181 protein-coding genes, 1 pseudogene and 1 riboswitch (2 of these 183 only partly in view) are annotated in these 230686 nt (G+C 65.3%); of the genes and pseudogenes, 110 read left to right on the top strand and 72 right to left on the bottom strand.

The window, feature by feature from the left end:
- On the bottom strand, positions 1-2355 hold the 5' end (the start) of the coding sequence (locus ACMGDH_RS01960; protein ID WP_436826240.1) for an alpha-2-macroglobulin family protein. It extends 3408 nt beyond the left edge of the window; only the first 2355 of its 5763 coding nucleotides appear in the window; the start codon lies at positions 2353-2355; the stop codon falls past the left edge of the window.
- Between the two features lie 168 nt (positions 2356-2523).
- Here ACMGDH_RS01960 and ACMGDH_RS01955 point away from each other — a divergent pair, with 168 nt between their 5' ends.
- The 5 genes from ACMGDH_RS01955 to ACMGDH_RS01935 all read left to right on the top strand — a co-directional run bounded on the left by ACMGDH_RS01955 (position 2524) and on the right by ACMGDH_RS01935 (position 8409).
- Positions 2524-3912, top strand: a complete 1389-nt coding sequence (locus ACMGDH_RS01955) for a glycosyl transferase family protein (RefSeq protein WP_436826239.1) — start codon at positions 2524-2526, stop codon at positions 3910-3912.
- On the top strand, positions 3909-4937 hold the full coding sequence (locus ACMGDH_RS01950) for a hypothetical protein (protein ID WP_436826238.1): 1029 nt from the start codon (positions 3909-3911) through the stop codon (positions 4935-4937). Before ACMGDH_RS01955 ends, ACMGDH_RS01950 begins: the two co-directional genes overlap by 4 nt.
- 51 nt (positions 4938-4988) lie before the next feature.
- Positions 4989-5903: a sulfite exporter TauE/SafE family protein gene (locus ACMGDH_RS01945; protein WP_436826237.1), complete on the top strand. Its 915-nt coding sequence runs from the start codon at positions 4989-4991 to the stop codon at positions 5901-5903.
- 20 nt (positions 5904-5923) lie between these two features.
- Positions 5924-6667, top strand: coding sequence for a TIGR02186 family protein (locus tag ACMGDH_RS01940; RefSeq protein ID WP_436826236.1), 744 nt, complete (start codon positions 5924-5926; stop codon positions 6665-6667).
- 149 nt (positions 6668-6816) lie between these two features.
- Entirely contained in the window at positions 6817-8409 is a 1593-nt protein-coding gene (locus tag ACMGDH_RS01935) for an ATP-binding protein (RefSeq protein ID WP_436827201.1), read from the top strand.
- A 125-nt stretch (positions 8410-8534) separates the two neighbouring features.
- Here the strand turns inward: ACMGDH_RS01935 and ACMGDH_RS01930 are convergent, their stop codons facing one another.
- Positions 8535-10052, bottom strand: coding sequence for a M23 family metallopeptidase (locus tag ACMGDH_RS01930; protein ID WP_436826235.1), 1518 nt, complete (start codon positions 10050-10052; stop codon positions 8535-8537).
- Between the two features lie 221 nt (positions 10053-10273).
- Between ACMGDH_RS01930 and ACMGDH_RS01925 the strand changes: the two genes are divergently transcribed.
- The 6 genes from ACMGDH_RS01925 (at position 10274) to ACMGDH_RS01900 (ending at position 15779) form a co-directional block, all read left to right on the top strand.
- Complete coding sequence (locus ACMGDH_RS01925) at positions 10274-12748, top strand: helicase-related protein (protein WP_436826234.1); 2475 nt, start codon at positions 10274-10276, stop codon at positions 12746-12748.
- A complete protein-coding gene (locus tag ACMGDH_RS01920; protein ID WP_436826233.1) occupies positions 12741-13049 on the top strand; it encodes a S4 domain-containing protein in 309 nt (102 codons plus the stop codon). The genes ACMGDH_RS01925 and ACMGDH_RS01920 overlap by 8 nt, the downstream gene beginning before the upstream one ends.
- Before the next feature lie 47 nt (positions 13050-13096).
- Positions 13097-13435: a ferredoxin FdxA gene (gene fdxA / locus ACMGDH_RS01915; protein WP_436826232.1), complete on the top strand. Its 339-nt coding sequence runs from the start codon at positions 13097-13099 to the stop codon at positions 13433-13435.
- Positions 13436-13704: 269 nt separating this feature from the next.
- Positions 13705-14238 (top strand): CarD family transcriptional regulator, encoded by a 534-nt coding sequence (locus ACMGDH_RS01910; RefSeq protein ID WP_436826231.1) that lies wholly within the window; start codon positions 13705-13707, stop codon positions 14236-14238.
- A 113-nt stretch (positions 14239-14351) separates the two neighbouring features.
- Positions 14352-15068 (top strand): head GIN domain-containing protein, encoded by a 717-nt coding sequence (locus tag ACMGDH_RS01905; protein ID WP_436826230.1) that lies wholly within the window; start codon positions 14352-14354, stop codon positions 15066-15068.
- Between the two features lie 39 nt (positions 15069-15107).
- Positions 15108-15779, top strand: a complete 672-nt coding sequence (locus ACMGDH_RS01900; protein ID WP_436826229.1) for a GIN domain-containing protein — start codon at positions 15108-15110, stop codon at positions 15777-15779.
- Between the two features lie 2 nt (positions 15780-15781).
- On the opposite strand, the gene pdeM is transcribed toward ACMGDH_RS01900, so the two are convergent.
- From pdeM to ACMGDH_RS01885, 3 genes are read right to left on the bottom strand one after another with little or no spacing between them, the layout of a single operon-like run.
- Positions 15782-16444 (bottom strand): ligase-associated DNA damage response endonuclease PdeM, encoded by a 663-nt coding sequence (gene pdeM, locus ACMGDH_RS01895; RefSeq protein ID WP_436826228.1) that lies wholly within the window; start codon positions 16442-16444, stop codon positions 15782-15784.
- A 31-nt stretch (positions 16445-16475) separates the two neighbouring features.
- Positions 16476-16904 (bottom strand): hypothetical protein, encoded by a 429-nt coding sequence (locus ACMGDH_RS01890; RefSeq protein WP_436826227.1) that lies wholly within the window; start codon positions 16902-16904, stop codon positions 16476-16478.
- A 46-nt stretch (positions 16905-16950) separates the two neighbouring features.
- Positions 16951-18363 carry a M20/M25/M40 family metallo-hydrolase gene (locus tag ACMGDH_RS01885; RefSeq protein WP_436826226.1) on the bottom strand — a complete coding sequence of 471 codons (1413 nt, stop codon included), beginning with the start codon at positions 18361-18363 and terminating at the stop codon, positions 16951-16953.
- Positions 18364-18565: 202 nt separating this feature from the next.
- On the opposite strand from ACMGDH_RS01885, the gene ACMGDH_RS01880 reads away from it, so the two are divergent.
- The 16 genes from ACMGDH_RS01880 to ACMGDH_RS01805 all read left to right on the top strand — a co-directional run bounded on the left by ACMGDH_RS01880 (position 18566) and on the right by ACMGDH_RS01805 (position 36104).
- Positions 18566-18739: a hypothetical protein gene (locus ACMGDH_RS01880; RefSeq protein WP_436826225.1), complete on the top strand. Its 174-nt coding sequence runs from the start codon at positions 18566-18568 to the stop codon at positions 18737-18739.
- Positions 18740-19006: 267 nt separating this feature from the next.
- Positions 19007-20398 carry an exopolysaccharide biosynthesis polyprenyl glycosylphosphotransferase gene (locus ACMGDH_RS01875; RefSeq protein WP_436826224.1) on the top strand — a complete coding sequence of 464 codons (1392 nt, stop codon included), beginning with the start codon at positions 19007-19009 and terminating at the stop codon, positions 20396-20398.
- Between the two features lie 535 nt (positions 20399-20933).
- Entirely contained in the window at positions 20934-22127 is a 1194-nt protein-coding gene (locus ACMGDH_RS01870; protein ID WP_436826223.1) for a hypothetical protein, read from the top strand.
- A gap of 4 nt (positions 22128-22131) precedes the next feature.
- The gene (locus tag ACMGDH_RS01865; RefSeq protein ID WP_436826222.1) at positions 22132-22998 is read left to right on the top strand and encodes a polysaccharide biosynthesis/export family protein; all 867 of its coding nucleotides are present in this window, start codon (positions 22132-22134) and stop codon (positions 22996-22998) included.
- A gap of 55 nt (positions 22999-23053) precedes the next feature.
- Entirely contained in the window at positions 23054-24403 is a 1350-nt protein-coding gene (locus tag ACMGDH_RS01860) for an ATP-binding protein (protein WP_436826221.1), read from the top strand.
- On the top strand, positions 24400-25761 hold the full coding sequence (locus tag ACMGDH_RS01855; RefSeq protein WP_436826220.1) for a GNVR domain-containing protein: 1362 nt from the start codon (positions 24400-24402) through the stop codon (positions 25759-25761). Before ACMGDH_RS01860 ends, ACMGDH_RS01855 begins: the two co-directional genes overlap by 4 nt.
- The gene (locus tag ACMGDH_RS01850) at positions 25758-26519 is read left to right on the top strand and encodes a P-loop NTPase family protein (protein ID WP_436826219.1); all 762 of its coding nucleotides are present in this window, start codon (positions 25758-25760) and stop codon (positions 26517-26519) included. The genes ACMGDH_RS01855 and ACMGDH_RS01850 overlap by 4 nt, the downstream gene beginning before the upstream one ends.
- A gap of 35 nt (positions 26520-26554) precedes the next feature.
- Positions 26555-27370 (top strand): WecB/TagA/CpsF family glycosyltransferase, encoded by an 816-nt coding sequence (locus ACMGDH_RS01845; RefSeq protein ID WP_436826218.1) that lies wholly within the window; start codon positions 26555-26557, stop codon positions 27368-27370.
- Positions 27363-28640 carry a polysaccharide biosynthesis protein gene (locus ACMGDH_RS01840; protein WP_436826217.1) on the top strand — a complete coding sequence of 426 codons (1278 nt, stop codon included), beginning with the start codon at positions 27363-27365 and terminating at the stop codon, positions 28638-28640. The genes ACMGDH_RS01845 and ACMGDH_RS01840 overlap by 8 nt, the downstream gene beginning before the upstream one ends.
- Positions 28637-30070, top strand: coding sequence for an O-antigen ligase family protein (locus tag ACMGDH_RS01835; RefSeq protein ID WP_436826216.1), 1434 nt, complete (start codon positions 28637-28639; stop codon positions 30068-30070). The genes ACMGDH_RS01840 and ACMGDH_RS01835 overlap by 4 nt, the downstream gene beginning before the upstream one ends.
- On the top strand, positions 30067-30993 hold the full coding sequence (locus ACMGDH_RS01830; RefSeq protein WP_436826215.1) for a glycosyltransferase family 2 protein: 927 nt from the start codon (positions 30067-30069) through the stop codon (positions 30991-30993). Before ACMGDH_RS01835 ends, ACMGDH_RS01830 begins: the two co-directional genes overlap by 4 nt.
- Entirely contained in the window at positions 30990-31937 is a 948-nt protein-coding gene (locus tag ACMGDH_RS01825; RefSeq protein ID WP_436826214.1) for a glycosyltransferase family 2 protein, read from the top strand. The genes ACMGDH_RS01830 and ACMGDH_RS01825 overlap by 4 nt, the downstream gene beginning before the upstream one ends.
- A complete protein-coding gene (locus ACMGDH_RS01820; protein ID WP_436826213.1) occupies positions 31934-32899 on the top strand; it encodes a glycosyltransferase family 2 protein in 966 nt (321 codons plus the stop codon). The genes ACMGDH_RS01825 and ACMGDH_RS01820 overlap by 4 nt, the downstream gene beginning before the upstream one ends.
- Positions 32896-34038 carry an endo-1,4-beta-xylanase gene (locus ACMGDH_RS01815; RefSeq protein ID WP_436826212.1) on the top strand — a complete coding sequence of 381 codons (1143 nt, stop codon included), beginning with the start codon at positions 32896-32898 and terminating at the stop codon, positions 34036-34038. The genes ACMGDH_RS01820 and ACMGDH_RS01815 overlap by 4 nt, the downstream gene beginning before the upstream one ends.
- Positions 34035-35120 carry an acyltransferase family protein gene (locus ACMGDH_RS01810; RefSeq protein ID WP_436826211.1) on the top strand — a complete coding sequence of 362 codons (1086 nt, stop codon included), beginning with the start codon at positions 34035-34037 and terminating at the stop codon, positions 35118-35120. Before ACMGDH_RS01815 ends, ACMGDH_RS01810 begins: the two co-directional genes overlap by 4 nt.
- 12 nt (positions 35121-35132) lie before the next feature.
- Positions 35133-36104, top strand: a complete 972-nt coding sequence (locus tag ACMGDH_RS01805; RefSeq protein WP_436826210.1) for a glycosyltransferase family 2 protein — start codon at positions 35133-35135, stop codon at positions 36102-36104.
- Here ACMGDH_RS01805 and ACMGDH_RS01800 read toward each other — a convergent pair.
- The 10 genes from ACMGDH_RS01800 to ACMGDH_RS01755 form a co-directional block, all read right to left on the bottom strand.
- Positions 36076-37452: a glycoside hydrolase family 16 protein gene (locus tag ACMGDH_RS01800; protein WP_436826209.1), complete on the bottom strand. Its 1377-nt coding sequence runs from the start codon at positions 37450-37452 to the stop codon at positions 36076-36078. The two genes, ACMGDH_RS01805 and ACMGDH_RS01800, sit on opposite strands and share 29 nt — an antisense overlap.
- Positions 37453-37593: 141 nt before the next feature.
- Complete coding sequence (locus ACMGDH_RS01795; RefSeq protein WP_436826208.1) at positions 37594-38937, bottom strand: UDP-glucose dehydrogenase family protein; 1344 nt, start codon at positions 38935-38937, stop codon at positions 37594-37596.
- 42 nt (positions 38938-38979) lie between these two features.
- Entirely contained in the window at positions 38980-39876 is an 897-nt protein-coding gene (gene galU, locus ACMGDH_RS01790; RefSeq protein ID WP_436826207.1) for a UTP--glucose-1-phosphate uridylyltransferase GalU, read from the bottom strand.
- 123 nt (positions 39877-39999) lie between these two features.
- Positions 40000-41196: a dipeptidase gene (locus tag ACMGDH_RS01785; protein WP_436826206.1), complete on the bottom strand. Its 1197-nt coding sequence runs from the start codon at positions 41194-41196 to the stop codon at positions 40000-40002.
- Entirely contained in the window at positions 41193-42773 is a 1581-nt protein-coding gene (locus tag ACMGDH_RS01780) for a serine hydrolase (RefSeq protein ID WP_436826205.1), read from the bottom strand. Before ACMGDH_RS01780 ends, ACMGDH_RS01785 begins: the two co-directional genes overlap by 4 nt.
- Positions 42770-43900, bottom strand: a complete 1131-nt coding sequence (locus tag ACMGDH_RS01775; RefSeq protein WP_436826204.1) for a YkvI family membrane protein — start codon at positions 43898-43900, stop codon at positions 42770-42772. Before ACMGDH_RS01775 ends, ACMGDH_RS01780 begins: the two co-directional genes overlap by 4 nt.
- Positions 43897-44934, bottom strand: a complete 1038-nt coding sequence (locus ACMGDH_RS01770; protein WP_436826203.1) for an N-acetyltransferase DgcN family protein — start codon at positions 44932-44934, stop codon at positions 43897-43899. Before ACMGDH_RS01770 ends, ACMGDH_RS01775 begins: the two co-directional genes overlap by 4 nt.
- Positions 44935-44947: 13 nt before the next feature.
- Positions 44948-47224 carry a TonB-dependent receptor gene (locus ACMGDH_RS01765; RefSeq protein WP_436826202.1) on the bottom strand — a complete coding sequence of 759 codons (2277 nt, stop codon included), beginning with the start codon at positions 47222-47224 and terminating at the stop codon, positions 44948-44950.
- Positions 47225-47331: 107 nt separating this feature from the next.
- Positions 47332-48333: a dipeptide epimerase gene (locus ACMGDH_RS01760; protein WP_436826201.1), complete on the bottom strand. Its 1002-nt coding sequence runs from the start codon at positions 48331-48333 to the stop codon at positions 47332-47334.
- 7 nt (positions 48334-48340) lie between these two features.
- On the bottom strand, positions 48341-50314 hold the full coding sequence (locus tag ACMGDH_RS01755; protein ID WP_436826200.1) for a serine hydrolase domain-containing protein: 1974 nt from the start codon (positions 50312-50314) through the stop codon (positions 48341-48343).
- A gap of 145 nt (positions 50315-50459) precedes the next feature.
- On the opposite strand from ACMGDH_RS01755, the gene ACMGDH_RS01750 reads away from it, so the two are divergent.
- The 28 genes from ACMGDH_RS01750 to ACMGDH_RS01615 all read left to right on the top strand — a co-directional run bounded on the left by ACMGDH_RS01750 (position 50460) and on the right by ACMGDH_RS01615 (position 87153).
- Entirely contained in the window at positions 50460-51089 is a 630-nt protein-coding gene (locus ACMGDH_RS01750) for a helix-turn-helix domain-containing protein (RefSeq protein ID WP_436826199.1), read from the top strand.
- Positions 51090-51257: 168 nt separating this feature from the next.
- Entirely contained in the window at positions 51258-52286 is a 1029-nt protein-coding gene (locus tag ACMGDH_RS01745) for a glycoside hydrolase family protein (protein ID WP_436826198.1), read from the top strand.
- A 29-nt stretch (positions 52287-52315) separates the two neighbouring features.
- Positions 52316-53581, top strand: a complete 1266-nt coding sequence (locus ACMGDH_RS01740) for a glycoside hydrolase family 172 protein (RefSeq protein ID WP_436826197.1) — start codon at positions 52316-52318, stop codon at positions 53579-53581.
- Positions 53582-53834: 253 nt separating this feature from the next.
- A complete protein-coding gene (locus tag ACMGDH_RS01735) occupies positions 53835-54437 on the top strand; it encodes a Pvc16 family protein (RefSeq protein ID WP_436826196.1) in 603 nt (200 codons plus the stop codon).
- Positions 54434-55096 (top strand): carboxypeptidase-like regulatory domain-containing protein, encoded by a 663-nt coding sequence (locus ACMGDH_RS01730; RefSeq protein WP_436826195.1) that lies wholly within the window; start codon positions 54434-54436, stop codon positions 55094-55096. Before ACMGDH_RS01735 ends, ACMGDH_RS01730 begins: the two co-directional genes overlap by 4 nt.
- A 19-nt stretch (positions 55097-55115) precedes the next feature.
- Positions 55116-57590, top strand: a complete 2475-nt coding sequence (locus ACMGDH_RS01725; protein WP_436826194.1) for a phage tail sheath family protein — start codon at positions 55116-55118, stop codon at positions 57588-57590.
- Positions 57591-57616: 26 nt separating this feature from the next.
- Positions 57617-58042 (top strand): phage tail protein, encoded by a 426-nt coding sequence (locus tag ACMGDH_RS01720; RefSeq protein ID WP_436826193.1) that lies wholly within the window; start codon positions 57617-57619, stop codon positions 58040-58042.
- A gap of 10 nt (positions 58043-58052) precedes the next feature.
- On the top strand, positions 58053-60185 hold the full coding sequence (locus ACMGDH_RS01715; RefSeq protein ID WP_436826192.1) for a phage tail sheath C-terminal domain-containing protein: 2133 nt from the start codon (positions 58053-58055) through the stop codon (positions 60183-60185).
- A gap of 2 nt (positions 60186-60187) precedes the next feature.
- On the top strand, positions 60188-60712 hold the full coding sequence (locus ACMGDH_RS01710; protein WP_436826191.1) for a phage tail protein: 525 nt from the start codon (positions 60188-60190) through the stop codon (positions 60710-60712).
- Positions 60713-60728: 16 nt separating this feature from the next.
- Positions 60729-60911, top strand: a complete 183-nt coding sequence (locus ACMGDH_RS01705; protein WP_436826190.1) for a hypothetical protein — start codon at positions 60729-60731, stop codon at positions 60909-60911.
- Positions 60908-61591 carry a CIS tube protein gene (locus ACMGDH_RS01700; RefSeq protein WP_436826189.1) on the top strand — a complete coding sequence of 228 codons (684 nt, stop codon included), beginning with the start codon at positions 60908-60910 and terminating at the stop codon, positions 61589-61591. The genes ACMGDH_RS01705 and ACMGDH_RS01700 overlap by 4 nt, the downstream gene beginning before the upstream one ends.
- The gene (locus ACMGDH_RS01695) at positions 61591-62742 is read left to right on the top strand and encodes a phage late control D family protein (RefSeq protein WP_436826188.1); all 1152 of its coding nucleotides are present in this window, start codon (positions 61591-61593) and stop codon (positions 62740-62742) included. The genes ACMGDH_RS01700 and ACMGDH_RS01695 overlap by 1 nt, the downstream gene beginning before the upstream one ends.
- On the top strand, positions 62739-63251 hold the full coding sequence (locus tag ACMGDH_RS01690) for a phage baseplate assembly protein V (protein ID WP_436826187.1): 513 nt from the start codon (positions 62739-62741) through the stop codon (positions 63249-63251). Before ACMGDH_RS01695 ends, ACMGDH_RS01690 begins: the two co-directional genes overlap by 4 nt.
- Positions 63251-64105 carry a hypothetical protein gene (locus ACMGDH_RS01685; RefSeq protein WP_436826186.1) on the top strand — a complete coding sequence of 285 codons (855 nt, stop codon included), beginning with the start codon at positions 63251-63253 and terminating at the stop codon, positions 64103-64105. Before ACMGDH_RS01690 ends, ACMGDH_RS01685 begins: the two co-directional genes overlap by 1 nt.
- Entirely contained in the window at positions 64105-64515 is a 411-nt protein-coding gene (locus ACMGDH_RS01680; protein ID WP_436826185.1) for a DUF4150 domain-containing protein, read from the top strand. The genes ACMGDH_RS01685 and ACMGDH_RS01680 overlap by 1 nt, the downstream gene beginning before the upstream one ends.
- 1 nt (position 64516) lies before the next feature.
- A complete protein-coding gene (locus ACMGDH_RS01675; RefSeq protein ID WP_436826184.1) occupies positions 64517-64921 on the top strand; it encodes a GPW/gp25 family protein in 405 nt (134 codons plus the stop codon).
- Positions 64921-67341: a putative baseplate assembly protein gene (locus tag ACMGDH_RS01670; protein WP_436826183.1), complete on the top strand. Its 2421-nt coding sequence runs from the start codon at positions 64921-64923 to the stop codon at positions 67339-67341. Before ACMGDH_RS01675 ends, ACMGDH_RS01670 begins: the two co-directional genes overlap by 1 nt.
- Positions 67331-69373, top strand: coding sequence for a phage tail protein (locus ACMGDH_RS01665; RefSeq protein WP_436826182.1), 2043 nt, complete (start codon positions 67331-67333; stop codon positions 69371-69373). Before ACMGDH_RS01670 ends, ACMGDH_RS01665 begins: the two co-directional genes overlap by 11 nt.
- Before the next feature lies 1 nt (position 69374).
- A complete protein-coding gene (locus ACMGDH_RS01660; protein ID WP_436826181.1) occupies positions 69375-72182 on the top strand; it encodes a hypothetical protein in 2808 nt (935 codons plus the stop codon).
- The gene (locus tag ACMGDH_RS01655) at positions 72182-73234 is read left to right on the top strand and encodes a DUF3892 domain-containing protein (RefSeq protein ID WP_436826180.1); all 1053 of its coding nucleotides are present in this window, start codon (positions 72182-72184) and stop codon (positions 73232-73234) included. The genes ACMGDH_RS01660 and ACMGDH_RS01655 overlap by 1 nt, the downstream gene beginning before the upstream one ends.
- Complete coding sequence (locus ACMGDH_RS01650; protein ID WP_436826179.1) at positions 73231-74751, top strand: hypothetical protein; 1521 nt, start codon at positions 73231-73233, stop codon at positions 74749-74751. The genes ACMGDH_RS01655 and ACMGDH_RS01650 overlap by 4 nt, the downstream gene beginning before the upstream one ends.
- Positions 74712-76811, top strand: coding sequence for an ATP-binding protein (locus tag ACMGDH_RS01645; RefSeq protein ID WP_436826178.1), 2100 nt, complete (start codon positions 74712-74714; stop codon positions 76809-76811). The genes ACMGDH_RS01650 and ACMGDH_RS01645 overlap by 40 nt, the downstream gene beginning before the upstream one ends.
- Complete coding sequence (locus ACMGDH_RS01640) at positions 76808-80677, top strand: translocation/assembly module TamB domain-containing protein (RefSeq protein WP_436826177.1); 3870 nt, start codon at positions 76808-76810, stop codon at positions 80675-80677. The genes ACMGDH_RS01645 and ACMGDH_RS01640 overlap by 4 nt, the downstream gene beginning before the upstream one ends.
- 251 nt (positions 80678-80928) lie before the next feature.
- Positions 80929-82284: an O-antigen ligase family protein gene (locus tag ACMGDH_RS01635; RefSeq protein WP_436826176.1), complete on the top strand. Its 1356-nt coding sequence runs from the start codon at positions 80929-80931 to the stop codon at positions 82282-82284.
- Positions 82285-82486: 202 nt separating this feature from the next.
- A complete protein-coding gene (locus tag ACMGDH_RS01630) occupies positions 82487-83050 on the top strand; it encodes a polysaccharide biosynthesis/export family protein (protein ID WP_436826175.1) in 564 nt (187 codons plus the stop codon).
- Between the two features lie 16 nt (positions 83051-83066).
- A complete protein-coding gene (locus tag ACMGDH_RS01625; protein WP_436826174.1) occupies positions 83067-85244 on the top strand; it encodes a GumC family protein in 2178 nt (725 codons plus the stop codon).
- On the top strand, positions 85216-86400 hold the full coding sequence (locus ACMGDH_RS01620) for a hypothetical protein (RefSeq protein WP_436826173.1): 1185 nt from the start codon (positions 85216-85218) through the stop codon (positions 86398-86400). Before ACMGDH_RS01625 ends, ACMGDH_RS01620 begins: the two co-directional genes overlap by 29 nt.
- Before the next feature lie 12 nt (positions 86401-86412).
- Positions 86413-87153, top strand: coding sequence for a class I SAM-dependent methyltransferase (locus ACMGDH_RS01615; RefSeq protein WP_436826172.1), 741 nt, complete (start codon positions 86413-86415; stop codon positions 87151-87153).
- 204 nt (positions 87154-87357) lie between these two features.
- Here the strand turns inward: ACMGDH_RS01615 and ACMGDH_RS01610 are convergent, their stop codons facing one another.
- Positions 87358-88593, bottom strand: coding sequence for a glycosyltransferase (locus tag ACMGDH_RS01610; RefSeq protein WP_436826171.1), 1236 nt, complete (start codon positions 88591-88593; stop codon positions 87358-87360).
- Positions 88590-89855 (bottom strand): lipopolysaccharide biosynthesis protein, encoded by a 1266-nt coding sequence (locus tag ACMGDH_RS01605; RefSeq protein WP_436826170.1) that lies wholly within the window; start codon positions 89853-89855, stop codon positions 88590-88592. The genes ACMGDH_RS01610 and ACMGDH_RS01605 overlap by 4 nt, the downstream gene beginning before the upstream one ends.
- A gap of 212 nt (positions 89856-90067) precedes the next feature.
- Here ACMGDH_RS01605 and ACMGDH_RS01600 point away from each other — a divergent pair, with 212 nt between their 5' ends.
- From ACMGDH_RS01600 to ACMGDH_RS01570, 7 genes are all read left to right on the top strand, one after another.
- On the top strand, positions 90068-90952 hold the full coding sequence (locus ACMGDH_RS01600; protein ID WP_436826169.1) for a class I SAM-dependent methyltransferase: 885 nt from the start codon (positions 90068-90070) through the stop codon (positions 90950-90952).
- A gap of 5 nt (positions 90953-90957) precedes the next feature.
- Positions 90958-92319, top strand: a complete 1362-nt coding sequence (locus tag ACMGDH_RS01595; RefSeq protein ID WP_436826168.1) for an O-antigen ligase family protein — start codon at positions 90958-90960, stop codon at positions 92317-92319.
- Positions 92316-93437: a glycosyltransferase gene (locus ACMGDH_RS01590; RefSeq protein ID WP_436826167.1), complete on the top strand. Its 1122-nt coding sequence runs from the start codon at positions 92316-92318 to the stop codon at positions 93435-93437. Before ACMGDH_RS01595 ends, ACMGDH_RS01590 begins: the two co-directional genes overlap by 4 nt.
- Positions 93434-94471, top strand: coding sequence for a GDP-mannose 4,6-dehydratase (gene gmd / locus ACMGDH_RS01585; protein ID WP_436826166.1), 1038 nt, complete (start codon positions 93434-93436; stop codon positions 94469-94471). The genes ACMGDH_RS01590 and gmd overlap by 4 nt, the downstream gene beginning before the upstream one ends.
- Positions 94471-95316 carry a GDP-mannose 4,6-dehydratase gene (locus ACMGDH_RS01580; RefSeq protein WP_436826165.1) on the top strand — a complete coding sequence of 282 codons (846 nt, stop codon included), beginning with the start codon at positions 94471-94473 and terminating at the stop codon, positions 95314-95316. Before gmd ends, ACMGDH_RS01580 begins: the two co-directional genes overlap by 1 nt.
- Before the next feature lie 62 nt (positions 95317-95378).
- Positions 95379-97190 (top strand): hypothetical protein, encoded by a 1812-nt coding sequence (locus tag ACMGDH_RS01575; RefSeq protein WP_436826164.1) that lies wholly within the window; start codon positions 95379-95381, stop codon positions 97188-97190.
- A gap of 89 nt (positions 97191-97279) precedes the next feature.
- Positions 97280-98413 carry a glycosyltransferase family 4 protein gene (locus ACMGDH_RS01570; RefSeq protein ID WP_436826163.1) on the top strand — a complete coding sequence of 378 codons (1134 nt, stop codon included), beginning with the start codon at positions 97280-97282 and terminating at the stop codon, positions 98411-98413.
- Between the two features lie 21 nt (positions 98414-98434).
- On the opposite strand, the gene ACMGDH_RS01565 is transcribed toward ACMGDH_RS01570, so the two are convergent.
- The 5 genes from ACMGDH_RS01565 to ACMGDH_RS01545 form a co-directional block, all read right to left on the bottom strand.
- On the bottom strand, positions 98435-99817 hold the full coding sequence (locus tag ACMGDH_RS01565) for an exopolysaccharide biosynthesis polyprenyl glycosylphosphotransferase (RefSeq protein WP_436826162.1): 1383 nt from the start codon (positions 99815-99817) through the stop codon (positions 98435-98437).
- Between the two features lie 483 nt (positions 99818-100300).
- Positions 100301-100597 carry a glycosyltransferase family protein gene (locus tag ACMGDH_RS01560; protein WP_436826161.1) on the bottom strand — a complete coding sequence of 99 codons (297 nt, stop codon included), beginning with the start codon at positions 100595-100597 and terminating at the stop codon, positions 100301-100303.
- Between the two features lie 223 nt (positions 100598-100820).
- Positions 100821-101219 carry a DUF1761 domain-containing protein gene (locus ACMGDH_RS01555; protein WP_436826160.1) on the bottom strand — a complete coding sequence of 133 codons (399 nt, stop codon included), beginning with the start codon at positions 101217-101219 and terminating at the stop codon, positions 100821-100823.
- Between the two features lie 2 nt (positions 101220-101221).
- Positions 101222-101803, bottom strand: coding sequence for an SRPBCC family protein (locus tag ACMGDH_RS01550; RefSeq protein WP_436826159.1), 582 nt, complete (start codon positions 101801-101803; stop codon positions 101222-101224).
- Positions 101791-102393 carry a TetR/AcrR family transcriptional regulator gene (locus ACMGDH_RS01545; RefSeq protein ID WP_436826158.1) on the bottom strand — a complete coding sequence of 201 codons (603 nt, stop codon included), beginning with the start codon at positions 102391-102393 and terminating at the stop codon, positions 101791-101793. The genes ACMGDH_RS01550 and ACMGDH_RS01545 overlap by 13 nt, the downstream gene beginning before the upstream one ends.
- A gap of 191 nt (positions 102394-102584) precedes the next feature.
- Here ACMGDH_RS01545 and ACMGDH_RS01540 point away from each other — a divergent pair, with 191 nt between their 5' ends.
- Together ACMGDH_RS01540 and ACMGDH_RS01535 are read left to right on the top strand one after the other, a co-directional pair.
- Positions 102585-103244: a LysR family transcriptional regulator gene (locus ACMGDH_RS01540; RefSeq protein WP_436826157.1), complete on the top strand. Its 660-nt coding sequence runs from the start codon at positions 102585-102587 to the stop codon at positions 103242-103244.
- A 39-nt stretch (positions 103245-103283) separates the two neighbouring features.
- Positions 103284-104257, top strand: a pseudogene (locus tag ACMGDH_RS01535) (TerC family protein).
- Here ACMGDH_RS01535 and ACMGDH_RS01530 read toward each other — a convergent pair.
- Both ACMGDH_RS01530 and ACMGDH_RS01525 read right to left on the bottom strand, forming a co-directional pair.
- Positions 104209-104421: a helix-turn-helix domain-containing protein gene (locus tag ACMGDH_RS01530; protein ID WP_436826156.1), complete on the bottom strand. Its 213-nt coding sequence runs from the start codon at positions 104419-104421 to the stop codon at positions 104209-104211. The pseudogene ACMGDH_RS01535 and the gene ACMGDH_RS01530 sit on opposite strands and share 49 nt — an antisense overlap.
- Positions 104418-104921, bottom strand: a complete 504-nt coding sequence (locus ACMGDH_RS01525; protein WP_436826155.1) for a helix-turn-helix domain-containing protein — start codon at positions 104919-104921, stop codon at positions 104418-104420. Before ACMGDH_RS01525 ends, ACMGDH_RS01530 begins: the two co-directional genes overlap by 4 nt.
- A 317-nt stretch (positions 104922-105238) precedes the next feature.
- Here ACMGDH_RS01525 and ACMGDH_RS01520 point away from each other — a divergent pair, with 317 nt between their 5' ends.
- Positions 105239-106252, top strand: a complete 1014-nt coding sequence (locus tag ACMGDH_RS01520; protein WP_436826154.1) for an aldo/keto reductase — start codon at positions 105239-105241, stop codon at positions 106250-106252.
- Between the two features lie 34 nt (positions 106253-106286).
- Positions 106287-107168, top strand: coding sequence for an oxidoreductase (locus ACMGDH_RS01515; RefSeq protein WP_436826153.1), 882 nt, complete (start codon positions 106287-106289; stop codon positions 107166-107168).
- A gap of 25 nt (positions 107169-107193) precedes the next feature.
- On the opposite strand, the gene ACMGDH_RS01510 is transcribed toward ACMGDH_RS01515, so the two are convergent.
- Entirely contained in the window at positions 107194-108162 is a 969-nt protein-coding gene (locus tag ACMGDH_RS01510) for an alpha/beta hydrolase (protein ID WP_436826152.1), read from the bottom strand.
- Between ACMGDH_RS01510 and ACMGDH_RS01505 the strand changes: the two genes are divergently transcribed.
- Complete coding sequence (locus ACMGDH_RS01505) at positions 108140-109072, top strand: helix-turn-helix transcriptional regulator (RefSeq protein ID WP_436826151.1); 933 nt, start codon at positions 108140-108142, stop codon at positions 109070-109072. The genes ACMGDH_RS01510 and ACMGDH_RS01505 overlap by 23 nt on opposite strands.
- Before the next feature lie 6 nt (positions 109073-109078).
- On the opposite strand, the gene ACMGDH_RS01500 is transcribed toward ACMGDH_RS01505, so the two are convergent.
- Positions 109079-110209, bottom strand: a complete 1131-nt coding sequence (locus ACMGDH_RS01500; RefSeq protein WP_436826150.1) for an alpha/beta hydrolase — start codon at positions 110207-110209, stop codon at positions 109079-109081.
- A 103-nt stretch (positions 110210-110312) separates the two neighbouring features.
- Entirely contained in the window at positions 110313-111212 is a 900-nt protein-coding gene (locus ACMGDH_RS01495; RefSeq protein WP_436826149.1) for a LysR family transcriptional regulator, read from the bottom strand.
- Between the two features lie 93 nt (positions 111213-111305).
- On the opposite strand from ACMGDH_RS01495, the gene ACMGDH_RS01490 reads away from it, so the two are divergent.
- The 3 genes from ACMGDH_RS01490 to ACMGDH_RS01480 all read left to right on the top strand — a co-directional run bounded on the left by ACMGDH_RS01490 (position 111306) and on the right by ACMGDH_RS01480 (position 113506).
- Positions 111306-111848 (top strand): nuclear transport factor 2 family protein, encoded by a 543-nt coding sequence (locus ACMGDH_RS01490; protein WP_436826148.1) that lies wholly within the window; start codon positions 111306-111308, stop codon positions 111846-111848.
- Positions 111849-112028: 180 nt separating this feature from the next.
- Positions 112029-112916 carry an alpha/beta hydrolase gene (locus ACMGDH_RS01485; RefSeq protein ID WP_436826147.1) on the top strand — a complete coding sequence of 296 codons (888 nt, stop codon included), beginning with the start codon at positions 112029-112031 and terminating at the stop codon, positions 112914-112916.
- Between the two features lie 86 nt (positions 112917-113002).
- Positions 113003-113506 (top strand): GNAT family N-acetyltransferase, encoded by a 504-nt coding sequence (locus tag ACMGDH_RS01480; RefSeq protein WP_436826146.1) that lies wholly within the window; start codon positions 113003-113005, stop codon positions 113504-113506.
- 360 nt (positions 113507-113866) lie between these two features.
- On the opposite strand, the gene ACMGDH_RS01475 is transcribed toward ACMGDH_RS01480, so the two are convergent.
- From ACMGDH_RS01475 to ACMGDH_RS01455, 5 genes are all read right to left on the bottom strand, one after another.
- Complete coding sequence (locus ACMGDH_RS01475) at positions 113867-114715, bottom strand: NAD(P)-dependent oxidoreductase (protein ID WP_436826145.1); 849 nt, start codon at positions 114713-114715, stop codon at positions 113867-113869.
- Between the two features lie 88 nt (positions 114716-114803).
- Positions 114804-115367, bottom strand: a complete 564-nt coding sequence (locus ACMGDH_RS01470; RefSeq protein ID WP_436826144.1) for a DUF308 domain-containing protein — start codon at positions 115365-115367, stop codon at positions 114804-114806.
- A 106-nt stretch (positions 115368-115473) separates the two neighbouring features.
- Positions 115474-116115 (bottom strand): NrsF family protein, encoded by a 642-nt coding sequence (locus ACMGDH_RS01465; RefSeq protein ID WP_436826143.1) that lies wholly within the window; start codon positions 116113-116115, stop codon positions 115474-115476.
- Positions 116105-116608 carry a sigma-70 family RNA polymerase sigma factor gene (locus tag ACMGDH_RS01460; RefSeq protein WP_436827200.1) on the bottom strand — a complete coding sequence of 168 codons (504 nt, stop codon included), beginning with the start codon at positions 116606-116608 and terminating at the stop codon, positions 116105-116107. The genes ACMGDH_RS01465 and ACMGDH_RS01460 overlap by 11 nt, the downstream gene beginning before the upstream one ends.
- Before the next feature lie 405 nt (positions 116609-117013).
- Complete coding sequence (locus tag ACMGDH_RS01455) at positions 117014-117769, bottom strand: SDR family oxidoreductase (protein ID WP_436826142.1); 756 nt, start codon at positions 117767-117769, stop codon at positions 117014-117016.
- Between the two features lie 44 nt (positions 117770-117813).
- Between ACMGDH_RS01455 and ACMGDH_RS01450 the strand changes: the two genes are divergently transcribed.
- The 5 genes from ACMGDH_RS01450 to ACMGDH_RS01430 all read left to right on the top strand — a co-directional run bounded on the left by ACMGDH_RS01450 (position 117814) and on the right by ACMGDH_RS01430 (position 124593).
- Positions 117814-118488 (top strand): TetR/AcrR family transcriptional regulator, encoded by a 675-nt coding sequence (locus ACMGDH_RS01450; RefSeq protein ID WP_436826141.1) that lies wholly within the window; start codon positions 117814-117816, stop codon positions 118486-118488.
- Positions 118489-118914: 426 nt separating this feature from the next.
- The gene (locus tag ACMGDH_RS01445) at positions 118915-119820 is read left to right on the top strand and encodes a hypothetical protein (RefSeq protein WP_436826140.1); all 906 of its coding nucleotides are present in this window, start codon (positions 118915-118917) and stop codon (positions 119818-119820) included.
- A gap of 203 nt (positions 119821-120023) precedes the next feature.
- The gene (locus ACMGDH_RS01440; protein WP_436826139.1) at positions 120024-120560 is read left to right on the top strand and encodes an RNA polymerase sigma factor; all 537 of its coding nucleotides are present in this window, start codon (positions 120024-120026) and stop codon (positions 120558-120560) included.
- Positions 120557-121546, top strand: coding sequence for a FecR family protein (locus tag ACMGDH_RS01435; RefSeq protein ID WP_436826138.1), 990 nt, complete (start codon positions 120557-120559; stop codon positions 121544-121546). The genes ACMGDH_RS01440 and ACMGDH_RS01435 overlap by 4 nt, the downstream gene beginning before the upstream one ends.
- Positions 121547-121626: 80 nt before the next feature.
- Positions 121627-124593, top strand: coding sequence for a TonB-dependent receptor (locus ACMGDH_RS01430; RefSeq protein ID WP_436826137.1), 2967 nt, complete (start codon positions 121627-121629; stop codon positions 124591-124593).
- A gap of 116 nt (positions 124594-124709) precedes the next feature.
- Here the strand turns inward: ACMGDH_RS01430 and ACMGDH_RS01425 are convergent, their stop codons facing one another.
- Complete coding sequence (locus ACMGDH_RS01425; protein ID WP_436826136.1) at positions 124710-125162, bottom strand: hypothetical protein; 453 nt, start codon at positions 125160-125162, stop codon at positions 124710-124712.
- Between the two features lie 149 nt (positions 125163-125311).
- Positions 125312-126106 (bottom strand): NPP1 family protein, encoded by a 795-nt coding sequence (locus ACMGDH_RS01420; RefSeq protein WP_436826135.1) that lies wholly within the window; start codon positions 126104-126106, stop codon positions 125312-125314.
- 1073 nt (positions 126107-127179) lie between these two features.
- Between ACMGDH_RS01420 and ACMGDH_RS01415 the strand changes: the two genes are divergently transcribed.
- On the top strand, positions 127180-127353 hold the full coding sequence (locus tag ACMGDH_RS01415) for a hypothetical protein (RefSeq protein ID WP_436826134.1): 174 nt from the start codon (positions 127180-127182) through the stop codon (positions 127351-127353).
- A 121-nt stretch (positions 127354-127474) separates the two neighbouring features.
- Here ACMGDH_RS01415 and ACMGDH_RS01410 read toward each other — a convergent pair whose 3' ends face one another.
- Positions 127475-128377, bottom strand: coding sequence for a S1/P1 nuclease (locus tag ACMGDH_RS01410; RefSeq protein ID WP_436826133.1), 903 nt, complete (start codon positions 128375-128377; stop codon positions 127475-127477).
- Positions 128377-130644, bottom strand: a complete 2268-nt coding sequence (locus tag ACMGDH_RS01405; protein WP_436826132.1) for a TonB-dependent receptor plug domain-containing protein — start codon at positions 130642-130644, stop codon at positions 128377-128379. Before ACMGDH_RS01405 ends, ACMGDH_RS01410 begins: the two co-directional genes overlap by 1 nt.
- Before the next feature lie 151 nt (positions 130645-130795).
- Between ACMGDH_RS01405 and ACMGDH_RS01400 the strand changes: the two genes are divergently transcribed.
- The 10 genes from ACMGDH_RS01400 to ACMGDH_RS01355 all read left to right on the top strand — a co-directional run bounded on the left by ACMGDH_RS01400 (position 130796) and on the right by ACMGDH_RS01355 (position 144396).
- Positions 130796-131713, top strand: a complete 918-nt coding sequence (locus ACMGDH_RS01400; RefSeq protein WP_436826131.1) for a LysR family transcriptional regulator — start codon at positions 130796-130798, stop codon at positions 131711-131713.
- Between the two features lie 211 nt (positions 131714-131924).
- Entirely contained in the window at positions 131925-132440 is a 516-nt protein-coding gene (locus ACMGDH_RS01395; protein ID WP_436826130.1) for an RNA polymerase sigma factor, read from the top strand.
- Positions 132441-132443: 3 nt separating this feature from the next.
- Positions 132444-133424, top strand: coding sequence for a FecR family protein (locus ACMGDH_RS01390; RefSeq protein ID WP_436826129.1), 981 nt, complete (start codon positions 132444-132446; stop codon positions 133422-133424).
- 28 nt (positions 133425-133452) lie between these two features.
- The gene (locus ACMGDH_RS01385) at positions 133453-136527 is read left to right on the top strand and encodes a TonB-dependent receptor (RefSeq protein ID WP_436826128.1); all 3075 of its coding nucleotides are present in this window, start codon (positions 133453-133455) and stop codon (positions 136525-136527) included.
- Positions 136528-136642: 115 nt separating this feature from the next.
- Complete coding sequence (locus ACMGDH_RS01380; protein ID WP_436826127.1) at positions 136643-139294, top strand: TonB-dependent receptor; 2652 nt, start codon at positions 136643-136645, stop codon at positions 139292-139294.
- Between the two features lie 67 nt (positions 139295-139361).
- Positions 139362-140639 carry a metallophosphoesterase family protein gene (locus ACMGDH_RS01375; RefSeq protein WP_436826126.1) on the top strand — a complete coding sequence of 426 codons (1278 nt, stop codon included), beginning with the start codon at positions 139362-139364 and terminating at the stop codon, positions 140637-140639.
- 24 nt (positions 140640-140663) lie between these two features.
- Positions 140664-142226, top strand: coding sequence for an alkaline phosphatase D family protein (locus ACMGDH_RS01370; protein ID WP_436826125.1), 1563 nt, complete (start codon positions 140664-140666; stop codon positions 142224-142226).
- 11 nt (positions 142227-142237) lie between these two features.
- A complete protein-coding gene (locus ACMGDH_RS01365; protein ID WP_436826124.1) occupies positions 142238-143671 on the top strand; it encodes an alkaline phosphatase family protein in 1434 nt (477 codons plus the stop codon).
- A 141-nt stretch (positions 143672-143812) separates the two neighbouring features.
- On the top strand, positions 143813-144199 hold the full coding sequence (locus ACMGDH_RS01360; protein WP_436826123.1) for a hypothetical protein: 387 nt from the start codon (positions 143813-143815) through the stop codon (positions 144197-144199).
- On the top strand, positions 144130-144396 hold the full coding sequence (locus ACMGDH_RS01355; protein ID WP_436826122.1) for a helix-turn-helix transcriptional regulator: 267 nt from the start codon (positions 144130-144132) through the stop codon (positions 144394-144396). Before ACMGDH_RS01360 ends, ACMGDH_RS01355 begins: the two co-directional genes overlap by 70 nt.
- Before the next feature lie 34 nt (positions 144397-144430).
- On the opposite strand, the gene ACMGDH_RS01350 is transcribed toward ACMGDH_RS01355, so the two are convergent.
- Both ACMGDH_RS01350 and ACMGDH_RS01345 read right to left on the bottom strand, forming a co-directional pair.
- Positions 144431-144835: a sulfatase-like hydrolase/transferase gene (locus tag ACMGDH_RS01350; protein WP_436827199.1), complete on the bottom strand. Its 405-nt coding sequence runs from the start codon at positions 144833-144835 to the stop codon at positions 144431-144433.
- Positions 144753-145241: a hypothetical protein gene (locus ACMGDH_RS01345; protein WP_436827245.1), complete on the bottom strand. Its 489-nt coding sequence runs from the start codon at positions 145239-145241 to the stop codon at positions 144753-144755. The genes ACMGDH_RS01350 and ACMGDH_RS01345 overlap by 83 nt, the downstream gene beginning before the upstream one ends.
- Positions 145242-145349: 108 nt before the next feature.
- On the opposite strand from ACMGDH_RS01345, the gene ACMGDH_RS01340 reads away from it, so the two are divergent.
- Positions 145350-148550, top strand: a complete 3201-nt coding sequence (locus tag ACMGDH_RS01340) for a TonB-dependent receptor domain-containing protein (RefSeq protein WP_436826121.1) — start codon at positions 145350-145352, stop codon at positions 148548-148550.
- 270 nt (positions 148551-148820) lie between these two features.
- On the opposite strand, the gene ACMGDH_RS01335 is transcribed toward ACMGDH_RS01340, so the two are convergent.
- From ACMGDH_RS01335 to ACMGDH_RS01315, 5 genes are all read right to left on the bottom strand, one after another.
- Complete coding sequence (locus ACMGDH_RS01335) at positions 148821-150134, bottom strand: M28 family metallopeptidase (RefSeq protein WP_436826120.1); 1314 nt, start codon at positions 150132-150134, stop codon at positions 148821-148823.
- A 23-nt stretch (positions 150135-150157) separates the two neighbouring features.
- Entirely contained in the window at positions 150158-151168 is a 1011-nt protein-coding gene (locus ACMGDH_RS01330; protein ID WP_436826119.1) for a FecR family protein, read from the bottom strand.
- On the bottom strand, positions 151165-151677 hold the full coding sequence (locus ACMGDH_RS01325; protein WP_436826118.1) for an RNA polymerase sigma factor: 513 nt from the start codon (positions 151675-151677) through the stop codon (positions 151165-151167). Before ACMGDH_RS01325 ends, ACMGDH_RS01330 begins: the two co-directional genes overlap by 4 nt.
- Before the next feature lie 451 nt (positions 151678-152128).
- Positions 152129-153745 carry a serine hydrolase domain-containing protein gene (locus ACMGDH_RS01320; RefSeq protein ID WP_436826117.1) on the bottom strand — a complete coding sequence of 539 codons (1617 nt, stop codon included), beginning with the start codon at positions 153743-153745 and terminating at the stop codon, positions 152129-152131.
- 462 nt (positions 153746-154207) lie between these two features.
- Positions 154208-155098 carry a helix-turn-helix domain-containing protein gene (locus ACMGDH_RS01315; RefSeq protein WP_436826116.1) on the bottom strand — a complete coding sequence of 297 codons (891 nt, stop codon included), beginning with the start codon at positions 155096-155098 and terminating at the stop codon, positions 154208-154210.
- 131 nt (positions 155099-155229) lie between these two features.
- Between ACMGDH_RS01315 and ACMGDH_RS01310 the strand changes: the two genes are divergently transcribed.
- The 4 genes from ACMGDH_RS01310 to ACMGDH_RS01295 all read left to right on the top strand — a co-directional run bounded on the left by ACMGDH_RS01310 (position 155230) and on the right by ACMGDH_RS01295 (position 160173).
- A complete protein-coding gene (locus ACMGDH_RS01310) occupies positions 155230-156240 on the top strand; it encodes an aldo/keto reductase (RefSeq protein ID WP_436826115.1) in 1011 nt (336 codons plus the stop codon).
- A gap of 117 nt (positions 156241-156357) precedes the next feature.
- Complete coding sequence (locus ACMGDH_RS01305) at positions 156358-156978, top strand: 2Fe-2S iron-sulfur cluster-binding protein (protein WP_436826114.1); 621 nt, start codon at positions 156358-156360, stop codon at positions 156976-156978.
- Positions 156975-157910: an FAD binding domain-containing protein gene (locus tag ACMGDH_RS01300; RefSeq protein ID WP_436826113.1), complete on the top strand. Its 936-nt coding sequence runs from the start codon at positions 156975-156977 to the stop codon at positions 157908-157910. The genes ACMGDH_RS01305 and ACMGDH_RS01300 overlap by 4 nt, the downstream gene beginning before the upstream one ends.
- Position 157911: 1 nt before the next feature.
- Positions 157912-160173 carry a xanthine dehydrogenase family protein molybdopterin-binding subunit gene (locus tag ACMGDH_RS01295; RefSeq protein ID WP_436826112.1) on the top strand — a complete coding sequence of 754 codons (2262 nt, stop codon included), beginning with the start codon at positions 157912-157914 and terminating at the stop codon, positions 160171-160173.
- A 115-nt stretch (positions 160174-160288) separates the two neighbouring features.
- Here ACMGDH_RS01295 and ACMGDH_RS01290 read toward each other — a convergent pair whose 3' ends face one another.
- Both ACMGDH_RS01290 and ACMGDH_RS01285 read right to left on the bottom strand, forming a co-directional pair.
- Positions 160289-161077 (bottom strand): alpha/beta hydrolase, encoded by a 789-nt coding sequence (locus ACMGDH_RS01290; RefSeq protein ID WP_436826111.1) that lies wholly within the window; start codon positions 161075-161077, stop codon positions 160289-160291.
- Between the two features lie 50 nt (positions 161078-161127).
- Positions 161128-161955: an alpha/beta fold hydrolase gene (locus ACMGDH_RS01285; RefSeq protein WP_436826110.1), complete on the bottom strand. Its 828-nt coding sequence runs from the start codon at positions 161953-161955 to the stop codon at positions 161128-161130.
- Positions 161956-162081: 126 nt separating this feature from the next.
- On the opposite strand from ACMGDH_RS01285, the gene ACMGDH_RS01280 reads away from it, so the two are divergent.
- Positions 162082-163077 carry a GlxA family transcriptional regulator gene (locus ACMGDH_RS01280; protein WP_436826109.1) on the top strand — a complete coding sequence of 332 codons (996 nt, stop codon included), beginning with the start codon at positions 162082-162084 and terminating at the stop codon, positions 163075-163077.
- Positions 163078-163291: 214 nt separating this feature from the next.
- Here ACMGDH_RS01280 and ACMGDH_RS01275 read toward each other — a convergent pair whose 3' ends face one another.
- The 15 genes from ACMGDH_RS01275 to ACMGDH_RS01205 form a co-directional block, all read right to left on the bottom strand.
- The gene (locus tag ACMGDH_RS01275) at positions 163292-170485 is read right to left on the bottom strand and encodes an autotransporter outer membrane beta-barrel domain-containing protein (protein ID WP_436826108.1); all 7194 of its coding nucleotides are present in this window, start codon (positions 170483-170485) and stop codon (positions 163292-163294) included.
- A gap of 536 nt (positions 170486-171021) precedes the next feature.
- Entirely contained in the window at positions 171022-182133 is an 11112-nt protein-coding gene (locus tag ACMGDH_RS01270; RefSeq protein ID WP_436826107.1) for an autotransporter-associated beta strand repeat-containing protein, read from the bottom strand.
- 246 nt (positions 182134-182379) lie between these two features.
- Positions 182380-182453, bottom strand: a riboswitch (cyclic di-GMP riboswitch).
- A 271-nt stretch (positions 182454-182724) separates the two neighbouring features.
- Positions 182725-183051, bottom strand: coding sequence for a site-specific integrase (locus tag ACMGDH_RS01265; protein ID WP_436826106.1), 327 nt, complete (start codon positions 183049-183051; stop codon positions 182725-182727).
- 104 nt (positions 183052-183155) lie between these two features.
- Positions 183156-184172 carry a zinc-dependent alcohol dehydrogenase family protein gene (locus ACMGDH_RS01260; RefSeq protein ID WP_436826105.1) on the bottom strand — a complete coding sequence of 339 codons (1017 nt, stop codon included), beginning with the start codon at positions 184170-184172 and terminating at the stop codon, positions 183156-183158.
- A 108-nt stretch (positions 184173-184280) separates the two neighbouring features.
- Positions 184281-185021 (bottom strand): SDR family NAD(P)-dependent oxidoreductase, encoded by a 741-nt coding sequence (locus ACMGDH_RS01255; RefSeq protein WP_436826104.1) that lies wholly within the window; start codon positions 185019-185021, stop codon positions 184281-184283.
- A gap of 203 nt (positions 185022-185224) precedes the next feature.
- The gene (locus ACMGDH_RS01250) at positions 185225-185674 is read right to left on the bottom strand and encodes an OsmC family protein (RefSeq protein WP_436826103.1); all 450 of its coding nucleotides are present in this window, start codon (positions 185672-185674) and stop codon (positions 185225-185227) included.
- A gap of 18 nt (positions 185675-185692) precedes the next feature.
- Complete coding sequence (locus ACMGDH_RS01245) at positions 185693-186715, bottom strand: retropepsin-like aspartic protease (protein WP_436826102.1); 1023 nt, start codon at positions 186713-186715, stop codon at positions 185693-185695.
- Positions 186712-187605, bottom strand: a complete 894-nt coding sequence (locus ACMGDH_RS01240) for a pirin family protein (RefSeq protein ID WP_436827198.1) — start codon at positions 187603-187605, stop codon at positions 186712-186714. Before ACMGDH_RS01240 ends, ACMGDH_RS01245 begins: the two co-directional genes overlap by 4 nt.
- A complete protein-coding gene (locus tag ACMGDH_RS01235) occupies positions 187598-187894 on the bottom strand; it encodes a GNAT family N-acetyltransferase (RefSeq protein WP_436826101.1) in 297 nt (98 codons plus the stop codon). The genes ACMGDH_RS01240 and ACMGDH_RS01235 overlap by 8 nt, the downstream gene beginning before the upstream one ends.
- Positions 187891-188514 (bottom strand): alpha/beta fold hydrolase, encoded by a 624-nt coding sequence (locus tag ACMGDH_RS01230; protein WP_436826100.1) that lies wholly within the window; start codon positions 188512-188514, stop codon positions 187891-187893. Before ACMGDH_RS01230 ends, ACMGDH_RS01235 begins: the two co-directional genes overlap by 4 nt.
- 129 nt (positions 188515-188643) lie before the next feature.
- Positions 188644-189672: an NAD(P)H-dependent oxidoreductase gene (locus ACMGDH_RS01225; RefSeq protein WP_436826099.1), complete on the bottom strand. Its 1029-nt coding sequence runs from the start codon at positions 189670-189672 to the stop codon at positions 188644-188646.
- 213 nt (positions 189673-189885) lie between these two features.
- Entirely contained in the window at positions 189886-190671 is a 786-nt protein-coding gene (locus tag ACMGDH_RS01220; protein ID WP_436826098.1) for an SDR family NAD(P)-dependent oxidoreductase, read from the bottom strand.
- A 25-nt stretch (positions 190672-190696) separates the two neighbouring features.
- Entirely contained in the window at positions 190697-191737 is a 1041-nt protein-coding gene (locus ACMGDH_RS01215; protein WP_436826097.1) for an LLM class flavin-dependent oxidoreductase, read from the bottom strand.
- A gap of 72 nt (positions 191738-191809) precedes the next feature.
- The gene (locus ACMGDH_RS01210; RefSeq protein WP_436826096.1) at positions 191810-193300 is read right to left on the bottom strand and encodes an alginate export family protein; all 1491 of its coding nucleotides are present in this window, start codon (positions 193298-193300) and stop codon (positions 191810-191812) included.
- Positions 193301-193350: 50 nt separating this feature from the next.
- On the bottom strand, positions 193351-194004 hold the full coding sequence (locus tag ACMGDH_RS01205; RefSeq protein WP_436826095.1) for a hydrolase: 654 nt from the start codon (positions 194002-194004) through the stop codon (positions 193351-193353).
- Positions 194005-194147: 143 nt separating this feature from the next.
- On the opposite strand from ACMGDH_RS01205, the gene ACMGDH_RS01200 reads away from it, so the two are divergent.
- On the top strand, positions 194148-195044 hold the full coding sequence (locus ACMGDH_RS01200) for a LysR family transcriptional regulator (protein WP_436826094.1): 897 nt from the start codon (positions 194148-194150) through the stop codon (positions 195042-195044).
- Between the two features lie 112 nt (positions 195045-195156).
- On the opposite strand, the gene ACMGDH_RS01195 is transcribed toward ACMGDH_RS01200, so the two are convergent.
- The 3 genes from ACMGDH_RS01195 to ACMGDH_RS01185 form a co-directional block, all read right to left on the bottom strand.
- Positions 195157-195501, bottom strand: a complete 345-nt coding sequence (locus ACMGDH_RS01195) for an AraC-like ligand-binding domain-containing protein (RefSeq protein WP_436826093.1) — start codon at positions 195499-195501, stop codon at positions 195157-195159.
- Positions 195502-195586: 85 nt separating this feature from the next.
- A complete protein-coding gene (locus ACMGDH_RS01190; RefSeq protein ID WP_436826092.1) occupies positions 195587-197392 on the bottom strand; it encodes an amidohydrolase in 1806 nt (601 codons plus the stop codon).
- Between the two features lie 138 nt (positions 197393-197530).
- Positions 197531-197887: a hypothetical protein gene (locus ACMGDH_RS01185; RefSeq protein ID WP_436826091.1), complete on the bottom strand. Its 357-nt coding sequence runs from the start codon at positions 197885-197887 to the stop codon at positions 197531-197533.
- 674 nt (positions 197888-198561) lie between these two features.
- On the opposite strand from ACMGDH_RS01185, the gene ACMGDH_RS01180 reads away from it, so the two are divergent.
- From ACMGDH_RS01180 to ACMGDH_RS01160, 5 genes are all read left to right on the top strand, one after another.
- The gene (locus ACMGDH_RS01180; RefSeq protein WP_436826090.1) at positions 198562-201102 is read left to right on the top strand and encodes a TonB-dependent receptor; all 2541 of its coding nucleotides are present in this window, start codon (positions 198562-198564) and stop codon (positions 201100-201102) included.
- Between the two features lie 287 nt (positions 201103-201389).
- Positions 201390-201821: a MarR family winged helix-turn-helix transcriptional regulator gene (locus tag ACMGDH_RS01175; protein ID WP_436826089.1), complete on the top strand. Its 432-nt coding sequence runs from the start codon at positions 201390-201392 to the stop codon at positions 201819-201821.
- A 61-nt stretch (positions 201822-201882) separates the two neighbouring features.
- On the top strand, positions 201883-202383 hold the full coding sequence (locus tag ACMGDH_RS01170; protein WP_436826088.1) for a 2Fe-2S iron-sulfur cluster-binding protein: 501 nt from the start codon (positions 201883-201885) through the stop codon (positions 202381-202383).
- The gene (locus ACMGDH_RS01165) at positions 202380-203366 is read left to right on the top strand and encodes an FAD binding domain-containing protein (RefSeq protein WP_436826087.1); all 987 of its coding nucleotides are present in this window, start codon (positions 202380-202382) and stop codon (positions 203364-203366) included. Before ACMGDH_RS01170 ends, ACMGDH_RS01165 begins: the two co-directional genes overlap by 4 nt.
- A complete protein-coding gene (locus ACMGDH_RS01160; protein ID WP_436826086.1) occupies positions 203363-205675 on the top strand; it encodes a xanthine dehydrogenase family protein molybdopterin-binding subunit in 2313 nt (770 codons plus the stop codon). Before ACMGDH_RS01165 ends, ACMGDH_RS01160 begins: the two co-directional genes overlap by 4 nt.
- Before the next feature lie 517 nt (positions 205676-206192).
- Here ACMGDH_RS01160 and ACMGDH_RS01155 read toward each other — a convergent pair.
- The 7 genes from ACMGDH_RS01155 to ACMGDH_RS01125 form a co-directional block, all read right to left on the bottom strand.
- Positions 206193-207119 (bottom strand): formylglycine-generating enzyme family protein, encoded by a 927-nt coding sequence (locus ACMGDH_RS01155; protein ID WP_436827197.1) that lies wholly within the window; start codon positions 207117-207119, stop codon positions 206193-206195.
- A gap of 169 nt (positions 207120-207288) precedes the next feature.
- The gene (locus ACMGDH_RS01150) at positions 207289-208662 is read right to left on the bottom strand and encodes a sulfatase family protein (RefSeq protein ID WP_436826085.1); all 1374 of its coding nucleotides are present in this window, start codon (positions 208660-208662) and stop codon (positions 207289-207291) included.
- 117 nt (positions 208663-208779) lie between these two features.
- Entirely contained in the window at positions 208780-211860 is a 3081-nt protein-coding gene (locus tag ACMGDH_RS01145) for a TonB-dependent receptor (protein WP_436826084.1), read from the bottom strand.
- A gap of 60 nt (positions 211861-211920) precedes the next feature.
- On the bottom strand, positions 211921-212880 hold the full coding sequence (locus tag ACMGDH_RS01140) for a FecR family protein (RefSeq protein ID WP_436826083.1): 960 nt from the start codon (positions 212878-212880) through the stop codon (positions 211921-211923).
- Positions 212864-213433, bottom strand: coding sequence for an RNA polymerase sigma factor (locus tag ACMGDH_RS01135; RefSeq protein WP_436826082.1), 570 nt, complete (start codon positions 213431-213433; stop codon positions 212864-212866). The genes ACMGDH_RS01140 and ACMGDH_RS01135 overlap by 17 nt, the downstream gene beginning before the upstream one ends.
- Positions 213434-213809: 376 nt before the next feature.
- Positions 213810-214766 carry a zinc-binding dehydrogenase gene (locus ACMGDH_RS01130; RefSeq protein WP_436826081.1) on the bottom strand — a complete coding sequence of 319 codons (957 nt, stop codon included), beginning with the start codon at positions 214764-214766 and terminating at the stop codon, positions 213810-213812.
- Between the two features lie 26 nt (positions 214767-214792).
- Positions 214793-215653 carry a pirin family protein gene (locus tag ACMGDH_RS01125; protein WP_436826080.1) on the bottom strand — a complete coding sequence of 287 codons (861 nt, stop codon included), beginning with the start codon at positions 215651-215653 and terminating at the stop codon, positions 214793-214795.
- A 216-nt stretch (positions 215654-215869) separates the two neighbouring features.
- On the opposite strand from ACMGDH_RS01125, the gene ACMGDH_RS01120 reads away from it, so the two are divergent.
- Entirely contained in the window at positions 215870-217492 is a 1623-nt protein-coding gene (locus tag ACMGDH_RS01120) for an MFS transporter (protein ID WP_436826079.1), read from the top strand.
- A gap of 8 nt (positions 217493-217500) precedes the next feature.
- Here ACMGDH_RS01120 and ACMGDH_RS01115 read toward each other — a convergent pair whose 3' ends face one another.
- On the bottom strand, positions 217501-218400 hold the full coding sequence (locus tag ACMGDH_RS01115) for a LysR family transcriptional regulator (RefSeq protein WP_436826078.1): 900 nt from the start codon (positions 218398-218400) through the stop codon (positions 217501-217503).
- Positions 218401-218493: 93 nt separating this feature from the next.
- Here ACMGDH_RS01115 and ACMGDH_RS01110 point away from each other — a divergent pair, with 93 nt between their 5' ends.
- The 8 genes from ACMGDH_RS01110 to ACMGDH_RS01075 all read left to right on the top strand — a co-directional run bounded on the left by ACMGDH_RS01110 (position 218494) and on the right by ACMGDH_RS01075 (position 226565).
- Positions 218494-219666, top strand: coding sequence for an NAD(P)-dependent alcohol dehydrogenase (locus ACMGDH_RS01110; protein WP_436826077.1), 1173 nt, complete (start codon positions 218494-218496; stop codon positions 219664-219666).
- Between the two features lie 27 nt (positions 219667-219693).
- Complete coding sequence (locus ACMGDH_RS01105; RefSeq protein WP_436810216.1) at positions 219694-220773, top strand: MBL fold metallo-hydrolase; 1080 nt, start codon at positions 219694-219696, stop codon at positions 220771-220773.
- 115 nt (positions 220774-220888) lie between these two features.
- Positions 220889-222361, top strand: a complete 1473-nt coding sequence (locus tag ACMGDH_RS01100) for an aldehyde dehydrogenase family protein (protein WP_436826076.1) — start codon at positions 220889-220891, stop codon at positions 222359-222361.
- Positions 222362-222788: 427 nt separating this feature from the next.
- A complete protein-coding gene (locus ACMGDH_RS01095) occupies positions 222789-223676 on the top strand; it encodes an MFS transporter (protein WP_436826075.1) in 888 nt (295 codons plus the stop codon).
- 2 nt (positions 223677-223678) lie between these two features.
- Complete coding sequence (locus tag ACMGDH_RS01090) at positions 223679-223999, top strand: MFS transporter (RefSeq protein WP_436826074.1); 321 nt, start codon at positions 223679-223681, stop codon at positions 223997-223999.
- Between the two features lie 102 nt (positions 224000-224101).
- Positions 224102-224776, top strand: a complete 675-nt coding sequence (locus ACMGDH_RS01085) for a response regulator transcription factor (RefSeq protein ID WP_436826073.1) — start codon at positions 224102-224104, stop codon at positions 224774-224776.
- A complete protein-coding gene (locus ACMGDH_RS01080; RefSeq protein ID WP_436826072.1) occupies positions 224773-226089 on the top strand; it encodes a sensor histidine kinase in 1317 nt (438 codons plus the stop codon). The genes ACMGDH_RS01085 and ACMGDH_RS01080 overlap by 4 nt, the downstream gene beginning before the upstream one ends.
- 134 nt (positions 226090-226223) lie before the next feature.
- Entirely contained in the window at positions 226224-226565 is a 342-nt protein-coding gene (locus ACMGDH_RS01075; RefSeq protein ID WP_436826071.1) for a hypothetical protein, read from the top strand.
- Between the two features lie 118 nt (positions 226566-226683).
- Here ACMGDH_RS01075 and ACMGDH_RS01070 read toward each other — a convergent pair whose 3' ends face one another.
- Positions 226684-227364, bottom strand: coding sequence for a CPBP family intramembrane glutamic endopeptidase (locus ACMGDH_RS01070; RefSeq protein ID WP_436826070.1), 681 nt, complete (start codon positions 227362-227364; stop codon positions 226684-226686).
- A 395-nt stretch (positions 227365-227759) separates the two neighbouring features.
- Between ACMGDH_RS01070 and ACMGDH_RS01065 the strand changes: the two genes are divergently transcribed.
- From ACMGDH_RS01065 to ACMGDH_RS01055, 3 genes are all read left to right on the top strand, one after another.
- Positions 227760-228719, top strand: coding sequence for a LysR family transcriptional regulator (locus tag ACMGDH_RS01065; protein ID WP_436826069.1), 960 nt, complete (start codon positions 227760-227762; stop codon positions 228717-228719).
- 133 nt (positions 228720-228852) lie between these two features.
- On the top strand, positions 228853-229950 hold the full coding sequence (locus tag ACMGDH_RS01060; protein WP_436826068.1) for a Gfo/Idh/MocA family protein: 1098 nt from the start codon (positions 228853-228855) through the stop codon (positions 229948-229950).
- Positions 229951-229966: 16 nt separating this feature from the next.
- Positions 229967-230686: the 5' portion of an aldo/keto reductase gene (locus tag ACMGDH_RS01055; RefSeq protein WP_436826067.1), read on the top strand. Its footprint extends 297 nt past the window's final position; 720 of the gene's 1017 nt are visible here — the first part of the coding sequence; the start codon lies at positions 229967-229969; its stop codon lies beyond the right edge, outside the window.

Raw genomic sequence — 230686 nt, 5'->3', positions numbered from 1 at the left:
CGGCAAACCTGACGCGCCCCCGCCCGAAAGATAGCCGACGAACAGGTCGAGCGGCAGCGTGCGCGGCCGTACCGCGGCTTCCTTGGGCCCCGCGACCGATGCCTTCATCGTCGGGAGCTTGTATTCGTCGACCTTGAACGACTGGCTGGTCCAGATCGTCCGCTCCTCGGCACCGCCGGGCACGAGCACCTGGATGTCGTACTCGCCCATCTTGGCGCCCTGTGGCGCGGTCCATTCGCTCTCGCCAATGCCGTTGGCGTCGATTGTGAGCGGCAGGTCGTACTGCGTGTCCGACCCGCGGTGCGACAGGCGCAGCGTGCCGCTGAACGCCGGGCTGGTCGCGAAGCCCGTCGCGATCGGCTTGCGGACGATGTGCTTCATATGGATCGTCTCGCCCTGGCGGACGAGCGCGCGATCGAAGACGGTGTGGAAGATCTGCTCCTGCGCCTCGTAGCCGAAGGGCAGGTCGAAGTCGTAGGGCCGGATGCCCTCGCCCCAGCCGGTGAGGGTGAAGCTGAAATCGTCGGCCTTGCGTGCCGAAACCATCAGCGGCTGCGCTTCGCTGGAGCGGCAATCGCCATAGGTGTTGGGTTCGGGAATACCCTTGGGCACGCCAAGCCGGCCCGACGCATCGGTGGTGCCGCGCGCGAGCAGCTGGCCGGTGCAGCTGTCGGTCACCCGCACTTCGGCGCCTCCCACTCCCTTGCCGCTGTCGAGCGCAGTCACCCAGACGAGCGAACTCTCACGGCCCCATTTGAAATGGACCGCCATGTTGGTGACGAGCGCGCCCGCGGCAACGTAGCGCGGCGCCGCCCGGCCGAGCAAAGCCTGGCCGAGCCGCGGGCTCGCCAGCTCGACCACGTAGAAGCCAGGCTCGGTGAGCGGGATGCCGACGACTTCGAACTCCTTGCCCTTGCCCGGCAGGTCGAGTTTGAAGGGCTTGCCCGTGGCGGCGGTGAGCAGCGGCTTGGCGCCGGTCTGGTTGATCCGCACCGTCTCCTCGCCGCGCTTGACTTCGTTCACCTTGCGCGCGCCGGCATCATCGATCGCGCGCAGCCAGCGGGCGACCTCGCCGTCGCCGCCCTCGACCTTCAGGCTTTGCCCGTTCACCGCCATGCGGCTGCCGCCGAGCGATTGCTCGACGTTTCGCACGCTCACCGGCAGCACGCCCCCTTCCCTGGCTTCGAGGATGCCGAAGTCGGCGGCGAACTTCACCAGCGGCGGCGCCTCATCGAACCGCACGTCGAGCGGGAAACGCTCGGCATTGGAGAGCTTCCGCCCGCTCTCGTCGGCGACATTGTCGGGGAGCACCAGACTGGCGGTGACGGCCGCGGGCAGCGGCGCCTTGAAGCGCACGTCGCCGATCGTCGCGCGGCGCTTCTCCTCGTCGGAGAGCTGGGGAGCGAGTGTCTTGCCGTCGGGGAGCCTGATGCGGATCGCCTCGGCCTGCGCGCGCGGGATGGGTGCGGAGAAGCGGACGAAAGCGTCCTGCACCGGACTGCACCCGGCCTGCGGATTGACGCGCGAACATTCGAACCGCGCGGCGAAAGGCTTGCGGACGGTGAAATCGAAACGCTGGTCGGTTCCGGCGATCCGGCCTCCCGCGCCGGCGATGTCCTTGCCCCAGATCAGCGCCACGTCGCGTCCCGGCGGCAGCGGCCGGCGGCATTTGAGCGCGACGACGCTCGCGGTCGCGCGGGTGCGTGCCTGGGCGTCGGCCGGCAGCGCCTGGGGCAGTCCGGCTTCCTCCAGAAAGTTGCGCACTTCCCAGCGATCGGTGCCGAGCTCGCTCAGCAGTTTGGGCGCGACATCGGCGGGGAGCACGTCGACCGGGATTTTCTCGCCGATTCCATCGACCGCACAATAGGCATTGGCGGCCACCGAGCCGCGATCGGGGGCCAGGTTGGCGGCGACCAGGAAGACCTGGTCCTCCTCGATCTCGCCGCCATAGCGGCTCGGCAGCACTGCGCGCGCGATCGGCCCGCCGCTGTCGACGGTGAAGCGCGTCTGGCCCTTCACGTCTATCCCGGCGAGCGTGCGCAGCTTGTCCTGGAGCGTGAAGGTGCAGGTCACGCCGCCGGGCAGCGGGCTCGCGAATTCGTGGACATAGGTCTGCTGGTCCACCCAGCGGCCTTCGCCGGCGATCGGGCACTCGGCCTTGAAGGGCGACGCGGCGCGCGGATCACCGAGCGCGACCATCGGCTGGTTGAAGCGCGCAGTGAAACGCTCGATCGCGCCGTCGCCCACGCCGGGGGTGAACATCTCCACCTGCGGGCTGTCATCGCTCAGCGCTGCGATCGCACCGAGCGGCGCCGCGATCAGCGCCAGAATGCCGAGACGCACACCCACCCGCATCGAACTTCTCCAGCCGCAGATGACGCACGATAACCGCGCCGCTCATGTCGTCCAAGCAACGATTGTCTGTCTCCATTCCGGACGATTCTATTCCGCCAAGTTGCTCCGGTGGATTGAACGTTGGGGGAATGCACGGGATAAGGTCGCATCCGAATCGGAGACGCTGTCGTGGGGGATGGACAGGTTCTCATTTCCGCCGGCGATCTTGTCGCGCGGGAAGCAATGCTCTTCGCTGCGATCTGGTTTCTCGTGGGCGGGATCGACGACTGGATCGTCGACCTGATCTATTTGGGAAGGCGGCTGTTCGATTCGCGGTCGACTGGTGTTGCATCGACAGCGGAAACGCCGATTCCGGCTCCTGCCTTCGCCATATTCGTTGCTGCTTGGGACGAGTCCGCGGTGATCGGCAAGATGCTGCGCAACGCGCTCGCGCGCTTCGATTACCCGGCCTACCGCATCTATGTGGGGACTTACCCCAACGATCCTGCGACGATCGTCGCGGTCGAGGCCGTCGCCGATCTCGATCCCCGGGTACGGCTCGTCATCGCGCCGGTTCCGGGCCCCACCACCAAGGCCGATTGCCTCAATGCGCTCTGGCGTGCGCTGCTGCATGACGAGGCGCAAGGGGATTCCTTTGCCGCGGTGGTGCTCCACGATGCCGAGGACGTGGTCCATCCGCTCGAGCTTCGCGTCTTCGCAGGGCTGATCGGCGCGCACGGGGCGGTGCAGATTCCGGTGCTGCCGCTGCGTCATCCCTCCTCGCGCTTCGTGTCGGGGCATTACTGCGACGAATTCGCGGAGGCGCATGCGCGCGTCCTCCCGGTGCGTCAGGCGGTCGGCGCCGGCCTCCCGCTCGCCGGAGTCGGCTGCGCGATCCGGCGCGACATTCTGGGGCGCATCGCGGCTGCGCGCGGCTGTGCGCCGTTCGATGCTTCGAGCCTGACTGAGGATTATGAGCTGGGGCTGACGATCAGCGCGATGGGCGGCGCACCCATCCTCGCGCGCGTGCCCGAGGCGCCGGGCGGTCTGCCGGTGGCAGTGCGGGCCTATTTTCCGGGCACGCTGTCGGCTGCGGTGCGGCAGAAGGCAAGATGGATGACCGGGATCGCGCTCGCCGGCTGGGACCGCACCGGCTGGAGCGAGCTCGGGCGCATCGGCGATCACTGGATGCGGATGCGGGATCGCCGCACCACGCTGGCGATACCGGTGCTGATGATCGCTTATTGCTCGCTGCTGCTGTGGGTGGTGTCGCTCGCCGGCCACTGGCTCGCGGCGAGCGCGCCACCGGCCCTGAAACCGGGGCTGGTGTGGCTGCTCGCGGCCAATCTCGCGCTGCTCTGCTGGCGCGTGGCGATGCGGATGATCTTCGTGCACATCGCTTACGGCTGGCGCGAAGCGCTCTGGTCGGTGCCGCGCGTGCTCGTCTCCAACTGCGTCGCGTTGCTTGCGGCCCCGCGGGCGCTTTCAGCCTATCTCGCGATGCTCGGCGGGGCCGCGCCGCGCTGGGACAAGACGGCGCACCAGTTTCCGGACCAGGGGGAAGCCGACCCGGCATGAGCGGCAAGGGCCGGCCGCTGCGCTTCCTGGCGCTCGTCGCGTTCGGCTGGACAGGCGCGCGGCTCGCCGTGCTCTGGCCGCAGACCGGATCGCTCCCGGCGGCGATCAAGGCGCTGGTGCCGCTTGGCCCCGCCATCGCGGAACGCCCACCCGTGGCGCATCGGCCGGTTGCCGCCATGCCGGCTGCGCACCTTACCGTGGTGCCGATCTGGGCGCCGGCCCTTCCGACCGGCAGCGAAACTGCTCTATGGACACCTCTGCCTGCTCCCGCCGGGAATCGTGACCCGCTGCGGGTCCAGATCGCGCTGCTGGCGCTGGTGCAATATGGCGTTCCGGATGAGGGTGGACCGGCGCCCCGCATCGCGGTCGGCAGTCCCGATCGCCTGGATCCGCTGCCTTCGCGCTGGTCGGCGAGTGCCTGGGCGGCGTTCCGGCCGGGCCAAGGGATCGGCGCCGCTCCGGGTGGCGGGCAGCTCGGCGGAAGCCAGGCGGGCGTCCGCCTCGCCTATATGCTCGATGCCGACGCGCGCGTTGCCGCCTTCGCGCGCTTCACGGCGCCGCTCTCCACGCGCGGCCGGGAGGTCTCGTTCGGACTCGAATGGCAGCCCGGTAGCGCACCGGTGCGGATCGTCGCGGAGCAGCGCTTCGCGATTGACGGTGGCGGGAGCGGCCCCGGGCTCGGCGCGATCGCCGGAGTGGACGCGACGCTCGCGCACGGCTTTCGCCTCGAATCCTACGGCCAGGCCGGAGTCATCCGGCGGCGGCGGATCGAGCCTTATGTCGACGGCGCCGCGCGCGCCACGCGCGATGTGATCGAGGCTGCGGGCGTCCGGCTGGCGCTGGGCGGAGGCGCATGGGGAGGGGCCCAGCGCGATGTTACGCGGCTCGATCTCGGTCCTTCGGCGACGCTGGCGCTGCCGGTCGCGGGGCAGACTATCCGCGTCGCGCTCGATTGGCGGCAGCGCGTAGCGGGCAATGCGCGGCCGGGCTCGGGGCCCGCGCTCACCGTCGGCAGCGATTTCTAGCGCACACCCCTTTTGCGTGCGGGCCCAAACGCGGTATCGCCTTGTCCGGACATGGATCTCTACCTTCCCATCGCCAATCTATCGGTCAACGCGCTGGTGATCGTCGCGCTCGGGCTGGGCGTCGGCCTGCTTTCGGGCATGTTCGGGGTGGGCGGCGGTTTCCTCACCACGCCGCTGCTCATCTTCTACGGGATTCCGCCCACCGTCGCCGCCGCTTCGGCCGCGAGCCAGGTGACCGGCGCCAGCGTCTCGGGCGTGTTCGCGCACTTTCGGCGGGGCGGCGTGGATGTCCACATGGGGCTGGTGCTCGTCGCCGGCGGGGTGGTCGGCAGCATCGCCGGCGCGGGGCTTTTCTCGCTGCTCCAGAAAAGCGGCCAGATCGATACGGTGATCAACGTCCTCTATGTGCTGATGCTGGGGTCGATCGGCTGGCTGATGCTGCACGAATCGATCACGGCGGTGCGGATCTCGCGCGGTGCGCAGGCGCCCAAGCCGCGTAAGCGCCGCCACCATCCGCTCGTCGCGATGCTGCCGCTTCGCTGGCGCTTCTATCGTTCGGGGCTCTACATCTCGCCGCTTGCGCCGCTGCTGCTCGGCGTGTTCACGGGCATCCTCACGATGTTGCTCGGCGTAGGCGGCGGCTTCATCCTGGTGCCGGCGATGCTCTACCTGCTCGGCATGGGCGCGCAGGCAGTGGTCGGCACTTCGCTCTTCCAGATCCTGTTCGTCACGGCTGCGGCGACGCTGGTGCACGCCACCACCACCAAGGCAGTGGATATCGTGCTCGCCGTGCTGCTGCTGCTAGGGTCAGTAGCCGGCGCGCAGCTGGGCGCCCGCTTCGCCCAGTCGATGAAGCCGGAATATCTGCGGCTGACGCTGGCGGTGATCGTCCTGGGCGTGGCGCTGCGCATGCTGCTCGGGCTCGCGTGGCGCCCGGACGAAATCTATTCGGTGACGCCACTGTGAAAGCGGGGGCGGCCCTGCTGATGCTGGGAGCCCCGCTGCTGATGGCGCAGGCCCAGCCCGAGCTGGTGCCCGACGTTTCCCAGCGCAACATCGAGATCGCCTATTCCTTCACCGGCGTCGAGCTGCTGCTGTTCGGGGCGATCCTCTATCCCGGCGGGCGCGCGCCCGATCCGGCGGAGAAGCCGCCCGAGATCGTGGTGGTGGTGAAGGGCCCCACCGAAGCGATCCTGGTGCGCGAGAAGGAAAAGGTCGCGGGCATCTGGGTGAATGCCGATTCGATGCGCTACCGCTCTGCGCCCAGCTTCTATGCGATCGCCTCGTCCCGGCCGATCCGCCAGATCGTCGACGATCGTACCCGGGCGATCTTCGAGCTGGGGCTCGACAGCCTCCAGCTCTCCCCGGCGTCGAATGCTGTTCCAGAAGTGCAACGTCGGTTCGACCGCGGGCTCAACGACCTGCGCGTACGCAGCGGGCTCTATTACGAAGCGCCCGGTGCCGTGGAGATCACCGACGGGGTGCTCTATCGCGCCCGGCTCAACATCCCCGCGCGCGTCCCCGTCGGCCGCTTCACCGCAGAGACCTTCCTTATCCAGGACGGCCGCGTGGTTGCGGCGGCGGTTCGGCCGATCGACATCCGCAAATCGGGATTCGAGCGGTTCGTCGCGACGAGCGCCGAACGCTATTCGCTTGCCTATGGCCTGATCGCAGTGACGCTTTCGGTGCTGTTCGGTTGGGGCGCCGGGGCGATCTGGCGGCGAATCTAAAGAGCCGTACAGAACGCAAAATTTACCACCCTCGGCCTATGTCGCTCGCACAATCGGTGGAGTGACGGATGGAAGCCCAGTTCGGATCGCGGGGTGTGGAGAGCGCGGCGTCGGTTCCCGCGGTGGACGCACTGCCCTCGCGCACTCCCATGCCCGCGATTGGCGCGGTGCTCGAGATCGCCGGGTCGTCGAGCCAGGTGATGTTCGATCACGCCGAGCTCGACGCGCTCGCCGGAAGCGCGGATGCCGCGATCGCCAATGCCGGGCAGATCGGCAGCCTGGTCAAGATGCGCGTCGGCAGCACATGGCTGATCGCCAGCGTCCGCTCGCTCCGGCTCGAAGGCGCGGGCGACCGGATCGCCGCGCAGATCGATTTCCTTGGCGAGGGCGACGAGGAAAAGCTCACCGGCAAGCTCTACAGGTTCCGCCGCGGCGTGACGCGCTATCCCACCCCCGGCTGCGCGGTGTTCCCCGTCTCGACCCCCGATCTCAAGCAGATCTACGCCGCCGACGAGCGCGCGCACATCGAAGTGGGCAACGTCTATCCCACCAAGGACATCCGCGCGGCGCTCTACGTCGATGCGCTGCTCGGCAAGCATTTCGCGCTGCTCGGCTCGACCGGCACCGGCAAGTCGACCGCGGCGGCGCTGATCCTCCACCGCATCTGCCAGCTCGCGCCCCAGGGTCACATCGTGATGATCGATCCGCACGGCGAATATGCGAGCGCGTTCAAGGACAGCGGCGCGCTCTACGACGTGTCGAACCTGCAGATGCCCTATTGGCTGATGAACTTCGAAGAGCACTGCGAAGTGTTCCTCACCACCGCCGGCTCTGATCGCCAAGTCGATGCGGACATCCTCGCCAAATGCCTGCTGCTGGCCAAGGGCAAGAACCGGCTGGCGCAGGAAGTCGGCAAGCTGACGGTCGACGCGCCGATCCCCTATCTGCTGTCGGACCTGACCCAGATCATCCAGCTCGAAATGGGCAAGATGGACAAGGCGACCGACACGGCGCCCTATCTGCGCCTGCGCAGCAAGATCGACGAGATCAAGGGCGATCCGCGCTACGCCTTCATATTTTCCGGGATGCTCGTGGCCGATTCGATGGCGAGCTTCCTCGCGCGGATCTTCCGTCTGCCGGGTGACGGCAAGCCGATCTCGATCGTCGATGTCTCGGGCGTGCCGAGCGAGATCACGTCCGTCGTCGTCGCCGTACTCAGCCGGATGGTTTTCGATTTCGCGATCTGGTCGCGCGGCGAGACCAAGCGGCCGGTGCTGCTCGTCTGCGAAGAGGCGCACCGCTATGTGCCGAGCGAGCGCAACGCTGATGGATCATCGGTCGGGCGCATCCTCAGCCGGATCGCCAAGGAAGGCCGTAAATACGGCGTGTCGCTGGGCCTGATCACCCAGCGCCCGTCAGACCTTGCCGAAGGGGTACTCTCCCAGTGCGGCACGATCCTGTCGATGCGGCTCAACAACGAGCGCGACCAGGCCTTCGTCCGCGCGGCGATGCCCGAAGGTGCGCGCGGCTTCCTCGATTCGATCCCCGCGCTGCGCAACCGCGAATGCATCGCGGTGGGCGAAGGCGTCGCGACTCCGATCCGTCTGCTGTTCGACAGCCTGGAGGAGAACAAGCGCCCTGCCTCGGACGATCCGCTCTTCTCCGAACTGTGGCGCGCCACCGGCGGCGAGGAAGCGATGCTCGAGCGCACGATCAAGCGCTGGCGTTCGCAGGGGAAGTGACAAGCGGAGGCGCGAGTATCGATACCGGAACCCGTTCACCCTGAGCTTGTCGACGGGCGCGGCGCCGCAAATCGTTCGCTCCCAGGCACGCCCTTCGACAGGCTCAGGACGAACGGGGTTGTAGCTCAGTCCTCGCTCTTCGCCGCGCCGTGCCCCACGGGCACGCGCAGCAGCGAATTGAATTTGGCCTTGAACTTGCCGAGGTCGCTGCCGGTGAGCTGGCGCATCGTGGTGAAGGAAACCGAGCGCGGATTCACTGCGGCGCCGTTCTTGTAGAGCTCGTAATGGAGGTGCGGGCCGGTCGAGAGGCCGGTGCTGCCCACCGCGCCGATCCGCTCGCCCTTGCGCACGCGCTGGCCGCTGCGGACGTAGATCCGGCTCAGATGGCCATAGCCGGTGGCATAGGGGCCGCCGTGATCGACCTTGATGAAATTGCCATAGCCGCTGCGGCGCCCGGCAAGCTGGACCACACCGTCGCTCGCCGCATAGACCGGCGCGCCCCAAGGCGCGGCAATATCGATCCCGCGGTGCATGCGCGTGTAGCCGAGCAGCGGATGGCGGCGCATGCCGAAGCTCGACGAGACGCGACCCGCGGCGGGCATCGCCATCATGCCGGTCTTGTTGCCCTTGCCGGCGCTGTCGAACCATTCGGTCTTGCCGTTCGATTCCCACGGCACCAGCTGAACGCTGTTCCGGCAGCCGTCGAGCCCCGCATACATCAGGTTGCCGAGCTGCACCTCGCCGGTCTCCGCGCGCGCCTGCTTGACGATGATGTCGAACTTGCAGCCCGAACCGAGGCGCGACACGGGGACGCGGCTGGCGATCGTGCGGATATAGGCCTCGACGGCCTTTGCCGGCGCCCCGGCAGCACGCGCCGAGCGATAGAGGCTCGATCCGATCGCGCCCTGGATGCGTAGCGGCGTGTTATCGATCGCGATGGGAATCTGCTTGAGTGCAAGCGTCCCGCCGTTGCGCGCGACTTCGAGCTTGAGGTCGAACCGCGCGCGGAACGCCAGCCTTTCGAGTGGGCGTGGCTGCGACTTGTCGGCGCGGCGCCCGAGCGTGAGGTCGAGCATCGTCCCGCGCTGGATATCGTCGAGCGACACGGACTGGGCGACGAGCTCGCGCACCAGATTCGCCTCGCCCCTGCCGACGCCCGAACGCTGGAGCGTCCCGAGCAGCGCATCGCCCGAGGCGAGCCGCGCATCGAGATTGAGGATCGGGCGCTCGGGCGTGTCGGCGAGCGGGGCGACGAGGCTGGTCGCCGCGAAGCGCTTGCCCGTGGTGGCACCCATCGCAAGCGGCTTGATTGCCTGCGCGCGGACTGCGTCCCGCTCCGCGCCGGTGAGCGGCGCGGGAACGGTGCCGTGGATCGGCGTCTCGAATCCGGGCGCCATGAACAGCGTGACCGCGCACAACCCGAGGCAAGTCGCGAGGCCGCGGAACCAGGTGAGCGAGCCGATCTGCGAACCGAGATCGGGCACCAGATCGAAATCGGGAAAGCGGCGCTTGGACCTGGTGTCGGCCAGGGGCTCGGGCGCGGCGCGCAGCCGCGCGGATGCGGCCGAAGCGCCGCCACCGAGCTGATGGCCATGATCGTCGCGCAGGAACAAGTCGTGCGACCCCCAGCTACCCTCTTCCACACTTGTGCAGCCACCCCCGGCGCACGAGCGTTGTGTGTTGAAGTGTTGGTCCAAAGTCAAATTAACCACCCCATTCGGCGCCGCTGCCTGCGGCCACCTGTGCCGCACCCGCGCTCGGGGGAGGGCCCTGCTGCAATCTTCAATAAATCCAATAGGGTTAACATCGCTTCAATCACGGGGAGTTGCTTAAGGGGCGGCTCGGAACGATCTAGGTATTCGCAATGAGCCAGTTCGCGCGTTCTCCCATCACGGCGGTGCTAGGGCCCACCAACACCGGCAAGACGCATCTCGCCGTCGAGCGGATGTGCGGGCATGCCAGCGGGATGATCGGCTTCCCGCTGCGGCTGCTCGCGCGCGAAGTCTATGACCGGGTGGTTCGGATGAAGGGGGCCGGCGAAGTCGCGCTGATCACCGGCGAGGAGAAGATCCTGCCGCCCAAGGCGCGATGGTTCCTGTGCACCGCTGAAAGCATGCCGCTCGAACGCGAGGCCGCCTTTGTCGCGCTCGATGAGGCGCAGCTCGGCGCCGACCCTGAGCGTGGTCACGTCTTCACCGATCGGCTGCTTCGCGCGCGCGGTCGCGAGGAAACGATGATCCTCGGCTCCGAAAGCCTGAAGCCGATGCTCAAGGCGCTGGTGCCAGATGCCGAAATCATCGGCCGGCCGCGCTTCTCGACGCTCTCCTACGCCGGCGCCAAGAAGCTCTCGCGCCTGCCGCGCCGCTCGGCGATCGTCGCGTTCAGCGCCGAGGAAGTCTATGCTGTCGCCGAGGCGCTGCGGCGGCTGCGCGGGGGCGCGGCGGTAGTGATGGGCGCGCTTTCGCCCCGCACGCGCAACGCCCAGGTCGCGATGTTCCAGGCCGGCGAGGTCGATTATCTCGTCGCGACCGACGCGATCGGGATGGGGCTCAACATGGATGTGGCGCACGTCGCGTTCGCGAGCCTCCACAAGTTCGACGGGCGCCGTCAGCGCCGGCTGACCGTCGCGGAGATGGCGCAGATCGCGGGGCGCGCGGGGCGGCACCAGAAGGACGGGACCTTCGGTGCGCTCCACGAGGAGGGGCCGAGCGCATTCACGCCCGAGGAAGTGCTCGCGATCGAAGCGCATCAGGTGCCGCGGCTGGAGCACCTCTATTGGCGCGAGGGTGAGCCCGATTTCGCGAGCGTCGATGCGCTGATCGCGAGCCTGGAGGCCAAGCCGCGGAGCGAGGTGCTGCGCGCGGCGCCCGAGGCAGTGGACCTCGCAGTGCTCAAGCGGCTCGCCGGGGAAGATTGGGTGCGCGCGCGGGTGCGCTCGCCCCAGATGGTCGCGCGGCTCTGGGCAGCCTGCGGGCTCCCCGATTTTCGCAAGCTCGGCACCGATCCGCATGCGCGCTTCGTCGGGCGGCTGTTCGGCCATCTCTCCGAAGCCAACGGCCATGTCCCGCACCAATGGTTCGCCGACGAGATCCAGCGGCTCGACAATATGGGCGGCGATGTCGAGACACTCGCGGGACGGATCGCCGCAGCACGAAGTTGGGCATATATTGCTCACCGCTCCGACTGGCTCGCCGAGCCCACGCACTGGGCCGAGCGGACGCGCGCGATCGAGGAGAAGCTGTCCGATGCGCTCCATGCCAGCCTGACCCAGCGCTTCGTCGACAAGCGCACCACGGTATTGCTGCGCCAGATCGGAGCGGACGCGTCGAACCTGCCGGTCACTATCGGACCCGAAGGCGAAGTGAGCGTCGAGGAACATCCGCTGGGGACGCTTTCGGGCTTTCGCTTCACCGTGGCGGCCGATGCGCGCGCGGCCGACAAAAGGATGCTGCTCGCTGCGGCCGAGAAGCGGCTGGCGGGCGAGTATCGCAAGCGCGGCGCTGCGCTGGCCGAAGCGGAGGATGCGGCGCTCGCGCTGGTCGGGGCGGTACTCGCGTGGAAGGGCGCTGGCGTTGCCGAGCTCAGGCCCGGGCAGAGCCTAGTGCGGCCGCGCATCGTGCTCGATCGTGCGCTCGACGTGCTCGACGCGCAGGTGAAGGTGCAGGTCCAGGCGCGGCTCGACCGCTGGTTCGCCGACCAGATCGCGCGCAACCTGCCCGCGCTCGCCAAACTCGACGCCGCGACGCGCGACACCGATGCGGGCGCCCCCTTCCGCGCGATCGCCAACGCGCTCGTCGAGGCCGGCGGGCTGCTGCCGCGCCGGGCGGCGGGAACCTTGGTCGATGCGCTCGATCCGGAGGCGCGCAAGCGGCTGCGCCAGATGGGAGTCACGATAGGCACGCTCGATCTGTTCGTCCCGGCGCTGCTCAAGCCCGGCGCGGCCCGCTGGCGGCGCGAGCTGATCGGGATGGAAGAAGCGCCGCCCGACGGCGCGACGGTGCTGCCGCGGAACAGCCCCGGCGCCGACTTGGCCCACGGCTTCCGTCCCCTCGGCAGCCAGGCGGTGCGGGTCGACCTGGTCGAGCGGATCGCGCGCGCCGCGCACGAGGCGCGCAAGGGCCGTGCGCCCTTCGCGCCCGATCCGGCGCTCGCCACTTCGATGGGGCTCAGTGCGGATACGCTGGCGCGGCTGATGGCGCAGCTGGGTTTCCGCACTGCCCGCTCACCCGAGGGCGAGCCGCAACGCTGGACATGGCGGGGCTTGGCACCCGCGCCGAAACCCAAGGCGTCGCCGGCCCAGAATGCTTTCGCGGCGCTGGCGGGACTGCGGCATGGCTGACGCGGCGACGATCCGGCTCGACCGGTTCCTGTGGTTCGCGCGGATCGCCAAGTCGCGCAACGACGCGCAGGCGATCGCCGAGAAGGGCACGCTCCGGCTCGATGGCCGCCGGATCGAACGTTCGGCGGCGGCGGTGCGAGTGGGATCGATCATCGTCTTTCCCCTTCACGGCAAGGTCCGCGCACTGCGCGTGGAGGCATTGCCGCGCCGCCGCGGGCCGCCCGCGGAGGCAGCCCAGCTTTACACCCCCCTCGAAATCCACGCGCCCAAGCCCGTTGACGCAGGAGAATCCGAGGCATAGCAGGGCCGGTAGTTACCAGCCTTGGCCTTCAGGGGAGCCCGACGCCAATGACCTATGTCGTCACCGACGCCTGCATCCGGTGCAAGTACATGGATTGCGTCGAGGTGTGTCCGGTGGACTGCTTCTACGAGGGCGAGAACATGCTCGTCATCAATCCGAACGAGTGCATCGACTGCGGCGTATGCGAGCCCGAATGCCCGGCCGAGGCCATCCTGCCCGACACCGAGAACGGGCTGGAGAAGTGGCTGGAGCTCAACCGTACCTATTCGGAAGAGTGGCCGAACATCACCACCAAGGGCGAAGTCCCCGCCGATGCCGACGAGCGCAAGGGCGAGGAAGGCAAGTTCGAGAAATACTTCTCGGCGAACCCCGGCACCGGCTCCTGAGCGACTGCGCCGCGCAGGCGCAATCGGCCCAGAATCGGCGTCCGAATCCGGAAACCTGCCCCGGCGCGCAGATTTATGCCGCGCTGCGGTGACGTTTGGCTGGTAATTTTATTGCAACGGTGTTAAATAGGCTCCCGACGGAGGCGATGGATTCGCTCTCCGCCCGGAGAAGTATACGAAGTCGCCCCCGACTGCCGGACCGGCGCGCAAGCGCTAGGGCCGACGCCGCACCGCTCGGGGCCGGTAATTCACGGAAAGGTTCCTCGCACATGGCTGCCAAGGCGCTGTCCTTCGATGTCGGCGATTATGTCGTTTACCCCAAGCACGGCGTGGGCCGTGTAGTCGAGCTGCAAAAGCAGGAAATCGCGGGGATGCAGCTCGAGCTCTACGTCCTGCGGTTCGAGAAAGAGAAGATGACGCTCCGCGTTCCGACCAACAAGGCGGAGAGCGTGGGCATGCGCAAGCTTTCGAGCGACAAGACGCTCAAGGAAGCACTGGAGACGCTGAAGGGCAAGCCCAAGGTGAAGCGCACCATGTGGTCGCGCCGCGCGCAGGAATATGAAGCGAAGATCAACTCGGGCGACCTCGTGTCGATCGCCGAAGTGGTCCGCGACCTGTTCCGCGCCGAAGACCAGCCCGAACAGAGCTATTCGGAGCGGCAGATCTTCGAAGGCGCCGCCTCGCGCCTCGCGCGCGAGCTCGCGGCGATGGAAGAGACCGACGAGAAGGCCGCGCTCGAGAAGATCCTCGACATCCTGCGCAAGGCCGCTGCGGTCTGGAACAAGGACAAGGTGCCCGCGTAAAGCGGTACCCCGGATTGGAATCGGAAAGGGGCGCGCCGGAAACGGCCGCCCCTTTTTCTTGCGCCTTCGCTAGTGTATTGTTATAGCAACACACGAATTCGAGAGGAGCCCCTATGCGCAAATTGTGGATGATCGCCCTGCTGCCGCTCGCCGCCTGCCAGTCGAACTGGGAGAAGAGCCAGGCGGCCGAGCCGAGCGGCAGCGGCGCCACGCGCAGCTTCGCGGCGAACGGCTTCACTTCGGTCGAACTTCGCGGGCCCGATGATGTCGACGTGAAGACCGGCGGCAATTTCGCGGTCACTGCCGAGGGTGACCCGGCGGTGCTCGACCGGCTCGATATCCAGGTGGTGGATGGCACGCTGCGCGTCGGCCGCAAGGACGGGAACGACTGGTCGTTCCGCAACGACAAGGGCGTGAAGGTCCGTGTCGTGATGCCGAAGCTTCAGGGCGCCGCGGTGTCCGGATCGGGCGACCTCACTGCGGACCGCGGCGAAGGCGCGTTCAACGGCGCGATTGCCGGATCAGGTAACTTGCGCGTCGGCGAACTGCGCGCGACCGATGCCGAACTGTCGATCGCGGGGTCGGGCGATCTCGAGGTGGGCGGCACTGCCTCCACGCTCTCGGCCTCAATCGCCGGATCGGGCGACATCGATGCGAGCCGACTGACGGCATCGGGCGCCGATGTGTCGATCGCGGGATCGGGTAATTTGCGCGGCACGGTGAAGGGGCAGGCCAAGGTCTCGATCGTCGGATCGGGCGATGTCGAGCTCGGCGGCGGCGCGCAGTGCCAGGTGAGCAAGCTCGGCTCGGGCGAGGCGCGCTGCAGCTGATGACTTGCGCGCGCGTGCGCCGCGGGTGAAGGTCCGGGCATGCGCTGCCTTGCCCTTCTCCCGCTGCTCACGCTCGCCGCGGCCGCGCCAGCGGAAGAGCGCCGTTTCCTCGTCACCGGGTTCGAGCGGCTGCGCATAGAGGGGCCGGTCGAAGTGGAGGTGGCCCCGGGCTCGCCCGCCGCAACCGCGACGGGCGAGCGGCGCGCGATCGAAGCGCTTTCGGTGCGGGTCGATGCCGGTACGATGGTGGTGCGGCCGGGAAACGCAGGCGAAGGAGTATCCCGCGTGCGCGTGTCCGTGCCTGCGCTGCGCGGAGTGATCGTCAATGGCGGGGGAACGGTGCGGATCGCGCAGGTGCGCGGCAATCGCGTTGACCTGTCGCTGAGCGGCGCGGGCACGCTCGACGTGGCCGATGTCGTGGCAGGCGATCTCATCGTGACGCTCACGGGCGGCGGAACCGTGACGCTCGCCGGCAAGGCGGAGCGCGCGCGGGTGCGTAGCCACGGCGCCGGTTCGGTGGATGCCGCACGAATGACTGCGGGGGAGGCGACGCTGGTTTCCGAAAGCAGCGGCAATATCGGCATCACCGCGCGCTATCTGGCGCAGGCGACTGCGCTCGGCACTGGCGCGATCCGTATCGACGGCAAGCCCGAATGCCGTGTCCGCGGGCCCGGCCCCGTCGAATGCGGCGGGACGATGCAGCGCGACTGAGTTCAGGCGGCGATAGGAAAGCGTAGCAGCCGGTCTTCGAGCGCGACGAGTGCCTGCGCACCCGGGCCGACTGCACGGATGATCTCGGGATGATGCGCGTCGAGCCCGCCGGTGAGCGCACCGAAGGCGGGCAGGATCAGCTTGGTGCCGGTCGCAACGAAGCAACGCCGCGCCACCTGACGCCCGCGCACGGTGACGCGCAGCTTGGGGTGGAAATGGCCCGAAAGCTCGGGGCGCGTCTCGCGCGGCTCGGCTTCGTGGCGGAGCACCAGCCCGTCGACCTCTGCTTCCTCCAGGATCGTGCCGCCGCAATGATCCACCAGCAGCGAATCATGATTGCCGGTGATCCAGCGCCAGTCGAGCCGCGCGGTGAGCGCAGTGAGCAGCGCGCGCGCATCGGCAGGCAGGCGCGCGCAGCCGTCCGAATCGTGGAAACTGTCGCCCAGGCACCAGAGCTCGCGCGCTTGCGTGCGGTCGATCAGCACCTCGAGTGCCGTGAGCGTGGCGAGCGAATCATAGGGCGGGAGCATCTGCCCCTTGCTCGCGAACCAGCTCGCTTTCTCGAAATGGAGATCGGCGACCAGCAGCGCGTGCCGCGCGGGCCAGAAGAGCGCGCCCTCGGGCAGCGCTCTCAGATCATGGCCGGCGAACGAAAGGGGAACCATGCCGCCGCTATCCGGCTTTGCGGCCGCTGCGTCAACAGCGTTGGATGGGCACGTCACGCCCTTCGAAATGGATCATGCCGCGGCTCTCGTCGATGCGCTGGAGCGAATAGCGGCGCGTCACCGGAGGATCGAGCTTCACCGGCGCCGCGCCGCCGTTCTCGAAGCGCTCGGTGAGTGTCTCGACGAGCTGGTCGCCGTCGAGCTTCCAGCTTCCCACTTCGCCGGCATTGTCGAGCTTCCCGTCGGCTTCAAAGCGGATGACCAGATCGGTGGTGCAGCTCGAATCGAACGACCAGGTGCCGGTGACCCACTGTGCCGTCGGCGCGCCGGCAACGGGTGCTGCGGGCGATTGCTCCCGCGGGGACTCGCCGGAAACGTTCGCGGCCACCGCGGGCGCCTCAGGGGAGCAGCCCGCGAGCACAGCCATCGATCCGATCGTGAACCAGAGCCCCTTCCGCATGCGCGCAGATTAGCCGATCGCCGCGCCTGCGGGTAGCGATTCGCGTTCAGGCGGAGACGGTTTCCCCGGCCCCGCTGCGCGCCATCTCGCCCAGCCGCCCGAGGATGCGGACCCAGGAGCGGATTCCCTTGTGGAAGCTCTTGAGATCATACTTCTCGTTGGGTGAGTGGATGTTGTCGTCGTTGAGCGCGAAGCCCACCATGACGCTGTCCATTCCCAGGATCGTCCGGATCGAATTGACCACGGGGATCGATCCGCCGCTCGCGAGCAGTGCGGACTTGCCCCATTCGGCATCGAGCGCGGCGCGAGTCGCGGCGAGCGGCGGGCTGTCGCTCGCCAGGCTGATCGCGCGCGATCCGCCGCGTGCCTTGAACTCGGCGGTGCAATCGGCGGGGAGGCGATCGCGGACATGCGCCTCGAACGCAGCCCACACCTGGTCCGGATCCTGATCGCCGACCAGCCGGAAGCTCACCTTGGCGTGTGCCTCGGCCGGGATCACGGTCTTGAAGCCCTCGCCGGTATAGCCGCCCCAGATGCCGTTGATCTCGGCAGTCGGGCGTGCCCAGCTCTGTTCGAGCACGCCGATGCCCTTCTCGCCCGCGGGGACGCTGAGCCCCACATCGGCGAGGAAGGCGGCACCGTCGAACCCGAGCGCGTCCCAGCTCTGCCGCACTTCGGCGCTGAGCGGGCGGACGCCGTCATAGAAGCCAGGAAGCGTCACGCGGCCGTCGGCGTCCTTGAGGTCCGAGAGGATGTCGGCGAGCACCTGGATCGGATTGCGCGCCGGGCCGCCGTAGAGACCTGAGTGAAGGTCACGCGAGGGGCCGCGCACGGTCACCTGACCGCCGGCCATGCCGCGCAGGCCGATGGTGATGCCGGGCGTTTCGGTATCCCACATCGAGGTGTCGCAGATCAGCGCGAAATCGGCCTTCAGCTCCTCGGCATTGTCATGCAGGAACGGCTCGAGGCTCTCCGAACCCGATTCCTCCTCGCCTTCGAACAGGATCGTCACACGGCAGGGAAGGCGCCCTTCGGCCTGCTTCCACGCGCGGCACGCTTCGATGAACGTGCGCAACTGACCCTTGTCGTCCGAGGCGCCGCGGCCGACGATCGCCTTCGAGCCGTCGCCGCGCGTCTCGAGCACGGGATCGAACGGATCGCGGCGCCACAACGACAGCGGATCGACCGGCTGGACGTCGTAGTGGCCGTAGAAGAGCACGTGCGGCCCATCGCCGTCGTGATGCGCGACCACCATCGGATGGCCGGGCGTAGGCGCGACTCGGGCAGCGAAGCCCAGCTCGCCCAGCTCGCCGGCAAGCAGCTGCGCAGCGTGGCGGCATTGCTCGGCATAGGCCGGGTCGGTGGAGATCGAGGGAACGCGCATCAGCGCGAACAAGCGGTCGAGGCTCTGGTCGAGGTTGCGCTCGACCGCGTCGAGGGCGGAAGCGGAGTCGGTCATCGCCCTGCGCTACGCCCCCGCCGCGCACGGGGCAAGGGAGTGGTCCGTGTCAGAGAAAGCTGCGGTGAGCCGAACGATTTGGCTCGATAAGCCGTTGTGCCTGGTGTACAAGCGAAGCAGAGAAGGCAGCGCCCTGCACGGGACTGCCGCGAGAGGACGGATGCCCGAAGGATCGACTGGGCCGCTGAGCCCGGATGCACCGATGACCGTTGCGCCCCACGACGCGATCGTGGTCGAGCGCCCCGAAGGATCGACTGGGCTTCCTCCCTTCCCCGTCAGTACCGCCGAACGGGCAATCGAGACGCTTTCGCGATTCGCAGGTCCGCTGGTATTTTTCCTCGCGCTCGGTGGAATCGGCTGGCTCATCGCCAACTAGCTGATTTCAAATAGCTTCCGCCGCGCAGGCGGGGAAACGCCTCGAAAAGCGGCAGCGCGATCCGCGCCGGAGCCGTTTTGCGGTTCGTCTCGGCGAATCTCTCCCGAAGCACGGATCATCCCAAATCGTCCCAATTTGACGCGTTCGCGGCTTGCCTTCCTCTGCCCGCTGTGTCCTGCTGCATCGCAGCAAGTCCCTTGTCTGTTGCGCAGGGGAAGTGCTGCCCGAATGTCGGGCGTGTTTTTGCGTCAGGGAGTGCGGTGTCCCATGTCAAAGATTGACCTGGCGATCCGAGGGTATCCGAGTCGGACGCCATTCGCGGCAGCTGCCAAGCGCAATGCCAAGGTCTGGCTTTGTCTCTCGCTGATCGGAGCGGACGCGCTTGCGCTGCTCGCCGGCTTCGCCGTGGGGCTGCAGGTCGAGCAGCCGGGGAACATATCCGATGGCCTGCTGACTTCGATCCTCGGCGCGCTCCTCGTCCACGCCGGCATCTCCTTCCAGAACCAGGCGTACAGCACCAAATGCCTGACCAGCGCGACGACGAGCGTACGCCAGGCGCTGCTCTCGCTTGCGGGAACGATGCTGCTGTTCCTGCTCGTCGTCTTCACGCTCAAGGTCACCGGACGACTGCCACGTTTCGCGCTGTCACTGGGCATCGTCTCCGCGGTCGGCCTGGTGATCGCCCAGCGACTGCTGATCTGCCACATCGTTCAGCGTGCCTTCGGCGGCAGGCTCCACTCCGAGCTGGTGATCGTCGATGGCGGCAACGTGCCTGATCACTGCCTGGGCAGCGACATCATCGACGCGGGGGCTGCGGCGCTGCGCTCGGATCTCGACGATCCCTATATGCTCAACCGCCTCGGCACCGTGCTGCGCGACTATGACCGGGTGGTCATCTGTTGCGCGCCGGAGCGCAAGGGCGAGTGGGCGCAGGTGCTCAAGGGCGCCAATATCCAGGGCGAGATCGTCGTCCCCGAGCTGGGCGAGCTGGGGCCGCTCGCGGTACACCAGCTGAGCGGCGTTACCACCGTGGTGGTCTCGCAAGGGCCGCTCAACCTTGCCGATCGCGCCAAGAAGCGCGCGCTCGACATCGCGCTGACTGTGCCGGTGCTGATCGCGCTCACGCCGCTGATGATCGCGATAGCGATCCTGATCCGTCTCGATTCGCCGGGTCCGGTCTTCTTCCGCCAGGAGCGGATGGGCCGCGGCAACCGCATCTTCCACATCCTCAAGTTCCGAAGCATGCGCGTCGAGACGAGCGATTCCACCGGGACGCGATCGGCGAGCCGCGACGACGACCGGATCACCACCGTCGGCCGCTTCATCCGCAAGACGAGCATCGACGAGCTGCCCCAGCTCATCAACGTGCTGCTGGGTGACATGAGCCTGGTCGGCCCGCGCCCGCACGCGCTGGGCTCCAGGGCGGGAAACGAGCTCTTCTGGCGCGTCGACCGGCAATATTGGCACCGCCACGCGCTCAAGCCCGGGATCACCGGACTCGCGCAGATCCGGGGCTTCCGCGGCGCGACCGAGCACCGCAGCGACATCGTCAACCGGCTCGAGGCCGATCTCGAATATCTGCACGGCTGGAGCCTGCTCCGCGACATGGGCATCCTGGCGCGGACCGCGCAGGTGCTCGTGCACCGGAACGCATATTGAGAGGCGCGCGCCGGGCAACGCTTCGTCCCGGCGCTAACCTTTCGTTAACGCTTTGGGGGCAGGGCTGCCGACTGGACTAGAAAGGTTCCAGCGGTGGTGGATAATCTGGCAGTTGCACGGGACGCGGATGCGCGTTCGGCGGAGATCGCGCGAACGGAGTCTTGGCTCCTTGCAGCCGAGTTGCGTGAGCCCCTGGCCGAGCGCATGATCCAGGCCGGTTCGCGTTGGGCGGGGATCGCCAGCTTCTTCGCGGCGCTCGGCGCTGTGGGATACTGGCTGCTGGGCTGACCCGGAGCGACGGAATGGTGCCAATCGGAGGCGCCGCCGCGTTCAGAAGCAACAAACCGTGCCCTGGGCGCGACCAATGGCGCCTGCCCCGGTGGGCATCTACCCCGTAACGCTATAGCATGACTTCATTGCTGCACTGCAACGAGGTCATGAGCGCGTGCTTTGCTCAGACGCCAGAGTATCAGGCGAAGAATCTTTCGCAGTCGCGAACGACTGCGGGCGTCCCCGGAGGCGCGTCCATTGTGCGATGCAGCATTGTTTTGCTGCAGCGGGCGGCGTGCTGCTGGGCGTGGTGGTATCCGTGCCAGCTCAGGCGCAGGATCAGGAACAGACTCAGGAGCGGACTTCGGTCAAGCCGCCCGCCGAGCAGGGGCTGCGGATCGAGCCGTCGCTGACGGTTACCTATGACGACAACGTCTATCGCGTCGATTCCGACGCCGAGGACCCGATCGACGATCTGATCGTCATGCCCCAAGTGGAGGTCCGCTACGACCGCGACATCGGCGTGCGCGCGATCAGCCTGCGTGCGCTGCTCGGCTATGAGCAGTTCGTGACCGAGGACGCGAACAGCAAGCCCCGGATCGACCTCGAGGGTTCGGGCAAGCTGTTGATCGGCGGTGTCTGCGCAGTGCGTCCGCTGGCGAGCTACCGCGAGCAGCGCGCCGACTATGGCGACATCAACAGCCGCGCCCAGAACCTCCAGCGTTACTCGACGCTCGCGCTCGCCGCCGACTGCGAGCGGCCGGGATTCTATCCTATCGTCGCGTTCCAGCGCGATACGACGCGCAACAGCGATGCCTATGACTATGCCGACCAGACGAGCACGCTCTTTCGGTCGGGCCTTGGCTATCACAAGCCGAGCCTGGGCACGCTAACTGCCTATCTAGAGCATCTCGAGAGCGATCGGCCGCAGCTTGCGGTCGAGAACCGCTACGATGCCTATGGCCTGTCGTTCGAGCGTTCGGTGTCGCCGCTCACCACGATCGAGGCTGATCTGCGCTGGATGCACGTCACCAGCAGCTCGGCCGCGGTGGGCAGCTATGACGGGCCGGGCTGGAGCCTGCGCATCGCCAATACGGCGATCCCGCGGGTTCAGCTGACAGCGTCCACCGAACGCGAGATCGTCAACGACAGCCTGATCGCCACCGGCTTCGCGATCCGCACCGCCTATCGCGGGGCGATCGACTTCAGCCTTTCGGAGCTGACTACCGTCGGGGTCTACGCCGATTTCTCGCGGCGTGAGTTCCGGCAGGACGCGGCGATCCGGCCCTTCAGCTACACCCGCGATCGAACGAACCAGTTCGGTTTGATCGCGCGCCGTAAATTCACCGATCGTTTCGCTGCCGATCTATCCGTGTCGCACATTGATCGTTCCACCAACAGCGATGTTTCCAACTACCGCGCCACGCGCGTGGCGCTTGGCGCAACCATGAGGTTCTGAACCGATGAGGTACAATCCTTTGCCCCCAGCCGTTCTTGCCGGCGCCGCGGCGCTGGCATTTCTGCCGAGCGCGGCGATGGCGCAGGCGCAAGTCGCGGCCACGCCTGCCGAGCCCGCAGCCCCCGCTCCCGTCCCCGCCGCAACCGGGGCCGGCGCTGCGGCGCCGGCGGCCGCACCTGCGGGCTATCGGCTCGGCCCCGACGATGAGATCAAGGTCGCGATCTATGGCCAGCCCGATCTTTCTGTGACGACGCGCGTCAAGGCCGACGGCACCGTCCGCCTGGCGATGCTCGGTGCAGTCGACGCGCGCGGCAAGACCACGGCCGAGCTCGCCGACACGATCGCGCGCAGCTACGCCGCGGGCGGCTATCTCACCAATCCGTCGGTCAACGTCGAAGTCTCGCAGTTCGTGAGCCGCTTCGTGACCGTGCTCGGCAACGTGCCCCAGGCGGGCAATTATCCGCTCGACCGGCCCTATACGGTGGCGGCGATGCTCGCCAAGGCGGGCGGCTCCACCGCGACCGGCGCCAACGCCGTGATCCTGACCCCGGCGGACGGCAGCGGGCCGGTGCGTATCTCGCTCGCCGACATGGGTTCGGGCGCGGGGCGCCCGCTCCAGCCGGGGGACATCCTCTTCGTGCCGCCGGCCGAGAAGGTCTATGTCTATGGCCAGGTCCAGGAGCCCGGCGCGTTCAATTTCGTCACCGGCCAGACCTTCCGTCAGGCGCTCGCCCTCGCGGGCGGCCCGACGCTCGCCGGCTCGACCAAGCGCATCAAGGTTCGCCGCGGCGGCAAAGAGATCGAGGGCATCTCGCTCGACGATCCGGTCCAGCCCGAGGACGTGCTGATCATCCGGGAGAAGCTTTTCTGACGATGGAGAGGGTGTCGCGAAGGCAGCGGGGCGATCTGGATCTGGAGATGCCGGCATGAGCTGGAGCGAAAAATTGCAGCGATGGCTGGGAGCGTTGTTCGGCGGCGGATCGAGTGCCGGCCGGCGCATACCCGAGCCTTTCGAGTTCGACTATGCGCCGCCGCCCGAGGAGGAGCGATCGGCGATCCCGCTTTCGTCCCTGCGGGGCCCCGGCGGAGGGCCGGCGATCGCGTTTCGCCGGACGGCGGTGTTCACGGCGTTCAACACCGCGGCGCCGGTCACCGACCGGCACGGACTGGCGGGGCGCAACAAGGAGCTGAACCGGCTGCTCGATGCCGTGGTCAAGCAGCGCAAGCACGCGCTGATCTTCGGCGCGCGCGGATCGGGCAAGACGTCGCTCGCGCGCGTGTTCGGCGACATGGCCGACGAGGCGGGGTGCGTCGCGCTCTATGGCTCGGCGAGCGACGGCGCGGACATCGACGGGATTTTCCGTCCGTTCCTCGCCGAGCTGCCGCTCCACCGCCACATCGGGCCAGTCGGCGAGCAGCCGATGACCGTGCAGCAGCTCGCGAATCTGTTCGTCCAGGGCGTGGCGCAGCGCACGCTGCTGATCATCGACGAGTTCGACCGCGTCGCGGGCGATCGAACGCGGCACGACATGGCGGCGCTGCTCAAGCTGCTCTCGGACATGCACTCGCCGGTCGAAGTCGTGCTGGTGGGAATCGCGGGCAATGTCGACGGGCTGATCGCCGCGCATCCGTCGCTGCGGCGGCATCTGTTCGCCCAGCCGGTCGCGCCGATCGAGCGTGACGAGCTGGCGGGGCTGTTGCGGCTGTGCGCGAAGAAGGCAGGCCTCAGCTTCGAGGAAGAGGCAGTGCAGACGATCGTCTCGGCGGCGATTGGCTCGCCCTATCACGCGCGGCTGTTCGGCATGCACGCGGCGTTGATGGCCGAGGCTGCGGACCGCGAGCGGATCACGCTGGCCGACGCGCACAAGGCACTGGCGGCGGCGCTGGCCGAATGGAGCGAGCTCACGCCGGATCTGCGCGCGCTGTTCGAGCGTGCGCTGGGCGAGGCAGGATCGCTGCGGGGCATGATCGCGCTTGCGGGCGTGCTCGCCGCGCATGCGCCGGTGCTGACTTTCGAGCGGCTCGCAGATGCGGGCGGCGAGCTGTTCGGCGATACGCTGGGCGGTGCGCCCGCAGTCGACCGCACGATTGGACTGATCGCTCCGGCGCTCGCGGAGACGCCGGTGCCAGGCGAGTTCCAGTTCGAGGATTCGCTCTCGCCGCAGTTCCTGGTGCTGATGGCGAACGGCGCAGTGGGCCGCACGGCGGAGGCGCCGGCTGCCCGGCGTGACGCCGCCGAGGCGCGCGCGCTCTTGCAGGGAGTGGGTGGATTATGACCGTCAACGCAGCCGATCTGGTCGCGGCGCTGAAGGCCCGTTGGCGGCTTGTCACGGCAGTCGCGGCAGCGCTGTTCGTGGTGGTGGCAGCAATCGCGCTGATGCAGCCGCGCCAGTATCTCGCGACTTCGTCGCTGATGCTCGATCTCTCGCAGACCGATCCGACCGATACCGACCAGCAGCAGCAGGCGCGGGTGGAGACCGATTCGGTCATTGCGACTCAAGTCGATCTGATCCGCAGCGCAAAGGTGGTCAACGAAGTCGCGAAGCAGGCCGGGTTCATCGAGCAGACGCCGGCGGACCTGCCGGCGGAGGCGCGGCTCCAGCAGGCGGCGGCGCGCGTCCGCGGCGGGCTCAACGTCACCACGGGGCGGCAGAGCAACCTGCTCCAGATCCAGTATCTCGATCCCGATCCCGCAGTGGCGGCGAAGGTCGCGAACCTGACCGCACAGATCTACATGCGCGAGCAGGTGGCGCTGCGTGCCTCGGCGGCGCAGGGCTCGGCGTCGTGGTTCGAAGCGCGGACCGCGGATGTGCGGCGGCGCTACGAGATGGCGCAGAAGCGCCTCTCGGACTTCCAGCGCGCGCATGACATCATCGGCATGAACCGGATGGATCTGGAGGCGGAGAAGCTCAAGAACCTCTCCGCGCACCTGGTCCAGGCGCAGGCCGATGCTGCTGCGGCGCATTCCAAGTCGGGATCGTCCGCAGTGGCGGAAGTCGCGAGTTCGCTCGTCGTCCAGAATATCGAGGAAGCGGCTGCCACCCAGGCAGCCAAGGTCGCCCAGCTCGCCAAGACGCTGGGGCCGAACCATCCCCAGATGGTTGCAGCCAAGGCCGAGCTTGCCGAGCTGCGGAGCGGCCTGGGCGCCGCGCGCGCCAACCAGGCTTCGTCGATGACGGCGAACAGCACCGCCGCGGGTCGCCGCGAGGGGCAGCTGCGCGCCGAGATGGCGGCTCAGGAGGATCGGATGATCCGCATGTCGGGCGTGCAGGATCAGCTGATGGTGATGCAGCGCGACGTGGAGGCGGCGCGCCAGACCTATGACACGGTGCGCCAGCGCTTCAACGAAGCGGCGCTGCGCAGCCAGATCTCGCAGCCCAACGCGAGCCTGCTCGATCAGGCGACGGTTCCGCTGTTCCCGGCGCAGCCGAACCTGCCGCTGTGGCTCGTCGCGGGCATCGCCCTGGGGTTGCTGGCAGGCGTCGCCACGGTGGTGCTGAGCGAGATCCTGCGGCCGCGCGTGCGGACCGCGACCGGGCTCGCCGCCGCGACCGAGCTCGAGGTGATCGCCGATCTTTCCCCCGATACCCGGCCGTCCGGCGGCTGGTTCATGCCACGACAGGAGGCTGCATGAGGTTGCGTTCGACTGCGGGGGTCAACCCGCTGCTCACCGAGCCCTCGGCGCTGCACAATGGCGCGCTCGACGGTGATACCGCCGCTGCGCCGGCCAATCTGCCGCTGCTCCAGCCGGGCGACACGCGCGTTGACCCGCTGGTCACGGCTGCGTTCGATGCCGGTGACGCCTATGTCGCCAAGGTTCGAAAGGTGCGCGCCAAGCTGCTCGCGACCGCGCGCGAGGCGGGAGCCATCGACGGCAGGCTGCGGCTCGCGCTGCTCTCGCTCCACGCGGGGGACGAAGCTTCGATCCTCGCGGCCAATCTCGCGACCGTGCTCGCGCAGATGGATGGCCCGGCGATCGTGATCGATGCCGACATCCGCCAGCCGACGCTCGATCGGCTCCTGCGGGTGCCCAACAGCATCGGCCTGGCCGAGCAGCTTTCGGGCATGGCGCTGCGCCTGCCGATCGTGCCCACTGCAGTCGAGCGGCTGTGGCTGATGCCGGCGGGCCAGGCCTCGAACGGATCGGCGAGCCTGGTCGAGAAGGGATCGCTCGTCGAGGCGGCGGACCGCTGGAACATGCCGCCGGCCAATCTGCTCGCCTATCTCGCCGAGCGCCCACGCGGGACGACGGCGTTCGGCAACATCCTCGAGAAGTTCGACGCCGTGGTGCTCGTCGCGCAGCGCGGCGTCACGCCCGTCGCCGAGATTCGCCGCGTGATCGACGACCTCGACCGTCACCACGTGCCGATCGCCGGATCGGTGATGAGCTGATCCGGCCCGCAAGGACCGAGAAAAAGGGGATCAAGATGCACGGAAGTGCGACCACGATCGAGCTGCCGGTGGGCGGCCGTGATACTGGCGAGGGCGTGCAGCCCGAGAGCGTGCGCATCGGCGGCGTGCCGGTCTCCACGCTGTCGCTCGCCGCGCTGATCGACAAGATGCTGGCGGAGGCGCCGCGCCGCCGCGCCGCCGGGCTGGCGCCGCTGCTGGTGTTCGATTGCAACGGCCATGCGCTGTCGCTCAACGCGACCGATCCCGGCTATGCCGCGGATCTGGCCAAGGCGGACCTCGTCCATGCCGACGGGCAGGTGATCGTCACGGCATCGCGCCGCTTCGCGCCTGCGCCGATCGCCGACCGGTCGAGCACCACCGACATGTTCATCGACAGCCTGCCGGGCGCGGCGGAGCGCAAGGTCCGCTACTACCTGCTCGGTGCGACCGAGCAGGTGAACGCCGATTGCGCCGCACGCATCACCGGATCGACGCCGGGGCTCGAGCTCGCCGGGCGTCGCAACGGCTTCTGGAAGCCCGAGGACGAGGCTGCGGTGATCGAGGAGATCAATGCAACCGCGCCCGATGTGCTCTGGGTGGGCACTGGCAAGCCGCGCGAGCAGGCCTTTGCTGTGCGCAACCGCGACCGGATCAAGGCAGGCTGGATCGTCACTTGCGGCGGGCTGTTCAATTATATCACCGGCGATTATCCGCGCGCGCCGATGTGGATGCAGCGCGCCGGGCTCGAATGGCTCCACCGGATGGCGACCAATCCGCGGCATCTGGCCTGGCGCTACATCACCACCAATCCGCACGCGCTCTGGCTGATCTGGAAGCACCGGAATGGCTGAAGCCCCTGCCATGACCGCGGAGAAGAAGCCGTTGCGCGCCACGCTGGCGCGCTTCGGGCTTGCGAGCATGTCCTCGGCCGCGGTCTCGGTAAGCCATCTGCTCATCCAGCTCGTCTCGGTGCGGCAGCTCGAAGCGGCCGAGATCGGCACGCTCGCCTTTCTACTGGTGATCATCCAGTTCGGATACGGGCTGTCGAACGCGCTCGTCTCGACGCCCTACACGATCGCCGTCAACCAGCGCCGCGACGGCGAGGACGAGGGCCTCGACTTCTTCTTCCCGCTCAACCTGCTGCTGGCGACCGCGCAAGGCTTGGTCTGTGCCGGGATAGCCTGGGCGATGGCCGGGCCCTTGGCGGCGGCGGCGTTCGGCGCGGCGGGAGTCGCGTCACTGCTCCGCTGGTTCGGGCGCGCGAATTCCTATGCGCATCATCGCCCCGGCGGCGCGGCGCTTTCCGATATGGTCTATGCCGGGCTGGTCGTAGCGGGCGTGGGGATCGTGATGGCGATCGGTCCGCGCATCGAGCTGTTCGGCGCGGTGCTGGCCGCGGCGGGGCTGATCGCGCTCGCACCCTTCGGCACCGGCTTCGTGGCGCGCCACCGTCCGGCGCGGCTCGGCCGGGCCTTCGGCGCCTATCGTCCGGTGTGGAAGCGCCAGTCGGCGTGGACGCTGATCGGCGTAGTCACCACCGAAGCGACGAGCAACGCGCACAGCTATATCGTGACGGCGCTCGCCGGCCCGGCTGCCTTCGCGCCGATCGCAGTGGGGATGCTCTTCTTCCGTCCGGTCAACGTCTGCATCACGGCGCTGACCCAGCTCGAGCGCCCCCGCATGGCGCGCGCGGTGGGGCAGGGGAACGAGCGTTCGGCGCGGGGATCGGCGCGTGCCTTCCTGGCCGCGCTGGTAGTGATCTGGGCCGCGACTGCGGTGCTGGCGGCGGCGATCCTGTGGGGCTTTCCGCAGATTCTGATCAAGCCGACGCTCTCGCTTCAGACGGTGATGATCGCCGTCGGGCTCTGCGCGCTGCTCTCGCTCGTCCAGTGCCTCCAGGCGCCGATCAGCGTGCTGACGCAGGCGCGCGGCGCCTTCCGCCCGCTCGCGGCGACCAGCGTGCGGAGCTGCTTCGTGGGCCTTGCCGCCGTGCTCGCGCTCACGCTGACGGCGCCGGCGGTCTACACCATCGCCGGCGTGGCGTTCGCGCAGCTGGTGATGATGCTCGGCATCTACCGGCTCGATCGCCGCTGGACGGCCCAGCAGAGGGACGCGCAATGAGCCTCGCGCTTCCCTGGGGCCGCGGGCAGGCGCCCGAGCGCCGGCAGGGCCCGCCTCTGCCGCGCAAGGCCCGTCAGGGCGCGCGCGCCGAGGCGCTGATGCCCTTGGCGCAGTTCGTCTATTTCGTCTTCCTGATGATGATCTTCATCGGGCAGGAGCCTTTTTCGCCGCGCAACCAGGAGCAGCTGGTCGCGATGGCGGCGAACAATGACGGATCGGATCCGTTCAAGCAGGCCTTCTTCATCGGCTTCGCACTGGTGCTGACGCTCCTCGAGCTGAGCCGCCGCTACGAGCTGCAATATCGGTTCACCTACTGGCCGCTGCTGCTGATGCTCGGCTGGTTCCTGATCACCTGCAGCTGGGGCGTCGACCCGTTTGTTTCGTTCAAGCGAGCGATGCAGCAGGTGATCGTGATCTACATCACCTTCCTGTCGCTCGCGCTGATCGGCCCCGAGCGGATCTACCGCACGCTCGTCGCGGCGCTGGTGGTGTCGCTGCTGATCTGCTGGATATCGCTGCCGATCACGCCCCACGCGGTGCACCCGCCCACCGAAAACGACAAGGCGCTGGTCGGCGCCTGGCGCGGCTTCTTCTTCCACAAGAACATCGCCGGTGCGGTGATGGCGCTCACCTTCGTGGTGACCGCGCACGTCTTCTTCACCACGCGCAAATGGTATTTCGCGCTCTTCTCCGTGATGGCGTTCGTCTTCGTGGTGGGGACCAAGAGCAAGACCTCGCTCGCCCTGTGCTTCGGCATCCTCGCGGTGAGCTCGGTCTACCGCTACCTCAGCCAGACGGTGGCGCGCCGTGCGATCCTGCTGCTGCTCGTCGGCGTGGGCATGCTGCTGTTCCTGGCGCTCTACATCGCGTTTCAGCCGGTGGTCGAACGGCTGTTCGCCGATCCCACCGCGTTCACCGGCCGCGTCTCGATCTGGCAGGTCGCGATCGACTATCTGGCGGATCACCCCTATCTGGGCGCAGGATTCGGCGGCTTCTGGCAGGTGGGCGCGAACTCCCCTGCCTTTCTTTATCTCAACCAGCAGTTCCAGACGCTCACGGCGCATTCGCACAACGGCTATCTGGAGATCCTCGTCACGACCGGGCCGATCGGTCTGGCGATGCTGCTGCTCTCCTTTGTCGTCCTGCCCGCCTGGTGGTTCCTCACCGGCGCTACCAAGCAGAACGCGACGCTGCTCGCGACTGCCTTCGCGATCTGGAGTTTCGTAATCTACCAGAACCTGCTCGAGACTTCGTTCTTCGACAAGGACCGGCAGGTCTGGGTGATCTTTCTCGCGGCGATGGCCATCGCGCATGCCTCGTACAAGACCGCTGACCGCCCCGGCTGGCACCGCCGCGGCGCCGACGCGTCGATGCGGCGCGGCGCAGGCTGGTCGCGCCGCGTGACATCCTCGGGGGAAATCGCAACATGACCGAAGTCGCAATCTGCATCGCCACCTGCCGACGGCCGCAAGGGCTGCGGCGAACGCTCGAATCGCTCGCCGCGCTGGAGACCGAGCGCGACGTGGTCGTGGTCGTGGCCGACAACGATGCCGAGGGGCGCGAAGGCATTGCGATGGCCGAGGCCCTGAAGGCAGAGGGCTATCGCTGGCCGCTGATCGTGATGACGGTGGCGGAGCGCGGCATTCCGCAGGTCCGCAACGCGCTGGTCCGCACCGCGCTGGCGCTGCCGCACATCCGCTTCGTAGCGATGCTCGACGACGACGAGGCGGCCGAGCCTGGCTGGCTGCGCGCGATGCTGGCCTGCCAGGCGGCGACGCGTGCCGACGTGGTCGGCGGTGCGGTGCTGCGCGAGCTCGAGGGCGATGTGCCGGCCTGGATGACGGAACATCCCATCCTTCGGCCGAAGCTGCGCGGGCAATCGGGAGTCGTGTCGCTGGTCGAGAGCACGGCGAACGTGCTGATCGATGCCGAAGCGCTGCGTGCCATGGGCGATACGCCGTTCGACGAAGCGCTGGCGCTCACTGGCGGATCGGACAAGCAGCTCTTCACCCGGATGCAGCGCGCCGGCCGGCGCTTCGCCTGGGCCGAGGATGCGCGGGTTACTGAGCTGATCCCCGCGAGCCGCATCACCGCCAAGTGGCTGCTTATGCGCGGCTACCGCGTCGGCATGACCGACATGATCACGCTGATGACGCACAGCAGCCCGCTCAAGGCGGCAACCGCCGAGGCGCATCGCATCCTGGGCGGCTTCGTCGCGGGATCGCTGGGGGCACTCACCCTCGATCCGGGCAAGCGGGTCCTGCGGCTCGGCAGGCTCTATCGCGCTGCGGGCAAGGTCGCCGCGCTCACCGGCCGCCGCTACGAGGAATATCGCAAGGTGCACGGCGCATGATGGAACCTGGCGCACAGCCCACCTTCTCGGTGGTGATCCCGCTCTACAACCGCGCGGATATCGTCGGCCAGACGATCCGTTCGGTGCTCGACCAGGACTATCAGGATTTCGAGATCATCGTGGTCGACGACGGCTCGAAGGACGATCCTGAGCCGGTGGTCGCCGCCTTCGGCGACCCGCGCATCCGCTACATCCGCCAGGCGAACGCAGGCGGCGGCGCGGCGCGCAACCGCGGCATCGAGGAGGCGCGCGGCCGTTATGTCGCCTTCCTCGATTCGGACGACCAGTTCCTGCCCGGCAAGCTCTCGATCATGGCTGCGGCGCTGCCCGTGGAGGGCGAAGATATCGTTCTTTATTCGCAGATGAAGGTCGACCGAGGCGTGGACCGTTACTGGGTGCGCCCGGAACGCGGCATTCGCGAGGACGAGGACGTCGGCGAATATCTGTTCTGCGCCAACCAGTTCATGCAGACCTCGACACTGGTGGTGTCGGCCGCGCTCGCGAAGCGCGTGCGCTTCGACCCCGCGCTCAAGAAGGGGCAGGACCTCGACTTTGCGGTGCGGCTCCAGGTCGCCGGCGGGCGCTTCCGGATGATCGAGCAGCCGCTCACCATCTGGCTCGACGCCAGCGAAGCCGGGCGGACTTCCTATGTGCGCGGCTATGAAACTTCGCTCGACTGGCTCGATCGGTGCGGGCATCTGCTCACCAATCGGGCGCGCCATGGATATCGCGCCACCGTGCTCGCCTATCACATGGCACCGATCCGCCCGATCGCGACGTTCCGCGAATTGCTGCGCGGGCTGCTCTTCGGTCGCGTACCGCCGCGCATCCTCGCGCGCCAGCTGCTCCGGTCATACCTGCCCAAGTCGCTCTACCGATCGATCGTCAACCAGTTCGTCCACCGTTTCGGCAAGGAGCCAGTTTCCGAAGGGGGAAACAGATGACGCGCGAGCTCCCGGCCGAACCGCTACCCGTCCCGGCGGCCGAAGGGCCGCTCTTCACGGTGGTGATCCCAACCTACAACCGCCGCGACACGGTGGTGGAGGCGGTGCATTCGGTGCTGGAGCAGACCGTCGCCGATATCGAAGTCATCGTGGTCGACGACGGCTCGACCGACGGCACCCCGAGTGGGATCGCGGCGATCGGCGACGAGCGCATCCATGTGATCGTCCAGGAGAACGCCGGGGCGGCGGCGGCGCGCAACCGCGGCATCGCCTATGCGCGCGGCCGCTACGTCGCTTTCCTCGATTCGGACGATCGCTTCCTGCCCGATCATCTAGCCGATCTGCTGCCGCTGCTCGCGCAGGGCGACGATGTGGTCGCCTATAGCCGGGTGATCGTGGATCGCGGCGCGGGGAGGCGCTTCCTGAAGCCCTTTCGCGAGATCCAGATCGGCGAGAGCGTCGATCGCTACCTCATGTGCGAGCGCGGCTTCATCCAGACCAGCAGCATGGCGCTGCGCCGCACGCTCGCGGCATCGGTGCGCTACCGCGAGGATGTGGGGTTCGGCGACGACACCGACTTCGCGGTGCGTCTCTCGCTGGCCGGCGCGCGCTTCCTGATGGCGCCGGGCGCGACGGTGCTCTGGGCCGATCGACGGACCGAGAACCGGCTGTCGCAGGTCCGCTCCAATATCGGCAATCTGGCCTGGCTGAGCGATCTCAAGCCGCACATCTCCGCGCGCGCCTATTCGGCCTATATGGGCTGGCATGCGGCCAAGAGCGTGTGGCCGACCAGCCGGCGCACTGCGCTGCGCTATTACTTCGACGCGCTCCGTCACGGCGCCTTCCGGCCCGGCCTCGCGCTGGTGGTGCTGCTCCAGATCATCGTGCCCGACGCGACCTATCGTCGCGCCGCGGACCGTTGGGTCGCGCTCACTGCGCTCTTCCGCGGAGTGAGGATATGAGGCGGCGCATGTTCATCGCGGGCGTTGCCGCTGCGGCGAGCGTGCCGCTCAAATCGAGCGCCGAGCCCTATGTGCCGCCCACGCCAAGCTTTGAGGGGCCCGGGCTCGATGCACGCGCGCGCCGCACCGGCCGGCGGTTCGGCTGCGCGATCAAGTCCGGCCAGCTCGCCAAGGACCCGGCATTCACCCAGGCAGTGGTGCGCGAGGCGGGCATGGTGGTGCAGGAGTATGAGCTTAAGCGCCACGTGACTCAGCCCAAGCCGGGCAAGTACGACTTCAGCGGCAACGACAAGCTGGTCGCCTTTGCGCAACAGCACGGCATGGGCGCGCGCGGCCACACGCTCGTCTGGTACACCAAGAATCCTCCGTGGATCGAAGCGGCGCTGCCCAAGGCCGATGCCCGCCAGAAGGAAGAGCTGATCGGCGGCTATATCCAGACCGCGATGCGCCGCTACGCGGGCAAGATCAGCGAGTGGGACGTGGTCAACGAACCCGTCGAGCCGCGCGAGGGCCGTGCCGACGGCATGCGCGCCAAGAACATCTGGAGCCAGGCGTTCGGCGAACGCTACATCGACGTGGCGTTCGGGATCGCGCGCGAGGCAGATCCGAAGGCCAAGCTGTTCCTCACCGATTTCGGGCTCGAACATGCCTCACCGCGCTGCGAGGCGCGGCGCAAGGCGATCCTCGGGCTGCTCGAACGCGCGCTCAAGCGCGGCGTGCCGATCGACGCACTCGGCGTCCAGGGGCATCTCAAGCCCTTCCGCGAGCCGTTCGACGAGCGCGTCTTCGCGAGCTTTCTCGATGAAGTGCGCGGCATGGGGTTGCGCATCGCGATCACCGAATTCGACATTGCCGATCGCGGCGGCTCGCCCGACATAGCGAAGCGCGACGCGCAGGTGGCGGCAGTGGGCCGCGCGTTCCTCGACGTCTCGCTCGCCAATCCGGTGATGGATTCGGTGCTGACCTGGGGCCTTTCGGACCGCTATTCTTGGCTCTCCACCTATCCCGAATATAGCTGGCCCGGCCAGCTCTCGCGCGGGCTGCCGCTCGACGGCGAGCTCCGGCGCAAGCGGCTGTGGGCGGCAATCGCCGCCGCCTTCGACACTGCGCCTGCCCGATCGGAAGGAACGGGCGCATGAGAGTCGCGTCGCTCACCGGCCTGCGCGGCGTCGCGGCCGTCGCGGTGATGCTCTATCACATCCCGCATTCGCCGGCGTTCGAAGCCTATGCGCTCGGGCTGTTCTCGCGCGCCTATCTGTGCGTCGATTTGTTCTTCGTGCTGAGCGGCTTCGTGATCTCGATCGGCTATCACGAGCGAGTGGTGAAGCATCTGAGCGCGGCGAGCTACGGCGATTTCCTGCTCAACCGCATGGCGCGCGTCTGGCCGCTGCATTTCGTGGTGGCGCTGGTCTTCCTCACGCGAATCCTGCTCAACGTCTCGGGCGAGCAGAGCGTCGCGCTAACGCCCGCGAACATCGTCACCAATCTGCTGATGATCCAGAGCTGGGGCTGGGGGACGCAGGCGCTCGCCGGGAACAGCTGGTCGGTGAGCACCGAGCTCGTCGCCTATATCGCCTATCCGCTGGTGGCGATCATGGCCTTCTCGCGCCTCGCCTGGCTTCAGGTGGTGGTCGCGGCGGCGCTGCTGTTCCTCACCGCGGCGCTGGGCAACGGCTCGCGCGGCCCGCTCGACGTCAACGATGCGAATTCGATCCTGCCGGTGCTGCGCTGCCTTGCCGGATTCTCTCTCGGCGTGATTGCCTATCGTATCGCCAAGCATCCGAAGTGCGAGCAGTTGCTGGGCGGCGAGCACGGCTTCATCGCCGCCTGCGCGCTGCTCTTTGTCGCCTTCCTGGTGCCGCGAGGCGATGTGATCGTCGCGCTCTGCTTCCCGCCGCTGGTGATCGCCTGCTACTATAACGGCCGCGGCGCGCGTGCGCTGCTCGCCAATCCGGTGGTCTTCCACCTGGGGCTGATCAGCTATTCGATCTACCTGTGGCACCCGCTGGTGCGCGACGTGTTCGCGCGCGGCATGGGAATCGCGCATCGCTATGGCGTCACCGGGTTCGACTGGGCGTTCGTGCTCGCGACACTGGTCGCGACCTGGCTGATCTGCTGGGCGAGCTATCTGCTGGTCGAAGTGCCCGGCCACCGGCTGATCAAGCGGCTCGAGCGGCGCGTGGTGCCCTCGCCGATGCCGCTGCGGCAGGCGGCGGAATAGGAGGTGCGCCGAATGGCCACCCGGCGCTCCCACACGGCCTCGACGGTAATTGCTGTCCCGACCTTCCGGCGGCCGGATCGGCTGCGGGCGCTGCTCGAAGCGGTGCGCGGCCTGCAAGGGCTCGAGGGCACGGCGCTGCTGGTGGCCGAGAACGACCCGCAGGGCCGCGAAGGCGCCGCGATTGCCTGCGCGCTGGCGCCAACGCTCTCGATCCCGGTCGACATCCTTCTCGTGCCCAAGCCGGGCCTGTGCAGCGTGCGCAACGCGATCGTCGCCCATGCGCTGCGCTATCCCGCGATGCGGCGGCTGGCGATGATCGATGACGATGAATGGCCGAATCCCGCCTGGCTCGCCGAATTGCTGGCGGTTCAGCAGCGCACCGGTGCTGCGGTCGTCGGCGGCCCTGTCGAGCCCGTGTTCACCGGCGCCGAGCCGCGCTGGTGGCGTGAGACGCTCGTCTTCCGCCCCGAGGAGCGCGCCGAGGGGCCCACGCCGATGCTTTACGCCAGCAACAACCTGCTGATCACGCGCGAGGCATTGGAAGCGGTCGATCGGCCGTGGTTCGACCCGAGCTTCAACCGGAGCGGCGGCGAGGATCTGGATTTCCTCACGCGGCTGCAGGCGCTGGGGTTCGGCTTCGCCTGGGCGCCCAAGGCGAAGGTGCAGGAGTGGGTAGGCCCCGAGCGGGCACGGCGCGGCTGGGTGCTGCGCCGCATGTGGCGGATCGGAATCACCGATACGATGGTGGCGCGCAAGCGGCGCCCCGGAGTCAAAGGCCGCGCTGCGCTGGCGGGCCGGTCGCTGGCGCTGCTCGGGCTGCGCACCGCGTCGCTGCCGGCACTCGCCTGGAAGCGCGAGCGCCGGCTCGACATCGCCGGGCAATGGGTGAAGTCGGTGGCGCGGCTCTATGCGCTGGCGGGCGGGAGCGACGCGATCTACGCCGCTCCCCCTCCGGTCAGTTCTCCCAGGCGCGGAAGCTCTTGACGATCATGTCGCCCGAGCCGTCGGTATAGGCGCTGTTCGTCTTCACCGCGACGTTCATGATCGGATACCAGCGGTGTCCCCTGAACGGGTTGACGCTCTGATAGACTTCGAGCCCGTCGACGAACCAGGTGATGTACTCCGGGCCGATGTCCACGGCATAGCGGTGATAGTCCTGCGAGAAGCCCGACAGGCCATAGGCCTGCTGCGCCTGGATGATCGAGCCGCGCTGGAAGCTCCGCACCGCGCCGCGGCCGCCATGGATGGTCGCCGAGATGTGTGCATCGAAGTTCCAGTAGCTCTGGTATCCGAAACCCTCGAAGACATCGATCTCGGGCGGCCAGCCGGAGGTGGAGATCAGCCAGAAGGCCGGCCATGTCCCCCGCCGCGTGGGCAATTTGGCGACCCATTCATACTGGCCGTAGCCGATATGGGTGGCGGTGGTGTTGTGCCCGCTCAGCACGACCGAGCCATAACCATAGGCCGTGCCGTTATAGTTGATCGGCGTCCAGAGCTTCTGCGTGTGGAACACCAGCCCCTCGTCGGTGTAGCGCAGCGGCGCCTCGACCCAGGGGTAGAGGCTTTCGTCGAGATAGAGGCCAGTTTCGCCGTTCGCGACCTGGGCGCGGCCGTGCGACAGCTTGGTCGACCAGCCGTTCGACCAGCCTTCATCCGACCACTGCATCGTGCTCTGGGTCATGTTGTAGCGGAGCGACCCGAAGGTGCGGAAGGTCCGCGGATAGCGGAAGCCGCTGGTGGAGGCAGCGGTGGGCGTCGCCCCGGCGTTCGCGGTCACGGTCGCGCTGGCGGTGCCCTGATTCGCGCCCCACGGCGCCTCGCGCAGCTTGAGCGAGAATTGCTGCCCGTTGATCACCGAGAGGATCGGGACGGCGACGGTCTTGCGCAGCGGATCGCCGGGGCGAAAGATCACCACCGCTTCAGTCGCCTTATATTGATAGCCCGAGACCGCCTTGGTCGTCGTGCCCGAACCGTTGACGGTGATCACACGCGCGATCACGGTGTTGGGCGTCGGCCGGTCGAGCGTGACCGGCACGTGCGCGACCGAGGCGTCCGGATGGAATACCGCCGAGCCGATCGAGAGTGTCGCCTTTTCGGGCAGCCGCGTGCCGCCGGCGTAATCGAAGCTTGCGAAGCTGTTGGTCGTGGTGGCCGTCGTCGTAGTGCTCGTGGCGGCGAGCGGGCCGAGCACGCCGGTTGACGTAGTCGCCGCAGGAGCATCGACCATTACTAGGCCGGACTGGCTGGAGGAAGAATTGTCAGCGCCCGAGCATGCCGCGAGCGCGCACAAGGAGAGAGCGCCCGAAAACGGGCGCGACAGATAGATGCGCATGGAAATACACCCCCCGGTGTCGAGAGGCCGCAACATTGCCGCCTCTAGGGGGTATGTAGGACAAAGCGGCGCGAGACTTATGTCTCGCGCCGCTTTTTGCGATGAATCGTGAGCTCGTTGCCGCGAGCCGCGGAACTTAAATCATTCTGCAGCCACGCTAAATTCTTCCGCCAGGGCAAGCGTGCCGCGGCCGACGCCGGTATAGGCGAAGCCTGCCGCCTCGACGGCTTCCGGCCGGTAGATGTTGCGCAGATCGACCAACGCAGGGCCGGCCATGCGCTTGCGGAGCTGTGTGAGATCGAGCGCGCGGAACGCGTCCCATTCGGTGACGATCACCAGCGCCGCGGCGCCTTCCGCGGCCTCGTAGGGCGAGGTGGCGAACTCGACATTGGGCAGCAGCGGCCGGGCGGCGGCCATGCCCTCGGGATCGAACGCGCTCACGCTCGCACCGGCGTCTTCCAGCGCCTGGATGACCGCGAGGCTCGGCGCGTCGCGCATGTCGTCGGTGTTCGGCTTGAAGGTAAGGCCGAGCACGGCGATCTTCTTGCCCCGCACCGATCCCTCGCATGCGGCGATGATCTTGCGCCCCATCGCACGCTTGCGCGTGTCGTTGACCGCGACAGTGGTCTCGACGATGCGGATCGGCGTCCCCGAATCCTCGGCGGTCTTGACCAGCGCGAGCGTGTCCTTGGGGAAGCACGAGCCGCCATAGCCGGGGCCGGCGTGGAGGAACTTGGCGCCGATCCGGTTGTCGAGCCCGATCCCGCGGGCGACCTGCTGCACGTCCGCGCCCACTGCTTCGCAGAGATCGGCGATCTCGTTGATGAAGGTGATCTTGACCGCTAGGAAGGCGTTGGCGGCGTATTTGATCAGCTCGCTCGTGCGCCGGCCGGTGAACAGGATCGGCGACTGGTTGAGATAGAGCGGGCGATAGACTTCCTCCATCACCGGCCGGGCGCGATCGTCCTCGAGCCCCACGACGATGCGGTCGGGCCGCTTGAAGTCGTCGATCGCGGCGCCCTCGCGCAGGAATTCGGGGTTGGAAGCGACGGCGAAGTCCGCCTGGGGATTCGCTTCGCGGATGATGCGCTCGACTTCGTCGCCGGTGCCGACCGGAACGGTCGACTTGGTGACGACCACGGTGAAGCCGTTGAGCGCCGGCGCCATCTCGGCGGCTGCGGCGTGGACATAGGAAAGGTCGGCATGGCCGTCGCCGCGGCGGGCGGGGGTGCCCACGGCGATGAACACCACTTCGGCCTCGCCGACCGGGCCGGCGAGCTCGGTCGAGAAGGAAAGCCGCCCGGCCGCCACGTTGCGCGCGACGAGATCGTCGAGCCCGGGCTCGTATATGGGGATCTCGCCGGCATTGAGCCGCGCGATCTTGGTGGCGTCCTTGTCGACGCAGACGACCTGATGGCCGAAGTCCGCGAAGCAGGCGCCGGATACGAGGCCGACATAGCCCGATCCGATCATGACGATGCGCATGCCGTTACTCCTTTACTCTTGGATGCGTTTTCTGGTGTTCGATCAGGCAGCCCGGCGCGGTTCGGCGCGTGCTGCGAGCAGCTGGCTCGCGAACAACTCCACCTCTTCGGCCAAATCCTCGCGGTCGAGCGCAACCGCCAGATTGGCATGGAGGAAGCCGGCCTTGTCACCGCAATCGTACCGGGTGCCCTGGAAGGTGACGCCGTGGAACGGCTGGTCACCGATCATCCGCGCCATCGCGTCGGTGAGCTGGATCTCGCCGCCGGCGCCCTTCTCCTGCCCCTCGAGCACGCGCATCACTTCCGGCTGGAGGATGTAGCGGCCGATCACCGACAGGTTCGACGGGGCGGTGCCGGGGGCAGGCTTCTCGACCAGCCCCTTCACCTCCGTGAGCGTGCCGTCGCGCGTGCCGGGCGTGATGATGCCATAACGATGCGTCTGTTCGTCGGGTACGACTTCAGCGCAGATCAGATTGCCGCCGACCTTTTCATAGGCATCGATCATCTGCTTGAGGCAGCCGGGACGGCCGCGCATGAAATCGTCGGCGAGCAGCACTGCGAACGGCTCGTCGCCCACCACGTCGCGCGCGCACCACACTGCATGGCCGAGGCCCATCGGCTCCTGCTGGCGGACGTAGGTGACTGCACCGGGCTTCAATCGCGTGCGGCCCAGGATTTCGAGCGACTTGCCGCGCCCGCTCATCGTGGTCTCGAGCTCGAACGCGATGTCGAAATGGTCCTCGATCGCGGCCTTCCCGCGGCCGGTGACGAAGATCATCTGTTCGATCCCCGCCTCGATCGCTTCCTCGACCGCATATTGGATCAGCGGCCGATCGACGACGGGCAGCATCTCCTTGGGGATCGCCTTGGTTGCAGGGAGAAAACGGGTTCCAAGCCCGCCAACGGGAAATACAGCTTTACGCACTCGCTTCGGGGTCATGACGCCACCTCCTTCGCTGCGTTGCAGCATATGCGGAGGGAGGGTCAGCGGCAATTTCAGCTCGCCGCCGCCTGTGCACCGATGATCCGTAATTGCCCGGAGGAACGGATGAAATCGCCGCCTTCAGCGGGTCGGGGCGCCGCCAGCGGACTTCTGGGCCTGATCCAGGATTCGCAGGATATTGCCGCCCCACATCTTGGCGAGGTCGTCGTCCGAATAGCCCGCCTGCCGCAGCCGCTCGGTTACCTTGGGCAGGGCGGAGATATCCTGGATGCCCGGCAACCCGCCGCCGCCGTCCCAATCGGCGCCGAAGCAGACATGGTCGACGCCTGCGACTTGGATCACGTGGAGGACCATCGCCATGTAGCGCTCGAAATCGGCGTTCCACATCGGCTGGGTCGCGTCGAGCGCGCGCCAGCGGCGGGCGAGATCGGCCTGCTCCTCCGGCGAAAGCTCGGCGATGCGCTCGTATTGGGCGAACAGCGCGGCGCGCTCGGGCGTCATGTTCATGTTGGAGAGGAAGATCGTGCTGATGCAGATCGCCCCGCCTTTCGCGGCGAGCTTGCGGATTCGCGCGTCGTCGAGATTGCGGGGATGGTCGAACGCCCAGCGTCCGCTCGAATGCGAGAGCAGCAAGGGTGTCTTCGACAGCTCCAGCATCTGATCGAACGCGGCATCGGACGCGTGGCTCGCGTCGATCACCATCCCCAGCCGATTCATCTCCTCTACCCATTTGCGCCCGAGGGGGGAGAGACCGTTCCATTTGGGCGTGTCTCCGGAGGAATCGGCGAACTGATTGTTGGCGCCGTGGACGGGTCCGGCCAATCGCACGCCGCGATCGTGGAATTCCTTGAGGAGCGAGAGGTCCTCGCCCAGCTCGTAGCTGTTCTCCATGCTCTTGAAGGCGATCAGCTTGCTTTCCCGGTCGAGCCGCCGCGCATCTTCGGCGGTGAGTGCACGGCCGATCCGATCGGGAAATTTGGCGAGCGTGGCGTCGATCAGATCCGATCGCTTGCGTGCGAAGGCGAGCGCATCGGCATAGCCCTTTGCCGTGAGCGGCCCCTGTTCGGTGTAGATCGCGAAGAAGCCGCCATCGAGCGCGCCGGCCTCCATCCGCTCCATGTCCACCTGCACGAGATCGGTCGCGGGGTCGTGGTGGCCGGCGAAGCTCCAGCCGGGGCGGCCGAAGTGGATCGGCGTATCGAGATGCGTGTCGAGCGTGAGGAAATCGGCGTGCGATTTGCGCGACGGCGCTTCCGGAGCAGTGGAGGTGCAGCCGGAGAGGAGCAATGCAGCCAGGGTCGCAACGCGCGTGCTCATTTCTCCGTCTCCGCCACCGGCCGCAGGTCGAGATCGTGATAATCGTAGCTGAAATCGGCGATCGGGCTCTCAGCCTTCATCGACACGCGCGCGACCTTGCCGTCGGCATCGAGCGCGAAGGTGACGTAAGCCGGCTCGATCGCCTTGTCTTCGAAGCGGGTGACGAAGGTGTCATACTGCCAATGGACCAGCTTGCCCGCCATACGCGGCGTCGTCTTGAAATCGATGCGCAGGCCATCGGCGCCATCGGTGACCGCGACATCGCCATACCAGGGGTCGCGATAGGTGCCGGCATAGCGATCGAGCGGCAGCGAAGGGCCGACCTTGGCAGGTGCCGCTTTCCCCGCGACCAGCGCCGCCTTTCCGCCGGCGACGCGCTTCTCCATGAATTCGCCGAAGCGCTTCGGCCAATCCTGATCGGGAACGCTCAGATAGTGGTCGACCAACATGTGCGCGACGCCGCGCAGCAGCGCCACTTCCTCCGAATTGACCACCACGGCGATGCCCACATCCTGATCGGGGAGCAGGATGACGTGGGTTATCGATCCGAACACGCCGCCGCCGTGCGAGATGATCCGCGCGCCGCGATAATCCTCGACTTCCCAGCCCAGCGCATAGCTGCTGAACTTGGGCGTGAGCGGCGCCAGGCCGCCGGGCATCTGCGCGATCGGCTGGATCGTCACGCCCTTCCACATCTCGGCGGCCTGCGCTTCGCTGAACAGCCGGCCGCCGCCCGGCAGGGCGCCGTGGGCGAGCTGGATCTTGAGCCACTGCGCAAGATCGTTGGCGCTGAGCGCGAGCCCGCCCGCGGGCATCGCCGCGCGGCCGAGCTCCTCGCGCTCGTTCAACACCGAATTGGGCCCATCGCCGCGCACCGCACCGCCGATCCGGGCGTGCGGGAAGGCGCGGTCGGGCGTCGCCCAGCGCGCCTCGTAGGTGGCAGTGGCGGTGGTCATGCCGCCGCGCGCGAGCACTTCCTGGGTCATGAACTCTTCCCAGGTCTTGCCGCTGACCTCTTCGATCAGCTGGCCCGCGACGGTGTAGAGGATGTTGTCATAGGCATAGGCCGAACGGAAGCTGGTCGCCGGCTTGATGTACGCCAGCCGCTTGACGGTTTCCTTCCGCGACAGGCTGCCACGGGGGACGAATAGCAGGTCGCCCGCGCCCAGGCCGAGGCCGCTGCGGTGGACGAGCAGGTCGCGGATCGTGATCTCGCGCGTCACCCAGGGATCGTACATGCGGAACCACGGCATGTGATCGATCACCTTGTCGTCCCAGCCGATCTTGCCCTGATCGACCAGGATCGCGAGCGCCGTGGACGTGAACGCCTTGCCGGTCGAGCCAGTCTGGAAGATCGTGTCGGCAGTCACCGGCGCCGGGTCGCCCAGTTTCCGGACGCCCCAACCTTGGGCGAGCGTGGTCCTGCCCTTCTCGACGATTGCTACCGCGATGCCAGGCGCGCCGGTCTGTTTGCGGAGCGCCTCTACTTTCTCCGCGAAGCCCGTCGGCGGATCGGCTGCGGCGGGGGTGGTGACGAGGAGGAGCAGCGGCAGCATGTGGCGGAGGCGCAAGTTCATGACGCGGTTTCTCCGTTGAGAACAGGGGGGCGGGTACGCAGCATCCGCGCGACGCCGATCGTCAGCAGCGGCAGCACGAAGACGGCCAGGACCGCGAAGCCGAGCAGCCGGTAACCGCTGCCGATAAGCGCGACGAGGCCGAACCGGTTGGCGACGAAGATGCAGCCGATGAGCAACCCCAGCGCGATACCGGCGCGCGCTCGCTGCGAGAGGTCGGATCCGCGCCGTGCATGCCAGGCGCCGGCCACGCGCTCGTTCACGGCATGTACCACGCCGACGCCTGTCTCGAGCAGCGCCGCGAAAATCATCGCCTGGAACGCGATGCGGAATGCGGGCATTTCCATCTGGGCGAGCAGGAAGCTCGATGGCAGCGTTTCCGCGCCGATGCCCGGATAGAAGGCGATCATGCAGAGGAAGAAGCCGAGCGCGGGCAGCATCGCGAGCGGCCCGGCGACCGCGCCTGCGATCAGCGCGTCGCGCCGGCTGGTGAGATGCCGCGTTAACGGGAGCACCACCGCGGCGGCGACGAGGTTGTACCCCGCATAAGTGACTCCGCCCGCCACCCAGCCGTCCCAGGCCGCCGGCGTCGCCAGGCTGGCGGCGATGCGATCGCCGAAGCTGGTCAACCCCAGCAGCAGGAACAGTGCGTAGACGAGGTAGAGCAGGATCGATGCATATTTGAACAGCCGCTCGACCGAGGCGCTGCCGAAGCTGGTGATTGCGGCGATCACGGCGCCGAGCAGCAGCGTGCCGAGGATCGGCGGCGCGCCGAAGCTAGCGCCGATCTCGCCCGCGGCCGCCCCGATCACGGCGAGGATCAGCACCAGCAGAAGCAGATAGACGATCTCGAACGCGATCCAGCCGGGGCCGAGCAGTCGATGGAAGAAGCTGCGATAGTCGAAGCTGCGCGTCATGTGCGCGAAGGCGAAGGTCGCTGCGCAGACTGCGCTCCAGATCGCCATCGCGAGCAGCATCGCCGCCAGCCCGCCCTGCGGGCCACTGGGCACGAAGAATTCGGCGAGCTCGCGGCCGGTCGCGTAACCGCCGCCGATCACCACGCCCTTGAATGCGAGCCCGGGTAGCAGGAAGCGCTGGAACCAGCTCGATCCTGCCCCCGCCCTGCTCATGCCAGGCAGCTGTCGATCAGCGCGTCGAACGCGGGCCCGCCACGGATCGGATCGGCTACGGGCAGGCCCAGCCGTTCGCTCTCGCGCGCCATCAGCTCGGCGGCTTCCTCCGCCCCGAGCGCCGATGTGTTGAACGAGAAGCCGCCGCAGCGGATCGCCGGATTGGTGCGCCGGCCGAGCAATAGGGTCAGCTCGACCACTTCCTCGATGCTGGTCAGCTTGTAGCCGGCAGTGCCGAGCATCTCGGTCCGGCCGGGCTCGTGGCAGACCACGAACACGTCGGGCTGGCTGCCGTGGAGCAGCCCGAGCGATACCGCGGCGAAGGCGGGGTGCATCAGCGATCCTTGGCCCTCGATCACGTCCCAGTGATCGGGCGCGGCGTCGGGCGAAAGCATCTCGGCTGCGCCCGCCTCGAAATCGGAGACCACGGCGTCCATCGGCATGCCGCCGCCCGCGATCATGATCCCGGTCTGGCCGGTGGCGCGGAAATCGGAATCGATACCGCGCTGCTGGAAGCCGCGGGCGATCGCCAGCGCCGTGTATTTCTTGCCGAGCGCGCAATCGGTGCCGACCGTCAGCAGCCGCTTGCCGCTGCGCTTGCGTCCGGAGGCGACCGGAATCTCGGTCGGAGGAACGCGGATGTCGATCAGCCGCCGTCCCAGCCGCGCTGCGGCTTCGGCGACTTCGGGAATGTCGGCCAGCCGCACGTGCATTCCCGAAACGATGTCGAGCCCTGCCTCGAGTGCCTCGATCAGCGGCTGGCGCCACGAGGGCGGGATCATCCCGCCCGGATTGGCTACGCCGATCACCAGTCCCTTCGCGCCCTCCGCCACGGCCTGGGCAGGCGTGAGCCGCGGCAGATCGGTGGTGACGGTGGCGCCGCACGCGAATTCGCCCACGCATTTGTCCCCCGCCCAGTCACGAAGCCCGAACGCAGTCTTGGCGAACCCCGGCTCGGTCGTGTCGCCGAGGAAGAGGAGATAGGGCTGGGGCAGCACCATCGCGGTGCCGCGCGCGCCCATGGGGGCATTCATGCTTGTGCTCCGATCAGAACGCCAGGTCGACCGCGAGGCCGAGCGTGCGCGGCTGCAGGGGAACGGTCGAGAGGAAGCCGGGGTTGACCGTCGCGACGTTGGTCGTGATCCGCCCCTCCTCGTCGGTCAGGTTGCGGGCATAGGCGCGCAGCGTCCATTTGCCGCCGAAGGTCACCGATGCGTTGAGATCGAGCGCCGCATAGCCGTCGATCGGGACCGACAGCGGCGAGCTTTCGACCGCCGAAATGCGGTCACCGACGATGCGCACCGCGCCGCCGACATGCGCCTTGGCCTTGCTGCCGAGCACGAAGCCATAGTCGGCCGTCATCGCCGCGGCGAGCTCGGGCACGCTCGGCAGCCGGTCGCCGTCGGTGCAATTGTCGGTCGTCTCGGTGCATTTGGCGTCGGCGTAGGCAAAGTTGGCACCGACACTGAACCCGCTGACCGGCTGGATCAACAGCGAAGCCTCGACCCCCTTGCTCCGAGCCGTCCCTGCATTGACCAGACCGTTGATACCCTCGGCAAAGGCAGCGCTGGTCTGAAGGTCCTTCCAGTCGAGCAGGAAGACTGCCGCGTTGAGCGTCACCTTCTGGTCGAGCATCTGCGCCTTGATGCCCGCTTCGTAGCTCGTCACCGTCTCGGAATCGACCGTGGCGGGGAAGCCCGGCAGCGCGATGTTCGGACCGCCGGGCCGATAGCCGGTGGCGGCACGGGCATAGATCATCAGATCCGGATTGATGTTGATCTGCGGACTGACGCTCCAGGTGACGATCTCTTCGGACGAGCTGCCGTCGCCGCCGCTGTCGAGCCCGAGCAGCGGGATCTGAGTCACCTGAGTGAAGGTCTGGTCGTTGCGCGCCCAGCGTAGCCCGCCGGTGATATGGAAGGCGTTGCTGAACTTGTAGGTCGCGTTCCCGAAGAAGGCATATTCCTTGTAGGTATTGGGCAGCGCCACGATCGCGAACGGATCGAAAGCGGGCAGCACCTCGCCCGATGCATCATAGGCGTGGACGATCTGGTCGTGACTGTTGTCCTCGTCGGTGTAGAAGAAGCCGAGCATCCATTCGAACTTGTCGCTCGATGCCGAAGTGAGGCGAACTTCCTCGGTCCATTTCCGCTGGTGCAGCGTAGCAGGGTAGAGCGCGAGCCCGCCCCAGATCACGCCATAGACGCGCGAAGCGTCGCTGGTCTCGAGGATCTCGAGCTCGCTGTACGAAGTCGTCGAGCTCAGTTCGGCAAAGCCCAGATCATAGGCGACCGTGCCCGAATAGAATTGGAAGTCGCTGGTGAAGGGCTCGGGCAGCTGCGAATTGGTGCTGAGCCATTCGGCGTCGGGCGCGAGCGGCGCATAGGTGCCCGGCGTCTCGTAGAGGATCGAAAAATTGTCCGAATCGACGGACTGCCACACGCCGCTGAGCTTGACGGTGAGGTTCGCGTCGGGCCGCCACAGCAGAGCCACGCGGCCGCCCTGCTGGACGGCGTCGTTCACATCCTCCTCGCCGGTGAAGATGTTGTCGATGTAGCCGGGCGTGTCGCGGCGCGAATAGCTGCCGCTGATCGCCAGGCTGTCGCTGACGATCGGCACGTTGACCATCGCGCTCGCTGCCCAGCCCAAGTCGCCGCCATGGGCGATGGTGAACACCTCACCGCTCGCGCGCACCGACAGGCTGTTGAGGTCGGGCTGCACGGTCACATATTTGAGCAGGCCGCCGATCGAGCTCGCGCCGTAGAGCGTGCCCTGCGGCCCGCGCAGCACTTCCAGCTGGTCGATGTCATAGGGCAGCAGGTCGAGCGAGAAGGTCTGCGCGCGATTGTAGATGCCGCTGGATCCGATCGGTGCGTCGTCGAGATAGATGCCCACGGTAGAGCTGGGGCCGATCGGCGCGACGCCGCGCAGCGAGAGCGTCGAACGGCCCGGCGATCCGGCATTGTCGACCTGGAAGCCGGGCACATAGGCAGCATAGTCGGAAAGCTGCGAGGCGCCGCTCTCCTGCATCTGCGCACCGCCGACGACGCTGATCGAGATCGGCACGTCCTGCAGCCGCTCCTCGCGCTTTTGCGCCGTGACGACCACTTCATCGTCACCGGCCACTGCCGATTGCGTGGGCGCCGGCTTGGTTTCCTGCGCAAGGGTTGCCGTGGGTGCCAGCAGCGCACCGGCTGCGGCAGTGATCAGCAACATGCTCCGGTTCTTGATGCGCATCATCGTCGATCCCTCCCTGGGAATTCGATGGCTTCCGTCGGTCCCCCGACCGGCGGTGACCGCACGCAGCACCACGTCGGCGCTCATGCGTTCGTTTGTTTATCTAATTGGGATGCTATTATCCTGATTAGAGAATTGTCAATCGATCCGGCAAGAAAGTTTCGAAACCGTGACTTCGGGGTGACAGCCAAAGCTCAGGTTGCGGCTGCGCCCCAGACTTCGGGACCGCAATGAATCATGCCATCGGCGTATCGGATTCCCGGAGTCCGATCGGCGGCGAGGAAGGTGGGGCCATCGAGATCGACCACGTCGCACAGCTGCCCGACCAGGAAGGCAGGCGCCATGGCGAGGCTCGATCCGACCATGTTGCCGACCATCACGCCCAGGCCGAGCAGCCGTGCCCGCCGCGCGATCGCGATTGCCTCGGTGAGGCCGCCGCACTTGTCGAGCTTGATGTTGACGGTGTCGAAGCGGCCTACGAGCCCGTCCACGTCCGTCAGGCTGAGGGCGCTTTCGTCGGCCGCGATGGGGATCGGCGAACTGAACCCGTCGAGATCGGCTTCGCGGCCGCGCGCGAGCGGCTGCTCGAGCAGCGCGATCTTGCATTCGACCAGAACTTCGATCAGCGCATCAAGCGCTTCGATCCCGAACCCCTGGTTGGCATCGACGCCGATCCAGCAATCGCGCCTCGCCGCGCGTACCGCGCGAACGCGGGCAATGTCCATGTCGAGGTCGCCGGTGAGCTTGAGCTTGAGCGCGCGGGCCTGGCGATAAGCTAATGCAGCTTCCGCCATCGCCCCCGGGTCCTCAGCGCCTAGGGTGAAGGTGGTGAGCAGTGGCTTGGGCTCGGGCAGGCCGGCAAGCTTCCACACCGGAATCCCCTCGCGCTTCGCCTCCAGCTCCCACAGCGCGCAGTCCGCTGCGTTGCGCGCGCCGCCGGGGGGCAGCGCCTGCTGGAGATCGGCGCGCGACATGCCGCGGCTCAGGTCTCCGCGTACCGTCTTGAGCGCGGCGGACATCGCTTCGACATCGTCGTCCAGATAATAGACGCCGCTCGCCTCGCCGCGCCCGGTGTGGAGGCCATCGGACAGCTTTACGACCACCACCTGGGATTCGGTGAAGACATGGCCCGAGATGTGGAACGGCTTCGCGAAGGGAAGCCGTTCCACCGCCACATCGACCGAGAGGCGCGTCACCACCTGCTCAGAACTCGGTACCGAAGGAGATCAGCTTGTAGGCCAGCGCCATCCATAGGATGAAGAAGGCGCCGAGCGCGAGCAGCACGCTCCACAGCTTGGCGAACCAGCCGCGCTTGCTGCGCCAGATGATCCAGGCATTCCACAGCGCGGCGGCGAAGAGCCCGAAGAACGCGAGCGTGCCCACGATCTGGATCAGCAGGATCAGCCAGTCGGTCGAGCCATGGCTTTCGAAAGTCTCGAGGCCGGTGATCACTACCATCCAGCCAACGAGCACGAGCAGCACGAGCCAGGCGAAGCCGCGGACCACGCGATAGCTTTGCAGCGCACGACCCTGCAGTGCGAGCTGCGCGCCATAGCGGCGCCGCGCGAACCAGCCGACCGGCCATGAAAGCGCCGTCAGGAACACCACGGCGATCCCGAACAGCACCGCGGGCATCAGCCATGCCGAATCGAGCGTGGCCGGCGTGCGGTACCAGATCATGAAAGGCGAGACCTCGCCGAAGCTCCAGCGCACCACCTTGCCGTCAACGACCTGCGCCGCCAGCCGCTCATGGCCATAGGCGTCCTGCCACACGAAAGGTTCGACTTCGATCAGCTTGCGCGGCACGCCGCCGGTCGCGGTCAGTGGGGCGATGACCGGGCGGCCATCGGCGTCGAGCGTGATCTTGGTGTCGCTCAGCAGGCCGATGACCTTCGCGAAGCTGGAGTCGATCCGCCGGCTGTTGGTCCAAGTGCCCACGAGCAGCTTGGCGTGCTCCTTTGCGGTCGGCAGCTCGACCGGCGGGGCCTTGTCGGCCGCGGGAAGGTAGCGGTCGGCGAACTCCTCGAACAGTCGGCCGCGGAGCGCGCGCGTGACGCCGTCCTTCCCGTCGCTGTTCATCGAGATGAAGATCCCGATATTATCTTCGGGGAAGATCCGCAGATCGCTGTGGAAATACATGGTGTCGCCGCCATGTCCGATCCCGCGATGGCCGTTGATCCGCTGCTCGTAGAATCCGAGCGCCATGGTGTTGATCGCCGGGATCGCGCTCGGCTGGGGCGTGTGCATCAGCTTCGCGGTGGCGGGGCTGAGCAGCGGGCCGCCGTCGTTTAGATGCGCGATCATGAACTTCGCCATGTCGCCGCCGCTCATCGCCGCCGCGCCGGCGGGCGCCATGCCGATCAGCTCGTATTTCTTCGCCTCGCCCGAACCGAGCTCATAGCCCTGCGACATGAACGGCTTGAACCGGTCCGGCAGCGGCTGGCGGAAGGTTGCATATTGCATCCCCAGCCGGCCGAAGATGTTGCGCTCGATATAATCGTCGAACGACATGCCGGAGACGCGCTCGACGATATAGCCCGCGAGGGCAGTGGCATAGTTGGAATAGGCGGGGGTGGTGCCGGGCGCGTAGATACGCTCCGGGATGCGATGCTTGAGCACATCGCCCAGGCTCGGCACCGGTTTGTCGAAGGTCAGCAGCCCCTTGATGATCTCCTCGAAGCCGGCCGTGTGCGTCATGATCTGGCGCAGCGTGATCGGCTTGCCGTCATAGGGCGGAATCTTGAAATCGAGGTAGCGGTTGACGTCGGCGTCGAGGTCGAGCTTGCCCGCCTCGACCTGCTGCATCACCGCGGTCCAGGTGTAGAGCTTCGACGTCGAGCCCGGGCGGAACAAGGTCGTCGCCGGATCGACCGGTTTGCGCTTCGCGACATCGGCATAGCCGAAACCGCGCTGGGTCAGCACCTGCCCGTCCTTGACGATCACCACCACGGCGCCGGCCACGTCGCCGCGCGCCAGCGCATAGGGCATGAAACCGTCGAGCCAGGCATCGGCATCGGTCTTGGTCAGCGCAGCGGTACCCGGAGGCGTGGTCGGGACGGCCGGCGCGGCTTCCTGCGGGATCGGAGTCAGCGGCGCGGGCGCCTGGGTGAAGGCCGGTACTCCCACGGCGATGCCGAGCAGCCCTGCCGCGAGCATCGTGAGCGAACGTTTCCACATCGCGCTGTTCCCCTCTGTCCCCGCAGCCCCGGCATGTCGATTGCGCCGGTTTGCGTCTGCGGTTAGGCTATGTCCCCAACGAACCAGTTACGCCTGATCGAGACATAATGATCCTGTTCGGAAAAATGTCAAACCGAGGTACGGCATGGCGACGCGGCTGAAACCCGAGCAACCGACGCTAGGTGCGCTACTGCGCGCGCTGCGCAGCCGCCACGGCTGGACGCTCAAGGAGATGAGCGTGCGCAGCGGCATCCCGGTGTCGACGCTTTCCAAGGTCGAGCACGACCGGCTGACGCTGACCTATGACAAGCTTCTCCAGCTCAGCCAGCGATTGAACATCCGCATGTCCGAGCTGTTCGCCGAGAATGATCCGGCCGCCGAAGCACCGGTCACTGCGCGCCGGAGCATCGGCGATCTCGATCATGCCGTTCGGGTGAACACGCCAAACTATGATTACTATTATCTCTGCACCGAGCTGCGCCGGAAGCGGATGATCCCGGTGATCACGCGGGTGCGCGCCAAGTCGGTCGAGGAGTTCGGCGAGCTCGTCCATCATTCGGGCGAGGAGTTCATCTACGTCGTCAGCGGCCGCATCGTAGTGCACACCGAATTCTACGATCCGGTCACGCTCGAGGCCGGCGAATCGATCTACATCGATTCGAACATGGGCCACGCCTATGTGACGGGCGAGGGCTGCGACGAGGCCGTGATCCTCGGCGTCTGCTCGAGCGCCGAGGACGGGCTGATGGACTCGCTCCTCAACCTGCACGGCTAGAATTCGGCGTATCTATTCGCGCAAAGCATATTGATATTATCATTCAGACGTAGAAGATAGACCCGCCTGCATCGAGCAGGCCTGGAGCGGCGCAAGCTGCCCGGGACCGGAGAGGAGGGTGACATGCCGGCTTGGTTGCGCACTTGCCTGCGAGGACTGGGTTCCGCTGTGTTCGCGATCACAGCGCTCGCCGGTCCAGCCGCTGCGCAAACCGCCGTACCTCCGTCGCGCGAGGTTCCGCCCGGCGCGCCGGAAGTGCCGTTCGTCCATCCCGACAAGGCCTATCTCTTCGCGCACATGACGAAGGAGCGCTACGGGGTGCTCTATTACTCCGTCAGCCTCGACGGGCTGCACTGGCGCCGGCTCAACGGCGGCCGGCCGGTATCGGAGGACTACCACGGCCATGCCTCGATCGCGAAGACGCCCGACGGCCGCTATTTCCTGGTCGGCAACAAGAGCGACGAGGATCCGCTGATCCGCTTCTGGACCTCGACCGACCTCATCCGCTGGACACCCTATGGCACCTACCAGCCCGATCTCTCGGCCGTTCCGCGCCTCCCCAGTCCGCTACAGCGCATCGGTGCACCCAAGTTGTTCTTCGACAAGCGTTCAGGCAAGTTCCTGCTGACCTGGCACACGCCCACAGTGCCCGGCGTGCCCGAGGATCCGGAGCGCTATTGGGCGAGCCAGCGGACGCTCTATGCGATGTCGCGCGACCTCAAGCGCTTCGAAGGGCCGCCGCGCCGCCTGTTCGACTGGGACATGGCGACGATCGACACGGTCGTGGTGCCGGACGACGAATCCGACGGCTATTGCGCGATCGTCAAGGACGAGCGCTACCCCTCGTACAACTGGACCACCGGTAAGACGATCCGGATCAGCTGCGGCCCGGCGCTGACCGGCCCCTATCCGCTGCCCGGCCCGCCGCTCAGCCCCAACTTCCGCGAAGCGCCGACGCTGATCCGCGCGCCCGGCGGCCACGATTGGCTGCTCTATTACGAGCAATATGCCGGCACGAGCTATGGCCTCTCGAAGGCGCCGCGGTTGCGCGGTCCCTGGCATCAGGTCTCGGGCAATTCGGGCGTGGCGGCGTGGGACCGGTACACGATGCCTGCCGGCCTGCGGCACGGCTCGATGATCGAGATCAGCCGCCGCGAATATGATGCGCTGCTCAAGGCCTTTCCCGCGGGCAATTAGCAGCGCCGATGCGCTTACAGGAGAGAAGCATGTCCGTCCTTCGCTACGCGAGCATTGCATTCGCGCTTCTCGGCACCGCGCCCGTGATGGCGCAGGAGAGCACGGTCCCGCTCTACCAGTTCCAGCAGGATGGGCGGCCGCGCTGGGCGAGCCCGGAGAACCGCGAGGCGAAGAAGGGCGCCGGCGGGCACGAGAACAAGGGCGGCAAGGGGCATGCGTTCGACACCCTTCCGGCTGGCGCCTCGCTAACGCTCGCCGATATCCGCGGCGCGGGGGTCATCGACCGGATGTGGATCACCACCGAGGATCGCTCGCCGGAAATGCTGCGCGGCTTGCGCCTTGACATCTACTGGGACGGGGCGAGCACGCCGGCGGTGTCGGTGCCGCTCGGCGATTTCTTCGGCGCGGGCGCAGGCGCACTGGTGCCGATGGAAACCGCGCTGGTGGCGAGCCCGGAGGGGCGCTCCTACGTCTCCTATGTGCCGATGCCGTTCCGCACCGGTGCGCGCGTGGTCGTCACCAATGAATCGGGCAAGCAGCTCAACCTGATCTTCTGGGACGTCAATTATCGCCAGCTCAAGTCGGCGCCTGCCGACGCGCTTTACTTCCACGCGCACTGGAGCCGTGTCCGCGCGACCGAGATCGGGCGCGATTTCCAGGTGTTGCCGCGCGTCGAGGGACGCGGGCGTTTCCTCGGCACGATCGTCACCACCCTCACCGACCCGGCCTATGGCAACAGCTGGTGGGGCGAGGGCGAGGCCAAGATCTACCTCGACGGCGACGGCGCGCTGCCCACGCTGGTGGGCACCGGCACCGAAGATTACATCGGCACCGGCTGGGGGCAGGGCGCCTATGTCAACCGCTTCCAGGGATCGTTCGTTGCGGACGAGCCGCGGGGGCGCTGGACCTATTACCGCTTCCATGTGCCCGATCCGATCTTCTTCGATCGGGACATCCGAGTCGATCTCCAGCAGATCGGCGGCGCGCCGAAGGAGCGAGTGATCGAAATGCTCAAGACGGGCGTGAAGCTCACGCCAGTGACGATCGACCCGGGCCAGCGCACCAACTTCCAGCAGTTGCTGAGCTCAGGCCGGCGCGTGACCGATCCGGGCGTGCCCGCGGGCTGGACCAACTTCTATCGAAGCGACGATGTGTCGGCGGTCGCCTTCTTCTACCTCGACAAGCCGGTGAGCGGCCTGTCCCCGTTGGCCCCCCCGGCCGAGCGCCTGGCTGCGCTCCGCCCGCCAGCGCCTCCGGAGAAGAAAGCCGCAGAGCCCGGAAATCCCGGTCAGTAAACGGTACATCTCATATTCTGCACGACTCATCCGGAAAATGAGCCCTGCCTGCGCCCGGAACAAAGAGATCACCCCGCTATAAATGCACGACAATTGCCAGTCGGCTGGTCCGGTCCCTAGGGAAAACCACCACTGGCTGCCGGTCAGGCGCTATGTTACCAAAGTATCAGGTCGCAAGCTCGTCCTGCAAATCAAAGAACAAAACAAGAGAATGCAGTCGAGCGCATGATCCTAGTTGGGATTGGCGACCGATATGGCACGATTTACTGTCATAGGCGACGTAACGCTTGAGCTTCGCGCGCAGATATATGCTGCGCTCGACGGAGCACCGTTCGTCGACTTCGGTCTAGCTCCCATAAGCCAAGCGATCTACGTCGGCCCGCCCGACGGAGACGATATCGACGACAATGCAGTCGTCGCATTGTACCTCTACCAGGTCTTGCCGAGCGGGCATCTGCGCAACCAGCGGCTGCTTCCCGACTCCGAGAATCCAAGCCGGTTCCGCAAGCCGCCCCTGCCGCTCGAGCTGCGCTATATCGTCATTCCGCTCGAGAACGACGAAACCGGACACCAGCATCTCGGCCGCATCGTCCAGCATTTCCATGATCATCATTCGTTCGACACGCTGGACGGCGAGCCGCTGGGCGACAGCTTCGGCGGGGCGGCGAGCACGCTGCGCGTCGGGATCGATCCGCTCAACATGGATCAGCTCACGCAGTTGTGGAGCGCGTTCAGCTCACCCTTCCGGCTCTCGCTGGGGCTCAGGGTCGAGCTGGTCGCGATCGACAGCGGCCTGCCGCTCGAGACGCTGCCGCGGATCGACGAGACGGTGCTCGTCACGGGAACCATGGCATGACGGCGCTCGAATCCCTGAGCGCCGCCGGCACCGTCCAGGTTCTGCTGGGCGGCCGCCTCTCGAACACGGTCACCGGGCGGGGCGTGGACGCGCCCACGCTGACGCTTTCGTTCGATCCCGACGGCAGCGGCAACTTCGTCGCGCTGCCGGCTCGACTCGGACGGCGCGCCGACGGGTGGTTCGCCTGGTATCTGGCGCCTGAACAAATGCCCGGCGCGAGCGGCCCCGATGCGGCGCTTCGTATCGAGGCGAGCGCCGCTGGCCATTCGGCCGCGCTGGCAACGCTCGCGATCGACCCGGCCGATCTCGCGCTCGTCACCGAGACGCGAACGCTCGGCGGCCGGCCGGCGACGCTGAAGCGGATCCAGGGCGCCCCATTCCGCCTCGACGTGACGGTCGATCCGCTTCCGGTTGCGCTCGAAGGCCATGTCCATGCCGAGGGCGACCCCGAGCAGCCGGTCGACGGAGCTACCGTCGAGGTTGTCGCACCGCCGGGTGCTACCACGGCGACCGACGCGGCGGGCGACTTCCGCATCGCGGTGCTCCCGGTGGCCGAAGAGATCACGCTGCGCATCACGCACGGCGGCGATACCGCCGATCGCATTTTTCGACCTGATTTCAGCCAGAGGATCAACCGTGCAGTCTTTGTGACTGCCTGACGACGCCGAGGGAGCCGCCATGCCCGAATATCTCGCACCAGCCGTCTATGTCGAAGAGGTTCCCAGCGCCAACAAGCCGATCGAGGGCGCAAGCACCTCGACCGCCGCGATGGTGGGGCTGGCCGCCCGAGGTCCGGTCAACACGCCGACGCTCGTCACGAGCTCTGGCGCGTTCAACCGGCTGTTCGGCGGGCTGCTCGACCCGCGCGTCTTCACCGACGGGCTCGACTCGATGCCGCAAGCCGCGCTCGGCTTCTTCGCCAATGGAGGCTCGCGGCTTTATGTGACGCGCATCGTCGGCGCGGCGGCGACGCGCGCCTCGGCATCGATCTGGGGCGCCGCCGCAGGATCGACGGCGGGGGTGACGCTTGCTGCCCGCGCTACTGCGGGCGCGACGCGCATCGCGCTTTCCGACGCGACCGACGTCGATGCCGATGTCGATTTCGTGATCGCCGACGGCACGCGCTCCGAAGCCGTGCAGACAACGGGCGCGGCCGCGCAGACGCTGGTCCTTCTCGGCCAGCCGCTGGCCGGAGCGGTCGCGGACAATGCCGCGGTCACCGAACAGACCGTCACCGACGGCGCGGCGCAGACGGGGATGGAAGACATGCTCGCCGGCGGCGGGCTCGCGTTCGATCCGGTGCTCGCGCTTCCGGCGGGCACGATCCTCCGCATCCGGGATACCGGCGATCCCGACATCGTCGACTATGTAACGATCGCCACTGCCAACACCAACGAGATCGTCGAGCCCGGGCTGCTCCACAACCATCCGGCCGCGACCACCGAAGTCCATGTGGTGACGGTCGCCGACGGTGCCGGCACTGCCGCCGATGGCAACGCGCCTGCCGGATCGGAAGCACTCTGGGTCGACAATGCCTCGGCCTTTGCAGCCGGCAATGTCGTGGCAGTCACTACGAGCCTGGGCACCGAGTTTCGCGTCGTCGCCGCAGCCCCCCAGGTTGCGACGCTGGCCGCGCCGCTCGCCAATCCGCACGCTGCGGGCACTGCGATCCAGGCAGTTTCCGGGCTCATGCAGGTCCATGCGCGCTATCCCGGCGCCTGGGGCAATGCGCTGGTGGTGCGAGCGGTGCCCACCAGCCTGCTCGGCGGCACGGTAACGGAGCCGGCCTCGTCTGGCGCGCTTTCGCTGAAGCTCAATTCCACCTTCGGTCTCTTCGCAGGGAGCGCGCTGCAGATCGGCACCGGGCCGGGGGCGCAACTCGTCACCGTCGCCTCGGTCAATCGGGCGACCAACGAAGTAACGCTGGTGAGCGGGCTGGCGGCCGACGTCGACGACAATGCCGCGGTCGCCTCGCGCGAGTTCAATCTGTTCGTCGATCGCTACGAGAACGACAAGGTCGTCGAAAGCGAGCAGTTCGAGGGGCTTGCGCTCCACCCCGATCATGCACGCTATGCGCCGCGGTCGGTGGGCGCCTTTGATCGGCAGAGCCAAATCTCGGCCGAATCCGGTGCATCCGAGCTTATCCGCATTTCGGACCTCAGCATGGATGACGCCGGCACCGATCTTGCCGACGCAGCGGCGCTGCGCCAGTCGTCGCCGATCGCGGGGGGCAGCTTCCAGATGAGCGGAGGCAACGACGATCTCGGTTCGATCGACGACAACAGCTTCATCGGCACTGCATCGGACGATCCGCACCTGCGCACCGGAATCCAGGCGCTCGAGAACGAGAATTCGGTCTCGATCGTGGCGGTGCCCGGTCGCACCTCGGTGGGTGTGCAGAACGCATTGCTCGAGCATTGCGAGAAGATGCGATACCGTTTCGCCGTGATCGAGCCGCCCGCGGGCTCGCGTGTCGCCCAGGCGCGTACGCACCGGCAGAATTTCGACAGCACACGCGGCGCGATCTACTATCCATGGCTCGATGTCGCCGATCCGGTGGGCGCGCCCGGCGACATGATCCGCATCCCGCCTTCGGGCCATGTCATGGGGATCTATGCGCGTACCGACGTTGCGCGCGGCGTGTGGAGGGCGCCTGCCAACGAAGTGGTGCGCGGCATCCTCCAGCTCGATACGGCGCTATCCAAGGGCGAGCAGGACATCCTCAACCCGGTTCACGTCAATTGCTTCCGCGATTTCCGCTCGGTCAACCGGGGCCTGCGGTTGTACGGCGCGCGCACGCTGAGCTCGGATCCCGAGTTCCGCTACGTGAATGTCCGCCGCACTTTGCTCTTCATCGAGCAATCGCTCGACACGGGGCTGCAATGGGCGGTGTTCGAGCCCAACGCCGAGCCGTTGTGGGCCAGCGTCAAGCAATCGGTGAGCGCCTTCCTGCGCACCGTCTGGCGCGACGGCGGGCTCGAGGGGACGACCGAGGAAGAGGCCTTCTTCGTCGATATCGGCTACGACAAGACGATGACGCAGGCCGATATCGACAACGGCCGCCTGATCGTCGTCGTGGGCGTCGCGATCGTGAAGCCCGCCGAATTCGTCATCGTCCGCATCAGCCAGAAGACGCGCGAAGCGACGTCCTGACCCGCACCTGACAGGGAGTAAGAGAGATGGCGCGTGTAGACCCCTATGCCCAATATAATTTCATCATCGAGATCAACGACATCGCGGCGGGCGGCTTCACCGAGGTGGGCGGGCTCAGCTTCGAGCAGGACATCATCGAATATCGCGAGGGAGCGGACAGCGCGACGGTGCGCAAGCTCCCCGGCCTGCGCAAATATGCCAACATCACGCTGAAGCGCGGCTATACGCAGGACCGCGCGCTGTGGGAGTGGCGCAAGACCACGCTCGATGGGCGCACGGCGCGCAAGAACGGCGCGATCGTGCTGCGCGACGAATCCGGCGCGCCTGCGCTGCGCTGGGAATTCGCCGAGGGTTGGCTCTCCAAATATGAAGGGCCGGCGCTCAATTCGACCGCCAACGAGGCTGCGATCGAGGCAATCGAAATCGCCGTCGAAGACGTCAAGCTCGTCTGACGGGTGAAACGTGCGCGTCGCCAACCTTGCGCCCGGCCTCTATTACGAGCCGGTCCAGCCCGTCCGCGCTGACGGGCTGCTCGCGCGCGGCGACGTTCCGCTGTTCATCGGCTTCACTCGGCGCGGGCCGGTACGCCGGGCGGTGCGCGTGGAATCGATGCGCGAGGTTGCGGCGCTGTTCGGCGAGCCGCCGGCGGTGGGCCACCTCATGCCTGCGCTGCGCGGCTTCTTCGAGACTGGAGGCGCGGCGGCCTATGTCTTGCGGCTCGTTGTAGGAGACGATCCGGAAGAGGGTGTCGCTGCGCACGAGTTTGAGACTGGCTGGCGCGCATCGGCTTCGTTCAACTGGACGCTGATCGATCCGCGCCGCATCGCCGGCCGCAATGCCGCCGCGGCCCCAGCCTGGTCTGCGCTCGTCGAGGAGGCGGTGCGCGACGGTCCGCGGTCCCCCGATCCGGGGAGTTGGGGAAACCGGCTGGCGGTCTCGGTCACGCGTGCGGCGCAACCGCTGGTCGATGCCGATCCGCTTCCTGAAAGCGGCGGCCGGCAGGCGCGGGCCTTCGGCCTCGCAGGGTTGGAGGCGGGTGGGGTCGTAGAACTGCTCCAGGATTCGAGGCGTGTGGTGACTACGCTGGCCGGTGTCGATGCGCCGCTGCTCACCGTCACCTTCGCCCAGCCGCTCGGCACGCTCGAGCTCGACCCGCGTCGGCCATTTCGCTTTGCCAGCGTCGAATTCGGCTTCGACATCCTCTTCGACGGACGCCTTGCCGAGCGTTTCGAGCGGGTGTCGCTGGCGCCCGGCCATTCGCGTGCACTCACCACTGCGCTCGCGTCGAGCCGCTATCTCGCCATCGAGCCGCCCACCGATCTCGATCCGGCCGACGAGGCGCAGTGGCTTCCCGAAGGGCTTTTCGTGCTCACCGGCGGCAAGGATCGTGTCCGCGCCGATCCGCCGCGCCGGATGTTCGATGCTTATGTGGCGGCATTCGAGGCGGCGCGCGGCGTGGAGGAGGCTGCGCTCGTCGCTGCGCCCGATCTCGTGCTCCAGCCGCCCGATCTGCTGGGGGGCGAGCCCTCGGCAGAGCCCGAACTCGATTGCTGCAACCTCGAGCCTGCGCCCCTGGGGCTGATCGCAGGTTCGGTACGCGATGCCGAAAGCGATGAGCCGGTCGCCGGCGTGATCGTCGAGGCGGCGGGAGCGGCGGCGCAGGCGGTCACCGATGGCGCTGGCAGCTTCACGCTGGCGCCGCTCCCGCTCGGGCTCTTCACCATCCGGCTGACCAAGCCCGGATATGAAGCCGCCGAAATCATGCTTCAATCGACTGAAGGTCCGGCGCCGGGTGCGGAACCGATCCGGCTGGCACCGCTTTCCTTTCCGACCCGGCTCGACGACGATTTGATCCTGCTCGTCCAGCGCGAGATGGCGGTAGCGGCGGGGCCCTATCGCGTGGCGATCGTCGATCCGCCGGCCGCGGGATTGAAGCCCGATCAGCTTCTCACCTGGCGCTCGCGGCTGGGCGAGAGCGACCGTCTCGCCTTCTTCGCGCCCTGGCTGGTGACGCCCGACGGTGTTGCGGTTCCGCCCTCGGGGCATGTCTGCGGCGCGCTTGCCGCAGGCGAGGCCGCGAGCGGGATCGCCCGCGCGCCTGCGAACCTGCCGTTGCGCCATGTCGTGGGGCCGACGCTCGCGATCGACGACGCGGTGCAGGCGACGCTCCACTCGGCGGGGATCAACGCGATCCGTGCCTTCCCGGGCCGCGGCGTCCGGATCTGGGGCTCGCGCACGCTTTCCGCTGATCCCGAATGGCGCCAGCTCTCCGCGCGCCGCGTGGTGGATGCGATCGAGCGGACTCTCGAAGCGACGCTGCAATGGGCGGTGTTCGAGCCCAACAGCGTCGTCACCCGGCAGGCGGTGGCTTTCACCATCGAGACCCTGCTGGAGAGGCTGTGGCGGGCAGGGGGGCTCGCCGGGGGCTCGCCCGCCGCAGCCTATCGCGTGAAATGCAATCTCGACAACAATCCCGACGAGGGGCGGGGGAATGGGCGGCTCGTCGCCGAAGTCGCCGTGGCGCCCGCGACGCCGTTCGAGTTCGTGGTGTTCCGCATCGCCAAATCGCTCGACCAGCTCAACGTGGGAGATTGACGATGGGTCTGCCACGTCTCGATCCGTTGCCTGGGTTCAACTTCTACATCGCGCTGGTCGACGATTCCTCGGCGCTGGCGATGCTCGGTTCGCTGGCCTCGTTCGCTCTCGGCGGCTTCGCGGAGTGCACCGGGCTCGAAAGCGAGCTGTCGACGGTCGATTACGAGGAAGGCGGCGTGAACGACCGCGTCCACCGCTTCCCGGGGCGCTTCACCTTCCCGAATGTCGCGCTGAGCCGCGGCGTGGGTTTCGGGGAGGACCTGTATCTCTGGCACGAGCAGTTCCTGAAAGGCGAAGGCAAGCGTCGCAACGGACTGATCCTTCTCGCCAACGAAATGCGCGTGCCGATCAAGACCTGGACCTTCGAACGCGGGATCCCGGTCAAATGGCAGGGCCCGTCGCTCAACGCCCAGTCGAGCGAACTCGCGATCGAGCGGCTCGAGATCGCGCACGAGAAACTGTCGCTGGTGATGTCGCCAGGCAAGGCCGCCGACATGGCGCTCGGTGCCGTCGGATCGCTGTTCTGAAGGAGACCGGAGGATCATGGACGTCCAGATCAACACTGTCTCCACCCGCGTCGGCGTCGTCGACCGCTCGGTGCTGCTCTCGCCGGAAGTGCTCGAGCTGGTGGTGACGGCGGTCAAGGCGCGACTCGAAGAGGAGCGACGCATCGCCGCCGAGCGCGACCGCGACACCCGCGTCGACCATCGTAGGGGCGAGCGATGAACCGGCTCACCTTCCAGCGGCTCAAGATCGACAAGACGCCCGACGGACAGCCGTTCGAGGCGGCGTACAATCCCACCGAGCTCGCGTTCAGCAAGTCGGCGCAGTTCGCGGACATCGCGGTGCCGGGACTGGAGGCGCCGATCATCCAGTTCGTGCGCGGTGATGCGGAAACGCTCTCGCTCGAGCTGTTCTTCGATTCGACCGACGGCGGCACCGGCGACGCCGCGGCTTCGGTGACCGAGAAGGTCGCGCAGTTCCAGCGGCTGGTAAGCATCGAAGGTGCGCTCCACGCGCCGCCGATCGTGCGGATGACCTGGGGCGAGGGACTGCCCGGCCCGGTGCTCGGCAGCGCGGCGCCGATGACTCAGGTCGATGTGATCGTCACCAGCGTGGCGCGGCGCTATACCTTGTTCAGTCCGGCGGGGCAGCCGCTGCGGGCTACGCTCACGCTCCAGATGCGGGTCTACTGGACGATCGAGGAGCAGACCCAGCACCTCAACTATCAGTCGGCCGATCACACCCGCACCCATGCCGTGCGCGAGGGTGAGACGCTGCCGCTGATCGCCTGGGACGCCTATGGCGATCCCGCCAAGTGGCGCGTGATTGCCGATCACAACGGACTTTCGCTGACTCGTGATCTCGCCGCGGGTCTCGTCCTCCAGCTTCCGCCGGTGGTGTGATGGCGACCGCTCCCGCCAATCGCGCCTTCTACGCGCCCCAGTTCCAGATCAAGCTCAAGGGGCAGAATATCGGCCGCGACGTGATCGCCGACGTGATCGACGTGACCTACACCGACGACGAAGCGAACCTCGACTGCTTCGAATTCAGCCTCGGCGACTGGGACCCGATCGAACGGCGCCCGAAATACTCCAGCCCATGGGATGAAAGCGGCCAGCCCTATCGGATCGGCGGGCAGAACGCGCCCAACTTCGAGCCCGGAGCGGATGTCGAGCTCTATTTCGCCTATGTGGGCGAAGGCGATCCGATCCTGATGCTCAAGGGCGAGGTGGTATCGATCACGCCGAGCTTCCCCGCCTCGGGCGCACCCACCTGCCGCGTGCGCGCACTCAACTATCTGCATCGGCTCCAGCGCGAGCATGTGACGGGCAGCTTTACCGGATCGAAGATGGACATCGCGCGCCAGATCGCGACTCAGGCCGGCATCTCCAGCGTCGAGATGCCTCCGGGCGCGGACACGGGCGAGCAGACCACCGACACCATCAACAACGCAGTCGCCTATCAGGAGATCTTCAACCGCGCCCGCGATTCCGGGCTGGTGATGTGGCTCGAGGATGCCGACGCCGGCCCCGTGCTCCACTTCGAAGCGCCGGGTGACGACAGCCCGGTGGCGACACTGGTCTGGGGCGTCAATCTCGTGAGCTTTGCGCCGCAGCTCTCGACCCGGGGGGCAGTCGCCGCAGTGGTGGTGCGGAGCACCGATCCGCGCCAGGCTGGCGACGCACAGGCCATCGAGGGCCGCGCCGAATGGTCCGACATCGGTGTCTCGGACGACGCGCTCGGCCCCTATGGCATGGCCGAGCTCGAAGGCAGCGTCGCGGGAACGGTCGAGACGATCGTCGATGCCGAGGTGCGTAGCGAGCAGGAAGCCCAGGAAAAAGCGCACGGCAGGCTGCGCGAGATACTGGGCGAGCTCGTTCGCGCGACCGGATCGGCCGTCGGCATGCCAGAGCTTCGCGCCGGACGGGTGATCGAGATCGGCGGCCTGGGTCCGCGTTTCTCGGGCCGCTACCGGATCAGCCAGACGTCGCACAGCCTGGGCGGGAGCGGCTATACCGTCACCTTCCAGGCAAAGAAGCTGGTGCTGCGATGAGCAGCCGCCCGGTCAACGGCCTCGTGCTCGGGCGCGTCACCGACGTGGAGGATCCCGAGAACCTCGGCCGGGTTAAGCTGCTGTATCCGGCGCTCGGTGACAGCGCGACCTCGGACTGGGCGCCCGTGTCGAGCATCAGCGCGGCGCCCGATGCCGGGGCCTATTTCATGCCCGAGCCCGATGATGTCGCGGTGGTCGGCTTTATCGGCGGGCACATCAACCAGCCGATCGTACTCGGCTTCATCTGGTCGGGCGACGGCGCCCCGCCGGCCCCTACGCCCAAGGAACGCATCTTCAAGAGCCGCAAGGGCCATGCGCTCACGCTGTCCGACGAGGCCGAGGACGGAATCCTGATCGAGGATGCGCACGGCAACCGCATTCTGATGAACAAGGACGGGATCACGATCGAATCGGCCAAGGAACTCAACCTCAAGGCAACCTCCACCGCCAAGCTCGAGGCATCGGGCGAGACGACGGTGAAGGGCGCCCCGCTGCAGCTGAACCCGTGATGGAAGTGCTGCTCCCCCCAGGCCCCGGCTATTCCGCCCTCTTCATCCGCGGGCTTCGCGGCGTCGCGAACAGCAATGCGGTCGAGGAAGCAGGCGCGGTGATCGTCAAGCGCAGCTTCGCCATCGCAGGCGGCGCGCTGATTCCGGATGCTGGAGGGGACAAGCTCGAGCTCGCCGACAAGCTCGAGGTGCACGACGACCTCCCTTGGGTCACGTACGAAAGCGAGCTGGCGCTCACCAAGGCGAGCGGGGACATCGTCGTCCTCGGCGGCCGCTCCCCGGCGCAATGGGCGTGGGTCAAGCTCGGCACGACGGTTTGGCTCAAGCGCGACGATCAGGCGCAGGATCCCGATGGCGAGACGGACCGCGATCTCCAGCAGAACCTGTTCGGCTGGCACCCGCGCAGCCAGACGGCGCGACGCAATGACGCGCGGATGGTCACCGATCGGCCCGAGAGCCCGACGACCGCCGCTTCGGACCGGTACGATCGATTCCAGAAGGCGCAGCGCCGCCAGGGCGGATCGATCAAGATTTCGCATCAGGGCGTGCTCCCCACACACGGCAATATCGTCGTGCTCCGCGCACCCGATGACGACGAGGACAACCAAACAGAGCTGCTCGATGTCTCGTACGATTTCCCGCAGCTGAGCCTTACGCTCTTCATCCATCACGGCCGCGGGCCCGACCGCGACACGCGCTGGTGCCCCGAAGCGCAGCCGCCGCTCGTGCTCGATACGATCGTGCTGCGTCCCACGCTCGCCAAGGCGCATGCGCTCTGGCGCCGCTCGTGGCGCTGGGGTGAACCCGGCGAGGACACGTTGCGCCGCGCGCAAGTCACCGAGGGAGACGCGTGATGGCGCAGCCGATCGCAATCGCCGAGGGGATCGCAATGGCCCCGGCCGACGTGTGCCTCACGCCCGCGCCGCCCAGCGCACCCATTCCCGTGCCTTACCCCAATATCGCGCAACTCGCCGACGCGACCGGCACTTCGATCGACGGGGGCGATCCGGTCTATGCCGCGGGCAAGGCGATCCTGCTCAAGGACAGCGAAATCCCGCAGAGCACCGGCGACGAGGCGGGCTCGGCCGGCGGGGTCAGCAGCGGGGTGACGCGCGGCAAGACGACCTTCACCGGCGCCTCGTCGAGCGTCTTCATCCACGGCAAAGCGGTGGTGCGGTTCGGCGATCCGACGATGCACAACAACAGCAACAACGCGCCGGGCAGCGTGCTCTCGTCGCCGGTCACCGTGATGGTGGGGCGCTGAGATGGCGGCGTTCCCCGAATTCCTGGGCCGTGGTCTCAAATTCCCGATCCGGGTAAACGGCCGCGGCGGGCTTTCCTGGTCGGAGGGCGAGGAATCGATCGCCGAGGCGATCTGGATCATCCTTTCGACTCCCAGGCGCTCGCGCGTGATGGAGCCCGAGTTCGGCTGCGGCGCCCACGACTATGTCTTCGCGCCCAACAACGCGACCACGCGCGCGATGGTGCAGAGCGAAGTGCTCCGTGCGCTCGTCCGCTACGAGCCGCGGATCGACGTGCTCGCGGTGCGCGCCACGGCCCAGGCCGACGTGCCCGAGCTGCTGCTGGTCGAGATCGACTATCGCGTGCGCGCCAACAACGCCGCGCACAACATCGTCTACCCCTTCTATCTCAACGAGGGACGCGCCTGATGCCGCTGGAAGCCCCGCAGCTCGACCGCAGAACCTTCGAGGACCTGGTCAAGGAGGCGCGCGAGCGGATTCCGCGCTTCACGCCCGAATGGACCAACCTCAACGACAGCGATCCGGGGATGACGCTGGTAAAGCTCCAGGCGTGGCTCACCGAGACGATCCTGTTCGAGCTCAATCGCCTCCCCCAGGCGGCGTACATCAAGTTCCTGAACCTCATCCATGTCGAGCCGCACCCGGCACGGGCGGCGCGCGCCGAGCTCCAGTTCAAGCTGGCCAAGCTCAAGCGCCCGGAGGATGTGCTCACGGTTCCGATTCCCGCTGCGGCTGCGGTCGATGTCGATGATCCCGAGCTGGCGCGCCCGCTCACCTTCGAAACCGATCATGCGCTGGTCGCGATCAACGCGGCAGTCGGCGCAGTGCTGGCCCCGCGCGCCGGCGCCAACCCGATCGAGCTCGTCACCAGCTATGACGACGCCAAGGGCGAGACGAGCTTCCTCCATGCCTTCCGCCCTTTCGGGCCGGCGCCGGCGGCCAGCAAGCCGCTGGTGATCGGCCTTGCGCTGCGGCCGATCCTCGACGCCAAGGAGCCGATCGGCGCCTACAGCCAGGACGTGCTCCCCGCGATCGAGCTCGATCTCCATTTCGACATGGCGGGGATCGGCGATGCCGATGCCGCGGGCGCCGCGATCGAAGGGCCGCTGCTCCGCCAGTGCGCGGGGTCTGGTACAGTCGAAGCGAGTGTTGCGGTCCGCTGGCAGATCTATACCGGGTCCGCAGCCTCGTTCGCCGGCTTCCCCGCAGGCTCGGCGCCCGGCGAATGGACCGATCTGCCCATTCGCGGCGACGACACTGCGGGGCTCGCGCGCACCGGCCACCTCAGGCTCCAGCTTCCCCAGCGCGCCGCGCGCTTCTCGCCCGAGGCGCTTCCCGCCGCCTTCTTCGAATCGCTCGGGCTCATCAAGCCGCCGACCACGCTCGCCGAGCTCAAGGAAGTGCTGCGATCGGGCGACACCGACATGGTGATGGGGCTAGACGACGCGCATTGGCAGAAGATGGGAATCACCGATCCCGCGACGCTCAACACGCTGCTCAACGACTGCACCGAGGACAGCGACATCGCCGACGCGCTCGACGCGATCGACACGAGCACCACGCCGATCGACGTCGCCGCGCTGACGCCCGAGGCATGGGCCGAGATCGAACCACGGCTCGCGGTGCTGCCCGCGCCGCGGCACCAGGGCGCGGCGCGCCCGCTCTACTGGATCCGCGCAGTGCCGCTCGATGCCGCGGCGGGATCAGGGCTCGTCTCGGCGATCCGGCTCAACATGGTGCCGGCCACCGCTGCGCTCACGCGGCTGGCCGAGCGGCTGGGCGCATCGGACGGCCGACCGACGCAAACCTTCGCGCTTTCGCGCACGCCTGTGCTGATCGATCCCGACACGGGTGCACCCGATCTCGAGCTCAGCGTTGCCGAGGCGGGCGAGCCTGCGCTGTGGACGCGGGTCGATGATTTCTATGCGCAGCCGAGCGACGCGCGGGTCTACACGCTCGATCCCGCCACCGGCGCCATCGCCTTCGCTCCGCGCGGCCGCACCCCGGTCGCCGGTGCGGTGATCACGGCTGCGCGTTACCGCACCGGCGGCGGGGCGATCGGCAATGTCGGCGCGGGGACGATCACCAAGATCCGCGGTTCGATCCGCAACGTCCAGGGCGTCACCAATCCGCGCCCCGCATCGGGCGGGATGGATGCCGAGAGCTTCGATGAGACTCTGTTGCGCGCCCCGCACGATCTGCGCGCGCGCGATCGTGCGGTCAGCGCCGAGGATTTCGCCGATCTCGCGGCCAATGTGCCCGGCGTGCCGGTGCATCGTGCCTATGCGCTTGCTAACCGCCGTCCGCACCCGACCACCACCGGGACCTATCAGACGCTGCCCGGCGCGGTGACCGTCGTCGTCCTGCCGATTTCGAAGGAAGCGCGGCCGCAGCCGAGCGATGCGCAGCTTCGCGCCGTATGCGACCATCTCGACACGCGGCGGCTGATAACGACCCAGCTGTTCGTCACCGGGCCGCGCTATGTGCCACTCGCGCATCTGCGCGCCACGATCGCGATCGCGCCGGGTGCCGATCTCGGCACCGTCGGCTCGGCGGCGTCGGGGGCGCTGCTGCGCTTTCTCCATCCGCTGGAGGGTGGTCGCGACGGGCGCGGCTGGCCGTTCGGCGCGCCGATCGATTTCGCCGATCTCTACGACCAGCTCCTCGCCGTGGCCGAGGTGCGCCGCGTGTCCGGGCTTCAGATGGCGGTCGAGGCGCCTGCCACCGATACCGATACGCTCGGCGACGTGGTCGGTATTCCCGCCGGGGGCCTCCCCTGGCTGCGCCCCGAGCGCATCGATCTGAACATCGTATATGATGCGCGCTGATCCCCTCCCCAACGCCTTCGCGCGCCTCGACGCGGTCAACGGGTGGCGCGCGTTCGGCGACATGCCCGGCCTGGTGATCGGGGCCTACGGCGTCCGGCTAGGCGAGCAGGCACGGCCGATTCCCGATGGCGAGGCGTTCGGCAGCTTCGGCGGGCGCACGCTGCCGCGCGGCGTGGCGATCTCGCGCGAGGGCACGGTGTTCCTCGCCGATCCGGAAGGGCAGTGCGTGCGCGTGCTGCTGCCCGCCTGGGGTGCGAACGAGCGTCCGGTGGAGGCTCCGCCTGCCTGGCCCTTCCGCTCGCTGTGGACGCGCCCGGCTGCCGATGCCGCGAGTGCGGCCGGCGATCCCTTCGCGCTCGTGCGCCCCACCGACGTGGCGCTTGGCTGCGACGGCGACCTGATCATCGCCGATTCCGGTGCGGGCCGGCTGCTCGTGCTCATTCTTCCACAGGGTTCGATCCGGCGCGTTATCCCACTCGCGGGCGCTCCCACTGCGGTCGACATCGACTCAGCCGGCAGGATCTATGTGGCGCTCGCCGACGCGGGACGCATCGTCCGCCTCGATGCGGACGGACGCGTCGATTCCGGCTATCGTGGCGGGGCAGGCACGCTCGCGGCACCTTCGGCAATTCACGTCGTGCGGGGATCGGTCTGCGCCTGCCGTGCCGGTGATCCCTGCGGCTCCGGCTCTGCTTGCAACGGGAGTTGCGGCTGTGGCTGTGGCTGTGGCGGGGACGGAGAGGGCTCCTGTCTCGCCGACGGGACCGTTTTCGTCCTCGACGGGTCGCAGGTGCGCGCTCTCGATGCGCGCGGCCATGTCCGCGAGATCGCGCTTCCGGACATGCTCGATCCTCCGCCGCTCACCGTGGCGGCCGATGGGACGCTGTCGTTCCACCAGCCGCCGATCGAGCCGCTGCGCCTGCCCGGCGTCACGGTCGATCGGCGGGGCCGGATCGGCGGGGTGCCGCTCGTCGCGCGCCCGCGGCGGATCGTGCTGCCCAAGACCGGGACGTGGATCGCAGGGCCGTTCGACGGCCAGCGCGATCGCTTCGCCTGGGACCGGCTGGTGTTCGACGCTGAGGTTCCCGATCGTGGCCGGCTCGTGGTCGACACCCACAGCTCGGATGCGCTGCTCGACACCTTCCGGCTCGGCCTGCTTCCCGAGACCAGCTGGTCGGTCCCGCTCGCGCTCGAGGCGGAAGACGCGCCCGAAGTGCTGGTCCAGAGCGCGCCCGGCCGATATCTGTGGGTGCGGATGCGCTTCGTCGGCGACGGCGAAGTCACCCCGCTCGTCCGCGCGGTCGAGCTTTCGGGCCCGCGCGCGAGCTCGCTGCGCTTCCTGCCCGTGCCCTTCCACCAGGATCCCGAAGGCGCGGCGTTCCTCGATCGCCTGCTCGCGCTGTTCGATTCGATGCTCCAGCAGCCGGCGCTTCGCGGGGGCAACTTCGCCGCCCAGCTCGATCCCGAAGCCGCGGAGGCGGAAGGCTTCCTCGACTGGCTGGGAAGCTGGTTCGACTGGAGTTTTCTCGCCGAATGGCCGGAGGCGGTGCGGCGCGAGATGATCCGCGAGGCGATCCCCTATTTCCGCATGCGCGGCACCGTGCCGGGGCTCCGCCAGCTGCTCCAGTGGCACACCGGCGCGCCCGATCCCTGGCCGACGGTGATAGAGCATTTCCGCCTGCGCGACCGCCCGGCCACGCCGCCGCTCCACATCGGCGGGCTTCCGCTCGCGCCCGTCGCGACGGAGATTGCGCATTGCTTCACGCTGGTGATGCCGCGCGCGTTGGTGCGCGACGAGGCCCAGCTTCTCCGGCTGATCGAAGCGCAGAAGCCGGCGCACACGCTCGCCGCGCTGCGCCTCGTCGAAACGGGTTTTCGCATCGGGCGGCAGAGTTCGATCGGCGTCGATGCGCTGATCGGCTCGGCTCCCGTGCTTCCGCTCGGCCTGGGCCATCTCGCCCAGAGCCTCGTCACCGGATCCGGAGCGCCGCCGGCGCTCGGCGCCGCCTACCTCACACACACCGGGGGTTGATATGGATTGCGATGGTAACGCCTGCGTACCCTGCGGCCTCCACGAGCCGCGCCGGAACGCCTATTTCGACGGCAAGCTGCTGCTCGCGCGCGATTTCGAGGACGAGCAGGTCTATCACATGGCCAAGCGCCAGCTCCTCAACGCGACGCTCCACGGCACCGGCACGATCTGCGGATTGAAGGTCGTCGAGCACCCCTCCGACGGATGCCGCGCCGAGTTCGCGGTGCTCGAAGCCGGCGTCGCACTCGATTGCTGCGGGCAGGAGATCATCGTTCCCACCAAGGTGCCGATCCCGATCGCGCAGCTGCTCGACGCGGATCCCGACCTCGCCGCCGCGCTCGACGGCACGCGCCATCTGTTCATTTCGCTCAAGCGCTGCGACCGGGCGGGCGAGCTCGCGCCGGTGATCCTCGGCGGGTGCGAAGGCGCGGCCGAAGGGGGCAAGCCGGGGCGCATCCTCGAAAGCTATGATTTCCATCTGCTCGCCGCCGATCCCGAGGAATTCGCGCCGGTCGATCACCACCACAAGCCGCGGCTCGACTGGCGCCAGACGCTCACCTTCTCGCAGGCGACTCCAGTGGCGGTGGCGATCGATAACGACGCGCGCTACGCCTATGTCTCCGTCGTCCCCGAAAATGCCGAGGAGTCCGAGGGGGCTACCTCGCGCGTGCTGGTCTACGAACAGCGCAATCACGACATCGTGACTGCGCTCGACGGCCCCGCCGGGCCGATCGATCTCGCGATCTCGCCGGTCGGCGACCAGGTCTTCCTTTCCTTCGCATCGGACGATGGCACCGGAATCGCCGTCTATCGCAAGTCGACGATCCGCTCGGATGCCGATCCGGTCGCGAAGATCACGCGCGAGGGGCCGGTGCGGCTGGTGGTGTCGCCGCGCACCGGGGCACTGTTCGCGCTGCGGCTCGATACCGGCGCGATCACGGCTTGGTCGCAGGAGGCGATCGCCACCTGGCTCGGCGAGGCGACTCCCGATCCGGCCGGACCTGCCGCGCCCGCCGAGACCACGCTCGACGACTGGGACGCGCGCACGCCCGAGGAGACACGCGGCGCGGTCTTCACCATCTCGCCCGACGGGCTGCGGCTGCTGGTGGTCGACGGCAAGGGCGCCGCCGCGGTGCGCCTGGTCGAAGTCGCGCTGCTCTTCGGCGGCGAGCCTGCCGAGCGCACGCTCGGCGGCAATCCGGTGCTCCCCACGTCTTCCGGCGAGCGGCCGGTCGCGGGCAGTTGGAGCCTCGACAGCCGCTATGTCTTCCTGCTCTTCGCTGCGGGCACGGGCGAGGCGCCTCGGACGATCCTGCGCCGCTACGAGCGGATCGAGGCCACCGGGGCGCTGGCGCAGCGCGGGCAGGGCGTCGCGGTGCCGCTCGCGCATGCGCTCGATCTCGCGGTCGCGCCCGGCGAGCGCTGGGCCTATGCGCTGGTCGGCGCGCTCGACAACGAGCGGATCGAAGCCAAGATCGTCGTGCTCGACATGAACCTCGCCCAGGCGGGGCTTCCCACCGATGCGCCCGCCGAGCAGTTCGACGCCGCCGAAGAGCCGCTTCCCGGCGAAGGGCTGTCGCAGCGGCTGACGCTCAACGGGCGGCAGCTCTATGTCGCGCTGGCGGACGAATCGGCGGAGGCGCAGCCCGATCGCGGGCTGGTGGCGGTGATCGAGCCCGACGAGGCGGATTGCGGCGCCCGCTTCCGCGATGCGGTCAACGGCTGCGTGACCTGCATGGACTCTTCGCACCATGTCGTGCTCGCGCATCTGCCCAATTATGTCGCCGCCGATCGGCCGCGGATTCGCGACAAGGACCCGCGCGAGGGCGAAGTCGCGATCGACAACTTCACCTATCGGCCGCTGATCCCCTCGTCGCAGAACCTGCGCGCGGTGATCCAGTGCATCCTCGACGAAGGCGTGGCCGAGGGGCCGCCGGGACCGCGCGGCGATCCGGGCGAGCAGGGGGAGGCGGGAGCGACCGGCCCGCGCGGGCCGGGGATCGAGCAGATCGCCGTCAACACGCTGCCCGCGAACCAGCCCGCCACCGCCACGCTCTCGCCGATCGCGGAAGATCCCGAGGCGGACCTGCTGCTGACGCTCGGCATCCCGCGTGGCGCCAACGGCACAAACGGTACCAACGGCGCGCCGGGGCCGCGCGGACCGGGCATCCAGCAGGTCGCCGTCAACACACTCCCGGCGGGATCGGCCGCGACGGCGGCGCTGACGCCGATCGTCGGTGATGCCGAGGCCGATCTGCTGCTCACTTTGGGCATCCCGCGCGGTGCAGACGGCAGCACGCCCGAGCCCGATCTGGGCCATGTCCTCGCGCTCAGCTGGCGCCACAACCAGCCGATCTCGCCCTCCGAATTCGCCGAGCTGATGGAAAAGGTCGGGATCGCCATCGGCTTCGACCGGCCGGTCCGCGCCGACACGCTACTGCACAGCAAGTTCGGGATGGACTTCAGTCTGGTGTTCGAGCTGCTCACCCGGCTCAACGACAACGACAATTGCCTGTGCCCGGTGCGCTTGCCGGTGGAACTGCTCGCCGATTTCACCGTGGAGGACGATGTGATCGTCGATGCGGTGCCCGCCGACGGCGAGGAGTTCGTGCGCGGAATCCGGATCGCGCCCACGTCCGACCTCTTCATCATGGACGTCGCCCGCGTCCTGCTGCGCTGCGACTTCGTGCTCGACGACAAGGACCAGGCGATCGACGGCAATTTTCTGGGCGGCGTGCTGCCGAGCGGCGACGGGGTCGCAGGCGGGCTGTTCGAGAGTTGGTTCTGGATGCTGCGGGAGGATCGCTGATGCCCGCATCCATCTACCAGCGGCGCCCGAACGGGCTGGACCGGCCGCGCTACTTCGACCGTCAGCTCCTGATCGCCGACGATCTCGCGCTCGAGCAGGGCTTTGCCGATCACCGGCTCGCGCTGCTGGCGCGCAGCACGCTCGGCTGGGGCGTGGCGGCAGGGCTCCGGCTCACGATCAGCCCCGAAAGCCAGCCTTCCGCGGCGGCCGGCGGCAGCGATCTGATGGTGAGCCCGGGGTTCGGCCTCACACCACTCGGCCATCAGGTCTATCTCACCCAGCAGCTGGTGTTCGAGGACGTCGCCGCCATCATCCGCGCGACCTGCCGCGAGACGATCGACTGCCGCGACGTCGACGGCTCGGTTCGCGAAGCTGCCGCAGTCGCGTCGGCATCGATCTTCGCATGGATCGTCGCTCGGCCTGCCGAGGTGGAGGGCGGGCCGCGCCCGGCAATGCCCGTCGGCTGCGGCCACTCCGGCAATTCGATGCATCCCAGCCGGCGTTGCGGGGGCGTGCGCGTCGAAGTCGTATGCGCGATTCCGCCGCCGCATTGCGATCCCGATCCCGATCTCGACGCACTGCACGAGATGGTCTGCGGCCCCTGGGGACCGCCGCTTCCCCCGGAATATTCGGTCGAGGCCGATCTGGTGGTGCTAGGCACCGTGGAAGTGGTCCCGGAGGGCGTATTCGCCACGCCACGCAACCGCCGCATCATTCCCCGGCTCGATCGACTGGGCGAAATGGTCTGCGCGCTGCACGATATGCCGACACGGTACGTCACGCATATCCGCCCCGACGAAACCGACAGCGATCGATCGATCGACATGCTGGCCGGGTTCGACAGCGACGGGACACGCTTCATCGAGACGCTGGGCGAGGCGGTCGCCAATGTGGAAGCGGGCGTGACCTATCGCACGGCGGCTGCGTCCGTCACCGGGCGAAAGCTCCGCAAGCGCACACGCGCGCGCAGGAAATATCTCCAGACCGAAGGGGACGGGCTGCCGCCGAACAATCTGGAATCGCTGCCCACCATCGGCGAGCCGCGGAGATGAGCGCGGCGGCGCGCGACCGGCTGACGCTTGGCGCAGTCGAAGCGCGCTGCCAGCTCGTTGGCGCCGCCGCTGACGCGCTTCCGGTGCGGAACAGGCTTGAACGCATCTCGCGCGAGGATCTGCCGAGGGCCATTGCCGAAGCGATCCGCGGTCGGCTCGGCAGCGAAGGGGAAGTCGTGCGGATCGATCGGATCGAGCTCGATCTGGTGCTGACGCGCGAGGCGTTCGAAAGCGCGGCCATGCCGCGGCTGTGGGGCGAACGCATCGCGGCGGCGGTTGCCGCGGCGCTTGCCCGCACCGGCCATCCCGGCGTCGTGCGCTTCCCCGGTGATCCCGAATATGTCGCTGCCTATCTCGAGCGGCGCTTCGAAGTCGTGCCGCACCCCGCCTTCGCCTTCGTCGAGTTCGTAGCACTGGATCACGTTTCGCCCTCCTGGGCCGCTGCCGAACTGCTCGCGGCGCGGCCGGGGTATCTGCCTGCGCTGTCGCGCTGGGGTTTCGGCATGCGCGACCCGGTCTGGCTGGCGCGGCGAATCGAGGCGACGCACTGCGCGCGAATATTGGATGCACTGGCACCCGATCCGGTGACGCCCGGCGCGTCGGCGGCCGGATTGGTCCGCGAGCTTCTCGCAGCGGCGCCCCCCGGATGGCGCGCGCTTCGCCCGCCGGCCGCGGCGCTGGCGCTCGTGCTGGCGAGCCTGGCACCTTCGGACGGTGAAGGCGAGCCCGCGTTTCAGCAGCGTGCCACCGCCGCACGCGCATTGGCGGCATTCGCGCATATCGCCGACACCGCACCCGAGCTGCTCGACCTCCTCAGCGTGGGGGAGCTCGACGGCGTCGAGATCCTCCCGCTCGTGAGCATGGGGCGGCGCGAAGCGGCCTTCGCGCAACGATTCTTCTCGGGCCGCAGGGGACGCCGTCTGGCGGCAGTTGCGTCCGCGGTGCTCGGCGTGCGCCCGCCCGGTAGCGTCTCAGCCGAAAGCCCGAGCCCGGTAAAAAGCAAACAGCCGCCGCGAGCGCAGGTCGTGCGGCTTGAATCGCCCTTTGCCGGTCTCGCGCTCCTGCTCCCCACGATGCGGGCGCTTTCGCTCGACTTGCGTCTAACCCCCGGCCAAGCGCGCGCGGTTGTGCTCGCTGTGCTCGATCCACCCCCGCGGAACGAGAGCCAGGCAGAGGCGCTCGTCGATCTTCTGCTGCCCTTTCCGATCGAACCCGAACTGCCGCCTTTGCCCCCGATCCGACCCGAAGATGGGGCCGGCGCCACCCCCGAAGAGTGGGCTGCGCATCTGCTCGCCGAGTTTGCCGAGCGGCTGCCGGGTCTCAAGGGGAGCAGCGCGGCTTATCTGCGGCGGCAGTTCCTTCACATCGGCGGTGCGCTCGAGCTCGAGCCAGCGTGGCTCACCGTCAGGCTAGTGCGTCCGCCGCTGGCCATCGTCCTCACCATAGCGGGGCTGGTGGGCGAGCTTGGATCGCTGCCATGGCGTCCTGCGCATCGTCTTCGGGTGCTGATGCCGTGAAGGATGCGGCGCATCTCGAACAGGCGCTCGGCGCGCTGGCACTGCGGCTCAGGCGGGAGGTCGAGGTGATGCGCGCGCTGCGGGCATCCGGCCGGCGCGAACAGTTCCTGGGTCTCGTCCTCGGTGAGGAAGATGCGGCGATGCTCTGCGACGAGATCGCCGGGCGGATCGGCATCGGGCGCGAAGACGGGCTCGACGCCGAGGTCGGGAGAGCCGAGCGTGCAGTGCACGAGGCGCGCGCTTCGGACCCGGAGCTGATGATCAACCGGCTGGCGCGCTGCTTCGGCCTCGATCCGCTCGCGCAGGACCTGCTGATCCTGGCGGCGGCGCCCGCGATCGATCCGCGCTTCGGGCTGATCTACGGCTTCCTGGCCGACGACATGGCGCGCCGCTCGCTCACGCCGTCGCTCGCGCAGCGGATCCTTGCGGACCGTGGCGTCGGCCTGCTCGCGCTGCGCGCCGCCTGCGCGAGCGACGGTCCGTTGCGGCGCCACGCGCTGCTTTCGCCCGAGGACGGCGATCGGCCGCTGATGGCGAACGGCCTCCACTGCGAGGAACGGCTTCTCGATCTGCTGATGGGCCGCGAGCGTTCCGATCCCGCGCTGGCGCCGTGGATCGCATTCGATACGGCGAACGATGCAATCGCCGAAGCCTATCCTGCAGCCCAGGCTCCGCTCGAAAACTGCATCGCGCTGGTCGAGGCGAGCGACGGCGACGCCGGGCTCTGGGCGCTCGCCCTCGCGCAACGTGCGGGCGCGGGCGTCGCGCGGCTCGATTGGCTGCGCTGGCAGGCCGTGCCCGAGACCGCCGTAAAGGTGCGGCTTGCGCGCGCGCTTCGCGAGGCGCGGCTGGCGGGAGCGGTGCCGCTGCTGCACGGCTGGGACAAGGCGCCCGCGAGCGTGCGGGTTGCCGCCGCCGCGCTCTTGGCGCCGCCGTGCATCCTCACCGGAAGCGGCGAGATCTGGAACCAGGCGGGGCTCGCTGTGATCGGGCGGGAAGCTCGCGCAGTCCCGGTTGCTGCGCGCACTGCCGCCTGGTCGCTCGCGATCGAGCGTGGCGGCCCCATAGCCGACGAGCGGCTTGCCCATGCGCTCGCCGAAACCTTCGCGCTTCGTTTCGAGGAGATGCCGGCGCTCGTCCGGCAGGCGATGAGCGGCGAGGAACCCTTCGACCATGCCCTGTGCGCCGCCGCGCGGCGGCGCGCGGGCCATGCGCTCGCCGATCTTGCCGAACGCATCGAGACCAGCCGGGGGTTCGAGGCGCTGGTGCTGCCGCCGCAGCCGATGGCGGCACTTTCGAATCTGGTCGAGAGCCGCGTCACCGGGCCGCGGGTGGTCGGCGAATGGGGGCTGGGCGCCGCCTATGGCCGCCGTCCCGGGCTGGTCGCATTGTTCGTCGGGCCGCCGGGCACGGGCAAGACCATGGCGGCCGGCGCAGTTGCGCACATGCTCGGGATCGACGTTTACCGTATCGATCTCTCCGGCGTCGTCTCCAAATATATCGGTGAGACCGAACGCAATCTCGAGCTTGTGTTCCAGGCTGCCGAACGCGCCACGGCGGTGCTGTTTTTCGATGAGGCCGATTCGCTCTTCGGCAAGCGTTCCGAGGTGCAGGACGCGCACGATCGCTATGCCAATATCGAAGTCAGCTATCTGCTCCAGCGGATCGAGCGGTTCGACGGCATCGCGATCCTCGCGACCAACCTTCGCCAGAACCTCGACGAGGCATTCCTTCGCCGGATCGACTTCGTCGTCGATTTCCCGGTGCCCGGGCCGGCCGAGCGGCTCCATCTCTGGAGCAAGCTCGCCGGCACCGGCGCGCCGCTTGCCGACGGGGTCGACTTCGCGCTGCTCGCCGAGCGCTACGAGCTGACCGGCGGCGCGATCCGCAATTGCGCGATCGCTGCCGCGCACGCCGCGGCCCGCGACGATCAGCCGATCGCGATGCGGCACCTAGTGGCGGCAGTCGCACGTGAATATCTCAAACAGGGCCAGCCGCTGCGCAAGGCGCTATTCGCCGATCTCCATGCGCTGCCGGGCGGCGGAAAGGCAGTCGGATGACCGAGCCTGCCGTGACGACTGCCCCGCCGGCACCCACCAGGCGCCCGCCCGCTCCCGAACCGGATCCGGCGGTCGAGCGCGCGCCGGGAGCGGAAGCAGCAGGCAATGCCGCGATGTTCGGCCTGCTGGACGACAGCGGCGATTTCGTCGTGGACCTTGGCCCTGCACCCGGCTTTCGCATTCCGGCCGCTCTGCTCCGCGAACGCCGCATCGATCTCGCCGAGCGCGGGCGTGTGCTGCCAGGGCTGGTGTTCGAAAGCGCCACCTTTGCGCCCGCGGATCGCACGCGCATGCTGCGCATCGCCGGGCATTTCGAGATCCCGCACGTCGAATCGAGCGCCTTCACTGTCAATGTGAGCCGCGCCGGCCGCGCCTCGCTCCAGGCGACTGCCAACACCCAGCTTCCCGCACTCGGCAACCCGCGGCTGTCGATCAGCATCGGTGAGGACAAGACACTCACCGCCAGCGCTACGATCGACGCGGCGGACCTCACGCCCGCTTCGCTCCGCCGCAAGCTCACCGTCACCGGCGGCGGCACCATAACGTTGAGCGCGGGCAAGCTCTCCGGATCGGTCAACGCCACGCTCGATTATCCGCGCCTCGGCAGCGGTGCCTTCGATCTCGCTTTCTCCGAAACGGGCAGCCTCTCGGGATCGGGGCATGTCGCGCTCAATTCTCCGTTCCTCGGAGGCGTGCGCGCCGAGCTTGCGGTCACCGAGGCGGGAAGCCTGTCAGGAACGGTCGAGATACCCGCTGCCCGGATTGCGCCGTCGGTGGCGGGGCTGCAGATCGGCGGCGGCACCGTGCGGCTCGCCTATGCTGACGGCGTCACCTCGGGCGCGCTCGACGCGCTCATTCTCAGCTATCCAGGCCTTGGATCGGCGACGATCAACGCGACGATCACCCGCGGGCAATTCGAAGGCAGCGGCGATTTCGCGCTGGCGCTCACCGGTTTCACCGACGTCACCGGCAGCTGGGCCTATCGCGAAGGCGCGCTGACCGGGCAGGTGACGATCAATTCGCGCGATTTTCCGGAAGGCCTGCCGATCCAGTCCGGCACGATCACCGCCACGCTCGGCGCGACCGGCGCAGTGAGCTTCGCGGGATCGGTGCGGGTCATGCTGGGGCCCGCCGGCAACGGCGAACTGCGCGCTGGCTATAACGAGGCGGGGCAAGTCTCGATCGGCGCCACGGTGAACCTCACCGTCCCGGGACTGCAGGGCGCGACCTTCACGATCAACTATGTCGAGGGTCAGCTTTCGGGCTCGGCGGATGTGCCCATCGATCCTTCGCTGCTCCCCGGCATCACCGGCGCGGTGCGCGTCGAATTTCGCGAAGGACTCTGGGCCGGCGAGACCGAGCTCTCCTATTCGGCCGACGACGGCAAACTCTCGGGGACGATCCGCGTCCGCGTCGCACAGACCGAAGAGGGGGCGCTTCAGGTCACGGGCAGCGGCGACGTGACCGCGCAGATCGCCCCGCGGCTCCAGGGGACGCTTCATGCCGAAATCCTGCCCGAGGGCGGCGTCGACGTCTCGGGCAGCATCACCGTCACCGAGCCGCTCGAGCTCTTCCCGGAACTGCGTACCGATCGCGAGCTGTTCCGCTACTCGCAGAATATCCCCCTCTGGGCGATCCTGGTCGCGGTGATCCGGATCCGCGCCGGAATCCGAGCGGGCATCGGCCCGGGCGTATTCCGCAACATCACCGTCGAGGGCTCCTATACGATCGGGCAGGACGGCGAGCCGAGCTTCTCGATCTCGGGCGAGCTGTTCATCCCCGCGTTCGCCGAAGCCTATGTCGCATTCGGCGCGGGGCTGGGGCTCGACGTGGTGCTGGGCTCGCTCACCGGCGGAATCGAAGGCGTCGCCTCGGCGGGCATCTATGGCGCGGTCTCGGTGATTCCGGTGCTCAGCTATACCGACGGTAACTATATGATCGAAGGTACGGCGACGCTCGCGGCCGGCGCGCGCTTCAAGGTCGGGCTCAATGCCTGGGCGGAGGTCGAGGCCTTCTGGGTCACCGTCTGGGAGAACACTTGGCAGCTCGGCGAATGGATGTGGAACATCGGCCCCGATCTCGGGCTCCAGGCGCATATGGCCTATAACTTCTCCAATCCCGCGCCACCCACGATCGAGTTCAACACCAGCGATATAGATACCGGGAGCCTGATCCAGGCGGCGATGCCCGAGGATGGCCCGGCCCCCTCCGGCGCGCGCGAAGCGCTCCAGAACCGCGCCGAATGGCAGGGCCAGCTGCGCCAGCCCGGCCCTGCCGCCGGCACCGTGCCCCCCGAGCTCGCGGCGCAAGCCAACACCTCCGATGCGCCGCCTCCCGCTCCGCCACGGCCTCCCGCGCCGGTCGGCCCGCCTCCGGGCACCCAGCCAGCTCCCGGGGTCGCGCCCGTCGCTTCGCCGAGCGCGGCGGCGGCTGCCGGCGGTCCTCCGGGCGCGCGGCCCACTCCGACACCCGACGCCGCCGCCGATGCCGCGGGGCCGGCCCCCGGGCGTGCGCCCACGCCGGGCTCCGCCGACGCTGCAGCGGTGGCCGCGGCCGGAACCCCGCCGGCTACCCCCGAGCGCGCCGCGCCTGCCGATCAGGTGCCACAGACCAACCAGCCGCGCTTTCCCCAGGCGATCAGCCTGGCGATGCTCGACGAATCGCCGGTGCCGATGCCGCGCACGCCCGAGCAACAGGAGGAGGATGTCGAGGCAGCCAACACGATGGTGGGCCTGATCGAGAATTCGGTGACGGACACCGCCGAGCTCGAAAGCTATTTCCCGCGCATCAAGCGCCGCTTCCAGCTCTCCGCGATCGCGCTCGAGCCTCAGCCGGGCGGCGGCGTGTGTGTCAAGATCGAGGTCAACCCGGTTCGCTACAATCGCGTCGAGGAGCTGCTGCGCGGCGACGATCTCGCCCGCACCGACGGTCTCGCGCTGCGCACCGAAGTCGAGTTCAAGTCCGATACGCTGGGCGGCAGCGCGGTCGGCACGGAAATGGAGGCCCGGCTGCTCGGCCCAGACCATCCTGCCGGCGGCCCGCCTCAGGGGCAGGACGCGCTTATGGGCAAGCTTCCCAGCCGAACGGGAGACGAGGCCACCAACTATATTCGCGGCCATCTGCTCAACGACAATATCGGCGGCCCGGGCCGGGAGCATAACCTGTTTCCGATCACCCAGCAGGCCAACCGGCTGCACGAGAGCCACATCGAAAGCCGCATCAAGAGGTGGGTCAATACGGACCGATACTGGTGCTATTACAAGGTGGTCATCGCGAACGAGCGCGATAATCTCGCGAACGAGCACGGACCCTATTATGTATCGGCGGACATCATCACCACCGCCGCGGTGCTCAAGGTGGGCGGCAGGCGCGACACCCAGCTCGCGAGCAACGGCGTCTCCGCCCGTTCCCATGCGACGATCGTCGCGGACGATCCCCTGCCCAGCGCCGCCACCGCGAACGTCACGATCAACAGCACCTCGCGCGGCGGCGGCTCGACGGTTCCGGTGAATGCGATCAACGAAGCCGGGCTCGCCGGCCATGAGGCGCTGCCAGCAGATGACGCGCGCGAGGTCGCGCTCAGCACGCGCAACCGCGATCGCACCGACGCACTCGATCCGGAGCTCGCCGCATCGGTGCTTAGCGCGATCGGCCGCGGCAGCGAAGCGACCGTGAAGGCAAAGGCGATGGAGGTGCCCGGGGTCGGCGACGGCATGGCCAATGTGCTCATCGCCGCCGCAAAGAACCCTGCCTCGGTTCCCAACATGGATCCCAACACGCTGGGCCTCGTCACACGCCTCAACGATCCTGCTCTGGCCAGAGTCTTGCTCGGCAAGATCAGGAGGATCTGGGCGACGGGAGGTTGAGTCCTCTCGGCTCTCCGGCAACGCTGAGATCGAAGACCGATCCTGGTAGCGTGAAGGGGATAAGCGATGTCGTCCTGATAAAGCGTCACCGTCGACGACGACGTCATGTTGACTGCGTCGAAGCCTCTCGTGGAGGTTGACGAGCAAGCCCGCTCGGATTCGGGCCGGCAAAAAGCCTCTTCCTGAGAAAATGGGTTGGCCCGTGCCGCGGACGTGGTTAAGTCCTTCGCATGCCTGCTCATTGGATTCCCATGCCCGCTCATCGGACACTTCGGACGCTGAGCATTCCAAATCCCTTGCTGATTGTTATAGGCATCTACATCAGTCTTCTGTCGATATTGGGCGGCGGAAATACCGTTCCCGGGCCGACGACGTATTTGCTGATGACCGCGACCTGCCTTTTCGTTGGCGCAGTGATTGTACTCCGTCCGACAACCGCCAACGCGCCGATCAGTGCATATTTGGCTATGGCCCTAATTGTTATTACTCCGCTTCTCCAAATCATCCCGCTTCCCCCTGCTATCTGGCAGGCGCTGCCGGGCAGCGCGCTGCGCGCAGATGTGCTCGCATTGATTGGACAAGCTGATCTATGGCGCCCGTTGAGCCTAGAGCCGTTGTACACCGCTCAAACCTTTGTGATGGCCAGCGGCTTTGCGGCGCTAGTGATCGGATTGCTCGCGCTTAAACTCGCGGATTTCGAGCGGGTATTGATCCTGCTCCTAGGACTAATTTGTGCGGGCATTCTTGTTGGGGTCATACAAGTAGCAACTAATGGTGCCTTTCCTCGCTTCTTCAAACAAGCTCACGACGGTGCATTGATTGGCTTCTTTGCGAACAAGAACCATATGGCGATGGCGATTGCCGCATCACTTCCCCTTGCGAGTGTGCTGTTGCTTGCGTCAAGAAAGAAGAGATATCCTGTACCACGCCTATTTTTCTTCGTGTACTGGACGGTCGCGTTAATCGCTACGCTCGCGACGGCCAGCCGCGCGGGGATAGCGCTTTACCTTATTGCTTCGTTAGCAATTGCACTGTCACTCGCATCTCGAATTAGTATTCGTCATCGTATCCTGATCGCCACGATCGTTATCGTGGTCGGAGCTGTTGTGATTTCCTCATCCCCCTTTCAAACAATGATGGATCGCTTCGATCACATTGGCGACGATAACCGAGTGCTCTTTACACAACGAAGTCTCCCGCTCGTTACGCAATATTGGCCAACTGGAGCGGGTGGGGGAGTATTTGAAGACTTGTTTATCACCTCTGAACCAATTGAATGGGTGAAACCAACGATTATGAACCACGTTCATAATGATTACGTCGAGATGGTAATCGAATATGGCCTGACAGGAGTAATTGCCCTGCTTGTTCTCGCGGTTGTCATCCTGGGTTCTATATGGGAGTTGCGCCGCCTGCATGACCGCCGGGCTGCGGCGATACGCGTGGCCGGTGCAGTCATAATCGCACTCATGGCTCTGCATAGCCTGGTGGACTACCCGTTGCGTCGCCCTGCAACTTTGGCAATCTTCGCCGTCGCAATCGCGATGGTGCTGCGTCGGCCTGACGGTGTGCCAAGCCGGCCGGAGCTGCGCGAGGCAACCCGCTAGCGGCTCTTGCCGGTATGGCTCGCGCCATCTAAGAGGCCGGATCACTCGCCGCATCTTGTAGTACACGGAGCCTGATTTGCGATCGCTCACGATATGCTTTCTGGCCACGCTTATGTGCGTCGGCTGCTCGGGTCGGATTAGCTCCGTTCCGGTCGGGCAGACATCGTTTCCCGCCGACGCCACTCCTGATGGCCCGGCGCCTATGCCGGACTACCGCATCGGACCGCTTGACAAGCTAAATATCGTGGTCTTCGGAGAAGAGGACTTGGGGGGTGAAATTCCTGTTGGGCTAAGCGGCAAAGTTGCAGTGCCGTTGATTGGCGAAGTGCCGGCTCAGGGTCGCACCACCGCCGAACTGGCAGCGGATATCGCTCGGCTACTTAATGAGCGCTACTTGCGCGATGCGTCCGTCTCTGTCTCGGTTCTCGAGACCAAGAACCTGAACTTTACAGTTGACGGCGAGGTAAAGAAGCCAGGAATCTATGATATGCCTGGCCGGATTACGCTAATGCAGGCTGTTGCCTTAGGTGAGGGAACAACCGAGTTTGCAAAGCTCAATGAAGTCGTGATTTTCCGTAGCTTCGAAGGCAAGCGGTATGCCGCGCGCTTCGACCTAAACGACATACGTGCAGCACGTTTTACCGATCCGGAAATCCGGCAGGGAGATGTCGTCGTCGTTGGGTATTCGGGGGCGAAGCGTATATATCGTGATATTTTGACCGCGCTGCCAGGGCTGGCCGGCTTGTTCGTTGCGCTGCGTCAGTGATTGGAAAGCATCAACCGTGAACTCGCACAGCTCCGCTACCGACGCTTTCCACGTAGCGTCCATTGCTAACGCCAAAGAAGCTGCCGCCGGTTTCGATTTGCGTGAAATTTGGGCTGCAATCTACCGGTCGCGCTATTGGATCGGGGTAATCCTCGTCTTGGCTCTTGTGGGCGCAGTCCTGTACACCTTGCTTGCGACACCCTATTTTTCAAGTAGCTCCAGCATTGAGATCCGGCAGGAAGCGGAGAAGGTTCTAGGCACTGAGGCAGATCGCGAAAGTGCCTCGTCCCGCCTCGACACCGAACGTTTTTTGCAAACGCAGCTGGATATTATCCGAAGCCGTGCGGTCGCGACCACGGTTGCCGAGAATTTGGGACTTTTTCGCGGCAACGCGTTCCTGGAAGCAATGAATGCGGACGAAACGGCGCCGAGCCGCATCCTGTCGCAGCAGGAGGCCCATCGGGAAAATATTCTGAAAGTTCTGCGCGACAATGTATCTGTAGAATATACCGGCGACACACGTATCGCTGTTCTGACCTTTACTAGTCCGGATGCTCGAATTGCGGCGCGAGTAGCTAATGGCTATGCCGATGCTTTCATACGCAACAGCTTGGAGCGCCGGGCGAGTAGCTCCAACTACGCCCTCGATTTCCTGCGCAGGCAGCTTGCGGAAGCCCAGGAGCGCCTGCAACAGTCAGAGCGTGCGGCGCTCGACTATGCCCGGCGCACGCGTATCGTCGATGCATCGAATGCGGCGAGTTCAAACAGCCAGACGCAGCCTCAATCGCTTGTCACGGCGCAGCTCGTTCAGCTTAACGAGGCATTTGCGACTGCAACCGCGCAACGAATAGAATCAGAGCAGAAGTGGCGGACAACTGCGGCGTTGCCTCTGCTCAATATTCCCGAAGTTCTATCGAATCCTGCGATCCAGCAGCTCATCAATCAGCGCGCTGAGCTTCAGGCAAAGTATCAGGAACAGTTGACCAACCGACAAGAGGATTATCCTGCGGTCCGCCAGCTTGCGGCACAAATCGGGGAGATAAACGACCAGGTTCGCAGCTTGGCGACGAGCATTCGGGGTTCGATACGCAGCCAGTATGATGCCTCAGTTGCACGTGAGCAGCAGATAGAGGGTAAGCTCGATAGCCTCAAAAATAGTACGCTGTCGGAACAGAACCAATCGATTCAACTATCCATTCTGCGCCGGGAGGCAGATACCAATCGCCAGCAGTATGATGCGCTATTGCGGCGTTATAACGCGCTCAACGCCGAAGCTGGAGTGCAGACTAACAACTTGACCATCGTGGATCGAGCCGAAGTGGCGGAGAGGCCGTCTTGGCCGAAGCTCCCGCTCACCTTCGGCGTCGCCCTGGCGATCGCCGCGTTGGTATCGGCCGCAGCCGTGGTCGGTAGAGAGCAGTTGCTCGACTCGGTGCGTACGCCGCAAGACGTGACGGACCGCCTGGATCTGGCGTTGCTCGGTGCGCTCCCAGTCGCGGACGATCTCAAGCTTGACCTGCAGGACGTGAAGTCGCCGAGTAACGAGGCCATCAATTCCATCCGCGCGAGTCTGGCGCTAGCGACGGCCGCAGGCGTTCCGCGATCGATGATGTTCACGAGTACCCAGGCCGCGGAAGGAAAGTCGAGCACCTGCTATGCTCTTGCCCGCAGTTTCGCCCGCTTGGGTAAGACCGTCATCCTACTCGACATGGATCTGCGGCGGCCTAATGCGCATCATCTCTTCGGTGTAGCCAACGAGGTCGGCGTTACCAGCGTGCTGACTAACCAAGTTAGCCTGGACGAGGCCATTCATAAGACTGATGTCGAGGGCTTGTCACTAATCACCGCCGGCCCCGTCCCGCTCAATCCGTCTGACTTCATCGACGGTTCGGGCGTGCCGGAGTTAATCGAGGAGTTGAAGCGCCGCTATGACATAGTCATGGTTGATTCGGCGCCGGTGCTCGGGTTGGCCGACGCCATCCTGCTTTCCGCGCATGTAGAGGCAATCATATTCGTCATTGAAGCCAATCGTAATTCCATCCGGGGGACGCAGCACGCCATCCACCGAATCGTCGATGCGGGGGGTAGTTTGGTCGGCGCGGTTTTGACGAAGTTTGATCCGGTCAAGCTCGGCTACGGTGGAAGCAGCGACTATGGCTACAACTATGGCTATGAATATTCGTCCCGATCCTAAAGCTGGTAGATGGCCCGTCGGTCGTTGGATCGCCGCGGGCGTCGCCGCGGGCCTGTTGCTGCTCGTAACCGTTGTTTATGTCCGGACGTCGTCCAATATCGCTGCGGTGGCATCAAGCCGGGTAACGCCGCAGGATTCGCCGCAGCTTCACGCCTTGGCGCCAGTCGCCCGGGCAATCATCGCACGCCCGCTACGCCAAGAGTTGGTCAACTTTGCTGTGGTTTATGGCGGCCATGTTAGTGACGAGCGGTGGATATTGTTGCTCCGTCGATTGGGTTGGCGCAGTACCGAAGCGCTCCAGACCATTCTGGCGCACGACATCACGAAGAACAATTTGGCAGGCGCTCTCGATAGTCTGGACGCATTGTTGCGGCGCAGGCAACTCTTTGACGAAGGCAGCTTGGCACTCGGACAGATGGAGAAGCTGGATGAGGGCCGCCCCTATGTGGTGCGCTTGCTCGCCCGCCGACCGCCATGGCGGCGCGATTATCTTCTCATGGCAGGAGATTTGAGGGACCCCCGTGCGGCACTCAGCCGGTATCAGGTGCTGCTCGCACTTCGACGGGGTGGTGATCAGTTGGAGCGCCACGAGGTGGCACCTCTGCTCCCCGCCCTAATCCGCGGCGGCAACCGGGCGGAAGCATGGCATCTGTGGCAACTCTTCGATGCCGCACGAGTTACCTCGCCCGTGAACGACCCGGATTTTCGCGTCATCACCAGTTCCCTTGACGGCGATATTATGTCGGTGCCGTTCGAGTGGCATATCGCGACCGGCCCAGGGTTCTCCGCGGTGCCTTACTTGGACGCCGGAGTTCCGCGCCTCAGCCTGTCCTGGGATGGTCGTGGTGTACCGGTCTTTGCGTCGCAACGTACGTCTGCTCAGCCGGGCATGTATCGTCTCAACGTTACCACGCAGGATTCGCACGCAATCGTCGATCGCCTCCTCGCTTTTCGCTTACGCTGCGATGATGGTTCTGTGGTAGATTTCCGGCTAGAAAGCCCGTCCGGCTCACCAGCATTACGGTACCTATCTGAAGCGCGGGTCCCCTGCGCATTCCCCGAGCTGCAGATCGCCGCGCGGCTACAGGCCAGCCCCTCCTCGTACAACGTGAGCCTGGACCGGATTACCCTTAGCCGACTTCCAGACGCCGGCTAGGGTACTGCGCTCATGTTAGAAAAGTTCAGCAAAGGCAAGCTTCTGGCCAGTCTGCGGCGGGATGCTTTCCTTACCTCCCGACGCGCAGTGCTCTTTCACCCCGCATATTTGATACGTCGGGCGCTTTATAAGGCCGTAAGCCGTGCCGCCCCCGAGTTCCGAGGAGCCATTCTTGATTTTGGCTGTGGCTCAAAGCCATATCGGACGCTGTTCACCAACGTGGAGAGTTATGTCGGGGTCGATATTGCTCAATCGGGTCACGACCATAGCAGCAGCAATGTCGATATATTCTATGACGGACGACATTTACCTTTCGAGGATGGAAAATTCGACGGCGTTGTCGCGTTTGAAGTTTTTGAGCACGTGTTCAATCTGCCCAATATCCTCCGTGAGATCCGCCGCGTGCTGAAGCCCGGTGGACAATTGATGTTCAGTATACCCTTCGCGTGGCCTGAGCACGAACAACCCTATGATTTCGCGCGCTACACAAGTTTCGGTATTGGGCATCTGCTTGAGGAGGCCGGCTATCGCGTGGCGGCGATCGAAAAGACCAATGGAGCAGTCGCTGCGATTGCTCAACTGTGGATCGCTTATATTACCGACCAGGCGCTGCCCAAACTTGGCCCTCTGTCACGGCCGATCCGAACACTGATAGTACCTCTCATGAATATCTCGTCAGTCGCGCTCGCGCGTCTATTGCCGCGCGGTGATGACATTTATTCCAACTTGGTGGTACGCGCGATTCGTAACTGAATTCAGGCTGTGAGCCCTATCCCGGATCGACGGGTTGATGGCCCGAGGGCGGTGCCCCGCAGGAACGCCGATCTGCAAAGTGTCCCTTCAGTCAATGCAACGCCTGACCTTGTGGAACCCGATACAGCACAGTCGCCCTTCCGGGCGGCGCGTGCGGACAGATCCTTGAAGTCCTCAAGGGATAACCGCCGGAGCTACCGCAAATTACAGTTCCTGAGCCTGGGCGCGCTGGCCGGCAACGGTTGCCAAAAAACCGATTGTCTTGCGTCCGATGACATCTATGTCGAACAATGTGCGATCATCCTGGGTTTGTGCACGCAACTGAGTCAACGCAGCGCGATTGGTCACCAATGGCGTCAGTCGCTCGACCCAATCGCTGATGTCGTGCCGTCGTAGCAGGATACCGTTACGGCCGTCCTCTATCAGTTCTGGCAGGCCGCCGCGATCTGTTGCGGCTACCGGAAGTCCGGCGCCCAGTGCCTGAATCACCACCCCTGGCGAATTCTCCTGCCAAAGTGAAGGGACGCACAGTAAGTCGGAAGTCGCCATTTCGTCCGCCAGATCGGTTTGCGACACGAAACCCAACAGTCGAAGCCAAGGTGCATTGTGATAGCGAGCGCGCAGCTCCTGCTCCAGCGGCCCCTTTCCTGCAACGGTGAGACGCACCGCATGAACCGATGACAATCGCTCTACAGCGGCGACAAGTACATCAACACCCTTGGATTTATCCAGTTTTCCGACATAGAGCAATCGAACGAATTCGCCGGAAACGTGCGGCAGCTGCGAAACGGGATAGGCCTTCGTGTTCAAGATACGGGCATTGGGATACCGTTTCAAACCGACGAATTGATCAAGGGTGTCGAGAATGGCTTGAGAAGGGGCTATAAAGGCAACTTGCGTATGTGCTGCGAGCTTCTCGATCAGCTTCGTTTTATAAGCTCCCGAGACTTTGCATGCGAAGCATTGACCTACGCACTGTCGCCCGTTGCGGAACATCGACATGCGAATGCATGCTAATCCAAGATCGTGAAGCACATAGACTACAGGAACGCCACAGCGCGCCAAATGAGCGAGGGTGCGATAGCCGAACCCTTGGAGGTAGTGAATCACGATCACGTCGGGAGCGAATGCGGACACCTGCGCGGCCACATCACGCCCAGCACCATCGGCCACGTGGTCCTGGAAGTGCCAAATCGGCTTCTGCCATGTGGCCGCCCTGTCGAACGCATTAACGGGATAGATGTGGGGCGTCGCCAGCATGGTTACCGAAACGCCTTCGCTCTCACTCACCGCGCCCACTTCGCCCGGCTTAGCGGCAGCCATCAGAACACGAACTTCGTGCCCCTGCATCCCCGCCCATTGGGCGAAGCTACAGGCGCAATCCTCAGCGCCGCCAAAGGCGTAAGGCGGGTAAAGGGCAGATAGGACCAGAATCTTCATGCGATTGTGCCGCTTTGCGTCTCAGTGAGCAGTTTGGGTTTTATATTCTTCTCCCAATTCGCGCCCCGAGCTAAAGCTAAAATAATCATGATTGTTGCCATTCCGACAGCTGCGCCCTGTATATGAAAGAAGGGAGTCAGAATAAAGATCGCCATAATTACCAAAACAAACGAGACGATATTGAGCGCTATAAAACGTTTATCCTGCTCCATAATGTAATCTATGATACCAAAATAGTCATTCGTGGCCTTTCCCATCATCCCCACGAGTAGAATTGGCATAATGCTCAACTCTCTCGCTAGCTCTGCTCGCTCCAACTCGTTGACAAGAACGAGCGTCGCTAATTCAGTCATGACGAACGTGATGAAAGCAAAGCCGGCCAGCTTCGCCAGACAACGATCAGCCATACGAACGAATGGCGCATAGGCATGTTCAGTGAATGCACGGCGTAACCGAGGCATATAAGGCTGGGTCGTCGCCGACTGGACGATCAGGAAGGCGGCGTTCGCGATCGAGAAATAGAAATAATATATGCCCGCCGCCGCGACTCCGATGACGGATGAAATAATGAACCGATCTGCATTTTGGCTTATAGCCAAGGCAAAGTCGCTGATCCAGATAGGCATCGCGCGAGGTAAGGTAGAGCGTAACCATCCAATGTTGAACTCGGAAGTCCATAACGACGAGGTTAAAACGGCCCGTCTTAGGACTATAACAGTGATCAGGAGATAAATTACGAGTCCAAATAGCCAGGTGCCGATCAAGGCATTTATATCTCGATACGCCGGGAACAGGTAGGCACACGTCATGAATATGGGTATCCAGAACGCGGAACGCATAAACAGAAGAAAGTTGGCCATAGGCGCGCGATGTCGCGCGATTAGAAGCAGGTGCAAATCGAAGCCGACCATTTCAAGCACGATTACCAACGCGCACATCCACGGGCGGACTGGGATGTCGATTTGTCCCAACTCGACCAAAAGCGCCAAACCCGCACAAGAGGCTGCGCCGCACGCAACAGTGACGATCAAGCGGTCGCGGGCCAGGAGCACGGCAGGTTGTGAGGCCATGCTCACGATCTCGCGATTGACGAAGTAGCTCAGGCCCAGCCCGGCGGCCCCCGGAAGCAATCCGCTCAGGCCGACCAACAACGAAAAAATGCCGAGATCTTCGAGGGACAGGTATTTGGCCATGAACAAGGCCAGGAACATGCGCATCGACAGGCCGGCCAACCGCAGGCCTCCGGCGAGGATTTCGTGCAAACGTCCGCCCCTTCGCTTTCTGGGGCACCCGCAGCCGCAGCTGCCACCCTTCGATCCATCTAGCGGGATAGGATCGAGGCGACAACATGGAAACCCCGCCAATGCCAGTTTCTCGAAGGATATAGCGGCAGTGTCACTGCCCCATGGTTAGGGTTGCGCAACGGGGAAGCCCCGGGTATCGCTCGCTCCTCGTATCGTCGGATGAAGTGAGGATGGAGACCTTGGTTTCGCAAGTAGATGTTGGCGCGCCCATCCCCTCCGATGATATTAGCCGCGCTTACAGAGAAAAGTTTTCAATTGACGTTTCGCGGTTCTTTCCCGAATCATCCGTGAATCTGGACCGTGTTTCTCCACATGGTTACTATAAGTTTCGCCCGGTAATTTCAGGGGATAGTAAATTCTACGCTGATCTCATGAATAGAATTGGTTACGACGACGGCTATAAGCCGGAATTCGTTGCCGCCGGAGCTCATGTGGGAAGCAATGACCGAGTGCTCGATATCGGCTGCGGTCCGGGGCGATTCAGTGGCTTCTGCCAAGGTTCCTACAAGGGAATCGAGCTCAATCCCGATGCCGTCTCTGAAGCGCAGCGACATGGTCGCAACGTAGCCTTGGAGCGGTTGGAGGATCAGCCTCTAGAAGCCTACGATGTTGTCACTATGTTCCAGGTTCTGGAGCATGTGTCTGATCCGGAAGCTTTTCTAACGGAAGCGGTGAAGCGCGTCGCCCCTGGTGGGAAGCTGATCGTCTCTACGCCTGACATGGCAGGCTATATGGCTTCCAGCCCCAATCACGTCCTTAACTACCCGCCGCATCATTTGAGCTGGTGGACCGGGGAATCCATCGCCGCCTTGATGGCTTCGAATGGTATTTCTGTTGAAACGACATGGAACGAAAAACTTCAGCCGCTTCACGTCACTGACTGGATCGAAAGCAAATTATCTCCGCGCCGGGCGCGCCACTTCGATTTTTCCATGAAGGCAAAAGCCGCACGAGCAGCCGCTAAACTTACCAGCTTCGTGCTTAGTCCAATAGTACGTAATATGTCGCGCGTAACCGGACAGTGCGTGATGGTAGTCGGAAGCCGGAGCGCTTAACTTCCATGGCTACACTGGCCAAAACCGCGACCCCCTCCGGTACACGACCACCTTCTTACCTGGCGGTCGTCATTGTCGTGCTCGCGGGCTTCACCGATATCAAGATCGGTGATATTCAAACCGTTGAGATAGTGGTAATCGGGGCGCTCGGGCTTCTGCTGTTCAATACTCGGGCACGCCTGCGCGTGCATGGCCCGGCCGTCGTGATCGATATGCTTCCGCATGCATTGATGTTACTGGGATTTGCGCTGGTTATATCGCTGTTTTCGATGCGTCTCGATTTCTACCCGATTCCCGACACCGGACCGCTTAAGCAGCCACCTTTAGCGACATTTGCACGTTTGTTTGAGATCGCGATTTCGATCAGCGCAATGTTTATTGTTGCCTTGGCGATCAGCACTAGCGCTTCCATGCTGAAGAAAGTCTTCGCAGCTTATGTCTGGGCGGCCTATATAGGAGCCGCCTGGGGTATCGTCTCCATGATTGGGTGGCTGTTTGGTGCGGAATTATCTGGCGCTACCCCTGCCAACATCCCCCGAGTTCGGGGGTTTTTCGGGGAGGGTGGGCCGTTTGGCCTATACCTTGTAGGCGCGTTGTTAATTAACATCTTTCGCTACAAGTTTCTTGGTTATATAAATCAGAGATCGTTCTGGATCGGATCGTCGATCTTATTTTTGGCGCTCTTAGGGGCGCAATCCAAATCTGCAGCTTTCTTGGTATTATTCCTAGCCGGGGCCTATATGGTTGTGACCCGTCGGACATCGACGATCATATTCCTGTTGCCGATCGCTATACCATTTCTTTTGACCAGCGACATCGTGCAAGGCGTCAACGGATATCTGGAAAGCCGTGAGAAATTTGCCGTTCTCGCTTTCACCAACCCTGAAGACTATAATCTAGTTATGGGCCGGGTGATGGCGTCCATTCTCTTGCCCCGCATTATCGAAGCGCACCCGTTTTTAGGCATCGGTGTTGGCAACTACAGTCTGGTACGGAATGACCCGTCATTGCTGCGCGGTCTGCCTCAAGTGGACTTATGGGATCTACAGGGTTTGGGACTTCTCGGCTACGCAGCCGAGCTGGGCATTCCTTTGACGCTATACGTCATGTATGTCTATTTGATCCCCTTCCGACGAGCGCTCAGTACCCGGCCATGGATCGCGACGCTTTGCATCTACCCGCTCGGGGCAGCGTTATTTGGGGTGCAGCTCTCCTTTGCCTATCCCTGGGTGGTGATGGGCATGGGCCTGGGAGCGATCGCGATTCACAATTCGGCAGAACCTCGGCCGGCCAAGGCCAATGTTGCTGATGACGAGGGTCGAGGACGTTCTCGTGTCTCACTGCGCTCGAATGGGCTGCGTAGATGACGAAGGTCCTGATCGATGCCAGAATAGGTTGGTCATCCGGTATCGGTCGTTACACGACTAATGCCGTACCGCGCGTCGCGCGGGCGATGTCCAATGTGCATTTCGATCTGCTAGTCACGCCCGGGGACGCCGAACGCGCCCGTAATTTGATGGACTCGACGCCGAACCTGCACGTCCGCGAAATCGATTTGCAACCTTTCTCCATGGCAGAACAGTGGCAGATACCTCGCCTGGCTCGCGACTATGATTGGGCGTGGTTCGTGAACTACTGGGTTCCGCTTGGTCTCCGTACGCCGTTTATTGCAGTGGTCCACGACATGCTGCATCTTGAGCCAACTCTGTTTCCGGCTTCGCGTTTGAAGCGCGCATTGTCTCGGCTGACCTTCCGCCACTTGAAGCGCTGCGCGACTGGAATTTCGTTCGACAGTCGCTTTACCAAGCGCGAATTCGAACGGCTAGTCGGCAAGCCGCGCCACGCAATGGTCTGCGGCATCGGCATCGATCATGATGGTTGGCGTCCCTTTGATCCGGCTGAACCCCCTACGAAGGAACCCAGGTTGTTGCTGGTCGCAGCAGCCAAGGCACATAAAAATTTCCGCATAGCAATCGACGCCTTTGTCCGCGCGGAACTGCCGGAGAGCTGGAGGCTGACGATCGTCACTCCGGACGCTAAGCTGCGATCCTCCATCGATGTGGGCGCGCTCATTGACCGAGAAGCGCGAATCGAGATATTGAGCGGTCTCAGCAATAAGGCTTTGCGCGATCTTTACGGTCGTGCCGCCGTTGTTTTGATGCCCTCTCGCTATGAGGGATTCGGACTTCCCCTTCTGGAAGGCTTGCAGAGCGGAGCGCAGCTGATCTCTTCCACTGCAGCCTCGCTAGTGGAAGTGGGACAAGGGGCTCAGCTTACCTACGTCGACCCAAGCGACTTGGAAGGTTGGACGAAAGCCATCGAAACCGAATGCCGCCGCTTCGACGAAGGTGTAATTGATACTCGAACCCGCTCAGACAATATGCGGCACGCGCTTTCCTACGACTGGGATGGCGTGGCGCAAGACACGTTGCAGCTGATCCGGACGGCAGCGCAGTTGAATAAGAGGAACGATTATCAATCATGAGCAATACGGCTATCGTCACCGGGATCAGTGGCCAGGATGGCGCCTATCTGGCGGAAAATTTGCTCTCGCGCGGGTACACGGTATTCGGAACCTATCGCCGCACGAGTTCGGTTAACTTCTGGCGCATAGACGAATTGGGAATTAGTGATCATCCCAGGCTGCGGCTCGTCGAATACGATCTCACGGATATGGGCTCGGCAATTCGGCTGATCGAACGCTCCGAGGCGACTGAAATTTACAACCTGGCTGCGCAAAGCTTTGTCGGTGTCTCGTTCGATCAGCCAATTGCGACCGGTGCAATCACTGGGCTGGGTGCTGCGTATCTGCTCGAGGCGATTCGCACGGTGAACAAGGACATCCGCTTTTACCAAGCCTCAACATCGGAGATGTTCGGAAAGGTGCAGGCGATCCCTCAGGTTGAGGACACGCCCTTCTATCCCCGCAGCCCGTATGGCGTTGCCAAGCTCTACGCCCATTGGCTGACGGTAAACTACCGCGAGAGCTTCGGGATCTTCGGCGCTAGCGGCATATTGTTCAATCATGAATCGCCGCTCCGTGGTCGCGAGTTCGTTACGCGCAAGATCACCGATGCCGTCGCAAAAATCGCGCTCGGCAAGTCGGAGGTGCTCGAGTTGGGCAATCTCGACGCTCAGCGTGATTGGGGTTATGCGAAGGACTATGTCGAGGGCATGAGGCTGATGCTCCAGCATGACACACCGGACACCTTCGTTCTCGCCACCAATCGCACGGAAACGGTGCGGCGCTTTGTCGAGCTTGCCTTCGGGCAGGTCGGAATCGAACTGGACTGGTCCGGCAAGGACGAGGCGGAGATTGGTCGTCACCGTGGGAATGGCCAGACGGTGGTGCGCGTCAATCCGGCCTTCTATCGCCCTGCGGAGGTCGACCTGCTGATTGGTGACGCCGGCAAGGCCAAAGCCGAGCTCGGCTGGGAACCGCAAGTGCAATTGGAAGAGTTGGCGATGCTGATGATTGAAGCCGATATGCGGCGAAACAAAGCTGGCTGGTCGTTCTAATGCGGGTGGCGCTGACCGGAGCGAACGGGTTCACCGGTCGTGAGGTTGGCCGGCAGCTGGATGCCCTGGGCATCCGGTGGGTCTCGATCGAAGCGGACCTTGGCGACAGCAGCGCAATATCGGCCGCCGTCGCAGAGACGCCGTTTGATTGCCTGATTCATCTCGCCGCCTGCGCATTCGCGGGAGCGCAGCAGTGGCGCCCCTTCTACGAAATCAACCTCATCGGCACTTTGTCATTGCTCGAGGCTGTCGCGCGCCATCGGCCTGGTATACGGTGCATTCTAGCCAGCAGCGCGCAGGTATACGGGCCGCAGGCGAGCGGTAGGGTCGACGAGCATCACCCGACACGACCCGTAACCTCTTACGGTGTCAGTAAGCTCGCGATGGAGTTGGGGTCGGCGCCGTGGCGCAACGATTTGGACATCATAGCAACACGACCGTTCAATTACACTGGCGTGGGGCAATCGGAAAAATATCTGATCCCAAAGATCATTCGGCATTTCCGTGATCGTGCAGCGGTAATTGAACTAGGGAACACCCATGTCGCACGAGACTTTGGTGATGTACGGTCCGTGGCGACGGCCTATTGCGGCCTAGTTACGTCAAATGAAATTGCTCCAGTGATCAATTTATGCACTGGCGAGGCGCATACAATTACGCAAATCCTCGATCTATTACGCGATATGACAGGACATTCGATCGAAGTCCGAGTTAATCCGGCATTCGTGCGCTCGGACGATATCCCCCTGCTAGTTGGTGACAATCACCTGCTTCGGTCGTTGTTGCCAGAATGGCGGCCGAAGGCACTATCCGAAACGATCGAATGGATGTTAGCATCCGGGTGATGCGATCTTTTATAAAATAGAATGCCACTATCCAGATTAAGACGTGAATAGGCGATTAGGATGTGAATAGGCGCGATTCGCTGGTTGCAACATTGTTGGCTGCGTTGCCTTTGGCCGGTGACACGCCTCGCATTCCATTTCGATCGCTCGTCTTCGTCACGACGCTTGCGGCTGCACGCAAACAAAGCTTCGATCCTAGCGTCGCACTCGTGGTGCTCGCGGGCTATGAGCGTCCTGGCGACAGTGGCGCTGGCCAAGTTATGGTTCGCGACCTGAGCGTCGACAGAATGCGAGCCGCCCGTGATCCCTACGGTGCTTTCGTCGATCAGTCCGGCTCCGGGTTTAGCCGGGCGCCCGAAAGCGCCGCAGGCGTTCTCCGGGAAGGACCCTTACTTGATTGGCTGCTCGCTCGCCTCAACCACCTTGGCTTGAGCCCGCTTTTTGATCTGACACCTGGCGATCGGATGGCGACGCAGGCCTTGCAGACGGCATTCGATGCTACCGCCCGCCAAGAGGGATCCTCGTCGGCGACCACGCATCTTCCCCGAGGTCACTGGCCGGTCCAGGCGGAGCTTGTGCTCGATAGCCGGGACGCCAGCCTAGTCGGGCAGGGCATATCCGTTTCCTATCTTCACACTACTGTTGGACGAGGGCAAACAGGAATAACGCTCCGAAATTTCGGCGGAAACACGAGTGATTTCTGCCTCGACAGCGGTCCTCCAGATACAACGCCAGAGGTCGCGCGGCAGACACAGCGTAACGGGATATTGTTTGATTGGTCGGGTGGCCACGGCACGATTCGCTCCATCGAGGCTCGCTGGTTCAACGGTTTTGGTATGCGCTTCGTAACTGTTTGGGATTCGATCATCGAAAACGTGATCGCCGTCGGTTGCGGCAACGACAGTGTTCACGCGATTGAATTCTCTTCTGAGAGCGACACGACAAACCACACCAATATCAACCGGCTGCAGGCAGAGAACAGCCACGGCCGAGCCATATTGTTCGATGCGAGCTGCATGAACATGTGTGTCGACAATATCCATTGTGAAGGAACAATCGGGCGACGTGGGCAACACGCCATCTCGCTCCTGGGTACCGCTATGAGTTATCGCAATGCACGCATTGCCAACAACGGAGGCAATGTCGAGGTGCTTCTAGGCGGCGGCGGCAACGTTTACGACCGGTTCTCCATCGAGACTGGCGTGATCGTCGACTACTCCACGGGGGCCTTGGGCCGAAGCGAGCGTAGCTTCATCACTCATTGCACCATTGACCAATTTCGAGTTCTCGCCAGCAATCGCGGTAAGTTGGTGGTTTCCGATTGCACTATCGACAGTATTGATATCGCCGATCAAATGCGTAGCGTTTCATTTGTTCGGTGCATCATCGGCTCCGTAAGCATACGAGGCAATCAGAGCGATGTAACTTTCGAGGATTGCGATATTACAGGAAAATGGACTTCCGAGGGCAATCCTGTTGTTCGAGTTCGGAACAGTAGACTTGCGACGGGCCCCGCTGGAGCCAACGTATATCTATCGAATTGTACGATATACGGCGACTATACTACAGCATTCAACCAACAAATTCATAGCCATGACTGCAATTTTGACGGAGACCTAATCCTCAACGACGACGGTGCGCGCTTCTGGCTCTCGGGCGGTTTTCGTGTTCTAGGTAACCTGCGCCACGCGAAAGGGGAGGCATTCGGAGCCTGCTCGGTTGAGGGAACGGTTGCAGGCTCGGTCGATCCCCACTGGTACGGAACAAGTGGGAGTTGGCCGCCTGGGACGCTGCGCGCGCGGCCTGATGCTGGTCCGAGAGATAGCCTTTTTACACGTTTCGACGGGCAAAATTGGAGCGCCTTTCCTCGTTGATGTGAACCGCAACCGGCGATGGACCTGGTTGCGACATCAACCTATGAGAACTCCGTCCTCTTTATGTCAGCAGCGATACGGGAATTTCTGTGAAAGTAGCGATCGTCCATCATTGGTTCACCGCGCGTGCTGGCGGCGAACTATGCGTCGAACAGTTCTTGCATTTATTTCCTCAAGCCGACCTGTTTTCATTAGTAGATTTTATGCCGGAGGAAGACCGGTCGCTGCTCGGAGGGAGGCCAGTAAAAACAAGCTTCATACAACGAATGCCTTTCGCAAAAAGGCATTATCGATCGTATTTGGCATTAATGCCCTTGGCAATTGAGCAGTTCGACCTTTCATCATATGATTTAGTTATTAGTACTTCGGCATCTATCGCACATGGGGTCATAACCGGGCCAGACCAACTGCATATCGCCTATATATTCAGCCCAAGCCGCTACATATGGGACATGCAGCATGCATATTTGCGTGAGAGTGGGTTGTTGCGTGGGCCGAAGAGCTGGATTGCCCGCCTCGTACTGCACTATGCAAGGCTTTGGGACGTGCGCACTGCTAATGGCGTAGACCATTTCATTGGTATCTCGCATTTCATTAAACGGCGCATCCGCAAAGTCTATCGACGTGAGGCGACGGTGATTTATCCGCCGGTCGCGCTCGATCGCTTCACGATTTCGGATAGCCCGCGGCAGGACTATTATGTGACGGCATCGCGGATGGTGCCCTACAAGCATATGCCGCTGATTGTTAGCGCCTTCGCCGAGATGCCCGATCGCAGACTAGTTGTGATCGGGGACGGTCCCGATATGGAAAAGGTCCGGCGTTACGCTACGCCAAACGTTACGGTTATGGGGCGGCAGCCCGACGAAGTGTTAGTCGACGCGTTGCAGCATGCTAAAGCGTTTGTGTTCGCCGCGGAGGAGGACTTCGGCATTGCCCCGCTCGAGGCCCAAGCGTGCGGGACGCCAGTCATTGCCTACGGCAAAGGTGCTGCGCTCGAAACCATCTCTGACGGGCGACGCGCCCCGCAAACCGGCATCTTCTTCCAGGAGCAAACCGCAGAAGCCATTCGCGCGGCGGTCGCGGAGCTGGACGAGGTGATTAACGAGATCTCACCGGAGCAATGCCGCGCCAATGCGGAGCGCTTTTCAGTGGAGCGCTTCCGACGCGAGGTGTCGGCCTACATCGAAGGCGCCCTGGCAGCGCATCACCAAGAAGATTGAGATGCTGCCGCTGTAGCGCAGTTAGAACGCGTTCCGGTGTATCAGCACACTGAAGGTCTTCAATACGAGCGCCAGGTCCCTCCAGATCGACCAAGAGTCAAGGTACGCAAGGTCCGCCTGAAGGCGGTTCAAAAGATCATCCCCCGTCTCTGTATTCCCCCGGAAGCCATTGACCTGTGCAAGGCCAGTAAGGCCAGGCTTTACCGCATGGCGGCTCCAATATTGGGAGGATACCTCCCAGTAAAGAGCATCTCCCGCCAAGGCTCCGGTGGCATGCGGCCTAGGGCCAACTATGCTCATATCTCCGCGAATGACATTGAATAGTTGCGGTAGCTCATCGAGGCTGGTTTGACGAATAAATTTTCCTACGCGTGTAACGCGGGAATCGTTCCGTGCGGTCAGTTTTATAGCGCTATAATCAGATCTATCGGAATACATGCTACGGAACTTATACATAGAAAACATGCGATTCCCCTTGCCGACTCTCTTCTGAACGAAAAGGATGGGCCCGGGAGATTCAATTCGTATCGCAAGAGCGATTGCAATTAGCATTGGCGTGAGAAAAACCACTAGCGGGATCGCAAATGCGAGATCGAACGCACGCTTCATCGCGCGATCCACCGTATTGAGCGGTCCGGTGGCAACCAGCGCCGTAGCAATGCCATGGTAGCGGCGCGTGCTGATAGCGCCGATTGCGTCGAGCTCGGGTGCGAGCACTTCGACGTTCACACCCGCTCCCTTTAATGCAAGGGCCCACGCAGCACGCCGATCGGGCTCGCATGAGACGATGACGCGATCGGCCTCATGAATCATCTTTCCTAGTCGATCGAGCATGACCGGGTCATTGATGTCGGGCACGATTCCCATTGCACGCAAGTCGATCTGGACGGAAGCGCAGCCGGCCGGCGCTGGAAGACCGTCTATCAGAACTACTTCGCTTTCCAATGTTCCATCCAAAGCGGAAAGCGCATGCCTGGAAAAAAAGTATCGTCCGAGAACGAGTAGCGTAGCGCTAGTCAAGCCGCCCGCCAGCGCAAGACCGCGAGATAGTTCATCCGATTCTTTTGCTACGAATGTGACGCTGATTACAAGTAATATGCCAAACGCCATCGACGCACATGCCCGCCTCGCGCTGCGCGTGGCGCTAATATATACACTTGGACGATATCCGCCCTGTTGTATCGCGATCACACAGTATGCGATGAGAACCAACGGAAGAAATGTGATAAGCCTCTCATGTTTGACGTGGCCTAAATACAGCCACGACATTAGAATCATTCCAAACGATATCATTAATATATCGAACAATAGTAATATAGCAGCGAGTTTCGCTCGAATGCCGTGCTTAGACGCTTGCAGCCGAAGTGAGCTTTGGTTGGTGATTAGCACGGAATTTCCAGTCATGATCAAAATATAATAGATGGCAGCAGTATGTTATAACGATAGCTATCACGCTTAATTACGTCGGAGTATCGCAAACTCTCGTCCCAGTTTCTCGAACGCTTCTTTAATCCGAGACTGTAAGCCACTCTCTTGCTCCTGCGCCAGCTTTTGCGCCGCGAGCGATAACTCAGGCGAAAGTCCGGTGATGTGCTTGAGGCTCTTGCGGCTCGCAGGACGACAGGGCTCCCGCCGCGCCCCAACGCTCCCGAAGGGGCGGCCTTGGTACCGCCGCGGGCGCTCGTGGCGCCTCCAGGGCAGGCGTGCCGATGCCGGTGGTTGGCGAAACTTTCTTTGCGATTCACGCAGCAGCCTTTGCTTGGAGCGGGGCGTCGATTTTTAGCTCTCAATACATCCGCTTGTATAGATCGCGCACATCTTCAACTGGCCGTCAAAGCCTCTCTTCCGCACGGCACGCCCCTTAGCGTTGTCGTGCCGACGGGCGCTTTAGCAGGCTATGGGATAAATGCATTGGAATGGACGAGAGAGGGGGCGTTCTATGACCATCGATGCGTGGACGTTCGGCGCACCCAGATACACGTCCGCCCCGAACAGGAAGATGCCACCGTTCCACACATGAACGCTGACGGCGAGCATCGCCTCGGCCGTCTCGGGCCGCGGCCTCTCCACGACTGCGCTACCTGACGCACCCCCGGTCTGCGGCGCTTCCCCGATCGCATAGAAGGCGCCGACGTCCGCGATGGCATGGCCCGATGGCATCACCGGGATCGGATCGGCGCCCATGCTAGGTTATGGCGCCCCATGCAGGGCAAACATACGAATATGTGTGCCGATTGTTCTGCCATAGAGACGCCGGAGCCGCTGTGCTCCGCCTCTCGCTTTCTTCCATAGCCGCCGGCGCTATTGCTAGGCGAAGAATGGCCGTCTTCGGATCGCTCGCTTGAGCAGCGAAGGAAAGCGAACGGCAGATGAGCCGTCTCGTGAAAATGGTAGTGTGTCTCTGGCGCTATTGCAGCGCGCCTATGATCGCCCCGAAGGCGGTGAACTGGACCGTGTGGTAGCCGCCGTTGATCAGCCAGAGCTTCGCGCTTCGATGCTCAAAGAGATAGTTGATGCCGAACGATGCCGCGACCCAGGCCATTCCCGCAGCGACGCCTGCCGCAGTCGCCTGTCCCACCGTCATCGTATTTCCAATGAAGAGCGCGAACACCGTGGCAGCGACGAGTCCCAGGGCGAAAGTGAGCGCGAAGCGGAGCGGAATGCTCCCCGACCGCAGCGTATCGTCGGAAAGCCCGGTCTCGCGCTGCCAGGCGCGTGCGAAGAGCAGCGGCGAATACCACAGTCCTCCGATCAAGAGCGTCGCGATTCCGCACAACAGCACGGCGATCCAACTTATTTCGAGCATCGTCACTGGTCCTTCGGCTGGGCGCGGCGAGCCGCCCAGTCGATCGGGCCGGCTGCGAAGCGCAGATGAAGCTGCTGGAGAGAGATGCGATTTCCCTCGCGGAAGACGTTGGTGAGTGTGTCGCCTGCCGGCCCTGGCGGATAGCCGGTTCCGGTCAGGCGGACGCGCGTCGCGCTTGTGCCGACCGGCGTTAGATGGAAGCTGCTGGTGACCTGAAGATAGGCGTCTCCATGCGGAAAGCCGGCGGGGGTGCGCGTGGTCCGGAATACGACGCGGTACGGGGCTTCGCGGGTCACCCATTGCTGCTCGATGGTGTTCGCGGCACCGGGTGCCGCGCTCGGATCGTAGCCGGTCTCGAACCGGTCTGACGAGCCTGGCACCTGTCGTGCCAGCGGAACCGCCCAGGTCCGCCAGCCCTCGACGGTGGCTATCGCGCGCCAGACGTCGGTCACCGGCGCTGGCACGGTGATCTCGTGCGCGAGGGTCCGAGTGCCATCGGCTTCCGTCGCGAGGGTCACGTCCACCTCCTGCGCAGCGGCGGGCGCGGCCGCGAGCAGCAGGAGCGAGACGCTCAGGCCGCGCATGCCGTCCGCTCGAGCACGGCGAAATGGGTGCGCAGCTGCGCCACCGAGCGGTCGAAATAGGCGACATCGCGATAGGTGCGCGCCTGCATCACCGCACCTTCCATCACCGTCAGCACGAACTCGGCAAGGGCACGAAGGTCAGTGTCCGCGGGCAAGCGCTCGCGTCCGTCGATGAGGCAACGCTCAATCGCATCCACCCAGCCGGTGAAGTTCTCGGCGAGGAGCCGGCGCACCGACTCATCGGGCTCATGCAGCTCGAGCGCGATGCTGCCGATGGGGCACCCGTAGGTGCAATCCGTTTCAAGGATGAGGCCGCGATAGCGCGCGAGGAGCGCGAACACCCGCTCGATCGGATCGTCGACTCCTGCCCAAGCCGGATCGAGCAGCATCGGGCCAATTCCCTTGCAATACGCGTCGAGCACCGCGAGCAGCACATCCTGCTTGCCTGGGAAGAAATGATACATGCTGCCGCTGTTGAGCTGGGTACGGCTGAGGATATCGGCGATCGAGGTCGAGCCGTATCCCTTGAGCCAGAACAGCTCCATCGCCGCTTCCACGATCTTTTGCCGAGTGAGTCGCTGCGCTTGCATGGCGTGCATTTGATTGAACGATCAACTCAGAGTCAAGAGGCGATCTCACCCTTGATCGTTGGGATCATAGGGGCGATTTTGACGGCCCAAGATGAGGGCGGGAGACGAGCTGTCGGCGGGTTTGCGCGCAACGCGATGAATGACACTCATCCTGGATTGCCAATAGCTTTGAGCGCCGCCACAATCGGAATGTGCAGATCAGCCGTGCCGACCTGGCGGATTTCAGCTACTTCCTCGCGATTGCCAAGCACCGCAGCTTCCGGCGCGCCGGTCTTGAGCTCGGCGTCAGCGCGTCCGCGCTCAGCCATGCGCTGAAGGGGCTCGAAACGCGCCTCGGCGTTCGCCTGATCAACCGGAGCAGCCGAAGCGTCACCCTCACGGCTGCCGGCGAGGAGCTGCGTGCAGCCATCGGTGCGCCGTTCGACGCGATCGGATCCGCGCTCGAAGTGCTCAAACGCTATCGGGAGGAGCCCGCCGGGCGCATTCGGCTGAATGTGATGGAAGATGCTAGCTCGCTTCTGCTCGGGCCGGTTCTCCCGACATTCGTCGATCGCTACCCCGACATCGAAGTAGACGTAGCAGTGTCGAACCACCTGGTGGACGTGATCGGTGAGGGAGCCGACGCCGGGATTCGCTACGGCGGGACCGTGCCCGAGGACATGATCGCCCAGCGCCTGTCGTGTGACTTTCGCTGGGTGGTGGTGGGCGCACCCGCATATCTCGGACGGTTCGGGACACCTGAGCACTCCCGCGATCTGGCAGAGCATCGCTGCCTTCGAATTCGGCTCGGCGATGACGGCATCGATCCGATACTGTGGGGCCGGGCGCTTCCCACACAGTGGGAGGCTTGATCGTTCCGATCGGCGTTATCGATCGAGAGGAGCGATATCGTGGAGTTCCTATTCGCTGATTGGTTCGGCACGCCTGCCTGGTTCTGGCTGACCTTCCTGGGGCTGGTAGTCTGCCTCACTGCATTTGATCTTGGCGTCCTCCACAAGGAGGACAGAGAAATGGGGGTGGCGGAAAGCCTGAAGCTCTCCGCTTTCTATATCGGCATCGCGCTCTTGTTCGGGGCGTGGCTCTGGTACGCGCGAGGACCGGAGCCTGGGATGCAGTATTTCACGGGCTTCTTCATCGAGAAGGCGCTGTCGATCGACAATGTCTTCGTGATCAGCCTCATCTTCTCCTATTTCGCCATCCCGGCCAAATATCAGTACCGCGCCTTGCTCTGGGGTATCCTCGCCGTGATCGTGTTGCGCGGCGTGATGATCGCCGGTGGCGCTGCACTCGTGAATCAAGCCTATTGGGTGCTCTATCTGTTCGCGGCCTTTCTGATTTTCACCGGGGCGAGGATGTTCTTCGCCGGCAATCAGCCGATGGACATGGCGAGCAACTCAGCGGTGCGGTTCATCTCCACCCATATGCCGGTGACGCGCGAGCTCCACGGGCACCGGTTTTTCGTGCGAACCATCAATCCGAAGACAGGGAGGCTCGCGACCGCAGCCTGGCGTTGGTGGTGATCAATCTGGCCGACCTGGTTTTCGCGATCGACAGCGTGCCCGCCATTTTCGCGATCACGACAGACACCTTCATCGTCTACACATCGAACATCATGGCCATCCTGGGCTTGCGTGCGCTCTATTTCGCGCTCGCCGCTATGGTGCACCGTTTCCATTATCTGAAATATGCCCTTGCCGCCGTGCTCATGTTCATCGGCGCCAAGATTTTCGTTGCCGATTTTCTGCTGGACAGAGGCAAGTTCCCGCCCGCGGTGAGCCTGGGCGTCACCTTCGCGCTGATCGCCGCCGGGATCGCCTATTCGCTGTGGAAGACGCGCGGTTTGGCCAGCGCGGCACGGCGATAATCGGAAGGGAGGATTCCGGTTATCCGCACAAAAACGCGGGTAAAGTGTCCAAGGTTGGAGAAGTCGACGCGAAGTGCGGCCTCGGTAACGGATGTTGCCTCGTGCTCCAGCATCTCCGCCGCCCTGGCGATGCGGGTGCGCTGGAGACAGGCAAGCGGCGTCATTCCGCTGGTTTCGCGGAAAGCACGAAAAAGTGACCGGTCGACACGCCCGCCACTCCGGCAACCGCCGAAATTGAGATCGGACCGCCAAGATTGGCGTCAATGTAATCCAGGACGCGGCGCATCTGCAGCTCCGTCAGGCGTCCTACACGGTGATAAGTCGGCAAAACGCCGCTGCGCCGGCTTAGGTAATGCACCAGCGCCGCCGCCATGCTTTCCGCATAAGGGAGGTCGAAACCGCCATCCTGCCGTTGCAGACGCACGCATTCAGTTAGGGCTGCAAGCACAAACGGATGCCGTTCATTGGTGAACGCCTGCGCAGACGGTGCCGGAACGTCGGGCCACAACCGTGCGAACAGGCCGGGCGGAAGCGAGATCGACGCCCAGCGCGAGCGCACGTCCCGGAGCACGAATCGCCGTTCGCAATTGGCTGGGACAAACGAAACCGCCCCCAACGTCTCTGGTCCCTGAAAGCGATGACCGCACTCGGTGCGAACTTCCAACTGACGCGCCCCTCCTGACAAAGTGACGAAGAGCATATCCCGGGATGTGCGGATGATCCCTTCGACAAGAGATGTGGCGTCGCGACTGGCGGTGTCGAACGCGCCTCCCGCAAAAGGCGCACTGACCCAGTCGCTTGCCCGCGGTGTGATCTGGCGAATGTCCGATTCTATATTCGGCCTTCTCTTGTCCCGTACGCCTCCCCGCCCACACGCAAGTTCATCACGATTGGACGAAAACCTATCAGGATGCGACGAGCAACAGCAGCGTTGAAAGAATAGGGAAGCTGCGGTCGATTCATACCTTTGGAGGAAGCCCTATGTTCACGCGCCGCGCCTTTGTCCAAGCCAGCGCTGGCGCGATCGTCGCAGCCGCCCTTCCTGTTACAGCGTTCGGCCAGACTCCTGAGCCGCATCGGCGGACGATCCCGAGGACCGGCGAGGCGATTTCCGCCGTCGGGCTCGGCACCTTCCTGACGTTCGACCTGCTGCCGGGCGCCGATCGCCGTCACCTTGCCCAGGTGATGAAGACCTATGCGGTCGCGGGTAGCAACGTGGTCGATACTTCGCCGCTCTACGGCATGGGTGAGGTCAACGTCGGCGACGTTGCGGCGATGTTCGGAATGAACGACCAGCTGTGGATCGCGAGCAAGGTGTGGGAGACGGGCGAGTATCTCGGCGATGCGAGCCACGCCCGGCAAAGTCTTGACCGATCGATGCAGCGGCTCTGGCGCAGCCGAATCGACGCTGTCCAGTGCCATAGCCTCGTCAATGTTGACACCGTGCTGCCGCGGCTGAAGGAATGGAAGCAGGAGGGGCTGATCCGCCATATTGGCGTCTCACACCACGACGACGCCTATTACGAGCCGCTCGGCCAATGGATCGAGCGCGGCGATCTCGATCTCGTCCAGCTCCATTATTCGATAGCCATGCGGGAGGCGGAGGAGCGGCTGCTGCCGATGGCGGCTGACAAGGGCGTCGGGGTGCTGGTCAACATGCCCTTCGAGAAGGCGCGGCTGTTCGACCTCGTCGGATCGCGGCCGCTGCCCGGTTTCGCGCGCGAGTTCGGGATCGCGAACTGGGCGGACTATTTCCTCAAATGGGTGCTCGGCCATCCGGCAGTGACCTGCGTGTTGTGCGCGACCTCGGTGCCGGCTCATGCGGAAGAGAATGTGGCCGCGCTGCGCGGCGAGATCCCCGATGCGGACATGCGGCGACGCATGGCCCGCTACGTCGAAGGACTGCCGGGCTATGATGGGCTGCTGCGCGCGCCCTGGTATCCCGGCAAGCAGTATCGCGGTGCTATCGCCCGCGCGCAGAACGGCAACAGATGACCATTATCTCCGGCCGGACGATAGGAGAGAAGAAATGGCAGATGAAAACCGCGTCTGGTTCATAACGGGCGCTTCTTCCGGATTCGGGCAGGCCCTGGCCGAAGCGGTGCTGGCGCGCGGGGAGCGAGCGGTCCTCGCCGCACGCCGGGCCGAGCGCCTAGCCTCGCTCGCCGAGCATCACGATGGACGAGCGCTGGCGCTTGCGCTCGACGTCACCGACACTGACGCGCGGAGCAAGGCTGTCGAGCAAGCCATGGCGCGCTTTGGGCGGATCGACGTGCTGGCCAACATCGCCGGCCGCGGATCGCTCGGGGCGGTGGAGGAATTCGCGCCCGAACAGCTGCGCGAGCAGATCGAGCTCAACTTCATCGCAGCGGCCGAGCTCACCCGCGCCGTTCTGCCCCATATGCGCGCGCGGGGCTCCGGCCATATCCTCAACCTCACCAGCATCGGCGGCCTCGTCTCGATCGGCGGGTTCGGAGCCTATTGCGCGGCGAAGTTCGCGCTCGAAGCATGGAGCGAGGCGCTCCACGACGAGGTCGCCCCGCTCGGCATTCGTGTCACGATCGTCGAACCCGGCAGTTTCCGCACCGAGTTCGCGGGCGACATCAACATGCGGCCGCTACAGCAGATCGAGGATTATCGTCCTATCATCCAGCCGGTCGAGGCGTTCCTCGACGGACAGGCCGGTCGCCAGGCCGGCGATCCGGACAAGGCGGCCGCACGTATGATCGAGGTGGTCGAAAGCGAAGCGCCGCCGCTCCGGCTGATGCTCGGCTCCGATGCCTATGAGCTTTGGGACCGCACCGTCGCTGCACGCAACGCGGAGCTGGCCGCCTGGCGCGAACGCGGCGAGGCGACCAGCTTTGCGGACGCGCAGATGACGCGGATCGGCAGCGCGGACGGCCATGGCTGAGGTGCGCAAGCTCCGCCCGAATAGCTCACGATCGGGAGGCGCTGAAATGCGCAGCAATAGCGTCCGCCGCGGCGGCGATCAGTCTGGGATTGTCGTAGAAATCGACATGATTGGCCGAGGTCAGCCAGAGCTCGGACTTGCGCCCGCGGACTTCGGCAAGGTAGCGCCGGGCAAGATGCGGCATCGCCGCCTGATCGGAATGGACGATCAGCACCGGCACCTCGATCGCGGAAGCATAACCGACCGCGTCCCAGGTCAGCACCTCGGCATAGGATTGGACCGCGAAGCCGTTCACATAGTTGGGGTGTGCGGCGCGGCGGCCGTAATAGTCATAGGCTTCGGCAAAGGGCATCGCCACGTCACCGCCGTCCGGCCCCACGGCTGGAATGGTCGCGGAAGTCCCGGTCCTCTCGAACCGTTCGCGCGCCGCCACCCCGCGGGCAATCAGCCGATCCAGATCGGGCATTCGCGCGCGAAGCTCGGCGGCGTCGCTGTACGCGCCCGCCACACCGGCGAAGGCGCGAATGCGATTGTCCTCCGCGACCGCCTTGGCCATGTAGCCGCCTCCGGCGCAAAGCCCCACGCCCATGACGGGCAGCCCTCGGGTCGCCTCATGTGCGAGCAGAGCCGTCACGGCGCTGCGAACATCTTCGACCTTGGCGGCCGGGCTTTCGAGCTGCCGCGGATTGCCGCCGCTCTCGCCGAAATAGCGGTGATCGAACGCAAGCGCCGCGTATTCCCGCTCCGCCAGCGCGCGGGCATAGAGGCCGGTCGCCTGCTCCTTGACCGCCGTCCACGCGCCGCAAAGCACGAGCGCCGCTCTTGGTTGCCCGGCCGGAAGGTAGAGCGTGCCGACAACCGGATCGTCGCCGCTGCGAAAGCGGAACGGAAGGGGCCGATCCGCTTGGCTTGCGCGCGCTATCCCACCCTGCATCAGCATGATGCCGCCGACCGTCGCCAGTTGCAGGAAGGTGCGGCGGCTGGACAGGGGCATACGGAACTCCGGGCGTTGCTCTCCCTTCCTTCTGACGGCGCGCCGCGGCGTGGTATTGGACGTTCTTGCGGAGGCGACACGGATGGACGGTGAACGATCCAAGCTGCGAATACGACGACCGGAGGCTCTGCCGGGCGTCGAGTTGCTCCACGCCGCGCTGGTCGATCCTCCGTCCGTGCGACATCTCCATGCCGATTTCCGGTTCGGCGTCTCGGCAGGCTGCCATTTCAGGACACGCTATCGCGACAGGGATCATGTGGCGGAGCCTCGCCGCATCCAGATTGCCCAACCAGGGGAAGTCAGCGAATGCAGCTTCGCAGCCGGCGATACGCTCCTGCTGCGCATCATCACCATTCCGGCCGACCAGATCGCCCAGTTATGTGGAGAGCTGTCGCGCGGCGCCAGCGGGCTGCCCCACTTCGACGATCATCTGGCGGGGAACGAGGCAGTCGCCGATCGTTTCATCGCTAGCCATGCAGCTTTGATGCATGCGGATTCGGCGCTCGAGAGCAATGCCATCCTCTGTGATCTGCTGGAATTGCTGATCGGCCGCTTCGCTTCTCGACCGGCCAGGCTACCCGGCGCCGAGGCGCCTCGCGCAGTGCGGCTGGCACGCGACTATATCGAGGCGCATCTGGACCGGAACCCCTCTCTGGCCGAATTGGCGGACCTCGTAGGGCTCAGCCCGTTTCACTTGAATCGCAGCTTTCGGCACGAGTTCGGCCTGCCGCCTCATGCATACCAGAACCATCGGCGGATCGAGCGGGCCAAGCTGTTCTTGGCGGCCGGTCATCCCGGCGACGAAGTCGCCCATGATCTCGGCTTCGCCGATCAGAGTCATTTCATCCGCCAGTTCAAGAAACAGCTCGGCCTTACGCCCCAGATCTATCGCGAGAGCGTGCGGTGCTGATCCGGCTCAGCCGCGGACATGGGTGTCGAACCAGCGCAGGATCTCGTCGCTCGCTCGGCTGACATAGGGCTCAAGGTCATAGAGCTGGGAATGGTTGGTGGTCTCGATCCAGACCATGCGCTTGGGATCGCCTGCTTCGTCGATGACAGCCTGCGCATATCTGCCCGGCGACAGCGGATCGATGGTACCGTGGATGACGAGCAACGACGTCGGCGCGATCAGCCCGGCGTAGGGGACCGAATCGAAGGAGAGCATGTTCTCCTGCGTCTCGTAGGTCATTTCATTGCGCCAATTCGGGCCAACCAGTTGCCGTCGGCTCTCATAGAAGTTGAATGCCTCCGGCATGATCGCATGCGCCGAACCCGGCGGCGCGCCCTCCGGCGCGAAGGCCCGGTTGGCGAGCGGCCTGCCGGCACGCAGATCGGCGAGCCGTTGTTCATTGCGCCGCCGGACCGAGGCGACCCATTCGGCATGGCCGCGTCCTTCGCGCGCCATGCGGAGGTTTGTGTAATGCCCGGCGAGCGTCGCGACCGCGCGATAGCGCCGGTCGAAGGCCGCCGCTTGGATCGTGTGCCCGCCGCCCATGCAGATGCCGAGGATCGCGATCCGCTCTGGATCGACGTCTTCGCGCGAGAGCAGATAGGTGGTGGCGTTGCGGACATCGCGGATGTTCTGAGGCGGGTCCATCTGCTGACGCACCGCGCCCTCGCTTGCGCCGAAGCCCCGGCGGTCGAAGCTCACCACCACATAGCCAGCGCGCGCAAGCCGGATCGCATAGACGGGCACGGTGATCTCTTTGACCGACGTGCCCGGCGCATCGATGACGATGCCCGGCATCCGGCCGGCGGAACGCGCGGCGGCGGGCGGCAGATAGACATGCGCGGCCAGCCGATGGTCATCGCTCTGGAAATGCGCATCGAGCCGCTGCACATCGCGGAGGTCATAGACGCCGGGGCTTGGCGGAGGGACGGTGGGATCGTAGCGCGACAATTGATGCGTCTCCGAGAAATCGGGGGTTCCGGGGACGATATCCTGCGCAAATGCAGTGGTGGCGGAACCGCCGCTTGCCAGCGTCGCTGCGCCGATGGCCGCCCCCGCGAGGAAGCTGCGGCGGCTGGATGGATGATCGAATTGCATGTGGCGCTCCCGCGAGTTCGACTTGCAGGTACGGGTCAGCAGTGGCCGTCGTATTGGATGTTCTTGCGGTATTGGCCCGCCAACGAAGTGCGTGGGAGTCCCGCTACTGCGCCATTTCCGCACGCAGGAAATCGATAAAGGCGCGCAGCTTGGGCGGGATGAGCCAACGGCTCGGATAATAGACGTGAAGAGGATCGAGAGCCGGACAATAGGGTTCAAGGATCTTGACCAGCCTGCCATCCTCCAGATGCTGCCGGGCGAGCCGCTCGGTGGTGTAGGCCAAGCCTATCCCTTGCGCCGCCGCCTCCACCACAAGCGGCATAGTGTTTGCGGACAGGCGGGGATCGGGCGTGAACGCGAGCTCGCGGCCGTCCTCCATAAGATCCCAGGACGAAACCGCGCGCGTCGAAGCAAATCGATAGGCGATGCAGCGATGATGCACGAGATCGGCGGGGTGCTGCGGCGTGCCGTGCCTGGCCAGATATTCGGGGCTCGCCAGCACCGCGTTTCGGAGCGGTCCGCCGATCTTCACCGCTATCATGTCTGCGTCGAGAAGCCCGCCGATGCGGACCCCCGCGTCAAAGCCTTGGCCGGCGATGTCGACGAAAGCATCATCGAATACGAGATCGAGCCGCACATCTGGACAGGCTTCCAGAAAACGGCCCATCAGCGGCTCGATCAGCAACGGGCCGGCGATCCAGGGCAGGCTGAGGCGCAGCGTCCCCGCCGGCCGGTCCTTTCCTTCGCGAAGCGCCGTGCCGGCGGCCTGAATCTCGTCTGCCGCCGGGCGCACCCGCGCGAGATAGGCAACGCCGGCCTCGGTCAGCCCGACGCTGCGGGTCGTGCGGTTCAGCAGCCTTACGCCCAGTCGCCCCTCCAACCCGCGCACAGCTTCGCTGAGCGAAGGCGGCGTCACGCCAAGCTCGGCGGCGGCGCGGGTGAAGCTCCGCGTCTCCGCGACCTTGAGGAAAGCAAGGATGCCACTGAGCTGATCGATCCTCATTATACGGTAATTTCCTAATAGCTCAGTAGATCATAGGGGATTTTTCGGCGGAATAGAAAGAGCCAGAGTTTCCTTGATGCCAAGGAGACGATGATGATCGCCGATACCTTCAGTCCTACCCGGCGAGCGTTGCTCGCACGATCCAGCCTCGCTGTGGCGGTTTCCGTTGGAAGCTTCCTGGCTCCTGGAGTGTCTGTCGCATCTGAGCCAGGCTCAGCCAGCTTGCGCCTCACGGACAATGTTGCCGTCGCTCAGCGGTTTTTCGAGCTGCTGCGCCGCAAGGACATCGAAGCGTGGGCGGATCTGTGGGCTGGGAACGGTCATATCATCGTGCCCTATCCGCCCGAGGGATTCGGGACGAGCATCGACGGCAAGGCAGCCATCCTGTCGGCCTTCCGCGGTTTGTTCGGCAACTTCGAGACTTTCGACACCGAACTGACCGGGATCTACCCGGCAGCGGATTCCGACGCGGTGGTCGTGGAATACAATGTCCGCGCCACGCTGGTCGGCGGCACGCGCTACACCAACAGCAACATCGCGGTCTTCCGGTTCGAGGACGGGCTGATCACGGCCTATCACGACTATTTCGATCCGCGGCGGTTTCAGGTCGTCATCGACGCCCTCCCCAAGCCCTGAACTCCAACATCACCGGGAACCACTCGCGACCCAAGGAGGCGAACAATGACCAGCACAACTCTTCATTCCAGCCGTCGAACTTTCCTGACCCATTCCGCCACAGCTGCGGCGTCCGTCGTCTGTCTCGGGATTTCCGGATTTGCAGCGGCAGCGCCTTCTCGCGGCACAGCCGCAGCGCCGGTGCAGAAGGTCCGCTTTCCGGCGGGCGACAGTTTTGTCGTCGGCAACCTCCATCTGCCGGACGGCTATGACCCGAGCATCCGCTATCCGGCCGTCGTGGTCGGGGGCTCGCTGACGGCGGTCAAGGAGATGATGGGCGGCATCTACGCGGCTGCCATGGCGCAGCGCGGCTATCTCGCTCTGGCCCTCGACTATCGCAACTACGGCGAGAGCGGCGGCAGAGCACGGCAATATGAAGACCCGGAGTCCAAGGCCGAGGATCTGGTGGCCGCCGTCTCCTATCTCGCGAGCCGGCCCGATGTACGCGAACGCGGCATCGGACTGGTAGGTGTATGCACGTCAGGCGCCACGGTGCTCTACGCGGCAGCGCGGGATGCGAGAGTCGCCGCAGTCGCGTCCGTCGCCGGCCATCTGGCGGAGCCCGCGATCACGCCCATGCTCTATGGCGGGACGGAAGGTGTGGCTCAGCGCCGGACTGCCGGCCGTGCCGCCCGCGCCGAATACGAGCGCACCGAGCAGAACCGGATGATCCTCGCCTATCATAATACCGACCAGAGAGCGTCTCATGTCGGTCCGATGGAATATTACATGGAAAGGACGCGCGGCGGTGGGGTTGCCGAGTGGAAGAACGCCTTCGCGGTCATGTCGTGGGAGCCGTGGCTCGACTTCGACCCGGTGCGTGAAGCGGCCAAGGTGACGGCGCCGACGCTCATCGTGCATTCCGATGGCTGTGCGCTGCCGGACCAGGCCCGCAAGGTCCATGGCCTGCTGCAAGGTCCGAAGGAGCTCCACTGGACGAGCGGCGATCACTTCGACTTTTACGATGGCGCGAGGGTGCCCGAGGCAGCGAATGCCATCGCGCGGTATTTCGGTCAGCACCTCGCGTGAGCGGCGGGGATTCCTATACAGCGCCTCCTTACGTCTTCTTTTCGCTGTAACTGCTTTCCTGCCAAACAACCCCGCGGAAGAACCTGATGGAAAATGACAGCTGGCACCTGGTCGAAGGATATCGGCCTGGAATCCTCGGAGCATGCACCCGGATGCATGCCATCTTCTATGCTCGGTACGCCGGTTTCGGTGCTTTCTTTGAAGGACAAGTAGCCGTCGGGATGGCGGATTTCCTGCAACGGCTCGACCGCCCTCAGAACAACATCTGGTCGGCCTTTGCGGACGACCGCATGCTCGGATGTATCGCCCTGGATGGCGAGGATCTCGGCCGAAGCGCAGGCCATCTGCGCTGGTTCATCGTGGACGACGATTGTCGGGGCGCGGGCGTAGGCAAGGCGTTGCTCGCCTCCGCGCTCCAATTTGCAGACGCTATGGCGTTTGACGAAGTCGAACTCTGGACTTTTTCTGGGCTGGACGCTGCTCGACACCTCTACGAGCGAGCTGGGTTTCGCCTCTTGGATGAATCCACTGGAAGCCAATGGGGCGTGGCAGTCAGGGAGCAGCGCTTTGTTCGCATTCGGCCTCGGTAGAGACAGATCAAGCGCGGGCGAAGTTCGTGGCGCGAAAACCCTAAGGTATCTGGCGCGCCGGGCGTGGTGAAGATGGGCACTCAAATTGTTGGGAAATCTCGACGCTAATGGACGAGTGATGTCAGCCAAGCGCCCTAAGATCGGTCGTTCATCGGTCGTTTTGTTGATCCCGAAAGCGGTCGTCAGTTGATGCCGGATGTGACGAGGCCGCGAACGACCGACATTGAGGATTAAAACCGACCCCGAGAGTCAGAGTCCGGAACGGGACATTCAGCATGCGTCCACCGTGAGGACCCCCGCCTCTAACGGTCGTCAAAATCCTCATGTTGATCTAAAGGCCGGATCGAAAAGCGACGCTGGCTATGTGCCCGATATCGTACGCTCTGCCATGATCGACCAGTCCTTTTCTCCAAAACCTTCCTCCACTGTTTCGCGCATCTGATTATAGACCGCGTCAAGCATGGGCAAATCCCGGCCGGCTTCTGCCGCAGCTTCCGTTGCAAGCCGCAGGTCCTTAAGGCCGAGCCTGGCCTTGAAGCCGGGCTCATAAGAGCCGCGTGCGATGTTGGCAGAATAAACTTGGTAAGACCGGCTGCCGAAAAGCGTACCCAGGATCAGGTCGAAGAATTCGTCGCGGGCTAGTCCACTCGCCTCGGTGAGCACGACAGCCTCGGCCATGGCTTCGATCGCCATGGTAATCATCATGTTGCACGCAATCTTTGTCGCATTGGCGGTCGGGGGCGCGTCTCCGAGCTCCCATACCCGCTGGCCAATGATCCCGAAAATGGGCCGAAGCCGCTCGATCGCATCGGTAGGCCCGGCCGCGAGGATGTTGAGCTCACCCTTGGCCGCGACGTCGGGTCGGCCGAGGACGGGCGCAGAGACATAGGTCACGCCCGCACTCGCATGGGCCGAGACGAGTTCATGCGCGAATGCGACCGAGATAGTTGACGCCACCACGTGCACCAGGCCCGGCGAGGCGCGGGCGAGAAGGCCCTGTTCCAGGACGACGCTTCGGATCGCATCGTCGTCCGACAGCATCGTCATCACGACGTCCGCGTCGAACACGCGACCTGGCATCTCGACCATCGTGACGCCGTCGAGTCTGTCGCCCGAGCGATTCCATGCCGTGACCTTGTGGCCGCCTGCGGCGAGGTTCCTCGCAATGGCGCTCCCCATCGCGCCCAAACCAATGAAGCCGATATGCATGATCCTGTCCTTTCCGGGCGACTGTCACACCCTCACACTGCGATCTTGCCTGGCATGAGGATGCAGACCTGCGCGGGTCCGACATTGGTCATTTCCGCGAAAGGGCAAGTGCCCCGGCGGAAAGCGCGAAGTAGATCGCGCCGAACGCCGCGTAAGGAGCGATGTCGGCGACGCTCAAGTGGAGTGACGGATCAAGCGCCCGCTTGACGAAGAAGATGCCGGCCAGACCGGACTGGGCGCCGCTCAGGATCATGGGCCATTGCGCCGAGACTTTGCCCCAGCGGCGAACTGCCGTCGCGAGTTGAAGAATGCCGGCAAGCGTCGCCCATGCGCCGATGACGCCGATCACCGCGTGGAAGCTCTGCGTGGCCGCGATCACCACAGCGAGCGTTACGGCCGCGCTGATCACGAGGTTCGTCGCTTGCGTGGGATTGGCGCCGAGCCCGCCGCTGCGCCGGGCGTCGTATCCGTTGGCGAGCGCATCCCAGGCGGGATAGACCACAGCCAGCGCAATCCCGATCGTCGGGTCGGCTTTGCCGATCGTGAAGGCCAGCGCGACCCAGGTCGCGGAGAAGAGTGCGCGGACGGCGTAATAGCCCTTGAGCCAGCCCTGATTGGAGGCGGGCAGCGCATTGGTCGCGGTTGCAATCATGGCATTGTCCTTTCGATGCGTGAGTAGAGGGCGCAGCCCACCGGCCCCGAAGTTCCGGGGCAGGGGACAGCAGTGGGGGCAAGAGGCTTCGGCCGGTGACGGGCGACTAGAGCCTGAACCGTCGCAGGAGCAGCCAGCGGGCGAGGGCGCCGACGACGACACATCCCGCAGTGAACCAGACCATGACGTAGAGCGGATCGTTCGACGGGCAGCAGAAGGCGAAAACCAACGCTCCCCAGCTTCCCGCCGCAAACCCAGCGGCAAGCGACGTTCCTTCCGGATGCGTCGATGCGCCGCGACGCATCAGCACAGCCAGCATGCCAAGCATCGGCAGCGACAGAACAATGATCGACAAGGCGCAAAGCGGACCATAGGCGTGCGGCAGTCCGCCATGGCGGGCGCCTGAGCTGCCCACGAGGGGCTCGACGAACACGCCCGCCACGAGGGCAACTGCCGCCAGGCAAATCGCGGCTAGAAGGCCGGGGCGCGGCGATCTGGTCGGCGAGAGCGAGACGACCGCGGTAGCACCGCTCACCGCCGCAACCGCCGCCAGGCTGGCCAGCTTCCAGATCATGTAAGGCGTGTCGATCACCTGCCCCATGTCGAGCCGCATCGACCCGATGCCGAGAAACAGCGCCAGCTCGATGGCGGCGAGCGCCACGAGCAGCGCGGCCTCGCGCCACACGCTGCGCCGCCGGACCGCGACGAGACCGGCCGAGAGGTCGGAGATGAGGGCGTCATTCGACATCGTCGTTCTTCGCGATGAGAGTGGTGAGGCGAGCCAGCCCGCGATGGATGTTGACCTTGACCGCCGAGACCGATTGGCCGGTCTCGCGAGAGGCGTCCTCGATGCTGTAGCCGTGCAGCTTGACCAGCAGGATCGCCTGCGCCTGCGGCGGCTTGAGATGCTCGATGAGGCTGGCAAGGACCGAGGCGCTGGTCACCGCCGTCTCATGATCCCCGACCGACAGGTCCTCCGGCAGATCCTGCGTCGCGCGGCGCTCGAGGCCGCGCAGCTGGTCGATCCATTTGCGCTTGGCAATGGCCGCCAGCCACGGACCGAAGGTTTGGCGCGGATCATAGGTGTGCCGCCGCCGGTGGACCGCGAAAAGCGTCTCCTGAACGGCGTCGTCGACTTCGCTCGGCGGCAGGCGGCGATCGAAGTAGCGGGTGAGCCAGGCGGTGATCTCGCTCAGCAACCGGCGATAGGCACCGCCATTGCCATCCTGCGCCGCTGCCATCAGCCCGCCCCAGACGTCATGCCCGGCTGCAGGCGGCGAGACGGGTGGGACCGCTGGGGAAGACCTGGTCCGCGACCGGATTGCCGTCAGCATCGAGAGGGGGCGTAGCCGCATGGCTCCTTATTCGCTGATAGGGGCCCGAAGGTTACACCCCGACTCAACTATTTATTCGTGGCGATGATGGGGTCTCACGCCTCTGGTACGATTCCCCGATTGAGTGGCAGACATGGGCCGTTGAACATGGAGAAACGGGACTGGCGAACGGCCGATTTCGGAATACCTTGTCGGTCTACGAACGCCGGGAGTGAGGGCGCTTAGCTGCCGTCCAGGCCTTTTCACATCTGCCGACGGCTAAGCGCCCTTATTGTGTTGAAAACTCCCGCGGACCCTAACCGAAGCCGCCGTTCAGCGGCATTGCGACCAAGCGATTGCGTCTGCTCCGGCCGGCAGCAGCATAGGACATTCCGGATCGGTCGCCGCGCGTAAGACCGCCTCGGCCACGTCCTGCGCTTCGGTCACTTCCCCGTCTGCGGCACTTTGCATTTGCGCCCAGGTCAGATGCACGAAGTCGGTATAGGGTTCGGGAAAGCCGCCATTTTCGGCAATCCACCCCTGCGCGGTTCCGGCGAAGCTGGTCGTCGGCGCCATGCCCGGCACGACAACTCGCACGCGAATACCGAATTCCGCGAGTTCGATTGCCACAGATTCGGTCAATGCGTTCAATGCTGCCTTGCTGGCCCTGTAGACCGAGAGCAGCGGCAGCGGCTTCAGGGTCGAGCTCGAACCGACATTGACGATCACGCCCGAACGCCTTTCGCGCATGCCGGGCAGCACCGCCTGCATCATCGCCACCGTGCCGAACAAGTTCGTCTCGAAGATCCGGCGCACCGCCTCCATGGGTGTGCCTTCAAGGGCGTTGAGCCAACCGACTCCGGCGTTGTTGACCAGTACGTCGATCGCCCCCGTCTCGACGACAGCTGCCTCGATCGATGCCGGATCGGTCACGTCGAGCGGCAGGACACGCAGGCTGTCCGATGCGGGCAAGGTGTTGGCTGCAGGATCGCGCATCGTCGCCACCACGTTCCAGCCGCGTTCCAGGAAATGGGCGGCGGTGGCGCGGCCGAAGCCGGTCGAGCAGCCTGTGATGAGGACGGTGTTCATTGCATATCTCCTTGCAAGGGTGCTTGTGCAAGGCCTAGATATGAATGATTCTTCAGCTTTGGTATTCGCATATGAGCCGCGCTGCGCCATCGCCCGTCCAGCCCCGAAAAACGCCGCAACAGGCGCGCTCAACCGCGACGGTGGAGGCGATTCACACGGCAACGATTCAGGTTTTGCTGGCAGACGGGGCTGTGGGTCTCACAACGACACGGGTCGCCGAACGAGCGGGTGTCTCGGTTGGCACGATGTATCAGTATTTCCCCCACAAACAGGCTCTGCTGTTCGCGATACTCGAGCGCCAGCTTCAAACGATCGAAAAGTCCATGATGGCCGCCGTCGAACTTTTGGAGGGATGCGAGCTCGCGACAATGGCGGACGGGCTGGCGAACGCGTGGCTGGATGCCAAAATGGCAGACATCGCAACGTCGCGCGCGATCTACGCCATTGCCGCCGAATTCGATATCGCGGAGTTGATGGAGCGGGGCCTGCAGTGCATCCGGCAGGAGTTCGGACGCCTGCTGTCGACCGCGCCGGATGGGCAGTTCGACGATCTCGATTCGATATCATTCATGCTTATGGCGCTGATTGGCGGTTCGGTACGCGCAGTCATGGAAGCCGGCGCGTCGGAGCGCGACCTTGCCTGCCTGCGACGAGAGCTACCGCGAGCGTGTCACGCCTATCTCAGCGCGGCAAATCAGGCTAACGCAATGGCCGTTTAGCAGCGGCGCATCCCCAAAAACGCCGCTGGTTTCCCAACTGGTGAAGGACCTTGGCTTCGGAGTTATCGACGCGGGTCCGCTTCGTTCCGCCCGCTTGCTGGAGCCTTTGCGGTGCTGTGGATCGATCAGGCCGTCAATCGCGGTGCGCCGACGAACAATGTTTTTGCTTTCATGCGCCGTGAGCGGTCGTGCGTCATCGGTCCGGTGATCAGCAGACATGCGCCCGCCGCCAGACCAAGCCGGTCGGCCAAGAGTGTTTCGCGAGTGGTCCGGCCCCAGGAGCGCAGCTCGAGTTTGGATCAGCATGTTGACGCGGGATGACAGGCAGCGCCGCGTGGTCAGCTGATCTTGCGTTCGGGTGCCTCTGGCGCATTTGCGAAGCCATTGTCGCCAACATGTCACGGGCACTCGGGCAAGAGAAGAGCCATGCGGATGATGCTGGGCTTCGTGCTGGCGCTCGGCGCCTGTGATCAGAGTTTGACCGCGGCAATTGTCCAGGGTGAGAAGCGCGCGAATTTCCCCGAGACTCGCGCGCCTTCGCCACCCCAATCCGTCGAAACGCCGACCGTGCGGTTTCTGCAACTCGTCGGCGATATGCGTCTCAGCGCTGCCGACCGGGCCGGACTAGCGGAGGCCGAGGCGCGCGATCATGCCAAGGATCCCGCCGCCTATGCCAAAGAGGACGCGGAAACCAGTGCGCTGCTCACCCAATTTGTGCGGGCGAATGCGATCCGCCGGGCGGAAATGCGCCATCAGGTTCGGGCACAATTGCACTACGGCCGGGCGAAGCTGAGCGATCCTTTGCCGATCGAACTGCTCGATCGCTACGATCCGGTGCTCGTCGAGGATGAGGCGCGGCGCGAGCTGATCACGCTCGCCGATATCCGCGCGCTCGACGCTTCCAACCGTTTCATTGCCCGTATCGCCGGGGTGGATGCTCCGGACATGACTGAAAAGCCTGACGAGCGAGCCGAGCTGCAGCGGCGCTACATGGCGGACGCCTCGCTCCGTACCGCGCTCACCTATGCCGGGCCGCGTCATGCCATCATGGTTGCCGCGATCGAGGGGTTGCCGGCGAACAAGCGTGCCGAGATCGATCGTGTCATCCGCGAGCAGGTTCACTCACCCGAAGACGCTGCCAATGCCGCGCGCGGTGCAGAGCAGGCCGTGATCCTCGCTCAGCAGCGCAAGGCCCGGCAGGCGCGTAACGCGACCGCGCTCGCCGATTTCAATCGCTGGATTCAGCAGCGCAACGCAGTCACGATCGAGGCGGCGAGGCTCGACGGCATGATGCGGGTTCTCAATACCGAGAACACCTATTTCCCGCGCTGATGTGCAATCCGTCCAAGGCGCGCGTGCTTCGATCGATACGGGTACCGGGGCGACGGGGGCGATATTCGCGATTGTCATGGGAGCTTCATGGAGCCCGCCTAGCGCTCAGCTGATCTTGAGGGCGATTCCTGATCCAGGGGAAGAAGCAGCATGGTGGCGGCGGCGCGGCAACCTGACCGGCCTCTCTTCGAGGAGGCGGCACGATGAACGAAATGCCCGCGATCACCGCTCGTCGTCATGCGGTAGCCGAAGAAGTGGCGCTGCGCGCCGCGCTCCATCGCTTCGTCCAGGGCCGACTGCGCGATCGAGACGAAGGTGAGGACATCGTCCAGGAGACCTATGTCCGTCTGTATGACTATCGCCGCAGGCGCGGAGTCGCCGACGTTGGCGCTTTCTGCTTCGCGGTGGCGCGAAACCTGGTCTTCGATCATTTCCGCCGGCTCCGTGCGATGCCCGCGCGCGCCGAGCTCACCGAGAGCATCGTCTGTCCGTCGCCGCGTGCCGAGGAGGTGCTCGATTATCGGCAGCGGGTCGATATCCTGGTCGCGGCGTTGCGGGTGATGCCGCCGCTTCGGCGCGAGGTGTTCTTGCGCCGCCGACTGGACGGTATCGCTGGAGCCATTATCGCGGCCGATCTCGAGATAAGCCTCGCAGCCGTGGAGAAGCACTGCACGCGTGCCGTCGCCGATCTTCGTGCCGCGCTCGAGCGGCGTGGTCTGCCGCCGGGAGCTGGTCGATGAGCGCGCGCACGAACCGACGTGCCGCGCTTCGGGACGCAGCGCGCTGGGCAATGCGCGAGGATGAGGCGGTGCTCCGCGAGCCGCCCCCCAAGGCCGCAGCCGATGTTCAGGCGATGCTCGACGATCCGGCGCTTGCCGACGCGATGCGCCAGTTGCCCCGCATTTCGGACAGCGAGCTCCACGCCCTGCGTGCCGACCGTCGCCGCGCGATCGGTGCCGGGGGCGCGCTGGCGCTCGTTGCCGCGCTCGGCATCGGCAGCTGGCAGGGCGGCTGGTACAGGCCGGCCGCGCCAACGCCGCTCCATTACGAGACCGCGCGCGGGCAGCAACTCGAGATCGATCTCGCCGACGGCTCCAGGCTTCACCTGAACGGCGAAACCAGCCTGGACGTGACGCTTGACGCCGAAAGCCGCAGCGTAGCGATGCGTCGCGGCGAGGCCTATTTCGACGTCGCCCATCGACCCGATCAGCCTTTCACGGTTCATGCCGGCGGTTCGGCGACGCGCGTGCTCGGCACTGCCTTCGACATCGATATGGCAAGCGGCGGAGTGCGTATCGCCGTCTATCGCGGTAAGGTCCGCTTCGGTGGTGACGGCGTAGACGACGAGGCGGTGACCGTTGAAGCCGGCTGGCGTACGCGCTTTGCCGACGGCCAGGCGCGTGCGCCAACGCGGTTCGATGCGGCGCAGCAGGATTGGCGCCAGGGATGGCTCGATACCGACAATATGCAGCTCGGCGAACTGATCAACGCGCTCAATCGCCGTGGCGGGCGTCTGGTTGCGCCGCCTCCCAAGGCGCTTGCATCCGTTGCGGTTTCCGGGCGCTTCCGGCTCGACAGCCCGCAGCAATTGCTGGACGCAATGGGCGTTGCCTACGGTTTCCACGTCGTCCGAAAGGGTGATGCGCTTCATCTTGTTCCCGATGCCGCCGACACGCGACCGGTGAGTGACACCGCGCTGCAACAAAAATCTTTGTCCGGAAGCTGATCAATTTTCGTCCTCTCCCGGAGGCGTACATCGCGCCCGAGCGGAGGAAGATCATGGATCGCATTAGGGGAATCTCACTCATGGCAGTGGCAATCACGCTCGCCATGCCCGTCATGGCACAAGCGCGTAGCGCCGAAGCCGCGATGAACGTTCAGATGCGCTTCGATATCGGCGCATCCGATCTGCGCAGTGCCGTTTCGCAATTCTCGCAGGCTACCGGTCTGCAAGTGGTTGTCGCGCCTCATGTCGTCGCGGGGCGTCGCACCGCGGGTGTACGGGGCGCGCACACCGTGCGCGCGGCGCTCGACCAACTGCTGCGTGGAACCAATCTTGCCGCCTCGGTGCGCAGCGGCGTCGTGGTGCTCACCCCCGTGCGGGGCGTGGCTGCGCCGCGTCGCACCGTCCGTAGCCCTGCCGCCGCGCCGTCGTCGCAGCCCGGGGTGCAGGATGTTGCGGAAAGCGAGCCGGACACGGATCAGTCTGAAATCGTGGTGTCGGGCTACCGCCAGAGCCTCACCGCGGCGCAGGAGCTCAAGCGCAACGCCGTGGGTGCAGAGGACGACATCGTCGCATCGGATATCGCTGCGTTTCCCGATCTGAACCTGGCCGAGGCGCTGCAGCGCGTTCCGGGCATCACCATTACCCGCGACACCGGCGAGGGGCGGCAGATCACGCTGCGCGGTCTCGGTCCGGATTTCACCCGCACCCAGCTCAACGGCATGGAAGTGATGGGAAACACCGCGTCGGGCATGGACAATCGCGGCGGCGCCAGCCGCTCGCGCTCGTTCGACTACAGCCTGTTCGCATCGGAGCTGTTCAACCGCGTCTCGGTGCAGAAGTCGTTCGCGGCCGAACAGGACGAAGGGGGCATCGCCGGCACCGTCCAGCTCTATAGCGCCAAGCCGTTCGATTATGACGGTTCCAAGTTCGTCGTCTCTGCCAAGGGCCAGACTAACAGCAATGCAGGCGGCGTTACCCCTCGCGTCGTTGGCCTCGCCTCGGCGCGATCAGGCGATTTCGGCGCGCTTGTCTCGGTCGCCTACAGCCAGATCAAGAACAACGAATATGGCTATCGCAACTGGGGCTGGGGTCTCACCAGATACGGTGCGGGCAATATCGGGCCGGAAATCGATGCGGCGACGCGCGCGAAGCTGCTCTCCGGCGTGTTCCAGCCGACTGCCCAATCCCCCTCGAGCTGGTATACCAATCGCCAGCGGCTCGGCGTGACGTCATCGTTCCAATATCGTCCGGGCGACAATTTCAAGCTCGACTTGGACCTATTGTACGGCCGCCTGTGGGACTATCGCGATGACTATGCGATTGCGTCCGCCGGCAGCAATCCGCTCACGGGGGCCACGGTCAGCGGCGCGCAGGTGATCCGCAGTGCAGTGATCGACGACACCAACACGTTGCGCGCGGCCAGCTTCACCGGCATCGACCAGCGCTCGGAGCATCACATCGTCGAGAACCACACCGATTTCTACCAGGCCGTCGCCAATCTGAGCTGGAAGGTCGGCGAGCGGCTGACGATCAACGCGCTCGGCGGCTACGAGGAGTCGGATTTCGCCCAGCCGGTGTTCGACAAGGTGTTCATGGAAGCCAAGAGCATGGCTTTCAGCTATGATACGCGCCCGCGAATTCCGGTCAACGCGTACGGCATCGATCTCACCAATCCGGATCTCTGGACCGTCCAGCGCCTGGACGTGCAGGAGAATGCAATCACCAATCGCTACACCAATGGCAAGCTCGATGCGGCCTATGATCTGGGTGGCGGGCTCATCTTCAAGGCTGGCGGCGCCTACAAGCACTTCACCAACAGCGGCTATACCTGGGCGAACAAAGTGTTTCATAATGTGCCCGCGAACATCGTCGTGCCGAATAGCATGAAGCAGATCGTCCGCCCTGACACGCTGCTCCAGTACATCGTTGGCAATGTCGATGCGGTCTACGCTTATGTCGGCGACGAACGCGATCTAACCGCCGCCAATCTCCAGGCGGGCAGCGACTATCGCGTCGAGGAAAAGACCTGGAACGGCTTCGCCCAGTTCGATCTCGATACCGAACTCGGTGACATGCGGCTGCGCGCCAACGCCGGCATCCGCTACTATTCGACCGGCCTGACCTCGTCGGGCCATCTCGCCACGGCTGCTGGCTTCGTACCTGTTTCGATCGACACCAACAGCGACGGCTGGCTCCCCGCCGCCAATGTCGCGCTGGACGTGACCAGGAACCTGGTGGTGCGCGTCAGCGCCAGCCGCAACGTCAATCGCCCGGCGCTGGGCGATCTGGCTGCGGCAGGTTCGATCACCACGCGGCCCAATGGCGGGAGCCTGAGCCTTGGTAACCCGTTCCTCGAGCCCTACAAGGCCACTTCGGTGGAAGGGTCGGTCGAATGGTATATGGACGGCAAGGGCTTCGCCTCGGTCGGGTTCTTCTACAAGAACATGGATAGCTTCATCTCACCGACCACGACGACCATTCCCTATGGCCAGACCGGCCTGCCGCTGTCGTTGCTGATCCAGGGCCAGGATGCCAACACCCCCTACGATGTTAGCCAGCCGATCAACGGACCTGGCGCGGACATCAAAGGCATCGAAGTTGCGTTTCAGCACGACTTCACCTTCTTGCCTGCACCTTTCAACCGCCTCGGGCTGGTCGCCAACGGCACTTGGTTCGACGGGCACCAGCAGGCGAAGGTCGGCAACACCTTCGTCCGCCTGCCGCTGTTCAACCTGTCCAAATGGGCGGCAAATGCGACGCTCTACTACGAAGACGAGGATTGGGGCGTGCGCGTCTCCGATGCTTATCGAAGCAAATATTACACGGGTGTCGGCACCATCGGGAATGTCGGCGACTATATCGACGGCACCCACAACATCGACTTTCAGGCGCACATCAACCTGACGCCGCGCGTCCGCCTGATCGCCGAGGGCATCAATCTCACGAACGAGCCGATCGAGCAGTTCGCCGGCGGCGAGATCGCGCGCCGGGTGGTCTACACCACCAGCGGCCGTACCTTCACCTTCGGCATCAGCGCTGAATTCTGATCTCGGAACCGCCGTCCCGGTGCATGCCGGGGCGGCGGTTTGCCCGCCGCGGCGAGCGCGCAACCCCTCCCGATTTGAATGCGGAATGTGTCGACGGACACCTGCGTCCTAGCCACTCAATTGGTTTGCTCGTGCGCCTGCACTAACGGCGCCCGGATATGGAACAGATTGTCGTCGATCTCGTCCATCTGGATCGGACCCACCACTCTATATCCGTCCGCCTCAATGACCCTTGCAAGACCGCCCAGCAGCATCTCCTGCCGCTTCTGCAAGAATTCGTCTCCGGTCGGCGGTGGTATCGTTGCCGTGACTGCGCATCCGGCGGAGTCGCATTTGAAATCGACGTCCATGAGCAGCGGATAGGCCTGACGGACATGCGCGCTCACCTGATGCGGTAACGCCGGCGGGTTCGCGACATCTGCCGGCATCATTGCCGGGGGTACCGGGGAACTCTCTGCTGCCGGCGACGCTGCGATTACGATACCACCGGTCGTTGGCTTTTCGTCGCTTCCGGAATTCGACTGGATAAACCAGATTCCAGTCGCCGCGCCTGCGAGGGCTAGAACCACGCATCCCCGCGTCGAGAGGTGTTTTGAAGCCATTCGATCCTTCCGCAGGGACATTCCGGTAGCAAAAAGCGGGACGTGCCCGATCGATCTGCAGATCGTAAACTGCCGGAGCCCGCGCCGCCGACAGTGGCAGCGCGGGCGGGAGTCGGTCAGCAGATGGTCGAGCCGGCGGGGCAGCCCGGTGAATTGGCGCCCGAATCGAGATTCGGATCGAAGCCCGGGGTGATGCCGGTATTGAGCGCGGCCGCCAGCACACCGGAGAAGCGGGCATCCTTGTTGTCGAAATTGGCGCCGTTGAAATTGTAGTTCGACACCGCGTTGCGCACGCTGAGCGACGGATAGCCGTTCCAGCTCACCAGCGGCTGGACGACCCACTGACCCGTGCCGTTCTCGGGCGGCTCGTCGCCGTTGTCGGTCTTGGAAAAGCGCCAGAGATGGGAAAAGCCCCAGGTTTCGTAATGGAAAACCAGCTTGACGTGCTGGCCGGTGGCATCGTTCAGGAAGCGAAGCTGGCCGCCGCTCGTGGCGCGGGTATCCCAACCGCCGTGGTTGCCGCGCGTGACGCCGACGACGGTGCTGTTGACGCCCTGGTCGGTCGTCCAGACGATGATCGATTCCCAGTCGTAGGCGTGGGAGAAATCCGATTGCCAGAAATAGCTGTAGACGCGGGCGCAATAGCCGTTGTTGCAGCGGGCACGCGAATAGACGTTGCTCGTTCTCAGGTAATTGGCGTTGCGGCATGAGGCGGGCGGGCGAGTTGCATAAGTCGAAGCGGGTGCGCTGATCCCGCCCGAGGCATCGACTGCCGGAGCGTTGAAGCAGACGTCGGTGTCGAAGTCGATCGCCGGCTGGAACCGCTTGTCGAGCGCAGTTGCCAGTTCCGGCAGCGGTGCCACCGGGGCGGGCCAGCCCTGCGCCTGCGCAGGCGTCGACTGCAGCAGCATGAGTGTCCCCAAAGCTGCGATTGTTAGAGTACAAGCGGGTAGGGCGTTGTTACCAAGCCGGTCTTTCATACAATCTCCTGTCGTAGACAAGTGAAGTTACGCGCTGCGCACACGCTTACTTCCCGAGATCGATCTTTCGAGAAGTAGAGCCTCGATTGTCCGGGGTTTAGAGGTCTCGACTTGTCGTCACGACAAAGCCATCGAGCCTCAGGTATCTTGTCGTCCGGATGGTGGATCTATTACTGTGAAATAGAGGCGTGCATGCCGCGCAAGCGCCTGTCTTCCGCTCTCCATTGGCACCGATCAACGGCAGCAAGTGCAGGCCGGCGCAGCTTCAGGTGCCTCGTTTTCCGGTTGCGGCTTTCCAAGCCGGTCGCACATGCCCTCGAAGGGAAGACGACGGACGACGACAATTCGGACAAAGATTTTTGCATGATGCGCGAGCTCAAGTCTCGAAATGCAACCGCTCGGCCAAACGTCAGCTATGGCCGATTCGCAGCTGGAAAGTAGGAGGCTGTTGTCGGCCCAGGAGCCCCCAGGCAGCTGTCAACGTAAGCTACCGGGCAGGGTTGCGCCCTAATTAGTCGTTCGGATTGCCGGCTCGCAATCCCGAGAACCGCCGTTTGTTCAGAGAGTGGTCGGGCGTCCGCTAATGGGTGGTAACGAGTCGAGCTTGCGGCTTTCAACGTCGTCAACGGCGGCATTGGGCTGCATCGGCGGTCCTGAGCAGCGCGGCGGCGACACATACTGCTGGGTCTATCAGATGTGGCCCGTGCGTGATTTACGCCGGACTGGCTCCCGCCCGAGGTCCAGTATAGCGCAGAACCCACAGCCCTTGGTTCTTATCGGTGATGAAGATGTTTCCGCGCCGGTCGACCAGTACGTCCTCGGTCTGCGTGACCAAGGGACCCTGCGGCATCGATCCAAGCCGTTCGGTCGGGTCGGGCGGCATGAACCACCCGATCTCGCGCGGCAGCCGCGGGTGCGACACGTCGTAGATGCGCAGCCCGGCATTGAAATGCGCGATGTAGAACAGGTCACGTTGCTTCTCGACGGCGGCATCCGCGCGGACGATGCCGGCGGTCCTGCTGACCGGGTTTGCGATGGGCGTAGGCGTCTTCTCCGCGGCGACCGCGAGCTATCTCATCCAAGGCGTGTTCGGCATCGGGGCGACCACTGCGCTCGTGACCTGTGTGGTCGCTGGCGGCTGGCTGCTGCGCAGCTTCCTGATTAAGACCACGCGATGATGCGCCGACCCGTCGTCGGGCGCCACGCCCGGCGGCGCCAAAGCAGTGCAAAACGGCGGCACCTCTGCGTTACGTTTATTCTGCGTGGGGCGCCAAATAGCGTTGACAGCTCGCGGTCAGTTCATTGCCTGATGATGTAGGTCAGCAGATCACTTAAACGGTATCCTGAAAGGGTCAGCCGCTCCGCTGCGGCGCGCTCGAGCTCCGCGCGGTAAGAAGGCGTGGCGACCAGCGCTGCCTCCGGACGAGTCGCGCGAGGCGCGTCGGCGCGATAGGCGAGACCTTGCGCAAGCGCGTAGCTTTCGCGCAGCCAGCCTCGCGCGTCGGTCGTGCGCAGCTCACGTTCGAACCCGGCACGTGGAAAACGCGCGGTCAGCGCCGTCGCTCGCGCGAATGCCGCCTCGGGCGTACCGTCGCGGCTGACGGCGTCGTCCCACAACCAGTGCAGGGACACCGGCTTACCACGCTCTGCCTCGCGCACGAACACCTTGCTGCCGGCCTGGTCGCCTTGCGGCCAGTCGGGTCCGAACCGCTCGGCCGCGTGCAGCGGCTGGTGGAGATCGGCGGCAATGTGCAGGATCCAGGCAAGCGCAGTTGCTCGCTCTGCTGGCGCGGCACGCGGATCGCCCGCCACTCGAATTGCGAGCGCCAGTGCTTCGACGCCCGCGCCACTCTCGCCGTCGGGCACCGCGACGCCGCCTTCGACGATCGGCCTCAGGCGATAATGCCAGGTCGGATGGTCGTGCAGCGTGCCGCGCGCATCGTCGGGCCAGCGCGCCAGCTCGAGGAAGCGCCGGCGATCGGCCTCCTCGCCTTCGGCGCGTCCGACTGCGACTTCGAACGCGCCGCGATCGGGATGGGCGGCGGCGAGCTTCACGATCAGCGCCAGTGCCGCCGGGTCGCGACGCTTGAGCTCGTCATAGGCGATCGCGGCGGCGACCATGTGCCCCGGCCTGCTCCAGGCCGCGGCGGACAGCGGCGCGAGCAGCGCGGCGGCGAGCGCCAGCATCGAACTCCAGTGCATCAGAAAGTCACCGTCGCACGCGCATAGAATTCGCGCCCGTTGGTGCCGATCGCGCCCGCCTCGGGATAGAGCAGCCCGCCGCCCTGAGTCAGCGCACGCTCGTCGGTCTTGTCGGGATAGGCGTCAGTCAGGTTGAGCACGCCCAGCGCGAAACGCATGCTCGGTCCGGCGCGGAATTCGGCGGCGAGATCGAGCGTCGTCGCCGCGCCATAGGTCTGGGGCGTGAGCACCGAGGTGGTGGTGAACTTGCCGAAACGCACCAGATCGGCGTTGAAACCGACCGAGCCGGCGTCGATCCGGGCGGCGAGCGTCAGCTTGTCCCGGGGCTGCGCGACGGTGAGCAGTTGCAGCGCGGCGCCGCCGAGCAGCGGCAGGCTCGGCACCACCGGGTTCACCGCAAGCCGATCGACCTCGGTCTCGACCTGCGAATAGCTGGCGGTGAGGCCGGTGCGCACGCCGCCGAAGCGCCGGACCCAGTCCGCAGTGATTTCGAACCCTTTGGTGGTGGTGTCGAGCGCGTTGGTGAAGAAGCGCGCCTGCGACGCGTTGGTGATCCCGGCCGCGCGCAGGATGGCAGTGACCGCGGCGCCGCTCAGCGTCTCGCTGAGCGCGATCCGGCCGTCGATCTTGATGCGGAACAGGTCTGCGGACAGCGTGAGGCCGGCGAAGGGCTTGAGCACTACGCCGCCGCTCAGGTTGCGCGATCGCTCCTCGCGCAGCGGCGACGCACCGAGCGCCACCGCCACCGGATCGGAAACCGCGAAGGTGCCGATATTCACCAGCTGCCCGCCCGAGGACTGGCTGGTCACGGTGCTGAAGAATTGTTGCTGGAGCGAGGGCGCGCGGAAGCCAGTGGAGGCAGTGGCACGGAATGCGATCGGCTCGACGGGCTTGAAGAACAGGCTCGCCTTCCAGGTCGTCGCGTTGCCGAAATCGCTATAGCGTTCGTGGCGTACCGCTCCGCCCAGCTCGAGGCCGGCGATCGGGCGCAGCTGGACATCGCCATAGAAGCTCCAGGCGTGCCGGCTTTCGTCGACCGGAATGGGCGGGTTGTAGCCGGGGAAGCCCTGCGCGCCCGCGCCGGTGTACGAGCCCGGTTCGCCGCGTGCGATCTCGAAGGTTTCGGCGCGATGCTCGACACCTAGAGCGAGATCCGCGCCGGCAAGCAGGTCGAAGCCGCGGCGGAGGTCGAGGTTGACGACGTTCTGGAAATAGCGGGCGCCACCCGCGTCGAACGCGGTCGGGCTTGCTGCGCCAAGGCTGGTGTTGACCGTGTCGCCGACCCGGAAGGCGGCATCGCTCAGGCCGATCGTGTCGCTGAGGTCGAAATGCCAGCCGCCGATGTCGCCACGGATGCCTACCGACCCGCCGGCGTCGTCGAGATCGACGCGGACATGCGGCACGAAACCCTGCGGATAGAAGGCGGGCGCGACAGTCGGCGCGCGATATTGCGCAGGGCTGGTCGAGCGGCGGCGATCGTAGATCGCGTCGCCATAGAGCTCGACCGTGCCGAGCGGCAGCGACGCGTTGAGCACGAAGTTGTAGTCGCGCGATTCTGGATCGCCCTGTTCGCTGGTGATCCGGCCGTAGCGGCTGTCGATCCCGGCGCGGTTGGTCGCGCCTCTATCGCGGATCTCGGCGGTCACATTGACGAAGCCGGTATCGCGGAAGCGCACCCCGGCATTGCCCGCGGCGACGATCGTTCGCCCGTCGCCCTGCTGCGTGATCCCGGATTGGATCGAGGCGAAGCCGCCTGCGCCGGAGCGCAGCGTGATGTTGATCACGCCGGCGATCGCGTCCGAGCCATATTGAGCGGCCGCGCCGTCGCGCAGGATCTCGACCCGCTCGATCGCCGAGACGGGAATCGCGCCGAGGTCGATCGGCACCGATCCGCGCCCGACGACATTGTTGAAGTTGAGCACCGACGACAGGTGCCAGCGCTTGCCGTTGACCAGCACCAGCACCTGGTCCGGCGCCAGTCCGCGCAGCGTCGCGGCGCGGGTGTTGGCGCCCGAGGGCCCGGTCGCGGTGCGCGGATAGTTGAACGACGGCGCGAGGAACTGGAGCGTGCGGTTGAGGTCGTTGAGCCCGCGCGCCTGGAGATCCTCGGCGTCAAACAAGTCGACCGGCGACGGCGACTCATCGGCAAGCCGCGGCGCGCCGCGCGTACCGACGACGACGATGTCGCCCTGCGGCTCGGCGTCCTGGGCGAACGCGGGCGTGGCCACGGCAGCGGTGGTCAACAGACAGGCAAGAGCAGTGCGCATTTCAATCCCCACGGTGCGATCCGGCGGCGCGTGTAAGGGGAAAGCCGCAACCCGCGGTATCGCGCATCACCGCACAGACGTTGCGCGACGCGCAACGCGCGCAGCAAAACTGTCACGGCCCGCGCGTATCCAACGGGCTGAGGACATCGTCATGCGCCGCCAGATTCCGCCGCTTGAGGCCGTCGAGGCGTTTCTCGCCGCGACCGAAGCCCGCAGCTTCCGCGCCGCCGCGGAAGTGCTGGCGTTGAGCCCGTCCGCCTTCTCCCGGCGCATTCAGCTGCTCGAGCGCTTCGTCGGCACCGATATGTTCGATCGCGGCCGACCCGGTACGCCGCTGACATCCGCAGGCGAGCGCTACCGCGCCGAGATCGCGCCGGCGCTCGAGGTACTGCGTCAGGCGACGGCGGAGCTACGCGACGATCGGGGCGGGCGCACGGTGCGGGTCGCAACGTCGCACAGCTTCGCGGCCGAATGGCTCATCCCGCGCCTGTCTGCGCTGGGGGAGGTGCACGGAATAGACGTGGCGTTGACCATCTCACGCGACGCCGGGCTCTTGCGCACCGGCGTAGTTGAGCTGGCGATCCGCGGCGAGCTTCTCGCCAGCGCTGTCGATGGCGATATCCTGGCGCCCCTGGACGTGGTGGCGGTGTCTTCGCCATATCTGGGTGGCCGCGAACCCCTGCACTCGATCGAGGCGGTCGCGAAGCGGCGACTGCTTGGCGTCGCGGGGCAGGATGGCGTGTGGCACGATTTCCTGCGCGGGGCGGGATTCGCTGGTAAACTGCCGCGGGTCGCCAACTACGAGACAAACCAGCTCGCCTACGAGGCGGCAGTTTCCGGGCTTGGCGTCACCCTGGCCATCCCCTTGCTCAGCGACCGTTTTCTTTCCGATGGGCGACTAGTCACCTGCCTACCTATCCGTCGGGAGACGGGCTTCGGCTATGTCTTGCACGCCGCCGCCGGACGCGCCCGGAGCCGCTCCGCGGTGCGTGATTTCGTCGCGTGGCTCAAGCCGCAAGTCGCGCGCTCCATGGCACATTTCGACGGCTGGCACAGTGCCAATGGCTGATGGATCTACAAGCGCGAGATTTGGCGCTCCAGATACCCGCGCAGATGTGCCTTCCCGGCGGACGGCAGCATTCCGATCTACTGCCCCAAAGCGGACGGGCTGCAACCGGCCCAAAATGCGACGTAACCGGAGGAGAGTGTAACCCGTCTGTCATGCTGAGCCGCTTAAGCGCAGCGCGATGGATGATCGGCGCAGCAGGATTGCCGCATGGGTGGCCCGCGAGATCCTTCCTCACGAGCCTGGCGCCCGTCGCTGGGCTCAGCGGCGCTGGGGCACGTTGGTCGACGTCGATGACGTGATCCAGGAAGTCTATTGCCGGATATCCGCGCTCGACTCTATCGACCATATCGACAACGGCCGCGCCTATCTGTTCCGTGCGCTGCAGGCGGTGGTGCTCGACAGCCTTCGGCGAGCCAAGGTCGCAAACACGCGAACGATGACGGAAATCGACTGGTTCGACGTCGTGGATGAAAGTCCCGGTGCGGACCGGCACGTCGAAGCGATCCAGGAACTTGGCCGAGTGAACCAGCAGCTGTCGGAATTGTCGCAGACCTGCCGGCGTGTAATCGAGCTCCGCCGCATCCACGGACTGTCGCAGCGCGAGACCGCGCACCAGCTCGGCGTGACTGAGAATGTCGTCGAGAATCACGTCGCGCGCGGCATCCGGCGCGTGCTCCAGGCGCTGTCAGAGGAAAATGGCCCGCCCGACGAGAAGAGGCGGCACTAGCGGATGGCCGTGGATTCGATGAACGAGATCGAGGATCAGGCAGCTCGCTGGTCGGCGCGGGTCGCGCACGGCGAGATGACTGCCGCGCGCAGTGAGGAGCTCGAAGCTTGGCTGATGCGTGACCGACGGCACCGCGGCGCCTATCTGCGAGCCCAAGCTGCGCTGATTCATCTTGAGGAGACGGTGATCGAAGGGCCGCGGCTGGGCGCGATTGGCAACGACAATCCTCCGGTGCCGGTCGGGCGGATCGATACGCCGCGACGCGCCCGCTGGCCACGCTATGCGATCGGCGGCGGGGTGATCGCCGCCTGCGTGGCCGGGCTGCTGATGTTCGGGCTGCCGGCGCTACGTCCGACAGCGTCAGGGGCCGCATCGCCGACAGAGATCGCGCTCGCAGACGGTTCGGTGGTGGTGCTCGGGGCCGGCGGCAGGATCAGCCAGGCGATCGGCGCGAGCCGCCGCGAGGTCACGCTTCAAAGCGGCGAGGCGACCTTCCGGGTAGCGCATGACGCTTCGCGGCCGTTCGTCGTTCGCTCGGGCCGGGTCTTCGCTCAGGCAACGGGGACCGTCTACTCGGTTCGCCGCCTGAGGGACGACGGCGGTGTGGTGCGCGTGCGCGAGGGTAGCGTGTTGGTGTGGGCCGAGGGCGCGCGCGCAGCGGCGGTCGCGGTCCGTGCGGGAGGGAGCATGTCGCTGGATCCTCAGGGACGCGATACGGCGCCAGCCAATGCCGCGCAACAGTCATTGCCTGGGCCCGACCACCTGGCGGAATTCTCGTTCGACGACGTACCTATCGCGACCGCGGCGGCGCGCTTCAATCGCGTCAACTCCACCAAGATCGTGATCCGCGACAAGGCTCTGGGCGCCACGCCGATCGTCGGCTTGTTCAAGTCCGACGAGCCGGAGCGCTTCGCCGAAGCTGCAGCGGCGCTCACCGGTGCGCGCGTCGTCCGCCGCGAGGGCGCGATCGTCATCGAGAAGTAGCACGGCAACTATAGGCGACCTGAGCGTCATGGAGCCTCGCCGCCGACGCCTTACCCTGCTCGCCGTCGCGACCGCCGTGGCTGCGCCCGCACCGCTCGCCGCGCAGGAGCGGGCGACCGCTTTCAATGTCCCGCGCCAGCCCGCTTCGAGGGGAATCCGCATGCTGGCGTCGCAGGCCGGCATCCAGGTGATCGTCGCCTCGGCTGCGGTGGAGGGCCGTCAGACCCGGGCAGTGCGCGGCCGGATGACGGCGCGGGCCGCACTCGATCGCCTGCTGGCGGAGAGCGGACTGGTGCTGCGCTCGTTCGCCGGCGGGGTGGCGATCATCGACATCGATCGTGCGACGCCAGAGCCGCCGTCTCCGCCGACCATCGTCGTGACCGGATATCGCACGGCCGACCCCGATCACGCTGCGCTCACGCCGCAGCGATCGGTGCGGATCGAGGAAGCCGAGCGGCTCGGAAGGATTACGCTGCACGATGTGCTGATGCGCGAGCCTGCCATCGCAGCGGGCGGGGGGCTGGCGAGCGCTTTCGGACAGTCCTGGGACGCGGGCATCGCGACGGTATCGCTGCGCAGCCTCGGCGCGAGCCGCAGCCTCGCACTGGTCGACGGACGGCGGCGCGTCGCGGGGTCGGCGCGCTCGACGGCCATCGACGTCAACATGATTCCCGCCGCGATGGTCGACCGTGTCGAGATCACCACCGGCGCGGCTCCGCTCCACGGCACGGATTCGATCGCCGGCACGATCAATATCGTGACCAAGCAGCGCGTGGAGGGCTTGACCCTCAGCGCGATCAACGGGATCTCCGAGCGCGGCGACGCGGCCTCGCGCTCGGTATCGCTCGCCGCCGGAACGCGTTTCGACGATGGGCGCGGGTCGATTGCGATCGGGGGCACCTATTCGGAGATCGATCCGCTGCTGTTCGGCCAGCGCTACGACAGTTACGTCAACAGCGTCGCCAACCCCGCGAACACCGGTGCCAACGACGGCATTCCCGACCGTCTGACCGTCCGCGACTTCCGCCAGGTCTATTATGCCTATGCGCCGAGCTTCTTCTTTGGAGGCAACTCATATCTGATAGACGAGGGAACGCCCCGGATCGCCCGCTATGCGATGCCGCTCTACGATGGCGAATTCAGCTACGGCGATGGGGGAGACGGCCGCAACCTTCGTGACCGCGACCAGCTGAGGGGCGGACTCGATGCGCTCGCAGTGCTCGCGCGTGTACATTATGATTTCGAAGGCGGGATTCGATATCAGGCAGGCATCGACGCTGCAGGGAGCCGTTATCAGGGCATCGCGGGCATCCCTTTGCACCGCGACGACAGCCGGCCGAGCTGGTTCGACGGCGCCGGCGGCGCGGTGGCCCGGCTCGACAATCCGCTGCTTCCGTCCGCGCTGCGCGCCTTCATGCTGGCAAACGGCGTAGGGGAGCTCGCCATCGCGCGCACCTATGGCAACTTCCCGGTAATGCGCGAGGCGCACGACCGGCGCAGCCTGACGCTGACCCAGAGCCTCGCCGGGCCGCTGGCCGGTAGGATGGCGTGGAAGGCCTGGGTCCAGCACGGCCGCGCGACCGATGCGGTGACGACCAGCGATATCCCCCGCGCCGCGCAGTGGGTCGCAGCGCGCGACGTGATCGCCGACCCGGTCAGCGGCGCACCCATGTGCCGTGACGCAGCGGCGCGCGCTGCGGGATGCGTGCCGCTCGACATCTTCGGCCAGGCGCCGCCCTCGACGGCGCTCAAGGCCTATGTGCTCGGCAGCCGCAACGAGCGCCGCACCACCAGCCAGAGCCTGTTCGGTGCGGAGGCCTCGGGCCCTCTCGGGGCGCTGCCCGGCGGCGACGCGTCGCTCCTGCTCGGATTCGAGCATCGCCGCGACACGCTGGCGACGCGTGACGATCCGCGGATGGCGAGCGAGTTCAGCATCGGCATGGGCGGCTATCCAGTGCATCCGGATCTCGACGTGGCCGCGGAGGTGTCCGAGCTTTACGGACGTCTTGCCCTGCCGCTGCTTCGCGAGCGTCCGCTGGCGCACAGCCTCGAGGCCGAGGCTAGCTTCCGCTATTCGCGCCACAACGCTGTGGGAGACATCCTGGGCTGGCAGTTCGCGGGCGCCTGGTCGCCGGTTGAGGGCATGGGCTTCCGCGTTGCGCGCGCGCGCAGCGTTCGCGCCCCCGATTTCGGCGAACTCTACGAGCCCGCGATCGTCCGCGAGCTCGGCTCGATTAGCGACCCTTGCGAAGCGGCGGACTATTATCAGAACCCGGTGCGCACGGCGAATTGCCGCGCGCTCGGCATCACGACCCCGCTCGTCGACTTCAAGCTAGGCCCCTATGTGACAACCGAGGGCAATGCGGACCTCAGCCCGGAAACCGCGGACAGCCTGACGCTGGGGCTGATGCTCCAGCCGCGCTTCCTGCCGCGGTTCAAGGCCGCCGTCGACTATTGGGACATCAGCATCGCCGACGCGATCGTCCAGTACAGCGACCGGCAGGTGATGAACCTGTGCGTCGACCTGCCGGCCATCGACAATGTCTTCTGTCGCGCGATCGACCGCGACCCCGCCGACGGCCATGTCAGCGCGATCCGGATCCGGCAGGTCAACGCAGCGCGAATGCGCACGCGCGGCGTGGACGTCAGTGCGTCCTATCAATCGCAAGTCGGAAGCGGAACGATGCGGCTCGGCGTCACGGGCAGCTACCTGCTTCAGCAGCGCATTGAGACGCTGGAAGGCGTGGCCGCGGGGAATATCGACGATGCGGGCGACTGGCGGCACCCGCGATTTCGCGCGACAATGCTCGCAACCTATGCGCTGGGGCCGCTCAGCATCAGCTTCGACACGCGTTTCGTCAGCTCCGGCAAGCTGGATGCCAGTGCTCAATCGGCCGAAGCCTATGACGACAATCATATCCCGCCTCTTGTCTATAATGATCTTTCGGTACGCGCGGCAGTGAGTTCGAAGATGGAGGTCTGGGTAGGGGTCAACAATATCTTCGACACTCCGCCACCCTATATGTATTCGATCTATAAGAATGGCACCCTGTACGATAATATAAGGCGGTATTTCTATGTAAGAACACAAATGAAGCTTTAAGTTATTTTGTAATAAAATTTAAATATTTCCGTCTTCCAGAATTAATATTGTGGGGTGCGACGGAAAGTCGCGGCAGCTGCGTCATGGAGCCGAACCACAAATTGGGGGCTTCATCATGCGCTTCACTTTTCCCCGGGCCGCGGCCTCGATTGCCGCGATCGCGGTTGCCACGCTCGCCTCGCCGGCGCTCGCCGGCGCCAACGATCCCGATCTGGCAGCGGAGCAGACGGACCCGCCGCAGGAGGTCGTGGTCCTTGGCAGCGCCGACCGTGCCGCCGAGGAAGTGAACAACCGACGCGCGGCGCTGGGTGTGGTCGACACGCTGACACAGGATGACACCGGCGACCTCGCGGACGAGACACTGGCGGACGCGCTGATCCGCGTGCCTGGGGTCAGCGCGATGCAGACGCTCTATGGCGAGCAGGAGGCGTCCTATGTCTCGGTGCGCGGAATCTCGCCGGACCTGAACTTCACATCGTTCGACGGGATGGCGATGTTCTCGGCCGCCAACGACGGCGATGGGCTGCGTCGCGTGGACCTCAACCTGATCCCCACGCAGATTTCCCGGACCACACAGGTATTCAAGACGTTCACGGCCGATCTCGAGGCCGGGGCGATCGGCGGCGTCACCAATATCGCCCCGCGTAGCGCGCTCAACGGCAAGGACACTTTCTACGTCGACGCTTTCACCGTGCTCCAGACCGGCCACGGGAAATATGTTCCGGGGACCAACAGCCGCGGAAGCTATAGCGACACGCCCTGGGGCGGCGGCGTCAAGGGCCTGTGGGCGCATAAGTTCGGCGCCGACGATCGCTTCGGCATCGTCCTGTCCGGCATGTATCGCCAGCGCGCCTATGACTATACCAAGCGCAACCCCAACGGGCGCGTCTTCTATCAGGCCAGCGGCGCGACGGCGAGCAACAACCTGTCCAACTGGGATGGCCAGCATCCGCTGCCGACGCTGATCCGCCCGATGGATTATACCCATTTTACGCGAACGTTTGGCGGATCGGCGCAGATCGAATATGAGCCCACGCCGGGGCTGCAGCTGTCGCTGCTCGGCTATGGCTACAAGCAGCTCGAAGACCAGACGCTCAACCAGTTCTATGTCGAGCAGTATAGCGGGCTTGTCCGCACCGGCCCGGAGACCGCGCGGCTCAAGATCGGCCGAACCCGGCCTTCTTACTCCTACGACCGATTCGAGAACGAGACCGCCGGGGCGATCTTCAAGGCGGTGAAGGAGATCGGTGCGGACTCCTCGCTCGAAGCGCGCGCTGGCTGGAACATGAACAAGTTCTACGACATGGATCTGACGGCGATCTATGCCTACAGCCCGCCCAGCTCCTTCATCAACTACGACATGTCGGAGATTTCCGACCGGATCACGATCGACAATTACGATCCGCTGGTGAACGCGGCAAACTACCGGCTTTCGTCGACATCCGACCTGTTCGTCGACGCCAAGATGACGTCGGTCGAGGGCAGGCTCGACTTCAAGAAGAACTACGGCCGCGGTGGCGAGGGCTTCGGCTTCGCGGTGGGAATGGACGCGCGCAGCGTCAAGGCGGTGCGCGACCAGCGTGAAGTCCTTTACACCAACAACAGCAGCCCGATGGGCGACATCGGGTTCGTTCCCGCAGGTTTCCGGCCCTGGATGTACGACATGCCGGTCCTCTGGATCGACTATGCAAAGTTCGAACAGAACGTGAAGCCGAACCTCGCGATCAACCAGAACTCCACCAACAACGCGGCCTGGTCCGGCGACTACAGCTACAGGGAGCGCATCCTCGCTACCTACGCTTCGCTGAGCTATGCGACCGACGGCTTCCGCGCGATCGCAGGGCTGCGCTACGACGACGTCGAGTTCAGCGCGCGCTCACCGCTCTCCGTTGACGGTCGTTACGGCGGCGCGTTCCAGCGCCACGACGGCGACTATCGCTTCCTCCTGCCGTCGGCGCTCATCACCTACGACGTCGCCGACGGCTTCCGGCTCAAAGCCGCCTATAGCCGAACGCTCGGCCGGCCTGCCTTCGAGCAGATCGCGCGCGCCGAGTCGCGGGATGACGACGATCTGACGATCTCGCGCGGCAATCCTGATCTCAAGCCGCGCAAGTCGGACAATTTCGACGTCGCGGTCGAATATTATTCCGAGGGCAATACCCTGCTCGCGCTCAGCGGCTTCTGGAAGAATATTAAGGACGACATTTACACGATGCGCGGCGCCGACGAGATCATCAATGGCGCCACCTATGAAGTCACCCAGCCGATGAACGCGCTCTCGTCGAAGATGCGCGGTCTCGAGTTCCAGTTCGTCAGCAGCAAGCTCCCCGGCATGCCCGGCTTCCTGAAGGACAAGCTCGGCATCTCCGCGAACCTTACGCGGATGTGGGCGGACATGACCTATCTCTCGGGTACGACCGAGGTCCATCTGGACGCGCTGCAGTATCAGGCGGACTGGCTCGCCAACGCCAGCGTCTTCTATCGCCTTCCCAACAAGGGCGAGGTCCGGGTTGCGTATAACTGGAAGAGCAAGAGCCCGATCTCGCTCGGCGCGTATTCCTGGACGACCTATTGGCTCGAATCCCGCGGACAGCTGGATGCCGCGCTGCGCTATTCGCTCGCGGACAACGTCATCGTGAAGCTTCAGGCCAACAACATCCTCGAGGAGCCGATCGCGCAGGGCTATTACAACGACGCTTATCCGATGCGGCGGTACGAGATGACGCGCAACCGCTCGTTCCAGCTCGACGTCATCTTCCGGATGTAGTCGCAGCAGGGGAGGCGGCAGCGCCTCCCCGCGAAAGCCTTCTCTTCTGCGGCACGGGACAACAGCCATGCGCACATTCCAGCAAATCCAGCGAGCCGGCGCCGCCCTGGCGCTTGCCTTCGCGGCTGTGCCCGCCCAGGCCGCCGCGCCCGGCTACGCCGATTGTGGCGACTTCACCGTCGCCATGATCCCCGACACGCAGAACTATGACGATTATCGGCACCAGAAGTGGTCCGGCTTCCGCTTCGACGCCTCCGAGCAATATTTCCAGCAGATGCGCTGGATCGCCGCGAATGCCAAAAGCGCGGGCGGCGACATCGTCTTCGCCACCCATGTCGGCGACGTCTGGCAGCATTATTCCGAGTGGATGGATCCGGGTCACGCCGCACGCGGCTTCCAATGGATTCCCAACGGGGGTTCCGAAGTCGCCCGTTCGCCCAAGGTCCATACCCGCGCATTCGAGATTCCGCTCGCGGTCCAGGGATTCCAGCTGATTGCCGGCAGGCTGCCCTTCGCAGTGGTGCCGGGCAATCACGACTATGACGCGCTATGGACCGATCCGGCGCATCCGCCCCGACCGGAGCTGAAGAAGGACGGCAAGCGCCACGTCGGCGGCCTGACCGGCTTTCAATCCGCATTCTCCGACAAGTCGGCCTTCTTTGCCGGCCAGCCCTGGTATGTCGGCGCGCATGACGGCGGCGCGGACAGCGCGCAGGTCTTCACCGCCGGCAAATGCCGGTTCCTGCATATCGGTCTGCAATATCACGCGCCGGACGCATCGCTCGCCTGGGCGGCGGGAATGATCCGGCGCTTTCCCGGCCTTCCCGTGATCGTGAGCACCCACGATTATCTCGGCCGCGACGGCAAGCGTAACCTGCGCTCCAATCCCGACAACAGCGCGCTCGACCTGCGCGACAACAACCCGCAGATGATGTGGGACGAGTTCATCAGCCAGCACGACCAGATCTTCCTGGTGCTGAGCGGGCATGTGGGCGGGCAGGGGCTCAGCACCGACACCAACCGCTTCGGCAATCGGGTCCATCAGATGATGGCGGATTATCAGGGCCGCGGACAGACCGCGAAGGACGCGGGCGCCGAAGACACCGATATTGGCGATGGCTGGCTGCGGCTGCTGACCTTCCGCCTCGGCGGTGCCAGCCCCGGCATCCGCGTGCGCACCTATTCGACTCATTACAAGAAGTTCAGCACCGAGCTCGCCGGCTATGCCGGATGGTACAAGGGGCATGAGGGCCAGTCGGCGCTGGCGGACGAGGAATATCTGAAGCGTGACGACTTCACGATTCCGCTGTCCGATTTTCACGCCCGTTTCCCGTCGGTTCGCTGACCCAGCCAAGGAAGGCTCTCGCCGATGCACCTCGATCGCCGCGCACTTGTTCTGGGTGCGAGCCAGCTCGTCCTTCTGGCGGGTCTGGCGCCCCAGCGGCTTTGGGCGGGTCAGCTTCAGGGTTATCCCTTCACCCTCGGCGTCGCATCGGGCGATCCCTGGCCAGACGGCTTCGTCATCTGGACCCGGCTCGCGCCCAAGCCGCTCGATCCGGGCAGCGGCATGCCGATGCAGGCGGTGCAAGTCTCGTGGGAAATCGCCGAGGACGAGGGCTTTGCGCGGATCGTCCAGTCGGGCGAAGCCTTCGCGCGGCCCGAGCTCGGACATAGCGTGCACGTCGAAGTGGGCGGGCTGCGGCCGGCGCGGCCCTATTGGTATCGTTTCAAGGCCAGCGGCGAGCTTAGCCCGGCGGGCATGGTGCGCACCGCACCGGCGGCGGGTGCGCGTGTGGATCGGCTGCGCATCGGCGTGGCCGGATGCCAGCATTGGGAGAACGGCTTCTACACCGCCTATCAGTATCTCGCGCAGGAACCCGACCTCGACGCCGTCTTCCACTATGGCGACTATATCTACGAACACTGGTCGCAGCGCGTCTGCCCCAGAGTCGACAACCAGCCAGTCTGCGTGCGCGATCATGTTGGTGGCGAAATTTATTCCCTCGACAGCTATCGCCGCCGCTACGCGCAGTACAAAAGCGACCCGGATCTGCAGGCCGCTCATCATGCCGCCGCGTTCCTGTCCACCTTCGACGATCACGAGGTGGACAATAACTGGGCCGACCTGATCGACGAGAAAGGCACGCCGCCAGAAGCGTTCGTGCTGCGGCGCTTTGCCGCGATGCAAGCGTGGTACGAGAACATGCCGGTGCGCAAGGCGCAATTCCCGCGCATGCAGGACATGCTGGCCTATCGCCGGCTCGACTATGGCGGGCTGCTGCGCGTCCATCTGCTCGATACGCGCAGCCATCGCACCGACCAGGTCTGCATGGACGGCAAGCGCAAGCCGTGCCCGCCGGAAATGCACATCTCGCGCACGATGCTGGGGGATGCGCAGGAGGCGTGGCTGGATCAGGGGTTGGGAAGCGAAGCGCGTTGGAACCTGATCGCGCAGCAAGTGCTCATGGCGCCCTTCGACCGGCGTAAGGCCGAGGAGACGCTCGCCAATCAGGGCACCGACAATTGGGACGGCTATCGCCCGGCGCGCGCGCGGCTGGTCGATTCGATCCAGCGGCGCCGCCTAACGAACGTCGTTGTCGCTTCGGGCGACTATCACAAGCATTTTGCAGGCGTAGTGCCCGTTCGCGACGAAGCGCTCGATGGCGAGATGGCGGCGGTGGAATTCCTGACCAGCTCGATCTCCACCGGCGGCAACGGCGGCGCGGTGGCCGGAATCGACACGCTGCTCGCCAGCAACCCGCACGTGAAGCTGTTCAACGACCAGCGCGGCTATCAGCTGTTCGACATCACCGCCGAGCGCTGGAAGACCGACATCAAGGTGCTCGACCAAGTCGAGCAGCGCGGCGGAAAGCTCAGCACGCTCGCGAGCTTCGCAGTGACGCCTGATCGCGCAGCCCTGCACCGCGCCTGACCGGAGATCCCATGACCCTTACTCGCCGTCGCCTTCTCCGCGGAGCCGCCCAGGCCAGCGCCTTCACCGCCGCGGCGACGCTGATGCCGCCAAACGTGCAGAAGCTGTTGGCCCAGGGACCGCGCCGCGCGGGCTCGCTGCGCGACATCAAGCATGTCGTGATGCTGATGCTCGAGAATCGCTCGTTCGACCATTATTTCGGGATGATGAAGGGGGTCCGCGGCTTCGGGGATCCGCACGCGTTGACGCTGTCCACTGGCCGAAACGTGTTCCACCAGCCCGATCCCGAGAACCCGCTCGGCTACATGCTGCCGTTCCACCTCGACACCTTCAACACGCGCGCGCAGGCGATCCCATCGACGGGGCACAGCTGGGCGGTGCAGCATGCCGCCTGGAACGGCGGCCGGATGGACAACTGGCTTCCTGCGCATCGTGCAGCCGATGGCGCGCACGGTCCGTACACGATGGGCTATTTCAAGCGCGAGGACGTGCCCTTCCACTATGCGCTCGCAGAGGCCTTCACCATCTGCGACACCTATCATTGCTCGGTGCTGGGATCGACGCGTCCCAACCGCTTCTACTGGCTCAGCGGCACAATCGATGCTGAGGGTCGCTATGGTGAGCCGCAGACGACGCAGAAGACTCCGCGCGAAGGGCTGACCTGGACCACCTATGCCGAGCGGCTGGAGGAGGCTGGAGTCAGCTGGAAGGTGTATCAGCACGCCGACAACGGCACCGGCTTCAACGTGCTGCGCCTGTTCCGCCGCTTCATGGATTCGAAGCCGGGCTCGCCGCTGCGCGTGAAGGGCATGCCCGTGGCGAGCGACGGGCAATTCGAATATGACGCGCTGCACGACCGGCTGCCGGCGGTGACCTGGCTGTGCCCGACCAACGAGGGATCGGAGCATCCCGCCAACTCGATGCCTGCGGCGGGCGCCGACTTCGTCGCCGGCAAGCTCGACGCGATCGCGGCCAACCCGGACGTGTGGGCCAAGACGGCATTCATCCTCAACTATGACGAGAACGACGGGCTGTTCGATCATGTCGCCCCGCCCGTGCCGCGGCCGGGGACGCCCGATGAGTTCATCGACGGCGTGCCGATCGGCGGCGGCTTTCGCGTGCCGTGCATCATCGTCTCGCCTTGGACGGCGGGGGGGTGGGTGTGCAGCCAGCCGTTCGATCACACTTCGGTACTGCGCCTGCTCGAACAAGTGACCGGGGTGCGCGAGCCAAATATTTCCCAATGGCGTCGCCTCACGTTCGGCGACCTCACCAAAGCCTTTCGTTTCGGGCAGCGCCCGGCACCGCCGCCCGCGCTGCCCAGCACCAGCGGCCTCCTGCGCCATGCGCACTATGCCAAGGCGACGCTTCCCGCGCCTGCGATCCCTACCGGTGAGCAGCCTGTTCCCATTCAAGAACCTGGAAGGCGAAGGCGAGTGGAGTGAACGTCAGCTTAGCCCAGGTTTGCTCCATTCAACCTTCGATCGAGCGGCGGCTCCGGGGTGGAAAACAGGCGTCAGCACTTCGCGCATGTAAGGTTGACCTAACACATATATCGTGTAAGGTAATGCTTACATGGAGGTGCTATGTTCACCAGAGCCGCTAATCAGCGTTTCACTATCTGGACGGTCGGCTGCTGGGCGCTCTTTATTGCGCTCACTTCTGTTGCGTCGGGCATGAAAGGGGTAGACCTCGGCTCGCCTGTCAGCATTGGCCTTTCGTTGGCCATCGGGGTGCCTATCGTCCTGCACGTCGCCGCCACCATTGAACTCGTCAATAGCGCCGATGAGTTCGCTCGCGCGATTACCTTCAAGCGTTTCGCTATCGCTTGGAGTGTCAGCACCGCGGTGTTCTGCGCTTGGGGATTCTCTGAGCAATACGCCGCCACGCCGCACGCGCCGGCATGGGTGATCTATCCGCTGTTCTGGATCGCGTTCGCATTCGTTTCCCTCATCGTCCGGTCCAGTCGCTAATGGAAAGCCGGTTACGCGAGCTGCGAACGCAGCGCGGCTGGACGCAGGAAGAGCTCGGGAGACAGGTTGGCGTCTCACGGCAAGCGATCATCGCGATCGAAACTGGAAGGCACGATCCGTCGCTGGATTTGGCGTACCGTTTGGCGGCCCGCTTCGGCCAGCCCGTCGAGTCCTTGTTCCCAAATCCACATTCCTGAATGGCCCGCCTTGATCTGAAGGTATTTCCCCAGTCTAAAGCCATGCGACGCAGGCTGTGCGCCTGGCGGGCATTCCCCGCGCGGCGTCGATTGTCCGACGAGTGACTGGCGTGTCGGTGAGCCCGACACGCCGCTCGTCAGCTGAATGCGGGTACCGTCGCACCTGCAACACGTGCAAGCGTGGGTACAGGTCAACGGCCTGAACCACGCTGCTGGCGTCGCGACGGCCAGCGGGGACTTTCCCCGGCCAGCGAGTGATGAGCGGCTGGCGTACGCCCCCTTCGTACAGGCTTGCTTTCCTGCCGCGATAGAGGCCCGGGAATCCCGGCGCGTTCGCCCCGATTGTCGGTCCGTTGTCAGACATAAAGACGATCAACATATCGTCTAGCTCGCCCGCCGCGCCCAGTCCCGCAACGAGCCGACCGATCTCCGCGTCCATCGCGGCCAGCACCGAGGAAATTCTCCTCTCGAGGCGTGCGGCCCTTGCCTTTCACTGGGGCAAGCTCCTCGGCACTGGGCACCCACGGCGAGTGCACGTCGGTCAACCAGAGCTGCGCAAACCAGGCGCGTTCCCTGCTGCGGCGTACGAAATCGATCGCCTTGTCGATGAAGCGTGCCGTGATCTGCGCGCGCGGAAGCCACTCGATGGGCTCCTTGCCAAGCGCGGCGCTCTGCCGCCCGATTTTGTTGGTGAGGTAAGCGACGTACGTTCGTCTTGAGCTTAGGGCGCTTCTATGACGCATTTCTGTGGTTTGCTGCGGGATTTCGAGAAGACCGAGCGCGATGGATGTCGTTGATTGCAGCCGCACGGCAGGGCAGCTGATCCAGCCCGGCTGCAAGCGCAAGTTTGTTGCTCCTCTAGCGCCTGCATGTGACATTTTCTTGGTGGGATCACCCTTCTCCTGCGTCTGAAGGATCGGAACCGCGATGTGCGCGGCAGGGAGGGTCGATACATGAACGATCGGGGGCGTTTCTCAATCTATGGCGGTTCGGTCGCAGCCATCGCGCTGTGCTTGGCAGGCAGTCCGGCAGCGGCAGCGCAGCAGGTGCGCAGCTTCAACATCTCGGCAGGCGATCTCAGTCAAGCGCTGAACGCCTTCGCCCGCCAAGCCAACCAGGAGATCATCTTCTCCAGCAACCTGGTGCAAGGCAGGCGCACGCGCGGCGTGCGCGGCAGCCTTCAGCCCCGTGCCGCGCTGCAGGCGCTGCTCCAGGGCACCGGGCTTCGCGCCGCGGGCGGGTCGGTGCTGACTCTGCGCGAGGCTGACGATCCCGATCCCGCGCCCCGGCCGCGTACTGTCACTTACGTGAGCTCCGCCCCCGCAAGCTATGCGGCGGTCCAGGATGGCCCGAGTACTGCGCCAATCGCAGCGGCGGGGCTGCAGGATAGCGAGCCCGTCGAAGTTCAAGAGCTCGTCGTCACTGGATCCCGCATCGTTCGCGACGGCACCACCGCGCCCGTGCCCACGACCGTGGTGACGCAGGAGAACATCCAAGACCGCAACCCGACCAACATCGCCGACTATGTCAACCAGTTGCCGTCGATGGGCATCGGCAACACGCCGCGCACCACCACTCTGTTCGCCAACGCCACCGGCGGCGCCAACCAGCTGAGCGCGAGGGATCTTGGCGTCACACGTACCCTGGTGCTGCTCGATGGCCGCCGTGTGGTCGGATCGGGCATGTCGCCCGCGGTCGACGTGAACCTGTTGCCGCAGAACCTGGTCGAGCGCGTCGATGTGGTCACCGGCGGCGCGTCGGCCGCCTATGGCTCGGATGCAGTCGCAGGCGTGGTGAACTTCGTCCTCGACACCGATTTCACAGGCCTGAAGGGCACGTTCAACTTCAGCCAGACCGACCGTAGCGATGGCCGCATCGTCTCGGGCGACCTCGCTTACGGTACAAAGCTCGGCAACCGCGGCCACCTGCTGGTCAGCGCCAACTACTATAAGGGCGAAGGCATCGACTTCTACGACGCCCCGCGCGACTGGTTCCAGCCGGGCCTGCGCCTGATGAACAATCCGGACTGGACGGCGACTAACGGCCAGCCGGGAACGATCGTTCGCACCGATGCGGGCTATAACAGCACGCCGGGCGGCGTGATCTCCACCGGCCCGTTGCGGGGCATCAACTTCCTGCCCGGCGGCACGGTCGGACAATTCGTGTTCGGCCCGATCCAGCAGGGCCAGGTTCAGGCGGGCGGCACCGTCGAATCGATGCCGATCCGGGGCTCGCTACTCCCCGACGACGAGCATTGGAGCGTCTACGGCCGGCTGAGCTACGAATTGTTCGACGGGGTCAACGCGGTGTTCGAGGCCAGCTATGCCGGCAATGACACAGTGAACTGGTCTGCCGTATACAACCGGCAGGGTGCCACACCTACCACCGGCATCATGGTCAATCGGGCCAACCCGTTCATTCCGCTGGTCGTGCAACAGGCGATGGACGAGGCGGGCGTGACGTCATTCATGATGAATCGCCTGTTCTACGACATGATCAACACGCCGGGCACCCATATCGGCGAAGCCGGTTATTATCGCCGACAGGACCGTATCCTTGCCGCGCTGGAAGGCAGCTTCGCGACAAGTGGTCGCTGGCGCGCCTATTACCAGCGCGGCCATAGTAACGTCTGGTACACGCGCGACAACAACCTGATGCCGACGCGCTTCAATCAGGCGATCGACGTTATCGCCAACCCGACGAGCGGTGGAGTGCCCGGCGTGGCGGCTGGCGCTCCGATCTGCCGCTCGACGCTGGCTGCGCCGACCAATGGCTGCGTACCGATGAACCTGTTCGGAGAAGGCTCGCTTGGCGCCGCCTCGATCGCGTGGGTCACCGGCTATAGCGAGGGACTGCAAACCCGGCAGGATCTCGACTTCTACCAGGACGTCTTCTCCATCGATGGGCAGTACAGCCCCTTCTCGACCTGGGCCGGTGCGGTGACAGTCGCCGCCGGCTTCGAATATCGCAAGGAATCCTTCTCCTCGACCGCCGATCCGACCTCGATGGCCTCGCTGTGGAACGTCGGCAACTTCAAGGGCGGCAGCAACGGTTATGACGTGAAGGAGTTCTTCGGCGAAATTCTGGTGCCGCTGCTCCGCGACTCGGCCTTTGGCGAACGGCTTGAATTGAATGGCGCGGTGCGCCGCACTGACTATTCGACGAGCGGCGCGGTCACTACGTGGAAAGCCGGGTTCACCTACGACGTGATCGGTGGCTTCCGCCTGCGTGGCACCCGGTCGCGCGACATCCGCGCACCCAACCTCAACGACCTGTTCGCGCCGAGCAGCCAGTTTGTGAACGCCTATCTCGACCGCTCTCAGCCGGGTAGCCCGCAGGTGCCGAACACCACGCTCAGCGGCGGCAACCCAAATCTGACGCCGGAAATTGCCGACACCTGGACCGCAGGCGGTATCTTCCAGCCCACCTTCCTGCCGGGGCTGAGCCTGTCGATCGACTGGTACAAGATCGATATCAAGGATGCGATCACCGCAGTCGGCGCCCAGCAGATCATCGACATGTGCTACGGCTTCAACCGTCCGGTGAACCCTGCCGCATGCGACTCGATCGTCCTCGCACCGGGCGCGTCGAACCTGGTCAACGCCACCATCTATACTAGCGGCATCAACGCCCAGAACGTGTCGGTTGAAGGCATCGACTATGAGGCGAGCTATCGCACCGAGCTGAGCCGCATCTCCGCCAGCCTGCCCGGGGCGCTGAACCTGCGCCTGCTTGTCTCGCAGCGGCTGCGGGACGAGACCAACCTTCCGGGTGATTCCAATCCGCCGACGCTGGGTACGATCGGCAGCCTGAAGTGGAAGGGGCTGATGACCGCGACCTATGCGATCGGGCCGAGCCGCACCACCCTGACCACCCGCTATCTGGGGTCCGGCAGGATCACCAACCAGCCCGAGACCAGCCGCACCGGCATCCCGGAGGCGTTCAACCGAGTCGATCCTGTCTGGTATTTCGAGCTCGCGCAGAATGTCGACCTTGAGATCGGGGGACGCAAGGTGACGCTGTTTGGCGTCGTCGAGAACCTGTTCGATCGCGATCCCGAACCGGTTCCGAGCAGCGGCACCTCGTTCGGCACCGGCGCGCCCTACGATCTGCTCGGCCGCAGCTATCGCCTGGGCTTCCGCTTCCGCCTCTGACAACCCTCCTGGAATCGTGTCCAACTCTCGGCATCCCGGCCCTGGCCGGGGTGCCGAGCTGTTTTCGGGCAGGGCCTCCAAGGCAAGTTACCGGAATGGGACCGTCATTCTCGGCGGCATGTCGAACATCGGACTTAGCGCGCATCTGCTCGACCGCCGCGCGGGGATCGTTTCGTTCCTCGGCAGCTGAGACGAGAAAAATCCGCACCGGCTGGGGCCGGTGCGGATTTTGCTGCCCGCGGGTGCGGAATGGAGGTTAGTGGAACGAACTCAGCGGACCGGCCGCGGCGCGCGCCCTCCGAAGGTGACGATGCTCTCCGCACCGCTAGCAGACAGCGCGGAGACACCGACGAAATAGTCGTCGACGATCACGCCCTTGAGTACCGTCTCGGTGCTGCCGGCGGGCACATCGCGATGGTCAGTCCAGGCCATCTTGTCGTTGCGGCGCCAGTGAATGCGATAGCCCGCCGCGCCGGGCACCGCGGGCCAGGTCACCGTCGTGTCCGATCCGAGCGCGCCGCGCAGCCCCACCTCAGTCGGTGCGGCCGGCGCCGCGGCCAATCGGGTGATCGTCGCCACGTTGATCGCAGTCACCTTGGCCAGATAAGGGAAGTCCATCTTGTCGATGGTGTCGCCATATTCGATGCCGCCTTCGGTGCGCAGGTCCTGGTGCTGCTGGTGATAGTTCTCGATCCCTACCGAGAAGCGCACCGCCGGGTAGCCGAGCTTGAGGAATGGTTCATGATCGCCGCCGCGCCCGAAGCGGTCGGGCCGCCGATCGACGAACACGTCGAGCCCGCCCGGAATGCCCTCCCCCACTTGGTCGATCGCACGCGCCAGTGCGCGGCTGGGGCCATCATCCTCGCCGCCATTGCCGCGGCGCACGAGCTGCTGCTCGACCGTCTCGACGGCACGGATGCCCTCGGAGAAGACGCGGACCCGGTCGGTGACTCGCGTACCGTCCTGGCCAACGGTGTTGCCGACAATGTCGTTGTTGAGCACCGCGGTGACCACCCAGCCGCGCTCCCGGGCGGTCTCCGCGAGCAGGGTGCCGCCCATCAGCCCCTGCTCCTCGCCCGAGAGCGCGGCATAGACGATCGTCGCGTCGAACTTCTTGCCCGCCAGCAGACGCGCGGCTTCGAGTACCAGCGCCGTGCCCGACGCATCGTCATTGGCGCCCGGCGCGTCGCTGGTGAAGTCCATCACGTCGGTGACGCGGCTGTCGATATGCCCCTGCACGATCACCACGCGATTGGGATCGCGGCCTGGCTGGATGCCAAGCACATCGACGACGTTGACTCCGTTCGGCGCGCGAGCATTGGTGAAGGTGCGCTCGATCGCAGAGACCTGGATGCAGCCGCCGCACTTGGCCGAGATGCGCTTGAGCTCGTCGCCGAACCACCGCCGCGCCGCGCCGATGCCGCGGGTCGGGTGATCGGGCGAGGAGAGCGTGTGCCGGGTTCCGAAGCTGACCAGCTTGGCGACATCGGCCTTCAACCGCGCCGGATCTGGCGCACCCTGGGCATGAGCGGCGGCCGGAAGCAGCAGCGCCGCAGCGGCGATGGCAAAGGAAGAGGACCGCATATCGTTCAGCCTTTCTGTGGGAATCATTGCGCGTCGCCGGCTCGCGCGGAAACGAAGGCGTGGCCCTGCTTGTCTCGGCGGACCTCGACGGGCAGCGCGATCTCGAGCGCGTCGAGAAAGCCCTGCTGGTTGCTCGTGCGGAACATGCCGCTGATGCGCAGGTCCGCGACAGAGGGCCCGACGGTGATCTTCTGGTGGGAATACTGGTTCATCTGCTGCGCGGCGCTCGCCAGCGGCTCGTTATCGAAGAACACCTGGCCGTCGGCCCAGCTCACTGCCTTGTCGGTATCGACCACCCTCAACTCGGGCGCGCTGGCGCCGGTACGGGCGATCAGCTGCTGGTTGGGCTTGAGGATCTGCTGGCGGGCGCCGCGGCCCTGGCTTGCGGGGCGCACCGCCACTACCCCCTCGGCCAACGTCACCCGCAATTCCTCGGGCGATACGCGCACGTCGAATACCGTGCCCAGCGCCGTGATCGTGCGGCCGCCCGCTTGCACTACGAACGGACGCTTCGGGTCCTTGGCGACCTGGAACAGCGCATGGCCGGCGAGCAGCGTAATGTCGCGCCGTGCCGCGCCGAACCGCGCCGCCAACCGCGTGCCTGCGTCCAGCGTCACTACCGACCCGTCGTCCAGCGTCACCCGGGTGCGCTCGTGCAGCGAAGTCGCGTAGATCGAATCGTCGGCAATCCGCCCGGCCAACTCGGCGCCCCGCTCCGTCTGAGTCGCGAAGACAAAGATGCACAGCAGCACCGCCGCCGCCGCCGCCGTCAGCATCGTCGCTAACCGCCGCCGCCGGTTCTCGTGTACGCTGAACCGCGCTTCGTCGCGCAGCGCGCTGAGCTCCGGCAAGTCGGCATGCGCACGCAGCGCCGAAAGCGCTGTCTGCAGGCGATCATGCGTCGCACGATGCTCGGGATCCTCCTCCAGCCAGGCGTGAAATGCCCGCCGGTCGCGAAAGCTCGCTCGCGCGCCACGCAGCCGCGCGTCCCACGCCGCGGCGGCTTCCTCCACTCTGTCAGTCGACTTGGTCATCGAACTTTCCGCAGGCGATAGAGGAGGTGGCTGTTGGCGCGCGCCATGTGCTTTTCGACCGTGCTGAGCGAGAGCCCCAGCCGGCGCGCGATCTCGACCTGAGCAATGCCATCGAAATGATATTGGCTGAACACGATGCGCACCGTGTCCGGCAGCTCGTATATCGCGGCGATCATCATATGCACCGCCTCGCGACTCTGCAGGATGCGCTCGGGCGAGAAGGCTGCCTCGTCCTCCACGTCGAAGCCTTCGGGCGCCGGCGCGACGATACTGCGTACGCTCGCGCGGCGCGCCTTGTCGCGCAGCACGTTGGCGGCGGTCTGAAAAAGATAACCTTGGACGTTTTCGATGCTGGCCAAATCCTGCGCGGCCAGGCGGCTGAACACGTCCTGCACCAGGTCGTCGGCGTCCTCGTCCGAACGGACACGGCGCTGGAAGAACCGCAGCAACGGCGTGCGGAACTCGGCAACCACCGCGTCGAGACCTTGATGCCTGACGGCAGCCTTCATGTGTTCCTCCCGACCCCTTAGACGCGGCATCGTCCGCATCCCGTAAAGGAAAATCCAGCTATTTCGGGTGGAGGAGCTGAGCGCGCATAAGCACTGCGAAACGGATGCGCTCGCCCGGCACGCCTGTATCGTTCAGCATCGCCTGTTTAGTCGCGAGAGCTGGCGCTGCACGCACAATCAGGCTTTTTTCCAAGCCGCGTCGGCCGAACCGGTCGGCTCGGCACGATAGAGTGACAATCCATTGCCAGCTCACAAATCACTGCTTTTGCGCCTGCGGTGTTCGAAAGCGGTTAGGCTGCTAGCGGCCCAGGAGCGGCTTTCGGCGGAATCTGCCGGTCGGGAATGCGCCCCAATAGCGGCCATTCCGCGGACGCGCGAAATGGCCGAGAGCAGACATAATATCAGACCTCAATGCCGGCAGGAGCCGAAAGATTAGCCATCTCAGCGAAAATCATGGTGTCCGGGAGGCTATCGTGACTTTCGCAAACCGCAGGTCGCGCACGCGCTGATTGGGTTGGGTCAGGAGAAACCCGGCGACCTGATCGGTATCACGCAAGAAGTGGACGGAATTCCCATCCTGGCGCCAGAGAAAGACGTCGTGCGCCTGTGGGCGCAGCTCGGCCTCCCCGCGCGGGTAGCGTAGCCAAAGCTTCCCGTTCCGCTGACGCACGCGATATAGAACACCTAGTTCAGGCGACCAGTAGTCGCCGATGAAAGCGCCGGAGTCGGAGGTATCCGGCGGCGGTGGAGGAACGGCGTCCGGCACTCGACGCGCTACGAAATCGTCACCGTCATCGTTGCGGATCACGACACGTTGCGACGGTCCTCCATGGGGCCCGGGCACGAAACGCGCGCGAAAATCGCTTTGCAGGGAGAAGAAGTCCGTCGGCGAGAACGCCGCCAGTTGCGCCTCCTGACCGACGAAATCCTCGCGTCGGAAGACGTATCGCCGGCCCGGCGCGCGGAGCGTGGTGCCGGTAGCGACGGCGTAGGTTCCGATGTAGCGATCGATCAGGTGCACGGGCGTGGCGATCTTCGCAGGCTTGGGCAGCGAAGGAGGAAATTCGCCCTTGAGATAGATGTCGGCGATTTTGAACGCGAGCGACGGGGGCTCGCTATCATCGGTATTGGCCAGAATGACGATGGTCAGTCGCCGGGTGGGGAAACGCAGGATTTCGGTCTTGTGCCCCCAGTTGTGGCCGCTGTGTTCGATGAAGGGAAGGCCGCGGTAATGCTCCCGGTGCAGGCCGGAGGCATAGGTGATCGGCGTGCCGTCGCCGAGCGTGCCGGTCTTCAGCATGGCCGCGATCACGGCGGAATTGCCGACCGTGTTCGGGTTCTCGAAATTGGCGAACCACTTGGCCAAATCGCCAACCGTGGAGGTGATGCCGGACGGGCCCAGCAGGAGGTCGGGCGTCTGGCGCGGCGTATAGCGATCCCCGTTTCCGCCGTAGCCCGACGCGCGGAACGGGATGATCGGCATGGGATCGGCAGACGCGTGGGTCCTGGTCATGCCGAGCGGCTGGAAGATGCGTCGCTGCCAGAACTCGCCCAGCGACATGCCCGAGACGCGCTCCACGATCAGGCCGAGCAGCAGATAGTTGGAATTGTTGTAGCGATACTCCGAGCCCGGCGCGAAATTCAGTTCCTGCTGGTGCCACAGAAGATCGAGCGCCTGCTGCCGTGACACGGCGTCCTCCGGCCCATATCCCTGCAAGTCCAGCAGGCTCGTCGCCTCGCGCAGTCCGCTGGTGTGATGGATCAGCATCTCCAGCGTGATCGGTGTGCCGAAGTCGGGCAACTCCGGCACATGCTTTCGAACATCGTCGGCGAGGGACAGCTTGCCGTCCGCCACCAGCAGGTGAATTGCGAAAGCGGTGAACTGCTTGGAATTGGAAGCTAGCGGGTAGGCGACGTCAGGGCCGTTCGGCACGGACAATTCGACATTGGCCATGCCATAGCCGCGGACATAGACGGGTTGCCCTTCTTTCAGAACAGCAACGGTCATCCCCGGCGTGTCGGTGCGGTTCCAGCGCTGAAAGATTTCGTCGACGAGATCGGATTGCATCTGCGCCTGCGCGGGGCTGACCAAGCCTGTTGGACCAGCCGCCGCTATTAGGGCGGCCCAGGCGAAACGCAGTAAAATCGATGATGCTCGCGGCACTTTTCGGCGTTCCTAGGCAGGAATCAGCTTCGAAGTGTGCTATTCTACTATTACACCTGAGCTGAGCGCAACTCCATTTTGCTCGGGAGTTGCGGAACTCCGAAGCAGGTCCCGACAAGTCGGCCGACCAGACCATTCCAATCACCGTGCGTGTGCCTCCGCTCTTCACCGTCCTCTCTCAAAAGCGGTCAAGCCGCTACCGGCCCAGGAGCCGCCGACGGGTGTTGGAATAAGCTGCCGGTCGGCAATGCCCCCATAGCAGTCATCCAGCCCGCCTGTCGGCGATCCTGAAAGCGGCCATTCATCCACGTTGCGCCAATTTGTCGGCCGCCACCTTTGCGGCTTATCTCCGGTGCCTCGCGACGGTTACCCAGCGTCGTCACCGCCTGCGCGGCTCTGACGATATGCCGAGGGCAGCCGCCCGGTCGATCTTGCAAACAAACGTGAGAAGTGTCCGATATTGGAGAAGCCGACGCTCAGCGCGACCTCGGTGATCGAGGCTTCTCCGCGCTCAAGCATCACCATCGCCTGCGCCATCCTGGTTCGCTGCAGATAGGCGAGTGGCGTCATCCCGGTCGCCGAACGGAACGCCCGAAAGAAATGGCCGGTGGAAAGGCCGACGGTGGCGGCAAGGCTCGACACGGAGATCGGCTGGTCCAGATGTGCTTCGACATATTCGCGCACGACCCGCAGCTGAAGTCGAGACAAACGCCTACCACGACTGGCCGGCCGGGGCGCCGCACCATCGGCGCGGGCCAGATAGTGCACCAATGCGGCGGAGATCGTTTCTGCGTACGCCGGATCGAACGCGCCGTCCATGCGGTGAAGCCGGGTGCATTCGGCGACCGCAGCCGCAATGAAGGGGTGGTGCGCGTTGGTGAACGGACCCGGCGAGGCCGCCGGACGTCCTTCCGGCCACAACGTCGCCGCCAACTGCGGAGGCAGCGAGATCGACGCCCAACGCGATCGCACGTCCTGAAGCACCAGCCGTCGCTCGCAGCCCGCGGGTATGAAGGAGACCGCGCCAGCGAGCTCCGGCCCCTGATACCGATGCCCGCAGGCAGTATGAACCTCGAGGTGCCGCGCGCTCCCGCTGAGCGTGACGTACAGCATATCCTGCGAGGTGCGGATCAGTCCTTCCACGACAGGCGTGCGCTCCCGGCTCGCCGTATCGAAATTGCCATTGCCGAAGCGCGCGCTCGTCCAATCGCTCGCATAGGGCTGGATCAAGCGGATGTCGGTGCCGGCTGCTTCCATCAAGCCGCAATAAGCGCGGCGGGGCCGGCTTTTGCAAGCACGTCACGATCGGACGAAAGCGGGTCAGGATGCGACGAGCGGGGCGGGACGCGCATCGCTAGGACGCGTGCAGCCCAGCTGAACGAGGTGGCATGTACACGCGCCGCGCCTTTGCCCAAGCCTATGTCGGAGCGGCGGCGCTTGCCACATCGCCGGCGATTGCGAGACCGCTCGACGCGGTCAACCGGCGAACGCTACAGAAAGGTGGCGAGGCATTGCCGACGGTCGGGCTGGGGACCTTCATGACCTTCGACTTGCTGCCAGGCGCCGATCGCCAGCACCTCGCGCGAGTGCTGCAGACCTATGTCGAGGGCGGAGGTTCCGTCATCGATACCTCTCCGCTCTACGGCATGGGCGAAGTCAATGTCGGCGATCTCGCTGCCATGCTCGGCTTCGGCGAGCGGCTCTGGACGGCGACCAAGGTGTGGGAGACCGGCGACTATCTGGGGGATGCGTCGCATGCGCGCCAGAGCCTGGAGCGATCGCTGCAGCGCCTGTGGCGGAGCCGGATCAACGCGGTGCAGGTGCATAGCCTCGTCAATGTCGACACCGTCCTGCCGCGTCTGAAGGAATGGAAGCAGGAGGGGCTGATCCGCCACATCGGGGTCTCACACCACGACGAGGCCTACTTCGAACCGATGGCGCAATGGATCGCAAAAGGGGCGCTCGACATCGTCCAGCTCCATTATTCGATCGCGATGCGCGAGGCTGAGAAGCGCCTGCTTCCCCTCGCGGCCGACAAGGGCGTTGGGGTGCTCGTCAACATGCCGTTCGAGAAGGCGCCGCTGTTCAAGCTCGTCGGGGCGCGGCCGGTCCCCGACTTCGCGCGCGAGATCGGCATTGCGAGCTGGTCCGAATATTTCCTCAAATGGGTGATCGGGCATCCCGCGGGGACGTGCGTTCTCTGCGCGACTTCGGATCCTGCCCACGCCGCGGAAAACATCGCTGCCCTCCGGGGCGAGATCCCCGATGCGGCCTTGCGCCAGCGCATGCTGCAACATGTCGAGGCGCTGCCCGGCTTCGACCGCCTCCTGCGCGAGCCCTGGTATCCCGGCAAACGCTATCCCGGCGTGATCGCGCGTGCACAGCAGGCGCGGTCCTGAGCGATCAACCATGCCAAAAACACGATCCCGTCCGCTTCAAGCACCGACCGCGGCGGAACGGAAGCGAACCGCGACGGTTCGGTCATCTTGGGATCCTGGCGGAGCAGGTGTTCCAGCATGACGGACGAAATCAGGATTACGCGCCGCGAGCTGATCGAAGCCGGCACGGTCGCCCCCGCGTTGTTGGCAGCGGGCGAGGTAGCAGCGCAAGCGCGGGAAGCGGGAGTGCCGACGACAAGCGTGACGCTCACGGTCAATGGCAGGCGCGAAGCGCGCGATGTAGACACGCGAACGACGTTGCTCGATTTCCTGCGCGAGCATCTCGGACTGACCGGCAGCAAGAAAGGCTGCGATCACGGTCAATGCGGCGCGTGCACAGTGATCCTCAACGGCCGCCGCGTGAACAGCTGCCTGACCCTGGCGGTAATGGCCGATGGCGACGAGGTCACCACGATCGAGGGGCTCGGCAGCGACGACCGGCTCCATCCGATGCAGGAGGCCTTCATCAAGCATGACGGGTTCCAGTGCGGCTATTGCACACCGGGGCAGATTTGCTCGGCGATCGCTATGCTCGACGAAGCGAAGGCAGGCTGGCCGAGCCATGTCACCGCCGACGTCGCCTCGCGGCCGAGACTCGACGACGAGGAGATCCGCGAACGGATGAGCGGCAATCTCTGCCGCTGCTCCTGCTATATCGGCATTCTCGCCGCGATCAGCGAGGCAGGAGGCGTGGCGTGAAGGATTTCACCTACGAGCGCGCTTCCGATCCGGTCTCCGCCGCGCGCGCGGTCGCGGCGCGCCCCGACGCCAAGTTCATCGCTGGCGGAACCAACCTTGTCGATCTGATGAAGCTGCAGATCGAGGCGCCGGGGCATCTGGTCGACGTCAGCCGGCTCGATCTCGACCGGATCGAACGCGTCGACGGCGGACTGCGCATCGGCGCGGAAGTGCGCAACAGCGACCTGGCGGCGGACCAGACGGTGCGCGAGCGCTATCCGGTGCTGGCCGAGGCGCTGCTCGCCGGTGCCTCGGGGCAGCTCCGCAACCGGGCGACTACGGGCGGCAACCTGCTGCAGCGGACGCGCTGCTATTATTTTTACGACCCTTCCAAGCCCTGCAACAAGCGCGAGCCGGGCTCGGGTTGCTCGGCAATCGGCGGGTTCAACCGCATCCACGCGATCCTCGGCGCGAGCGAACGCTGTATCGCGACTCATCCCTCCGATATGGCGGTGGCGATGGCCGCGCTCGATGTGACGGTCGAGACGGTGAAGCCCGATGGCAGCACAAGGCGCATTCCGATACGCGAGTTCCATCGCCTCCCCGGCAGCACGCCCGAGATCGAGACGGTGATCGAGCGCGGCGAACTGATCACGCACGTGACCCTACCTCCCCCGCCTCAAGGGCGGCAGAAATATGTGAAGGTGCGCGATCGCGCTTCCTATGCCTTCGCACTGGTCTCGGTCGCGGTAGCGGGTCGAGCGGTGGCGCTCGGCGGCGTCGCGCACAAGCCCTGGCGGGCGAGCCGGCTGGAGGCCGCGATCGCCGGTGGGGCGCCGGTCGCGCAGGCGGTCGATGCCGAGCTCACGCCGGCGCGGACCCAGCCGCACAGCGCGTTCAAAGTGCCGCTTGCTAGACGCGTAATCGCCTCGGCCCTGGGCGAGGAGGCCTGAGATGACGCAGCAGCAGCCGACACCCGAAGTCATTCCGCTTTCCGACACCTGGCGCGACGCCAAGATGGTCGGCGATCCCGTCCATCGGCTCGACGGGCCGGCCAAGGTGCGCGGCCAGGCGAAATATGCCTATGAATATCGCGGCGCCGGTGAGGCTGCCTATGGCTGGATCGTCGAAGCCACGATCGCCAAGGGCCAGATCGTCGCGATCGACACGAAGGCCGCCGAAAGCGCCCCCGGCGTGCTCATGGTGATGACCCATGCCAATGCGCCGCAGCAGGGCGGCCCGCCTCCGCGCCCGACCCAGCCCAACCGCTTCGACCGGCCGATGCCGGTGCTGTTCCAGCCCGCGGTGCGCTATCATGGCGAGCCGGTGGCGCTGGTGGTCGCCGAGACGCTCGAGGCGGCGCGCGCCGCAGCGGCGCTGGTCGCGGTCCGCTATGCTCCCGACCGGGCCACGGTCGATTTCGAGCGAAATCGGGACAAAGCCTATAAGCCCGCCAACCGCATCAATGCCTTTGCGCAACCCGACACCAGCGAGGGCGACTTCGCGGGCGCATTCGCGGCTGCTCCGGTCAAGATCGATGCGACCTATGTGACCTCGTACGAGCACAACATGCCGATGGAGCCGCATGCGGCGATCGCCGAGTGGCAGGGCGATCGGCTGACGCTCTGGTCGGCGCAGCAGAATCTGGGCACCGCCGTCGGCACGATCGCCAAGACGCTGCTAATCCCGCCCGAGAATATCCGCGTACTGAGCCCATTCATCGGCGGCGGTTTCGGCTCGAAGGTGCCGGTCACCCCCAATGCGATCCTGACGGCGATGGCCGCGAAACGGCTCGGCCGGCCGGTCAAGATCGCGCAAACCCGCCAGCAGATGTTCGCCAACACCGCCCATCGCCCGCTAAATCATCAGCGGGTTCGGCTCGGCGCGGAGCGCGATGGGCGGCTGACCGCCTTCGCGCACGACGTGATCCAGCAGACGACGCCCTATGACGAGTTCATCGAGCAGACCGCGACCTTCGGGCGCGGCATGTATCAGGCGGCCAACCGGCTGACGACCAGCCGCGGGGTGATGCTCGACATGCCGAGCGGCGACATCATGCGCGCGCCGGGCGAGCAGCCAGGCAGCTTCGCGCTCGAGAGCGCGATGGACGAGCTGGCGCATGCGCTGAAAATGGATCCGGTAGAGCTGCGCCTGATCAACGAGCCGGCGCGCGATCCCGAGGGCGACAAGCCTTTTTCGAGCCGCAGCCTAGTGGCGTGCCTGAAGGAGGGCGCAGCCAAGTTCGGCTGGGCAGAGCGGCCGAGCACGCCCGGATCGCTGCGGCAAGGCGACTGGCTGGTCGGCTTCGGCATGGCGGCGGCGACCTTCCCGGCCTTTGTGCGCCCCGCATCGGCCATGGTCGAGCTGACGCCAGACGGCACCGCGATTGGACGGGCGGACTTCACCGATTTAGGCACGGGCAGCTGGACCAGCATGGCGCAGATCCTGGCGCAGGAAACGGGGTTGCCGGTCAGCCGGGTCAAGTTCGAGATCGGCGACTCGCGCTTTCCCCGCACTGCCGGCTCGGGCGGATCGTTCGGCATGACCAGCGCCGGTGCCGGTGTCCACCGCGCGTGCGAGAACCTGCGTGCGGAAATGGGGAAACGCGCCGGCGCCAGCGGAGCGGTGCGGCTGGCGGAGGGGCGCGTGCACTGGGACGGCCAGTCGCAGCCGCTGGCTGAATTCATGCGGCGATACGCACCGAAGGGCCTTTCGGCGCATGGAGGGCAGGGCGGGTTGCCGCCGCCCGAGAAGCTGCCGGTTTCGGCGCATAGCTATGGCGCGCAGTTCGTCGAGATCGGCGTGCACCGCGTCACCTTCGAGCTGCGCATTCGTCGCGCGCTAGGCGCGTTCGCTGCGGGACGGATCATCAATGAGCGGCTCGCGCGTTCGCAGCTGCTCGGCGGGATGATCATGGGGATCGGATCGGGACTGCACGAGGAATCGGTGGTCGATCCGCGCCACGGCCAGTTCGTCAATCGTGATCTGGCCGAGTATCACATACCCGTCCATGCCGACATCCGGAACCTTGACGTGCTGTTCATCCCCGAGCGCGAGGAGGTGCTGAATCCCTTGGGCACCAAAGGATTGGGCGAGATCGGCATCGTCGGGGTATCGGCTGCAATCGCCAACGCGGTGTTCAACGCGACCGGCGTGCGGGTGCGCGCGGCGCCGGTGACGCTCGACAAGCTCGTGTCCAAACAGAATCACGCATAGTCGCGATAACTATCCGTGTTTCGGTTTCTTGAGCGTTGTCCGGAGCTGACCGCGCGAACCTAGGATCAAAGACGGACCGAGGCTGGAACAGGGGCCTCATTGCTTCGTCGACTTTTCAACGCTGGTGTTGTTCCGCCCAACTCAGAGCGAGGTCGGCCACCTCCTCCCAGCCGGGATCGATCGCCGTCCAGTGTGAACGATCGGCGAACTCGCGATATTCGGTCAGCGAGGGCGCCCTGCGCTGCTTCGCGTAGATCGCTCGCGTCATCGCGGCATCGGCGATGAGATCTTTGCCGCCGCCGATCAAGAGAAGGGGCGCGCGGTCGGGATTGGCCCAGTTGATCTTCATCGGGTTGACCACCCCGTTCCAGTAGACCCGCCCTGGGGTTGGCGCGATGTAGCGGTCGTAAAGTGCATCGGCCTGTTCCACAGCGACCGTCTGGGCAAAGCGGGTACGGAAGAAGCTGCGGGACATATGCTTGACCTTGCGCCAGCTGAGCAGGTCGAGGAACACCGGCAGCGCCGAGCGGATGGCATGGGGATAGAGGGGCACGCCCGGCGTCGGCGCGGGATCGATGGCAACTCCGGCGACGCCCAGACCACGGTCGAGCAAGTGCTGGACGAGCACGCCGCCGAGCGAGTGACCGATCAGGATCGGTGCTTCCGGAAGCACGCGGATGATCGCTTCGTAGTGATCGACGATCGCACGCTGGCTCAGCTTGGTCAGCTCCGGCAGCGGGGCGGCGCGAAGCTCGGCGGGATCCCGCTCGTCACCGGGCCAGCTCGGCGCGACGACATTGTAGCCCTTGGCTTCGTAGCGTGCCTTGAAGTCTTCCCAGCTCTTGGCGTTGAGCCACGCGCCGTGGATGAGAACGATGGTCTTGGTCGGAGTCTTGATGGTCATGACATTTCTCCCGGGAGAAGCAGGCGGCGCAGCGCGCCGCCTGCCCCCTTTCAATTGCGGATGAAGTCGAGCAGATCGGCGTTGAACCGGTCCTGCTGCGTCTGGGTGAGGCCGTGGTCGGCGCCGGCATAGATCTTGAGGACCGCGTCCTTGACGATCTTCGCCGTTTCCAGCGCCGAGGCGCCGATCGGCACGATCTGATCGTCATCGCCGTGCAGAACGAGCGTTGGCCGGTCGAAGCGGGCAAGGTCCGCGTGAAAATTGCTCTCTGAGAAGGCCCGGATGCTGTCGAGCTGCCCCTTGAGGCCACCCATCATACCCTGGCGCCAGAACTCTTCCCGGATCCCTTCCGAGATCGTCGCACCCTCGCGGTTGTAGCCGTAAAAGGGGATGCTCAGATCCTTGAAGAACTGGCTGCGGTTGTCGAACGTGCCCTTGCGGATGCCGTCGAACACGTCGATCGGAAGACCGCCGGGATTGGCTTCGGTCTTGAGCATCAGCGGCGGGACCGCGCCGATCAGCGCGATCTTGGCGACCCGTGCCGTTCCGTGCCGGCCGATGTAGCGCGTCACTTCGCCGCCGCCGGTTGAGTGACCCACCAGGATCGCATCGTGCAGATCCAGCGCCTCGATCAGCTCGGCGAGATCGTCGGCATATTGGTCCATACTGTTGTTGTCCCAGACCTGGTCCGAGCGGCCGTGGCTGCGACGGTCATGCGCGATGGTGCGGAAACCCTGGTTGGCGAAGTAGACCATCTGCGCGTCCCACGCATCGGCCGAGAGAGGCCAACCATGCGAGAAGACGATGGGCTGGGCGTCCTTGCTGCCCCAGTCCTTGTAGAAGATGCGGGTTCCGTCCTTGGTGGTGATCGTGCTCATGTCCTGTCTCCCTTCGAATGTCCGGGGGCAGTTGCGCCCTGTGGTTTTGGGGATAGGCTCGTTGCGGACCCGGCAGGATTGGCGGTTCCGACATTAGACGGGCCGAAACTGACAAAGGGGTCGGGCATGACGGAGCACGCGCAGCCGAGAACCGAAGTTGGCATCATGCTCTATACCGGCTGCCAAAGCGCGATGGTGCATGGCATCTCGGATCTGTTCGCGGTTGCCTCGCAGTTCTCCGAGGATCGCGGCGGCCGGGGACTTCGCATCAGCCATTGGTCGCGAGAGGCCGACGGCGGCTTTGCACGGACCTTCGATACCCATCCCGCTGCCGTCTCCCCGGCACCGACGCTGCTGATCGTCCCGGGGCGGCTGGTCGGCGGTCCCGCAAGCGTCGAGGAGGCGACGCCCTATGCGCGCTGGTTGCTCGATCGCCATGCCCAGGGGACCACCCTCGCGTCGAACTGTGGCGGCGCGTTCATCCTCGCGGCCACCGGGCTTTTGGCGGGCCGGGCCGCAACCACGCACTGGAGCTGTGCCGACATGTTCCGGGAACGATTTCCGGACGTCAGGCTCGAGCCCGACAAGATCGTGATCGAGGACGGCGACATCATCACCGCCGGCGGGCTGATGGCCTGGACCGATCTGGGCCTGCGCATCGTCGATCGGCTGCTTGGTCCGACGGTGATGATCGAGACCGGCAAGTTCTTCCTCGTCGATCCGTCGGGACGCGAGCAGCGGCATTATTCGAGCTTCGCGCCACGCCTCACGCATGGCGACGAAGCGATCCTCAAGGTCCAACACTGGCTCCAGGCGAAGACCGGGCGCGTCGCCGGCGTAGGCGAGATGGCGGAAATCGCGGGCCTGGAAGAGCGGACGTTCCTGCGACGCTTCAAGGCGGCGACGGGAATGAAGCCCATCGAATATGTCCAGCACCTGCGCATTGGAAAGGCTCGTGAGCTGCTCGAATTCACCCGCCGTTCCATCGACCAGATTGCCTGGAGCGTTGGCTATGAGGATCCGGCAGCATTTCGCCGGGTGTTCGGCCGCATTCTCGGGCTCACGCCCGGCGAGTATCGGCACCGCTTCGCAAGCGGGACGGATATAATGATTGCGGCCTGACTATTTGGCGCGAAAGCTATCGCGGATATGACTTTCGCAAGCCGCCGCATAGGAAACGGACGTTCGATGGTTCCAGGCCGACGGCCGTTATGCGCCTTCAAATCCGGCCATTGGATCCCGCCGCGGCTCTGCCCGATAACGGACACGAGATTAGCAGCGACTGCTACTCGAGCCATCCGTCAAGCCGGCTCATCCTCCGGCTTGACGGATTGCGTCAAAATTGCAGACGGATGCCCGCGGAGAGCGTCTCCTGGTGATCGTCCGTCCCGACCTGCGACGAAGCCGTGGCAAACAGATCCAGTCCATGGTCAAGGCTATACGCAAAGCCGCTTGCCGCGGTGCCGGTCAGGCGCGCACGGCTTGGACCGAAGGCGGTGAGGCCGAGGCGGCCGCCTGCATAGCCGGCAACCGCATCCGCCCGCATTCCTCGAAGCTGGTAACGCGCGCCGATGCTGACGAAAGGCCGGAACGGCGCTTGCGAGGCATCGCTGCGGCCGAAGGACAGCGCCGCATCTCCGAAGCCCGCCACGTGCCGGTCACGCGCGACGGTCAGCGCAAACGGGCTGCCGCCTGTCTCCGTCCCCCCCTCGCGCCGCGTCTCGACATAGGTCAGACCCAGCTTGGGCCGCACCGACCATTCGCCTCCGACCGGAACTGCGTAGCTGACGGAAAGATCGCCCGCCCAGCTGTGCAGCCCGTACCGCCCGGCCGCGGAGAACGCCCCTGGCAATGCCCGGTCGGTCCGCGCATCGGCGCCATCGTAAAGGATCGATGCGGCGACGCCCAGGCCGCCTGGCGCGGTCCAGCGTCCGTGAACGCCGGCGACGAACCCGTCGGTCTTGTTTCGCGCGCCCAAGGCTCCGATCTGCTGGCGGTCGTTCAGATAGCCGGCAAAGGCCCCCACCATCGCCGTTTTGCTGCCGAAGCCGACGCCGCCCAGGAAGCCGTAGTTGCGGCCCTTGGTCGCGGAGCTCCCCGTCTGCGCATCTGCGCCGAAGCGACGCCACTGGGCCAGCGTCTGCCCAAAAGTGAAGAAACCTGCTTCCTCCCGCCCGGTGGCAAAAGCGGGTCCGCGGGCGACATCGGTCAACGTCAGGGCGTTGTCGACGCCCATCTGCGTGGCAGCCGCATAGGGTTCAGGCGTCAGCTGCGCGAAGGCTTGCGGGTTCGAAGCCGAACCGTTCAACAGGAGCGCCGGCACCGCGGCGAACAGATCGCTATTCGCTGGCTGCACCGCCAGCGTCGCATTGGCGTAGTCGATGCTGTTGCGAACCTGCTGCGTGAAGCCGGCGCCGCTGAGGAACTGGCCGAGCAGCCGGATGCTGTTGCTGTTCTGCACGATAAAGCCGAACAGCGAGTCGGGCTTCAGCACGGTGGAATAGCTGCCGGTGATCCCGCCCGAGGCGGTGATCAGATCATAGCTCGCACCGGGGCGCAACGTGCCGCTCGTCACCAGCTGCAGCGTTGCGCCAGGCGCGATCGAAAGCGCGCCGTTGACGATCAGCTTATCGTACACCGTCGGCGTCAGTTCGAACACCGATAGCGAGGTCCCGGCGAGCGCGACATTGCCCGTCACAGTCATCGTGCCCGGCGAGGCGCCGGGGCTCAGCGTGCCGGCGACAGCCAGATTCCCGGTCACGTTGCCCGCCGAACCGAACGTGGCGCCCTGCCCAACATTGATCTGCGTCGCCCCGATGCTCGAGCCGGCGAGGCCGATGAAGCGGCCCCCGGTCAATGCCATGCTGCCGAACACCCCCGAACCCGAAAGCGTCGCATAGCCGCCCGACATCGCGAAGCTCTCGATGTTGGCGACGTTGGTGAAGCCGATCGGGGCATCGAGGCTTCCACCGGAGACCGCGATCAGGTCGGTGCCGGAGCCGCCGTCCACCGATCCGGTGAAACGCCCTGCGATCGTCATGCGGTCATCTCCCCCGCCGAGGGCGAGTTGGCCGGTGGTCAGCACCCCGGTTCCGGCGATCGTGAAGTTCCCCGCCGTCGACACGCGCTCGAACCCGACCGCGCTCGCGATGGTGAACGCGCCGCTGCCTTCGGTGGTCAGCACTTCGAAATCACGGAGTGCGTTTCCGCCGAGCGTGAAGCCCCCCGTAACGTCCAGCACGGCCGTGTCGCTGCCCGCCCCGCCGGAGATCGAGCCGTTCAGGGTGCCGCCAGAGATCAGGCGGAAGCTGTCATTACCGGCGCCAAGATCGACCACGCCGGCGAGCTTCCCGCCGTTCGCGATCGCCAGTCGCTGGTCGCCTTCGCCGAAACCGATCGCATCGCTCGCGGCCCCGAGCGTCCCGGTGACGGTCAGCGCGCCGCCCGACAGCAGGATCTGCTCGAATCCGGTCACAGTGCCGGTCAAGGTTACCGGTCCTGCCGCCGCGAAACGCAGCTGATCGGTTCCGCCCTGGCCGAGATAGAAGCCGGCCGAACGGTCACCGCCGAGGACCAGCAGGTCGTTCCCGCCGCCCAGCGCGATATTGGCGATGTCGCCGTCGATCGTGAGGCTTTCCGCGGTGTCCGAGCCGGATACCGCGCCGATCGTGAACCCGGCGAGCTGGAGGTTGAGCCCGGCCCCGCCCAACGACACCGAGTCGAAGCTCTGGTCGAGGGTGAGTGCAAGCGTGCCGCTTCCCTCGACGGCGAGACGCTCGAAACCCGTTCGCCCGCGGATGCCGCTGCGGTCGCCCGAAAGCAGTATCGCGTAAATATCGTTGCCCGCACCGCCGTCGACCACACCTGCGACGCTGCTGCCGGCGCCTTCCGCGAAGCGGTCGTCGCCGCCGCCGAGCGCAACCGAACCCAGCACGCTGCCGCCATTGACGAACACGTCGTTGCCGCCGCCCAGATCGGCGGACCCGGCGACCGTGCCGTAGTTGGTCACGGTCTCGCTGCTGCCGCTCCCGGTGATCGTGGTTGCACCATCGCTGCTCAGCGTCTGCCCCGCGGCGACGCTCAGGCTGCCGCCGCTGACGCCGATCGTGTCGATGCGGAAGTTGCCGGCATAGGTGACGTTCCCGTCGCCGATCTGGCTGAAGCGCTCGAAATTGACGAACTGATCGCCGTTGACCGTGCCGCCGCCGGTCGCGTCGACGATGAAGCTGTCGATTCCGTCCCCCGCATCGACGGTGCCGATCAGCGTCGCACTCGCGCGCTGGAGGAAGGTGTCGTCGCCCAGGCCGAGGAACACATCGCCTTCGATTTGCCCGTAATTCTCGATCCGGTCGTCGCCAAGGCCGAGGTCGATCGAGCCGATAATCGTGCCGTTGTTGACGATCCGGTCGTTGCCGTCGCCCATCGTCTGGATCGCGCCGGCCAGATAGGGACGCCCGAGGTCGCCGATGAGCAGGTCGTCGGCGGCCAGAGCGGCCCCTGCACCCCCGCGGATGGTACCGTCATTGGTCAGGTCGAGCGCGGCATCGCGGCCGAGGATCGCAGTCGAGCGCGCGCCCGTCGCCTCGATGGTCCCGGTTGCGGTATTGCGCACCGTGACCGTCGCGCCCGGATTGGCGGTCGCCGCGAGCGCGATCGCAGGATTCGTGTACGGCACCTCGACGCTGACCCAGGGCGGGCCGCTCGGGAAGGCGAAATAAGTCTCTTCGACGCCGCCGCCATTCGCGCGAATCGTCCCGGAGTTGATGACCGAGACCGTCGCCACCCCAAGACCGAGACCGGTATCCACGCCGTAGGCAGTCAGCAACGCCCCGACGGCGGACTGACCGCTGGCGTCGATCGTCCCGCTATTGTTCAGTGTCACCGAGACGTCGGTGCCGTCATAGCTGCCCCCGCCGAGCCAGACTGCTGCGGCCTCGTAGCCGGCGCTGGTGATGTCGCCGCTGTTCGCCAGCGAGATCGAAGCGGCAGGCCCAGGCTCGATCGGCCAGACGTACCCGCTGATGTTCGCGCTGAAGCTGTTGGTGATCGTCCCGCTGTTGGTGGACGCAATCGACCCGCCAGCGTACGCGGAAATGCTCACCGCGTCGTACGCCATGCTGCCGACAATCGAGCCCGTATTGTCGAACCGCGTCGGGCCTATCGCGTCGATCATGACCGCAGTGCCGCCAGTCGTCGCGATGCTGCCGCTGTTGCTGAAGGCGCGCGTCGGTCCGACGAAACCGTCGAGAAGTGTGCCCTGGTTGGTGAAAGAGGCGAGGACCTGTGCCGGGGAGGGGGGGAACCCGGTGGGATATAGAACCTGCACATCCTTGTTGAGGGTCGCGGTGTTCACGATCGCTCCGTTGCCGGAAACGTACAAGGTCGCATCGAACGGCGGATCGGCACGGACCGTCAGCACGGTATCCGAGCCGATCGCCTGGACCCCCAGCAGCTCGAAATTGGTGAGCGGCACTGCGCCAAGCGTAACGGTGCCGCTGGTCTTGCGCGCCTGAACAAAAGTGTCCTGTCCGGCGCCGCCGTCGATCGCTCCGCTGACGCCGGTGCCGGCACCCGTGTCGATGAAAATGTCGTACCCGTCGCCGAAGCGCAGGTCGCCGCTGATCGTGCCGCCGTCCGCGACATAGGTTGCGCCGGTCTGCGAACGGAAACTGTAGCCAGTATAGCCGAGATCGACCGAGCCGTTGATCGTTCCTGCGTTCGAAAGCGTACCGCCGCCCACGGCGATCGCGAGCGGTGCCGCCGAGCCGCCGGTGATCACACCCCCCGCAAGGTTGGTGATGTCGACGGTGGCGTAGTTGGCGCTGATGGCTGCTGCGCCGGTGCTGCCGATCCGGCCCGAATTGGAGATAGCGGCGCCGTAGCCGGCGTTCACGGCGATTCCCGCCACGTCGATGCTGCCGCTGTTGGTGAGCTTGGTGAAGCTGGTGATGCCCGTGGCCGGTCGCGTACCGGCGATCTGGGCGATCGAGCCCGAATTGACGATCTCGGTAGCGGACTGGATTCCCGTCGCCGCTCCCAGCAGGATGGTGCCGCTATTGGTGACCTGCTTGCCGCCGCTGATCGCCGAGATCGGGCTGTAGATCGTGGCGGCGCGATCGGCGACGGTGACCGTTCCTGCGTTGGTGAAGCTGTCACCGGTGCCGACCGCGACGGCGGTCCAGGGGTAGGCTGCGCCGTCGGTGTGATCGAGTGTGATCGCGCCGCGGCTGGTAATCGCCAGTGCATTGGCGAAGCTGGTCTCCCCGGGCGCGAGCATCAGGCTCGTTGTGATGATCGCGGGGCTGCCGCCGACTGTAACGTCGGCAGTGACGTCGACACTGCCCTTGCCTGCGAAGGAAAGCTGTTGCACCGCACCGGCCGACGTGAGCGTGAGGTTCGCGCCGTCATAGAGTTCGTAGCCGACGCTGGTGAACGGCGCTGCAAGCGCGATCGTTGCGCTCGCGTCGCTTCGCACCCGGTAGCGCAGCGCCGCACCGGCGCCTGATACCATCCCCGTAATCCCCGCAAAAGCGCCCGCACCGGAGCCAACGCCGCCCTCAGGCAGCTCGGCGATCAACGTGTCGCCCCAGCCGAGCGTAAGGTTGCCGTTCAGAACACCCCCCGGAAGGGCGAAGAAGCGATTGGCATTCGGATAGGTAAACGCCGGTGTCTGCAAAAGCACGTCACCATTGATCGTGCCGGCGTTGGCTACGATCGCCCCCGACGAAGAGTTCGGGTAGGCGTGGGCAATGGCCCGGGTACCGCCGGTCACGACGCCACCGGCCTTATTGTCGAGCACGCCGTAGAAGTCGAGCACCACCGCAGTGCCGGGTGATGTAATCAGCCCGCGGTTCGTCAGCGTGCTCGAAAGCCGCGCGCCGGCCGCCGCGCCTTCGATCCGTCCGGTATTGACCCAGTTGCTTCCGAATGAGCCGGACATGACCGCGCCCGTTCCCCCTGTCGATCGGATCGTTCCCGAATTGCTGAAGTCGGAGCCGAAGAACGAGAGCGCAGTGCCCGCCGCGGTAATCGTGCCGCTGTTCACGAACGCGCTTCCGGCCGAATAGGAAACGCCGTCACCTGCAGCAGTGATGCTGCCGCTATTCTCGAAACGCGCTACGCTCCACAAAGTGATGCCGTAGGTGCCTGCCGGGGTCACGCCGCTGATGAGAGCGCCCTTGTTGATGAAGGTGGGCGTTCCGACTCCAAGCTCGTAGCTCATCAGTTGGCCCGCACTGCTCAGCGTGGTCTCGTTGACGATAGTGCCGGCACCGCCGAGGCGCAGGGGAGCGGGGGCGGCGAAGCCGTCGCCGAGAGTGACCGTGACGTTTGAAGCAGGCGCGAGCGTGACCTGTTCGAAGTTGATGGGAACGGCGATCCCGGTGCTCAGCGTCCGGTCTCCGGCGATCACCACGCGCAGCGTGTCAACGCCCCCGCCCCCGTCGACCGCGCCCGTGATGCCCGTAACGAGCCCGGCGGCTCCCCAGCCGGCGACCAGCGTATCTTCGGTTCCACCGAGCAGAACGTCGCCGTTGATGGTTCCGGCCGACGAGTCGATGAACGCCGAGCCATATTGGCCCACCGGTGTCGATCCCACCACGACATTACCGTCGATGATGCCCGCATTGGTAAGGTTAAGGGAGCCTGCGGACAAAGCGACGGCGCCCGCGGTCGAGATGCGGCCTCCCGCCTTGTTGGTGATCGTCATGCCGGTGCCCGCGATTGCTGCGCCAGCGCCGGTATTAGCGATGAGGCCGCTATTCTCGACCGCACGGCTGGCATTTCTGTTTGCAATAGTCGCGCCGCTGGTCGCGGCAGTGATCGTTCCGCTGTTGATGAGGGTTTCGGAAGCGCCCACCAGACCGCCTGGATCGATCGCGCTGCGGCTGCCGCCGTCGATCGTGCCGGCATTGTTGATTCTTCCGACCGAGCCGCTGATCGCGCCGATGAACCCGCCCGCGCGGTTGGTTATCGAAGAGATGCCCGACAAAGTGTTGTAGTCGGCGGCGGCGGCAAGCAGCGCGATGCCGCTGGAGCCGGTGATCGTTCCCGCGTTGTCAATGGCGACATTGACCTGGTTGAGAGCGGTCTGGGGAATTACCAGCCCGTTCACCCCGGTGACCGTTCCACCGGAAGCCACGGTGAGCGTGAGTGCCGGATAGCTCTGGTAATAAAAGGCGGGTGGGACCACGCTGACCGCAGCCTGCGCGCCCCCGTCGACCCGTCCCGCCACATTGATCGTCACCGGCGCGAAATAAGGAACAATGGGCATCGCCAAGGTGATCGCTGCTACGCCGCCAGCACCCTGCACCGTCGCTCCCGATCCGACGACGACCTTGGTGCCGCCGGTGGTGACGCGCAGCCCGTCGGCATCGATACCGGCGCAAGTGGTGGTGCCGTCGGTTTGAGTCGGCTCCGGTGCGCATTGCGCGTTCGCGTCTGCAGGGCAGGCGAGGGCCCAGGCGAGCGTGCTCGTCCCGATCGCAAGCGACAGACGACGACGGCGCAGCGATGGCGCAAGATGAAACACGATAACCCCCCTTTGGCCAGCCCCCCGGCTGCCGCTTTGCCCAGATTAGCGAAGACGCTGACGTCCAGCTCCCTCCTGCTACAAAATGCTAAATTGTTTCAATGTTTGAATTTCGCGTCTCTCACAATTCTGTCGGTCGTTCCGAACAATGCGAATGCCTCCGGAGGACGGTATGGATCATCAATCATTTGGCGATATGGACGATACTGACCTGAACAACAGGCGGCCGCAGTGGTATTCGACGGTATCTGGCGAGCGGCATGTCCGCGTTCACGATTTTACCGCCCAGAAGCAGACAGGCAGCTAGCGGCCCAATATAAGACGTAGAGATCATTGTGGCGGAAGTGATGCCCTCGCGAGCCATGTCGCCTTGTCGGTCGTGCGGCTGCGCCATGCAGCGTGCTGTGGGTGTTGAGCGGCACGAGCTCCTTGTAGAGCAGCGGCAGATCGGGTTTCGGCGCGGTGACCATCTATTCTCTCCGGATATGCTCTTGTGGTTTGACGTCGGTTGATGCGGCAAGCGTTCCGAATGCGGCCTAGAACCGCATCCGGAAGCCGGCATTGCCACGCAGGCTGTTGCTGTCGCCGAAGTTGTTGATCGCGGTTTCGGCCGAGACCTCGGAGAAGATCGTGAACCGGCCGCCCGACCAGCTGTAGCTGCCGCCGATCCCGACCTCGCCCCACAAGCGGTCGTCGCGGCGCGCAATCGGCGTGCCGGAGACGTCGGCAACTGCGCCGTCGAGCCACTCGTAGTTCAGGTTGACGATGCCATAGAGGTGACTCTGCCGCGCGCCGCTGGCGCCGTCCCAGGTCTGCTGATGGTCCACCGAGATGCCCCAGCGGCTGCGCAGGCTGTCGGCCCGGTCGGACGAGACCGCGGCGCCGTTCGGGTCGGCGAAACTATCGAACCGCACGTTCGAATAGGCCATCTGGATCTGCGGGGTGACGCTCAAGCCCCCGCCCAGGGGCGCACGCTTGCCCACCTCAAGGCTGAACGCCTCGCCCGAGCCGTGGTTGTCGTCGATAAGCTCGCCGAGCACGGTCGAGTCGAGGTCGCTGCGATACCAGCTGACCTGCGCCTGGGCATCGGCATAGAAGCCGGTGCTGTCGTACCAGGTCACCGTCGCGCCGACGCCATAGCCCTTGGTGTCGATCTCGCCATTGCCGAACCGCGAGCGGACATGCGCATCGGCGGTGCCGTAGCGGCCGTTGATGCCCCCGATCAGCGTGCCGGCGGAGCCATCGAGCAGCGCCTTGTCGAACCCGACCTGCATCTGCCAGCTGTTGGTGTCGACGTCGGTGCCGCTGGTCGAGAATGCCGCTTCCGGCCGATGACGGGTGCCCTCGATGCGGCCCCACATGCCGACGCCGCCCTGGGTGAAGCCCGACCACTGGCGGTTGCCGACCCGCTCCTGCAGGGTTCCCAGGCGGTTGAGCGTCTGCAAGCTGCCGGCATAGCTCTCGTACAGCGGCACGCCCGGCTGGTAGAGCGGTGCCTGCGGCGCGTTCGGCGCATCGAGCAGCGCCGAGCGCAGGTACCAGTCGCCATCGGTCGGGGTGGCGGCGCCCCCGTGGTACAGGCGGTAGCCGAACGCGCCGGCGATCACCGCCGGGCTGCCTTCGAAACTGTAGTCCCCGCGCAAGGTGAACGTGCCCGCCGAGCTGCCGCCGGTTACGTCGACGATCTTGATGCCTTCGACCGTCTGCGCGCCGAGGCCACCGACGTTGATGACCTCCACTGTGGTCGATCCCGCCGTGCCGTTGGTCACCACGAGCCGGTCGGTCGGTGAGGCATCGCCCCCCAGCTCGGTCTCGATCTCGAGCACGCTGTCCGAGCCGGTATAGGTGCCGGCGACCGTCAGCGTCCCGATCGAGTTGCCCGGCGCGACCGTGCCGGCATTGACGGTGGTGCAGACGGTCCCGGTGCCGCCGAGGCGGCCGCCTGCGGCGACGTTCACGTCGCCGCACAGGCTGCCGTTGACGATCATCGTGCCCTCGACCCGTGTGCTCCCAGCAAAGCCCGAGCTGTTGCCGGTCAGCAGCAGCGTGCCCCCACCCCGGTTGGTGAGCGCGCCGGTGCCCGATAGCAGGCCGTTGAAGGTGAACGTCGTCCCGCTTGCGGTCGAGATCGTGCCGGCACCCGCCATGACGATGTCGCGCGCGCTGGTGACATTGGCGCTGGTCGCCAGCGTGCCCCCGTCGAGCGTAACATTGCCGCTCGCCGCGCCGAGATTGGCGTCGGCCGAGATCTGCACCGTGCCGCCGTTGATTGCGGTGCCGCCGGTATAGCTGTTGGTGCCGCCGAGGATGAGCGTGCCGGCATCGGCCTTGACCAGCTGGGTGTCGCCCGAGAGCACCGCGTTGACGGTCGCGGTAAATCCGGCGCCTGCGGTGCTGCCGTCGCCGACCCGGATGGTCGATTGCGGCCCCGTCAGCGCCACGCCGCCTCCGGTGATCGTATAGCCGTTCGCCGCGAACTGCATGCCCGCCGTGGTCACCTGGCCGAGGCCGTTGTCGACCGTGACCGTGCCGCCGGTGCCGCCGAACACCGCGAACGCCCCGTCGCTATAAGCGGTGTTCACGTTTCCGCTGGCGTCCGTCCAGTTGTCGTTGCCGCCGCTCGCCTGCCAGGTGCCGGTGCCGCCGTTGATCACGCCGTTGTTCTTGGGTCCGGCCGCGCCGTCCCAGAAGTTGATCGTGAGGCCCGCCGAGTTCACCAGGTTGACCTGGCCGGCGATCGAGGTCTGCACCTCGACGTTGCTGCCGCCGGGCAGCGTGCCGAGCGTCAGGCCGTTGTTGGTGAGCGTGCCGCCATAGTTGAACACGCGGTACACGCCGACATCGAACGCGCCGCCGGCCGGCACGGTGACGTTGATCGTGCCGTCGAGGACAAGGTCGCCGCCGACACTGACGAGATCGTTGAGCGCGCCGCCGGCAACATTGGCCGCGCCGAACTCGTAGGCGAGCGTCGTGCCTGCCGCCAGCAACAGGTCGCCATTGACGGTGAGCGTCCCTGCCCCGCCGGCGCCCGGCGTCAGCGTCGCGCCATCGGCGAGCGTCACGTCGCTGCCGATCGTGCCGGTGCCGCCGAGGCTCGCGCCCGAGGCGACGCTGGTCGCACCGGTCGCGCCCGCGTAGTTGCCGTTGACCAGCAGCGTGCCGGCGGTGACGCTGGTCGCGCCAGCATAGGTGCCGGTTCCGGTGAGGGCGAGGGTGCCGGCGCCGCTCTTGGTCAAGCTGCCTGCGCCAGTGACGGCGCCGCCGAGAGTCAACGTCGTACCTGCGTCGGTCAGGAAGGTCCCTGCCCCGGCAAGCTCGACCGCACGGCCTGAACTCAGGTCAGCAGTGGTATTGAGCGTGCCGCCGTTGAGGCTGAGGCCGCCCGCGGCCGCGCCGAGATTGGCGTCGACCGAGATCCGCACCGTGCCGCCGTTGATCGCGGTGCCGCCGGTGTAGCTGTTGGTCCCGGTCAGCACGAGCGTGCCGAGATCGGTCTTGACCAATTGCGCGGCGCCGGTGAGCTCGGCGCCGATGGTGGCGGTGTAGCCCGCCCCACCCACGGTGCCGTCGCCGACCCGGACCACCGACTGCGGGCCGGTCAAAGTCAGCGCGTCGCCGGCAATGGTATAGCCATCGACCGCGAACTGCAGGCCCGACGCGGTGACCGCGCCCAGGCCGTTGTCGACCGTGACCGTTCCGGCAGCGCCGGTGAAGATGGCGAACGCGCCGTCGTCATAGCCGGCGTTGACCGCACCGGTCGCATCGGCCCAATTGTCGTTACTGGAGCCATTCTGCCACACGCCGCTGCCGCCATCGACCGCGCCGTTGAACTTGGGCCCGGCCGCGCCATCCCAGAAGTTGAGCGTCGCGCCGCCGACATTGATCAGGTTGACCTGATTGGCGACCGCGGTCTGCACGAACACGTCGGCGCCGGCCGGCAGCGTGCCGAGCGCGAGGCCGTTGTCGGTGAGCGTGCCATTGTAGTTGGCGATCCGGTAGAGGCCGATGTCGAACGTGCCGCCCGGCGTGACCGCGACGTTGAGCGTGCCATCGAGCGTCAGATCGCCGCCGACATTGACCACGTCGTTGAGCGGATCACCCGGCGCGTTCGCCCGACCGAACTCGAACGCAAGGCTCGAGCCCGAGCCGAGCGACAGGTCGCCGTTGATGGTGAGCGCCCCGGCCCTGCCGGCGCCCGGCGCCAGCGTGGCGCCGTCCGCCACGATGACATCGCCGCCGATCGTGCCGGTGCCGCCCAGCGTTGCGCCCGAGGCGACGCTGGTGAGCCCAGTCGCGGCCGACTGGTTGCCGTTGACCAGCAGCGTGCCGGCGGTGACGTCGGTCGCACCGGTATAGCTATTGGTGCCGCTGAGCGTGAAAATGCCCGTGCCGTTCTTCACCAGCGCGCCGCCGGTGCCGGTGATCGCCCCCGAGAAGACCGTGTCGTTGGCGGTGCCGAAGGTCAGCGTCTTGCCACCGAGCGCGACCGTGCCCGCGCCGGCAAGGTCGCCGATCGTCGTGCCGGTTCCGGCGAGGCCCGAGATGGCGAACGCGGCACCGGCGTTCACGGTCACCGCGCCGCCGGCGTAGAGCGAGCCGTCGAAGTCGAGCGCGAGCGTCCCTGCGGCGACCGTGGTGCCGCCGGTGTAGCTGTTGGCTTCAAAGAAGCGCACCGCGCCGTTCGGCGCCGCGATCACGACGCTGCCGCCGGTGCCGCCGCCAATGCCGCCGTCGGTGATCGTTCCCGACCAGTCGCTGAATGAGTTGCCGAAGCCCAGCGTCAGCGTCTTGGAGCCCAAGGCAATCGTGCCGGCGGAGCCGCTGTTGAGCTGGATGATCCGCGCGCCGACGTCGGTCTGGGAGATGTCGAAGACCGTTCCCGACGCGACCACGAGGTTGCCGGAACCGATCGTGCCGGCACCCGCCAGCGCCAATGTGCCGCCGGCAATGACGGTCCGGTTGTTGTAGGTGTTGGTGCCCGTCAGGGTCAGCGTGCCCGAGCCGAGCTTGTTGACGAAATTCCCGGCAGAATTGTTGGGGCCGTCCCCGATCGTGCCGGTCAGGGTGACGTCGAACCCTTGGGAGTCGATGCTGTTGGAGTCCGGGCTGCCCAGCAGGATGTTGCGCGCCGAGGTGAACGAAGCGCCGGCCTGCAGCGTGCCGCCCTGGAGCGAGAGCGTGCCCGCCACGTCGCCGAGATTGGCGTCGCTCGAGATCTGCACCGTGCCGCTGTCCACGAGCGTGCCGCCACTATAGCTGTTGGTACCGGTCAGCGTCAGGACACTGCTCCCGGTCTTGGTCAGCGAGCCGCTGCCCGAGATCGTGCCGTCGAGCGTGAGAGCGCCCGAGCGGTTCACCACCAGCGCGCCGTTGTTGTCGATATCGCCGGTGATGCTGCCGGTCGCACCGCCATTGCCGATCTGCAGCGTGCCGCCGTTGATCGTGGTGCCGCCGGCATAGCTGTTGGCCGCCGTCAGCACGAGCGTGCCGGCATCGATCTTGACCAGGCCCGCCGTCCCCGTGAGCTCGGAGGCGATGGTCGCGGTATAGCCCGCGCTCGCGGCGCTGCCGTCGCCGACCTGCACGATCGCCTGGCCACCGGTCAGCGTCAGCGCATCGCCGGTGATCGTGTAGCCGCCACTCGCGAACTGCAGGCCCGACGCCTGAACATTCCCGCCGACATCGTCGATGGCCACGGTTCCCGGCGCGGCCGAGAAGATCGCGAAGCTGTCCTGGGCATAGTCGGCGTTGATCGCGCCGTTCTGGTCGGTCCAGTTCCTAGAGCCGCCGCCAATGCGCCACACGCCGTCGCCGCCATTTACCGTGCCGTCGTTCTTCGGCCCGGCATTGCCGTCCCAGAAGCTCAGCGTGAGACCCGCGGTGTTGACCAGGTTGACCTGTCCCGCGATCGCAGTCTGCACCGAGACGGCGATGCCGCCGGGCATCGTGCCGAGGGTGAGGCCATTGTCGGTGAGCGCACCACCATAGTTGAACACGCGGTAGATGCCGGGGCCGAAGCTGCCGCCCGCGGGCACGGTGACGTTGATCGTGCCGTCGAGCGCCAGATCGCCGCCGACTTCGACGAGATCGTTGAGGCTGCCGCCCGCGACGTTGGCCTCGCCGAACTCGAAGTCGAGCACCGAACCGGCGCTGAGCGCCAGATTGCCGTTGATGGTGAGCGTGCCGACACCATTGCTGCCCGCTGCTAGCGTTGCGCCGTCGGCAAGCGTGACATTGCCGCCGATGATGCCGGTGCCGCCGAGCGTCGCGCCGAACGCGACCGCGGTCGCTCCCGTCGCCGCCGACTGGTCGCCATTGACCAGCAGCGTGCCGCCGGTGACGTCGGTCGCGCCGGTGTAGCTGTTGTTGCCGGTGAGGGAGAGCGTGCCCGCCGACTGCCGAACGACACCGGTGCCGGAGATCGTTCCGCCGAACGTATAGGCATTGTTGCGGTTGAACGCCAGCGCGCCGTTGTTCGTCACGTTGCCGACGATGGAACCGGCCGTGCCGCCGTTGCCGAGTTGGAGCGTGCCCGCGCTGATCGTGGTGCCGCCGGTATAGGTGCTGTTACCAGTGAGGATCGTCGTGCCGGTGCCCGCCTGGGTCACACCGCCGGAACCCTGGATGGTGCCGGCATAGGTCACCGTGTCCGAGCGGTTGAAGCCGAGCGCACCGAAGCCGGTCACGTTGACGATGCTGCTGGTGATCGAGCCGGTGGTGCCGCCGTTGCCGATGAACAATGTGCCGGCGTTGACGTTGGTCGGCCCGGTGTAGGTGCTGTTGCCGGTGAGATACCAGTTGCCACTATCGTTCTTCGCAACCGTCGTCGAGCCACCCGTACCGTCGGTGATGCTGACGCCCATGATATTGATGCCGGTATTGGTGCCGCCGAGCGCGAAGATGCGCGTGCCCGACCCCTGGAAGCCCATGATCCCGGTATTGGTGAAGGCGATCGCCCCGGTGCCGGAGGATTCGATGAAGGTCACGCCGGTCTGAAGCGTGAACAGGCGGTTGGTCGAATCTCCCGCGCCCGTATAGCGTAAGGTCGAACCCGAACCGATCACGAGGTTGGTCGCGTCTAAGGCAGATTGGCCGATGCTGCTGGCAAAGCCACCGTTCGCAAGTTTGTCGACGCTCAACACGCCGCCAAGGATGGAGGTGACGCCGGTGTAGGTGCTGCCCGCGTTACTGAGCCGCCAGGTGCCGGCGTCTTCCTTGGTGAACGAGGTGACACCGCCCGCATTATTGGTAATCTGAAGCGCGAAGCTGTTGTTGCCCGTGTTCGTGCCGCCGAGCCTGATGGTCTGAGCGGTGCCGGGGCTGGCGAACGCGATGGCGCCCGTATTGGTGAAGGCGAGCGCCCCGGTTCCCGACGCCTCGATCTTGCTGTCCGACGAGGCACCGAGCGTGAACAGGCGATCGGTACTTCCGCCGGCGCCGATGTAGCGCAAGGTGCCGCCATCGATGACCAGATTGCTCGCCACCGCGGCTGAATCGCCGATCGAGCTGGCTGCACCACCAATGTTCAAGCAGCTGACGGCGAGCACACCGCTGCTGACGGTCGTAGTGCCGTCATAGGTGCTGCTGCAGCTGGTCAGCTCCTGGACCCTGCCGGCATTGTTTACGTTTGCGGTCATGACAAGATCGCCGGTCCCGCTGATGGCGCCGGCATAGGAGCGGACGTCGACGGCGGCGATCGTCAACGTACCACTGCCAAGGTCGATATTGCCGCCATTGGCACCGCCGCCGATCAACGCGGTCACCACGGCATCGTTGTCGTTCAGGTCCAACAGTACGCCGGCGGTGTTATCCAGCGTCATATAACCCTGCGGACCGAATGCATTGTCAGCCCCCGCGCGCAGCACGCCGCCGAAGACCCGGATGTTGCCGGTATGGGTGTTGGCCCCCGAAAGCACGAGCGTGCCGGCACCCTCCTTGTTCAGGGTTCCGGCGCCGGTGACGACGCCTTCGAACTCCAGCGACGCCGCGGCATCGTTCACGTTGAGGAAATTGTTCCCGCTCTCCAGGGTGAAGCCGCGGTCGATGCTGACGTTGGCGCCCGTGTACGTGAGCCGGCCGCCAATAAAGACGAGGTTCGAGGAAGCGTTGCCCGATGCGCCGATGCCGCTGGCGAAGCTGCCGTCGGCCAGGCAATTGGTAGAGATCGTGCCGCTGTTGATGGTGGTGGCACCGGTATAAGTGTTGTTGCACCCCGAGAATGTCTGAAATCCAGCGCCGGTGCGGATCAAGGCACCGCTACCGCCGATCACGCCGCTGAACGTGCTCGTGCCGCCACTCAGCGTCAGGGCGCTTGTTCCGAGATTGGTCACCGTCCCGGAGCCCGCGAGCGACCCGACCGTGAGACTCTGGTTGTTCACGTCGAGCGTGCCGCCGGCATTCACCGTCATCGTGCCGGTGCCAAAGGCTTGAGTCGATCCGGCGCGCAAGATCCCGGCATCGACGATGGTTCCGCCGGAATAGGTGTTGACGCCGGAGAGTATGAGCGTTCCGGCGCCGTTTTTGCTTAGCGTCCCCGTACCGGCAGCAACACCGCTCACGGTCAGCGTCGTGCTGCCTTGAGAGACGTCGATCGCGCCCCCGCCGGTTCCAAGCGTGAAGCCGCGATTGGTGCTTGCGGTGCCGCCGGTATACTCGAGCTCGCCGCCCGTCTGGAGCACGAGGTTGGTCGAGGCGGCCGAGGAGGCGCCGAGCGTGCTGGCCCCGCCGCCGTTGCCGATCGACGAAATCGCCAGCGTGCCGTCGCTGATCGTGGTGATGCCAGTATAGTCGCTGCCGGCATTGGTAAGTGTCAGCGTACCGTCGCCGATCTTGGTGAGCCCGGCAGCGTCGGGGCTGGTGACTTGTCCACTGAAGGTCAGGTTCGCCGCCGCGCCCGTGATGGAGATCGTGCCTGCGGTGGTCGCGCCCGAGCGCGTCAGTGTGAATCCGCGATCGGAAATTGTCGTTCCACCGGTATATTCCAGCGCCGCACCCTGGATCACCAGGTTCGAGGCGTCGGCTGTCGACGCACCGACGGCACTCGTGGTGTTGCCATTGCCGATCGAATTGACCGAAAGCGTGCCTTGAGCGACGGTCGTCGCGCCGGTGTAGCTGTTGCTGCCGCTGACGACGACTCTGCCCGTACCGGACTTGGTGAAGCCGACCGTGCCGGTGTTGTCGACGATCTGCGAGGCGATGGTCAGGGTGCCGGCGCCGTTCTGCTGGACGCCGAGCACGCCGCCGCCAGCCGTGCCGGTCAGGTTGCCACCGGTGATCGTCTGGTTGTCCGTCAAAACGGATGGCGCGACGATGATCGATCCGTCCACGCCCAAAGTCTGGCCGCCCGCAATCGTCACCGTTGTCGTGGCGTCGGGGGTCGTGAACTGCAGGCCGCCGAGCTGAACCGAACTCCCGACCGTACCGAAAAAGCTGTCGGCATCGCCATCGCTGTCGGAGATGAATTGGCCGTTCGCCCAGAGCGATGCGTCGTCCTGGTCTGTATAATCGGCATCGGTGAAGGCGACGATGTTGCCGCCCACCACCTTGGCATAGTCGGCGCCGTTGACCGTCGCCCAGCCGCCGAGTGCTCCATCGACATTCGCGGTCGTGATGGCGCCCGTTCCCGGAAGCACGAAGTTCGCTAGGCCGCCGGTGCGGGTGATTGTCCCGAGGTTCAGCGTCAGGCTGCCCGCGGCTCCCGAAGTGGTCCTGATCGTGTTATTGCCGCCGGTGATCGTCAGGCCATTGAAGGTCTGGCTGTTGGCTTCGCCAGCCGCGCCCATGATGGCGAGCGTACCCCCGCCCATGGTGAGCGCCGATGCGCTCGAAAGGAGATCGCTGGCCGGTCCGCTGGCCGGCGAGAAATCAAGGGCCAGCGTCCCGCCGCCGACCGTGGTCCCTCCGGTGTAAGTGCTGGCGCCGGTGAGCGTCAGTGTGCCGGCGCCGAGCTTGGTCAGTCCGCCTGTGCCGACGATGCTGCCGGCATAGGAGCTGTTCGTGGCGCTGCTGACGGTGAGTACGGCGCTTCCGAGCGCAACCGTGCCGCCCGTACCATTGAGCGTGGGCGTCGCTAGAGCAAAGCCATTGAGATCGAGAGTGCCGCCGTTGACCGTGATTCCGGTTGTCGCCCCGAACGCGCCGGCGCTGCCGGCCCGCAACGTGCCGCTGCTCACCGTCGTCGCACCGGAATAGGTGTTGGCGCCGGTCAGCTCCCAGACGCCCGAACCCTCGCGGGTCAAGCCGCCGACACCGGAAATCTCGCCGGAAAAGGTGCTGGTTCCGGTGGAGCTGCCGCCAAGCGTAAGCGTATCGGTCCCACCGGCGACGAACGAGAGGTTGTTAGTAAGATTGAGGCTGCCCAGGCCGTTGTTGAGGATTGCGGTCAGGCCGTTGCTGGTCCAGGTCCGGTTGCTGCTCGCACCGGACCCGGTATAGGATAAGGTGCCTGCAAGAGCGACGTTCGATCCTGCGCCCAGGGAACTGTTCACTCCCGAGTCGGAGAGCGCCGTGGCGACGACGACGCCAGCCCCGCTTATGGTCGCATTTCCTGTGAAGCTGTTGGCGGTGCCCAGAGTGATTGTGCGGCCCGAACCGGCGGTGAAGCTAGCTGCGCCGGTGCCGCTGATCACTCCCTGCAGGTTGAAGTCGCCGGTGTCGGCGTTGAATTCCGTGGCTTGCAACAAAGACATGCCGCCGCTGAGCGTCAGGGCTCCGCTGCCCGAGTTGTTGAACCGGCGGAGCGATCCGCCGTTGAACACCCAATCGCGGTTCGAGGTGTTGCCGACGCCGGAATAGGTGATGTTGTCGGGCTGCTGGTCTCCCCTCTCGAATGTAATTGTCCCGCCAGCGCCGAGCGAGCTTGCTTGTCCAACATTGCGAACGGAGGTGAAGGTGACGTTCCCGGCAACACCAAAAATACCGTTGAGCGTCACCGTCCCGGTGAAGTCGTTGTTGTCGTTGTTGAGTATGGTCCCGGCACCCACGCTGAGGTTGCCTGAACCCGTGTACAGCGCCGATCCCGCGCCGCCGGCAGTTATGCTGAGCGTCGTGCCTGCCCCGATCGACACGGTTCGGTCCGCCGCCGTGCCCGCATCGATGGTCAGCGTTGCGTTGGCGTCGGTCGTGATGACATTGCCACCGGGGCCAGCCGCGCCCAGCGCCGCATTGTTGCTGGCGCGCAATGTGCCGCCGCTCAGCGTTATGCCGCCGCTGAACGTGTTCGCGCCATTCAGGAATAACACGCCCCCACCGGTCTTGGTGAGACCGTTCGTGCCGGCAAGAACGGAACTGATCGTCGCCGTGCCGGTCACGGCGGTGTTAACGGAGATCGTCGGTGTCGTCGTTCCGGAAAGCGTGAGAGTGTTGCCGGTGAGCGTATACCCGGCAATGTTGAAGGTGAGATTGTGCGCGGTGATCGGCACGCCCAGCGTTACCGTGCCGGCGGTGCCGCCGAAAATGGCGTTGTCGACAGGAGAATTTTCCCACGGCCTATCATAGGGTCCGCTCGTGCCATCGGTGTTCGGACTCCAGTTGAGGCCGCTGGTGTCCCAAGTGCCGGTGCCGCCATTGCCGGGCGTCGAGCTGTTCGCATCCCAGTTCCGATTCGCGTCCTGCGCATACGCAATTGACGGCAGCGTCAGAAGCGCCACGGCGGAAAGCGAGCTCGTGCACAAAAGCCGCAGGGAGAGCACCCCGGAGCGGGCTCCGCGTCCGTTTGTCCGACCCCTGTTGCTCATCTGATAACCCCCCTGTTTTGGACGACGCATGCGACCGCGCCGCGACAATGCTTGCCGTCAGTCTTTCTCTTTGGGATTTTCGGGGCGGCCGCTCCAGGAACGTGATGGCAATCGGCCCCTGCAACTAAAACGCTATGTCAGCCGCTCATACGCCCCCTCACTGGCAGCCCCGCTAGCTCATGAGCCCGGAGGCTTTGCGTCCTGCCGTCGCCGGCAGTTTGCCCCTTCAGCGGATCGATACGCCACGTTCTGGCCGGCACCCCGGACCACTCGCGCGAGCCCGAACGGTCAGTTGCGCACGGATTCGACGATCCGTCGGACTTTATACACGTCTTATTTTATCAAATTGTTACGATACATCTGTCAAGAATAGTTCCACGCCACGCTCCGCAGAAAATTGTAAACAGTTGCAAATTGACAAAGCTATCAGCAGGCGACGGTATTGGAAGGTCCTCGCCGCAAGCCAGGCAATCCGCGGAATCTGGACTATGTTGACGGACGAACTCATGCTGCCAGCGGAACGCACGCGGTCGGCACCGCGTCCGCTGTACCTTCGGACTTATGCTCGATCACACTGTCTGTAAGCAGCTGCGCCCAGTCGCAGAGCGCCTTGCGCCTCTGCTCGAACAGCTCCGACCGGTTGTAGATTCTCATGACCTTCGATCGGGCGGCAGTGGCGACGTGATTGAGGATGCGATCGGCCACATGGGGCGGAACGTCCAGGATTTCGCAGGCGTGGGTGTTGAAGATCGTGCGCAGCTCATGGATCGTCCAATGCGGCATCCGCTCGACGGTCTCCGGCTCCACTCCCCCTGCCTCCGCCGCCTTCACTCGCGCTTCGTGGAAGGCTCTCCAGACGACTCTTGCCCTTGGCCGAAGCTCGTCGTGCCTAGCTGCCGGGCTACGGTGGCGCGGCGGCCCCGAGACGGACGTCGCTATCGATCAACCTGCGGCGCTGTCGGAAGCCTGACAGTGCCGCCCGCGACGTCGATCGCCACCTTGCCGCGAAGTCCGCGCGAGCCTCCGCTTTCGAGCAGTTCATGCGCTTCGCCCAGGCGAGCCAGAGGAAGCACCGCGCCAACCACCGGCTTGATCAGGCCGCGTTCGACAAGGTTGGTCAGCGCGTCGAGCTTGCCCCGGTTCTGACGGGTGAACACGAAATGATAGGCGGCGTTCTTTCCCCAGGCCTCGAGCAGGTTCTGCGGCTGGGCGATGTCGACGATGCTGACCACCCGCCCGGCATCCGCGAGGACGAGCGCACTCCTCGTCAGGGTGTCGCCGCCAATCGTGTCGAACACGACGTTCACGCCTTGCCCCCGGGTCAGTTCTCCCACTGCCGAGACATAGTCGTCGGAGCTGTGGTCGATCACCTCGTCCGCTCCGAGCGAACGCACGAAATCATGGTTGCCGCGCCGCGCCGTGGTGATGACCCGCGCGCCCATCGCCTTGGCTAGCTGGATCGCCACCGTGCCGACACCGCCCGCGCCGCCGTGGATCAGGATGGTCTCGTGAACCGCAAGCTGGGCACGGCTCACCAGCGCTTCCCATACCGTCCCGCCGACGAGCGTCAGGCTGGCGGCCTCCAGATGGCTGATGTTGTGCGGCTTGCGCGCGACCAGATCGACATCGGCGACGTGCTGCTCCGCATAGGAGCCGGGGCCGCCGAAGATCCTGGGCGTGTAGTAGACTTCGTCGCCGATCTCGAACTCGCTGACGTCCGCGCCTTTCTCTTCCACAACCCCGGAGACGTCGTGACCGATGATGGCGGGGAGCGGAACGTGGTCGGCATAGTCGCCCCGGCGGATCTGATAGTCGAGGGGGTTGAGGGCGGTGGCATGGACGCGCACCCGGACCTGCCGAGGTCCGACAACCGGCACGGAGACGTCGCGCATTTCGAATGCGTCGACGCCGCCGAACTTGTGGAGGACGATTGCCTTCATGGTGTCCGTCATGATCTTTCCTTTCCCCTGATCGGACAGATGGTGCCGAGCCAGGGACTTCTCTTTTCGATGGGAGCGCCAGCAGGGCGATGTTGCCCCGCTGGCGGACGCGACGCAGCTCTAGGCGAGCGCGCCCGCGTCGGCGTTGAGGACGGCGCCGGTGATCACGCTCGCGGCCGGGCTCGCCAGGAACACCACGGCATTGGCGATCTCGCGCGGCTCGGCATAGCGTCCGAGCGACGTCATGCTCCGCTGGAAGTCGGCGGCGTCGCCGTCGGAGGGGTTCGCGTCCGTATCGGTCGAGCCGGGCTGCACGAGATTGACGGTGATGCCCCGGGGTCCGAGTTCGCGCGACAGGCCGCGGGTGAACGACGTCAGTGCCGCCTTCGAGACCGCGTAGGCCGTCACGCCTGGAAATGGGACCCGCTCGCCCAGACCCGAACCGATGGAGACGATGCGCCCGCCGGTCGGCAGATGGGGGATGGCGGCCTTGGCGAACAGCATTGGCGCCCGCACGTTGACGTCCATCAGCTTTTGATATTCGCCAAGGTCCAGTTCGGCGATCGCGCCGTAATAGCCGATCGCCGCGCTGTTGATGAGGATGTCGAGCCCGCCGAGCGCGGCTACCGCCTCGCCGACGGCGCGCGTGATCGCCTCGGGATCGGCGCTGTCGGCCTGAATGGCCACGGCGCGGCGTCCGACCGCCTCGATCGATCTGGCGACCGTCTCGGCTTTCCCGGCCGAGCTTTGATACGTGAAGGCAACGTCGGCGCCGTTCTCGGCGAGCGCCAGCGCGATCGCCGCACCGATTCCGCGCGATCCACCGGCAACCAGCGCACGCTTTCCACTCAGATCGATCATTGTCTTGTCCTTCCCTGGTCGCGACGGAATCGCGACGATGTCTCGGACATATTCTGGGATGCGGTGCCGGCTTTGTTTAGGCTTGGGAATTGCGCAGCTGTGTTGCCAAAGGCGGAACACTGCCGGTCAGGGCCATGCTGACGCCGCGCGCGAGGGCTATCTGGCGGCGGATGGAATTCGGCAGGTCACCAGTGAAGGGAGGGTCATGTGTCAAAGGCTTCATCAAGCGACCGTCCGAGCTTCGTGTTGATGACGGGCATGCCCTCCAGGACACGTTGAATGGGGCACTTGCCCGCGACGTCGATCAAGCGCGCGCGCTGGGTATCGTCGAGCCGGGCGCCACGGATGAAGACGGTCTTCTCGAAGACATCGACGGGGACCGACGCGCCCGCGATCAGCTTTTTGGCGTGATCGACCACCACCTCGACCTGCTCGAGCGGCCAGTCTTGCTGACGGGCGAACCAGCGCACGGTGATCGCAGTGCATTCGGCCAAGGCGGCGGTCATCAGCTCGAAGGGGTTCGGGCCAAGCCCCCCGCCGCCAGCGCCGACCGGTTCATCTCCCACCATGTTGTGAGCGCCCATATCGATCTGGACCGAAAAGGGGCTCTCACCCGTTTCCGAAACCGTGACCCGGGTACGCAGTGCCGCCATTGGATATTTTCCCGTTTCTCAGCGCCGGGCTGCATGGCGACGCCGTGCATCGGCAGTGGCGGAGCCTGTGGCCTCAGGTCGCGTGATGCACAGGCGCCGACCGGCATAGTCAAAGGCGATCACACCGCCCTTCCAGATCGGGACGCCCAACGTGCCGTCGATTCCGGTGCCCTCAAAGGCTGGAACGTCCGACGTAAGGCTGGCCTCGAGCGGACCGAAGTTCAAGGCGCCCGAACGGACCTCTGCCACGCGGACAGTTGCACCCTTCACCGCACCGCCGACGCCGTGCCCGACTTCCCTCGCGACCCCTTTCCGGAACAGCTTCCTGCCCGCCTCGCTACGGACGAAGGGTCCGCCGAGAAGCAGCGAACTATGCCGGGTGCCCAGGTCGACCAGCACTTTGAGACGAACCGGTCGTTCGCTGCCAGTCGGACGGACATCGATCTCGATGACCGGACCTTCGTGGACGATCTCCAGCGGGATGGGAGACTCGCATGTTACCGTGGCTCCCGATCTGTCGACAATGACCTCCCGGCGCACATAGTCGACGCTGACGGTTCCGTTCCGGAAGGCCGGCGCACCGAGAATCACATCGACCGGAAACCCGGCCGAGGAGGACAGGTTGCGGAGGTCCACAGCGTATGCAGCAAGATTCTCGAACCGGAACGGCCCCGCTGACAGTCGGGACAGGGTGACAGGCACGAGCGTCTTCGCTTCGTTGCCGCCACCTGCGGCCTCTCCGGGCGAGGTACCCTCTTCAAGGCCAAGCTCCTGGCTGACCTGCCGGTCGACGAGTACCGCACCCGCCCCGCTATCGAGAACCCCGCTTCGTCGCTGTCCGTTCACGTCCACCGATATGCGGACCAGATTGTCCGCCAGTTCGAATGGTATGACCATGACCTCGGAAGTCGCTTGTGGGGCCGTTTCGCGGGTCGCGGGTGCAGCTGCGTCCTGCGCCGGTGCGGGCGAGTCCGTCTGACCGCTGACGGCAAGGGAGAGCGCGACGACAAGCGCGGCACTGGCCGATCCCGCACCGTTCATGGCGCGCCCCGCACCGGCGGCGCCGGCTCGTCGGGCAACGGTATGAACTCCGCATCGTCGGCATCCGGCAGCTTCATGCGCCCCGCCTTCCAGTCGGACGCCGCCTGGGCGAGCCGATCTTTGGACGACGACACGAAGTTCCAGAAGATATGGCGTTCACCGATCGGCTCGCCGCCGAGGACCATGACGGTCGAATGCTTCTTGGCCCTGAAGTGCGAGGAACCCGCGCCCAGCACCAGCATCTGGCCGGCCTCGTATCGCGCGCCGCCCATTTCGATCGCGCCCGCCGCAATGTACAGCGCGCGTTCCTCGTAGTTGTCGGGCACCTCGGCGACCGCACTAGGCTCCATCTCGAGGTGCGCGTAGAAGAGGGGCGAGTGCGTCTTCGCTCCCGCGGTGAGACCCCAGGCGCTGCCGGCAATGAGGTGACCGGCGACGCCGCTGGCGTTCCACTCCGGCAGGTCCGTACCCGAATGATGGGAGAAGGACGGCGCGGTCTCCTCGTACTCCACGGGCAGCGCGACCCAAGCCTGGATGCCGTGCAGTTGGTCTCCGACCGCGCGGGCATGCTCGAAGCGCTCGCTATGCGTTATTCCGCTGCCCGCGGTCATCCAGTTCACTTCCCGCGGCCGGATCGGCTGCTCATAGCCCAGGCTGTCGCGGTGCATGATCTCGCCCGAGAACAGGTAGCTTACAGTCGAAAGGCCCACATGGGGGTGCGCCCGGACATCGAACTTGCGGTCGAGACCGGGAGGCAGATCGATCGGCCCCATATGGTCGAAGAAGATGAAAGGGCCGACCATGCGCCGCCTGGCGAAGGGCAGGACGCGGCCGACCTCGAAGCCGCCGCCAAGGTCGCGCCGGCGCTGATCGATAACCAGTTCAATCACGAGGATTCTCCGATGCCACGATGTCGGCATATTCGGGGTGACGCGCATAATAAGCGGCCATGAAGGGGCAGAGCAGAACCGCCGTGCGCCCTGACGAGCGGATGGCCTCGAAGGTGCCGTGGGCGAGCTTCGAGCCGAGGCCCTGGCCGGAGAAGCGTTCCGGCACGATCGTGTGGGTCAACACGACCTTGTCGCCATCGCTCCGGTAATAGGCTGCGGCCACTTCGTGGGTGCCGTCAATCGGCAGCTCGAAGCGGTGCTCGACAGGATTGTCCTCGACAGTGCTCACGCGACGGTCTCCCCTTTGATGAAAGCCAGCAGGTCGGCATTGATGATGTCCGGATGCGTCGCGAATATGCCGTGCGACAGGCCGGGATATGTCTTCAGGGTTCCGTTCGGGAGAAGCTTGATCGCGGTGCGGGCGGAGGCCTCTATTGGCACGACCTGATCGTCTTCGCCGTGCATCACCAGGACGGGCAGCGAGACTGCCTGCAGATCCTCTGTGAAGTCGGTTTCGGAGAAGGCGACGATACAGTCGTAAGGGGCCTTCGCGCCGCCCATCATGCCTTGCCGCCACCAGTTGCGGATCAGGCCCTCGCTGACCTCGCCGCCCCCGGTCGAATGGCCGATATGCACCGCATTCTCGAGATCGAGCGCTTCGGCCAGCTCGGCGACATCGGCGGCGTAGGTGTCCATCTCATGGCCGGCATCGGTCTGGTCGGAGCGCCCGTGACCACGACGGTCATGCGCGACGACGCGGTAGCCGTTGCCGAGGAAGAACAGCATCTGGTTGTCCCAGTCGTCCGAACTCAGCGGCCAGCCGTGGTGGAACACGATTGGTTGGGCGTCACGGGAACCCCAATCCTTGTAAAACAGGCGGGTACCGTCCCGTGTCGTCAGTGTGGCCATCTTCTGGTCGATCCTTCTTATTCCTGGGGGAAGTTTTGCCGAGGCAGGTCAGCTGCAATCACGACGCATCCGGCCTGGTGGCCGCCGCCTGACCGACGACACGCAGCGTCAACCCGGCGTCGGCACCGCTCAGCCCTCCGGCCGATCGAGGAAGACGTGGATCGTCTGGATACGGCCATTCCGGATATGGACCACGTCCGTTCCGGTCGCCGCGGCGGGCCCATCGGCGGGGCCGAGGCGCCACTGGAGGCGACCCAGATTATGGTGGCCGAGCCCCGGGCGGACCACGCTGAACGTGAAGTCGGCCGGCATGCCGTCGAGGAGTTCGGATACTGCACCCGCGATCGCCGCATGTCCCTGCACCGAGCGATCGGGCTCGTGGAGGAGAGCGTCGTCGGCATAGATTTCGCGGATCGCCTTGAGCCGGCGCGATGGGTCTCGCTCGCCGAACACCCTCTGGAGGTTGGCGCCAAGGAGCCCCTCGTAGTCGACGGCCTCGTCCGCGGGCACCGCCTCGGGCGGGACCGGGGCGGCGGTCCCGCCGGCAGCAATCCGCGCGACCGCGGCCGAGATTTGAGACCGCGCATGCGCGATCGCCGCGTCACGCGCTTCCGGACCAAACCCGATCTTCTCGGCATGGACGAACGCGACGTCGGTGATCCCGACAAATCCGAGCAATTGCCTCAGGTAAGGTTCCTGGAAGTCGATGACCTGGGCCGGTCCCTCGGTGTACAGGCCGCCGCGCGACTGGATCACGATGGCGCGGATGCCCTTGAGCAACCCCTCCGGTCCGGACTCGCTATAGGCGAACGTGACGCGCGGACGCAGCACATGATCGAACCAGGCGCGCAGCGACGACGGGATGCTGAAGTTGTACATCGGCGCGCCGATCACAAGGACGGTCGCTTGCCGGAGCTCGGCGATCAGATCGTCCGACAGCGACCTGGTGACGAGTTCGTCCTCGGTTGCAGCGACCGCGCGAACACCGGCGACGGTCTCGGGCCTGAGGTGCGGGATCGGATCGTCGCCTAGGTCACGGCGGGCTACCACGGCATCGGGTTCGGACGCCAGCAGCAGCTGCACGGCGTCCTCGACCAGGGCGCGCGAGACCGACCCTTCCCCCGAGGTGCTGCTATTGATCACGAGAATATGGTCCACGCGGCGCTTCCCTTCCATTGGTGAAGCGCGGCGTACCATTCCGCCAACCGGCTCAGTAGCACCGCCAGGCGAGATGCTGTGTCGCAGAATCGGGAACTCTGGCGGCGATCCTTGCCTCCGGGCGCGCGCTGCTCGCTCGCCCCTGACGGGCGGTCACGGGTGCGAGGCACGTGGGCCCGGCCCGCGGGCCCGAAGGATGGTGCGCATCACCTGTTATGCGTCACGATCGATCGACGACCTTGCCGCCACATGTCTCCGGATCGATAGCTCGACCACCTGCGCCGCAACAGTGGCTGGTTCGCCGCGCGCCGCGGAGCCGGCGAGTTCCTCCATACAGACGCGCAGGCGCTCACCATAGAGCTTGCGCTGAACCGCGGTCATGCGCAGGTCGATCTGCGCCAATGCCGCGGTCGCACGCGAACCGTCGGCTTCGAGATTACTAATCGCCGCGACGATGACGTCGATGCCGAAGGGCTTCAGCTCCGCGCGCCAGGCGGCCGAGAAGGCCTCCATGGCTGCCTGCGAGGCGGCCCGGACCCCGTCGAAATGACGAGGCCTGTCTTCCGCCCACGAACTGATCTGCACGATGCGTCCGTGCGCCATCCGCAGCGCCGGAAGGAAGGCGTTGATCACCGCCAGTCCGCCGAACACATGCACTTCAAATCCCCGCCGGACCTCGTCCAGGGTCACAAGTTCGAGGGGACCTGGCGACGGGTGTATCGAGTTGTTGATGAGAATATCGAGCCCGGAGGCGCCGATCGCCTCGGATATGCCTGCTGCCCAGGCATTGACTGCCTCCGCATTCCTCAGATCGCAGACCGCCAGGCTGACACGTCCGCTGGATGCACCCCGGAGATTTTCGGCCTCCTGGGCGGAATCGGCGGTGCCGAAGACGATGTAGCGCCTGGCGGCAAGGCCAAGCGCGATCTCGCGTCCGAGACCCCCGCCTGCATCCCTGACCACGACGGATCGACCACGTCTTCTAAAGCGGGTTGGCATTTCAGGCGTCCCTTGCTCGAAAGGCTCATCCCGTCCGCAGGCGTTCCCGCACGATCGGCGCGACCTTGGTCCCCAGGAGCTCGATCGACCTTTTCATCGCAGCCGTCTCGAGCGATGCGGTGCTCATCTGGAAGGTGATGCGCGAGATGCCGCCGAGCGTCTCGCTGGCGCGCAGCATCTTTTCCGCCACCGTTTCCGGGCTGCCGACCAAGAACGCGCCCTCGGGACCGGCCATCTCATCGAACTGCGTGCGCGTCGGGGGTGACCAGCCGCGCTCGCGTCCGACCTTGCCGGTAAGATGGGACCAGCCGGGAAAGAAGGCGTCGCCCGCCGCGGCATCGGTCTCCCCGACGAAGCCCATCGCATGGACTCCGACCCGGAGCCCGGCAGGATCATGCCCTGCCGCAGCATATGCCTCCCGGTAATAGTCGACGGCCGGCCTGAACCGGTCGAAGGTTCCGCCGATGATGGCCACCATCAGGGGAAGGCCGAGCGTGCCGGCACGCGCGAACGATTGCGGCGTACCGCCGACACCGAGCCAGACGGGGAGGCGCCGCTGATGCGGCCGAGGGAAGACGCCCTGACCGCTGAGCGCGGGCCGAAACCGGCCCTGCCACGTCGGGTGGCTCGTCTCTCCGAGCTTCAGAAAAAGGTCGAGATTCTCTGCGAACAGGTCGTCATAGGCGCGCGGGTCGAGACCGAAGAGGGGAAAGGCTTCGCCGAACGACCCGCGTCCGACGACGAGTTCGGCGCGCCCTTTGGATATGAGATCGATCGTGGCGAATTCCTGGAAGACGCGCACGGGATCCGCCGCGCTCAGCACCGTCACTGCGCTGGTCAGCCTGATCTGGGTGGTGCGGGCCGCCGCCGCCGCGAGAATGATCGATGGCGCCGAATCCAGAAATTCGGCGCGGTGGTGCTCCCCTATGCCGAAGACGTCGAGCCCGACCCGGTCGGCGGCCTCGACCTCGTCAAGCAGATCGGCCATGCGATCGGTCGCCGACGGCAGCGTGCCGGTCGCGGGATCGGGCAGGATCGCGGCGAAGCTGTCGATACCTATTTCCATTGAACTGTTCCTTTCGACTTCTGTTGCCGGCCGGCTCGGCGGCTGCGGTCGGTGAAACGGGGCGCGGCACCTTCAGAACCTGAACGTCGTCTGGGCCCCGAGCATCTTGATGGTCCGGGCCTGCCCGGTATCGCGAATGAATGGACCCGGATCGAACGCACTGAGCGAAGCTGTGAGGTTCAGTTTTGGTGACGCCTGCCAGCTTATGGCGAATTCGATCGCCTTTCCGATGAAGCGCGCATCGCTGTCCTTGCCGCTGCGCACCAGCAACCCGGGAATGGCGTAGATCCCGTCGTGAATGCTCTCGCGCCAATAACCGACGCCGGTCAGCGATACGGCTACGTCCTTGTGCGGGTGGATCGTGGTCGATGGCCGGACGTGGATAAGGTTTCGCGGACCGATCGGCGACAGCGCCCCGAAATACTTGCCGTTGGGAAATAGTGGATTGAGTGTTCCGAGTTTCGGATCGTCCGGGTCTGCGTCGCCCGAGACGATGTCTGCCGTGAGCGCCAGCTCCGGCCGCAGCAGCGTGTCGCGGAAGCGATAGCCGGTCTCGAACCCCGCGCCCCACGCCTCGGATCGGTGGCCTGCGAAGCTGCCGCGCTGGTACGCGGCCTCGAGATTCCAGTAAAAGGCACCGTTGTCGCCGAAGATCCTTGCGCCCAAGGTGTGGGTCAGCTGCCGGCCAGACCCTTGGTCGAAGACCGCCTTTCGATCCCGCAAGCCGATATAATAGGCATCGAAGCCGTTCAGATGCTTCGCGTCGAGCCACTGTGTAGCGTAGAGACCCCACACCGCCTTGTCGCGTGAGCGTCGGTCGTTGAAGTCCCGCAGCCTCGTGTCGACGGGTTGCAGGTAGAAGCCGGTAAACCGGCGCGTCTTGCCGGTGAGGATGGCCTCAAATCCGTCAAAGGGCAGTGGAACGCCTGTGCCGTAGCGCCTGTCGATGAACCGCCCCGATCCAAGCGAGACGAGCTTCCGCCCGGTGGACAGCCGGAGCGAGTCGCTACCCGAAATCGCGATGTCGACATCGACGAACGCCTGCAGCATGTCGATGCCGGTGGCGTCCGCCGCGCGCTTCGGCCTGTCCGTTCCGGAGATCGCCGAAAGGATCGGCATTGCGAAAAGCCGGACCTTGCCGACGTGAAGGTCGGCGTAGGGCATCACGCGATTCCAGACATAGCTGTCGTTCGGCGATGCTCCCCAGTTCACATTCTCATAGCCTTCGTAGCGTGAACGCGCCTCGAGGCCTGTCGTCAGGTAAATCGCGCCGTCGTCGCTCAACGGGAGATATTTGAGCGGCTCTGCCCAATCCCCTTTGCGGTTCCCCGGATCGGCGAGCCCGGACCAGTCCTCCGAATAGCGCTCGATGGTCAGCGTCGGGGCCCGCTCCAGATTGGTCGATACCTGCGCACTTGCCGCGAAAGGCATCGCTGAGGCGGCCGTAACGAAGATCACGCGCCTCCCGCCATGCGTCAGACTGGAAGCGTCGCGTGGACCGTGGTCGCCGGACCGCAGACGCCTTGTGTTCGCGGTCCGCAAGATGATGGCGAGCATCGACATGCGGCGGGTCTGTCGCAGGCCGCCTGACCGATACTCGCCACTCACCGCAATCAGCCCGCGACGGTTTCGACGGGAGTCTTGAGGAGCTGCTGCTCCCACAGATACGCAATGCCCGAACCCCCGGCATGCTGGATCAGGATGTCCGGCAGCAACGCCGCGGAGTCGGTGCGCGCCCAATCGCGCTGCCACTCCGAGCCCACCGCCATCCAGGTCATCATGTTCACGCCCGCCGCGACCATGCGCTGGATCGCGACCTGATGGGCCTCGACCGAGACGCCGCCGCTGGCGTCGGTGACGACCGTCACGTCCCAGCCTTCGCCGGCCGCGTGGATCGCCGGCATCGCGACGCAAACCTCAGTCCACAGGCCGGCAATGATGAGCTGCTTGCGGCCAGTCGCCTTGACCGCGTCGACGGTCGGCTTGTCCTCCCAGGTATTGATGAGGGTGCGGTCGATCACCTCCTGATCGGGGAAAAGGTCGGTCAGCTGCTTGAACAGCAGGCCGCCACGCTCGGCGATGACGCTGGTGAGGATCGTGGGGACATTGAACGCCTTCGCCATCTTCGCCAGCGCGGTCGTGTTGTTGACGACCGCCTGCGGGTCGTGACTGTTCACGTTGGAAAGCTGAAAGGGCTGATGGTCGATCAGGAGGAGCACTGAATCTTCGGGACGGAGAAGCGAGTCGAGGCCGTTGCGGAGTGTCATGACGGTTGTCTCTTCTGAAAAATGGTTCGGTAGGGCGTTGGGGCACCGATCCTTGCGATGTCCCGCCAAGGTGTTGCCATTCCGATTTCCGGCGCGGTAGCATCGCCGGATGACATGCTGTGTCGCATCCCGGGGAACGCTGGATGGATATTGAGGATTTACGGACGTTCGTTGAAGTCGCCGATGCGGGAGGCGTAACGCCCGCCTCGCGCCGGCTCGGCATATCCAAGTCGATGGTCAGCCGGCGGCTCGTCCGCCTCGAGGCGGAGTTGAGCGTCCAGCTTCTCGCCCGCACCACGAGGGGCGCCGCGCTGACGGAGGCCGGCGCGACGTTCCGGGAATACGCCGCGCGGGTTGTCGGCGAGATCGACCTCGCCAAGGAGACGGTCCTCCCGGCCGGGGAGTTGCGGGGACGCCTGCGCGTCGCAGCGCCGCTGTCATTCGGACCGACGCACTTCGCGCCTGTCCTCGCCGAAATGGCGGAGCGCCATCCGGACCTGCACATCCACTCCTGTTACACGGATCGGTTCGTCGACCTGATCGCCGAGGGGTATGACTGCGCGATCCGCGTCGGCAAGCTGCCCGATTCCAACCTGATCGCAAGGAGGATCGGCCCGATCAATGCGAGTTATGTCGCGTCGCCGGCCTATATCGAGAAGTACGGGTCACCCGAAACGCCTGAGGAGCTCGTCACCCATCAGGCGCTGATGCAGGGTACCGAGACATGGCCCGCACTGGATGGTGACAAGGTCATAGCGATGCGGCCGCAAGGCCGGTTCAAGGCTGACAATGGCGTCGCTCTCGTTGCCGCGGCGCTGGCCGGCATCGGGATCGCGGCTCTCCCGACGGACCTGATCCAGGAGCATTTGGACTCGGGTGCTTTGGTGCCGGTGATGCCGCGCTATCCCATCCCCGAGCACGGCATCTTCGTCGTCCGGCCTCCCGGGCAACACCCGTCGCGCAAGGTCCGGGTGCTCACCGAGATGCTGATCGAGTGCTTCGGACGTTCCACCGACGGAGCGGAAGCGATCCGGACATGAGACTGCCGCCATCGCAGTCGACCGGCGGTGCAAAGCTGAGCCACACGTGGCTGATCACCATCGCCCAGCTTCTACAGCCTTTCAGGGACGATCAGCGAATCACTTCACAGGGTCACGCTTCCTGCCAGTGCGGGTAAGTGACGTACGCGGTGACTGCTCCGGCTTCGTGAGCACGGATCGTCACGCTCGAACCTTTGGGCATATAGATGACCTCACCGGGACCAGCCGTGACAGTACCCGCGTCGCTACGCACGGAAATCCGCCCCTCCAGGATGATCATCACATCATCGACGGCGATGGATTCATCGATGCTCTCGTCGGCGCCGTATCGCCCGTAGCCGATCGTGATCGGACCACCTTGGCGCTGGTCGATCACGTTGCCCGCGTAGACCTCGCCTTGTTGCCCCGGTGAACGCTCGAACACTGCATCGGCCATGGAGAACTTGTGCACTTTCATACGAATCCTTTCGGCTGGTGGAGGATCTTGCTGGACTGCGACTGCAACGCTCGGCGGTGATCGACGCTGCGTCTGCCTCCTCTTTTCACTTCTCGCCGTAATAGGTTCCGAAGTATTTCACGGGCGACCAGGCCGGGAGGGGCGCGGGCAATCCCGGCGACAGATCCTGATAGTCCTGTGCGCCGAAGACGACCTTCCCGTTCATGATCGTCAGCACGGAGGTGACCGACTTGATCTGGTCGTCCGGCACGGAGAAATAGTCCCTGTCGAGAAGCGCGAAGTCCGCCAGATTTCCCGGGGCGATGGCGCCCATCTCGGATTCTGCATTTGCGAACCACGCCGCCCCCCTGGTGAACAGCGTCAGCGCCTCGGCCCGGGTCAGACGGTTGTCCGCCGCGAGCGCTTCGGAGCCCGACACCGACTTGCCCGTTACCATCCAGCTCACAGCGACCCACGGATTGTACGTCGCCGCCCGGAAGGCGTCGGTAGTCATGGCAAGCGGAATGCCGCTGTCCACGAGCAAGCGCAGACGCGGCGTCTGGAGCGCCTTCTCGCGGCCATAGGTCTTGATGAACCCGTCGGCGTGCAGGGCCATCTTTCCATCCAGAGCGACGCCGCCGCCCAGCTTCTTTAGCCGGGCGGTGTTCTCCGGGGAGATGGTCTCGGCATGTTCGAGACTCCACCGGAGTCCATCGAGCGGAACCGTCTCGTTCAGCTTCTCGAGGGCGTCGAGAAAGGGAGAGATGTTCTCGTTGTAGGTGATGTGCATGCGGAACGGGACGCGATGCCGTACCAGCTTTTTCACATCCTCCTCGACGAAGCGCCGCATCTTGTCAGGCGCGATGATGACCGCCGGCCGGTCGAAATTCTCATGATCGTGCACGTCGCCGTTCAGAACCTCGCCGGCCCCTCGATATTCCAGGCCATGCGCCAGGTCGGGATAGAGATTCTGTCCCGGGCTGATCGGCGCCGTCCTCGTGATCGCCTCGAGCTCCAGATCCACCATGTTCACCTGCCCGCCCGCACCGAGCTGCAGGTCCACGAACGGCATACGCACATTGAGACGGCTGTCGCGTGCCAGCACGCTCACGACCTTCTGACCCTCAGGATATGCCCATCTGCCGCCGTTATCGATGATCGTGGTCACGCCGAACCGGTTTAGACCGTGCACGCTCGAGACCACCGAACTCACCTGCTCCTCGAAACTTGGCTGCGGAACCATGGTCTCGAGGGCGAGAAACAACCATGTGTAGCCGTGGACGACACCGGTGGGGTTGCCGCGGCTGTCCTTTTCGAATTCGACGTCCGGCAGCTTCGGAAACCGATCGGTGCCGACCCCGAGTGCCTCCATGGCCCGCTTGTTCAGGAAGGCTTGGTTGTAGGCATATTGCACGATCATTGGACGGTCGGGCCCGGCCTTGCGCAGCTCGTCCAGAGTTGGGAAGCGGTTCTCCTTGAACTGATAGGGAGACCAGCCGCCGATCACCTTGACCCATTGGCCCTCCGGCGTGCGCTCGGCCTGCTCGCGAAGCATCGTCAATGCCTCCCGTAGCGTGGGCACGCCATCCCAGCGCACATTGTAGTTGTAGGCCAGGTCGTTGAGGACGTGGATATGGGCATCGATGATGCCTGGGATCAGCTGGCGGCTATGCGCATCGATGACCCTGGTGGTGGCGTTCTTCAGCCCGAGAATGGCTGCATCGGGGCCGACCGAATATATCCGGCCGTTCTTGACGGCCAACGCCGTCGCTTCTGGCTGGGCACGGTTGCCGGTGAAGATCTTCGCGTTGAAGACGATCAGATCAGCACCGGGGCTTTCCTGTGTCGGTTGCGCCTGAACCGCGGAGAACGAAGCGATGGTCACCAACGAGATGATTACTTTCCTGATCATTTTACTCTCGCTCCGTTGAGGTTTTCGAAGGGGCGGATTGCGCTGGCGACTTGCCGATCAGGGTGATCCCGCTACGCCAGCGCGGTGATTTTCTTGATTGGGCGCCCGGGCGCCGATCCGCCTGCGGGTCTTCTGTGGTCACTCGGACAAGTATCTGCGCCGACACTCCCGGCGGTTCGGGTTGCGTTCGCAACGCTGCCGGCGGGCCCGGTCGGCCATGATCTGGCCGTCCTTCGCGAGCTGCGAGAGCCTTTCACTCTCCTCAAGCGACCTCAGTTGCCGGGTATCGCGCCTGTGCTGCTGGGCAAGCATGCAGTCGCTGAAGGCCCGTGTTCCATATTTGTTGCCGAAGCTCTCGCAGGTGCGCGCGTCCTCGCGTTGCTTCGCGTTCCAGCGCTGAGCGCTGACCTCACCTCCTGTGAGGCCCATACCGAGCATGGTGACGATGCCCATAGCTAGGAGAGCGGTGCGTTTACCGGCGACAAGGCGTTGCATGGGATTCCTGACACTGTTCCGACAAGGGCTTGCTCGTTCGATCGCGGTGCGAGCAGATCCATCGCATACGCCGTCGAACCGTCCTTCGAATCGGGTAGCAATCCCGTCGATGCGCCAGTAGCTCCACGCAGCGATTAGCTCTGTCGCGTAATGCGGAACGCTCTCCCGCTCCCTTCCTAGGCCGTGTCGGGTCGCCGCGGTCCATCGCCGCCGATCGAGGGCATCAGGTAGCGGCGCCATCCTGTCGATCGATGACGGCCCGGCGCTGCGAGGTTCACAAGCGGTTGCGCCCGAGAGCGCAATTTGGCGGCGGATTCCAGAAAGTCGTTCGCTTTCGTCGGGCGCACCGGTTGAGACGGCCACTCGTCCATCGAAGGACACCTGCGCAATGGCACCGCGCCGCAGATCGCCGCACTGCGTGGACCATTTGGCCAGACCAAAAAATGTTACTGCGTCAGACAGCTGGCTCCTCTTACAGCCCAAGAGGCTTGACCAATAAAATGATTGATCATACCAATCCGCTAAAGGCGATGTAGCGATGATCAAAAGATCAGGTGCGCCTCACAAGGGAGAGTGCGATGCGAGGCGAGAAGTGGCTGCTGTGTTCAGGGGCCTTGCTGGCGATTATTCATGCCACGCCCGCCGGGGCGCAAACGCCAGCCACCGAGCAAGACGTGCCGTCGCCTGCGCCCGGCGAGGAGATTATCGTCGTAGGAGCACGTGCGAGCGAGCGGTCGGCACAGGACACCAAGCGCGAATCCGACCAGATCGTCGATTCCGTCGTGGCCGAGGACATTGGCGCACTCCCCGACTTCAACGTCGCCGAGGCGCTGCAGCGCGTGCCAGGGATCGCGCTCGATCGCAACGAGTTCACCGGGGAGGGATCCGGCGTCAGCGTGCGGGGCCTCAATCAGATCACGACCTCGCTGGCCGGGCGATCCATCTTCAGCGGTGTCGGCCGCTCGCTGAACCTTGGGGAAATCCCCGCCGGCCTGGTCGGCCGGGTCGACGTCTACAAGAGCCCGCAGGCGGACCAGATCGAGGCGGGGCTCGGCGGAACGGTGGACGTGCGGCTGCGCAGCCCCGCGGACCTCAAGGGCCCGACCGCGTCGGCCACGGTGCGCGGTATCTATCGGCGCCTCAGCGACAGCGTGAATCCCAGCGTTTCGGGCCTGGTCGGGAACAACTGGTCGGTCGGCAACGGCAAGCTCGGCGTGCTGGTCTCGGGCCTCTATGACCGCCGCAATTTCCGCACCGACCGGCTGGCGGTGGACGCGTTCGCGGACCGGCGAAACCTTGTCGATCGCAGCGGCGACGGCCTGACCAACAACAACAATCCTGCCGACAGCATCTATGTCCCCACCACGCTGACCACGCGCTACTCGCTGGGCGAGTTCGAGCGCTGGGCGGTCGGCGGCCGGATCCAGTACAAGGAGCCGGGCATCGAGCTTTACATCGACGGCATCTACAACAGCTATTCGGGCACGCAGGACCATTCGTTTATCGCGGCCCGGCTCAACGAAACCCGTTATGGCGCGCGCGCCGCGCTCCAGCCGGGCTATACGGTGCGGCCGGACAATCTGACGTTCGAATCCGGCACGTTCCGGAACGTGCCGTTCCAGGTGACGAGCTACATCCAGGACGAGAAGAACTCGGTGTGGCAGGCGGCGGCCGGCTTCAAGCTGCGCCGCGGCAAGATGCAGGCCGCGCTCGATCTGAGCTATCTGCGCAGCACCAAGAACGAGATGCGGCGCGACTTCACCGTGGGGGGCATCGCGCCGCTCTATCTCATGGATCTGCGGCCGGACACGCCCTTCTACGACTATCAGGGCATGGACCTGCTCGACCCGGCGGCCTATCGCCCCGACCGCATCTCGACCTACAACTATCCGAACGAAGGCGTCGAGAAGGCGGCACGGCTGGATATCACCTGGGACGTCGACCTGCCGATCGTCCAGGCGCTGCAATGGGGCGTCCGCTTCACCAGCCGCACGGCGGACCGCATCGGCTTCGACGAAGGCGTCAACCTGATCGGCCGCACCCCGAGCACTCCCCTGGCGGACATCCTTGATCCGACCCCGGACGACCTTTTCGCGAACCGGTTCGAGCTGACCGACACGGTGTGGCTCCGGCCCACGCCCGCCTCGGTTCGCGAGTTCAGCGGCCTGCTCCAGGCCTATGGGATTCCGGCAGATTTCCCCGCTATCGAGCCGCTGCTGGCCTATTCCTTCGACGAATCCACGCGTGCGGCCTATGTGATGGCGAAGATCCGGCAGGAGGTCGCAGGCATGCGGCTGACCGGCAATGTGGGTGTACGCTTCATTGGCACCAGGCAGGACGCCAATGGCTTCCGCACGGCGCCATCGACCGGCGCGTTCGAGCCGGTCGATATCGATCGCCGCTACAGCGCTGCACTACCCAGCGTGAACCTTGCCTTGCGGATCACGCCGAACCTCGTGGTTCGCGCAGCCTATTCGCAGGTGATGTCGAAGCCGAGCTTTCTCGACCTCTCCCCGACCCGGACGCTCGACTATGACGAGAACCGCGGCTCGGGGGGCAATCCCAACCTGATGCCTTACAAGGCACATCAATATGACGGCACAGTGGAGTGGTATTTCGGACGGCCGGGTTTCATCTATGTTGGCTACTTCAAGAAGGACATTGATGGCTATTATCAGCGGGTCTCGCTTCCCGAAGTCATCGATGGCCAGACTTTCCTGATCGACCAGCTCGTCAATGCCGATCAGGCGAAGCTTGACGGTTGGGAGTTCGGATATCAGCAACAGTATGATTTCCTTCCCGGGCTGCTGCGCGGGTTCGGCGGGCGGTTCAGCTATACGAAGATCAACTCGAACCGGTACAATTCGACGCTGCGGCGCAACGAGCCTCTATCGGGTCTTTCGCCCAGCACCTACAATGCGACACTCACCTATGAGATGGGCGGGTTCCGCGCCCGGCTCGCCTATAACTGGCGCGAGAGCTATCCGGTAAATCTCAATCCCGGCGGCGCGCTGAATTTGCCGCAAACGCGGCGTTCGTTCGGCATCTGGGATGCGAGCGCAACCTACGAATTGCGGAAGAACCTGTCGGTCTTCGTCGACGTGTCGAACATCACCAACCAGCGCGGGACAGAGGTCTTCACCGTGCCTGAAAGGCCGCGTTCCTTCTTCCTGAGCGACCAGACCTTTGGCATTGGATTGCGCGCGAACTTCTGATCTCCCTTTTTCGGCGGTGTAGCCCGGTCACGAGGCCGCGTTCGATTCTGCCGCGACTCCATCGTGCGCAGGGCGTCGAGGTATCGACAAGGCGGCAATCGAGGTGCAGGTGAGGCTTTGACCGGGCCACTCCCTTCTCCACTTAATCCCGCCGCCTGACTGGATCGGGTCAGGCGCAAAGGCAGGAACCTTGGCGCCGGGCGCGGCCCGAGCTCTTGCCTCTCCATGGCTGACCCGGCTCGCAAATCGACTGGTATGTACGGACGGCGACCGGCTATGCCGTCGCCATGACGATGCCCACAGACGAAGAACTCGCGGCGCTCGGCGAGGCGTTCGACCTGTTCACGCGGCGCTACAAGCTCGCGGAGGCGCTATCGCCCGAAACGCCGCTCAACGAGCTGGACAAGCAAGTGCTGTTCTACGTGGCCGCACATCCGAACTGCGGGCCGACCGATGCAGCACGCCACATCGGCGTCGCCAACACGACGATTTCGTCGGCGACCGACCGCCTCGCCAAGCGCGACCTCCTCGAGCGCCATCGTCCGGAAGCGGATCGCCGCTCCGTTGCGCTGCGCCTGACCGAAGCGGGGCAGCAGCGCGTGAACGCCTTGTCCGCAATGTACGGCGAGCTGCATCGGCGTATGCTGGAACCGCTGTCGGTGGCGGAGCGGCGGCAACTCATCGCGATGATGGCGAAGATCATCTCATACGATAGTTGAATAATACGATTGTCGCAGTAATCTTCCCGGTGCGCACATCGCACAGCGCCGGGAGTGGCTCATGGCAATCAGCATAAACGGAACCGATGTCGCACCGCCGGATGAGGCTCGGGTGTCGTTGCTCGATCTGCTACGTGAGCGGCTGCACCTAACCGGCACCAAGGTCGGCTGCAATCAGGGCGCGTGCGGCGCATGCACGGTCCTGATCGACGGGAACCGGGTACTCTCCTGCCTGACGCTTGCCGTCCAGGCGGACGGCCGCAGCGTCACCACGATCGAGGGGCTCGGCGCCGACGGCCTTCATCCGCTCCAAGCGGCCTTTCTCGAGCATGACGGTCTCCAGTGCGGCTATTGCACGCCCGGCCAGATCTGTGCGGCGTCGGGGATGCTGGCGGAGGTGGAGGCCGGTGTGCCCAGCTATGTCACCCACGATCTCTCCGGCCCTGTCACTCTGTCGCGCGACGAAGTCCGTGAACGGATGAGCGGCAATCTGTGCCGTTGCGGCGCGCATAACGGGATCATCGAGGCAATCATGGCAGCCGCCGCGGAGCGGGCGGCATGACCCCCGTTTCCTATCTTCGCGCGAACAGCACTGCCGATGCGATCCGGCTGGGTGCGGCAGAGGGGCACCGGCTCCTTGGCGGCGGGACCAATCTGGTGGACCTTATGCGCAAGGGCGTCGAGCAGCCCGCAGTGCTGGTTGACGTATCCGGCCTCTCGACGATCATCGAAGAGGCGGCGGACGGCAGCGTCGTGATCGGTGCGGCCGCCCGCAACAGCAGCGTCGCCGCCCACCCCCTAGTGCGGACGCGCTATCCCATGCTGTCGCGCGCGATCCTCGCCGGCGCTTCCGCGCAGATCCGCAACATGGCGACTGTCGGCGGCAATTTGCTGCAGCGTACCCGCTGCCTGTATTTCGCCGATGCCGCCGGCTCGCGCTGCAACAAGCGGGCACCCGGCAGCGGGTGCGACGCCCAGGGCGGGTTCACGCGCTACCATGCGATACTGGGCGCATCGCCGGCCTGCATCGCAACGCACCCTTCCGACATGGCGGTCGCGTTGGCGGCGCTCGACGCACAGGTGCATCTCGCAAGTGCAGGCGGGGTGCGCAGGGTATCGCTGCTCGACTTCTACCGGCTACCGGGCGAACGGCCCGATGTGGAGACGCTGCTCGCCCCGGGCGAGATGATCGTCGCCGTCGAACTCCCGCCGTCCGGCGTCGCGGCGCGCTCCACCTATCGCAAGGTGCGTGACCGGGCGAGCTATGCCTTTGCACTCGTCTCGGTTGCGGCCGGGCTGGCATTGGACGGCGACCGGATCGTAGATGTGCGCCTCGCGCTTGGCGGCGTTGCGGCCAAGCCCTGGCGGGCGTTGCGAGCGGAGGCGATGCTGCGCGGACAACTGGCGACCGCCGAGGCATTCGCCGGGGCCGCGGCGGCGGAACTGCAGGAAGCGGCCCCGCTACCCGGCAACGCCTTCAAGGTGCCGCTGGCCCAGCGGACGCTTGCAGCGGTCCTCACCGAACTGAGCGGAGAGCTGGCATGAGCAGGGTGCAGAACGTCTTGGTCGGCTCGGTGCGCACGGCGCTGGGCTGGGTCCCGGCCCAGTGGCTCCCCGGCGGCACGCCCGACCCGCTGATCGGTCGGCGCGGCGAGGTGGGCCGGCAGGCGCCGCGCATCGACGGCGAGGCGAAGGTGCGCGGGCGGGCGCGCTTCTCGGCCGAGGTGGCGATGGAGGGCCTCTGCTACGCCGCGCTCGTGCACAGCACCATTACCCGCGGCCGCATCGCCCATCTGGACACAAGTGCGGCCGAAGCGGCGCCGGGCGTGCTGCTTGTCGTCACGCACCGCAACATGCCGCGGGTCGCCAGCCCGTCGCTAATCTCGATGACCGACCTGACCGCCACGGGGAACAGCAGCTTGCCCATCCTGCAGGACGATCAGGTGCATTATAACGGCCAGGTGGTTGCGGCGGTGGTCGCCGAGACGCAGGAGCAGGCCGATCACGCCGCAGCGCTGATCGCGATCGACTATGCCGCCGTACCCGCCGAGACGCGTTTCGAGGATGCCAAGGCAGGCGCTCGCGTGATCCCGTCGCTGCTGATCGAGCGCAACCATTTGTCGCTCGGACGCGCCGAGCGCGAGCTGGCGCGCGCTTCGCACAAGGTGGACAATCTGTATCGAACCCAGTGGCAGAACCACAATGCGATCGAGCTCCACGCGCTGACCGTTGCCTGGGCGCAGGACGGTCTGACCGTCCACGACACGACCCAGATGATCGCTCCCGAGGCGGCGACGCTGGCGAAATTGTTCGGGCTCAAGCGCGAGCAGGTCCGCGTTCTCTCGCCCTATGTCGGCGGCGGGTTCGGGGGCAAAGGGCTCTGGGACCATCAGGTCGTGGCCGTGGCTGCGGCACGGATGGTCGGCCGGCCCCTCCGTCTCCAGCTCAGCCGCGAGGGCGTGTATCGCATCGTCGGTGGCCGCAGCCCGACCGAGCAGCGCGTCGCCATCGGCGCTGACGAAGAGGGGCGCTTCACCGCATTGCTGCACGATGGCTGGTCGGTGATGCCGCCCTATGGCGCCTGCCCCGAAGCCTATACGCTGGGCACGCGCGCCGCCTATCGCGCGAAGAGCTTCGAGATCCTTCAGCGCCATATCGATCTCGCCGTGGTTCCCAACACCTTCATGCGCGCGCCCGGCGAGGCGATCGGCACCTTCGCCCTGGAGAGCGCGGTCGACGAACTGGCGCATGCGCTGGCGCTCGACCCGGTCGAATTGCGCCTGCGCAACCTGCCGGACAAGCATCCGATCACCGGTGCACCCTTCTCCCAGCATGCGCCGGCAAAGTCATGGTCCGATGGTGCCGCCCGGTTCGGCTGGGACCGCCGCTCGCCGGTCCCGGGCGCACGCCGCGAGGGGGAGTGGCGGATCGGCATGGGCTGCGGCAGTGGCAGCTTTCCCTATGTGCGCATGCCGGGCGCCGCCGTTCGCCTTACCGTCCGGCGTGATGGAACCGCCAGCCTCGCCTGCTCGGGTCAGGAAATGGGCATGGGAACAGCGACGGTGCTGGCACAGCAGGTCGCAGACCGGCTCGGTCTGCCGCTCGCCGCCGTGTCCGTCGAAATCGGCGACTCCGCGCTCCCCGCCGCGCCGATGGCAGGCGGATCAGGGCAGACCGTGTCGCTCGCCGGGGCGGTTCTCGCCGCTGCGGAGAAGCTGCCGACGGAGCTGCTTCGCCTGGCCGGCAACGACAGCCCGCTTGCGGGTCTTCGGCCGGGCGAGATCCGCCTGGCGCAGGAGGGGCTCGTCAGTGCCGGGGAGCCGGACCGGCACGAGAGCTTCCGGTCGATCCTGTCGCGCGCGAGCCGCGACGAAGTGAGCGTCACCGCCTCCGGCACGCCGCCGCTCGAGATGCTGAAGTTCGCCATGCACAGCACGGCGGCGATGTTCTGCGAGCTGCGCGTCAGCGAGGTGACGGGCGAAATCCGTGTCGATCGGCTGCTCGGCTCGTTCGATTGCGGCGCGATCCTCAATCCGCGCACCGCGGCCAGTCAGTTTCGCGGCGGCATGATCATGGGACTGGGCCTTGCACTGACGGAGGAGACGCTGTTCGACGAGCGTAGCGGTCGGATCATGAACCCGACTCTTGCCGACTATCATGTCCCGGTTCACATGGATGTGCCCGATATTGACGTGATCTGGACTGGCATCCCTGATCCGCGGTCCCCGCTGGGCGCGCGAGGAATAGGAGAAATCGGCATTACGGGCGTGGCCGCAGCCGTGGCGAACGCTGTGTTCAATGCGACCGGCAAGCGGGTGCGCGACCTCCCGATCACGCTGGATAAGCTGCTGTGAATTCTTTGAAACGGCGCCGCTCGGGTATTGTGGATTTCACGTGAATGAATGGCCGGTCTGGGGGGCGGGCGGGGCCCGGGTGACTGCAACTGGAACGTTTCGGTCGAAAAGCCGACGGTCGGCAAACAGCCCGCTTCCGCCGTTCGACCGCGCAAGGAGAAACGGCCGCTCGTGGGCCGAATGCAGACTGGCGGCTTTGGAACGTCGAGAGGGTGATAGCAGCCGCCATTTACTGGCCTAGAGCGCCGCTCCTCAAGCAAATGGCTTCCCCCCTTTTCCGGCATTTGCTTTGGCATGCGAAGCAATTTTACAATCGGACTGCGTGATCGAACGTCCCTGGATGCAATCTCGCACGTCGATATCGAGGCCCTCAGCCGCCGAGCTCGACACGCATCGCGCCGGTGTCCGCATCATGGATCCGCGCGCTTGAGGCGATGGACGCCATCGGTCATCCGAGTGCGAACGTAATGCCTTGTGACGTCCGTGGCGGCTCGAACGCGCCGCGGCTAGTCGCGGCTTAGTCGCGGCTAACGCAGCGGAAGCCAATATGGGTGGTGGCCGAATCCACGGGTTGGGGGTGGCAGGCTGCCGGCCGGTAACGCTGGCAGTAATTTTCCGCGCATAGATGTGAGCCGCCTTTCAACACCTTTCGCGGAATGCGCGCCTGGGGCGTGCTGGGATCGTAGCTCTTGCGCTCACGCCCTCCCCTCGGACTAGGGATGGCGCAGCACGCGCCCGACTTCTTCTTCACCACCTTTCGGTCGCCGGCCCCAGGTACGGAGAACCAGTCTGACGTCCATTCCCAGACGTTCCCGATCATGTCGTAGAGCGCAAAGCCGTTGGGCGGGAACTGTCGCACCGGCGAAATCCCCTCGAACCCGTCCAGCATAGTATTCGCGAAGGGGAAGAGGCCCTGCCAGTAATTGGCCAGCATGGCGCCGCCGGGCGCGAGTTCGTCCCCCCATGCATATTCTGTGTCCGTCCCCCCGCGCGCCGCGAACTCCCATTCCGCCTCGGTCGGAAGCGCCTTGCCGGCCCATCGGGCAAAGGCATGGGCATCGGAATAGGCGACATGCACCACCGGATGGTCCTCTAACCCCTCGATTGAGGAGTCAGGCCCCGAAGGGCGACGCCGGTCGGCACCGGGGCGGAACGTCCACCACGGGGAAAAATCAGCCATGTCGACCGGCCCAGCAGTCTTCTGGAAGGCCAGCGAGCCCGCCAATGCGAAGTCTGGGTCCAGCCCGGGATAGTCGGCCGGATCCGGCTCGACCTCCGCCAGTGTGACGTGGCCAGCCGCCTCGACGAAACGCGCGAACTGTCTGTTGGTCACCGGTGTCTCGCCGATCCAAAAGGGATCGACCCGCACGGCGCGAACCGGCGCTTCTTCGGGGTAGAAGCTCTCGGACCCCATCCGGAAGCGGCCGCCCGGGACGCGGCGCATACCGGCAAACCGGACCTGGTCGGAAAAGCCGGGTTTCAACGCGTTGTCCATTCAAGTGTCATGGCAGGAGGGCACGACCGGCAAAGCGAGCAGGCCGAGCACCGGACCGACGTGGTGGTTCGCAATGATGTCGCACGGCGGGATGCCGGCGCCACGTGCAATTGCCCGCTTATGGTTTCGTGCCCGGATCCGGTTCGCCGTAAAGCGGGCCTTCCTGAAGATGCGGCGTGCCCTCCACCGGATGGTTGTCACCTTGCTCGGCGCGCCACGCCGCGAGCCTCGAGCGGAGCGACTTCAGCACCCCCGCCTGACGGGGGCCGGCGGCCAGATTGTGCTTCTCGTCGGGATCCACCGAGAGGTCGTAGAGTTCTTCCTTGGGGCGATGATAGTAGGCGTCGACGATCGCCTTTGCCGCCGGGCCGTCCTTCGCGGCCTCGCGCCACGACGGGAAATATTTCCCCGAATCCACGCGCTTCACCCACTGATCGATATGCGTGGTGTAGACATATTCGGGGTGCAGGTTGCTGATATACTTCCAGCGATCGGTCCGCACGCTGCGCATCGGATAGACGTTGATGCTGCCGTCGTTGTTGTGCGTCGTGTAGATCTCGCTGCGACCCTTGTCCGTCTCGCCGCGGAGCACGGGCGCGAACGTCTGGCCGTCGATTCCGGCGGGCGCCTTGCCCCCGGCCACGTCGACCAGTGTCGGCAGGATGTCGACCCAGCTGACCATCGCGCTCGTACGCGTGCCAGGCCGGATATGGCCGCCCCACCGCACGATCGTCGGCACGCGCGTGCCGGTGTCGTAGAGGTTCCATTTGCCGAACGGCCATTGCGCGCCGTGATCGGACGAGAACAGCACGAACGTGTCCTTGCCCAGGACCTGATCGACGGCATCGAGCGTGTCGCCCACTTCCTTGTCGAGCCTTGAGACCGCAGCATAATAGCGCGCGCGGGCATCACGGGTCGCTCTGGTGTCGACGGTCTTGGGTGGCAGCGAGATTGCCGCCGGATCATAGCCCTCGGTGGTTTCCGGCCACGGTACGTGCGGCCAGTTGCTGCCGACGAAGATCGCCAGCGGACGCTTATCCTTGCGCGCCTTGAGCCAGCTGATCGCCGAGGCGACGCCATCGGGATCGTGGAAGGTATCGTGCTCGAAATGATCGAACCCGTACATGCCGGTCTGCTGGTAGTGCGAAACCTTGCCGAACGCGACGACCTCATAGCCGAGCGCCTGCAGATACGAAGGCAGCTTGCGGACGTCTGCGCGCGGCCGTTTCTGGTTGGCCTCGGCGCCATTACGCGCGGGCATCAGCCCAGTGAGCAAGGCCGCGCGACTCGGCGCGCATGCCGGCGAGGCGACGAAGGCGCGATCGAACACCATCCCGTCTCGCGCCAGCTTGGCGAGATTCGGCGCGCGCACGTTCTTGTCGCCCCATGGTGTCAGGTCGTTGCCGAGATCGTCGGCGAGAAACACCACCAGATTGGGCCGTACCTGCGCCTCGGCCTGCTGCGTCATCGCACCGGTCTGGGCGATGGTCATCAGGGACGCAGCGGCTACGACGGACCGCATAACATAAGCGCGCTTCATTCAACTCTCCTCACGCAACTTTGGCTGCCGCGCGCGCCGCCAACAGCCGGCGCGCGCGGCAGCTATCGATCAGAACCGCACCCGCGCGCCGAGCGTGTAGGTAGTCTCGTCGCCATAGACCTTGCTGTTCAGCCACGACGCGCCGCGATATTGCTTGGTCTCGTTGCGCAGCACGTTGGTCCCTCCGATGTCGAAGCGCAGCGCATCGGTCACGTCCAGCCCGACGCTGAAGTCGAGCCGGCCCGCCGGACGGATCCAGCTGAGCAGGGTCGGCAGATACGGATCCGTCACCGGGCGATCTGGATCATAGGGGCGCAGCTGGACGCCGCCGCTATTGTCCTCGTTCCAATATTTTGAACGGTAGGTGTAGACGACGCGCGCGCTCAATTTACCGCGATCGTAGAGTCCGCCGATGGTGAAATTATACTTCGAGACGCCCTGGAGCGCGTTGCCGGCGAGCAGATCGTCGCCGCCGATTTTCGAGTCGGCGATGGTGAAGGCGCCGAGAATGCCGAGCCCGGCGAGATCGCCGGGCAGGAAATCGAAGAAATATTGGGCGCTGGTCTCGATGCCCTTGAGCTCTGCCTCGCCGACGTTGCGCGGGCGCGAGATCAGGAAGTTGATCCCGTCGATCGTCTCCTGGCTCGACGCAGTGACGACACGGTCCTTGATCCGGCGATAATAGCCTGTGATCGCGACGAAGCCGCTCCTGAAATAATATTCGAGCGTCGCGTCGACGCTGTCCGAACGCTGCGGGCGCAGCTCGGCATTGCCCGCCGAGCCGGTGCTGAGCTGAAACGGATTGACCGTGATCGCGAGCGACTGGGTTGGATTGAGGTCGCCGAACTCGGGCCGCCGGATGCTGCGCGAATAAGCGAGCCGGGTCTGGAAGCCTCCGGGAAACTTGAGACGCGCAGTCGCCGTCGGTAGCACGTCGGTGTCGGAGGTGCTGACGTCGACGGGCACAAACGCGCCAGCCACGCTCCGGAACGTGCTGATGTCGCGATCGGTCTTGATCACGCGCACGCCAACCACACCGTCCAGCGTGACGTTCCCGAGCGGCACTTCGTAAGTGCCCTGGACGTACGAGGCGAGCGTGGTCTCCTTCGCGTCGAACTGGCGCGTAGGGTTCCAGTCGGGCTGGCGCAGCGGCAGGTTCAGCAGCCTGCGCAACTCATTCCGCCCGGATTTCGAACGAAGATAGGACGGCGCGATGCCGACGAAGCTCGTCCCGCCATTGACCCGCGGCAGCTCGCCGATGATGCCGATGATGTTCGGCGACAGCGGCAGCGACGAGATCAGCCGCGCCGTCGCTTCGGTCCCGGTGCCGATATTGCCGTAAGGAATCGGTGTGGTGGACTGTACGTCGCGCTGCACCGCCTCGCGCCGGGCGAAGCGTATGCCGACTTCGACCTTCCTGAGCAGCCCGCCGAGCTCGTAATCGCCGTCCGCGCGTGCCTGCAACAACGAGCCGTCCGCGTCGGTGAAATTCTGGTTGAACGCGTTGCGCAGCGACAGATTGGCGCTGCTCATCGGCACGCCCGCCGGCATGGTGATGCGTGGGCCGCCATCGACATCGGTTTCGAGCAGCATCGTCGCTACCCGCTGTCCGGCCTCGAGGTTCACATTCTCGCGCAGGCTATTCGACGTCTGATAACCGAAATCGAGCACCGCATGCGCGCGGTCCTGCTCCCAGCGCAAACCGCCGGCGATCTGCTTTGCCTCCTGCGTAAAGCGCAGAGAGGAGGAGTTCTGGTTGACGACGATGTTGTTGAACTGGACGCTCTTCACGTCGCACATGCGCTGGACGGTAAAGGGCTGGAGAACGGACCTGCCCTGCGCATCCACGCTGATCGTCGGGTTGGTGCCTGCGGCGTTGACGCGTGCGTCGAAGCAATTGTCGCTGGCGACGACGTTGGTCATCGACGTGCCGTTGGTGAAGGGCTGCGGGTTGAACCCGGTGAAGCCCGCAGTCGTCTGGAAATAGGTGTAGAAGCCATCGACATAGGCCTGAACCGACGGGCTGACCTGCCACTGGATCGCGCCATTGACCTGCTTCCGGGTCACCTCGCCGACATCGGGCATGTTCTGGATGACCTGCGGGATCAGATAGCCCGGCGTGTTGAGCGGTGCGACACCCGAGCTGCGACGCATGTCCATGAACGCCGTGGTCCGCATCGAATCCGCATGCGACCAGGTGCCGTTGACCAGCACGCCGATCTCGCCGATCCCGGTGTCGAACCGGTCGGTCGCGAGCAGGCTGAGCGCGGGGTTCGCCTTGCCGACACGCGTCGCATAGGTCTGCCGCGCGCTCCCGACCAGCGCCGGCTCCCTGAAGTTGAACGGCTTGTTGAGCTTGAGATCGATGCCGCCCGCGACGCCGCCCTCGATCTGGTCGGCGGTCTGCGACTTGAACACCTCGACCCGGGCAAGCGCCTCGGCGGGCATGTCGACGAGGCTGAAGCCGCGGCCGGTGGTGGTGAACACCTCGCGCCCATCCACCGTGGTCATGATGTCGGCGAGGCCGCGGATGCGAACGCCCGAAAGCTCGTTGTTGCTGTCGTTCTGGACCTGGATGCCCGGCACGCGCTGGAGCGCGGCGGCGGTGGTGGGATCGGGAAACTTGCCGATGTCCTGCGCGACAATCGCGTCGACGACTTGCACCGCGTCTTCCTTGATCTTCGCGGCACGCTCGAGCGACTGGCGGACGCCGGTGACGACGATATCCTGCTCGGGCGCTGCCGCTTCCTCCACCTGCGCATCCACCGCCGCGACCGGCGAAGCCTCCTGGACAGGCGAAGGCGGCCTGCGCACCGGAGGCACCGAAGCGACAACCCGCTTCAGTGCCTCGGTGCGCTTCAGGACGATCCTCGAGCCGTTGACGACCGGAACAAGCTCTGTCCCGGCGAGCAGCAGGGTCAGAGCCTTCGAAACTTCCATGTTGCCGCGCACCCGGTTGACGAGAACGCCCTCGACGGCGGGTCCGGATGCCAGAATTTCGACGCCGGCCTGGCGCGCGAAGATCGGGATTGCGGAACTGGCAGGTTGCTGGGCGATGTCGAACTGGCGGATCTGCGCGGTCGCGAACGATGCGGTCGCCGAGCAGCAGATTATCGCCGACGTGGCCAACAGATGATGGTGCGCGCGCAAGTTTCCCTCCCCATATACGATGACGCCTTTCTGGCGCTCTCTCTTCACACGAGTGGAGCCTCACGGTTTTCCGTCACCCCTTGTCGGGTTTCTGGGTCCCAGCCGTATTTCATCGGGCGTGACGGACACCTCGATGTCCAGCGATTCGCCGACCATCGATGCGAAGTTCTCCGGCTTGTCGAGCTTGAACAGGCCGACCAGCTTCTCCCGGCTGAGGCTCGGGTCGGCGAGTACGATCTGCTTCCGGTTGTAGCGGTTGAACGAAGCGACCGCCTCGGCGAGGCTGTCATTCTCGAGCGCAACCTCGCCGTTACGCCAAGCCAGTGCGCGCTCGATCTCACCTGGAGCCGTGCCGACCGTCGGCGCTGCGCCCGCGGTCCGGAAGGTCGCGAACTGCCCGGCCTCCAGGATCGTCATCATTCCCGAGGCATCGGAGGGCCACACCGCCACGACGCCTTTCGTGACGGCAACTTGCACACCATCGCTGCCCCGCACGACCGAAAACGCCGTGCCCACCGCGCGCGCCTGCGCAATGCCCGCGTCGACGAGGAAAGGACGCGTCCGATCCTTGGCGACCTCGAACCAGGCCTGGCCACGCTCCAAATCGATTCGACGACTATCGCTGGCCAGCAGAACTGCGAGGTCGCTGTCGGAGTTGATCGTCGCGACGGAGCCGTCGGCAAGCGGGATCCGGCGGATTTCTCCCCGCGCCGTGGTGATGTGCTCGCGCCTGGGACGCGGCCATGCGAGGATGGCACTGGCAGCGGCCGCCGCCAGGCCCAGGCCGCCACCAAGCAACCACCTCCGGGTCGGCAGGGGTGCGGCCTCGCGATCGGCTGCCATTACCGCAGTGGGAGACAAGCCAATTTCGATAGCGTCGAGCCCGGCCAGAGCCCTCAGCAACGCGCCCTCGTGACGTTCGTCCAGAGAGAGCCATTCCTCGAGTCGTGCCTCCTCGCGGGCATTCAGGGGATGCCGCACCGCCCATTCGGCGGCCTCCTGCTCAATGCGATCCCGCACGCGAGCCTCCCACGCGATGCGGCGTGACTTCCGCCGCTTCCGGTTCCGTCATGCGGCGCAGCACCGCTCGCAGGCTCCGGCTGGCATCGTTTTCCACGACGGCTTCCGTCACTCCGAGCGCCCTCGCGACCTCTTTCTGGCTGAGGCCTTCCACCTTGCGCATGATGAATATCCGGCGGGCGCGATCGGAAAGCTCGTCGAGCGCCGCTTGAAGCCTGCCGAGATCTTGTCTGGCCTCGGCGATGCGCTCGGGAGAAAGGAAGTCGATACCGTCCTCATCGCTCATGTCTGACAAGGGCTCCAGCCGCACGATCGCGGCCCGCTTGCGATGCTCCACTGCGATGTTTCGCGCGATGGTGAAGAGGTAGCCACGAGGCTCGACTATGTGCGCGACATCGCTTAGTCGCGCGAGCCGGCAATAGCATTCCTGCACGATATCCTCCACCTCCGCGGCAGCCACGAAGCGTCTCTGCAGCCACATGCGCAGATCATGTTCATGAGGAAGGATCTCTGCTCGCACCCACTTGGCAAGGGCCTCTCGACGCTTCGTCATCCAGCTTCCCGACTCAAACGAGTGCCGCTGCCCTACTTTCCGTCAGGTCGCGACGCATGCGCTTATAGCACATTAATAAGATAATGAGATGAAAATGCATGCGCGCGAGTGTCGCCGATGGTGGTTACGAGAGGCTTGGGGACAGGTCCGACCATGGGTACCGGGAAGGCCCGTGAAATGGCGAGGGGTCAACCTCTCGCTCCTCGTCGCCAGCGCCACGCAGCGTGCGGGTGTCCGCCGAAATAGCGGCAGGCCTTTCATCTGCGTCACGCCGTCACCAAGGGAGCGGATCGCGGCCGAGTTCGGTGCGTCGAGCGACTTCCGTCGGCCGGTGCCTGGGCGGGTGCGCACGAAGCGCGGATCCCGGCATGGATTGTCACACGGTCAGGACGGGAAGGCCGGTGAGCCGCCGTGCCTCCATGTCCTCATGCGCCGCGGCGATCCGGTTGAACGCATAGCGGGCGACGGGAAGGTCGCCGAACAGGCCGGCCCGGATCGCGTCCCAAAGCTGGGCCGTGGCAACCGCAACGGTTTCGCCCCGAACATATTGCGGCGTGCCGCCGCCCCGGAGTTGGACGGCGCGGGTCTCCAGCCGATCACCGGTGGAGAGCGCCTGTCCCGACGCGGCGCCAATCGTGGCAATCATGCCGCCATCCCGCACGGAAGCGACCGCCAACGGAAAGGTCGCGCGTCCGACGAAGTCGTAGACCACGTCCACGCCGGCCGGTGCGATCGCGCGAACCCTGTCAGAAAGCGCCGGATCGTCGGCTACGAATGCATGGTCGGCACCGGCCGCGACCGTCGTCAGTTTGCCGGCCGATCCTGCCACACCGATCACCGTTGCCCCAAGCGACCGCGCCCAGCGCGACAGGATCGACCCGACGCTACCCGATGCCCCGAGCACGAGGGCGACCTCACCCGCCTTCAACGGGTGCAGGGCGTACAATCCCATCCAGGCCGTCAGTCCCTTCGCAAGGAAGGTCGCCGCCACCTCGTTGGAAATGTCGTCCGGCAGGCGAACGAGCGCCTCGGCGGGGACGAGCGAGGCGGTGGCATATGCTCCCTCGACGAAGAAATAGGCGACGCGGCCTCCCGGTGCAAAGCCGATCACCCCTGGACCGACGGCGTCGACCACACCCGCCGCCTCGAAGCCCGGCGTGGCGGGAAGCCGCATCGGGTATAGGCCCTTGCGGACCATGACATCGACATAGTTGATGCCGATCGCTGTTTGCACCAGCCGTACCTGCCCGGCGCCGGGCAATCCGACCTCCGTCCCCACCACTCTCAGGACGGCAGGCGTGCCGGTCGTCCGTATCTCGATTTTCCTGGCCATGCTCGGCTCCTTCGGATTTGACCGGGTCATGCGAGGGCGACCGGCCGCATCGTGCCGGCATGCGGGAACCTGCCGTGGCGATAAGCGGCGTAATATCCCGCCAGCTCGTCGCGGGAGCCGGCGATGAACGGCCCCTGCGCCACGACCTCAATGTCTTGGGGCTGTCCGGCGTACAGCAATATCCGGGCGCCTTTCGCGCCGGCTCGTAGTGCAAGCGTGCTGGAACCGCCGCCGGCGGGACCGGTCCAGCCGACCATGTTCTCCGACAGCGGTTCGTCACCGGCACCGGCCTCCGCCTCACCATCGATCACCACCATGAAGGCGTTGTAGGCGGCGGGCAGTTCCGGCGCGAAGGTAGCACCCGGTTCCAGCCGGATGTCCGCCAGCGTGACGGGCACCGCATTCTTCGTCGGCGCCGCCGCGTCACCCAACCGGCCGCTGTAGACCGTCGCCTCGACCCCCGGTTCGACATGGACCGGCATCGCCGCGCGCTGCAGGATCTGCACCCGCGGTGGCATGTTTCGCTGTTCCTCAGGCAGGACCAGCCACAGCTGGAACAATCGCATACCGGTCGACACCATCGCATCCTCCGAGTGGACGATGCCGCTGCCCGCCGTCATCCATTCGACGTCGCCTTCCGCCAGTCGGCCGCCGGTATCCTCCATCGTGCCGTTCAGCATGAAGGTTACGGTTTCCAGCCCGGCATGGGGATGCGCCTCACCGAAGCGCCCTTCCAGCGTGATGTGGTCGTCCGCCATCAGGAAGAACGGGTCGGTGGCGTGGAACTCTCCCGGAGCCACCACCAGCGCCGCCTTGTGACGCTCGCCATCGAAGCCGGGTCCGAGCGGCGGTATGACGGTGACGCGATCGATCGATCTGTGAAGCATGTTCCATCCCTTCGGGGTGAGGCCCGACTATCGTCGACACAGTCATCGTGTCGATTTGTGCCCCATCATCTCGAAATGCCCTCGCCACAATCAAGACGGGGATCGAAGAACTCAGCGTTGCTGGACGCGCAACCCAAACAGGGAAGAAGTTTCGCCATCGATCCTCTACTGAGGAGCGATGCCGGAACACTTGGCTGGCGCAGCAGGAGCAAAGCCATGACGTCGCTGCGTGCGTTCTTCGATGACGAAGCCCACGACTTTCCGGCGCACGAGCGGCCAGCCGCCGTCGGTTCACCCGCGTCCCCATCGCACAAGGCGGGGACCCGATTGGCTCACATGTCGGTGGGCATACTGGTCGGAACGACGGCAGGTCTCGGCGGAGCGCTGGTGAGCGCCGACCTGGTGCAGGTGCGACAGGTGCTGGGCTTGAGCCCGACCCAGGCGGCATGGCTGTCGACCAGCTATGTCGCGGCTGCTGTCCCGGCGAACCTTCTGCTGATCAAGGTTCGGCAGCAATACGGCCTGCGACGCTTCGCGCTGGTGGCCCTCGGCCTCTACGCCGCCGCGGCGCTCGCGCAGACTTGGGTGACCGACATCGCGGCGATGCTGCTGTTGCGTGCGATCGCCGGCTTCGTTTCCGTGACGTTGATCCCGCTGTGTCTGTTCCACACGATGCAGGCGTTTCCGACAAAGTGGCGCCTTCGGGGGCTGGTGCTGGGAATCGGCATAACGCAATGCGGCGTGCCGTTGGCGCGGCTCCTGTCTCCCTCGCTGCTTGGCGTCGACGGGTGGCGTTCGCTGTTCCTGCTCGAAGCCGGCCTTGCGCTGCTGTCTCTCGCAGCAGTTGGCGCGCTGCGCCTTCCACCCGCCGAGCGAGCGCGCGTGTTCGAGCCGCTGGATCTCTTGACATTCGTCCTACTAGGTGGCGCTCTGGCCGCGATCGCCGCCGTGTTGGGCTTGGGGCGTTTTGAAGGGTGGCTCAACACCCAATGGATCGTCGTGACGCTGCTTGCCGCTCCGCCAGCGCTGCTGGCGGCCGGCGTCATCGAGCTGCGCCGCGCGACACCGCTGATCGACCTGCGCTGGCTGGCACACGGAGACGTCTGGCGCTTCGCTGCGGCGGTGTTTCTGATCCGGCTGGTGCTGGCCAAACAGGAGATGGCGCTGGGCGCACGTCCGCACGAATTAGAATCGCTGGCGGCGGTGATGCTCGCAAGTGCGGTCACGGGCGTTCTCGCCAGCACGATGTGCGTAAACGTCGAGAAGATCGCACGACCTATGATGCTGGCCATCGGCATCGTCACCGTCGCAGCGCTGGTCGACGGCATCGGTACGGGACCGCTCCCGACGGCAAGTCTTTACGTATCTCAAAGCGCGATCGCGTTCGCTGGGACCTTCTTCCTCGGGCCGGCGCTGCTGCTCGGTATCACCAGCGCCTTGCGGCATGGCAGCGGCGCACTCATCAGCTTCATCGTCCTGTTCGGGGTCGTCAATGCGCTGGGCGCGCTTGCCGGCCAGGCGCTGCTCGGCAGTTACATGGATTGGAGGCTCGCGGCGGGCGCGGCCGAGCAGGCGGCTCGATCCGACACGATGCAGCTCGCAGCGGTGCTTGGTCTTGCCACGACCCTGTACCTGGCGGGACTCCTCTTGTTGCGCGTACGGCGGCGCCTTGCCGAGTTACGGACCGAAGTGAGCGCCGGTGCGACAAGTAAGGAAGAACCGCCTACCGCCGGTTCGGGATGGACACAGCCGCGCGTCGTTCCCGCGATCGGAGCGATCATGGCGGCGGTGGCGATCTGGGGCGTCATGTTGATTTTGGCAGCATTCGGACGGGTCTGATGCGCACCTCAGACTTCGCGGTCGAACTTTTCGTAAAGAAAGGCGACGAGTGCCCGCACCCGTGCGATACCGGCGCGTGCCGGCGGCATGAAAATCTGCAGGTCGCCGCCCTCGTGCGGGAAGTCCGGCAGCACCGCCTCGAACTCGCCGCGTGCCAGCGGCTCTTCAACCATGAACATGGGGACGAGCACGATGCCGAGACCCGCGCGCGCCGCGGCCAGCAGCATCCGCCCGTTGTCGGTGCAGAAGCGCGAGTTTATCCGCACGTGCTCCCAGCCGTCTGGTCCCTGTAGTCGCCAGCGGCCGGGATCGAGCGCATACAGGATGGTATCGTGGTCAGCCAGGTCCGCCGGCCGGGCGGGACGCCCCCGCGCATCGAGATAGGCCGGGCTCGCCACCATCGCCCATCGCACCTTGGCCAGTTTGCGCGTGATGAGGATCGAGTCCGGCACGGCACCCGGCCAGATCGCCAGATCATAGGCCTCCGCGATCATGTCCACCTGACGATCGGTGAACCGGACGTCGAACTCGATGCGCGGATAGCGCGCCGCGAACTCGGCAAGGATCGGTGCCAGCAGGAACTCGCCGAAGGCGGCGGGCACCTGGATGCGAAGCTGCCCGAAGATCTCGCTGGTTGACTTGGTGACGACCTCGCGCGCCGACTCCAGTTCCAACAGGCCGGCGGCGGCCCGCTCGTGATACTCGCGGCCGATATCGGTCAGCGTCGTGCCGCGCGGGGTGCGCGTCAGCAACTGGGCACCGAGCACCCCCTCCAGGCGGCTCACGCGGCGGCTGACGATCGACTTGGCGATGCCCAGGCGCGTCGCGGCATTGGCGATGCTCCCCGTCTCCACCACGCGGACGAACGCAATGACATCGAGCAGATCGACCGGCGCGGGTTCCGGCATGCGCAACTCCAGGTTCCTGCCTTGGCGGCTATTGCAACAGGGCACGAGGGGTAAACCAGACGGCGACGCAGCGGAAGACCGCTTACGAACCTCATGGAGGACCCGATGAACCAGCCAGCACTCTCCAGTGCCGCACAGCAACAAGCCACGATCACCCATGCCCGCGCGGCCGTGGTCGAGCAAAAGGATGGACCGTTCATCATGCAGGACATCGCTCTCGAAGCGCCGCGAGCCGACGAAGTTCTAATTCGCATGGTCGCGACCGGCATCTGCGCAACCGACTCGCATGTCCGCCAACAATTGATGCCGTCGCCGTTGCCCGCCATTCTCGGTCACGAAGGCGCCGGCGTCGTCATGCGGACCGGCGCGTCGGTCACCCATCTAAAGCCGGGCGACCATGTCGTGCTGTCCTATCATTCCTGCGGGCAGTGCAAGCCATGCCTGTCCTCTCACGCCGCCTATTGCGAGAAGGTCTGGGAGGCGAATTTCGCGGGGGCACGGCTGGACGGCACCATCGGCGTCGAGCGACACGGCGCCGACGACCTCCACGCGCATTTCTTCGGACAGTCGTCCTTCGCGACCTATGCGCTGGCTCACCAGCGCAACACCGTCAAAGTGCCGGATGATGTTCCGCTGGAGATTTTGGGGCCGCTAGGCTGCGGCTTCCAGACGGGCGCGGGCGCGATCCTCAAGGCGATGAAGGTGCCGGTGGGCGCGAGCGTCGCGGTCTTCGGCGTCGGCGCGGTCGGCCTTGCCGCCATCATGGCGGCGAAGGTCGCGGATGCTGCGACCGTCATCGCTATCGACGTGAATGCCGAACGACTCGAGCTCGCAAGAGAACTCGGCGCGACACACATCGTGAACGTCTCCGACGAGCCGGATGTGACGGCCGCGATCCGCGCGATCTCGCCACGCGGGGTCGAATTCCTCCTCGATACCAGCGGGCGGGCCGCCAACCTCGATGCCGGTATCGGCGCGCTGGCGCCGATGGGGCATTTCGGCTTCGTCGCCTTCAACGCACATTCGGGCGCGTTCGTCGACGCATCGCGCCTGACCATCGGGCAGACGCTGCAGGGCATCATCCAGGGCGACGCAATTTCCGCGCTGATGATCCCCGAGCTGATCGGCCTCTACCGCACCGGTCGCTTCCCGTTCGACCGGCTCATCACCTTCTACGACTTCGCGGACATCAACCGGGCATTCGACGACGTAGCCGCCGGCCGCGTCATCAAGGCGGTTCTGCGGTTCGATGCCGCGCACGCCTGAACCACTCAGCAGAAAGGAAACAGACCCATGTGCAACAATCATCAAAAGCACATCACCGCCAGCGATACGCCGGCATTCTTCGCGATCGACAATTACGGCTTCCCCGAAGCCGGCGAGCATCCGGCCGATCCGCCGCACTACTATCCACCCTATTTCAGCAGCGAGAAATTTCGGACCCTCGGCTACCATGTCGAGGAGCTTCGCGACGGCTTCTACTGGGTGACCAGCGGCGGGTACGACGCGGCCTTCGTCGTGACGAACGACGGCGTAATCGCAATCGACGCACCCCCGACGATCGGCGAAAACATGCTGGCGGCGATCGAGGAGGTCACCGACAAGCCTGTCACGCACGTCATCTACAGCCATTGGCACACCGACCATATCGGCGCCGCATCGGTGTTCGGCTCCGGCGTGGAGATCGTCGCGCACGCGATCACCAAGGAATTGCTCGAACGCTTTCCCGACCCGAACCGCCCGATTCCGACTTTGACGTTCGACAAGGATTACACGCTGAACGTCGGCGGCGTGACTCTGGAGTTGTCGTACAAGGGCGAGAACCATTGCCCCGGCAACATCTTCATCTATGCGCCGGCCCAACGAGTGCTGACCGTCATCGACATTATCAGCCCCGGCAGCGCCACCTTCATGCATTGCGATGCGTCGCAGAACATCATGGGCTGGTATCAGGCGCAACAGCAGTTGACGGAGTTCGACTTCGACTTCCTGGTCGCCGGTCACCACATGTCTTACGGCACACCAGAGACGGTGAAGGCCTCGATCGAATACTTCGCCGATGTCCTCGACGGCGCACAGGCCGCGGTCGACCGCTTCTCCCGCTCCGACGCGCTGATCGGCATCCTCGACGGTGCGGGCTGGGACAAAGTATTCGTCGGAACAGAGAACTGGATCAACTCGATGGCGAACTACGCCACGAAGTATGTGCTCGAGAAGCGCAGCAGCAACGGGCAGCTGTGGTCGGAACGGCTGGCCGGGGTGACCACCCAGACGAAATATCACGCCTACACGGTGCTGGAGTCGATCAGGCTCGAGCGCCCGCGGCCGAACTATCGCCTGCGCGGCGAGAACGCGCCGCCCTTCCTGACCTGATCCCCCGCAGCCTCGCGGCAGCCGAAACTACCGCAGGCCGTCTCCTTCCGGACACGCGCCATGGCGCGCGTACCACGGATCGGCACGCCGGCTCCCCTTCGCAAAGGACGATGCGATGACGAACTCTCCGGCCCGGAACTGGATCAACGGCGCCTTCGCCGCGCCGATGGCGCTCTCTCCGTCGATCAACCCGGCGACCTACGAGACGATCGGCAGCTATGCCGACGACGGGGCTATCGCCGCCCGCGATGCGGTCAACGCCGCCGCGACGGCGTTCCGCCGGACGCCATGGGCGCATGATGCCGAGCTGCGCGCCCGAGTGCTCGACCAGATGGCGGACGCGATGGAACGCCATCGCGAGCGGCTGATCGCCATCCTCTCGCTTGAGAACGGCAAGATCGGGAGCGAGGCAGCGCTCGAAGCCGACGGTTCGCCAAGCAAGCTGCGCTACTGGGCGGCAATGGCTCGTACCGAGGCCGGGCGCGCCCTGCAGCCACGGCCGGGAAGCATCTCAATTGTGCTCCGCCAACCGATAGGGGTGGCGGGAGTCATCGTACCTTGGAACTCCCCGGTCATCCTCGCAGTCCGGTCGTTCGCACCGGCGCTGGCCGCCGGTTGCACGGTGGTCGTCAAGATGCCGGGTCAGGCGGCGCAGGTCGCCTCTATGCTGTCCAAGATGCTTGCCGAAGCGCCCGACCTGCCCGCAGGCGTCGTCAACATCTTCGCCGAGAGCGGCTCGGAGGGCGCAGCGCACCTCGTCGAGAGCGAGGGCGTGCCAACGATCAGCTTCACCGGCAGCACGAGGACTGGCGCGGCGATCGGCGCGGTCGGGGCGCGGCGAATGAAGCGCTTCGGCCTCGAACTCGGCGGCAAGGCGCCGATGATCGTGTTCGACGACGCCGATGTCGCATCCATGATCCCAGTCCTCGAAAAGGCGCTGACGGTGTTCGCCGGTCAGTTCTGCATGACCGGATCGCGCCTCCTGGTGCAGGACAACCTCTACGAGGTCGTGCGCGACCGCCTTGCCGATCGGCTGCGCAACGTCAGGGTCGGTCCGGCAGCCGATCCTGCGAGCGACATGGGACCGCTGATCGACAAGGCCAATGTCGCACGGGTCGACAAGGTCGTGACAGACGCGATCGCGGCCGGCGCAACGGCGATCGTGCGCGGCGGCCCCGTAATGGACGGCCCACTCGCCGCGGGGGCGTTCTTCCGACCCGCGATGCTCGAGGTCGACGACAACCGGCTCGTGATCGTGCAGGAGGAAACGTTCGGACCGGTCATCACCATCCAGCGCTTCAGCGACGAAGCACAGGCGGTCGCACTCGCCAACGACAGCGAATTCGGGTTGTCCGCCAGCGTCTGGACTCGCGACCTCGACCGTGCGCTGCGCGTCGCGCAGGCGCTGGAGGTGGGCAGCGTTTTCGTCAACGACTGGGCCAAGGTCTATGACAGCACGGAAGAAGGCGGGTTCAAGCTTTCGGGCCTCGGCAGGCTGAACGGCGTCGCGGCGATCGAGGATTTTGTCGAGTACAAGCATATCGCGCTGCGCCCCGGGCAAACAGCCATGACCGGAGCCGACCAATGACATCCCGCGGTTGCCGGGCAGCGACGCCGGTGCAGGTCCGGGATTATGTCAGGACCTTCCTCCTCGATCTAACCGATGACCACAGCGGGCCGGCGTCCGCAGATGGTCTTCCCGCTCGGACGCGGCTGGAGGCCCGGTTGCGGGATGCGATGCCCGCGCAAGAATTGCCCGGGCTTGCAGATGTCGCAGGACTCGCCTTGTGGGAGGACACTCTCAGGCTCGGTCTGTCGGCGCTCGTGAACGACGGGATGACACCGGCGGATGCGGCGGACGTTATCGACATTGCGATCCGCTGCCTTGATCAAAGCAACCGCTCGCCAGCCTGTTCGCGCCATCGCGTACGAACGACCCCGCTGCGATCGGTCCAGGCCACTACACTGTCCTCCATTTGGCGTGCGCAAACAGTCCTCGGTGGGGAGTACGCACGTTGACCGGCGAACCTCCCCTCGCGTGTGACACGGGAGCTCACCCGGCGCTCCGTCAGCAGCAGCCGAACGCAGCTTGGCTGGCGATCTTCTCGCTCGCCTTCGGCGTCTTCGGACTGGTGACGGCGGAACTGCTGCCTGTGAGCATCCTGACGCCCATGGCGAACGATTTGGGCGCGTCCACCGGGGCAGTCGGACAGGCGGTCACGACGACGGGGCTCGTCGCGGCCATTTCGGGTCCGATCGTTGTGACCGGTATGGGCACGCTCGACCGCCACACCATCATTATCGGATTGATGCTGCTGATGATCGGCTCCTGCATCCTCGCGGCAATCGCGACCAGCGTCACGGTCCTGTTGCTCGCGCGTGCAATGCTCGGCGTGGCCCTGGGCGGGCTCTATGGTCTGACGACGGCAGTCGCGCTACGCATCGTGCCCCCGGCCGAGGTTCCGCGCGCGATCTCGATGGTAGCGATGGGCGTCTCGCTGTCGATCGTCCTCGCCGCTCCCCTCGCCGTCGCGATCGGAGAGATACTGGGTTGGCGCGCGACCTTCCTGTCCGTCGCATGCATCGGCGCAGTTGCCCTGCCAGTTCAACTGCTGGCGCTACCCCGCCTTCCCGCGAGCGCCGGCACCGACGTAGCGGCCTTCCGCACGGCGCTGTCACGCCGCGGGGTTCTGGTTGGCATCGTTGCCTCGATCATCATCGTTTCCGGCCATTTCGCCGGCTTCACCTTCGCCTGCCCTTCGGGAGCTTGTCGATGGCACTCTTTGCCTTTGGCATCGCAGGCATTGCCGGTAACATGGCCGCAGGGGCGATGGCCGCTCGCAGTCCTGCATCAGCGTTCGCGGCATCCGCCCTCTTCATCACCCTTGCCGCGACCATTCTGATCATGTTCGGCCGGTCCACCGGCGGCGCCTTCGCGGCGACGGCGTTGTGGGGCTTCGCCTTTGGTGGCGTATCCGTCGCAGCGTCGATCTGGAATGCCCGCATCGCACCCGACATCGCGGAGCCGGCAGGCGCCCTGCTCGCGAGCGCTTTTCAGATCGCGATCGCCGGCGGCGCGCTTGTCGGCGGCATTTTGATCGATAGCGTCGGACCGGAGGGTCCGATTGCCTTGGCGGCCGCCGCTACGCTCATCGGTGGCACCTTCATGGTCGTAAACGGTCGGGCGCTCGAGACGCGCCAGCCCCGCAAGGACAACGCCCTTTGACATCTCTCGACTTGGTAAAGGAACAATCGTGCCCGGTTTTCAGAACAAGTCTGTCTTCGTCCTCGGTGACGCAGGTGACGGCATGCAGAGGACCAAGCCATTATGAGAATACTTCTGATTGAGGACGAGCTGGAACTTGCCGGGGCTCTTCGCACCGCGCTCGAGCGGGAGCGGTTCGTCGTGGATCATCTCGACCGGCTGGCAGATGCGGTGGAGGGAGCGCGGATGAACGCTTTCGACCTGGTGCTTCTGGACCGGACCTTGCCCGATGGCGACGGACTTTCGATCGTGCCGAAATTGCGCGCCGTCCGACCCGGCCTCTCGATCATCGTGCTAAGTGCGCGCGGCGAAATCGCCGACCGGATCGCCGGACTGGACGAAGGCGCTGACGACTACCTCATCAAGCCGTTCTCGATCGACGAGATGCTGGCGCGCATCCGTGCGGTGCGCCGACGTCCCGTCGAGCTGGCCGACGAGCAGATCCACGCCGGCTCTCTGATCTATGACGTCTCCAACGACAACATATCGGTCGGTGACCTGCGGCTCGACCTGCCGCGCCGCGAACTGCGCGTGCTGGAGACGCTGATCCGGCGGCGGGGGCGGACGGTGCTACGGGAGACTTTGGAACAGGCGGTCTACGGCTTCGACGACGAGGTGCAGTCCAACGCGCTGGACTCGCATGTATCCCGCCTGCGCCGGAAGTTGGCCGAGGCGGATGCGGGCGTCGAAATCCATTCGATTCGGGGCATCGGCTACCTGCTGCGCGAGGCACCGTGAGCCGATACCGCTCGCTCAAACGGCCGCTGATCGTCTTTCCGTTGCTGTTCAATCTATTGATGCTGCTCGTGGCGTTCACCGTGCTGATATCGGTGGCGGTGCGCGTCGACAGCGGCGGCCCGTATGCGGACGAGCAAATCACGCGCATCATCGCAGCCGCCGTCGTCCGCCACGACGATGGCAGCCTGACGATCCGACACACGCCGCAGCTTATGGCGTTGCGCGCCGAGACAGCCGATCTGTGGTTCATCGTCGAGGACGATGCCGGGCGCAGCGTATCCTTCGGGCAGGTGCCCGAACCCTATCGCGCGTTCGCGGGCCGGCTTGCGGACCTGTCCTACGCGCAACTTCGCGACCGGCGTGCGCCCTATGACCTTGCGGCCGTCGTCCGGCGCGAGACCAGCCCGGCAGGACCGCTCACCATCCTGGCACACGGCAAGCTGACGGAGCTGAGCTTCATCGTCCTGATGGGCTCCAACCTCATGGTAGCGCCCACCTTCCTGCTCCTGGTGCTGACCTCGCTGATCGTGACGCCGTGGATTGTCCGCCGGTCGCTGGCCGGCGTTTCCCGCATCGCCCAGGAAGCTGAGCAAATCGACGCTCATCGGCGCGGGCGGCGGCTGAACGAGACGCACGTTCCTAAGGAGATCGTACCGCTGGTGAGCGCCGTCAACGATGCGCTGCGCCGCCTGGACGAAGGCTATGAGCGGCAGCGCCGTTTCATCGCGTCTGCGGCGCACGAATTGAGGACGCCGATCGCCATCCTGGCAGCCAAGGTCGAAGTCGATTCCAGCTCAGCGGTACGCAACCTGGCCGGCGATGTGCAGCGGTTGGCAACGCTGGCAGAGCAGCTCCTCGACATCCAGCGGCTCGACACTGACCGGCACGATGAGAAAGTGGATCTCGGCGCGCTGGTGCGACGGGTCGTCGCCGAACTCGTGCCGCTGCTGATCGCCGCCGGGCGAACGATCGAGGTGGAGGCGCAGCAAGGCGCGTGTTGCCGCGGTGATGCCGCCGCACTCGAGCGGGTGCTGACGAACCTCATCCAGAACGCGGTCGAACATGGCGGGCGCCACATTATCGTGCGGGTTTCAAGTGCGGCGTTCGAAGTGGAGGATGACGGTCCCGGCATACCACCGGAAGAACGCGAGCGGGTATTCGAGCCATTCCACCGCCTGCGTCCACGCTCGACGGGAAGCGGGCTGGGTCTCAATCTGGTCCAACAGGTTGTGGAACGGCACGGGGGTCGCGCCACCATCCTAGCCGGGGATCACCGTGGCACCATCGCCCGGGTCGAATTGTGCGGCTGCTGAATGCTCGGACGAAGTGCGTTGCCGCTGCCGTGGCCATGTTCGCGCAATCTTCGCCAGTGATTTTGCGCTGCGTGGGCTCAGGCGATTTGTAAGCCCGCCGGTGAACCCCTGATTGGGGGAAAGGAGTAATCGATATGATCCGCTGCAATTCTGCCCGCATACGCCAAGCGCTGCTTTCGGTCTGTGCGGCCGCCGTCGTCACAACCGGCATCGCCAGTACTGAAGCAAGCGCGCAAAGCCGCCGACAGCAACGCGATGACGCACGCACCTGCGCCGACTTCGGCAACCGCTACGGCACGCCTGCCTACAGCAAGTGCATGCTCGACCAGCAACGCAGGCGCGACTTCAAGGAACGCGACACCCTAGAGGAGATGGCGCTTACCTCGCAGATCGCGAGGGACGGCCAGATCATGGCGGAGCGCGCTCGCCGGCAACGTTGCGAGCGGAACCCGGATCGCCGGGAGTGTGGACGTTGAGTCTCAACACGGGAGTACGTCATTGGTCGCCGCCGCCCTGTCTTTGTGCTCAGGCGAACTGCGGACGGCGATCACCCATCACTGCCCGATCCAACGGGCAGTGATGGCCGGCGCGCCGTCACATCGGCGTTACATGGAGAGCGGATGCGACGCTGTTGGCGCCGTTGTAGACGCCATGAAGGACGACGCAGGGCCAGATGGACCCAGCGCGATGGAACATGACCGCGCTGAAGATGCCTACCATGATCGCGATCGGCAGGATGACGCTAATGCCGTGTGCGATGCCGAACACCAAGGAGCTGGCGCCGACCGATGCCCAAGCACCGTAACGGTACCATGCGTTGGCGACAACGCCGCGGAAGAGCACCTCCTCTCCGAACGGCGTGAGAACCGCCCCGCCGGCGAGCGATGCCAGGAAGGGAATCAGACCGCCACGGGCGGCTGCATGGAGGATGCTCTGCGGGTCGCCATGCCCGAACCACATTCCGTGGATGGTCTGGATGAGGTAGGTGATACCGTAGCAAGCTACGCCCAGCATCGCAGCGATCAACAGCCATCGTGGCGGCACCGGCCGAAAGCCAAACGGGCGCAGCGTGCGTATTCGGATGGCGGCCGCTGCCGCAAAGGCCCCGGTGCCGGCGATGCCCCCCGCGGTGGATCCAACGACACCCTGGAGAACTGGTTGATCGGCCGGCAGCAAGCTGAATCCAAGCGCAAAGACAAGCATGAGCACGGCGAACGTCGAAAGGCCGGTGAGGACCTCTGGCCATGCCGGCCGCGGCGGGCTGATGGACACCATCGTTTTCTCCAGTCTGATCCGGAAGCAGCCCTGCTGCCGTCCTGGCAGCGACTCTCTTCCTGCCAAACGTTGCGTGAGCCTGACCCCGAGCGACACGCTCCAATCAGCTTGCGCCTCCCGCAGCCGCCCGCTCGATACGGGGGTAGCGAAAGCGGTGCAGTCGATCGGTCCGGATGCGCGGACGCCTGACGGAGATATGGAGATAAACGCATGTTGAATCTTACGCTCGGCCGCCGCGATTTCACTCTGGGTCTTGGGGCGGCTTTGCTATCCCCGAGCGGCGCCCACGTAGATGTACCGCCATCAGACTCCCAGGCGTGGTTTGCACTCTGGAGAAGACCGCGCGCGGTGCGGCGGTCGCTTGCCGAAGTAGGCTTCAGCGAAGATAGGGTCGCATGATGGACTTGCATGGCATCGACCTGAACTTGCTGGTGGCATTTGACGCCTTGATCGCAGAACGAAACGTCACCCGCGCCGGCCTGCGAATTGGCCGCACCCAGCCGGCGATGAGCGCGGCGTTGGGCCGCCTGCGCGATCTGCTCCGGGACGAACTGTTCGTCCGGGGACCCAAAGGCCTGCAGCCTACGCCGCGTGCGCTCGAGCTGGCGGAACCGATTTCGCGCGCGTTGCGCGATATCCAGCACACGCTGGTCTTCACGCAGACGTTCGAACCGAGCGCTGCGTCGATGACTTTCTCGCTCGCCTTGTCGGGCCATGCCGAAAGCGTCGTGTTGCCGCCGCTGTTGCAGATCCTCGCGGCCCGCGCGCCGCTTATCGACCTCCGCGTCCGCGACTACGCTACGCGGGACGAGGCAACGCGGATGCTCGATGCCGGCGAAGTCGACGTGGCGATCGGCCTGCCGCCCGTCGATCGTGGGCGCATCTTGTCCGCCCCCCTGTTTCAGGAACGGTTCGTCTGCATCCTGCGGAGGGACCATCCCGCCGCGAACCGGGCACTCGACCTCGAACGTTTCCTGTCGCTCCCGCACATCCTCGTCTCGCCGGAGAACGAAGGGCTGGACGTGGCCGACGCGGCGCTCGCCAGCAAGGGTTTGAAGCGTCGGGTGGCGCTGACCATACAGCATATGGCGAGCGCGCCCGCACTGGTCGCCGCCTCCGACATGGTCGCTACGGTTCTTGAAAGTGTCGTACAGCGGTCGGGCTGCGCGGAGCAGCTGAATGTCAGCGACTTCCCGCTGCGCCTGAACCCCGTGCCTTTCGTCCTTAACTGGCACCGCCGGAACGATCAACACCCCGCCCAGCGTTGGTTCCGCGCCTGCCTGTCCGGTGCTTTTCCCCGAATTTGGCAGAGGTCGGAGCAGGTCTGTGCGGATCTCCGGCAGCAATATTACTAAGCCGGCGCAAGCAAAGTTATCATCCATGCGGTGGATGATGATGCATACTGGATATCGATTTAGATTGATTATTCCCGTCACCTAAATGTCCGGCAACGGCGCGACATCGTGCGCCTACAGCTGGAGCATCATCATGACGAACGGTAAGTTTCGTGTCGGCATTATCGGCGCGGACACGCAGGCAAGCTGGGCGGGCGCATCCCATATTCCCGCCCTCGCAGCGCAACCTTCGCTGGTCCTCGCTGGCGTTGCCACACGTCGCGAGGAAAGCGCCAGGGCGGCCGCCGAGGCGTTCGGCGCCGAACGCTGGTATGCCGACCCTTTCAAGCTCATCGAGGACGAGGGGATTGACGTCGTCACCGTCGCTGTGAAGGTGCCGGCGCACCATGATCTGGTGATGGCTGCGCTGGCCGCGGGCAAGGCGGTCTACGCAGAGTCTCCCCTGGGCGCGACGCTCGCAGAAACCGAGGCGATGGCGGCAGCGGGCAGATCTCTTCACACCGCGATCGGGTTGCAAGGCCGGCACAATCCCGCCGTCCGCCGCGCAGCCGAACTGGTCGCTTCGGGCAAGCTCGGCCGCCTGTTGTCGGCGCGCGTCGATGCGACGACGTTCGGCTATGGGCCGCAAGTGACGAGCAACTACGACTATTTCAACAAGGCCGCGTCCGGCGCCAGCTTCATGACGATCACCGTCGGCCACGTCCTCGACGTGATCGAAACCGTGCTTGGCGACATCACGCAGGTGGATGCGCGCACCGCTTTGCACTGGCCGCAGATCGAGGTGGTCGACACCGGCGAAATTTCCACTCGCGAGATCCCGGACCATCTGGACCTGATCGCTGCGACGGCGACCGGCACACCGGTATCGGTTCAGGTGCTGGCCGGCGTGCCCGCCGACGAAGCGCGGTTCCGCTTGGACATCCGCGGCACGGAAGGACGCCTGACGCTGACCGGCGACCACCTCGCAGGCGTGCAGGTCGGCGATCTCCGCCTGACGGCCTCCGTCGATTTTGCCGCTCCCGACGCGCCGATCGCAACCGGCGTCGGCCCTACCGCGGCCGCCTTCTGGGCCGGCGCGGCGATCAATGTCGGCGAGGTCTATGCCTCGCTCGCGCGCGATCTGGTGGCAGGTACTTACCACACGCCCGGCTTCGACCACGCGCTCCATAACAGCCGCCTCGTCGCTGCCGTCGAGCGTGCGGCGCAGTCGGGCGAGCGGCAGTCGATCTGATCGAGGGAGACATGTCATGCGCTTGCGCAAACTTGGCAGCAGTGGATTGTTCGTGTCCGAACTTTGCTTTGGCGCGATGACCTTCGGCGGCACGGACGGCCTGTGGGGACAGGTCGGCAAATTGGGACAGGAGGATGCCGATGCGCTGGTCGGCGCTGCGCTCGACGCGGGCGTGAACCTGTTCGACACGGCGAATGTCTACGCGCACGGCCGGAGCGAAGAGATTCTCGGCCGCTCGCTGAGAAACATTGGCGTCGCCCGGGACGACGTGATCGTGGCAACGAAGGTGGCCTCGTCGATTGGTGACGGGCCGAACCGGGGCGGCGCGTCGCGTCGCCACATCCTGAGCGAATGCCATGCCAGCCTGCGCCGGCTAGCGCTCGACCATATCGACCTCTACCAGGTTCACGCCTTTGACCCCTCGACTCCGATCGAGGAGACGCTGGAGGCGCTCGACACGCTCGTCCGCGCCGGTGACGTTCGATACATCGGGCTTTCGAACTGGGCCGCCTGGCAGATCATGAAGGCGGTCGGCATCGCGCGGGCGCGTAACCTGGCGCCGATCACCTCGCTGCAGGCCTATTACACGCTCGTCGGCCGGGACGTGGAGCGGGAGATCGTGCCGCTGCTCACCGCCGAACAGGTCGGCATGATGGTCTGGAGCCCGCTTGCCGGTGGCTATCTCAGCGGCAAATATGCCGACGGTGGCAATCTTGAAGGGGCGCGGCAGACCGAG

The sequence above is a fragment of the Sphingomonas radicis genome, assembly GCF_051400635.1.
Taxonomy (GTDB): Bacteria; Pseudomonadota; Alphaproteobacteria; order Sphingomonadales; family Sphingomonadaceae; genus Sphingomonas.
The sequence above is the reverse complement of the archived record's forward strand: the minus strand, read 5'-3'. Positions and strand labels throughout refer to the sequence as shown.

Bases quoted from the DNA above. Each gene is read 5' to 3' on its own strand.
- ACMGDH_RS01950 (WP_436826238.1), top strand. From the start codon at position 3,909: ATGAGCGGCAAGGGCCGGCCGCTGCGCTTCCTGGCGCTCGTCGCGTTC.
- ACMGDH_RS01945 (WP_436826237.1), top strand. From the start codon at position 4,989: ATGGATCTCTACCTTCCCATCGCCAATCTATCGGTCAACGCGCTGGTG.
- ACMGDH_RS01940 (WP_436826236.1), top strand. From the start codon at position 5,924: ATGCTGGGAGCCCCGCTGCTGATGGCGCAGGCCCAGCCCGAGCTGGTG.
- ACMGDH_RS01935 (WP_436827201.1), top strand. From the start codon at position 6,817: ATGCCCGCGATTGGCGCGGTGCTCGAGATCGCCGGGTCGTCGAGCCAG.
- ACMGDH_RS01925 (WP_436826234.1), top strand. From the start codon at position 10,274: ATGAGCCAGTTCGCGCGTTCTCCCATCACGGCGGTGCTAGGGCCCACC.
- ACMGDH_RS01920 (WP_436826233.1), top strand. From the start codon at position 12,741: ATGGCTGACGCGGCGACGATCCGGCTCGACCGGTTCCTGTGGTTCGCG.
- fdxA (WP_436826232.1), top strand. From the start codon at position 13,097: ATGACCTATGTCGTCACCGACGCCTGCATCCGGTGCAAGTACATGGAT.
- ACMGDH_RS01910 (WP_436826231.1), top strand. From the start codon at position 13,705: ATGGCTGCCAAGGCGCTGTCCTTCGATGTCGGCGATTATGTCGTTTAC.
- ACMGDH_RS01905 (WP_436826230.1), top strand. From the start codon at position 14,352: ATGCGCAAATTGTGGATGATCGCCCTGCTGCCGCTCGCCGCCTGCCAG.
- ACMGDH_RS01900 (WP_436826229.1), top strand. From the start codon at position 15,108: ATGCGCTGCCTTGCCCTTCTCCCGCTGCTCACGCTCGCCGCGGCCGCG.
- pdeM (WP_436826228.1), bottom strand. From the start codon at position 16,444: ATGGTTCCCCTTTCGTTCGCCGGCCATGATCTGAGAGCGCTGCCCGAG.
- ACMGDH_RS01890 (WP_436826227.1), bottom strand. From the start codon at position 16,904: ATGCGGAAGGGGCTCTGGTTCACGATCGGATCGATGGCTGTGCTCGCG.
- ACMGDH_RS01885 (WP_436826226.1), bottom strand. From the start codon at position 18,363: ATGACCGACTCCGCTTCCGCCCTCGACGCGGTCGAGCGCAACCTCGAC.
- ACMGDH_RS01880 (WP_436826225.1), top strand. From the start codon at position 18,566: ATGACCGTTGCGCCCCACGACGCGATCGTGGTCGAGCGCCCCGAAGGA.
- ACMGDH_RS01875 (WP_436826224.1), top strand. From the start codon at position 19,007: ATGTCAAAGATTGACCTGGCGATCCGAGGGTATCCGAGTCGGACGCCA.
- ACMGDH_RS01870 (WP_436826223.1), top strand. From the start codon at position 20,934: ATGCAGCATTGTTTTGCTGCAGCGGGCGGCGTGCTGCTGGGCGTGGTG.
- ACMGDH_RS01865 (WP_436826222.1), top strand. From the start codon at position 22,132: ATGAGGTACAATCCTTTGCCCCCAGCCGTTCTTGCCGGCGCCGCGGCG.
- ACMGDH_RS01860 (WP_436826221.1), top strand. From the start codon at position 23,054: ATGAGCTGGAGCGAAAAATTGCAGCGATGGCTGGGAGCGTTGTTCGGC.
- ACMGDH_RS01855 (WP_436826220.1), top strand. From the start codon at position 24,400: ATGACCGTCAACGCAGCCGATCTGGTCGCGGCGCTGAAGGCCCGTTGG.
- ACMGDH_RS01850 (WP_436826219.1), top strand. From the start codon at position 25,758: ATGAGGTTGCGTTCGACTGCGGGGGTCAACCCGCTGCTCACCGAGCCC.
- ACMGDH_RS01845 (WP_436826218.1), top strand. From the start codon at position 26,555: ATGCACGGAAGTGCGACCACGATCGAGCTGCCGGTGGGCGGCCGTGAT.
- ACMGDH_RS01840 (WP_436826217.1), top strand. From the start codon at position 27,363: ATGGCTGAAGCCCCTGCCATGACCGCGGAGAAGAAGCCGTTGCGCGCC.
- ACMGDH_RS01835 (WP_436826216.1), top strand. From the start codon at position 28,637: ATGAGCCTCGCGCTTCCCTGGGGCCGCGGGCAGGCGCCCGAGCGCCGG.
- ACMGDH_RS01830 (WP_436826215.1), top strand. From the start codon at position 30,067: ATGACCGAAGTCGCAATCTGCATCGCCACCTGCCGACGGCCGCAAGGG.
- ACMGDH_RS01825 (WP_436826214.1), top strand. From the start codon at position 30,990: ATGATGGAACCTGGCGCACAGCCCACCTTCTCGGTGGTGATCCCGCTC.
- ACMGDH_RS01820 (WP_436826213.1), top strand. From the start codon at position 31,934: ATGACGCGCGAGCTCCCGGCCGAACCGCTACCCGTCCCGGCGGCCGAA.
- ACMGDH_RS01815 (WP_436826212.1), top strand. From the start codon at position 32,896: ATGAGGCGGCGCATGTTCATCGCGGGCGTTGCCGCTGCGGCGAGCGTG.
- ACMGDH_RS01810 (WP_436826211.1), top strand. From the start codon at position 34,035: ATGAGAGTCGCGTCGCTCACCGGCCTGCGCGGCGTCGCGGCCGTCGCG.
- ACMGDH_RS01805 (WP_436826210.1), top strand. From the start codon at position 35,133: ATGGCCACCCGGCGCTCCCACACGGCCTCGACGGTAATTGCTGTCCCG.
- ACMGDH_RS01800 (WP_436826209.1), bottom strand. From the start codon at position 37,452: ATGCGCATCTATCTGTCGCGCCCGTTTTCGGGCGCTCTCTCCTTGTGC.
- ACMGDH_RS01795 (WP_436826208.1), bottom strand. From the start codon at position 38,937: ATGCGCATCGTCATGATCGGATCGGGCTATGTCGGCCTCGTATCCGGC.
- galU (WP_436826207.1), bottom strand. From the start codon at position 39,876: ATGACCCCGAAGCGAGTGCGTAAAGCTGTATTTCCCGTTGGCGGGCTT.
- ACMGDH_RS01785 (WP_436826206.1), bottom strand. From the start codon at position 41,196: ATGAGCACGCGCGTTGCGACCCTGGCTGCATTGCTCCTCTCCGGCTGC.
- ACMGDH_RS01780 (WP_436826205.1), bottom strand. From the start codon at position 42,773: ATGAACTTGCGCCTCCGCCACATGCTGCCGCTGCTCCTCCTCGTCACC.
- ACMGDH_RS01775 (WP_436826204.1), bottom strand. From the start codon at position 43,900: ATGAGCAGGGCGGGGGCAGGATCGAGCTGGTTCCAGCGCTTCCTGCTA.
- ACMGDH_RS01770 (WP_436826203.1), bottom strand. From the start codon at position 44,934: ATGAATGCCCCCATGGGCGCGCGCGGCACCGCGATGGTGCTGCCCCAG.
- ACMGDH_RS01765 (WP_436826202.1), bottom strand. From the start codon at position 47,224: ATGAGCGCCGACGTGGTGCTGCGTGCGGTCACCGCCGGTCGGGGGACC.
- ACMGDH_RS01755 (WP_436826200.1), bottom strand. From the start codon at position 50,314: ATGTGGAAACGTTCGCTCACGATGCTCGCGGCAGGGCTGCTCGGCATC.
- ACMGDH_RS01750 (WP_436826199.1), top strand. From the start codon at position 50,460: ATGGCGACGCGGCTGAAACCCGAGCAACCGACGCTAGGTGCGCTACTG.
- ACMGDH_RS01740 (WP_436826197.1), top strand. From the start codon at position 52,316: ATGTCCGTCCTTCGCTACGCGAGCATTGCATTCGCGCTTCTCGGCACC.
- ACMGDH_RS01735 (WP_436826196.1), top strand. From the start codon at position 53,835: ATGGCACGATTTACTGTCATAGGCGACGTAACGCTTGAGCTTCGCGCG.
- ACMGDH_RS01730 (WP_436826195.1), top strand. From the start codon at position 54,434: ATGACGGCGCTCGAATCCCTGAGCGCCGCCGGCACCGTCCAGGTTCTG.
- ACMGDH_RS01725 (WP_436826194.1), top strand. From the start codon at position 55,116: ATGCCCGAATATCTCGCACCAGCCGTCTATGTCGAAGAGGTTCCCAGC.
- ACMGDH_RS01720 (WP_436826193.1), top strand. From the start codon at position 57,617: ATGGCGCGTGTAGACCCCTATGCCCAATATAATTTCATCATCGAGATC.
- ACMGDH_RS01710 (WP_436826191.1), top strand. From the start codon at position 60,188: ATGGGTCTGCCACGTCTCGATCCGTTGCCTGGGTTCAACTTCTACATC.
- ACMGDH_RS01705 (WP_436826190.1), top strand. From the start codon at position 60,729: ATGGACGTCCAGATCAACACTGTCTCCACCCGCGTCGGCGTCGTCGAC.
- ACMGDH_RS01700 (WP_436826189.1), top strand. From the start codon at position 60,908: ATGAACCGGCTCACCTTCCAGCGGCTCAAGATCGACAAGACGCCCGAC.
- ACMGDH_RS01695 (WP_436826188.1), top strand. From the start codon at position 61,591: ATGGCGACCGCTCCCGCCAATCGCGCCTTCTACGCGCCCCAGTTCCAG.
- ACMGDH_RS01690 (WP_436826187.1), top strand. From the start codon at position 62,739: ATGAGCAGCCGCCCGGTCAACGGCCTCGTGCTCGGGCGCGTCACCGAC.
- ACMGDH_RS01685 (WP_436826186.1), top strand. From the start codon at position 63,251: ATGGAAGTGCTGCTCCCCCCAGGCCCCGGCTATTCCGCCCTCTTCATC.
- ACMGDH_RS01680 (WP_436826185.1), top strand. From the start codon at position 64,105: ATGGCGCAGCCGATCGCAATCGCCGAGGGGATCGCAATGGCCCCGGCC.
- ACMGDH_RS01675 (WP_436826184.1), top strand. From the start codon at position 64,517: ATGGCGGCGTTCCCCGAATTCCTGGGCCGTGGTCTCAAATTCCCGATC.
- ACMGDH_RS01670 (WP_436826183.1), top strand. From the start codon at position 64,921: ATGCCGCTGGAAGCCCCGCAGCTCGACCGCAGAACCTTCGAGGACCTG.
- ACMGDH_RS01665 (WP_436826182.1), top strand. From the start codon at position 67,331: ATGCGCGCTGATCCCCTCCCCAACGCCTTCGCGCGCCTCGACGCGGTC.
- ACMGDH_RS01660 (WP_436826181.1), top strand. From the start codon at position 69,375: ATGGATTGCGATGGTAACGCCTGCGTACCCTGCGGCCTCCACGAGCCG.
- ACMGDH_RS01655 (WP_436826180.1), top strand. From the start codon at position 72,182: ATGCCCGCATCCATCTACCAGCGGCGCCCGAACGGGCTGGACCGGCCG.
- ACMGDH_RS01650 (WP_436826179.1), top strand. From the start codon at position 73,231: ATGAGCGCGGCGGCGCGCGACCGGCTGACGCTTGGCGCAGTCGAAGCG.
- ACMGDH_RS01645 (WP_436826178.1), top strand. From the start codon at position 74,712: ATGGCGTCCTGCGCATCGTCTTCGGGTGCTGATGCCGTGAAGGATGCG.
- ACMGDH_RS01640 (WP_436826177.1), top strand. From the start codon at position 76,808: ATGACCGAGCCTGCCGTGACGACTGCCCCGCCGGCACCCACCAGGCGC.
- ACMGDH_RS01635 (WP_436826176.1), top strand. From the start codon at position 80,929: ATGCCCGCTCATCGGACACTTCGGACGCTGAGCATTCCAAATCCCTTG.
- ACMGDH_RS01630 (WP_436826175.1), top strand. From the start codon at position 82,487: ATGCCGGACTACCGCATCGGACCGCTTGACAAGCTAAATATCGTGGTC.
- ACMGDH_RS01620 (WP_436826173.1), top strand. From the start codon at position 85,216: ATGGCTATGAATATTCGTCCCGATCCTAAAGCTGGTAGATGGCCCGTC.
- ACMGDH_RS01615 (WP_436826172.1), top strand. From the start codon at position 86,413: ATGTTAGAAAAGTTCAGCAAAGGCAAGCTTCTGGCCAGTCTGCGGCGG.
- ACMGDH_RS01610 (WP_436826171.1), bottom strand. From the start codon at position 88,593: ATGAAGATTCTGGTCCTATCTGCCCTTTACCCGCCTTACGCCTTTGGC.
- ACMGDH_RS01600 (WP_436826169.1), top strand. From the start codon at position 90,068: ATGGAGACCTTGGTTTCGCAAGTAGATGTTGGCGCGCCCATCCCCTCC.
- ACMGDH_RS01595 (WP_436826168.1), top strand. From the start codon at position 90,958: ATGGCTACACTGGCCAAAACCGCGACCCCCTCCGGTACACGACCACCT.
- ACMGDH_RS01590 (WP_436826167.1), top strand. From the start codon at position 92,316: ATGACGAAGGTCCTGATCGATGCCAGAATAGGTTGGTCATCCGGTATC.
- gmd (WP_436826166.1), top strand. From the start codon at position 93,434: ATGAGCAATACGGCTATCGTCACCGGGATCAGTGGCCAGGATGGCGCC.
- ACMGDH_RS01580 (WP_436826165.1), top strand. From the start codon at position 94,471: ATGCGGGTGGCGCTGACCGGAGCGAACGGGTTCACCGGTCGTGAGGTT.
- ACMGDH_RS01565 (WP_436826162.1), bottom strand. From the start codon at position 99,817: ATGACTGGAAATTCCGTGCTAATCACCAACCAAAGCTCACTTCGGCTG.
- ACMGDH_RS01560 (WP_436826161.1), bottom strand. From the start codon at position 100,597: ATGGGCGCCGATCCGATCCCGGTGATGCCATCGGGCCATGCCATCGCG.
- ACMGDH_RS01555 (WP_436826160.1), bottom strand. From the start codon at position 101,219: ATGCTCGAAATAAGTTGGATCGCCGTGCTGTTGTGCGGAATCGCGACG.
- ACMGDH_RS01550 (WP_436826159.1), bottom strand. From the start codon at position 101,803: ATGCGCGGCCTGAGCGTCTCGCTCCTGCTGCTCGCGGCCGCGCCCGCC.
- ACMGDH_RS01545 (WP_436826158.1), bottom strand. From the start codon at position 102,393: ATGCAAGCGCAGCGACTCACTCGGCAAAAGATCGTGGAAGCGGCGATG.
- ACMGDH_RS01530 (WP_436826156.1), bottom strand. From the start codon at position 104,421: ATGACGCCGCTTGCCTGTCTCCAGCGCACCCGCATCGCCAGGGCGGCG.
- ACMGDH_RS01520 (WP_436826154.1), top strand. From the start codon at position 105,239: ATGTTCACGCGCCGCGCCTTTGTCCAAGCCAGCGCTGGCGCGATCGTC.
- ACMGDH_RS01515 (WP_436826153.1), top strand. From the start codon at position 106,287: ATGGCAGATGAAAACCGCGTCTGGTTCATAACGGGCGCTTCTTCCGGA.
- ACMGDH_RS01510 (WP_436826152.1), bottom strand. From the start codon at position 108,162: ATGCCCCTGTCCAGCCGCCGCACCTTCCTGCAACTGGCGACGGTCGGC.
- ACMGDH_RS01500 (WP_436826150.1), bottom strand. From the start codon at position 110,209: ATGCAATTCGATCATCCATCCAGCCGCCGCAGCTTCCTCGCGGGGGCG.
- ACMGDH_RS01495 (WP_436826149.1), bottom strand. From the start codon at position 111,212: ATGAGGATCGATCAGCTCAGTGGCATCCTTGCTTTCCTCAAGGTCGCG.
- ACMGDH_RS01490 (WP_436826148.1), top strand. From the start codon at position 111,306: ATGATCGCCGATACCTTCAGTCCTACCCGGCGAGCGTTGCTCGCACGA.
- ACMGDH_RS01480 (WP_436826146.1), top strand. From the start codon at position 113,003: ATGGAAAATGACAGCTGGCACCTGGTCGAAGGATATCGGCCTGGAATC.
- ACMGDH_RS01475 (WP_436826145.1), bottom strand. From the start codon at position 114,715: ATGCATATCGGCTTCATTGGTTTGGGCGCGATGGGGAGCGCCATTGCG.
- ACMGDH_RS01470 (WP_436826144.1), bottom strand. From the start codon at position 115,367: ATGATTGCAACCGCGACCAATGCGCTGCCCGCCTCCAATCAGGGCTGG.
- ACMGDH_RS01465 (WP_436826143.1), bottom strand. From the start codon at position 116,115: ATGTCGAATGACGCCCTCATCTCCGACCTCTCGGCCGGTCTCGTCGCG.
- ACMGDH_RS01460 (WP_436827200.1), bottom strand. From the start codon at position 116,608: ATGGCAGCGGCGCAGGATGGCAATGGCGGTGCCTATCGCCGGTTGCTG.
- ACMGDH_RS01455 (WP_436826142.1), bottom strand. From the start codon at position 117,769: ATGAACACCGTCCTCATCACAGGCTGCTCGACCGGCTTCGGCCGCGCC.
- ACMGDH_RS01450 (WP_436826141.1), top strand. From the start codon at position 117,814: ATGATTCTTCAGCTTTGGTATTCGCATATGAGCCGCGCTGCGCCATCG.
- ACMGDH_RS01445 (WP_436826140.1), top strand. From the start codon at position 118,915: ATGCGGATGATGCTGGGCTTCGTGCTGGCGCTCGGCGCCTGTGATCAG.
- ACMGDH_RS01440 (WP_436826139.1), top strand. From the start codon at position 120,024: ATGAACGAAATGCCCGCGATCACCGCTCGTCGTCATGCGGTAGCCGAA.
- ACMGDH_RS01435 (WP_436826138.1), top strand. From the start codon at position 120,557: ATGAGCGCGCGCACGAACCGACGTGCCGCGCTTCGGGACGCAGCGCGC.
- ACMGDH_RS01430 (WP_436826137.1), top strand. From the start codon at position 121,627: ATGGCAGTGGCAATCACGCTCGCCATGCCCGTCATGGCACAAGCGCGT.
- ACMGDH_RS01420 (WP_436826135.1), bottom strand. From the start codon at position 126,106: ATGCTGCTGCAGTCGACGCCTGCGCAGGCGCAGGGCTGGCCCGCCCCG.
- ACMGDH_RS01415 (WP_436826134.1), top strand. From the start codon at position 127,180: ATGCCGGCGGTCCTGCTGACCGGGTTTGCGATGGGCGTAGGCGTCTTC.
- ACMGDH_RS01410 (WP_436826133.1), bottom strand. From the start codon at position 128,377: ATGCACTGGAGTTCGATGCTGGCGCTCGCCGCCGCGCTGCTCGCGCCG.
- ACMGDH_RS01405 (WP_436826132.1), bottom strand. From the start codon at position 130,644: ATGCGCACTGCTCTTGCCTGTCTGTTGACCACCGCTGCCGTGGCCACG.
- ACMGDH_RS01400 (WP_436826131.1), top strand. From the start codon at position 130,796: ATGCGCCGCCAGATTCCGCCGCTTGAGGCCGTCGAGGCGTTTCTCGCC.
- ACMGDH_RS01390 (WP_436826129.1), top strand. From the start codon at position 132,444: ATGGCCGTGGATTCGATGAACGAGATCGAGGATCAGGCAGCTCGCTGG.
- ACMGDH_RS01385 (WP_436826128.1), top strand. From the start codon at position 133,453: ATGGAGCCTCGCCGCCGACGCCTTACCCTGCTCGCCGTCGCGACCGCC.
- ACMGDH_RS01380 (WP_436826127.1), top strand. From the start codon at position 136,643: ATGCGCTTCACTTTTCCCCGGGCCGCGGCCTCGATTGCCGCGATCGCG.
- ACMGDH_RS01375 (WP_436826126.1), top strand. From the start codon at position 139,362: ATGCGCACATTCCAGCAAATCCAGCGAGCCGGCGCCGCCCTGGCGCTT.
- ACMGDH_RS01370 (WP_436826125.1), top strand. From the start codon at position 140,664: ATGCACCTCGATCGCCGCGCACTTGTTCTGGGTGCGAGCCAGCTCGTC.
- ACMGDH_RS01365 (WP_436826124.1), top strand. From the start codon at position 142,238: ATGACCCTTACTCGCCGTCGCCTTCTCCGCGGAGCCGCCCAGGCCAGC.
- ACMGDH_RS01360 (WP_436826123.1), top strand. From the start codon at position 143,813: ATGTTCACCAGAGCCGCTAATCAGCGTTTCACTATCTGGACGGTCGGC.
- ACMGDH_RS01355 (WP_436826122.1), top strand. From the start codon at position 144,130: ATGGGTGATCTATCCGCTGTTCTGGATCGCGTTCGCATTCGTTTCCCT.
- ACMGDH_RS01350 (WP_436827199.1), bottom strand. From the start codon at position 144,835: ATGGACGCGGAGATCGGTCGGCTCGTTGCGGGACTGGGCGCGGCGGGC.
- ACMGDH_RS01340 (WP_436826121.1), top strand. From the start codon at position 145,350: ATGAACGATCGGGGGCGTTTCTCAATCTATGGCGGTTCGGTCGCAGCC.
- ACMGDH_RS01335 (WP_436826120.1), bottom strand. From the start codon at position 150,134: ATGCGGTCCTCTTCCTTTGCCATCGCCGCTGCGGCGCTGCTGCTTCCG.
- ACMGDH_RS01330 (WP_436826119.1), bottom strand. From the start codon at position 151,168: ATGACCAAGTCGACTGACAGAGTGGAGGAAGCCGCCGCGGCGTGGGAC.
- ACMGDH_RS01325 (WP_436826118.1), bottom strand. From the start codon at position 151,677: ATGAAGGCTGCCGTCAGGCATCAAGGTCTCGACGCGGTGGTTGCCGAG.
- ACMGDH_RS01320 (WP_436826117.1), bottom strand. From the start codon at position 153,745: ATGCAATCCGATCTCGTCGACGAAATCTTTCAGCGCTGGAACCGCACC.
- ACMGDH_RS01315 (WP_436826116.1), bottom strand. From the start codon at position 155,098: ATGGAAGCAGCCGGCACCGACATCCGCTTGATCCAGCCCTATGCGAGC.
- ACMGDH_RS01310 (WP_436826115.1), top strand. From the start codon at position 155,230: ATGTACACGCGCCGCGCCTTTGCCCAAGCCTATGTCGGAGCGGCGGCG.
- ACMGDH_RS01305 (WP_436826114.1), top strand. From the start codon at position 156,358: ATGACGGACGAAATCAGGATTACGCGCCGCGAGCTGATCGAAGCCGGC.
- ACMGDH_RS01295 (WP_436826112.1), top strand. From the start codon at position 157,912: ATGACGCAGCAGCAGCCGACACCCGAAGTCATTCCGCTTTCCGACACC.
- ACMGDH_RS01290 (WP_436826111.1), bottom strand. From the start codon at position 161,077: ATGACCATCAAGACTCCGACCAAGACCATCGTTCTCATCCACGGCGCG.
- ACMGDH_RS01285 (WP_436826110.1), bottom strand. From the start codon at position 161,955: ATGAGCACGATCACCACCAAGGACGGAACCCGCATCTTCTACAAGGAC.
- ACMGDH_RS01280 (WP_436826109.1), top strand. From the start codon at position 162,082: ATGACGGAGCACGCGCAGCCGAGAACCGAAGTTGGCATCATGCTCTAT.
- ACMGDH_RS01260 (WP_436826105.1), bottom strand. From the start codon at position 184,172: ATGACGGACACCATGAAGGCAATCGTCCTCCACAAGTTCGGCGGCGTC.
- ACMGDH_RS01255 (WP_436826104.1), bottom strand. From the start codon at position 185,021: ATGATCGATCTGAGTGGAAAGCGTGCGCTGGTTGCCGGTGGATCGCGC.
- ACMGDH_RS01250 (WP_436826103.1), bottom strand. From the start codon at position 185,674: ATGGCGGCACTGCGTACCCGGGTCACGGTTTCGGAAACGGGTGAGAGC.
- ACMGDH_RS01245 (WP_436826102.1), bottom strand. From the start codon at position 186,715: ATGAACGGTGCGGGATCGGCCAGTGCCGCGCTTGTCGTCGCGCTCTCC.
- ACMGDH_RS01230 (WP_436826100.1), bottom strand. From the start codon at position 188,514: ATGGCCACACTGACGACACGGGACGGTACCCGCCTGTTTTACAAGGAT.
- ACMGDH_RS01220 (WP_436826098.1), bottom strand. From the start codon at position 190,671: ATGCCAACCCGCTTTAGAAGACGTGGTCGATCCGTCGTGGTCAGGGAT.
- ACMGDH_RS01215 (WP_436826097.1), bottom strand. From the start codon at position 191,737: ATGGAAATAGGTATCGACAGCTTCGCCGCGATCCTGCCCGATCCCGCG.
- ACMGDH_RS01210 (WP_436826096.1), bottom strand. From the start codon at position 193,300: ATGTCGATGCTCGCCATCATCTTGCGGACCGCGAACACAAGGCGTCTG.
- ACMGDH_RS01205 (WP_436826095.1), bottom strand. From the start codon at position 194,004: ATGACACTCCGCAACGGCCTCGACTCGCTTCTCCGTCCCGAAGATTCA.
- ACMGDH_RS01200 (WP_436826094.1), top strand. From the start codon at position 194,148: ATGGATATTGAGGATTTACGGACGTTCGTTGAAGTCGCCGATGCGGGA.
- ACMGDH_RS01195 (WP_436826093.1), bottom strand. From the start codon at position 195,501: ATGAAAGTGCACAAGTTCTCCATGGCCGATGCAGTGTTCGAGCGTTCA.
- ACMGDH_RS01190 (WP_436826092.1), bottom strand. From the start codon at position 197,392: ATGATCAGGAAAGTAATCATCTCGTTGGTGACCATCGCTTCGTTCTCC.
- ACMGDH_RS01185 (WP_436826091.1), bottom strand. From the start codon at position 197,887: ATGCAACGCCTTGTCGCCGGTAAACGCACCGCTCTCCTAGCTATGGGC.
- ACMGDH_RS01175 (WP_436826089.1), top strand. From the start codon at position 201,390: ATGACGATGCCCACAGACGAAGAACTCGCGGCGCTCGGCGAGGCGTTC.
- ACMGDH_RS01170 (WP_436826088.1), top strand. From the start codon at position 201,883: ATGGCAATCAGCATAAACGGAACCGATGTCGCACCGCCGGATGAGGCT.
- ACMGDH_RS01165 (WP_436826087.1), top strand. From the start codon at position 202,380: ATGACCCCCGTTTCCTATCTTCGCGCGAACAGCACTGCCGATGCGATC.
- ACMGDH_RS01160 (WP_436826086.1), top strand. From the start codon at position 203,363: ATGAGCAGGGTGCAGAACGTCTTGGTCGGCTCGGTGCGCACGGCGCTG.
- ACMGDH_RS01155 (WP_436827197.1), bottom strand. From the start codon at position 207,119: ATGCGCCGCGTCCCGGGCGGCCGCTTCCGGATGGGGTCCGAGAGCTTC.
- ACMGDH_RS01150 (WP_436826085.1), bottom strand. From the start codon at position 208,662: ATGACCATCGCCCAGACCGGTGCGATGACGCAGCAGGCCGAGGCGCAG.
- ACMGDH_RS01135 (WP_436826082.1), bottom strand. From the start codon at position 213,433: ATGACGAAGCGTCGAGAGGCCCTTGCCAAGTGGGTGCGAGCAGAGATC.
- ACMGDH_RS01130 (WP_436826081.1), bottom strand. From the start codon at position 214,766: ATGGCCAGGAAAATCGAGATACGGACGACCGGCACGCCTGCCGTCCTG.
- ACMGDH_RS01125 (WP_436826080.1), bottom strand. From the start codon at position 215,653: ATGCTTCACAGATCGATCGATCGCGTCACCGTCATACCGCCGCTCGGA.
- ACMGDH_RS01120 (WP_436826079.1), top strand. From the start codon at position 215,870: ATGACGTCGCTGCGTGCGTTCTTCGATGACGAAGCCCACGACTTTCCG.
- ACMGDH_RS01115 (WP_436826078.1), bottom strand. From the start codon at position 218,400: ATGCCGGAACCCGCGCCGGTCGATCTGCTCGATGTCATTGCGTTCGTC.
- ACMGDH_RS01110 (WP_436826077.1), top strand. From the start codon at position 218,494: ATGGAGGACCCGATGAACCAGCCAGCACTCTCCAGTGCCGCACAGCAA.
- ACMGDH_RS01105 (WP_436810216.1), top strand. From the start codon at position 219,694: ATGTGCAACAATCATCAAAAGCACATCACCGCCAGCGATACGCCGGCA.
- ACMGDH_RS01100 (WP_436826076.1), top strand. From the start codon at position 220,889: ATGACGAACTCTCCGGCCCGGAACTGGATCAACGGCGCCTTCGCCGCG.
- ACMGDH_RS01090 (WP_436826074.1), top strand. From the start codon at position 223,679: ATGTTCGGCCGGTCCACCGGCGGCGCCTTCGCGGCGACGGCGTTGTGG.
- ACMGDH_RS01085 (WP_436826073.1), top strand. From the start codon at position 224,102: ATGAGAATACTTCTGATTGAGGACGAGCTGGAACTTGCCGGGGCTCTT.
- ACMGDH_RS01075 (WP_436826071.1), top strand. From the start codon at position 226,224: ATGATCCGCTGCAATTCTGCCCGCATACGCCAAGCGCTGCTTTCGGTC.
- ACMGDH_RS01070 (WP_436826070.1), bottom strand. From the start codon at position 227,364: ATGGTGTCCATCAGCCCGCCGCGGCCGGCATGGCCAGAGGTCCTCACC.
- ACMGDH_RS01065 (WP_436826069.1), top strand. From the start codon at position 227,760: ATGATGGACTTGCATGGCATCGACCTGAACTTGCTGGTGGCATTTGAC.
- ACMGDH_RS01060 (WP_436826068.1), top strand. From the start codon at position 228,853: ATGACGAACGGTAAGTTTCGTGTCGGCATTATCGGCGCGGACACGCAG.